Annotated in this window: 221 protein-coding genes and 1 tRNA gene (2 of these 222 cut by a window edge); 117 read left to right on the top strand and 105 right to left on the bottom strand. The window is 62.4% G+C overall.

Annotation, left to right across the window (positions count from 1 at the left end; all coding sequences use genetic code 11):
- The 3 genes from AC6I97_RS01405 to AC6I97_RS01395 all read right to left on the bottom strand — a co-directional run.
- Window positions 1-545, bottom strand: partial view of an MFS transporter gene (locus AC6I97_RS01405; protein ID WP_497943890.1) — the start only. Its footprint begins 940 nt before the window's first position; the window shows 545 of its 1,485 coding nt (coding positions 1-545); its start codon is at window positions 543-545; the stop codon falls past the left edge of the window.
- Window positions 546-723: 178 nt separating this feature from the next.
- Window positions 724-1,092 carry a hypothetical protein gene (locus AC6I97_RS01400; protein ID WP_497943889.1) on the bottom strand — a complete coding sequence of 123 codons (369 nt, stop codon included), beginning with the start codon at window positions 1,090-1,092 and terminating at the stop codon, window positions 724-726.
- Window positions 1,089-2,732, bottom strand: coding sequence for a flavin-containing monooxygenase (locus AC6I97_RS01395; RefSeq protein WP_497943888.1), 1,644 nt, complete (start codon window positions 2,730-2,732; stop codon window positions 1,089-1,091). Before AC6I97_RS01395 ends, AC6I97_RS01400 begins: the two co-directional genes overlap by 4 nt.
- 178 nt (window positions 2,733-2,910) lie before the next feature.
- On the opposite strand from AC6I97_RS01395, the gene AC6I97_RS01390 reads away from it, so the two are divergent.
- A complete protein-coding gene (locus AC6I97_RS01390; RefSeq protein ID WP_309931570.1) occupies window positions 2,911-3,852 on the top strand; it encodes an SDR family NAD(P)-dependent oxidoreductase in 942 nt (313 codons plus the stop codon).
- A 43-nt stretch (window positions 3,853-3,895) separates the two neighbouring features.
- Here AC6I97_RS01390 and AC6I97_RS01385 read toward each other — a convergent pair whose 3' ends face one another.
- The 4 genes from AC6I97_RS01385 to AC6I97_RS01370 are packed head-to-tail and all read right to left on the bottom strand — an operon-like array spanning window position 3,896 to window position 6,457.
- Window positions 3,896-4,573: a TetR/AcrR family transcriptional regulator gene (locus tag AC6I97_RS01385; RefSeq protein WP_497943887.1), complete on the bottom strand. Its 678-nt coding sequence runs from the start codon at window positions 4,571-4,573 to the stop codon at window positions 3,896-3,898.
- A 2-nt stretch (window positions 4,574-4,575) separates the two neighbouring features.
- Window positions 4,576-5,064, bottom strand: coding sequence for an HtaA domain-containing protein (locus tag AC6I97_RS01380; protein WP_497943886.1), 489 nt, complete (start codon window positions 5,062-5,064; stop codon window positions 4,576-4,578).
- Window positions 5,061-5,684 carry a carboxymuconolactone decarboxylase family protein gene (locus AC6I97_RS01375; RefSeq protein WP_497943885.1) on the bottom strand — a complete coding sequence of 208 codons (624 nt, stop codon included), beginning with the start codon at window positions 5,682-5,684 and terminating at the stop codon, window positions 5,061-5,063. The genes AC6I97_RS01380 and AC6I97_RS01375 overlap by 4 nt, the downstream gene beginning before the upstream one ends.
- 17 nt (window positions 5,685-5,701) lie before the next feature.
- The gene (locus tag AC6I97_RS01370) at window positions 5,702-6,457 is read right to left on the bottom strand and encodes an SDR family NAD(P)-dependent oxidoreductase (protein ID WP_309931564.1); all 756 of its coding nucleotides are present in this window, start codon (window positions 6,455-6,457) and stop codon (window positions 5,702-5,704) included.
- A gap of 238 nt (window positions 6,458-6,695) precedes the next feature.
- Between AC6I97_RS01370 and AC6I97_RS01365 the strand changes: the two genes are divergently transcribed.
- The 6 genes from AC6I97_RS01365 to AC6I97_RS01340 all read left to right on the top strand — a co-directional run bounded on the left by AC6I97_RS01365 (window position 6,696) and on the right by AC6I97_RS01340 (window position 14,118).
- Window positions 6,696-7,529: an IclR family transcriptional regulator gene (locus AC6I97_RS01365; RefSeq protein WP_497943884.1), complete on the top strand. Its 834-nt coding sequence runs from the start codon at window positions 6,696-6,698 to the stop codon at window positions 7,527-7,529.
- Window positions 7,530-7,687: 158 nt separating this feature from the next.
- The gene (locus tag AC6I97_RS01360; protein ID WP_497943883.1) at window positions 7,688-8,917 is read left to right on the top strand and encodes an NAD(P)/FAD-dependent oxidoreductase; all 1,230 of its coding nucleotides are present in this window, start codon (window positions 7,688-7,690) and stop codon (window positions 8,915-8,917) included.
- 36 nt (window positions 8,918-8,953) lie between these two features.
- A complete protein-coding gene (fdxA, locus tag AC6I97_RS01355) occupies window positions 8,954-9,277 on the top strand; it encodes a ferredoxin (RefSeq protein WP_309931559.1) in 324 nt (107 codons plus the stop codon).
- Between the two features lie 2 nt (window positions 9,278-9,279).
- Entirely contained in the window at window positions 9,280-10,614 is a 1,335-nt protein-coding gene (locus AC6I97_RS01350) for an FAD-dependent oxidoreductase (protein ID WP_309931556.1), read from the top strand.
- A gap of 14 nt (window positions 10,615-10,628) precedes the next feature.
- Window positions 10,629-11,792 carry an Mrp/NBP35 family ATP-binding protein gene (locus AC6I97_RS01345; RefSeq protein WP_497943882.1) on the top strand — a complete coding sequence of 388 codons (1,164 nt, stop codon included), beginning with the start codon at window positions 10,629-10,631 and terminating at the stop codon, window positions 11,790-11,792.
- A gap of 166 nt (window positions 11,793-11,958) precedes the next feature.
- Window positions 11,959-14,118, top strand: coding sequence for an amylo-alpha-1,6-glucosidase (locus AC6I97_RS01340; protein WP_497943881.1), 2,160 nt, complete (start codon window positions 11,959-11,961; stop codon window positions 14,116-14,118).
- A 48-nt stretch (window positions 14,119-14,166) separates the two neighbouring features.
- Here AC6I97_RS01340 and AC6I97_RS01335 read toward each other — a convergent pair whose 3' ends face one another.
- From AC6I97_RS01335 to AC6I97_RS01315, 5 genes are read right to left on the bottom strand one after another with little or no spacing between them, the layout of a single operon-like run.
- A complete protein-coding gene (locus AC6I97_RS01335; RefSeq protein WP_497943880.1) occupies window positions 14,167-15,384 on the bottom strand; it encodes a CaiB/BaiF CoA transferase family protein in 1,218 nt (405 codons plus the stop codon).
- On the bottom strand, window positions 15,381-16,529 hold the full coding sequence (locus AC6I97_RS01330; protein WP_309931548.1) for a thiolase family protein: 1,149 nt from the start codon (window positions 16,527-16,529) through the stop codon (window positions 15,381-15,383). The genes AC6I97_RS01335 and AC6I97_RS01330 overlap by 4 nt, the downstream gene beginning before the upstream one ends.
- A gap of 1 nt (window position 16,530) precedes the next feature.
- Window positions 16,531-16,932, bottom strand: a complete 402-nt coding sequence (locus tag AC6I97_RS01325) for a Zn-ribbon domain-containing OB-fold protein (protein WP_497943879.1) — start codon at window positions 16,930-16,932, stop codon at window positions 16,531-16,533.
- Window positions 16,929-17,147, bottom strand: coding sequence for a ferredoxin (locus AC6I97_RS01320; RefSeq protein WP_497943878.1), 219 nt, complete (start codon window positions 17,145-17,147; stop codon window positions 16,929-16,931). The genes AC6I97_RS01325 and AC6I97_RS01320 overlap by 4 nt, the downstream gene beginning before the upstream one ends.
- Window positions 17,144-18,433, bottom strand: a complete 1,290-nt coding sequence (locus AC6I97_RS01315; RefSeq protein WP_497943877.1) for a cytochrome P450 — start codon at window positions 18,431-18,433, stop codon at window positions 17,144-17,146. Before AC6I97_RS01315 ends, AC6I97_RS01320 begins: the two co-directional genes overlap by 4 nt.
- Window positions 18,434-18,764: 331 nt before the next feature.
- Between AC6I97_RS01315 and AC6I97_RS01310 the strand changes: the two genes are divergently transcribed.
- The 6 genes from AC6I97_RS01310 (at window position 18,765) to AC6I97_RS01285 (ending at window position 25,424) form a co-directional block, all read left to right on the top strand.
- A complete protein-coding gene (locus tag AC6I97_RS01310) occupies window positions 18,765-19,772 on the top strand; it encodes an ABC transporter permease (RefSeq protein WP_309931541.1) in 1,008 nt (335 codons plus the stop codon).
- On the top strand, window positions 19,769-20,683 hold the full coding sequence (locus AC6I97_RS01305; RefSeq protein WP_497943876.1) for an ABC transporter permease: 915 nt from the start codon (window positions 19,769-19,771) through the stop codon (window positions 20,681-20,683). Before AC6I97_RS01310 ends, AC6I97_RS01305 begins: the two co-directional genes overlap by 4 nt.
- 73 nt (window positions 20,684-20,756) lie before the next feature.
- Window positions 20,757-22,310: an ABC transporter substrate-binding protein gene (locus AC6I97_RS01300; protein ID WP_497943875.1), complete on the top strand. Its 1,554-nt coding sequence runs from the start codon at window positions 20,757-20,759 to the stop codon at window positions 22,308-22,310.
- 76 nt (window positions 22,311-22,386) lie between these two features.
- Entirely contained in the window at window positions 22,387-23,394 is a 1,008-nt protein-coding gene (locus AC6I97_RS01295) for an ABC transporter ATP-binding protein (protein WP_497943874.1), read from the top strand.
- Entirely contained in the window at window positions 23,375-24,364 is a 990-nt protein-coding gene (locus tag AC6I97_RS01290; RefSeq protein ID WP_497943873.1) for an ABC transporter ATP-binding protein, read from the top strand. Before AC6I97_RS01295 ends, AC6I97_RS01290 begins: the two co-directional genes overlap by 20 nt.
- A 73-nt stretch (window positions 24,365-24,437) precedes the next feature.
- Entirely contained in the window at window positions 24,438-25,424 is a 987-nt protein-coding gene (locus AC6I97_RS01285) for a cyclase family protein (protein WP_497943872.1), read from the top strand.
- Between the two features lie 16 nt (window positions 25,425-25,440).
- On the opposite strand, the gene AC6I97_RS01280 is transcribed toward AC6I97_RS01285, so the two are convergent.
- Complete coding sequence (locus AC6I97_RS01280; RefSeq protein WP_497943871.1) at window positions 25,441-25,926, bottom strand: hypothetical protein; 486 nt, start codon at window positions 25,924-25,926, stop codon at window positions 25,441-25,443.
- Window positions 25,927-26,041: 115 nt separating this feature from the next.
- Window positions 26,042-27,016, bottom strand: a complete 975-nt coding sequence (locus AC6I97_RS01275) for an iron-sulfur binding domain-containing protein (protein WP_497943870.1) — start codon at window positions 27,014-27,016, stop codon at window positions 26,042-26,044.
- 179 nt (window positions 27,017-27,195) lie between these two features.
- Between AC6I97_RS01275 and AC6I97_RS01270 the strand changes: the two genes are divergently transcribed.
- Window positions 27,196-27,915: a hypothetical protein gene (locus tag AC6I97_RS01270; RefSeq protein WP_497943869.1), complete on the top strand. Its 720-nt coding sequence runs from the start codon at window positions 27,196-27,198 to the stop codon at window positions 27,913-27,915.
- A 48-nt stretch (window positions 27,916-27,963) separates the two neighbouring features.
- Here the strand turns inward: AC6I97_RS01270 and disA are convergent, their stop codons facing one another.
- From disA to AC6I97_RS01250, 4 genes are all read right to left on the bottom strand, one after another.
- Window positions 27,964-29,040, bottom strand: a complete 1,077-nt coding sequence (gene disA, locus AC6I97_RS01265; RefSeq protein ID WP_216922711.1) for a DNA integrity scanning diadenylate cyclase DisA — start codon at window positions 29,038-29,040, stop codon at window positions 27,964-27,966.
- Between the two features lie 264 nt (window positions 29,041-29,304).
- Complete coding sequence (locus AC6I97_RS01260; protein WP_497943868.1) at window positions 29,305-29,928, bottom strand: Pr6Pr family membrane protein; 624 nt, start codon at window positions 29,926-29,928, stop codon at window positions 29,305-29,307.
- A gap of 54 nt (window positions 29,929-29,982) precedes the next feature.
- Complete coding sequence (radA, locus tag AC6I97_RS01255) at window positions 29,983-31,356, bottom strand: DNA repair protein RadA (protein WP_017197019.1); 1,374 nt, start codon at window positions 31,354-31,356, stop codon at window positions 29,983-29,985.
- A 107-nt stretch (window positions 31,357-31,463) separates the two neighbouring features.
- Window positions 31,464-32,591, bottom strand: a complete 1,128-nt coding sequence (locus AC6I97_RS01250) for an FUSC family protein (protein WP_224167431.1) — start codon at window positions 32,589-32,591, stop codon at window positions 31,464-31,466.
- A 236-nt stretch (window positions 32,592-32,827) separates the two neighbouring features.
- On the opposite strand from AC6I97_RS01250, the gene pstS reads away from it, so the two are divergent.
- The 4 genes from pstS to pstB all read left to right on the top strand — a co-directional run bounded on the left by pstS (window position 32,828) and on the right by pstB (window position 36,964).
- Window positions 32,828-33,949: a phosphate ABC transporter substrate-binding protein PstS gene (gene pstS / locus AC6I97_RS01245; RefSeq protein ID WP_497943867.1), complete on the top strand. Its 1,122-nt coding sequence runs from the start codon at window positions 32,828-32,830 to the stop codon at window positions 33,947-33,949.
- Between the two features lie 136 nt (window positions 33,950-34,085).
- On the top strand, window positions 34,086-35,018 hold the full coding sequence (pstC, locus tag AC6I97_RS01240; RefSeq protein ID WP_497943866.1) for a phosphate ABC transporter permease subunit PstC: 933 nt from the start codon (window positions 34,086-34,088) through the stop codon (window positions 35,016-35,018).
- Window positions 35,019-36,122, top strand: a complete 1,104-nt coding sequence (gene pstA / locus AC6I97_RS01235; protein WP_497943865.1) for a phosphate ABC transporter permease PstA — start codon at window positions 35,019-35,021, stop codon at window positions 36,120-36,122.
- Between the two features lie 62 nt (window positions 36,123-36,184).
- Window positions 36,185-36,964, top strand: a complete 780-nt coding sequence (gene pstB, locus AC6I97_RS01230) for a phosphate ABC transporter ATP-binding protein PstB (protein WP_224094655.1) — start codon at window positions 36,185-36,187, stop codon at window positions 36,962-36,964.
- A gap of 151 nt (window positions 36,965-37,115) precedes the next feature.
- Here pstB and AC6I97_RS01225 read toward each other — a convergent pair whose 3' ends face one another.
- The 3 genes from AC6I97_RS01225 to AC6I97_RS01215 form a co-directional block, all read right to left on the bottom strand.
- On the bottom strand, window positions 37,116-38,132 hold the full coding sequence (locus AC6I97_RS01225; RefSeq protein ID WP_497943864.1) for an inorganic phosphate transporter: 1,017 nt from the start codon (window positions 38,130-38,132) through the stop codon (window positions 37,116-37,118).
- A gap of 1 nt (window position 38,133) precedes the next feature.
- Window positions 38,134-38,751, bottom strand: coding sequence for a DUF47 domain-containing protein (locus AC6I97_RS01220; protein WP_224166027.1), 618 nt, complete (start codon window positions 38,749-38,751; stop codon window positions 38,134-38,136).
- Between the two features lie 333 nt (window positions 38,752-39,084).
- Window positions 39,085-39,744: a hypothetical protein gene (locus AC6I97_RS01215; RefSeq protein WP_216922681.1), complete on the bottom strand. Its 660-nt coding sequence runs from the start codon at window positions 39,742-39,744 to the stop codon at window positions 39,085-39,087.
- Window positions 39,745-39,983: 239 nt separating this feature from the next.
- Here AC6I97_RS01215 and AC6I97_RS01210 point away from each other — a divergent pair.
- Window positions 39,984-40,056 (top strand) — tRNA-Lys (locus tag AC6I97_RS01210).
- Window positions 40,057-40,144: 88 nt separating this feature from the next.
- On the opposite strand, the gene AC6I97_RS01205 is transcribed toward AC6I97_RS01210, so the two are convergent.
- The 6 genes from AC6I97_RS01205 to AC6I97_RS01180 all read right to left on the bottom strand — a co-directional run bounded on the left by AC6I97_RS01205 (window position 40,145) and on the right by AC6I97_RS01180 (window position 43,666).
- Window positions 40,145-40,534, bottom strand: a complete 390-nt coding sequence (locus AC6I97_RS01205; protein ID WP_224166028.1) for a hypothetical protein — start codon at window positions 40,532-40,534, stop codon at window positions 40,145-40,147.
- 111 nt (window positions 40,535-40,645) lie between these two features.
- Window positions 40,646-40,996 carry a hypothetical protein gene (locus AC6I97_RS01200; RefSeq protein ID WP_497943863.1) on the bottom strand — a complete coding sequence of 117 codons (351 nt, stop codon included), beginning with the start codon at window positions 40,994-40,996 and terminating at the stop codon, window positions 40,646-40,648.
- Between the two features lie 11 nt (window positions 40,997-41,007).
- Window positions 41,008-41,730, bottom strand: coding sequence for a GAF and ANTAR domain-containing protein (locus AC6I97_RS01195; protein ID WP_497943862.1), 723 nt, complete (start codon window positions 41,728-41,730; stop codon window positions 41,008-41,010).
- A 127-nt stretch (window positions 41,731-41,857) separates the two neighbouring features.
- Window positions 41,858-42,652, bottom strand: coding sequence for an ANTAR domain-containing protein (locus AC6I97_RS01190; RefSeq protein WP_497943861.1), 795 nt, complete (start codon window positions 42,650-42,652; stop codon window positions 41,858-41,860).
- Window positions 42,645-42,941 carry a hypothetical protein gene (locus AC6I97_RS01185; RefSeq protein ID WP_224166032.1) on the bottom strand — a complete coding sequence of 99 codons (297 nt, stop codon included), beginning with the start codon at window positions 42,939-42,941 and terminating at the stop codon, window positions 42,645-42,647. The genes AC6I97_RS01190 and AC6I97_RS01185 overlap by 8 nt, the downstream gene beginning before the upstream one ends.
- Window positions 42,942-42,946: 5 nt before the next feature.
- Window positions 42,947-43,666 carry a GAF and ANTAR domain-containing protein gene (locus tag AC6I97_RS01180; RefSeq protein ID WP_497943860.1) on the bottom strand — a complete coding sequence of 240 codons (720 nt, stop codon included), beginning with the start codon at window positions 43,664-43,666 and terminating at the stop codon, window positions 42,947-42,949.
- Between the two features lie 229 nt (window positions 43,667-43,895).
- On the opposite strand from AC6I97_RS01180, the gene AC6I97_RS01175 reads away from it, so the two are divergent.
- Window positions 43,896-44,999, top strand: a complete 1,104-nt coding sequence (locus AC6I97_RS01175; RefSeq protein ID WP_497943859.1) for a D-TA family PLP-dependent enzyme — start codon at window positions 43,896-43,898, stop codon at window positions 44,997-44,999.
- Between the two features lie 66 nt (window positions 45,000-45,065).
- Here the strand turns inward: AC6I97_RS01175 and AC6I97_RS01170 are convergent, their stop codons facing one another.
- A complete protein-coding gene (locus tag AC6I97_RS01170) occupies window positions 45,066-46,025 on the bottom strand; it encodes a 2-hydroxyacid dehydrogenase (protein WP_497943858.1) in 960 nt (319 codons plus the stop codon).
- On the bottom strand, window positions 46,022-47,221 hold the full coding sequence (locus AC6I97_RS01165) for a pyridoxal phosphate-dependent aminotransferase (protein ID WP_224094666.1): 1,200 nt from the start codon (window positions 47,219-47,221) through the stop codon (window positions 46,022-46,024). Before AC6I97_RS01165 ends, AC6I97_RS01170 begins: the two co-directional genes overlap by 4 nt.
- A gap of 157 nt (window positions 47,222-47,378) precedes the next feature.
- On the opposite strand from AC6I97_RS01165, the gene AC6I97_RS01160 reads away from it, so the two are divergent.
- From AC6I97_RS01160 to AC6I97_RS01120, 9 genes are all read left to right on the top strand, one after another.
- Window positions 47,379-47,999: a DedA family protein gene (locus tag AC6I97_RS01160; protein WP_224094667.1), complete on the top strand. Its 621-nt coding sequence runs from the start codon at window positions 47,379-47,381 to the stop codon at window positions 47,997-47,999.
- 95 nt (window positions 48,000-48,094) lie between these two features.
- Complete coding sequence (locus tag AC6I97_RS01155) at window positions 48,095-48,397, top strand: urease subunit gamma (RefSeq protein ID WP_224094669.1); 303 nt, start codon at window positions 48,095-48,097, stop codon at window positions 48,395-48,397.
- 9 nt (window positions 48,398-48,406) lie between these two features.
- Window positions 48,407-48,775 (top strand): urease subunit beta, encoded by a 369-nt coding sequence (locus tag AC6I97_RS01150; RefSeq protein WP_224094672.1) that lies wholly within the window; start codon window positions 48,407-48,409, stop codon window positions 48,773-48,775.
- Window positions 48,772-50,502 carry an urease subunit alpha gene (gene ureC, locus AC6I97_RS01145; protein ID WP_497943857.1) on the top strand — a complete coding sequence of 577 codons (1,731 nt, stop codon included), beginning with the start codon at window positions 48,772-48,774 and terminating at the stop codon, window positions 50,500-50,502. The genes AC6I97_RS01150 and ureC overlap by 4 nt, the downstream gene beginning before the upstream one ends.
- Window positions 50,503-50,509: 7 nt before the next feature.
- Window positions 50,510-50,983, top strand: a complete 474-nt coding sequence (ureE, locus tag AC6I97_RS01140; RefSeq protein WP_497943856.1) for an urease accessory protein UreE — start codon at window positions 50,510-50,512, stop codon at window positions 50,981-50,983.
- Window positions 50,984-51,124: 141 nt separating this feature from the next.
- Complete coding sequence (locus tag AC6I97_RS01135) at window positions 51,125-51,796, top strand: urease accessory protein UreF (protein ID WP_497943855.1); 672 nt, start codon at window positions 51,125-51,127, stop codon at window positions 51,794-51,796.
- 12 nt (window positions 51,797-51,808) lie between these two features.
- Window positions 51,809-52,426 carry an urease accessory protein UreG gene (gene ureG, locus AC6I97_RS01130; protein ID WP_497943854.1) on the top strand — a complete coding sequence of 206 codons (618 nt, stop codon included), beginning with the start codon at window positions 51,809-51,811 and terminating at the stop codon, window positions 52,424-52,426.
- Complete coding sequence (locus tag AC6I97_RS01125) at window positions 52,423-53,406, top strand: urease accessory protein UreD (protein ID WP_497943853.1); 984 nt, start codon at window positions 52,423-52,425, stop codon at window positions 53,404-53,406. Before ureG ends, AC6I97_RS01125 begins: the two co-directional genes overlap by 4 nt.
- Window positions 53,406-54,515: a HoxN/HupN/NixA family nickel/cobalt transporter gene (locus AC6I97_RS01120; protein ID WP_497943852.1), complete on the top strand. Its 1,110-nt coding sequence runs from the start codon at window positions 53,406-53,408 to the stop codon at window positions 54,513-54,515. Before AC6I97_RS01125 ends, AC6I97_RS01120 begins: the two co-directional genes overlap by 1 nt.
- Here AC6I97_RS01120 and AC6I97_RS01115 read toward each other — a convergent pair.
- Window positions 54,493-55,470 (bottom strand): serine hydrolase domain-containing protein, encoded by a 978-nt coding sequence (locus AC6I97_RS01115; RefSeq protein ID WP_497943851.1) that lies wholly within the window; start codon window positions 55,468-55,470, stop codon window positions 54,493-54,495. The two genes, AC6I97_RS01120 and AC6I97_RS01115, sit on opposite strands and share 23 nt — an antisense overlap.
- A 137-nt stretch (window positions 55,471-55,607) precedes the next feature.
- Here AC6I97_RS01115 and AC6I97_RS01110 point away from each other — a divergent pair, with 137 nt between their 5' ends.
- Together AC6I97_RS01110 and AC6I97_RS01105 are read left to right on the top strand one after the other, a co-directional pair.
- Window positions 55,608-56,117, top strand: coding sequence for an RNA polymerase sigma factor (locus AC6I97_RS01110; RefSeq protein WP_224166043.1), 510 nt, complete (start codon window positions 55,608-55,610; stop codon window positions 56,115-56,117).
- A gap of 1 nt (window position 56,118) precedes the next feature.
- Window positions 56,119-57,117, top strand: a complete 999-nt coding sequence (locus AC6I97_RS01105) for a hypothetical protein (RefSeq protein WP_497943850.1) — start codon at window positions 56,119-56,121, stop codon at window positions 57,115-57,117.
- Window positions 57,118-57,184: 67 nt separating this feature from the next.
- Here the strand turns inward: AC6I97_RS01105 and AC6I97_RS01100 are convergent, their stop codons facing one another.
- Window positions 57,185-59,953: an alpha-amylase family glycosyl hydrolase gene (locus AC6I97_RS01100; RefSeq protein WP_497943849.1), complete on the bottom strand. Its 2,769-nt coding sequence runs from the start codon at window positions 59,951-59,953 to the stop codon at window positions 57,185-57,187.
- Between the two features lie 321 nt (window positions 59,954-60,274).
- On the opposite strand from AC6I97_RS01100, the gene AC6I97_RS01095 reads away from it, so the two are divergent.
- Together AC6I97_RS01095 and AC6I97_RS01090 are read left to right on the top strand one after the other, a co-directional pair.
- Window positions 60,275-60,472: a hypothetical protein gene (locus tag AC6I97_RS01095; RefSeq protein ID WP_224094690.1), complete on the top strand. Its 198-nt coding sequence runs from the start codon at window positions 60,275-60,277 to the stop codon at window positions 60,470-60,472.
- The gene (locus AC6I97_RS01090; RefSeq protein WP_224166046.1) at window positions 60,469-60,699 is read left to right on the top strand and encodes a hypothetical protein; all 231 of its coding nucleotides are present in this window, start codon (window positions 60,469-60,471) and stop codon (window positions 60,697-60,699) included. The genes AC6I97_RS01095 and AC6I97_RS01090 overlap by 4 nt, the downstream gene beginning before the upstream one ends.
- On the opposite strand, the gene AC6I97_RS01085 is transcribed toward AC6I97_RS01090, so the two are convergent.
- From AC6I97_RS01085 to AC6I97_RS01065, 5 genes are all read right to left on the bottom strand, one after another.
- The gene (locus tag AC6I97_RS01085) at window positions 60,696-61,745 is read right to left on the bottom strand and encodes a lactonase family protein (RefSeq protein ID WP_497943848.1); all 1,050 of its coding nucleotides are present in this window, start codon (window positions 61,743-61,745) and stop codon (window positions 60,696-60,698) included. The genes AC6I97_RS01090 and AC6I97_RS01085 overlap by 4 nt on opposite strands.
- A gap of 33 nt (window positions 61,746-61,778) precedes the next feature.
- Window positions 61,779-62,609, bottom strand: a complete 831-nt coding sequence (locus AC6I97_RS01080; RefSeq protein ID WP_224094692.1) for an aldo/keto reductase — start codon at window positions 62,607-62,609, stop codon at window positions 61,779-61,781.
- 99 nt (window positions 62,610-62,708) lie between these two features.
- Window positions 62,709-63,743, bottom strand: coding sequence for an NAD-dependent epimerase/dehydratase family protein (locus AC6I97_RS01075; protein ID WP_309931699.1), 1,035 nt, complete (start codon window positions 63,741-63,743; stop codon window positions 62,709-62,711).
- Window positions 63,740-64,711: an aldo/keto reductase gene (locus AC6I97_RS01070; RefSeq protein WP_223935354.1), complete on the bottom strand. Its 972-nt coding sequence runs from the start codon at window positions 64,709-64,711 to the stop codon at window positions 63,740-63,742. Before AC6I97_RS01070 ends, AC6I97_RS01075 begins: the two co-directional genes overlap by 4 nt.
- Window positions 64,712-64,748: 37 nt before the next feature.
- Window positions 64,749-65,570 carry an aldo/keto reductase gene (locus tag AC6I97_RS01065; protein ID WP_497943847.1) on the bottom strand — a complete coding sequence of 274 codons (822 nt, stop codon included), beginning with the start codon at window positions 65,568-65,570 and terminating at the stop codon, window positions 64,749-64,751.
- A 231-nt stretch (window positions 65,571-65,801) separates the two neighbouring features.
- Between AC6I97_RS01065 and AC6I97_RS01060 the strand changes: the two genes are divergently transcribed.
- The gene (locus AC6I97_RS01060; protein WP_309931696.1) at window positions 65,802-66,686 is read left to right on the top strand and encodes a helix-turn-helix transcriptional regulator; all 885 of its coding nucleotides are present in this window, start codon (window positions 65,802-65,804) and stop codon (window positions 66,684-66,686) included.
- 54 nt (window positions 66,687-66,740) lie between these two features.
- Here the strand turns inward: AC6I97_RS01060 and AC6I97_RS01055 are convergent, their stop codons facing one another.
- The gene (locus tag AC6I97_RS01055; RefSeq protein WP_224094697.1) at window positions 66,741-66,950 is read right to left on the bottom strand and encodes a dodecin; all 210 of its coding nucleotides are present in this window, start codon (window positions 66,948-66,950) and stop codon (window positions 66,741-66,743) included.
- A gap of 107 nt (window positions 66,951-67,057) precedes the next feature.
- Window positions 67,058-67,864, bottom strand: a complete 807-nt coding sequence (locus AC6I97_RS01050; RefSeq protein WP_309931695.1) for an SDR family oxidoreductase — start codon at window positions 67,862-67,864, stop codon at window positions 67,058-67,060.
- Between the two features lie 174 nt (window positions 67,865-68,038).
- Between AC6I97_RS01050 and AC6I97_RS01045 the strand changes: the two genes are divergently transcribed.
- Window positions 68,039-68,467, top strand: a complete 429-nt coding sequence (locus AC6I97_RS01045) for a universal stress protein (RefSeq protein ID WP_224094701.1) — start codon at window positions 68,039-68,041, stop codon at window positions 68,465-68,467.
- Window positions 68,468-68,538: 71 nt separating this feature from the next.
- Here the strand turns inward: AC6I97_RS01045 and AC6I97_RS01040 are convergent, their stop codons facing one another.
- Together AC6I97_RS01040 and AC6I97_RS01035 are read right to left on the bottom strand one after the other, a co-directional pair.
- Entirely contained in the window at window positions 68,539-69,240 is a 702-nt protein-coding gene (locus AC6I97_RS01040; protein WP_497946861.1) for a FadR/GntR family transcriptional regulator, read from the bottom strand.
- Between the two features lie 79 nt (window positions 69,241-69,319).
- Complete coding sequence (locus AC6I97_RS01035; RefSeq protein WP_497943846.1) at window positions 69,320-70,123, bottom strand: alpha/beta fold hydrolase; 804 nt, start codon at window positions 70,121-70,123, stop codon at window positions 69,320-69,322.
- A gap of 131 nt (window positions 70,124-70,254) precedes the next feature.
- Between AC6I97_RS01035 and AC6I97_RS01030 the strand changes: the two genes are divergently transcribed.
- The 4 genes from AC6I97_RS01030 to AC6I97_RS01015 all read left to right on the top strand — a co-directional run bounded on the left by AC6I97_RS01030 (window position 70,255) and on the right by AC6I97_RS01015 (window position 75,176).
- Window positions 70,255-71,754 carry a four-carbon acid sugar kinase family protein gene (locus AC6I97_RS01030; protein WP_497943845.1) on the top strand — a complete coding sequence of 500 codons (1,500 nt, stop codon included), beginning with the start codon at window positions 70,255-70,257 and terminating at the stop codon, window positions 71,752-71,754.
- 79 nt (window positions 71,755-71,833) lie between these two features.
- Complete coding sequence (locus AC6I97_RS01025; protein WP_224094706.1) at window positions 71,834-72,736, top strand: NAD(P)-dependent oxidoreductase; 903 nt, start codon at window positions 71,834-71,836, stop codon at window positions 72,734-72,736.
- A gap of 98 nt (window positions 72,737-72,834) precedes the next feature.
- On the top strand, window positions 72,835-74,301 hold the full coding sequence (locus AC6I97_RS01020) for a GntP family transporter (RefSeq protein WP_497943844.1): 1,467 nt from the start codon (window positions 72,835-72,837) through the stop codon (window positions 74,299-74,301).
- Window positions 74,301-75,176: a class II fructose-bisphosphate aldolase gene (locus tag AC6I97_RS01015; RefSeq protein WP_497943843.1), complete on the top strand. Its 876-nt coding sequence runs from the start codon at window positions 74,301-74,303 to the stop codon at window positions 75,174-75,176. Before AC6I97_RS01020 ends, AC6I97_RS01015 begins: the two co-directional genes overlap by 1 nt.
- Before the next feature lie 54 nt (window positions 75,177-75,230).
- Here AC6I97_RS01015 and AC6I97_RS01010 read toward each other — a convergent pair whose 3' ends face one another.
- The gene (locus AC6I97_RS01010; protein ID WP_497943842.1) at window positions 75,231-76,868 is read right to left on the bottom strand and encodes a purine-cytosine permease family protein; all 1,638 of its coding nucleotides are present in this window, start codon (window positions 76,866-76,868) and stop codon (window positions 75,231-75,233) included.
- Window positions 76,869-77,127: 259 nt separating this feature from the next.
- Between AC6I97_RS01010 and AC6I97_RS01005 the strand changes: the two genes are divergently transcribed.
- The 5 genes from AC6I97_RS01005 to AC6I97_RS00985 all read left to right on the top strand — a co-directional run bounded on the left by AC6I97_RS01005 (window position 77,128) and on the right by AC6I97_RS00985 (window position 81,230).
- Window positions 77,128-77,622 carry a RidA family protein gene (locus tag AC6I97_RS01005; protein ID WP_224094710.1) on the top strand — a complete coding sequence of 165 codons (495 nt, stop codon included), beginning with the start codon at window positions 77,128-77,130 and terminating at the stop codon, window positions 77,620-77,622.
- Between the two features lie 62 nt (window positions 77,623-77,684).
- The gene (locus AC6I97_RS01000) at window positions 77,685-78,437 is read left to right on the top strand and encodes a FadR/GntR family transcriptional regulator (RefSeq protein ID WP_497943841.1); all 753 of its coding nucleotides are present in this window, start codon (window positions 77,685-77,687) and stop codon (window positions 78,435-78,437) included.
- Complete coding sequence (locus AC6I97_RS00995) at window positions 78,434-80,059, top strand: gamma-glutamyltransferase family protein (protein WP_497943840.1); 1,626 nt, start codon at window positions 78,434-78,436, stop codon at window positions 80,057-80,059. The genes AC6I97_RS01000 and AC6I97_RS00995 overlap by 4 nt, the downstream gene beginning before the upstream one ends.
- Before the next feature lie 34 nt (window positions 80,060-80,093).
- Window positions 80,094-80,771 carry a YoaK family protein gene (locus AC6I97_RS00990; RefSeq protein WP_497943839.1) on the top strand — a complete coding sequence of 226 codons (678 nt, stop codon included), beginning with the start codon at window positions 80,094-80,096 and terminating at the stop codon, window positions 80,769-80,771.
- 72 nt (window positions 80,772-80,843) lie between these two features.
- Window positions 80,844-81,230, top strand: coding sequence for a DUF1304 domain-containing protein (locus tag AC6I97_RS00985; RefSeq protein WP_497943838.1), 387 nt, complete (start codon window positions 80,844-80,846; stop codon window positions 81,228-81,230).
- Window positions 81,231-81,522: 292 nt separating this feature from the next.
- Here the strand turns inward: AC6I97_RS00985 and AC6I97_RS00980 are convergent, their stop codons facing one another.
- Complete coding sequence (locus AC6I97_RS00980; protein ID WP_497943837.1) at window positions 81,523-82,542, bottom strand: Lrp/AsnC family transcriptional regulator; 1,020 nt, start codon at window positions 82,540-82,542, stop codon at window positions 81,523-81,525.
- A gap of 121 nt (window positions 82,543-82,663) precedes the next feature.
- Here AC6I97_RS00980 and AC6I97_RS00975 point away from each other — a divergent pair, with 121 nt between their 5' ends.
- From AC6I97_RS00975 to AC6I97_RS00950, 6 genes are all read left to right on the top strand, one after another.
- Window positions 82,664-84,082 (top strand): MFS transporter, encoded by a 1,419-nt coding sequence (locus tag AC6I97_RS00975; protein ID WP_497943836.1) that lies wholly within the window; start codon window positions 82,664-82,666, stop codon window positions 84,080-84,082.
- Entirely contained in the window at window positions 84,079-85,290 is a 1,212-nt protein-coding gene (locus AC6I97_RS00970; protein WP_497943835.1) for an amidohydrolase, read from the top strand. Before AC6I97_RS00975 ends, AC6I97_RS00970 begins: the two co-directional genes overlap by 4 nt.
- A gap of 106 nt (window positions 85,291-85,396) precedes the next feature.
- Window positions 85,397-86,848: an acyltransferase family protein gene (locus AC6I97_RS00965; protein WP_497943834.1), complete on the top strand. Its 1,452-nt coding sequence runs from the start codon at window positions 85,397-85,399 to the stop codon at window positions 86,846-86,848.
- Window positions 86,845-87,201, top strand: a complete 357-nt coding sequence (locus AC6I97_RS00960) for a GNAT family N-acetyltransferase (RefSeq protein ID WP_224094728.1) — start codon at window positions 86,845-86,847, stop codon at window positions 87,199-87,201. The genes AC6I97_RS00965 and AC6I97_RS00960 overlap by 4 nt, the downstream gene beginning before the upstream one ends.
- A gap of 194 nt (window positions 87,202-87,395) precedes the next feature.
- Complete coding sequence (locus AC6I97_RS00955) at window positions 87,396-88,958, top strand: sigma-70 family RNA polymerase sigma factor (RefSeq protein WP_497943833.1); 1,563 nt, start codon at window positions 87,396-87,398, stop codon at window positions 88,956-88,958.
- A gap of 215 nt (window positions 88,959-89,173) precedes the next feature.
- Window positions 89,174-91,909, top strand: coding sequence for a CLIPPER-2 domain-containing protein (locus tag AC6I97_RS00950; protein WP_497943832.1), 2,736 nt, complete (start codon window positions 89,174-89,176; stop codon window positions 91,907-91,909).
- A 2-nt stretch (window positions 91,910-91,911) separates the two neighbouring features.
- Here the strand turns inward: AC6I97_RS00950 and AC6I97_RS00945 are convergent, their stop codons facing one another.
- A complete protein-coding gene (locus tag AC6I97_RS00945) occupies window positions 91,912-92,268 on the bottom strand; it encodes a hypothetical protein (protein ID WP_224094736.1) in 357 nt (118 codons plus the stop codon).
- Between the two features lie 230 nt (window positions 92,269-92,498).
- Here AC6I97_RS00945 and AC6I97_RS00940 point away from each other — a divergent pair, with 230 nt between their 5' ends.
- The 4 genes from AC6I97_RS00940 to AC6I97_RS00925 are packed head-to-tail and all read left to right on the top strand — an operon-like array spanning window position 92,499 to window position 97,847.
- Window positions 92,499-94,061, top strand: coding sequence for a pyridoxal phosphate-dependent decarboxylase family protein (locus AC6I97_RS00940; RefSeq protein WP_497943831.1), 1,563 nt, complete (start codon window positions 92,499-92,501; stop codon window positions 94,059-94,061).
- Window positions 94,058-95,419, top strand: coding sequence for a lysine N(6)-hydroxylase/L-ornithine N(5)-oxygenase family protein (locus tag AC6I97_RS00935; protein WP_497943830.1), 1,362 nt, complete (start codon window positions 94,058-94,060; stop codon window positions 95,417-95,419). The genes AC6I97_RS00940 and AC6I97_RS00935 overlap by 4 nt, the downstream gene beginning before the upstream one ends.
- Window positions 95,416-96,006, top strand: coding sequence for a GNAT family N-acetyltransferase (locus AC6I97_RS00930; RefSeq protein WP_497943829.1), 591 nt, complete (start codon window positions 95,416-95,418; stop codon window positions 96,004-96,006). The genes AC6I97_RS00935 and AC6I97_RS00930 overlap by 4 nt, the downstream gene beginning before the upstream one ends.
- The gene (locus AC6I97_RS00925) at window positions 96,003-97,847 is read left to right on the top strand and encodes an IucA/IucC family protein (RefSeq protein WP_497943828.1); all 1,845 of its coding nucleotides are present in this window, start codon (window positions 96,003-96,005) and stop codon (window positions 97,845-97,847) included. The genes AC6I97_RS00930 and AC6I97_RS00925 overlap by 4 nt, the downstream gene beginning before the upstream one ends.
- A gap of 181 nt (window positions 97,848-98,028) precedes the next feature.
- Here AC6I97_RS00925 and AC6I97_RS00920 read toward each other — a convergent pair whose 3' ends face one another.
- Window positions 98,029-98,781, bottom strand: a complete 753-nt coding sequence (locus tag AC6I97_RS00920; protein ID WP_497943827.1) for a hypothetical protein — start codon at window positions 98,779-98,781, stop codon at window positions 98,029-98,031.
- Window positions 98,782-99,478: 697 nt separating this feature from the next.
- Here AC6I97_RS00920 and AC6I97_RS00915 point away from each other — a divergent pair.
- From AC6I97_RS00915 to AC6I97_RS00900, 4 genes are all read left to right on the top strand, one after another.
- Entirely contained in the window at window positions 99,479-101,713 is a 2,235-nt protein-coding gene (locus tag AC6I97_RS00915; RefSeq protein WP_497943826.1) for a CLIPPER-2 domain-containing protein, read from the top strand.
- Window positions 101,714-101,817: 104 nt separating this feature from the next.
- Window positions 101,818-103,299, top strand: a complete 1,482-nt coding sequence (locus AC6I97_RS00910; protein ID WP_497943825.1) for a SpaH/EbpB family LPXTG-anchored major pilin — start codon at window positions 101,818-101,820, stop codon at window positions 103,297-103,299.
- A 161-nt stretch (window positions 103,300-103,460) separates the two neighbouring features.
- A complete protein-coding gene (locus AC6I97_RS00905; RefSeq protein WP_497943824.1) occupies window positions 103,461-104,402 on the top strand; it encodes a class C sortase in 942 nt (313 codons plus the stop codon).
- Window positions 104,403-104,441: 39 nt separating this feature from the next.
- Window positions 104,442-105,221 (top strand): SDR family NAD(P)-dependent oxidoreductase, encoded by a 780-nt coding sequence (locus tag AC6I97_RS00900; protein WP_309929163.1) that lies wholly within the window; start codon window positions 104,442-104,444, stop codon window positions 105,219-105,221.
- On the opposite strand, the gene AC6I97_RS00895 is transcribed toward AC6I97_RS00900, so the two are convergent.
- Window positions 105,184-106,260: an FUSC family protein gene (locus tag AC6I97_RS00895; RefSeq protein ID WP_497946859.1), complete on the bottom strand. Its 1,077-nt coding sequence runs from the start codon at window positions 106,258-106,260 to the stop codon at window positions 105,184-105,186. The two genes, AC6I97_RS00900 and AC6I97_RS00895, sit on opposite strands and share 38 nt — an antisense overlap.
- A gap of 212 nt (window positions 106,261-106,472) precedes the next feature.
- Between AC6I97_RS00895 and AC6I97_RS00890 the strand changes: the two genes are divergently transcribed.
- The 3 genes from AC6I97_RS00890 to AC6I97_RS00880 all read left to right on the top strand — a co-directional run bounded on the left by AC6I97_RS00890 (window position 106,473) and on the right by AC6I97_RS00880 (window position 108,484).
- Window positions 106,473-107,459, top strand: coding sequence for an aldo/keto reductase (locus AC6I97_RS00890; protein ID WP_497943823.1), 987 nt, complete (start codon window positions 106,473-106,475; stop codon window positions 107,457-107,459).
- A 45-nt stretch (window positions 107,460-107,504) separates the two neighbouring features.
- Window positions 107,505-107,972: an SRPBCC family protein gene (locus AC6I97_RS00885; RefSeq protein WP_497943822.1), complete on the top strand. Its 468-nt coding sequence runs from the start codon at window positions 107,505-107,507 to the stop codon at window positions 107,970-107,972.
- Window positions 107,973-108,052: 80 nt separating this feature from the next.
- Window positions 108,053-108,484, top strand: coding sequence for a GNAT family N-acetyltransferase (locus AC6I97_RS00880; protein WP_497943821.1), 432 nt, complete (start codon window positions 108,053-108,055; stop codon window positions 108,482-108,484).
- 3 nt (window positions 108,485-108,487) lie between these two features.
- On the opposite strand, the gene AC6I97_RS00875 is transcribed toward AC6I97_RS00880, so the two are convergent.
- Window positions 108,488-108,889, bottom strand: a complete 402-nt coding sequence (locus tag AC6I97_RS00875) for a VOC family protein (protein WP_309929177.1) — start codon at window positions 108,887-108,889, stop codon at window positions 108,488-108,490.
- 32 nt (window positions 108,890-108,921) lie between these two features.
- Entirely contained in the window at window positions 108,922-109,854 is a 933-nt protein-coding gene (locus AC6I97_RS00870) for a DMT family transporter (protein ID WP_497943820.1), read from the bottom strand.
- Between AC6I97_RS00870 and AC6I97_RS00865 the strand changes: the two genes are divergently transcribed.
- Window positions 109,853-111,268, top strand: a complete 1,416-nt coding sequence (locus tag AC6I97_RS00865; protein WP_497943819.1) for an aminotransferase-like domain-containing protein — start codon at window positions 109,853-109,855, stop codon at window positions 111,266-111,268. The two genes, AC6I97_RS00870 and AC6I97_RS00865, sit on opposite strands and share 2 nt — an antisense overlap.
- 226 nt (window positions 111,269-111,494) lie before the next feature.
- Here AC6I97_RS00865 and AC6I97_RS00860 read toward each other — a convergent pair whose 3' ends face one another.
- Both AC6I97_RS00860 and AC6I97_RS00855 read right to left on the bottom strand, forming a co-directional pair.
- On the bottom strand, window positions 111,495-113,114 hold the full coding sequence (locus AC6I97_RS00860; RefSeq protein ID WP_497943818.1) for an MFS transporter: 1,620 nt from the start codon (window positions 113,112-113,114) through the stop codon (window positions 111,495-111,497).
- Window positions 113,115-113,385: 271 nt separating this feature from the next.
- On the bottom strand, window positions 113,386-114,183 hold the full coding sequence (locus AC6I97_RS00855) for a putative protein N(5)-glutamine methyltransferase (protein WP_497943817.1): 798 nt from the start codon (window positions 114,181-114,183) through the stop codon (window positions 113,386-113,388).
- Window positions 114,184-114,424: 241 nt separating this feature from the next.
- On the opposite strand from AC6I97_RS00855, the gene AC6I97_RS00850 reads away from it, so the two are divergent.
- Window positions 114,425-114,652: a hypothetical protein gene (locus AC6I97_RS00850; RefSeq protein ID WP_497943816.1), complete on the top strand. Its 228-nt coding sequence runs from the start codon at window positions 114,425-114,427 to the stop codon at window positions 114,650-114,652.
- A gap of 88 nt (window positions 114,653-114,740) precedes the next feature.
- Window positions 114,741-115,001, top strand: coding sequence for a hypothetical protein (locus AC6I97_RS00845; RefSeq protein ID WP_497943815.1), 261 nt, complete (start codon window positions 114,741-114,743; stop codon window positions 114,999-115,001).
- Window positions 115,002-115,072: 71 nt separating this feature from the next.
- Here AC6I97_RS00845 and AC6I97_RS00840 read toward each other — a convergent pair whose 3' ends face one another.
- On the bottom strand, window positions 115,073-117,646 hold the full coding sequence (locus AC6I97_RS00840) for an ATP-dependent DNA ligase (protein ID WP_497943814.1): 2,574 nt from the start codon (window positions 117,644-117,646) through the stop codon (window positions 115,073-115,075).
- 38 nt (window positions 117,647-117,684) lie between these two features.
- On the opposite strand from AC6I97_RS00840, the gene ku reads away from it, so the two are divergent.
- A complete protein-coding gene (gene ku, locus AC6I97_RS00835) occupies window positions 117,685-118,551 on the top strand; it encodes a non-homologous end joining protein Ku (protein ID WP_224094770.1) in 867 nt (288 codons plus the stop codon).
- A gap of 92 nt (window positions 118,552-118,643) precedes the next feature.
- On the opposite strand, the gene AC6I97_RS00830 is transcribed toward ku, so the two are convergent.
- The 4 genes from AC6I97_RS00830 to AC6I97_RS00815 all read right to left on the bottom strand — a co-directional run bounded on the left by AC6I97_RS00830 (window position 118,644) and on the right by AC6I97_RS00815 (window position 123,037).
- Complete coding sequence (locus AC6I97_RS00830) at window positions 118,644-119,480, bottom strand: carbohydrate ABC transporter permease (RefSeq protein WP_224166069.1); 837 nt, start codon at window positions 119,478-119,480, stop codon at window positions 118,644-118,646.
- The gene (locus tag AC6I97_RS00825; RefSeq protein WP_497943813.1) at window positions 119,477-120,448 is read right to left on the bottom strand and encodes a carbohydrate ABC transporter permease; all 972 of its coding nucleotides are present in this window, start codon (window positions 120,446-120,448) and stop codon (window positions 119,477-119,479) included. Before AC6I97_RS00825 ends, AC6I97_RS00830 begins: the two co-directional genes overlap by 4 nt.
- Window positions 120,449-120,454: 6 nt before the next feature.
- Window positions 120,455-121,750 carry an ABC transporter substrate-binding protein gene (locus AC6I97_RS00820; protein ID WP_497943812.1) on the bottom strand — a complete coding sequence of 432 codons (1,296 nt, stop codon included), beginning with the start codon at window positions 121,748-121,750 and terminating at the stop codon, window positions 120,455-120,457.
- A 69-nt stretch (window positions 121,751-121,819) separates the two neighbouring features.
- Window positions 121,820-123,037, bottom strand: a complete 1,218-nt coding sequence (locus AC6I97_RS00815; protein ID WP_497943811.1) for an aminotransferase class V-fold PLP-dependent enzyme — start codon at window positions 123,035-123,037, stop codon at window positions 121,820-121,822.
- A gap of 244 nt (window positions 123,038-123,281) precedes the next feature.
- Here AC6I97_RS00815 and AC6I97_RS00810 point away from each other — a divergent pair, with 244 nt between their 5' ends.
- Entirely contained in the window at window positions 123,282-123,974 is a 693-nt protein-coding gene (locus AC6I97_RS00810; RefSeq protein ID WP_497943810.1) for a FadR/GntR family transcriptional regulator, read from the top strand.
- 75 nt (window positions 123,975-124,049) lie between these two features.
- Here AC6I97_RS00810 and AC6I97_RS00805 read toward each other — a convergent pair whose 3' ends face one another.
- Window positions 124,050-124,316, bottom strand: coding sequence for a DUF7218 family protein (locus AC6I97_RS00805; protein ID WP_497943809.1), 267 nt, complete (start codon window positions 124,314-124,316; stop codon window positions 124,050-124,052).
- 36 nt (window positions 124,317-124,352) lie between these two features.
- Entirely contained in the window at window positions 124,353-124,871 is a 519-nt protein-coding gene (locus AC6I97_RS00800) for a DUF6328 family protein (protein WP_497943808.1), read from the bottom strand.
- Between the two features lie 115 nt (window positions 124,872-124,986).
- Between AC6I97_RS00800 and AC6I97_RS00795 the strand changes: the two genes are divergently transcribed.
- Complete coding sequence (locus AC6I97_RS00795; RefSeq protein WP_497943807.1) at window positions 124,987-125,253, top strand: hypothetical protein; 267 nt, start codon at window positions 124,987-124,989, stop codon at window positions 125,251-125,253.
- A 191-nt stretch (window positions 125,254-125,444) separates the two neighbouring features.
- On the opposite strand, the gene AC6I97_RS00790 is transcribed toward AC6I97_RS00795, so the two are convergent.
- A complete protein-coding gene (locus AC6I97_RS00790) occupies window positions 125,445-125,615 on the bottom strand; it encodes a hypothetical protein (protein WP_018778938.1) in 171 nt (56 codons plus the stop codon).
- 302 nt (window positions 125,616-125,917) lie between these two features.
- On the opposite strand from AC6I97_RS00790, the gene AC6I97_RS00785 reads away from it, so the two are divergent.
- Together AC6I97_RS00785 and AC6I97_RS00780 are read left to right on the top strand one after the other, a co-directional pair.
- Window positions 125,918-126,397, top strand: a complete 480-nt coding sequence (locus tag AC6I97_RS00785) for a Dps family protein (RefSeq protein ID WP_497943806.1) — start codon at window positions 125,918-125,920, stop codon at window positions 126,395-126,397.
- Window positions 126,398-126,423: 26 nt separating this feature from the next.
- On the top strand, window positions 126,424-127,413 hold the full coding sequence (locus AC6I97_RS00780) for a DNA topoisomerase IB (protein WP_497943805.1): 990 nt from the start codon (window positions 126,424-126,426) through the stop codon (window positions 127,411-127,413).
- Between the two features lie 59 nt (window positions 127,414-127,472).
- Here AC6I97_RS00780 and AC6I97_RS00775 read toward each other — a convergent pair whose 3' ends face one another.
- The 6 genes from AC6I97_RS00775 to AC6I97_RS00750 form a co-directional block, all read right to left on the bottom strand.
- Window positions 127,473-127,751 (bottom strand): HPr family phosphocarrier protein, encoded by a 279-nt coding sequence (locus AC6I97_RS00775; RefSeq protein ID WP_223935423.1) that lies wholly within the window; start codon window positions 127,749-127,751, stop codon window positions 127,473-127,475.
- Window positions 127,752-127,785: 34 nt separating this feature from the next.
- Entirely contained in the window at window positions 127,786-129,498 is a 1,713-nt protein-coding gene (gene ptsP, locus AC6I97_RS00770) for a phosphoenolpyruvate--protein phosphotransferase (protein WP_497943804.1), read from the bottom strand.
- Window positions 129,499-129,573: 75 nt separating this feature from the next.
- The gene (locus AC6I97_RS00765) at window positions 129,574-131,640 is read right to left on the bottom strand and encodes a PTS fructose transporter subunit IIABC (RefSeq protein WP_224094788.1); all 2,067 of its coding nucleotides are present in this window, start codon (window positions 131,638-131,640) and stop codon (window positions 129,574-129,576) included.
- A gap of 2 nt (window positions 131,641-131,642) precedes the next feature.
- Window positions 131,643-132,629, bottom strand: coding sequence for a 1-phosphofructokinase family hexose kinase (locus AC6I97_RS00760; RefSeq protein ID WP_224094790.1), 987 nt, complete (start codon window positions 132,627-132,629; stop codon window positions 131,643-131,645).
- Window positions 132,626-133,417, bottom strand: coding sequence for a DeoR/GlpR family DNA-binding transcription regulator (locus AC6I97_RS00755; RefSeq protein WP_497943803.1), 792 nt, complete (start codon window positions 133,415-133,417; stop codon window positions 132,626-132,628). Before AC6I97_RS00755 ends, AC6I97_RS00760 begins: the two co-directional genes overlap by 4 nt.
- Before the next feature lie 789 nt (window positions 133,418-134,206).
- Window positions 134,207-134,539 (bottom strand): hypothetical protein, encoded by a 333-nt coding sequence (locus AC6I97_RS00750; RefSeq protein ID WP_497943802.1) that lies wholly within the window; start codon window positions 134,537-134,539, stop codon window positions 134,207-134,209.
- Between the two features lie 270 nt (window positions 134,540-134,809).
- On the opposite strand from AC6I97_RS00750, the gene AC6I97_RS00745 reads away from it, so the two are divergent.
- The 3 genes from AC6I97_RS00745 (at window position 134,810) to AC6I97_RS00735 (ending at window position 137,548) form a co-directional block, all read left to right on the top strand.
- The gene (locus AC6I97_RS00745; protein WP_224166079.1) at window positions 134,810-135,604 is read left to right on the top strand and encodes a GAF and ANTAR domain-containing protein; all 795 of its coding nucleotides are present in this window, start codon (window positions 134,810-134,812) and stop codon (window positions 135,602-135,604) included.
- A 301-nt stretch (window positions 135,605-135,905) separates the two neighbouring features.
- The gene (locus AC6I97_RS00740) at window positions 135,906-136,364 is read left to right on the top strand and encodes a hypothetical protein (protein ID WP_224094801.1); all 459 of its coding nucleotides are present in this window, start codon (window positions 135,906-135,908) and stop codon (window positions 136,362-136,364) included.
- Window positions 136,365-136,402: 38 nt separating this feature from the next.
- Window positions 136,403-137,548 carry a glutamate--cysteine ligase 2 gene (locus tag AC6I97_RS00735; protein WP_497943801.1) on the top strand — a complete coding sequence of 382 codons (1,146 nt, stop codon included), beginning with the start codon at window positions 136,403-136,405 and terminating at the stop codon, window positions 137,546-137,548.
- A 129-nt stretch (window positions 137,549-137,677) separates the two neighbouring features.
- Here AC6I97_RS00735 and AC6I97_RS00730 read toward each other — a convergent pair whose 3' ends face one another.
- Together AC6I97_RS00730 and AC6I97_RS00725 are read right to left on the bottom strand one after the other, a co-directional pair.
- Entirely contained in the window at window positions 137,678-138,079 is a 402-nt protein-coding gene (locus AC6I97_RS00730; protein ID WP_216922497.1) for a VOC family protein, read from the bottom strand.
- 10 nt (window positions 138,080-138,089) lie between these two features.
- Window positions 138,090-138,539 carry a helix-turn-helix transcriptional regulator gene (locus AC6I97_RS00725; protein ID WP_497943800.1) on the bottom strand — a complete coding sequence of 150 codons (450 nt, stop codon included), beginning with the start codon at window positions 138,537-138,539 and terminating at the stop codon, window positions 138,090-138,092.
- A gap of 25 nt (window positions 138,540-138,564) precedes the next feature.
- Between AC6I97_RS00725 and AC6I97_RS00720 the strand changes: the two genes are divergently transcribed.
- The 4 genes from AC6I97_RS00720 to AC6I97_RS00705 all read left to right on the top strand — a co-directional run bounded on the left by AC6I97_RS00720 (window position 138,565) and on the right by AC6I97_RS00705 (window position 143,635).
- The gene (locus AC6I97_RS00720) at window positions 138,565-139,188 is read left to right on the top strand and encodes an alpha/beta hydrolase (RefSeq protein WP_497943799.1); all 624 of its coding nucleotides are present in this window, start codon (window positions 138,565-138,567) and stop codon (window positions 139,186-139,188) included.
- Between the two features lie 312 nt (window positions 139,189-139,500).
- Window positions 139,501-140,502, top strand: coding sequence for a LacI family DNA-binding transcriptional regulator (locus AC6I97_RS00715; protein WP_497943798.1), 1,002 nt, complete (start codon window positions 139,501-139,503; stop codon window positions 140,500-140,502).
- Window positions 140,503-140,510: 8 nt separating this feature from the next.
- Complete coding sequence (locus AC6I97_RS00710; protein WP_497943797.1) at window positions 140,511-141,242, top strand: HAD family hydrolase; 732 nt, start codon at window positions 140,511-140,513, stop codon at window positions 141,240-141,242.
- 29 nt (window positions 141,243-141,271) lie between these two features.
- A complete protein-coding gene (locus AC6I97_RS00705) occupies window positions 141,272-143,635 on the top strand; it encodes a glycoside hydrolase family 65 protein (RefSeq protein ID WP_497943796.1) in 2,364 nt (787 codons plus the stop codon).
- Window positions 143,636-143,706: 71 nt separating this feature from the next.
- On the opposite strand, the gene AC6I97_RS00700 is transcribed toward AC6I97_RS00705, so the two are convergent.
- Both AC6I97_RS00700 and AC6I97_RS00695 read right to left on the bottom strand, forming a co-directional pair.
- Window positions 143,707-143,907, bottom strand: coding sequence for a YegP family protein (locus tag AC6I97_RS00700; protein WP_442016350.1), 201 nt, complete (start codon window positions 143,905-143,907; stop codon window positions 143,707-143,709).
- Entirely contained in the window at window positions 143,907-144,284 is a 378-nt protein-coding gene (locus tag AC6I97_RS00695) for a hypothetical protein (protein ID WP_497943795.1), read from the bottom strand. Before AC6I97_RS00695 ends, AC6I97_RS00700 begins: the two co-directional genes overlap by 1 nt.
- A 186-nt stretch (window positions 144,285-144,470) precedes the next feature.
- Here AC6I97_RS00695 and AC6I97_RS00690 point away from each other — a divergent pair, with 186 nt between their 5' ends.
- Entirely contained in the window at window positions 144,471-144,806 is a 336-nt protein-coding gene (locus AC6I97_RS00690) for a hypothetical protein (RefSeq protein ID WP_497943794.1), read from the top strand.
- Window positions 144,807-144,881: 75 nt separating this feature from the next.
- On the opposite strand, the gene AC6I97_RS00685 is transcribed toward AC6I97_RS00690, so the two are convergent.
- Window positions 144,882-146,396 (bottom strand): HNH endonuclease, encoded by a 1,515-nt coding sequence (locus AC6I97_RS00685; RefSeq protein ID WP_497943793.1) that lies wholly within the window; start codon window positions 146,394-146,396, stop codon window positions 144,882-144,884.
- A 175-nt stretch (window positions 146,397-146,571) separates the two neighbouring features.
- On the opposite strand from AC6I97_RS00685, the gene AC6I97_RS00680 reads away from it, so the two are divergent.
- Window positions 146,572-147,114, top strand: a complete 543-nt coding sequence (locus AC6I97_RS00680; protein WP_497943792.1) for a MarR family winged helix-turn-helix transcriptional regulator — start codon at window positions 146,572-146,574, stop codon at window positions 147,112-147,114.
- Here AC6I97_RS00680 and AC6I97_RS00675 read toward each other — a convergent pair.
- The 6 genes from AC6I97_RS00675 to idi are packed head-to-tail and all read right to left on the bottom strand — an operon-like array spanning window position 147,109 to window position 152,986.
- A complete protein-coding gene (locus AC6I97_RS00675; protein WP_497943791.1) occupies window positions 147,109-148,308 on the bottom strand; it encodes a prenyltransferase in 1,200 nt (399 codons plus the stop codon). The two genes, AC6I97_RS00680 and AC6I97_RS00675, sit on opposite strands and share 6 nt — an antisense overlap.
- The gene (locus tag AC6I97_RS00670; protein ID WP_497943790.1) at window positions 148,305-148,709 is read right to left on the bottom strand and encodes a lycopene cyclase domain-containing protein; all 405 of its coding nucleotides are present in this window, start codon (window positions 148,707-148,709) and stop codon (window positions 148,305-148,307) included. Before AC6I97_RS00670 ends, AC6I97_RS00675 begins: the two co-directional genes overlap by 4 nt.
- The gene (crtI, locus tag AC6I97_RS00665; RefSeq protein ID WP_497943789.1) at window positions 148,709-150,376 is read right to left on the bottom strand and encodes a phytoene desaturase family protein; all 1,668 of its coding nucleotides are present in this window, start codon (window positions 150,374-150,376) and stop codon (window positions 148,709-148,711) included. The genes AC6I97_RS00670 and crtI overlap by 1 nt, the downstream gene beginning before the upstream one ends.
- Window positions 150,377-150,390: 14 nt before the next feature.
- Window positions 150,391-151,293 (bottom strand): phytoene/squalene synthase family protein, encoded by a 903-nt coding sequence (locus AC6I97_RS00660; protein ID WP_497943788.1) that lies wholly within the window; start codon window positions 151,291-151,293, stop codon window positions 150,391-150,393.
- Complete coding sequence (locus AC6I97_RS00655; protein ID WP_497943787.1) at window positions 151,290-152,441, bottom strand: polyprenyl synthetase family protein; 1,152 nt, start codon at window positions 152,439-152,441, stop codon at window positions 151,290-151,292. The genes AC6I97_RS00660 and AC6I97_RS00655 overlap by 4 nt, the downstream gene beginning before the upstream one ends.
- The gene (gene idi / locus AC6I97_RS00650) at window positions 152,438-152,986 is read right to left on the bottom strand and encodes an isopentenyl-diphosphate Delta-isomerase (protein WP_497943786.1); all 549 of its coding nucleotides are present in this window, start codon (window positions 152,984-152,986) and stop codon (window positions 152,438-152,440) included. Before idi ends, AC6I97_RS00655 begins: the two co-directional genes overlap by 4 nt.
- Window positions 152,987-153,090: 104 nt before the next feature.
- Here idi and AC6I97_RS00645 point away from each other — a divergent pair, with 104 nt between their 5' ends.
- Window positions 153,091-153,651 (top strand): MarR family winged helix-turn-helix transcriptional regulator, encoded by a 561-nt coding sequence (locus AC6I97_RS00645; RefSeq protein WP_497943785.1) that lies wholly within the window; start codon window positions 153,091-153,093, stop codon window positions 153,649-153,651.
- Between the two features lie 4 nt (window positions 153,652-153,655).
- On the opposite strand, the gene AC6I97_RS00640 is transcribed toward AC6I97_RS00645, so the two are convergent.
- Both AC6I97_RS00640 and AC6I97_RS00635 read right to left on the bottom strand, forming a co-directional pair.
- Window positions 153,656-154,906, bottom strand: a complete 1,251-nt coding sequence (locus tag AC6I97_RS00640) for an Nramp family divalent metal transporter (RefSeq protein WP_497943784.1) — start codon at window positions 154,904-154,906, stop codon at window positions 153,656-153,658.
- Window positions 154,907-155,050: 144 nt separating this feature from the next.
- Window positions 155,051-155,866, bottom strand: coding sequence for a CPBP family intramembrane glutamic endopeptidase (locus AC6I97_RS00635; RefSeq protein ID WP_497943783.1), 816 nt, complete (start codon window positions 155,864-155,866; stop codon window positions 155,051-155,053).
- A 171-nt stretch (window positions 155,867-156,037) separates the two neighbouring features.
- Here AC6I97_RS00635 and AC6I97_RS00630 point away from each other — a divergent pair, with 171 nt between their 5' ends.
- On the top strand, window positions 156,038-157,144 hold the full coding sequence (locus AC6I97_RS00630; RefSeq protein WP_224094829.1) for an EAL domain-containing protein: 1,107 nt from the start codon (window positions 156,038-156,040) through the stop codon (window positions 157,142-157,144).
- An 18-nt stretch (window positions 157,145-157,162) separates the two neighbouring features.
- Here AC6I97_RS00630 and AC6I97_RS00625 read toward each other — a convergent pair whose 3' ends face one another.
- Window positions 157,163-158,056 carry an SGNH/GDSL hydrolase family protein gene (locus AC6I97_RS00625; RefSeq protein ID WP_497943782.1) on the bottom strand — a complete coding sequence of 298 codons (894 nt, stop codon included), beginning with the start codon at window positions 158,054-158,056 and terminating at the stop codon, window positions 157,163-157,165.
- Between the two features lie 108 nt (window positions 158,057-158,164).
- Here AC6I97_RS00625 and AC6I97_RS00620 point away from each other — a divergent pair, with 108 nt between their 5' ends.
- Window positions 158,165-158,920 (top strand): ZIP family metal transporter, encoded by a 756-nt coding sequence (locus tag AC6I97_RS00620; protein ID WP_224166099.1) that lies wholly within the window; start codon window positions 158,165-158,167, stop codon window positions 158,918-158,920.
- An 83-nt stretch (window positions 158,921-159,003) separates the two neighbouring features.
- Here AC6I97_RS00620 and AC6I97_RS00615 read toward each other — a convergent pair whose 3' ends face one another.
- The 4 genes from AC6I97_RS00615 to AC6I97_RS00600 form a co-directional block, all read right to left on the bottom strand.
- Window positions 159,004-159,447: a helix-turn-helix domain-containing protein gene (locus AC6I97_RS00615; RefSeq protein ID WP_224094833.1), complete on the bottom strand. Its 444-nt coding sequence runs from the start codon at window positions 159,445-159,447 to the stop codon at window positions 159,004-159,006.
- 134 nt (window positions 159,448-159,581) lie between these two features.
- Window positions 159,582-160,289, bottom strand: a complete 708-nt coding sequence (locus AC6I97_RS00610; RefSeq protein ID WP_224167436.1) for a FadR/GntR family transcriptional regulator — start codon at window positions 160,287-160,289, stop codon at window positions 159,582-159,584.
- Window positions 160,290-160,311: 22 nt separating this feature from the next.
- On the bottom strand, window positions 160,312-161,148 hold the full coding sequence (locus AC6I97_RS00605) for a hypothetical protein (protein ID WP_497943781.1): 837 nt from the start codon (window positions 161,146-161,148) through the stop codon (window positions 160,312-160,314).
- Window positions 161,149-161,504: 356 nt separating this feature from the next.
- A complete protein-coding gene (locus tag AC6I97_RS00600; RefSeq protein WP_224166101.1) occupies window positions 161,505-162,338 on the bottom strand; it encodes a helix-turn-helix transcriptional regulator in 834 nt (277 codons plus the stop codon).
- An 86-nt stretch (window positions 162,339-162,424) separates the two neighbouring features.
- Here AC6I97_RS00600 and ilvD point away from each other — a divergent pair, with 86 nt between their 5' ends.
- Window positions 162,425-164,287: a dihydroxy-acid dehydratase gene (gene ilvD, locus AC6I97_RS00595; RefSeq protein WP_224094837.1), complete on the top strand. Its 1,863-nt coding sequence runs from the start codon at window positions 162,425-162,427 to the stop codon at window positions 164,285-164,287.
- Window position 164,288: 1 nt separating this feature from the next.
- Here ilvD and AC6I97_RS00590 read toward each other — a convergent pair whose 3' ends face one another.
- Window positions 164,289-166,109, bottom strand: a complete 1,821-nt coding sequence (locus AC6I97_RS00590; RefSeq protein ID WP_497943780.1) for a thiamine pyrophosphate-requiring protein — start codon at window positions 166,107-166,109, stop codon at window positions 164,289-164,291.
- Window positions 166,110-166,225: 116 nt separating this feature from the next.
- Here AC6I97_RS00590 and AC6I97_RS00585 point away from each other — a divergent pair, with 116 nt between their 5' ends.
- Window positions 166,226-166,471, top strand: a complete 246-nt coding sequence (locus tag AC6I97_RS00585; protein ID WP_497943779.1) for a hypothetical protein — start codon at window positions 166,226-166,228, stop codon at window positions 166,469-166,471.
- Window positions 166,472-166,474: 3 nt separating this feature from the next.
- On the opposite strand, the gene AC6I97_RS00580 is transcribed toward AC6I97_RS00585, so the two are convergent.
- Window positions 166,475-168,631 (bottom strand): amylo-alpha-1,6-glucosidase, encoded by a 2,157-nt coding sequence (locus tag AC6I97_RS00580; protein WP_497943778.1) that lies wholly within the window; start codon window positions 168,629-168,631, stop codon window positions 166,475-166,477.
- 148 nt (window positions 168,632-168,779) lie between these two features.
- Entirely contained in the window at window positions 168,780-169,037 is a 258-nt protein-coding gene (locus tag AC6I97_RS00575) for a hypothetical protein (RefSeq protein ID WP_224094845.1), read from the bottom strand.
- A 166-nt stretch (window positions 169,038-169,203) separates the two neighbouring features.
- Between AC6I97_RS00575 and AC6I97_RS00570 the strand changes: the two genes are divergently transcribed.
- Window positions 169,204-169,560, top strand: a complete 357-nt coding sequence (locus AC6I97_RS00570; RefSeq protein WP_224094847.1) for a cupin domain-containing protein — start codon at window positions 169,204-169,206, stop codon at window positions 169,558-169,560.
- Window positions 169,561-169,619: 59 nt separating this feature from the next.
- On the opposite strand, the gene AC6I97_RS00565 is transcribed toward AC6I97_RS00570, so the two are convergent.
- The 7 genes from AC6I97_RS00565 to AC6I97_RS00535 all read right to left on the bottom strand — a co-directional run bounded on the left by AC6I97_RS00565 (window position 169,620) and on the right by AC6I97_RS00535 (window position 176,951).
- The gene (locus AC6I97_RS00565) at window positions 169,620-170,312 is read right to left on the bottom strand and encodes a GntR family transcriptional regulator (RefSeq protein WP_224094848.1); all 693 of its coding nucleotides are present in this window, start codon (window positions 170,310-170,312) and stop codon (window positions 169,620-169,622) included.
- 39 nt (window positions 170,313-170,351) lie between these two features.
- The gene (locus tag AC6I97_RS00560; RefSeq protein ID WP_497943777.1) at window positions 170,352-171,806 is read right to left on the bottom strand and encodes an NAD-dependent succinate-semialdehyde dehydrogenase; all 1,455 of its coding nucleotides are present in this window, start codon (window positions 171,804-171,806) and stop codon (window positions 170,352-170,354) included.
- A gap of 38 nt (window positions 171,807-171,844) precedes the next feature.
- On the bottom strand, window positions 171,845-173,098 hold the full coding sequence (locus AC6I97_RS00555) for an aspartate aminotransferase family protein (RefSeq protein WP_309929306.1): 1,254 nt from the start codon (window positions 173,096-173,098) through the stop codon (window positions 171,845-171,847).
- Between the two features lie 82 nt (window positions 173,099-173,180).
- The gene (locus AC6I97_RS00550; RefSeq protein WP_497943776.1) at window positions 173,181-174,311 is read right to left on the bottom strand and encodes an FAD-dependent oxidoreductase; all 1,131 of its coding nucleotides are present in this window, start codon (window positions 174,309-174,311) and stop codon (window positions 173,181-173,183) included.
- Window positions 174,312-174,314: 3 nt separating this feature from the next.
- Window positions 174,315-175,082, bottom strand: a complete 768-nt coding sequence (locus AC6I97_RS00545; protein WP_224094850.1) for an amino acid ABC transporter ATP-binding protein — start codon at window positions 175,080-175,082, stop codon at window positions 174,315-174,317.
- Entirely contained in the window at window positions 175,079-175,975 is an 897-nt protein-coding gene (locus AC6I97_RS00540; RefSeq protein ID WP_224094851.1) for an amino acid ABC transporter permease, read from the bottom strand. Before AC6I97_RS00540 ends, AC6I97_RS00545 begins: the two co-directional genes overlap by 4 nt.
- Before the next feature lie 49 nt (window positions 175,976-176,024).
- Window positions 176,025-176,951, bottom strand: a complete 927-nt coding sequence (locus AC6I97_RS00535; RefSeq protein WP_224094852.1) for an ABC transporter substrate-binding protein — start codon at window positions 176,949-176,951, stop codon at window positions 176,025-176,027.
- 337 nt (window positions 176,952-177,288) lie between these two features.
- Here AC6I97_RS00535 and AC6I97_RS00530 point away from each other — a divergent pair, with 337 nt between their 5' ends.
- From AC6I97_RS00530 to AC6I97_RS00480, 11 genes are all read left to right on the top strand, one after another.
- Window positions 177,289-177,963, top strand: coding sequence for a haloacid dehalogenase type II (locus tag AC6I97_RS00530; protein ID WP_224094853.1), 675 nt, complete (start codon window positions 177,289-177,291; stop codon window positions 177,961-177,963).
- Between the two features lie 27 nt (window positions 177,964-177,990).
- A complete protein-coding gene (locus tag AC6I97_RS00525; RefSeq protein ID WP_224094854.1) occupies window positions 177,991-179,268 on the top strand; it encodes an NAD(P)/FAD-dependent oxidoreductase in 1,278 nt (425 codons plus the stop codon).
- Window positions 179,269-179,301: 33 nt separating this feature from the next.
- Entirely contained in the window at window positions 179,302-180,852 is a 1,551-nt protein-coding gene (locus tag AC6I97_RS00520) for an aldehyde dehydrogenase family protein (RefSeq protein WP_497943775.1), read from the top strand.
- On the top strand, window positions 180,849-181,967 hold the full coding sequence (locus AC6I97_RS00515; RefSeq protein ID WP_497943774.1) for a tartrate dehydrogenase: 1,119 nt from the start codon (window positions 180,849-180,851) through the stop codon (window positions 181,965-181,967). Before AC6I97_RS00520 ends, AC6I97_RS00515 begins: the two co-directional genes overlap by 4 nt.
- Window positions 181,964-182,947 carry a D-2-hydroxyacid dehydrogenase gene (locus tag AC6I97_RS00510; protein ID WP_497943773.1) on the top strand — a complete coding sequence of 328 codons (984 nt, stop codon included), beginning with the start codon at window positions 181,964-181,966 and terminating at the stop codon, window positions 182,945-182,947. The genes AC6I97_RS00515 and AC6I97_RS00510 overlap by 4 nt, the downstream gene beginning before the upstream one ends.
- A 45-nt stretch (window positions 182,948-182,992) precedes the next feature.
- Window positions 182,993-184,507, top strand: a complete 1,515-nt coding sequence (locus tag AC6I97_RS00505) for a CoA-acylating methylmalonate-semialdehyde dehydrogenase (RefSeq protein ID WP_497943772.1) — start codon at window positions 182,993-182,995, stop codon at window positions 184,505-184,507.
- 39 nt (window positions 184,508-184,546) lie between these two features.
- Window positions 184,547-185,587, top strand: coding sequence for an NAD(P)-dependent alcohol dehydrogenase (locus AC6I97_RS00500; RefSeq protein ID WP_497943771.1), 1,041 nt, complete (start codon window positions 184,547-184,549; stop codon window positions 185,585-185,587).
- A gap of 130 nt (window positions 185,588-185,717) precedes the next feature.
- A complete protein-coding gene (locus AC6I97_RS00495; RefSeq protein WP_309929329.1) occupies window positions 185,718-187,265 on the top strand; it encodes an ABC transporter substrate-binding protein in 1,548 nt (515 codons plus the stop codon).
- A 32-nt stretch (window positions 187,266-187,297) separates the two neighbouring features.
- Window positions 187,298-188,239 (top strand): ABC transporter permease, encoded by a 942-nt coding sequence (locus AC6I97_RS00490; RefSeq protein WP_497943770.1) that lies wholly within the window; start codon window positions 187,298-187,300, stop codon window positions 188,237-188,239.
- Window positions 188,223-189,068 (top strand): ABC transporter permease, encoded by an 846-nt coding sequence (locus AC6I97_RS00485; protein WP_309929334.1) that lies wholly within the window; start codon window positions 188,223-188,225, stop codon window positions 189,066-189,068. Before AC6I97_RS00490 ends, AC6I97_RS00485 begins: the two co-directional genes overlap by 17 nt.
- A complete protein-coding gene (locus AC6I97_RS00480) occupies window positions 189,061-190,680 on the top strand; it encodes an ATP-binding cassette domain-containing protein (protein ID WP_497943769.1) in 1,620 nt (539 codons plus the stop codon). Before AC6I97_RS00485 ends, AC6I97_RS00480 begins: the two co-directional genes overlap by 8 nt.
- 6 nt (window positions 190,681-190,686) lie before the next feature.
- Here AC6I97_RS00480 and AC6I97_RS00475 read toward each other — a convergent pair whose 3' ends face one another.
- A complete protein-coding gene (locus AC6I97_RS00475; RefSeq protein ID WP_224094874.1) occupies window positions 190,687-191,535 on the bottom strand; it encodes a LysR family transcriptional regulator in 849 nt (282 codons plus the stop codon).
- 86 nt (window positions 191,536-191,621) lie between these two features.
- Between AC6I97_RS00475 and AC6I97_RS00470 the strand changes: the two genes are divergently transcribed.
- The gene (locus tag AC6I97_RS00470) at window positions 191,622-192,500 is read left to right on the top strand and encodes an EamA family transporter (protein ID WP_497943768.1); all 879 of its coding nucleotides are present in this window, start codon (window positions 191,622-191,624) and stop codon (window positions 192,498-192,500) included.
- A 38-nt stretch (window positions 192,501-192,538) separates the two neighbouring features.
- On the opposite strand, the gene AC6I97_RS00465 is transcribed toward AC6I97_RS00470, so the two are convergent.
- The 4 genes from AC6I97_RS00465 to AC6I97_RS00450 all read right to left on the bottom strand — a co-directional run bounded on the left by AC6I97_RS00465 (window position 192,539) and on the right by AC6I97_RS00450 (window position 195,642).
- Window positions 192,539-193,333, bottom strand: coding sequence for a TIM barrel protein (locus AC6I97_RS00465; RefSeq protein WP_497943767.1), 795 nt, complete (start codon window positions 193,331-193,333; stop codon window positions 192,539-192,541).
- Window positions 193,330-194,505: a Gfo/Idh/MocA family oxidoreductase gene (locus tag AC6I97_RS00460; protein WP_497943766.1), complete on the bottom strand. Its 1,176-nt coding sequence runs from the start codon at window positions 194,503-194,505 to the stop codon at window positions 193,330-193,332. The genes AC6I97_RS00465 and AC6I97_RS00460 overlap by 4 nt, the downstream gene beginning before the upstream one ends.
- A gap of 80 nt (window positions 194,506-194,585) precedes the next feature.
- Window positions 194,586-194,822, bottom strand: a complete 237-nt coding sequence (locus tag AC6I97_RS00455) for a hypothetical protein (protein WP_497943765.1) — start codon at window positions 194,820-194,822, stop codon at window positions 194,586-194,588.
- Window positions 194,823-194,925: 103 nt separating this feature from the next.
- Complete coding sequence (locus AC6I97_RS00450) at window positions 194,926-195,642, bottom strand: hypothetical protein (protein ID WP_497943764.1); 717 nt, start codon at window positions 195,640-195,642, stop codon at window positions 194,926-194,928.
- 396 nt (window positions 195,643-196,038) lie between these two features.
- Here AC6I97_RS00450 and AC6I97_RS00445 point away from each other — a divergent pair, with 396 nt between their 5' ends.
- Window positions 196,039-197,022 carry a LacI family DNA-binding transcriptional regulator gene (locus AC6I97_RS00445; protein WP_497943763.1) on the top strand — a complete coding sequence of 328 codons (984 nt, stop codon included), beginning with the start codon at window positions 196,039-196,041 and terminating at the stop codon, window positions 197,020-197,022.
- A 92-nt stretch (window positions 197,023-197,114) separates the two neighbouring features.
- Here AC6I97_RS00445 and AC6I97_RS00440 read toward each other — a convergent pair whose 3' ends face one another.
- Window positions 197,115-197,279 (bottom strand): hypothetical protein, encoded by a 165-nt coding sequence (locus tag AC6I97_RS00440; RefSeq protein WP_224166129.1) that lies wholly within the window; start codon window positions 197,277-197,279, stop codon window positions 197,115-197,117.
- Between the two features lie 210 nt (window positions 197,280-197,489).
- Here AC6I97_RS00440 and AC6I97_RS00435 point away from each other — a divergent pair, with 210 nt between their 5' ends.
- From AC6I97_RS00435 to AC6I97_RS00420, 4 genes are all read left to right on the top strand, one after another.
- On the top strand, window positions 197,490-198,311 hold the full coding sequence (locus AC6I97_RS00435) for a hypothetical protein (protein ID WP_309929379.1): 822 nt from the start codon (window positions 197,490-197,492) through the stop codon (window positions 198,309-198,311).
- The gene (locus AC6I97_RS00430) at window positions 198,295-199,044 is read left to right on the top strand and encodes a LamB/YcsF family protein (protein ID WP_224094888.1); all 750 of its coding nucleotides are present in this window, start codon (window positions 198,295-198,297) and stop codon (window positions 199,042-199,044) included. Before AC6I97_RS00435 ends, AC6I97_RS00430 begins: the two co-directional genes overlap by 17 nt.
- Before the next feature lie 47 nt (window positions 199,045-199,091).
- Window positions 199,092-199,904, top strand: coding sequence for a 5-oxoprolinase subunit C family protein (locus AC6I97_RS00425; protein ID WP_497943762.1), 813 nt, complete (start codon window positions 199,092-199,094; stop codon window positions 199,902-199,904).
- Window positions 199,905-199,977: 73 nt separating this feature from the next.
- Window positions 199,978-200,109 (top strand): hypothetical protein, encoded by a 132-nt coding sequence (locus AC6I97_RS00420; RefSeq protein WP_497943761.1) that lies wholly within the window; start codon window positions 199,978-199,980, stop codon window positions 200,107-200,109.
- 5 nt (window positions 200,110-200,114) lie between these two features.
- Here AC6I97_RS00420 and AC6I97_RS00415 read toward each other — a convergent pair whose 3' ends face one another.
- Window positions 200,115-201,470 (bottom strand): DUF445 domain-containing protein, encoded by a 1,356-nt coding sequence (locus tag AC6I97_RS00415; RefSeq protein ID WP_497943760.1) that lies wholly within the window; start codon window positions 201,468-201,470, stop codon window positions 200,115-200,117.
- 49 nt (window positions 201,471-201,519) lie between these two features.
- Between AC6I97_RS00415 and AC6I97_RS00410 the strand changes: the two genes are divergently transcribed.
- The 4 genes from AC6I97_RS00410 to AC6I97_RS00395 are packed head-to-tail and all read left to right on the top strand — an operon-like array spanning window position 201,520 to window position 203,969.
- The gene (locus AC6I97_RS00410; protein ID WP_497943759.1) at window positions 201,520-202,410 is read left to right on the top strand and encodes a glycerophosphodiester phosphodiesterase; all 891 of its coding nucleotides are present in this window, start codon (window positions 201,520-201,522) and stop codon (window positions 202,408-202,410) included.
- Between the two features lie 43 nt (window positions 202,411-202,453).
- Window positions 202,454-202,888, top strand: coding sequence for a DoxX family protein (locus AC6I97_RS00405; RefSeq protein WP_497943758.1), 435 nt, complete (start codon window positions 202,454-202,456; stop codon window positions 202,886-202,888).
- The gene (locus tag AC6I97_RS00400; RefSeq protein ID WP_497943757.1) at window positions 202,885-203,661 is read left to right on the top strand and encodes an AzlC family ABC transporter permease; all 777 of its coding nucleotides are present in this window, start codon (window positions 202,885-202,887) and stop codon (window positions 203,659-203,661) included. The genes AC6I97_RS00405 and AC6I97_RS00400 overlap by 4 nt, the downstream gene beginning before the upstream one ends.
- Complete coding sequence (locus AC6I97_RS00395) at window positions 203,658-203,969, top strand: AzlD domain-containing protein (RefSeq protein WP_223947666.1); 312 nt, start codon at window positions 203,658-203,660, stop codon at window positions 203,967-203,969. Before AC6I97_RS00400 ends, AC6I97_RS00395 begins: the two co-directional genes overlap by 4 nt.
- Window positions 203,970-203,972: 3 nt before the next feature.
- Here AC6I97_RS00395 and AC6I97_RS00390 read toward each other — a convergent pair whose 3' ends face one another.
- Window positions 203,973-204,602 carry a TetR/AcrR family transcriptional regulator gene (locus AC6I97_RS00390; protein ID WP_224094902.1) on the bottom strand — a complete coding sequence of 210 codons (630 nt, stop codon included), beginning with the start codon at window positions 204,600-204,602 and terminating at the stop codon, window positions 203,973-203,975.
- A 92-nt stretch (window positions 204,603-204,694) separates the two neighbouring features.
- Between AC6I97_RS00390 and AC6I97_RS00385 the strand changes: the two genes are divergently transcribed.
- Genes AC6I97_RS00385 through AC6I97_RS00375 form a run of 3 tightly spaced genes read left to right on the top strand, consistent with a single transcriptional unit; the run spans window position 204,695 to window position 206,278 of the window.
- Entirely contained in the window at window positions 204,695-205,027 is a 333-nt protein-coding gene (locus AC6I97_RS00385; protein WP_224094903.1) for a thiamine-binding protein, read from the top strand.
- Between the two features lie 39 nt (window positions 205,028-205,066).
- Window positions 205,067-205,738, top strand: a complete 672-nt coding sequence (locus tag AC6I97_RS00380; RefSeq protein WP_497943756.1) for an O-methyltransferase — start codon at window positions 205,067-205,069, stop codon at window positions 205,736-205,738.
- Window positions 205,739-205,741: 3 nt separating this feature from the next.
- Window positions 205,742-206,278 (top strand): GNAT family N-acetyltransferase, encoded by a 537-nt coding sequence (locus AC6I97_RS00375; protein WP_497943755.1) that lies wholly within the window; start codon window positions 205,742-205,744, stop codon window positions 206,276-206,278.
- On the opposite strand, the gene AC6I97_RS00370 is transcribed toward AC6I97_RS00375, so the two are convergent.
- Window positions 206,263-206,505 carry a hypothetical protein gene (locus tag AC6I97_RS00370; RefSeq protein WP_309929403.1) on the bottom strand — a complete coding sequence of 81 codons (243 nt, stop codon included), beginning with the start codon at window positions 206,503-206,505 and terminating at the stop codon, window positions 206,263-206,265. The genes AC6I97_RS00375 and AC6I97_RS00370 overlap by 16 nt on opposite strands.
- A gap of 119 nt (window positions 206,506-206,624) precedes the next feature.
- On the opposite strand from AC6I97_RS00370, the gene AC6I97_RS00365 reads away from it, so the two are divergent.
- Entirely contained in the window at window positions 206,625-207,542 is a 918-nt protein-coding gene (locus AC6I97_RS00365) for a spermidine synthase (RefSeq protein WP_497943754.1), read from the top strand.
- On the opposite strand, the gene AC6I97_RS00360 is transcribed toward AC6I97_RS00365, so the two are convergent.
- Complete coding sequence (locus AC6I97_RS00360; protein WP_497943753.1) at window positions 207,531-208,421, bottom strand: LysR family transcriptional regulator; 891 nt, start codon at window positions 208,419-208,421, stop codon at window positions 207,531-207,533. The genes AC6I97_RS00365 and AC6I97_RS00360 overlap by 12 nt on opposite strands.
- Before the next feature lie 149 nt (window positions 208,422-208,570).
- Here AC6I97_RS00360 and AC6I97_RS00355 point away from each other — a divergent pair, with 149 nt between their 5' ends.
- Both AC6I97_RS00355 and AC6I97_RS00350 read left to right on the top strand, forming a co-directional pair.
- Complete coding sequence (locus AC6I97_RS00355) at window positions 208,571-209,968, top strand: MFS transporter (protein WP_497943752.1); 1,398 nt, start codon at window positions 208,571-208,573, stop codon at window positions 209,966-209,968.
- 4 nt (window positions 209,969-209,972) lie between these two features.
- Complete coding sequence (locus AC6I97_RS00350) at window positions 209,973-210,722, top strand: 3-hydroxybutyrate dehydrogenase (protein ID WP_224166143.1); 750 nt, start codon at window positions 209,973-209,975, stop codon at window positions 210,720-210,722.
- 76 nt (window positions 210,723-210,798) lie between these two features.
- Here the strand turns inward: AC6I97_RS00350 and AC6I97_RS00345 are convergent, their stop codons facing one another.
- Entirely contained in the window at window positions 210,799-212,235 is a 1,437-nt protein-coding gene (locus tag AC6I97_RS00345; RefSeq protein WP_497943751.1) for an amino acid permease, read from the bottom strand.
- 187 nt (window positions 212,236-212,422) lie between these two features.
- On the opposite strand from AC6I97_RS00345, the gene AC6I97_RS00340 reads away from it, so the two are divergent.
- The 3 genes from AC6I97_RS00340 to AC6I97_RS00330 all read left to right on the top strand — a co-directional run bounded on the left by AC6I97_RS00340 (window position 212,423) and on the right by AC6I97_RS00330 (window position 216,013).
- Window positions 212,423-213,409 carry an ABC transporter ATP-binding protein gene (locus tag AC6I97_RS00340; protein ID WP_497943750.1) on the top strand — a complete coding sequence of 329 codons (987 nt, stop codon included), beginning with the start codon at window positions 212,423-212,425 and terminating at the stop codon, window positions 213,407-213,409.
- Between the two features lies 1 nt (window position 213,410).
- On the top strand, window positions 213,411-215,033 hold the full coding sequence (locus AC6I97_RS00335; RefSeq protein WP_497943749.1) for an ABC transporter permease: 1,623 nt from the start codon (window positions 213,411-213,413) through the stop codon (window positions 215,031-215,033).
- 173 nt (window positions 215,034-215,206) lie between these two features.
- Window positions 215,207-216,013, top strand: a complete 807-nt coding sequence (locus AC6I97_RS00330; RefSeq protein ID WP_224166146.1) for an IclR family transcriptional regulator — start codon at window positions 215,207-215,209, stop codon at window positions 216,011-216,013.
- A gap of 23 nt (window positions 216,014-216,036) precedes the next feature.
- On the opposite strand, the gene AC6I97_RS00325 is transcribed toward AC6I97_RS00330, so the two are convergent.
- Window positions 216,037-216,525: an SRPBCC family protein gene (locus tag AC6I97_RS00325; protein ID WP_224094923.1), complete on the bottom strand. Its 489-nt coding sequence runs from the start codon at window positions 216,523-216,525 to the stop codon at window positions 216,037-216,039.
- Window positions 216,526-216,732: 207 nt separating this feature from the next.
- On the opposite strand from AC6I97_RS00325, the gene hutU reads away from it, so the two are divergent.
- The 3 genes from hutU to AC6I97_RS00310 all read left to right on the top strand — a co-directional run bounded on the left by hutU (window position 216,733) and on the right by AC6I97_RS00310 (window position 220,503).
- Entirely contained in the window at window positions 216,733-218,460 is a 1,728-nt protein-coding gene (gene hutU / locus AC6I97_RS00320; protein ID WP_497943748.1) for a urocanate hydratase, read from the top strand.
- A gap of 4 nt (window positions 218,461-218,464) precedes the next feature.
- Entirely contained in the window at window positions 218,465-220,057 is a 1,593-nt protein-coding gene (gene hutH / locus AC6I97_RS00315) for a histidine ammonia-lyase (RefSeq protein WP_224094925.1), read from the top strand.
- 197 nt (window positions 220,058-220,254) lie between these two features.
- A complete protein-coding gene (locus tag AC6I97_RS00310) occupies window positions 220,255-220,503 on the top strand; it encodes a hypothetical protein (RefSeq protein ID WP_216922354.1) in 249 nt (82 codons plus the stop codon).
- Between the two features lie 66 nt (window positions 220,504-220,569).
- Here AC6I97_RS00310 and AC6I97_RS00305 read toward each other — a convergent pair whose 3' ends face one another.
- Together AC6I97_RS00305 and AC6I97_RS00300 are read right to left on the bottom strand one after the other, a co-directional pair.
- Complete coding sequence (locus tag AC6I97_RS00305) at window positions 220,570-220,791, bottom strand: hypothetical protein (protein ID WP_216922352.1); 222 nt, start codon at window positions 220,789-220,791, stop codon at window positions 220,570-220,572.
- A gap of 103 nt (window positions 220,792-220,894) precedes the next feature.
- Window positions 220,895-223,697, bottom strand: the 3' portion of a protein-coding gene (locus AC6I97_RS00300; RefSeq protein ID WP_497943747.1) for an NAD-glutamate dehydrogenase. Its footprint extends 2,114 nt past the window's final position; only the last 2,803 of its 4,917 coding nucleotides appear in the window; its start codon lies beyond the right edge, outside the window; it ends in the stop codon at window positions 220,895-220,897.

The following is a 223,697-nucleotide window of genomic DNA, read 5'->3' as shown; positions in this document are numbered from 1 at the left end:
ACGACCGCCAGGATGGCCGAGGCGATGAACAGGCTGCGCCAACCGCCCGCGGCGAGAAGGATGCCGGCGGCGACGCCTCCTATTGAGCCGCCGATCAGGCCTATACCCGATGTCAGGCTGATGAGCACCGAGACTCGGGAAGGCGGGGCAACCTCGCGGGCCACGCCGATGAGAAGCGGAAAGAGGCCCGCGCTGGTTCCCTGCAGTGCGCGTCCGATCAGCACGCCTTCAAGGTTGCCCATGAAGACGCTGATGATGGGACCAACAGCGGAGATCAGCATGAGAATGATGAGGATTTTCTTCCGGCCATAGATGTCACCGAGCCGCCCCGCTATAGCAGCCGTGCCCGCGCCAACGAGCAGGAAGATGGTAACTACCCAGGAGATCGCCGATGCATCGGCTTGGAAGGCAACCATGAGTGTGGGGATGGCCACATACATCATGGTCACTTCAAAGATCGGGGTGAGCTCGATGATCATGAAGACCGCAATGATCAAGGCAAAAGGCCTCACCGCGATTGACCGTGTGGGGTCGGTCGACGTCATTTCGTTCCTAACTCCGTTGTTAGAGAGAATGTGTTCGTTTTAGTGGAACAAGAGTTTCGTTGTGAGGATTCAATGGTTTCACCGTCAAAGTCCCCTGTCAAGAGCCCGCTTGCGTCAGGGGTGGTTAAGCGCGGTCGAGGGAAACATGGCCCCGATGGCCGCGAAGTCATGGTGATTCTCACGGCAGGACGGGCTTTCCTTCAGCGACGAAGGGCACGAAGACCATGCTGCTGAGATCGAGGTCCGGGCTCATGCCGAGACCAGCCCCGAAAAGCAGGTCCCGGGCGGAGGAGGCAGACCCCTCTACTGCATAGATCGTCGCGTACCGATGCGAGACGGAAGCCGGCGCATCCGTGGAGGCGCGGTACCGCTGGGCGGCGACGAAGCCGGGAAGCCCGAGCACCTCAGGTATGTGTGTCTCCCAGTACCAGGGGCGGAACGCTTCGTCCCGCCCCTCTACGGGGTTGACGAGTGCAAGCAGCATCTCGCGTGGTGGCAGCAGTTCTTCGGTCAATTCAGTCTCCATTTCGGACGGAACGGTGGTCATGACGCGCTGACGCTCTCGCGCACGGTCGACAGCGCACCGTTGTAGTCCCCGGTTGCGGTCATCTCGTCCAGGATCTCGTGCAGCTTGGCGCGTCCGCCCGGGTTGAGCAGGAATTTTCGAACTTTACCCTCGACGTTCGCGCCGTAATAGTGGCTGTGCTCTGCCGAGAAGATGGATTTGGGCGCCAGTGTCTCAATCATGGTCATCCACGATTCCTGCTGTTCGGCGGTCGGCTCGAAGCGTTCGTAGCCGTGCTCACGGGCATGAACCAGCGTTCCGGTGATCCAGTCGATCTGGTCCTGCGAGTAGCGCGGATAGTTGCCTCCGCCGGCGCCGTGAGGCCCGCCGGGGAAAAAGAAGTTCGGCAGCTGGTGCGCGCTGAACCCGCCGAAGTCAGTGGGGCCCTCTTCCCAGTCCGTGCTGAGGTCCAGGCCGTTAATACCCTTGATGCCCATGCGTGTGAGCGCGCCGGTGCCGAAGTCGAAGCCCGTGGCAAAAACGATGATGTCGTATTCGCGGTGACCCCCGGTTGTTTCGATACCCGATTCATCAACCCGCACGATCGGAGTCTCGCTGAGCGCGATCAGCGAGGCCGCGGGATTGTTGAACGACTCGTAGTAGTTTGTGACGAATGGCGGGCGCTTCGCGCCGAACAGGTGGTCCTTCGGGATCAGCCTTTCGGCCGTGACCGGATCCTTGACGATGCTGCGGACCTTGTTCGCGAGGAACTCGCAGAATTCAAGGTTGACCTCGCGGTTGGTGGTCATGTCGTAATAGTTGGAGGTGAGCTTGGCGAAGCCCGGACTGTTCCAGATCTTCTCGTAGAAGGCTTGCCGTTCTTCGAATGAGTCGGCGGTGGAGAACTTGCCGGCGGGCTCGTGCAGAAAGCCGGTCGGGTTGGCCGCCGAGCCGAGCTTCGCAGCAATCTCCTCGAAGTTGTCCCGGAGCCACGCGTTGCGCTCATCGGTGATGGCCCCGTTGTTCAGCGGGGTGGTCCAGGTGGGCGTGCGCTGGTAGAGGTCCACGGTCTCGACCAAGTCAACGATCGCGGGCAGGATCTGGGCTCCGCTCGGTCCGTTGCCGATGATGGCGACGCGCTTGCCTGTGAAATCGACCGGCGTGTGCGGCCAGGCGCCCGTGTGATACGCCTGGCCCTTGAAGTCCTCAAGGCCGTTCAGGTCAGGGTAGTTCGGCACAGAGAGGCCGCCGGTCGCTGAGATGACCCAGCGCGCCCGGATGGTTTCGCCCTTTTCCGTGGTCACCGTCCACGCGGTGTCTGCCTCGTTCCAGAGTGCCGATACGACCTTCTGGCCAGTGCGGATGTGCCCGCGGAGGTCGAAATGGTCCACCACGAAGTTGAGGTAGCGCTCGATTTCGGGCTGGGTGGCGAACTCTTCCTCCCAGCGCCACTTCTCGAAGAGCTCCTTGGAATGGATGTATCCGTACGTGTAGCTCTCGGAATCGAAGCGCGCGGAGGGGTAGCGGTTCCAGTACCAGACGCCTCCGACGCCGTCTCCCGCTTCCAGCGTCCGGGCCGAGAACCCGGCCTCAAGCGCACGCTGCAGCGCGTAGATGCCCACGACGCCCGCGCCGATCACCAGTACTTCGACATCAATGTCGCTGCTGGTCTGTTCTGCCATTGACTTCACTCCTACTCGGTGGGCGCCACTGTGGCGACCGCAGGATCAATATTCAAGCACAAGTGCTCAATAACGACAATAGATCGCCAATTGGTCCGCATGATTTCAAGGATTTCTTTGATTGATATTTTTGAGCTGTTGTGATGAAATCTGATGACGGACACTTCAAAGGAGAACCATGAACGCCACCCCTGACCTCCGATTCGACGGACGTGTTGCCATAGTGACGGGAGCTGGCCGCGGCCTCGGCCGCGCACACGCCCTGCTGCTCGCCGAGCGCGGTGCCAAGGTAATCGTCAATGACCTCGGGGGCTCAAAGGAGGGCGAAGGCAACGACGCCGGGCCCGCCAATGAGACCGCCGCGGAAATCATCGCAGCGGGTGGCATTGCCGTCGCCGATACGAACAATGTGGGCAGCGAGGACGGCTGCCATGCCCTTGTAGAGACCGCGATCCGTGAGTTCGGTCGAATCGACGTCGTCGTGAACAACGCGGGCATCTCGCGCTGGGCGACCTTCCCCGAGGCTGATGCCGAGAACCTTGAGCTCACGCTCGACGTGCACCTGCGCGGCACCTGGCACACGACGCGCGCCGCCTGGCCCTACATGGAGCAGCAGGGGTATGGCCGCGTGATCACGACGACATCAACCGGCATGCTGGGTCTTCCGGACAACCTCGCCTACGCGACGGCCAAAGGAGCCCTCATTGGCTTCACCCGCAGCCTGGCCGTAGCCGCGGCGCCGAAGGGAATCCTGGTCAATTGCGTGGCGCCGAACTCCGTGACCAGGCCGAGCCTCTCGGCCGACAAGCCGAACATAGTCTCAGCAAGCCAAATGGACGCGGCCCGCGTTCAGGCCATGCAGACTGATCTCGTCTCGCCGATGGTCGCCTACCTGGCGCACGAATCCTGCGAAGTGAATGGCGAGATCCTGGTTGCTGGCGCCAAGCGCTTCGCCCGCTGGTTCATGGGCTTTACTCCGGGCTGGCTCGACGGCGGTGACGGAGTCCCCACCATCGAAGACATCGTGGAGCACTGGGATGAGATCAATGACCAGAGCGGCTACTACGTGCCTACGGGCACGTACGACTGGGGCGCAAGGTTCATGGCGCACCTTGCCTAAGCGATAATCCGGCACGGGATCTGCGTTCGCGCGGGTCCCGTGCTTATTTTCTGGGGTAGTCGTTGGCGGGCGTTGCAACAAGCCCCGCGCTGAGGAAGGTAATGAGGTCTGAGATGAGGGCCTCGATGGCTGCCGGGAGATGTTCACGTTTGCGCTGGGCTGTGTGGTAGCGGGCAAGCGCATGGACGGCGCTGGTTAGAGTAACCCACCAGCGTTCGTCGAGTACGGCCTCGGGTATTTCCGGTACCAGCTTGCCGAGCAGGGTGCGCAGCGTCACGACAGCGGCACCAACGCGCACTCCGACCAGCCCTTCATATCCGCCCTCTTCGGTGATGTAGAGGGAGAGGAAGGGGAGGTAGTGGTTGTCTGGCTGGAAGTGGATGGCGAGCGGACGCACGAATGCGCTGACGACGTCGGCTACGGTGGGTGTCGTTTCGCTCAGCATGAGGCCGGTCACCATCTCGGTCCGGCTGATCTCACTCTCCGCCCCGCGGAATTCCATGATCGCCTTAACGATCTCTTCACGCTCGCCGAAGTGGTACTGCACGGCCGCGTGGTTGCGTTGCCCCGCGGCCTTGCCGATGTCCCGCAGTGGCACTGCCGAGATTCCGTGCTGCGCGAAGAGCCGCTCTGCCTCCGTGAGGATGCGCTGGCGTGTTGCCTGGCCTCGCACGTTTTTCCGCTCACCAGACGACCTGGAGGCAACTGAAGTTTGGGACATGCCTATGAGTCTAGTGAGACGCGAACCTTGAGCGGAGCAAAGTCGGTGCCGGCAGGGTAGACGCCGCCGAATAGCTCCACGCCGCTTGCCAGGAGATGGACATCGTTCGCAGTCCAGGCCAGATCCACGTCGCTGTGCTGGGGCACTCCCGCGTCTGTCGCGGCAATGAGGGTGGTGGTGCCGTCAACATTGGTGCGCGCGGACAACATTCCGCCCTCGTGCCCGGTGACGAGTTCAGGATCGGCGATAAGGACGTCGAGAAAACCGTGGTGCGCCGTAAGTCGCACAGACCCCGCGAAAGACAGGTGCCACTGTCCGTCAGTTTGCACGGCCCTGCGAAGGGGGAACGCGAACGCGCCGTCGGTGGTGATGGTGGCGCCACCCTCCACGGTGTACGAGCCGCGGGCAACAACAGTTACGTAGCGCAGCAATGAATCGCGGACCGCCCATGTGAGCGATCCGCGATTCACGGCGTCGTGCAATGACGTCACTTGGCCAGCTCGGGGGAGTGGCTCTCAGGGAAGCTCTCCATACCGGGCTCGAGTTCGAGGCCCATGGTTCGGAACACCATGCAGTGGAAGTCGTAGGTACCCACAGTGAAGAGCAGATCGATAAGCTGCTGGCGGTTGAACCGTGCTTCCAGCGCCTGCCAGGTCTCGTCACTCACGTTCTTGTCGCGGCACATCTCATCGATGGCGCGGACGAGCGAGGCATCATCCTCGGACCACAGGGCTGCATCAGGCCCCTCGGACAACGCGGCGATTTCATCGTCCGTGAGGCAACCAGCGGCCCTGCTCATGCGCACGTGCTGCGCCCACTCGTACTCGCCGTAGCCGAGCCAGGTAGTGCGGATGATGGCGATCTCGCGGATGCGGTCGCCAAGGCTCGAGTTGCGAAGATGGTTCGAGTACGGCATCCAGCCTCGCATCAGCTCTGGATGCCACGCGTAGATACCGAGGATGTTCGATTTCGGCCTGGTTTCGGGGGTGAGCTGCGGGGCGGCCTGGCCACCGGCGCCATGCGTGGCGAGCACGCTCAGCGCGTTATCGACCTCGGCATCCCAATCTTCGGTAGGGCGGGGGGTGATTCTGGGCTGGGTCAGCTGCGTCATCTTTAGTGCTCCTGTTCTCATGCGATGAAAGATCCGCCATTGACGCTGATGGTCTGGCCGGTAACGTACGAGGCGTCATCGGAGGCGAGGTAAGAGACTGCGGCAGCGATGTCGGCCCCGGTACCCATGCGGCCCACGGGGATGTACCTCGCCATGTCCGCTACTGATGGCATGTTGCCGGCTGCCCGCTTCTTCTCGACGCTTGGGGTGTCGATCGACGATGGAACTACCGTATTGACGGTCACCCCGGATTTGGCGAATTCCACGGCCAGCGCTTTGGTCAACGCCAGTTGACCGCCCTTGGATGCTGCGTAGTGCGCCATTCGCGGCGCACCGCGCTGGGCGCTGGAGGACGAGATCAGCACTACGCGGCCGTTGCCAGCCTCAAGCAAGTCCGGGAGGCCTGATTGCACCAGGTTGAAAGTACCGGTGAGGTTGATGGTCAGGATCTGGTTCCACTGCTCCAGTGTCATGTCAAGGAACGGCTGCTGCGGCGCGACGGCCGCGTTGGCCACGATCACCGACAGTGGACCAAGATCGGCCCGGATGGCTGCAAGTGCGGTATCCACCTGCTCGCGGTCACTCACATCGGCCTGGTATCCGCGGGCGACGCCGCCGGTCTCTTCAATTCCGGCGGCGGCCTTCTCAGCCGCCCCTTCGGTGCGCGTGAGGATGGCGACGGCGAACCCATCTTTCGCAAGCCGTTCCGCAATGGACAGGCCGATGCCTGCCGCGCCTCCTGAGACGACTGCTACGCGCCCTGCCCCGCTCATTGGATCTCCTGGCGGATGAGGCGAGTGGTTTCGTGTGTGGTCATGGTTGTCCCTATTCCTTGCCTAGCCGACTGCTGAGCCGAGGCGGGCGTGCCGCCACGCCTTTGTGTGGTGCTCCGCATGCGCTACTGTTTTCTACAACTGAACAGACGTTCCGTTCTCGGGAGATTTCAGAATTGCACGGCCCGAAGATGGATGTCAAGCCACTGGAAGTGGCCATGAAAAGGGATGGTGAGCGATGGGTAGTGCGGCAGGGAAGAGCGAACGAGAGGCCGACGACGGGCTGCGCCGCAGGCATCCTTTGGCCCGTGGCATTGAATTGCTCACGCTCATGACTGACAGCGACCAGGATGTTCATGGGGTGCGGGAATTGGCGGGGCGGCTTGAGGTAAGCCCAAGCACCGCGCACCGCCTCATTGCGGACCTTGAAAAGCTGGGGCTTGTCAGCCGCACTGCCAACGGCTCGTATCGGCTGGGCCTTGAATACCTGCGCCTTGCTTGGACGACGACGGAACGGTATCCGATCCAGGAAGTGTCGAGGGATACGCTGCAGGAGTTGACGGAGCAGAGTGGTGAGTCGTCATTCTTCGCCGTCTTCGGCGAGCAGCGGCTGAGGATGATGTTTGCGCTCGTCGTGGAGTCATCGCATCCACTGCGCTACACGCTTCCCTTGCGTCAGCAACTCCCGCTCCACGCCGGCGCCAGCGGTTTGGCGATCCTCGCGTTTCTGCCAGCGCAGATCCAGGCCGGCATTGCGCATGGCAGGCTGCACCCGGCCACCGATCGCACCTTGGTTCGGCCGGAGAGCCTGCTCGACAGGCTGGCCATTATCAGGAGCGACGGGTATGCGATTACGCACGGCGAGCGTATTGAAGGGGCGATCGCAATAGCCTCGCCGGTCTTCGGGCCCTCTGGCAACGTGGTCGGTTCGGCCGGCATCTCCCTGCCTGAAGCGCGCTTCAACGCCGCGCACACGTCCTCGCTCGCGGGCCTGGTCAAGCAGTCCGCGCGCCAGATCACCGACTATCTCACTGGCGCCAGGGACCCACGTACCGGCATCGCGCGGAAGTAGTCAAGGCGGCCTTGACATGGATTCAGAGCTGAGCTCATACTGATCCTGTTGCGTTGTAAGAACCATCTGTTCTGTTCAACGAATTTCAGTTTTACGAGAAGTACCGCGAAGGGCCAGCCAAAATCCTTCGCGATCCCTGACTACACCGAGGATCAACGATGACCCAAGCAAGCGCCGACCGCCACGTAGTCATTGTGGGTGCGTCGTTGGCCGGAACACGCGCGGCCGAGGGGCTGCGGCACCTTGGACACGCCGGCCGCATCACGCTCATCGGGGCCGAGCCGGAGTTGCCGTACGACCGACCGCCCCTGTCCAAAGAACTGCTCACGTCCGACTGGTCCGATGAGTCAGTCGAGTCGTTTCGCCTGGCCACCAAAACCGGCCTCGAAGGAGCCGGTATCGAGCTCAAGCTCGGCGTCGCCGCCACGGGACTGGACACCACCAATCGCCGCGTGATCCTCGCCGATGGCACTACCGTCGCCTACGACGTCGTGGTCATCGCGACCGGGGCAGCCGCGCGGCCCTCACCTTGGCGTCCAGGGACCGGCGTTTACCAACTCAGAACGCTTGAAGACTCTCGCGCCATAGCCGCCCGCCTGAGGCTCGGCGAGCCCGTCGTCGTGGTTGGTGGCGGCTTCATCGGCACGGAGATCGCTGCGGCCGCCGTCGGCTATGGCTGCGATGTCACAGTGGTGGACCCCGTTTCCGAGCCAATGGCGCGAATCGTCGGCCCGGAGATCGCCCGCAGCCTCGTCGAACTGCATCACCGGCACGGGGCTCAAACCCGCTTCGGTGTCGGCGTCGCCGACATCCAGGGCCAGGACGGCCAACTAACAGTTATCCTCGACGACGGCACTCGCCTTGAGACCTCGACGGCGGTAGTCGGCATCGGCTCGATCGCATCGACCGAATGGCTCGCGGCTTCCGGTCTCACGCTCGATAACGGCGTAATGACCGACGGTTTCCTGCGCGCAACAGGAGCCGATGACGTCTACGCGATCGGCGACGTAGCACGCTGGCCCCACCCCGGCCGCGGCATGCAGGTTCGCGCCGAGCACTGGACCAATGCCAGCGACCAGGCGCGGTATGTTGCTGCCGCCATCACCCAGGGGGTCGAAGAGCCCTATGACTCCACCGATTACGTGTGGTCGCACCAGTACGACTGGAAGGTCCACACCATCGGCTGGCGCCACCCCGAAGGCAGTTCCACCATCGTCGGCGACCTGGCCGAGAGCGGGAAAACCGCGGTAATTCACAGCGACGCGAAGGGAGACGTGTGTGGTGCGGTCACCGTGAACTGGGTACGCGGACTCAACCTGGCCCGCAGGCTCTTCGCCACCGGGGAGTCCGCACAGACAATCGTCGAAAAACTTGGGCAGCTGGCCTGACGGCCGCGCTGCCAGAGTGTAGAGAGGAAACGAACCATGGTCTATGTAATCGCTGACGCATGCGTCGACATTCAGGACAAGAGTTGCATGCAGGAGTGCCCTGCCGACTGCATCTTCGAGGGGGGACGGATGACCTACATCAACCCCGACCTCTGCATTGACTGTGGGGCCTGCATGACGGCCTGTCCAGTGGATGCTGTCTTCTACGACGCCGAACTTCCGGCCGACAAGGAGGAGTACGTCGGAATCAACGAGCGCTTCTTCGAAGAGGTAGAGACGCCGAAGAGCGGCCGGAAGGCCGGCAAGATCGACTACGACGTCGACGTTATTGCCGCTCTTCCACCGCGAACAGGAGCCTGAGCATGAATGCCTTGCGCGTCGCGGTGGTCGGTTCCGGTCCGTCGGGTGCCTATTGCGCCCAGCTTCTCACGGAGGAGTCCGGGTCACCGGTGGAGGTGGATGTCTTTGAGCGCCTGCCGGCACCGTTCGGCCTGGTTCGCTACGGCGTCGCGCCCGACCACCCCCGGGTAAAGTCGATAACTACCTCGTTTGCCGAAGTGTTCGATGAGACCCCGGGTGTGCGCTTCCTCGGCAACGTGCAGGTGGGAAGCGACATTACAATCGATGAGCTCCGCACGAATTACGATGCCGTGGTGTTCGCCAGTGGTGCACAGGTGGACCGGAATCTCGGCATCCAGGGCGAGGACCTGGCCGGTGTGCACGGGGTACGCGAATTCGTGTCCTGGTACCAGGGCCACCCTGACACCAAGACCGATGCCTTCGCCCTCAAGGGAAACCGCGCGGTCATCATCGGCGTCGGCAATGTGGCGCTCGACGCAGCACGCATGCTCGCCCACACCCCCGAGGCACTCCGCGCCACGGACGTGCCCGAGCACGTCGTTGACACCTTTGCGACGAGCACGTACCGCGAGGTTGTGGTGATCGGCCGCCGTGGCCCCGCATTCGCAAAGTTCACGAACAAGGAGTTCATCGAGCTGCTGGAAGTGGAGAGCTGCGACGTCATCATCGATCCCGCAGACTTGGAGCTCGACGCCCAGCAGCAGGAACACGCTGACGCCGACCCGGCAGCCAGGCGGTTGCTCGCCACCTTCGCGAAGGCCGCCGAGCGGGGCGTGCTGGGGCGCAACACGGCCATCCGTTTCCTGTTCGACCGCACGCCGATGGAATTGATGGGCGAGGAATCAGCTTCGGCCATTCGTCTGGCAAGGACAAGCGATCCCAACGTCACGGAAATCATGGAAACCGAGCTCGTACTCCGCTCGGTCGGTTACCGGGGCGCAGCCATCGATGGCCTGCCCTTTGACGAGAGGTCCGGCACCATCGCGCACCTCGATTCGCGCGTCGCCGACGACGGAAAAGTATTGCCCGGCGTGTATGTGGCCGGCTGGATCAAGCGCGGCCCCTCGGGTGTGGTTGGCACCAACCGCCGCTGCGCCTTGGAGACGGTGACTTCCATCCTCGCGGACGTCGCCGCGCCAGGCTGGACGTCGACGGCCACCCCTGCTGCCGCCGTCGATGAGCTATTGCGCTCCCGCGGCGTACGGGTGGTCGACTGGACCGGCTGGCAGTCTCTTGAGCAGGCTGAGTACGCGGCGGGTGAGGCGGTGGGTCGCGAACGCGTCAAGCTGCACGACCGTGCCGAGATGCTCCGCGCCGCAGGCGTCGTGGTCGGCTGAGGAGCAACGCCACCATGGATGGTTTCCCAGCGGGCATCGCAGCCGCGGTCCGCGAGGCAGTGGGGCGGGTGAGCGATCCCGAACTGCGGCGCCCCCTTGCTGAACTCGACATGATCAAGGGAGTCGAGGTCACGGGCGGTGTCGCCGTCGTCGGCATCACGCTGACCATCTCGACATGCCCCGCCGCCGCCCGCATTGAGCGGGACGTCCACGCGGCGGCAACCGCCGTCGACGGTGTTAAAGAGGTACGCATCGACGTCGGCGTCATGACCCCGGAGCAGCGCGCGGCACTCACCGCCAAGCTTCGCGAGGGACGCAGCCGGTCAAGCCTGCCGTTCACCAAAGAATCGCTCACCCGCGTTATCGCCGTCTCCAGCGGCAAGGGCGGCGTGGGCAAGTCAACCGTCACCACGAATCTGGCCGCCGCGATGGCTGCGCGCGGGTTGAGCGTCGGAATCATCGACGCCGATGTTTACGGGTTCTCGGTCCCCGGGCTCCTGGGACTTTTCGACAGTCAGGGCAAAGTCATCAGGCCCACCCGCATCGACCACCTTGTGCTTCCGCCCGTTGCGCACGGTATTAAGGCAGTGTCGATCGGCATGTTCCTGCCCGAGGGTGCCGAGGACACAGCTGTGTCATGGCGTGGTCCCATGCTGCACCGCACTATGGAGCAGTTCCTCAATGATGTCTACTTTGGGGACCTCGACGTGCTTCTCATCGACTTGCCGCCCGGAACCGGCGACATCGCAATCTCGGTGGGGCAGATCCTGCCACACGCGGAAGTGATCGTCGTAACGACGCCGCAGCCGGCCGCCTCTGGGGTTGCGGTCCGGAGCGGCATCCTGGCCCGCGAGTTCGACCAGCGGGTCATTGGGGTGGTCGAAACAATGTCTCCCATGCTGCTCGCCGACGGCAGCTCCTTCGAGCCGTTTGGAGCCGGCGGCGGGGCGGCGGCGGCGACGAAGCTCTCCGCCGTTGGCTCCAGCGTGCCTCTGCTCGCCTCGATCCCCTTCAGCACGGGCCTGCGCTCGGGCGGGGATACGGGAGTTCCAATAATCGCAGCCGCTCCCGAAGATCCCGCGGCACGTGCCTTCACCGAACTCGCCGAAAGGCTCGCCGTGCGTCCCCGCGGGCTGCCCGGACGCAGGCTGCCGGTCTCACCCGCGTCCACTCCCTGACATCGAGCGGATTTCGCTGCTTCCGCACAAGGCGGGGTCCTCCTGGCTGCAAGCGCGCTATGGCAGGTGGAGAGCAGCCGGCGTAGTGTCGGTTTCAACGACGAACCTTGGGGCTGGCACACGTATCCGGCAGCGGCTTGTCGGGTCAATTCGAGCAGGGGCCGGGATGGCTGGATGGAATGCTGACACTGCGGCCGGGCCGCTAGGGACCGGGACTATCACCTTGGTTGAGGGATCGTCCTTCTGCATCTCCCTGCCGAACGGAAACATCCATCCCGAACTGTCCCACGGTGTTTTCTTTCAGGACACCCGCATCCTGTCTGGCTGGAGCATCACCGTCAACGGCCAGCCTTTGGAGCCGTTGGCGGCAGAGACGAAGGAACCGTACCGGGCACAATTTGTGAGCCGCGTTCCCCGAACAGACGGGTATGCGGACAGCACGCTGATTGTGGAGCGCCTACGCGAAGTGGGTGCAGGGATCCAGGAACAGGTCACCATTCGAAACTACTCAGCGGAAGCTGCCGCATGTGTCATATCCGTGCGGATTGAAGCAGATTTCGCTGACCTCTTTGAGGTCAAGGAGGCGCGGATCCAGCGGCGGTGGGACCAAACACGTCAAGCTGACGGTGATTCGTTGACTATCCAGGCTGTTTGGCAAAACGTCCGGAAGGGCATTCTTGTTCAGGCTCCCGGGGCCGACTTATCGCCCGAGGCCTGTGAATACCGTATGTCCATCGCGCCACATGGTCACTGGAGCACGATCCTGACCGTAGTACCCGTCACCGAAGGGGCTGGCCCCGCGAGGCCGTTCGTCCATCGTGACGGAAACGGATTGTCCCTGCGGGACCGGCGCCACCAGGAGTGGGTGGCCAAGATCCCGGTAGTAGAGATGGGAAACCGATCCATCGAACGGACGTTGCGGCGAAGTTACGATGACTTGGGCGCCCTTCGCATCGAAGACCCCAACTATCCCGAGCGCGTCGTAGTCGCCGCGGGGGCTCCTTGGTTCATGACGCTGTTCGGTCGCGACTCGTTGTGGGCCTCGGAAATGTCCCTGCCGGTGGACCCGTCCTTGGCACTGGGCACCTTGCAGACACTGGCTGACCGCCAAGGCACTGAAGTGGATCCAATAAGTGAGGAGGAACCGGGCAAGATCCTGCACGAAGTCAGGCTCGATGTCTCCAGCGGGCTGTCTTTAGGAGGCAAATCCATCTACTACGGCAGTGTGGACGCGACTCCGCTGTTCGTGATTGTGCTTGCGTCTGTTAGCCGCTGGGGATTCGCAGCGGACGCCATTGCGGCCCTGCTGCCCCACGCCGACCGCGCGTTGGAGTGGATCCGGGATTATGGTGACAAGGACGGCGACGGATTCGTCGAGTATGAACGTCTCAACGATCACGGGCTGATCAACCAGGGCTGGAAGGACTCGTGGGACGGGATCAACTTCGCGGACGGCACGATGGCCGAGGGCCCCATCGCACTGTGCGAGGTCCAGGCTTACGTTTATGCCGCCTATATAGCGCGCGCATGGATGGCGAGTGAAGCAGGCGACGCGAACTTGGCGACCGAGTTCATTGATCGTGCCGCCCGATTGAAGAAACAGTTCAACGAGCAGTTCTGGATGCCTGAGCGCGGCTACTACGCCATCGCACTGGACGGTAAGAAGCGCCAAGTGGATGCCTGCGCGTCCAACATGGGCCAGTGCCTATGGCCCGGCATCGTCGATGACGACAAGGCGCCGCTCGTGGCTGAGCGCCTGATGTCCCCGGAAATGTTCAGCGGCTGGGGCGTGCGAACGCTGGCCAGCGACATGGGCGCCTACAATCCCGCCAGTTACCACAACGGATCGGTCTGGCCGCACGATAATGCGATCATCGCCGCTGGCTTGGTGCGTTATGGCTTCGTCGTCGAGGCGCAGCGGATCGCCATGGCCCTGCTTGAGGCGGCCGGGTTTTCCGATGGCCGGCTCCCGGAGTTGTTCTGCGGCTTTACCAGGGACGAGGTGGTGGCCAAGCCGGTTCCGTACCCCACCGCCTGCTCACCGCAGGCCTGGGCGGCCACCACCCCAATCCGACTGGTAACGAGTCTGATGCGGTATGACGCCTATGTTTCCCGCGGAAGCTTGTGGATGGATCCTGAATTCCCGGAGTCCTTCGGCGACCTGCACATCACCAATGCCCCCTTGGCTGGTGGACGGATCACCATCGATGTTGCCGGTTCAAGCGCATCTGTCCGTGGCTTGCCCGAGGGGATGACGTTCCACCGAGGGCGCCGTCCGTGGCTGGCCGAACTCATGGAAGAACCCAAACCGCCCCTGGACAAGTAGTGCCGGGACCAACAGCTTCGGGGTGGCGAAGTCCTTCACAGCAGCGAGTTATTGCTCTTCGCCCGCAAGAACTACCCCGTCGGCCAGCAATTCAGCGACCTCTGCTCCGGACATCCCAAGCTCGCCTGTGAGGATGCCCAGCGTGTCTGCGCCGAGAGCCGGCGGGTAGGCCGGTTCGACGTCGACGGTGTCGACAAAGCGGATCGGTGTTGCCACATTCTCGAACGAGGTGGCGCCTTTCCTGAGGGTAAGCAGTGAACCATCCTGGGCTTCGCGTGCGTCCTCGAGGGCCTCGAGGACGTTCTTCACCGGCGCGACGGGAACCGACGCGTCTGCCAGGAGCTTCACCCATTCCCCGGCGGGCCTCTCGGTGAAACGCTTTTCGAGGATCTCCCATAGTTCCTCTTTGTTCAGCAGCCGACTGGCGGCATCAATGAAGCGGTGGTCGCTGACCAGTTCGTTGGCCCCGAGTACTTGGCACAGGCCCTCCCACATTCGGGGGGTATTGGCGGTGACCACGAATTCCCGGCCGTCGCCTCCCCGGAAGGAACGATAGGTGGCGATGGAGTCGTGGCCCGCTCCTTGCGGCTGCGGTGCGGTGTTATTAACGGAGGTGTACAGGGCTTGGTAGGACAGCATTGCCAGCTGGCCCCGCAGCATCGAGACATCGACGATGCGACCCCGGCCCGTCTCACGCTGTGCTCGAAGAGCAGCCAGGATCCCGATCACGGCGTACAGTCCAGCTACGACGTCACCGGCAGGGATACCCAACCGGGCAGCCGGGGCGTTTGGGTGGCCGGTAAGGCTCATCACCCCGCTGAGCGCCTGCACCACCATGTCGTAGGCCGGGCGGTCGCGGAGCGGGCCCTCCTGGCCGAAGCCGCTGATGGACGCCCAGATGAGCGAGGGCTGGGCCTCGAGAATTGTCTCTGGTGAGAGTCCCAGCCGGGCGGTCACTCCGGGCCGGAAGTTCTCGATGACCACGTCGGCGTCCGCGATCAGGCGCTTCATGACCTCGATACCCCGCGGAGCCTTCAGATCGATCGCGATGCTGCGCTTGTTGCGGTTGTTCGCCAGGTAGTACGCGCTGACGTCGTCGATCTCGGGGCCAGCGATGGCGCGGCTTGAGTCGCCACTCAGCGATTCAACCTTGATGACGTCTGCGCCGAGGTCGCCGAGCAACTGCGTTGCCGAAGGGCCTGAGAGGAAGGTGGTGAGATCGATGACGCGGATACCCTCCAGTGGTGGGCGCTGGATCCCGGTCATGCCGCCTCGAAGATGTGGATGGTGCAGGCACCGTGGTCGAGTCCGGCGGTGCCGCCGCCGGTGACGTGCGTCATCGCCCAGCGAGCGTCATCGATCTGCCGTGCCCCGGCCTGATCGGTGAGCTGCCAGAATGCCTCGGCGATCTGCGCTACACCGCTGGCGCCGACCGGGTGGCCCTTTGCGAGCAGGCCTCCGCTGGGATTCACTACGACGTCGCCACCAAAGGTGGTCTTGCCGTCGCGAAGAAGATCGACTGCGTGCCCAGGCTCGGCGAGGCCGAAGGCCTCGTAGTAGATGAGTTCGGCGATCGAGAATGCGTCGTGCAGTTCGATCATGTCCAGGTCCTTGGGACCGATGCCGGCCAAGGCATAGGCGTCACGGGCCGAGTCGTAGGTAATGTCGGGCTTGGTCATGTCGCGGAAGCCCTCGGCAACGTGGCCGGAGTGCAGCACTGAGGCGGCCACGCGGATGGCCGGCTTGGATTCGAGCCGCTTGCGTGCGCGCTCGGAGGCAAGAACGACGACGGCGGCACCGTCACCTGTGGGACAGCACATGGGCAGGGTCAGCGGGTCCGCAATGGGGCGGGCGTTGAGAACCTCTTCGACGGTGATTTCCTTGCGGAACTGTGCGAAGGGGTTCAGTGCGCCGTGTTTGCGGGCCTTGACGCTGACCAGCGCGAGGTCCTCCGGCGTCGCCTCGGTGTCGTGCAGGTAGCGGGTGGCGCGCATGGCGTAGACGGCAGGCATGATGATGCCCTGTTTGACTTCGCGATCCTCTGGAGAAAGCGGCAGCGTGCCGCCGCCGAACTGCGTCAGTTTCTCGACGCCGATGACTACTGCGACATCGATGAGGCCCTGCGAGATGGCCTGCCACGCTTCGTGTACGGCGGTGGCGCCGCTTGAGCAGGCGTTGTCGACGTTGACTGTGGGAACAGTGCCGAGCCCGATCTCTTTGCAGATGCGCTGCCCGGTCATCATGCCACCGTAGGAGTGGCCGACATAAACGGCGTCGACGTCCGACTTTTCAATTCCAGCGTCGCGGATCGCATCGATGAGCGGAGAGACAGCGAGGCCGACGTACGACGACGTGCGGTACTTCCCGAACGGGATCATCGCCGCCGAAATCACAAAGACGTTCTCACTCATGTTAAACCTTTCGTTTTTCGCCGGTCGCCGGCACGAAGAACCAGTCGTCATCGACACCAAGCTCCACCCGCATGTCGGGGCGAAGCGGAATGTCGCCCTCGTGGATGTCGGCCAGGGTGCGTACGCCGTTGTCCAGGTCGACGTAGCCAAGGGGGCGGATGCCTTCGTTGCCGACATGAATGCGGGTGAAGGAGTAGAGCACACCGGTAGTTGGCAGGGCCACACGGCTTACATCGCGGCTGATGCAGGAACTGCAGACCACCCGGCTGCCGATCATCGTGCAGCCACATGCGTTGCACTGGCTGCCGACCAGGCGCTGCCCTTCGGGAAAGCTACCGATGAGGCTGTCTGCCTCCATGTCTGCAATGGGCAGGGAGGCTGGGGCCTCGGTAGTCGCAGTCATTGCGCGCCTTCCTTGTTGGCTGCGGCCGCCAAGGCGATGGCCCGCGTGGGGCAAACATTGATGGCCATCTGGATCTTGTCTTCGGGGTCACCGAGTTCGTCGGTGACGATTGCGATGCTGAGATCGTCGAGATCAAAGGTGTTCGGGGCGTAGAACGTACACTGCCCGGATCCCATGCAGCGGTCGCGGTCGACGGTGAGGTTTTCAGACATCATGCCCCCTTCGGCGTGTACTCAAGGTAGAGCTGGTTGTGGCCACGGAACTTGTAGCTGCGGATCAGATCCCACTCGCGGGCGCCATTTGAACCGTGGTGCTCCTCGCTGATCCACATGCGGTCGGTGCGTTCGAGGAAGCGCTGGATCGAGAAGACCGCTTCGGCGCGTGCCAGCGGGGCGCCAGGGCATGTGTGGATGCCACGGCCGAAGGCGAGGTGCTGCCTGGCGTTCGCACGTTGGATGTCGAACTCGGCCGGATTATCGAAGAGGCGGGGATCGCGGCCCGAAGCGCCGTGCAGCAACATCACGACGGTGCCGGGGGCGAGGTCGAGGCCGCCGATGCTGGTGGCGACTTTGGTGAGCCGGAAAGAGCCCTTGATGGGCGCTTCGATGCGGAGCGTTTCCTCGATGAACTTGGGAATCAGCGAGGGCTCACGGCGCAGCAGGTCCTGCAGGTCCTGGTCTTCGGCGATTCGCTGCAGGGCGATGCCCATCAGCTGCACGGTGGTCTCCTGGCCGGCAGCAAACATATTGGAAGCGATCCGGGCGACCTCAAGTGGCTCGGGCAGGGAGCCGTCGGGGAAGGTGGCCAGTGCCATGCCGGTGATCACGTCGTCCTTCGGATCATTGCGGCGCTCCTCGATCTTCGCGACGAAGTAGTCGTAGAGCCGCTCAATGCTGCTGTGATGGTTGGCCTGGAGCTCAAGGTTGCCAAGCACGGGACCTGGAGCCGAGGCGAGCAGCTCAAGGAGCATCGGGTGGTCCTCCTCGGGCACGCCGAGCAAGTCCGCGACGGCCAGGATGGTGTAGCCCTTGGCGTAGTCCCAGATGAAGTCGCAGTGGCCTCGCTGGATGATCCGGTCCAGGAAGTGGTCTGCCGTGCGCTTGAGGAAGTCCTCGTTCTCCTTGAGTCGCTTCGGCGTTATGAGGCCCATCAGGAGCGTGCGATGGTCTGTGTGAACCGGTGGATCGAAGGTGACGATCTGGTCATTGTTCGGGAAGTACTCCCGGTGCTTCTCGAGAAGATCACTCAGGTCATCTCCAACGAGTTCGACGGGGATGTCGAGAACAGGCCCGCCCGTGCGGTTGATCGAAGAATAGACCTCAGGCTGGTGGTACACCTGCAGTGCTTCTTCATATCCCGTGACGATCACTACGCCGTACTTTGGCTCCCGCCACACCGGATGGTTGGCAAGCATGTGGTCGAAGTACGGCTCTGCCGTCTTCGCTGTTTCCGGATCGGTGAAGAAGTCAATCCTGGTGGGATCGATATCGACGGTGGTCATCTGAGTCCCTTTCCCTTCGGCTCATGCGTTTGTTTTATTCAACAGAACAGATGTCCTGTTAGGCGCTTTTCAAAGCATGGATCTCGTATGGGGCAATGTCAAGCCCGCTTATCGCGGAAGCTTCAAAACCAAAGAATGCGCCGTCCTTGACACCGAATGGTGAGTCATGCCACATTTAGTCGAGATTCGTTGAAAGGTTCAGCTGTTCCGTTGAAGGAACACGGCGTCAGGCCAGTCTCTTACGAATAAACCCACGACGAAGGAGTCGGCGAGTGCAGCCAGGTCCCTTGATGCATCATCAATCCCCTAATTTGAGGCGGGAGCGGGCGTCATGCCGTTAAACATCTTGCAGCGTGTGGGATACGCCCTCCTTGTGATCGTCCTGGTCACAGTGGGCACCACTCTGCTCCTCAGCTTTGCTCCAGGCTCCGTTGCCGAGGTCATTCTTGGCGAAGGCGCCACTCCGGAGAACATCGCCACGCTCAAGGCGCAGCTTGGGCTTGACCTGCCGATGTGGCAGCAGTATCTCAACTGGTTGGGTCATGCTCTCCAAGGTGACCTGGGCGCATCCCCCATCACCCACGTCCCGGTGATGACGGCAATCATGCAAAGGCTGCCGGTCACCCTGGAAATCGCATTTCTGGGTTTGGCAATCGCGCTCGCCATCGCCGTCATTCTCGGCGTTATCTCGGCGGCCATGCCCGGCAGCGCTGTGGACCGGGGCATCAACGTCCTCACGTCGGTGTTTATCTCCGTTCCGCCGTTCGTCTCAGGACCACTGCTCATCTTCATTTTCGCGGTGGGTATGCATGCCTTCCCATCGGTGGGCTGGTCACCCTTGGAAGCAGGGCTCGGCCCGAACCTGAGAAACGCGTTCCTTCCCGCGCTCTCGGTGGCTTTCATGGAGATTGCCTCGTTCCAGCGGGTGCTGCGCACTGACCTCGTCAGCACCCTGCGGGAGGACTACGTGGCTGCAGCGCGTGCAAAGGGCATGGGCAAGGCATATGTGATGTTCCGTCACGCATTTCGCCCGTCCTCGTTCTCGCTGCTGACCGTTGCCGGCATCAATCTCGCCCGGCTCATCGGAGGAACGATCGTGGTGGAGACGCTTTTCGGCCTCCCGGGGCTTGGGCAGCTTGTCTCCAACGCGATCATGCAGCGCGATGTGATCACAGTTCAGGGCGTGGTGACGTTCATCGCGGTCGTGTTCGTGATCGTGAACATGCTCGTTGACATCAGCTACGGCTTGATCGACCCGCGGGTCCGGAAGGCTGAGCGGGCGGCGAAGAAGAAGACCACGGCCGCATCGAGGATCCCAAGGAAGGCCGTTCAGGCATGAGTATTACGACGACGACCAAGTCCACGGTGAAGACACCAAACACCACCCGCCCGGGCTCTGGCGGCCCGGGAATCCCCCATGTCCCACCAGTAAAGAAGCAGAGGTCAGTTACCGTCTGGTTCGCTTACTTCTGGCTGGCAATCATCATCCTGTTGGCAACTTTCGCTTGGGTTCTCCCTCTCGCGCCCTACGACGCCCCCGTTGGCAGCCCGCGGACGCCGCCGAAGCCAGGAGATCTCGATCTTCTCCTCGGCACGGACAAGGCGGGCCGTTCGATCCTTGCGCGAACCATCTGGGGCGCCCAGATCTCGCTTGTGGTGGGCACAGTGGCAGGTCTCTCGGGAGCATTCCTTGGCACAGTCCTGGGCTTGATTGCCGGGTATTACCGCAAGAAAGTGGACTGGGTCATCACGTTGGTCGCAGATGTTCTGCTTGCGTTCCCGGTGCTGATCCTGCTCCTCGCCATCACTGCGATCTTCTCCCCGAGCATCCCGACCCTTGTCATCGGGCTGACCGTGGCAAGCATTCCAACCTTCATGCGCCTGGCCAGGGCAAGCACGATGTCCTGGGCGAGCCGGGAGTTCGTACGGGCCGCCAAAAACATGGGGGCGGGAGACTTTCGCATCCTCACGCGGGAAATCCTTCCAAACCTTTTGCCGACGCTTTCCTCGTTCCTCCCCATCGTCGTTGCCGGACTCATCGTGGCGGAGGGGTCACTCAGTTTCCTTGGCCTCGGCGTGCCACCACCCACTCCCAGCTGGGGAGGAATGATCAACGGCGCAAGCGAAGTGCTGCAACGAGCCCCCCACATCGTGTTCGTCCCCGCGATCGCGCTTTTCCTGACGGTGTTCTCACTGAACCAAGTGGGGGACCACCTGCGCGGCAAGTTCGATCGCAGCATGCAGGGCTAAGGCACCCACCAGAAGATCCAACCCACACGAATTTCCAATCTCCGGAAAAATCAGAAAGGCCATCGTGATTTCAATGAAGAAGTCCACAACGGCAGCCGCCCTCGTGGTGGCCGCCGCACTTGCCCTCAGCGGCTGCGCAGGCGGAGGGACATCGTCAGACTCAGCGCCCGCCGCAGACCCGGTTTCAGGGGGCATCGCCAGAGTCGTCGAGGCAGGTACGCCCACCAGCCTGGACCCGGCGCTGCTGCAGAACACCGGCCCACGCATGCCTGTCACGGGCAATTCGCTCTACGGCCAGCTGGTCACGGACGATCCTGTAACAGGCGAGATCAAGATGGGGCTCCTTGAGGAGTTCGCCACCAGCGACGGCGGAAAGACGTTCGCCGTTCGTGTTCGGGAAGGAGTCAAGTTCTCCGACGGGACACCCTTCACCGCGGATGCCGTCAAGTTCGGCTGGGACCGCATCAAGCTTCCCGCGACGGCCTCCTCGGTGATCGGTACGGCCGCGTTGATCGACAACATCAAGGTAGTGGATGAACTGACGGCAACGGTCACCATGACGAAGCCGACACCCCACTTTCCCAGCGCGGTGCTCTTCACCCAGATGAACTGGATCGGCTCACCAGCTGCGCTTCAGGCCGGAGCCGCGGCGTTCAATGCCAACCCGATCGGGGCCGGCCCGTTTGTGCTTGAGAAGTGGACGCAGGGAGACGTGCTGAAACTCAAAAAGAACCAAAACTACTACGTTCCCGAGCTGCCGTATCTGGACGGTGTTGAGGTTCGCGGCATCGCCGATCCGTCCCTTGCCTACAACGCGCTTGCGAGCGGCCAAGCCGACGTTATTGCGACCTCCACCCAGGAGAATGCGGCCAACGCCCAGGACTCCGGACAGGCCGCTACGCCCTACATACTTGGCGGCGGCAACGGCCTGATCATGAACACGTCCAAGGCGCCGTTCGATGACGTGCGCGCCCGCCAAGCAGTGTCATATGCGCTGGACATGGAGAAGCTCAACGAATCGGTCTATGGCGGATTTGGTGAACTCCCCAAGACACTGTTCAAGTCCGACTCGCCGCTCTTCGCCGACGTGCCCGTTCATACCTTTGATAAGGACAAGGCTCAGAAACTGTTCAATGAGCTCGCTGCCGAGGGCAAGCCCTTGAACTTCACCATGGCCGTCTTCCCTGGTTCGACCGCCATGTTTGAGGCTGTGCAGGCCCAGTTGAGCCAGTACGACAACGTCACGATCACGGCCAACCAGCGCGACCAGTCCGAACAGGGCTCCCTTCCTGCCAAGGGTGATTTCCAGCTTCTCAACTCGGCGATCGTGTTCAATGATCCCGATCCACGCATCTGGCTCGCCCTTAACGGGGAGGCCGGAAGCTCGAACTACAGCCGGCTCAATGACGCCGGGATGAACGCAGCACTCAACGCTGGGCGGGACGGAAAGACTGTCGAAGAGCGCGCGGCCGCCTACAAGAAGGTCGCGGAGAGGTTCCAAGAGCTCGTTCCAATGATCCTTACGAATGTTGCGTACTTCGGCACCGTAGAGAGCAGCAAAGTCCACGGAATCCACTTGTACGGGATGGGCTCGCTCGCCCCGGACACTCTCTGGCTTCAGCCCTGAGAAAGGTGGTGCTGCAGGCCGACACCGTGCAGCACCACACAACCCCGTTTCAAAGCATCGAAGGAAGGCGAAACACATGAGCGGCGAAGAAATGCTGCTGGAGATCCGGGATCTTCACGCATACATCGGCTCTCCCCGGGGCATTGTCAAAGCTGTTGATGGTGTCAGCTTCAACCTGCGCCGCGGCGAGGCCCTCGGCATCGTGGGCGAGTCAGGCTCCGGCAAGTCCATTACTGCCCGCGCGGTCATGGGCCTGATGCCCCCAAGATCTGCCCGTACCGGAGAGGTATGGTTCGAAGGGCGGGACCTGCTTTCACTGGGGCGCAAGGACCTGCAGGAGATTTGGGGCAACAAGATCGCCATGGTTTTCCAGGATCCCGGGCGATCGCTGAACCCGGTGGTGCGCATTGAGCGGCAGCTCACCGAGGGCATGCGGAAACACTTGGGAGTCTCGAAGTCAGAGGCACACAGCCGCGCGCTCGGGCTTCTCAAGGAAGTCGGCGTGCCCGACCCCGAACGCCGTCTGAGGGCCTACCCCCACGAGCTGTCCGGCGGCATGCGCCAACGGGTGATGCTCGCCGTCGCGCTTGCCTGTGAACCAGACCTGCTCATCGCAGACGAGCCCACCACCGCGCTCGACGTGACGATCCAGCGTCAAGTGCTGGATCTGCTTCGCCGTATCCAGATTGAGCGCAAGATGTCGCTGATGCTGATCTCGCATGACCTGCACGTCGTAGCGGGTAATACCGACAGGGTGGCCGTGATGTACGCCGGACGCCTCGCCGAGGTCGGAGCGAGCCGCGAAGTGTTTGACGATCCCCAGCACCAGTACACCAACGCCCTGCTCGCCGCGACACCCACTATTGAGCACGAGCGGCATGCTCCGCTCAATGTCATTCCCGGTTCGCTTCCGTCCCCGACGGATCCGCCCAGTGGCTGCCGGTTCGCGCCACGTTGCTCCGCGGCGACGCCTGGCTGCGGCGAGGCGCAGCCGCCAATTACGAATATCGGGCGGGATCATGCAGTCGCGTGCTTCCACCCTGTGACCACGAATGCAAAGGAAGGTGAGCTCGTTGGCCGGTAGTGGAAGCGCGCATCTACGCGGAGACGAGGCGGTCCTCTCCGTCCGGGATCTTGAGGTCGAGTACCACACGTCGCGGGGAAGCTTCAAAGCGGTGGCAGGAGTGAGCTTCGACCTGCTGAAGGGCGAGTCCCTCGGCATCGTCGGAGAGTCCGGGTGCGGCAAGTCCACCACTGGGCGCGCCGTGCTGCGGCTGGACCATATCGCGGGCGGAAACATCCGCTACAGGGAGGAACCGATCGAGTCGGCTTCGCCGCAACGGCTGCGCGAGCTTCGGAGGGACATGCAGATGATCTTCCAGGATCCGATCAGTTCCCTGAACCCGAGGCGCCAGGTCAAGGACCTGGTGATGGAGGGGCTTGCGATTCAGGGCGTTTCCCAGAAGGAACGCGATGACCAAGCCCCCGAAATGCTGACGCAAGTAGGGCTTCCGAGCGAGCGCTTCGCCGAAATGATGCCACGGCAGCTCTCGGGCGGCCAGGCCCAGCGGGTGGCGATTGGCCGCGCCCTGGCCGTCCGCCCTGGGCTGCTCATCTGCGACGAACCGGTCTCGGCCCTCGACGTATCGGTGCAGGCCCAGATCCTCAACCTGCTCGAAGACCTGAAGACCAAATACGATCTCACGATCGTGTTCATCGCCCACGACCTCGGTGTCGTACGGAGCTTCAGTGACAAAGTCCTCGTGATGTATCTCGGCAAGACCTGTGAATTCGGCGACTCTGTGGAGGTGTACGACAGGCCGGCGCACCCTTACACCCGCGCGCTTCTGGACTCGGTTCCCTCACCGGATTCAGAGGGCGGCTTCGCCGGCCCCTCGCTGAAGGGCGACATCCCGTCCCCGCTCAACCCTCCGTCAGGTTGTCGCTTCCGTGCCCGTTGCCCGGCTGCCCAGGCACGCTGCGCAGTGGAAGAACCGGAGATGCGCGAGGTGAGGCCGGGCCAATACGCCGCCTGCCACTTCCCGCTCGATTAGCAAACTTTGCAAACGCACGAGCCAAATCTTATCTAGGAAACCCGGGCACGTCCCCGGAGAAATGGAGTCTCAGATGTCTGAAGAACTCGGACCCGACCCCCTCGCACCTTGGGTGCGGGAAATAGCGGCCAAACACGACGCGGCCCGCCACATCGAAGGCGTGCAATGCCGCGGCTCAGTTGCACTCATTGACCAGGCGGCCCGGTTGCGTGGCGCCGGAGAGGTGATGCTGGGCAAAGCGATCTCACTCGAAAAGGAGATCGAGACCCGGCCCGAGCGCCTCATGGCCAGCCAGGAAGCTGCCGAGAGTGAGAAAGAGCAATGGCAGAAACTGGGTTTGTCCGAAATGCCCCACGGCCACGGCGGCGTCGAACTTGAGGTGCAGATCGGCATTCACGGCCGTTCCGCCCACGGAGGCGACGTCATTAAATATGACGCTCACGGTGTCCATAACACCCACCTCGACGGGCTTGCCCACATCGGAGCGGATGCCACATGGCACGGCCCGATCCCCGCGCGGTCCTCTGAAACCGATGAAGACACGATGGTCAACTGGGCACAGCACGGCATCGCGACGCGTGGCGTGTTGCTCGACATCCCCGCCGTACGCGGTACTGAGTGGGTCACGGCAGAGGAGCCCGTCACCGCAGCTGAGCTCGACGCGGCCCTTGAGGCAACCGGCGTCGACCCTGAACCCGGTGACGCGCTCATCATCTACCAAGGCCGCGACAGGTACGAGGCCGCCGGGCACATCTACCCCAGCGGGGCCGCTGCGGTAAAACGGCCCGGGATTGGTGAGGACGGCGCGAAGTGGATCGCCGGGAAGGACCCTGGACTCGTCTTGTGGGACTTCCACGACGCCCGGAACACCCCGACCGGATCGCTGGAAGTACACAGCCTCATCTGGGCGATCGGGCTCTGTCTCGTTGACAACTGCCTGCTCGGCCCTGCAGCAGCAGCGCTCAAGCAAGCAGGCACATCCACGGGCCTGCTCGTCGCCGCACCCCCTGCCATCCACCGGTCGACTGGTGTTCTGATCAACCCGCTTCTCTTGTACTAGCTCGCGACCGCCAGCTTCACTCTTGCCGAAGCCCGTCGGCGTCCAACACCAGATTGGCGGTGATGAACCGACCGCACTGCTCGCCAAACGGGTAGTCGGCCTTGGGCGTGAACGTCAGCGTCCGAACAGGCAAAGCGGTCCCGGATGGGGACGTGCCGGACACGGTTGCCTCGATGGGGGATTCCGTCAGGTTGGGCAGGAAGAGGTTGCCGTGCAGGGTGCCGTCCGGGGAGGACGTTGCCGAGCAAACGCCCTCGGGTGCGCAGCCCTGATCTACGGAGATGCTTCCGGGAAACAGCTCCAGGTCCGCTTCTGTGCAGGCGCCGTCTTGGCACGCCTTCATGCGAATGGACTTAACCTCGTGCACGTAGCTGGCCTGAATGGTCAGGGACACCACCGGCGCCATCGCGATGGCTGGGCACGGGGGTGGCGATTCCGGATAGCAACCCGGAATCAGCGAGGTCATCGCCGCGAGGGTCCAAGCCAATCCGATCTTGCCCATGATTCAGCGTAAGCCGGGCCCGGGTTCCTGCACCCGGAGCCCAGGCAAAAGGCACCCGCATCGTTACGGCTCACACTGGCCCGTTGCCGAACCGACATCACGCCCCAATTGCCGCTTACGCTGGGAGCCGCAATCCGCCGTCGTGCAATTCCGCCAGGCCGTCGAGCAGCAGCCCGTCGAGTGCCCGTTCCAGCTGCTCGGGGGCTGAGTTGAGCCGGTGCAGTGCTGCCAGCGGAATCCCGACGCCGGAGGGCACGAACCCGAGGTCGGCGGGAGCCTGTTCAAACATTTCGCGCGGAACCGGGGCAGCAGCTTCGCGGAGGACGGCCATCACGGCGCCGCGGACTTGCCGGTCCGTGCCGTGCCAGGACTGGCCCTTGGGCGTGTACGACGGCGGTGGCTCACCTGCCGCGAGCCAGGCGCAGCTTGAGCGCACAGGACACTCGACGCACTTGGGGGTGCGCGCCGTGCACACCATCGCACCCAGTTCCATGACGGAGGCGTTCCACCGCACGGACAGGTGCCGGTCTTCGGGCAGCAAGGCGTCGGCAAGGCGCATCTCGGCTGCGGTGAGCGTCGGAGCGGGCAGGGCGAGACCGGAGATGAGGCGCGCATGGACGCGGCGGATGTTGGTGTCCACCACTGTTTCGCGGCGCCCGAAAGCAAAGGCGGCGACGGCGGCAGCTGTGTAACTGCCGACGCCCGGCAGGCTCAAGAGCTCGGGATAGGTGTCCGGGACGTCGCCTCCGTGCTCGTCCCGGATTGCGACGGCGGCCGCGTGCAGTCGCAGCGCCCGGCGCGGATAGCCCAGACGCCCCCAATGGCGCACGGCTTCCCCTGAAGGCTCGTCGGCAAGGTGGGCGGGAGTGGGCCAGCGTTCCATCCATTCCCGCCAGACCGGCAGCACGCGCACCACCGGCGTCTGCTGGAGCATGACTTCGCTGACCAGGATCCCCCAGGCGCTGCAGTCGGGCTCGCGCCACGGAAGGTCCCTTGCCGTCTCGCCGAACCACTGGTCCAGGGCGTGATGGAGGCCATCGAGGTGGTGGGCACCGGGGTCCGTACTGTGGTCCGTACCGGGAAGTGCCATGCGTCAGATCTCCCGGACTGTTGAAGTTTAGGCTTGCGCCGAAGCGCTGGAATTCTGCCCTCTACTGTAGTGGAAACCGGAACGGCAATGCTCGTGCGGTGCACGTCACACAGGGCGGGTTTGGCGTCCGGCGGCGTGGTGGTGGCGTGCTGCGGAGTGGGCCCGCCTAGCCTAGAAACATGGCCAATCAGGGTAAGAACCAGTCGTCCGCGCGCACATCAGCGCCGGCGAAGGGTGCTGCCCGTAGTTCAGGTGGTTCCGCCCGCCCTGGCACCCCGACGCCCAGGCGACGTCCAAGCCCGGCCGTCTTCCGCCGTCGTCGGCAGTTTGTTTTCGGTGCTTTGCTGCTGGTGATCGCCCTCGTAGTGGCTGGCGTCGTGGCAATCACCGGCGCGCTCGCAAGTAAGTCGGAGCCGCAAGCTGTCAGCACGCCGGAAGCGTCCCTGGTGCCCACGCAAGGGAATGCGCCCACAGCGGCCACTGCTTCCCCGTCCGCAAAGCCCACGCCCGTGTGCGACCTGAACCTGGTGACCGTCGCCGCGGCTACTGACAAGCCGGCCTACTCGGCTGAGGAGAAGCCGCTGCTCACCATGACCATCACCAATGGCGGGACGGCGCCTTGCGAGGTCAACGTTGGCACGTCGCAGATGGAGTACGTGGTGATGAGTGGCTCGGACAGGATCTTTTCCTCCAAGGATTGCCAGGCCGGAAGTGAAGACATGGTCAAGACCATCCAGCCAGGCAAGAGCGAGACCGCCAATTTCCCCTGGCAACGCAACCGGACGCTGGAGGGCTGCGCTGCGATCGACGCCAAGCCCGGCGCGGGCGGCGCCTACTACACGTTCGAGGCCCGGCTGGGGAACAAGTCCAGCACCAAGGCAGTGTTTCAGCTGAACTGATGGCCGGAGGAGAGTGGCCGGAAAGCGTCCGACGTCGGCAATCGACTTCTAGAGGAAACGGTCCAGCAAGCTTGCTTCGGCCATGCGGCTCAAACCCTCGCGGACCGTGCGTGCGCGCTGGTCGCCGATGCCGTCAACAGTCATGAGGTCATCGATGGTGGCTGCCATGAGGTTCTGCAAGCCGCCGAAGTAGTCCACCAGGCGATCGGCGACGGCCTTCGGCACGGACTTAAGGCCGGACAGGAGTCGGTAGCCGCGGGGCTGGACCACAGCGTCCAGCTGCTCAACGCCACCCGCGAAGCCGATGATTCCGGCAATCCTGCTCAAGTCAATCAGTTCAGTGGGGCCGAGGTTGAGGAGCGCCTGGACGGCTTCTTCAATATCCTCGGGAGTGGCGTCGGGGTCTGCGTAGTCGCGGATGATGACATCGCTGCCCGGGCCGCGGCCCATGGTGAGCTCCTCCACCTGGAGGGACAGCAGGCGGCCGTCTTCACCAAGTTCCAGCACGTACTGAGCGATCTCCTCGGAAATCCGCCGGACCATTTCCTGGCGTTGCAGGGTGACGGCCACATCCCTGACCGTGACCAGTGCTTCAATCTCCAGTGCTGAAAGGGAACTGGTGACTTGGTCCAGCCTGGCACTGTAACGCTCCAACGTTGCCAGGGCCTGGTTGGCCCGCGCGAGGACCTTCTCCGAGCCCTCCAGGACGTGCCGCAGGCCGTTCACGTACAGCGCGATGATCTGCATCGACTGGCTGACGGAAATAACGGGAACACCGGTCTGGATGGCGACGCGCTCGGCTGTGCGGTGCCGGGTCCCGGATTCCTGAGTCTCGATGCTTGAGTCCGGAACGAGCTGCACAGCGGCACGGACGATGTTGCTGGCGTCCTTGTCGCAGATGATGGCGCCGTCCATCTTGGCGAGCTCACGCAGGCGCGTGGGCGAGAACTCGATGCCGATATCGAATCCGCCGGAACAGATGGAGTCGATGGTGCGGTCCGAGCCCAACACGATCAAGGCGCCGGTGCGTCCGCGAAGGATGCGCTCCAAGCCGTCCCGTAAAGGAGTTCCGGGTGCGACTCTGGCCAGAGTCGCCTTGAGCGACTCTTCCGGGCTCCGGGCCATAGGGTTTCCCTTCGAAGGTGCAAGCCATGGCTCACAGACAAGCTGAATCCGGCATCTGCGGGCGCTTCGAAAAATGCCCTGATGACGACTAGCACCATGATATGGCTTCCGGGCACCGTTAACCGCACCAGCAAGCCCCAAAGTGGGTCATTTCGTTATGTGCGGGGATGGCTGGAAGGTGCGTTTTCTTGCCGCACCGGCAAGGGCGGTTTGGGCCTATTGGGCGGTTGACGTGCTTCGATATAACAAATTGGTGTAGATATTCTAGTAATCCACCTGCCGCTTCAGCTTGTTACCGAGCCACAGCATCGCCAGGCTCACCAGGAGGAAGCCGACGGAAATCGCTGCGGCAAAAACCACCACACCGCCCCAGCCACCTGCCCGGGCGGGATCGATGAACCAGTACGGATACCAGTTCAGGAAAGCGCCGCGTATCAGGCTATAGACCAGGTAGCCCACCGGGTAGAGCAGCCAGTACCAGATATGGCGGGCAGTCAACGTTGCCCGCGGCGGTTGGAACAGCCAGTCCACCACCATCACCACAGGGATCAGGTAGTGGACCACAAAGTTGACCCACGGAAGCAGGGAGCCAAGGTCCTCGCCGGCAAGCAAAGCTCCGAATACCAGTCCAACTACGGCCATGGCGATGGTCGCCGTGCCGCGGGTGGCGTCATCGATCTCACTGGGTCGTTTCCGGACCAGGACCCTGTATCCGCTGATGAGCAGCACCACGGCCGCGAAGATATTGGACAAGTTGGTGAAGTAGCTGAAGAAGTTCCAGACGTCGTACCCCATGCCTAAATGAACCGTCAGCTGCGTTCCCACTGCCACCAGGGTCAAAAGGCCAAAGAAAAAGCGTCCCCCAATAAGCACAGTTCTTTTGGTCATGACCCAATCCTTGCCGAAACCGCAGCTCAGCGGGCTCCCGACACCCCGGCGGAATTACGTGATCAGCAGTTCCAGCGCTTCGGCCAGGTGGCCAACTTCCCGCACCGAGAAGCCGTCCGGGATGACGCCGGCGCCTGCCGGGCTAGCTGGAACGATCGCGTGCGTGAACCCTAGCCGGTGGGCTTCCTGGATGCGCTGGTTAATCCCGGGAACGGGACGTACTTCGCCAGCCAGGCCCACTTCGCCGAACGCAATGAGCCGTTGGGGTAGTGCCTTGCGGGATTTGGCCGATGCGACGGCCAACGCAACTGCCAAGTCTGTGGCCGGCTCCGTGAGTTTCACTCCGCCCACGGTTGCCACATAGGAATCGTCCTTATGGAGCATGCAGCCGGCACGCTGCTGAAGCACTGCGAGCAACATGGCCACCCTGGAACTTTCCAACCCGCTGGTGGCACGCCGGGGCTGGGAATTGGCGCTCTCGGCGAGAAGGGACTGAACCTCCGCCAGCAGCGGCCTGCGACCCTCCATGGTCACTGTGATGCAGGTTCCGGAGACGGGCTCCCGGGTCCGCGAAACGAACAACCCGCTGGGATCGGCCAACCCCTCGATGCCGGCCTCGTTAAGATCAAAGCAACCGACGTCGTCCGTGGCGCCATAGCGGTTTTTTACGGCCCGCAGCAGCCGCAGACGGGAGTGGCGCTCGCCTTCGAACTGGCATACGACATCCACAAGGTGTTCCAGCAAACGCGGCCCTGCGATGGTGCCTTCCTTGGTCACATGGCCAACCAGCAACGTTGTCATGTTGCGTCGCTTGGCCGCAGAGATGATGGACGCCGCAACCTCGCGTACCTGCGAGACACCACCGGCGCTTCCTTCGACGTCGGCGCTGCTGAGCGTCTGCACAGAGTCCACGATCAGCAGCTTGGGCTCGAGCTTCTCTACTTGGCCCAATGCCTGCCCAAGGTCGGTCTCGGCGGACAGATACAAAGTGTGCGCGACGGCGTCGATCCGCTCCGCCCGGAGTTTCACCTGTGCTGCGGATTCCTCGCCGGTAATGTACAGGACATCCTGCCCTGTGCGGGCGAATTTCGCGGCGACGTCCAGCAGCAGGGTGGACTTCCCGACGCCGGGTTCCCCAGCCAGCAGGATGACGGCACCGGGAACGAGCCCTCCTCCAAGGACGCGGTCCAACTCGTCCACACCCGTGGGCAGGAATGCCGCCGTTGTCCCATCCACCTCAGCGATCCGGCGGGCCGGCTCCAAAACTGTTGCGGCCGCCGTCGTACGCGCAACAGTGGCGCCGTACTCCTCAACGGTTCCCCACGCCTGGCACTCACCGCACCTGCCCACCCACTTGATGGCCGTCCAGCCGCATTCGGCGCATTTGTAGGCGGGTGTCTTGGATGCGCGGGAGGTCTTGGAAGCCATGGGTTCAAGGTTAGCCGCGGGGGCTGACAGTATTAGCCGCGAGATGGCATTTGATGCCAATGTTCGGCCGGCGGATTGTCATTAAATGCCATCTCGGCGGGAGCGGCCTACAGAGCCGGCAGCACGTCCCGGGCCTCGTCGGGTTCCAAACCGCTCGCTTCCAGCAAATCCACCATGAGGGGGCGGAACAACATCACCACGGTTTCGCCCTCAAGCTTCTGAACGTCCAGCATTTTGGGGTGCAGGCGCGAGGCGATGTCGGTCAGCTCGTTGCGTGCGTGACGCAGATGAACGCGGCGGGTTCCTTCGCTCTGCTCCGCCAGGCCGATGGTCAGTTCATCGATTGCGGCGGCAGTTTCCTGCAGCACCTCGGAAATGCTTTCAATTGCTTCGTCGGACAGCGCAGCATGGTTGATTGCGCTGGTGAGCCTGCGGGCAAAAACGCGGCTGTTACGGAGCGCGAGGTCGATGTATTCCAGCGAGTGCTCCAGGCTGGCTAGCTCGTCGCGGTGCCTCCGGTGCGCCGGGGCGAGCGTTGCAACTTCGCCGGACGCCCGCAGGGTCTGCCGCATCCGGTCCACCAGTGGCTGGCAGTTACGGCCGCGAATCAGCGCGTGCCAGGCGATGGTGGAGTCACTTTCGACCATGGCCTTGGCGCACTCGCGCAGCACTTCGGCGAGTTCGTGCAGGATTTTTTGGACATCCTTTCGCGGCTCCCGGCGCGGGTCCTTCGGCACCAAAATGGTCACCAGCAGAGCGAACACCCCACCCACCACCGCATCCAGGCTTCGCGTGAACGGCCCGCCGGCCGGCGCAGGCAGCAGCACCACCAGCAGCGACTGGAGCCCCAGCTGGGTGGTGAAAATAGTCCCGCTGTCCAGGAACCTGGCCAGCAGGATAGAGAAAAGAAGCACGACGGCGGCCTGCAGGATCCCAGCGCCCAGCCAGTGGAGCAGCAGGTCACCCACCACGATGCCGAGCGTGCAGCCCAGACCGACCTCAATAACACGGCGCAAGCGCGGATCACGGGAGAAGCCGAGCGCAATCAGCGAAGAAGTGGCCGCGAACAAGGGCCCCTGGTGACCCAGTACGTATTCCGCGAAAGCATAGGCCCCCACTGCGCACACCGTCATTTGAATAGCGGGCGTCAGCGAGTTCCGGCTACGGACCAATCCCGTCCGGACTCTGGCACGCAGGAACCTCTTGCTTGCAGAAAATCCCTTCGCGGCAGCCATGTCCTCCAGTCTATTTGCCCAACGGCCGCCAAAGACGGGAACCCAGCCCCCACTCAAGGTGGCACGCGCCACATAACCCAATGGTCCGCCGTCGTTCACTTTGCGTTCACCTTCCACGTCAGATCCCGTTACCTGCGCTGCTTACCTTCAGTAAAGGCACAAAAGGTCCATAGCTCACGCACGCCGAAATCTCCGTTCGGCCCGCATCAGAGAATCCCTGGAAGGGGTACATCCAAGTGAAGGCAACTCGCTTCGGCCGCAACGCGGCAATCGCGGTCATCGCAGCTGGCGCTCTCGCGCTCACCGCTTGCGGTTCAGACAACGCAACGGGCACCGCCGCTGGCACGCCGTCAGCAGCATCGGGCACCAAGGTCACCGGCACCCTCACCGGCATCGGCGCATCCTCCACCGGCGCAGCCATGGACGCCTGGAAGGCCGGCTTCGCCAGTGCAAACCAGGGCGCGACCGTGCAGTACTCCCCGGACGGTTCCGGCGCAGGCCGCAAGGCCATCATCGACGGCTCGGCACAGTTCGCCGGCTCGGACGCTTACCTGAAGGACGAAGAGCTCGAGAGCTCCAAGGCCAAGTGCGGCCCTGAAGGCGCCATCAACATCCCGGTGTACATCTCCCCGATCGCCGTCGCTTTCAACGTTCCGGGCGTCACTGACCTTAAGCTCGACGCCGCGACTGTCGCCAAGATTTTCCGCGGCGAAATCGCCAACTGGAATGACCCCGCAATCGCGGCCCTGAACGCCGGCGTTACCCTGCCGGACCTCAAAGTCACCCCGGTGAACCGCTCTGACGATTCCGGAACCACCACCAACTTCACCGACTACCTCGCAGCTGCTGCTCCCGAGGTCTGGACGGACAAGGCCGCAGGCATCTGGCCGGCAAGCCTGAAGGGCGAGAACGCCAAGGGCACCTCCGGCGTCGTCAAGACCGTCACCGACACCCCGGGCGCCGTGACCTACGCCGATGACTCCGCTGTCTCCGGCAAGCTGGGCACCGCATCCATCAAGGTCGGCGAGGAATTCGTCAAGATCTCCGCTGACGCTGCTTCCAAGGCCGTCGAAGCCGGCAAGCCCGTTGACGGCCGCGCCGCCAACGACGTTGCCATCAAGCTGGACCGCAAGACCACCGTCTCCGGCGCCTACCCGGTAGTGCTCGTTTCCTACCACGTCGTATGCACCACGTACGAGACCAAGGCAGTCGCTGACCTGGTCAAGGCCTTCGAAAACTACGTAGTTTCAGACGAAGGACAGAAGACCGCCGCTGACGCTGCCAAGTCCGCACCGCTCTCCAAGACGCTGCAGGACAAGGCCAAGGCCGCCATCGAAACCATCAAGGCCAAGGCCTAGGATTTCCGGCGGGTTTGCCTGAACCCGGCTAAACACTGAAGTTCCCTGTCCTGCGCGGAGTGGCTGAAAGGCCGTTCGCGCGGGATAGGGAACTTAGCCATGTAAGACCAGTTCACTGAGACTGAAGGATCGTGAAGTGACCACCAACTCCCTGACAACCTCCCAAGGCGCAGGACGCGCAGGGGACAAGGTTTTCTCCGGTGCCGCCATGGCCGCAGGGTGCCTGATTCTCGCGGTTCTCTTCGGAGTCGCCCTGTTCCTCGTGGTGCAGGCAATCCCCGCACTCGTCGCACCGCCTGCGGACATCCAGGGCGGCCACGGCTTCTTCGCCTACATCGCCCCGATCGTGGTGGGCACGCTCATCGCCGCCGTGATCGCACTCGTCATCGCGACCCCCGTGGCAATCGGGGTGGCCCTGTTCATCTCGCACTACGCCCCGCGCCGGCTGGCTTCGGGGCTCGGCTACGTTGTGGACCTGCTGGCCGCCATCCCCTCCGTCGTCTACGGTGCGTGGGGCGCGGCTATCCTGGCCAAGGAAATTTCCCCGGCCTACGACTGGCTCGCCAACAACCTCGGCTGGATCCCGATCTTCCAGGGACCGGCATCCGCCACCGGCAAGACCATCCTCACCGCCGGCATCGTCCTGTCCGTCATGGTCCTGCCCATCATCACCTCCCTGTCCCGCGAAATCTTCCTGCAGACCCCCAAGCTGCACGAAGAAGCTGCGCTCGCATTGGGAGCCACCCGCTGGGAAATGATCCGCATGGCCGTACTTCCGTTTGGTCGTCCGGGAATCGTGAGCGCCATCATGCTGGGCCTGGGCCGTGCCCTTGGCGAGACAATGGCGGTTGCACTGGTGCTGTCCTCGGGAGTCTTGACTGCAAGCCTCATCCAGTCCGGCAATCAGACCATCGCCGCCGAAATTGCGCTGAACTTCCCGGAAGCCAGCGGGCTCAAGGTCAATACGTTGATCGCCGCAGGCCTGGTGCTGTTCGTCATCACCCTTGGCGTGAACATGATTGCCCGCTGGATCATCACCAAGCACAAAGAATTCTCGGGAGCCAACTAAATGACCGCCACCGTAGTCCGCAAGCGCTCGGCGCTCACCAAGGGCCAACTGCCCAAGTTCGCGCCCTACATCGTCCTGGCAGTCGCGCTGATCGTGGGCGCAGCCATCCTGGCCCTCATCGGCTTCAACGCCTTCGGCTGGGGACTTGTCAGCGCGGTCCTGTTCACCCTCGGCCTGGTGGCATGGAGTGGAGCCGTTGAAGGCGCCCGCAAGGCCAAGGACAAGCTGGCAACCTGCCTGATTGTCGGGGCTTTCCTGATTGCCCTCCTGCCGCTGATCTCCGTCATCTGGACTGTGCTGGTGAACGGCATTCCCGGCCTGGTAACTCCCGGATTCCTGGGTACGTCCATGAACGGCGTCACCGGTGCGTTCGACAACAAGGCTGCGGAAGAAGGCGGCAAAGTCCTCGGCGGCATTTACCACGCACTGCTGGGCACCCTCCAGATCACGCTCCTTGCCACGGTCATCTCCGTGCCGGTCGGCCTGCTGACCGCCATCTACCTGGTGGAATACGGCAATGACCGTCCCCTTGCCCGCGCCATTACGTTCTTCGTGGATGTCATGACCGGCATTCCCTCCATCGTTGCCGGCCTCTTCGCGGCAGCATTTTTCTTCGCGGTTGTCGGCCCCGGCACCAAGACCGGTGCGGTAGCCGCCGTCGCGCTTTCCGTCCTGATGATCCCGGTAGTGGTCCGCTCCAGCGAGGAAATGCTCAAGATCGTCCCGAACGAGCTCCGCGAAGCCTCCTACGCCCTCGGCGTGCGTAAATGGCGCACCATCACCAAGGTGGTTATTCCGACGGCGATCTCCGGCATTGCGTCCGGCGTTACCCTGGCGATCGCCCGGGTTATCGGCGAGACCGCTCCCATCCTGGTCACTGCAGGCTTCGCGACCACCATCAACAACAACGTCTTTGGCGGTTGGATGGCCTCGCTGCCCACGTTCATCTACACCCAGATCCTGAACCCGACGTCGCCGTCCAACCCTGGCCCCTCGGACCAGCGGGCATGGGGCGCCGCTTTGGTGCTGATCATCCTGGTGATGCTCCTGAACTTCGGAGCCCGCCTCATCGCCCGCCTGTTCGCTCCCAAAACGGGACGCTAGGCCGCGACGGTTTTTCGGCCCCAACCAACACTTCCATAAACCCCCAAGGAATAAGGAACACCATGTCCAAGCGCATCGACGTCAAAGACTTGAATGTCTACTACGGCAGCTTCCTGGCTGTCGAGGACGTCAACATCAACATTGAAGCCAAGTCCGTCACGGCCTTCATTGGCCCGTCCGGTTGTGGCAAGTCCACCTTCCTCCGAACGCTGAACCGCATGCACGAGGTCCTTCCCGGTGCTCGCGTCGAGGGTGAGGTCCTGCTCGACGGCGACAACCTCTACGACCCCGGCGTTGACCCGGTGACCGTCCGCACGCAGGTCGGCATGGTTTTCCAGCGCCCCAACCCGTTCCCCACGATGTCGATCCGGGACAATGTCCTGGCCGGCGTGAAGCTGAACAACAAGAAGATCTCCAAGGGCGAAGCAGATGCCCTGGTGGAGAAGTCCTTGATCGGAGCCAACCTGTGGAATGAGGTCAAGGACCGCTTGGACAAGCCAGGTTCCGGCCTTTCGGGCGGCCAGCAGCAGCGCCTCTGCATCGCCCGCGCAATTGCTGTTGAGCCCCAGGTGATCCTCATGGACGAGCCTTGCTCGGCTCTGGACCCCATCTCCACGCTGGCGGTCGAGGACCTCATCAATGAGCTCAAGGACCAGTACACCGTGGTGATCGTTACCCACAACATGCAGCAGGCTGCCCGTGTGTCCGACAAGACTGCGTTCTTCAACATCGCCGGCACCGGCAAGCCCGGCAAGCTCATCGAGTTCGCTGACACCACCAGCATCTTCAACAACCCATCCCAGAAGGCCACGGAAGACTACGTCTCCGGCCGCTTCGGATAAGGGTTTGCAGGTTCCGGCTTTGGGGAGCCGGCAATGAACGACGGCGGCCGTCGCCTTGGGGGTACGGCCGCCGTCACTTTTTGTACCCAAGTAAGTCGCAATTGTGCGCGTTTTGAGCCCTCAAAACGCTCTTAAGTGCGACTCAGACGGGTCAGAGGTCTGCCAGGGGCGAGAATGCCAACTCAAGGACGAAGGCCATTGCGGCCGTGACGAGCGGCGTGGCAACCCAAAACAGGAGAATCCTGCGAACAAGACGCCTGTTGGTGATGGCGAAGCGCTGGTTGGTGCCTGCTCCCAGTACGGATGCGGTCAGCGTATGGGTTGTGGACAGTGGTAGCTGCAGGCCGATGGCGCCAATGAAGAGCATCATGGAAGTCAGGGTTTGGGCCACAAACCCTCGCAGAGGGTCAACGCGGATCAACTTGTGACCCAGCGTGTGCGAGATCCTCCAGCCACCAAACATGGTGCCCGCTGTGAGCATGATCGCGGTCAGAATGAGGATCCACAGGGGCAATTCGCCCCCACTGGACAGTCCCGCCGCTACCAACGCCAACAGGAGAACGGCCGCGGTACGCTGCCCATCCTGGAGCCCATGGCCAAAAGCCACGGCCGCAGCAGAGACAGCTTGCGCCCGGCGGAAACGCCTGTTGATGACATTCGGCTGCGTATAGCGCGCAGCCCAGGTCACCGGCCAAACGAGCAAATAGGCAGCCACAAAAGCGATCACAGGTGACAGGACCAAGGGCAAAGCGACCTGGGTCAGGAGGACGTTGTCCACCCCGTTGATCGAGTGCCCGCCCACCAGCACGCTCGCAGCGCCTGCGCCGATCAATCCGCCCACGAGTGAGTTGGTGGAAGACAACGGGATGCCCCGCCACCACGCGTATACGCCCCAGATGATGGATGCGGCGAGGGCAGACGTCAGCATTGTTAGCCCGCCAATGCCGTTGGGCAGGATGATCCAGGACTGCGTAAATGCCAGGACGAAGCTGCCGCTGAGCATGGCGCCGATGAAGTTGAAAACAGCAGCCAGGAGGACCGCCACGGATGGCGTGAGGGCTCGTGTCCTCGTGGAAAGTGCTACGGCATTGGAGACGTCACGGAAGCCGTTGAGGAAAGCGAATCCTGAAGCCAAACCCACCACGAGGACCAGGAATGCAACGATCACGTCATGATTCCTTGACGATGATGCTGCCTACCTGCGTGGCGATCTTCCGCATGTCCTTGGTGACTTCCACCAACTGGTTGGCGATGTCCCTGTGCCGGGCGTACTGCGTGGATTTCATATCCTTCAGCATCTCGGCCACCCATGTGCGGTGGGTTCGCTCTGCACGTTTCGCCAGCCTGAGGATCTCAATCCAGTAGTCTTCGAGTTCGTCGAGGTCCTCAAGCTTTCGCATGGCGTCCACCGTCAGTTCGGCTTGGCGGCTGATGATCTCCAGTTGGTCGGCCGCGCGCTTGGGCAGGCGTTCCAGCTTGTAGAGCGCAACCAACTCGCCCGCGGCGTCGAGCTTCTCCATGGCCTCGTTGAGGTGCCGGGACAGCGTGTACATGTCCTCGCGGGGGAGCGGGTTCACGAAGCTGGTGCGCATGTGCGTCAGGAGCGCAAAGTGCAGGTCCAGGGATTTCGACTCGTGCTCGTGGAGTTCCTCGGTCAGGCGTGCGTGCTCACTGGCCTGGGCGCCGAGGATCTCTGAGAGCGTTCCGGTGGCGGCCACAATGACGCCTGCCATCTGCGCGAGCAGTACGAGCCCGGCAGGTTCCTGGGGGAAAAGGCGCAGCTTCATTTCGCTTCCGGGCCGGGGACGGATGGGCTGCGGGCCGCTTGACTTGACGCTTCCCGCTTCGGCCCCAACTTTACCTGTACGACGACGGCCACCGCTAAGTCTGCGGGTGTGGCAGCGGCTCACATTCAGGGGTGGCTAGCCCTGATCCGGGCCTGGGCATAAAAATGGTGCCGAACCGGATACGCCTCTCGGCGGTAGGCCGCTCGGAGCGGCTATAAGTTGAAGCCCGGGGGTTTCGCGGTTCGGCACCAGTTTCAGTGTTCTACGTCGGTGCGGCTAAGTCAACATTGACAGGCAAGGCCCGACGTGGGTAAATTCAGGGGTTTTTGGGCCCTAATCCAGCTCCCCCAAGCGCCATGCATTGGCTGCGTGCTCGAGGTCCTCGGCGGTCTTTACCAGCTGGTGCGAGTTGCGTGTGAGCTTGCTTGCATGGCTTTCATTGCTGTGCTCCGCCCCGTCCGCCAGGGTTGCCTGGCCGAGCGCCACAACCCGGCAGAACGCAGCGGAACGTTCCAGCGCGACGTCGAAATCGCCGTCGAACGCTCCGGACAAAATGGCATCTGCCATGGTCTTCATTTCGTCGGCTCCGGGTGGCTCCGCTGCCCCTGCAACCACGTTGGATACCTGGGCGGTGTCGCGGCCTGCCCTGAAGTAAACAGAAATGCGCTCGGGGTTCTGGATGGTGGCGGCGCGGAGGGCGTAGAGCCTCCACAAAGCACCGGGCAGGGAACGGGCGGGGCTTTCGGCCCACATCTCGGCGATGGCTTCGAGGCCCTGCTCGTCGGCCAGCTTCACCAGGCGACGGGTGACTTTGGGGTCGTCGCTGTCACGGCCACGTTTTACGAGCGCCTGGGCGGCCAGGTGGGCAGCCTCGGAGACGCGGGCGGGATCTGCCCCACCGGCGAACGGTTCGAAGTCGATGGGCGCGAAGGGCTTGGGCTTGTGGTGCCTGTTCGCTCCGCCGTACGCACGTGATCCTGGCTGTTCGCTCATGAGTTCACCGTACTCCTGTGCCCTGATGGGGTCGAGTAACGGTTTCTTTGGCTGCTTTCTTGCTGCCTGTGCGCCTTCCCGACCTACTTTGCCGCTGGAGGTGGGCCGACGCGCCGCTGCCGCCGCGCGCCGTCGTCGGCTCTTCGCTCAAAAGAGGTCACGACGCCGCGTTGCAGGCCCCGTTCCTCGACTGGCTTGACGTTGAGGTACAGTATTCATGGCTGTTTCAACAGCTGGAGGGGCCTTTAGCTCAGTTGGTAGAGCATCGGACTTTTAATCCGTGGGTCGTGGGTTCGATCCCCACAGGGCCCACCCTTTCTGCAGGCCGGAGACGTTGAGTCTCCGGCCTGTTTTTGTTCCCGGCGTGGGGTTCCGTGTTGAGCCCACGATGCCGGGCTTCCTAGGCGATTGCCTGTGATCCGTCCTGGAAGATCGGATACAGCGAAATAGGTGTGACCGTCTCCTCTGACGGAGCGTCGTGGAAAGGCTCTGGCGCCTTTGTTGCTGGCGTAGGAGCCGGTTGCCCGGCGGCGACGATTTCCAGTGATTCCATATCCAGCAGTCGTCGGCTCCCGGTTTCTGCATCCTGGAGCCAGAACAGATCGGTACCCGCGATTGTCTTGAGCACCGTGCCCCGGTGGTAAAGGCGGCCGTTGTGCCACGCCTCTATGTATTCGCCTGGGCTGAGAGCGTGTGGCTCCTCCTTGCTGCCCGGCAAGGTGCCAAAGGCCTGCGCCAGGCTGGCCTGCGTTTTCAGCGCCTGGAATAGATCCCTGTTTGCAGTGCTCATGTTTGCTCCCCTCAGCCGGCTGTTGCCATCTTTGGCCGGTTGGCCTTGTGGCTCCAGCCTTTCGCATTCATGTTGCAGGGGCGTTGCAGGCGGATGAGCGCTGTGTGACAGCTAGTGGGGATCGGCTTCGTCGCCTGGAGCGTCCATGCCGGAACCCGTCCCTGGAGCCGGGTCGGAGCCAGGCTCGGAACCGTTCGAATCCGAGTTGGGAAGCTCGTCAGCGTACGGTGCGTGGGGACCGGGTTGGTTATTCAGGAGCTCGTTTGCCGCCATTGCCAGGAGGTCCCTTTCCAGTTCCGGAACGGACAGCATTCCCTGCAGGTACGCCTCCACCTCGTACTCACCCACGGACCCGCCGATGCTGAAGTACTGCAGCCACAGCGCGCCCGTGCTGATCCGCGCAGCGGAGAGGGCTTCCAGGAGCCTTCGGCGTTGCTCGGGTTCTTTACGTTCGAAGCCCATATCCTGCGGCCTTAGTTGTTGTCTGCCGGGATCCCGGCTACAAGCTCGGCGCTGACTTCCTGCAGGGTTCTGCTTTGGTCGCGGGCGTTCCCTATCAGTTGCTGCAGTGCCCGTTCGTGAGTGATCTTGTGGCGTTCCATCAATATCCCGCAGGCCCGGTTGACCAAATCGCGGCTGTGCAGGGCGGCCTGCAGTCCCTCACTGATGCGCTTGGGTGTCTCAGTGCTTTGAATGTGGGAAAGAAGGGTGGCAGCAGGGGAAGCGAAGAGCTCCATCAGCGTGACTGTGCCTGCATCAAAGACGGCAGGTTCCGGCGCGTAGATCTTAATAGCGCCAATGCTGCGTCCGTTTGCTATCAGGGGTGCGCTGACCACTGACCTGATGGGAAGGGAGCTGACGGCAGTACGCCATTCCGGCCAGCGCGTGTCCGTGCCTAGGTCTTCGATCAGCACGCTTTCTTCCGAGGCCCACGCCGTCAGGCAGGGACCCTGGCCCAGATCATATTGTAGGAAGTCCGCCTGCTCCACGATGTTGTCGGTGAATCCAGTGCTGGTCCTCCGTGCCTGCGAATCCAGGATGGAGACGCCTGCGCCAAGTGTGCCGGGTACGGACTCCTTGATGGCCAGCGACAGGCTTTGAACGGCTTGGTCAACCTTTTCCTCGGTCAACAGGAGGCCAAGAATCCGGCCGATGGCGCCCGAGAGTTCGTCCAGAGGAAGGTGCTTCTTGGTCATGATCTTCTTCCCGGCCGTTCAGGTCGGCTGGCCGACTGAAACAATCTTTGAATCGCTGGACTCCCGTGTTCCAAATCCAGCCTAATGGGTTTTGGACCAGAAAAACCGCATGTAGTCAGGCTGCTTCCTATTCCTCAAAAGGTGCTGAGATCCTCCGATCCCCGGCAATCTGGGCGATGATCCCCTGGGCCACTGCCCGGAGTTTGATGTTGCGGTGGCTGGACGCGCTGACGAGGATTTGGAAGGCCGCGTCCCGGCTGCAGCGGTTCTGCGCCATGATGATTCCGACGGCGGTGTCTATGGTCGTGCGGGATTCGAGAGCGGCGGTGAGGTTCTCGCGCGCGTCCCGCAACTGGGCGATCTTCAAGGCCAGATGGAGGGCTTTGGCCGCAGTTGCAGTAACGCGCTCTGCCGACAATAAGTCCTCGTGGGAGAAGCCATGGGGGCGCTCGGAGTAGAGATTCACCACGGCCTCCGCCGTGCTGTTCAATTCCATGGGAAAGGCCAGGATGGAGCCCACGTTGGAAGCCGCTGCGGCCCGCATGTACTCAGGCCAGCGATCTTCCTCATAAACGTTCGGGACGTGGCTGATCGTTCGTGTGCGAAGGGCCGATAGGCAAGGGCCATCGCCGAAACTGTTCTGGATCTCGTCCAGTTTGCGTGCCAGGGGATCGCTATCAGCCACGGCCACGGGTTTCTTCTGCCGAATGACGGTGACTCCGCAGGCAATCGTGTTTCCGTTCCTTGTGAGCTTCTGCGCGATCAACTCAGCGAGGTCCTGGAGGAATTCACGGATATCGGCATTTTCCACCAAGAGATCCTGCAGATGTTCAACGAAGTCCGTCAGATCCAGCCTGTCCTCATAATGACCAAGATAACTGGGAGGACTTGCGATGTGGCGCGATGGCTGGGTTTCAGTCATTACCGTTCCTTTGATATTCATCGGCACTATTGCCCGCCGGTTCTATCCGGCCGTCTGATGTGAGCTCCCTGAAAGCAGTATCTACGAGTTCCATCTGGCCTGGGGCAAGAACCAGAAGTCCGTTGAGGTAAGCGTCCAGCGCCAGCTCATCGGCATCCCCGCCAATCCCGAAATAGTAGATCCACAGACTGTTGAGGCTTACTGTTCCGTTTCGGAATCTATCGGCGGCGTGCATGCGCTGGTCATATTCATTGTCGTTTTCCGGTGCCCCCCAGGGTTCGGAGTTCATAGAGCCTACCTACCCTCCTTATCCTCGTGACCGGCCCGTTTCAGGATGTCTTCGGCAATTTCGTGCAGCCGCTTATCGCTGTTGCGCGACGCCAACTGTATGAGCCTGACGGCAGCGTCCCGGCTGCAACGGTTCTGCATCATGATGAGGGAAATAGCCGCATCCACTATCGCCCGCGATTCCAACGCGGAACGCAGGTGCACAGGATATGGATCCGGTGTGTGCAGGCGCAGGGCGAGCCGGAGAATCCTGGACAAGGATTCTGCGTGCTTCACAATGGATGCCACGGTCTCTGGATCGAACGTTCCTGCTTCGGTGGAGTAGCAGTTCAGCGCGGCCCTTGAGTCGTCGTCGGTAGGGATCGGAACCGCCAACATGGTCGTGATAGCTTCCTGCGAAACAGCGTCGGCGTAGTGCTGCCAGCGGACGTTGGCCTGAAGGTCCTCAACCAAGACGGTCTGCCGTTGCCGGAGCGCGGTAAGGCATGGGCCGTCGTCGAACTCGTACTGTTTCTCGTCCAGGCGCTGAGCCGCCTCTGTGCTGCTCGCCACCGTGGACGGGCCCGCGTCCCGTTCTACGGTAATGGCACACAGCATGGGGACATCCCCGCCCAACAAGGAAGCCGAAATAGTGGTCAAACCAAGGAGGAATTCCGTGAATCCGGGGCTCTCCAACAGCAGGTCCTGCAACTGTTCCGCTGTGGGTACTGCATCGTTCTGGGCCATTCGGCCTCATTCCAGGCAATGCCAGAGCGATTGACTCCGGCTGGCGGCAGTGCGCTCGAGTTCGCGCACAACCCGGATAGTTAACTCCGGACCATTTGCCACACCCGAAATCTCCTACTACCGACACTACGCCTGGGCCATCCGGCGCAACAGTGCCGCATGGTCTGCAACGATGTATTCCAGCAACCCGGCGAGCGGATGCAGGCCGTAGGACGTTACTGTTCTAAGAATGAATCACGCAGTCCCGGACGGAATCGTCACACCAGCCATCATGATCGACGTCGATATCCTCGACCGGAATATTCAACGCATGGCATCGAGCATGCTGAGCAGGGGACTGAGGCTCCGCCCGCATGTGAAGACACACAAGACCCTGGAGATCGCAGCCAAGCAGCTCGCGGCTGGAGCAGTTGGGCTGACGGTTGCGACGATCGGGGAAGCCGAAGTCTTCGCAGCCGGCGGCGCCACGGATATCTTCATCGCCTACCCGCTGTGGGTTGAGGCGCACCACGCTGAGCGGCTGCGGAAGCTTGCCAGGACGTGCAGCATCGCGGTCGGCACCGATTCAGCGGAAAGCGCGACGGCGATGGGACGCCAGTTGGGCGCCGACGCCAGAAGCATCGATGTCCTGATCGAAGTGGACAGCGGGCATCACCGCAGCGGGGTCCTGCCCGGAGAAGTGGTGGAGGTTGCGCGGGCGGCTTCGGCAAACGGCTTGAACATTGCGGGCGTCTTCACATTCCCCGGACACAGTTACAAACCGGGAATGCCAAGGGATGCAGCGAGTAACGAGAATGAGGCCCTTGGCCGTGCTTCTGCCGCATTGGAGCACGCCGGTTTTGAGGTCCGAACCGTCAGCGGCGGCTCTACCCCGACCGCATTGCTCGACGCCGAAACCCTGGCCACTGAGCTCCGCCCGGGCGTATATGTTTTCGGAGACGCCCAGCAGCTTGAACTCGAACGGAGCACGTGGGATGACATTGCGCTGACTGTCGCTGCGACTGTGGTCAGCCGCCACGAGTCCGACGGCGGGAATGTCCGGCGGGTGGTTGTGGACGCGGGCAGCAAGATCCTGGGCAGCGACCGCCCCGACTGGGCCACCGGATACGGGCGCCTGCCGGAATACCGGGAGGCCAGGATTACGGCGCTCTCCGAACACCACGCCACAGTTGTTTGGCCGGACTCTGAGGAGCTTCCGGCGCTAGGCACGCGGCTCAGGCTGATCCCCAACCACGTTTGCCTGGCCATGAACCTCGTGGACGAGGTCGCTGTGGTTCGTGAGGGGGCAGTGGTGGACACATGGAAGGTCGCAGCGCGCGGCAAGAATAACTAGTTGGGGTATGGGGCTGTGACGGCGGGGGAAATTTACCCGCCGTCACAGCAACTGTCGCGGCGTCCCTTAGCCGATGGGAGTCGGCGGTTGTTTCCCCCCGAGCACGGCGAGCGTGTTATCCGCCGCGAGTACTGCCATGGCAGTGCGCGTTTCTACGGTGGCGGAGCCGAGGTGCGGCACCAGCGTCACGTTTTCCAGCTCCAGCAGCCACGGGTGCACCTTGGGCTCTTGTTCAAACACATCAAGGCCTGCGCCTGCGATCTGTCCTTCGCGGAGGGCCAGGGCGAGTGCGGATTCGTCGATGATGGGTCCGCGGGCCGTGTTGACGAGGTAGGCGGAGTCCTTCATCGTGCTGAGTTGCTCGGCGCCGATCAGGTGGTGCGTGCCCGGCCCGTACGGGCAGTGCAGTGAGACGACGTCGGAGATCGCAAGCAGTTCGTCGAGCTCCACCCGCCGTGCGCCGAGTTCTGCGGCGATGGCGGGGTCGATTTCGCTGCGGGACTGGTAGACGATCTCCATGCCGAAGGCCTTGGCCCGGCGGGCTGTGGCTTGTCCGATGCCACCCATTCCGACGATGCCCAGGGTCTTGCCCTGCAGGCTGGAGCCGAGCAGGAAGAACATGCCCCATTTCCATGGCTGACCGGCCCGGATGAGCCGTTCGCCCTCGCCGAGCCGACGGGTGGCCATGAGGATGAGTCCGAACGCGATGTCGGCTGTGGCTTCGGTAAGCACGCCCGGGGTGTTGGTGGCGGTGATGCCGCGTTCCGTGCAGGCAGGGACGTCGATGTTGTCGTAACCCACGGCGACGTTGGAGACGACCTTCAGCTGCGGACCGGCGGCGTCGAGCAGTTCAGCGTCGATGCGTTCGGTGAGCAGGCTGACGATCGCGTCAGCTCCGGCCACCCGCCGCAGGAGTTCCTCGCGGCTGATTGATTCGGAGCCTTCCCAGGCGTCAACGTCGTGGGAAGCGCGGAGCTTTTCGAGTGCCGGCTGGGGCACGCGTCCTGTGACGACTACGCGGCTCATGCTGCCTCGATCCATTCGCGCAGGCGGCCCAGGCCCTCACGGATGGCGTCCGCTTCGATGCCGGAGTAGGCCAGGCGGATGTACTGCCGTTCCTCGCCTGGCAGTCGCCGGCCGAAGTGTTCACGGGTGCAGAAGGAAACGCCCGTCTTGTATAGGGCGTCGGAAGCGAAGTCGCCGACGGCGGTGTAGCCCAGCCGCTGCATGGCTTCGGTGACGTCGGGGAACAGGTAGAACGTGGACTGGGGCACGGCCACGCTCATGCCGGGGATGGCGTTGACAATGTCGCACGCGGCGTCCCGGCGTTCCTTCAGGATGTCCAGCATCTGCTGCACCGGTTCCTGGGGGCCGCGGAGTGCTTCGATGCCGGCCCACTGCACGTAGTGCGTGGTGCACGATTCATCGTTGGTGTTCAGGGTGCTGAGCACCTGCGCGATCTCGCGCGGGGCCACAGCACAGCCAAGGCGTGAGCCGGTCATGGCGAACTTCTTGCTGAACGTGTACAGGATCACGGTGCGTTCGGCCATGCCCGGAAGGGAAGCAATCGAGCTGGAGACACCTTCGTAGCGGGTTTCGAAATACGCTTCGTCGGATAGGACCCAGAGGTCGTGCTCGATCGCGATTTGGGCGATGGCTTCACGTTCGGCCGCCGTGGACTCGGCAGAGATGGGGTTCTGCAGGTCGTTGTAGATGATCGCGGCCGTGTTCGGAGTGATGGACGCACGGACCTGGTCAAGGTCGATCGCGAAGCCCTTGCTCGTGGGCACGTAACGGTACGGGACGGCCGTCCCGCCGAGGTATTCGATCTGCGACTCGTAGATCGGGAAGCCGGGATTGGGGTAGAGCACTTCCTGGCCGGGGTTCATGACCGCCTGCAGGAACTTGGTGATCACTGGCTTGCCGCCGGTCATCACCACAACGTTCTCCGGAGAGAACTCCATGCCACGCCGTGACCCTAGGTCCTCGGCCAGGGCTTCCCGGAGCTGGGGGATGCCAGGACCCGGGCAGTAGCCCGTGTACCCGTCGGCAATGGCCTTGTTCATGGCCTCAACGATGTGCGGGGCCGTCGGGATATTGATATCGCCGAGGTGGAAGGGATACACCAGGTTTCCCTTCGACTTCCAAGCGGCAGCGGCCTGCGCGACGCTGAAAGCAGTTTCGGTGCCCAGACGTTCGAGCCGGTGTGCGAGTTTCTGCATCTGCTGTTTAACTCCTCATCGAGCTGATCACGGTCTCACGTGAAGTACTCAACTAGTATATTAGTGATGTATTAGACTGTCTATGGATAAGCCGTCACTAAAAACAGAGCGCGAAAACGACTCCCGCCGGACCCGCTGACCTGACACACTCAAGCCCATGCAGTCGTTGTTCGACGGACTCCTTCACGCCAGCCCGCTGGTAGTGATGTGCATCGTGTTCGCACTGGTCTTTGCCGAGGACGCGTTGTTTATCGGCTTCGTGATCCCAGGCGAAACGGCGGCCGTGGTGGGGGGAGTCTTTGCCAGCCGTGGTGACCTTCCGCTGTGGAGCATGATCATGATCGTCATCTCGGCAGCCATCCTGGGTGACACTGTGGGCTACGAGATCGGCAAACACCTGGGTCCACGGATTATGGCCCTGAAACTCCTGGATAAGAGACGGGCCCAGCTGCAGAAAGCCGAGGATTTCCTCGCCCGCCGTGGCGGCCTCGCCGTATTCCTCGGCCGCTTCACCGCCTTTTTCCGCGCCGTCATGCCGGCGCTCGCCGGGCTCAGCCGGATGCCCTACCGCCGCTTCGCCATCTGGAACTTCACAGGTGGCATCATCTGGGGTGCACTGTTCGTGACCCTGGGATTCATCGCCGGGAACTCCTACGAAGAACTAGCCCATGCAGTGGGGCGCGGTGCCGCAGTGGTGGTGGGCGTCGTCGTGGTTGTCATGCTCGGCGTGTGGCAGGTCCGAAAGCATCGAACGGCGGCAAAACCCACAGCTGACTGAGACCCTCTGGAAACGTGGCGGAAACGTCCAGTCCTTACGCTGATCACAAACTGTCCCTTAGTGTGCACCCAGGTAGCGGCTTTTGAGGAGAATTGATGCATCTTTTGCCCCGTGAGCAGGAAAAACTCATGATCGTGGTGGCTGCCGATCTGGCCAGGCGAAGGCAGGCGCGCGGATTGAAGCTGAACTACCCGGAAGCCATAGCGATCATCAGCTACGAGCTCATCGAGGGCGCGCGGGACGGCAAATCCGTCGCGGAGCTCATGAGTTACGGAACCACGTTGCTGAGCCGCGAGGACGTGATGGAAGGCGTGCCGGAGATGATCCACGACGTCCAAATCGAAGCCACCTTCACCGATGGCACAAAGCTCGTCACAGTCCACAACCCCATCCGATAGGAGCCACCCATGATCCCCGGTGAATACAGGCTGCGCCCCGAGCCAATCGCGTGCAACAACGGCCGTGAGGCGATCGCCGTCGAGGTTGTCAATCGAGGCGACCGTCCAGTCCAGATCGGTTCGCACTACCACTTCGCGGAGGCCAACCGTGCCCTGGAGTTCGACCGTGAAGCCGCGTACGGCCGCCGCTTGGACATCCCCGCCGGCACAGCAGCCCGCTTTGAACCGGGCGACAAGAAGACCGTGCACCTGGTGGAGCTGGCAGGTTCCCGCGAAGTTTTCGGCCTGAGTAACGCCGTCAATGGAATGCTCGACGGCGGCACCCGCCCCGGCGGGACCGCTCGCCCGGGTGTTGCTATGGAAGGAGATGCGAAGTGAGCTTCGAGCTTCCCCGCCGGCAATACGCCGAGCTGTACGGCCCAACGACAGGTGACGCAATCCGCCTGGCGGACACGGAACTGTTCCTCGAAATTGAGAACGACTACACCGTCTACGGCGAAGAAGTGGTCTTCGGGGGCGGCAAAGTCATCCGCGACGGCATGGGCCAAAACGGCCAGGCGACGCGCTCCGAGGACATCCCCGACACTGTCATCACCAACGTCATCGTCCTGGACTACTCGGGCATCTACAAGGCCGATGTAGCCCTGAAGGACGGGCACATTTTCAAGATCGGCAAAGCCGGCAACCCGCAGATCATGGACGGCGTGGACATCGTGATCGGCGCCAGCACCGAGATAGTCGCCGGGGAACGCAAAATCCTCACAGCCGGTGGCGTCGACACACACATCCATTTCATTTCCCCCGAACAGGTTCCCACTGCACTCTGCAGCGGCGTGACCACAATGGTGGGCGGGGGCACGGGACCTGCGGAAGGAACCAAAGCCACCACCATCACCCCCGGATCCTGGCACATCTCCCGCATGCTCCAGGCTGCCGAAGGGCTCCCCATCAATATCGGCCTGCTGGGCAAAGGCCACGCGTCCGCCGTCGAGCCCCTCGCGGAGCAGATCCGCGCCGGTGCCGTAGGCCTGAAAGTCCATGAGGACTGGGGCTCCACCACGTCCTCCATAGACATGTCCCTGCGGGTGGCCGACGAATACGACATCCAGGTCGCTATCCACACAGACACCCTCAACGAATGCGGCTTCGTGGAGGACACCATCAACGCAATCGACGGCCGGGTCATCCACACCTTCCACACAGAGGGCGCCGGCGGCGGTCACGCCCCGGACATCATCAAGATCGCCGGGCTGCCCAACGTGCTACCCGCCTCCACCAACCCCACGCTTCCGTACACCAAAAACACCATAGAAGAGCACCTGGACATGCTCATGGTCTGCCACCACCTCAACCCGGACATCCCGGAAGACGTGGCCTTCGCCGACTCCCGCATCCGTGCCGAAACCATCGCCGCCGAGGACGTCCTGCACGATCTCGGCATCTTCGCCATCACGTCCTCGGACTCCCAGGCAATGGGCCGCGTAGGCGAGGTGATCACCCGGACCTGGCAAGTGGCCGATGCCATGAAACGGCAGCGCGGCATGCTGAAGGACCCAACCGGTGCCCCGCACGGCTCAGCAGAAAGCGACAACTTCCGGCTCAAACGCTACATAGCCAAATACACCATCAACCCCGCCATCGCACAGGGCATGGCAGACGTCATTGGCTCCGTCGAAGAAGGAAAATTCGCGGACCTGGTGTTGTGGGACCCCGCCTTCTTCGGAGTGAAACCCGAGCTCGTCATCAAAGGCGGACAGATCGCCTACGCACTCATGGGCGACTCCAACGCCTCCATTCCCACGCCGCAGCCCCGCACCATGCGGCCCATGTTCGCCACCTACGGAAGAGCACTCCAACACACGTCCATCACGTTCCTCTCCAAAGCCGCGATCGACGCCGGTGTGCCGGCCGAGCTTGGCCTCGAACGCCTCATCCGGCCCGTCACCGGCATCAGGAACCTGCGCAAAGCCGACCTCAAGTTCAACGGCGAAACCCCCGACATCGTCGTCGACCCCGAAACCTACAAGGTGACAGTTGACGGCGTCGAAGCCACCTGCGAACCCTCCGACGTGCTGCCCATGGCGCAGCGCTACCACCTCTTCTAGGACCCACATGATCATCGAAAAAATCCTGGGCAACCTCCACGAACAGCCCGACGCCTACGCCGGCCGCCACAAAGAAAAAGTGATCCTACCCAGCGCCCTGCTCGTCAAACGCATCCAACGCGTCACCACCGACCACGGCAAAGAACTCGGCATACGGCTCCCCACCGGATCCGGCGACCTGCGCGACGGCGACATCCTCGCCGCCGACGACACCAACCTCATCGTCATCTCCGTGCTGCCAACAGACGTCCTCGTCATAGCTCCGCGCAGCATCCACGAAATGGGGGTCGTCGCACACTCCCTCGGCAACCGGCATCTGCAGGCGCAATTCTTCGACACCTCATCCGAATACGGGGCCGACGTCATGGTCTGCCAGTATGACCACACGGTCGAGGACTACCTGAAGAGCGTCGGTGTTCCCTACGACAGGCAAGAGCGGGTCATGCCGGTGCCCTTCCGCCATGCTGAGCATTCGCACTAAAGCGCTGCGCTGCGTCAGGTTGGGTGCGCGCGCTTGCGCTCCACTGGGAAGGGGGCCGTGCCCGCTCCGCGATGCCCGCCACGCCGCGGCCCCCTTCCCAGCTCCGCTCCAGCGCGCAGCCCTCACCTCGGGCGGTGCGCTTTGAGTGCGACATATCAGCTGGCTCTTCAGCAGTTGGTCGACTCTGCGTTGCCTACGGGAGCGTTTGCTCATTCTTTGGGGTTTGAGAGCTACATCCACCGCGGGCTTGTTGGTGATGAGGGGTCGTTCGGGGTTTGGCTTTCTGCTTTTGTTGGGCAGCAGTTGACCTATTCGGATGGGTTGGCCGTGCGGTTCTTGTATGAGGGGGTGGATGTTGGCTTGTTGGATGCTGTTCTTTCTTCCCAGTTGTTGGCTCGGGAAGTGCGGGAGGCTTCTTTGAAGATGGGTGGGCGGTTGCTCGAGATTGGCGGGGAGGTGTTCCCGTCGGGGGAGTTGGATGCTTATCGGGAGCTGGTTCGTGAGGGGGACGCTGGGGGGCACCAACCGTTGGCTTTTGGGGTGATTGCTCGGTCACTGCAGGTTCCGTACGAGGAGGCTGTTTCTGCGTATTTGTTTGCCACCGTCACGTCCCTGACCCAGAACGCCGTGCGCGCCATACCGCTTGGGCAGAACGCAGGGCAGCGGGTACTTCGGCACGCGCACGACGCCGTCGCTGCCGCCGTCCGGGATATAGCACAACTGTGCTGGGACGACTTTGGGGCCGTCAGCCCCGGACTTGAAATTTCACAAATGCGGCACGAACGGCAACGCGCCCGCATGTTCATGAGCTAATCAGGAGGACACATGTCTGAACCCATCAAAATCGGCGTCGGCGGGCCGGTCGGCGCCGGCAAGACGCAACTCGTCGAGCGCATCACGCGCCACATGAGCCGCGACATTTCCATGGCCGCCATCACCAACGACATCTACACCATCGAAGACGCCAAAATCCTCGCAGCCAACGGCATCCTGCCCGAAGACCGCATCATCGGAGTCGAAACCGGCGGCTGCCCCCACACCGCCATCCGTGAAGACACCTCCATGAACACAGCAGCCATCGAAGAACTCAAGAGGCGCCATCCGGACCTGCAGGTCATCTTCGTCGAATCCGGCGGCGACAACCTCTCAGCCACATTCAGCCCCGAACTCGTAGACTTCTCGATCTACATCATCGACGTAGCCCAAGGCGAAAAGATCCCCCGCAAAGCCGGCCAAGGCATGATCAAATCCGACCTCTTCATCATCAACAAAACGGACCTCGCGCCGTTTGTGGGGGCGGACCTCGCGGTAATGGAGCGGGACTCCAAGGAATTCCGCGGCAACAAACCCTTCTGCTTCACCAACCTGAAGACCGACGAAGGGTTGGACGCCGTCCTGGAGTGGATCCGCCGAGATGTCCTGATGCTCGACCTGGCCGTATGACCCCGCCCAAGTCCACTCTCATCTCACCAGGGGCGGCGCCCGGGTCGAGTCCGGCGGCTTCGCCGGATTTGGGGCCGTGCCCGCTCCGCGGTGCCCACCACGCCGCGGCCCCCAAATCCGGCTCAGCCGCCTCAGCGTTTAGGACGCCGAGGGGCGAACTCCAATTGCGCGTCGCCGAGCGGGCTGGGCGATCCGTTGCCATCCATCAGTTTCATGAGGGCGCCTTGCGGGTTTTGCGGCCTCATTACTTGGATGGGTCCGGGCAGGTTTGCTACGTCATCGTGAATCCTGGCGGGGCTTATCTTGGGGGCGATCTGTTCCTCGTAGATGTTCACGTGCAAGAGGGGGCGGAGCTGTTGTTGACTACGCAGTCTGCCACCAAGGTTTATCGGACTCCGGGCTCGTTTGCTGAGCAGCGGATGAGTGTGCGGCTGGGGGAGGGGGCGCGGTTGGAGTTCGTGCCCGACCAGTTGATTGCTTATCGGGAGGCGAGTTATCGGCAGAATTCGCGCATCAGCCTCCACCCGACGTCGAGCCTTGTCATGGCTGAGGTCATCACGCCAGGGTGGTCGCCGGACGGCGCATCCTTCAAGTACGAAGAACTGCGACTGCGGAACGAGATCTGGATCGAAGACGAAAACGGAGCGAAACTGCTGGCTCTCGACAACCTCCTGATTCTCCCACCCGTCAACGATGTGGCAGGCATGGGGTTCATGGAGGGCTTCAGTCACCTGGGGTCGTTGATCGTGGTGGATCAGAAAGTGGATCAGGAGCTTGCCGATGAGCTGCACGAGCTCACCCGCCACCTCGACGCCTACACGGGCGTTTCCCTGACCAAAAGTGTTGGCGGCACTACGGGGCTTGTGCTGAGATCCTTGTCAAACAGCACCGACGAACTCAATCATCTGCTGGGCTCTTGCACCGGCGTTCTCCGTAAACGCTGGCACGGGCAGGAGCCCTTGAACCTGAGGAAGTATTAATGACTGCGCTGACCGGGTTCGCCGCCATGTACCGGGACCGGGAGAAGTTGCCATTGCGCACCCGGCTGCTTTTCACGTTCGGCGCGGTCGCCGCCCTACACATTGCCGCCGTCGTGCTTTTGCTGCTGGGTTCGCTTTCACCGCAGGGTTTGGTGGCGGCCCAGCCGCTTGCGTTCGGCTTGGTGATTACCGCGTACGTGGCCGGAATCAAGCACAGCTACGACTGGGACCACATCGCTGCGATCGATAACTCAACGCGCAAGTTCGTCGCGCAGCACAAGGATCCGGTGAGCGTCGGCTTCGCATTCAGCCTGGGCCACAGTTCCGTGGTGATCCTGGCGGGGCTCCTCGTGGTGGCGGGCGCAACGTTGATAGGCCAATTCATGGAGGACGGCACGGCGGGCAACAAGGTGCTGGGCCTGATCGGAAGCGGAGTGTCCGGTTTGTTCCTCCTGGGGATGGGGCTCTTCAACGGTTCGGCATTCATGCGTGCCACGCAGGTGTACTGGAGCGTCAAGGCCGGTGCGGCGATCAGTGCAGAAGACCTCGAGGCCAAAGGATTTGTTGCCCGTTTGCTGGCCAAGCCCCTGTCAAAGGTGGAGCGGCCGCGGAACATCTACGTGATCGGTTTCCTCTTCGGGCTCGGCTTCGATACGGCCACCACCATCGGACTACTGGTTATCACCACGACGGCGTCAATCGCCGGAGTCTCACCGCTCGCCTTGATGGCGCTGCCGTTCGCGTTCGCCGCGGCCATGACATTGTGCGATTCCATCAACGGCGTGGCCATGATGAAAATGTACAACTCCGCCATCAACGACCCCCAGCGCAAGCTCGGCTTCAACGTGGTGATCACCGGAATTTCGGCTGTGTCGGCGCTGTTCATCTCCGTGATCACGCTCGGGAGATTCGTCAACGCGGCGTTTGAACTCGAAGACCCGCTGACTACGTGGCTTGGAGGGATCGACCTTGGCGACGCAGGCCTGTTCCTTGTGGGCCTGTTCCTGATCGCATGGGCTGTTTCCGCGTGGCGTGCCCGCTCAGCTCGAAGCGCGCGCTTGGAACCAGGACAGTTGGAGCCAGGGCTCAGGAGGCAGCCACCGCGTTGAAAAGCTCATTGGTGTCCACGCCAAGGTCCGGTGTGTCCAGGACATTCGTCAGGAACACGACGCACCGGTCCTGCTCCGGGAACATCCACCATTCCGTGCCCGACCACCCGGGGTGACCGTAGATCCCCTGGGCAAGCAGCTCGGATTCGTTGGCTGGCATCTGGAAACCAAGGCCGGTGTGCCGCAAGGGCTTGGGCCGGACACTGATGTGGGAAACCCCGGTGGTTCTTGGCCGGCGCATGGCCGCAAGCGTGGCGGGCCGCACGGCCTTGCCGGAATTGCGCAGCAACTCGGTGCCGAGATTGAGCAGATCCGTGGCGGTGCCGAACAGCCCGGCGCCGGGGTGCTTCTTCTTGTACATCCCCTCAACGTCCAGCCCCTGCTCCTCTGCGCCACGGACTGTGTGCGGATTGCAGTCCGTGTGGAACGTGAGGCCTTTCGCGCCGGTGTCGTTGGCCAATGAACTGAGCTGCTCTTCGAACGGGCGACCATCGGCCCATTCAGCCATCGCCGCAGCACCCTCAAAAGCCACATTGCAGTACTGGACCAACGATCCCGCATAGAAGGCTTGCTCCGCCGTGGTGAGGTCTTCGCGGAGGCGAGTGCCGCCGTCGAGCTGTGTATCCATGATTCCCGAGCGGTGACTCAACAGGTGTTCGAGGGTCACCGTGTCCGTGCGGCCTGCGCCGAAGCCGGGGAGCGCGTCCGTCAATGAATTGACGAGCGACAATTTCCCCAGCTCAACCTGGCGCATCACCGTCAGTGCGCTGATGGGTTTCGTGACGGAGAACAGCGCAAAGTGGTCATCGGTGGTTGCCTTCCGGCCGTCGTCGTGCCCAAAGGCGACAACGTCGGAGATGCCGTGGCTCGATCCAATTCCCAGCGCGGCCACCGGCACGCGCCCCTGATCCACCTGTTTGCGGGCCCAGTCTGCTGCGGGACCTGATTCCACCATGTGACTTCCACGCTTTCGCTCGGGTTCGGTGGGACGAATCTATCGAAAATTCTCCAAGCCGCGTGTAACCGTGGGACGTCGGCCGGAAACTATAGAAGTATCCTGCAGTTCAGGACACTACATTCAGGGGGAAAATCGTGCTTTCCGAGCGCGAACTGGCGTTTATCGCCATTCACAAAAACAGCTATCCATCCGTTTTCAGATTTGTCCGCCGCAGGGTGGAATCGGCGGAAATTGCCGAAGAAATCGCGGCGGACGTTTTCCGCGTCGTGTGGCAAAAATGGGACGACAACTCCCAACCCGATATTCCGTACTTGCTCACTGTTGCGCGCAATCTCGTCGGCAATGCCTACAGGAGCCGTGACCGCCAACAGGCACTGCAGGAAAAGCTACGCACGACGGCGGTGGAGCGTTTCGGGGACGACTCCGAGAACGTCGTGGTACAGGATGCCATGGCCCGGCTCCGCGAACAGGATCGGGACATCCTCCAGCTGGCGTATTGGGACGGTTTGGGTTCCACCGAAATCGCGCGCGTACTCAACTGCAGTGAATCCGCAGCGAAGGTCCGCTTGCACCGCGCACGCGGTGCTTTCCGGAAACAGATGCCTGCAGGTGTCGAAACGACTACACACAAGATGGGAGTCTGAGATGGACCAGATCAAGAGCCAGATTTCCTCGATCGATCCTCTTGCCCACGAACCAGAGGCCGAAATCAACGGCGAAGAAGCCTTGGCCCGTATGCTGACAGGTCCTCGGGTTTTCAGTGACACTGTGCCGGCTGGAGTCAGCTCGCTCCAAGAGCGCAGGAACCGGAAGGTCCGGATTGCCGGAGCGTTGTTGCTGGGAGCTGCCGCTGTCACTGCCGGTGTCCTCGTGGCCGCCAACTTCGGGTCAATAAGCTCAACGCCGGCGCCGGCAGTCACCGTCACCACCCCTGAGCCAACGCCAACGCCAACGCCAAGCGTGTCCGCCACTCCTTCGCCAATAGCAACGCCAACTGCGACTCCGACGCCGGAAGCCAGTCAGGCGCCGACCCCCACCGCACCAGCTGCGACCACCACCGCACCCGTGGCGCCGCCGGTCCAGGTGCCCACGATCCAGACGTTCACCTTCCCTGATGGACACGTCTCGTTCAGGTACCCCGCCGGTTGGACTGTTCGCCCGGAACAAGGTCCTTCCGACGGAGCCACCGTTCTGGACAGCACGGGCGCTGAAGTCGCCTTTATGAGCAGCGGTTTCTACGGCGACGGTACTGCCGGGCTGGTGGACCGGACAGTTCTGGACCGTGCCGTGGTTCCTGGAGTAACGGATACAGCAGGAAACCAGGTGGAATTCGGGTTCTCCTTGAACTACATCATGAACATCGGCTACAACTCCGGTAGCGGAGGGATGCCCACAGCTAGTGGGCGTTCCGACTCTCCTCCGGTCTACGTCATGGACATCCGGCTGTCCTCCGAGCTTCAATCCGGGCAGACCTCATCCGGCACAAACCAGATCAGGATGCCCAACGGGTTCATGATCGCATACGTGAAATTTGATCTCGACAAGCAGCCCACGTTCGCCACCCCTGAAGCGGCCAAGGCCTGGATGGGTAGTGAACAGTACTCACAGCTGAAGGCCATGCTCCTGAGCGTGAGCTACAACTAGGCCCATCTGAGTAGCAGCAGTGCGCGTTTTGAGCGCTCAAAACGCGCACTGCTGCTACCTACTTGGGTTAGCGGGTGGTGAGTAGATGGCTGGCGGGGTCGTACCGGAAGGTGACCGGTCCGCCGTCGTGGTTCAGGGCTATGTTGCTGCCGTTCGGGGCACCGCCCAAACCGTAGTTCTCAGCCCAGGAGCCGTTGATCGCGGCCTTGAACTCGTAGCTACCCGCTGCCAGGTCCGCCACGGATAGCTTCCAGATACCATCCACAGGGTCCAAGGCAAGCTGGGCCTGAGGGCAATCAGGCATCCAATCGCCGGCACAACCGAGCTCGGAGTTCAGGCTACCGGGAACGGATACCGCGGCGGGTTGCGGGCCGGCGGTCACGGCTCTTATCACGTTGGTTGCGTGGTCGTAGAGGAACGTGACGGCGCCGCCACTGTGAGTGAACACCACATTGGGACCGTTCGGAACGCCATCCGCTCCATAGTTCTCGTCCCACGAACCGTTGAGCGCTGCCTTGAACCCGTACGTCCCGGCCGGCAGGTTCGGGACATTCAACTGCCACAGCCGATGCGTCGGTTCGTAGCTCATCAGCGCCTGTTCGCACGAGGGCTGCCAGTCCTCCGTGCAGCCGAGTTCAGTGTTGAGACTGCCGGCCACGGTGACGGTTTCAGGCTGCGTCGGCTCACCCACCACACCGCTGCGCGGCTCACTCGCCGACGTGTGGCCGGCATTGTCCAGCACCACGGCACGGTACTCCACCGATGCGCCGGACTGCGTCGCGGACACGTCGTGGAAGACCTGGTACGGCGCGTTATCGTCTGTGCCGATCGACTCCCAGTCCCCGCCCGCGGTCCGCGCCTGGAAAGTGACTTCATAGAACGAATTACCGTCGACGTCGGCCGTTACCTTCATGCGCGTGGCGTCACCAGCAGCGGTGACCGGCTTCTTGAGAACGACGCCGGGTGCCGCCTTGGATTGCACGAGTCGCCCCGCTGCTTGATACACCACGGTGGAAAGCGGAGGAACTGAAACGGTCAATTTCGCCTGCGTGTCAGTCTTTGCGTCGGCTGCAGCGTCGCCGTAAACGAGGTTGAACGGCTGCTTCGCTTCGTACGTGGGGATCTCCGCTGTTTGCGCACTCTCGCTGTTGTTCACGGCAACCACGTACTCACGTTGCTCTTTGGCGTCGATACGCGAGAAGGCGTAAATCCCCGGGGCGTCGGCGGCGTAGCGGTTCTGCTGCGCGCCGCTGCGGAGGGTGGGGTGCTCGGCGGTGAGTGCAGCAAGTTCGCTGATCTTCTTGTAAAGCGGGTGCCCGGTATCGAAGTTGTCTGTTGCATGCGTCGCGCTTGTGCCCAGAAGGTCGTCATCAAGGTATTCCTGAACCTGGCTGGCGAACATGGATTGCCGTGAGTCCTGGTCCCCACCTGCCCCCGTGAATCCTTGCTCGTCGCCGTAGTAGACAACCGGGTTGCCGCGCGAGAAGTACATCAGCTCGTGGGCGAGTTCATCACGCTCGACGAGTTCGGCGTCTGACGCCCCGGCGTTGTCCTGGGCGATGAACGTGCCGATACGGCCCATGTCGTGGTTCCCCAGGAAGGTGGGCAGTTGGTACACGTTGGAGTCGGCGTCGGTGTACCAGTCATCTCCATTGAAGAACTCGGCCAAACCACTGGCCTTGCTGCTCTGGGAAGCGAAGCTGCGCGCAGCTCCCTGGAAACCGAAGTCGAGAACAGCCTGCATCTTGTTTCTGGTGGTGAACTTGGACGTGACGCTCTTGGAGGTATCGAAGACCTCGCCAAACATGAAGAATTCGTCCTTGCCCTGCTCCTTGGCGTAGCTCAGGACCTGCGGGCCAAACTGCTGCCAGAATTCATCGTTGACGTGCTTCATGGTGTCGATGCGGAAGCCGTCGATCCCGAAGTCGCGGATCCAACTCTTGTAGATATCAACAAATCCGTTGACCACGCGGGGATTCTCCGTGAACAGATCGTCCAAGCCGAAGAAGTCGCCGTAGAGCGCGTCCTCGCCGGAAAAGGTGGTGTTGCCACGGTTGTGATACAGCGTGGAGTCGTTGAGCCACGCGGGAACCTTGACGTCCTTCTCGGCTTCGGGGACCACCGGTGTGTAGGGGAAGGACGTTGATGGATCCAGTGCAGGAAAGTCCTGTGTGCCGGCATAGTCGTGGTCATCGAAGGCCTCGCCCGCTACCGTGCGGTACGGCTCTGTTTCCTTGGAAATGTAAGGCGCTGACTCGGACTCCTGATACTGGATCACGTCCGCCGTGTGGTTGGTGATGATGTCGAAATAGACCTTCATGCCGCGTGCATGGGCGGCATCGATCAGCGTCTTCAGTTCAGCATTCGTGCCCAGGTGGGGGTCGATCTGCGTGAAATCCGTGACCCAGTACCCGTGGTAACCCGCGGAGCTGTTCTCCACTGACCCGTCACCTTGGACGGCCTTGTTCTTGAAGCTCGGTGTAAGCCAGAGGGCATTCGTTCCCAAACCCTGGATGTAGTCCAGACGGTCCTGGAGGCCTTTCAGGTCACCACCGTTGTAGAAGCCCTTGCGGGTGGGGTCGTAGCCGGACACCATCGGATCCGCACCCAGCCCGCCGTCGTCGTTGGCTTTTGTGCCGTTGTTGAAGCGGTCAGCCATGACGAAGTAGAAGTTCTGATCACTGACGCCGCCGCGGACTGAGTGTTGGCCGGCGGGATCAGGCGGCGTTTTCTTGGTGGTGGTGGTGGCGCTCGCGGGAAGAACGGTGGAAGCCGTCACCACTGCGGTGGCGAGTACGACGGCGGGGACAATGGATCTATAGCTGCGAGATAGCAAGTGATGAAACCTTCCGCTAAGCGACTCTGCTGTGTGGCAACTCACAACTGTAAGCGCTTGCGGGGATTTGATCCATAGAAATAGATGTTTTTCTGCGAGCGAAGCGCCGTTACGAGTTCAATGCTGGAAGCGCTTGCAGGGCTTTTAGTCCAGATTGAGCCAAAATCCTATTGTTCGCCTGCATGACACTGTGCGGAAATGCTATGCAATTGCCTATAACGAACCGTCCATGACTTGCATAGGGTTGAGGAGATCTGCTTCACACCAGGCCCTGCTTCACAGCATGCAGCGCCCTGAACTACCCAAGGATGAGTTTCAACGATGAAGAGCATCGCCCTCCTGCGCGAACGAGCCACCCGTGTCATGCCCACCGGTTCCCACTGCCCGGCCTCGGGTTTGTGGAGCCCGGACTCTGAGCCTGACGCCGTCCAGGTGTTCGCGGAAGGTCACGTCCTACCGGCGCACAACGGAGTGCCCACTGTCTGGCGGCGCCGGACCGCTGGCGACATCACAGCATGACCAGCTCCATCCTGAACCGGCCCAGCGACTACCGGCACGTGCCGGCAGCGCAGTGGACTGAGCTCAGCGTCGGCGATCGCGTCTGGATCTACGACGTCGCCTGGGGTGCCGGCACGGGCCGTGTCGACGACGTTTCCCACCATCAGGAACTGCTGTGGGTGGTCCTTGAACCCACTGGCCGCAAGCTGTTCTGCGGAACGGACGACGTCCAGGTCTGGGCGGCCTAACCCGCCGGAACCAGCACGCTCGGGGACCCTGTCGCCAGCCGGCCTACGGGTCCGTCGGGCAGGCCGGTTTCGGGGTCGAGCCTGAAAGTCAGGACGTCGTTGGACCCTTCATGGGCCACCAAGAGCCAGCCGTCGTGGACCAGGTGGTGCCGTGGCCAGTCGCCCCCGCTTGGCACATCGGCCAGGGGAGTGACGTCCGTGCCCTGGGCGCCCACCTTCAGGACGCAGATCCGGTTGGAGCCCCGGACGCCCACATAGACGAACCGACCGTCAGTGGACATTGCAATCTCCGCGGCGGAGTCGCCGTCGAACGCTTTGTTGACACTGGCGGGAACCACGGCCGTGAGTTCGTAGACCCCCTGGGGTTCGGTCCTGACAGCTGCAACCTCAATCGAGTATTCCGTATCGATGAAAACCGTACCGCTGGGATGCCGCACCATATGACGCGGGCCGGAGTCCTTGGGCAGGATCACGTGGTGGTCGGGCAACAGACCCTGGCCCGGCTCGTACCGCCAAACCCTCACAAGATCGTGCCCGAGGTCCGTGGTCATCACGCGACCATCGGGAAGCATGAGGCTTGAATGTGCGCGGCTTGGACGCGGCTCATCGGTGGGTCCGGTCTGATGGGGGTCGACGGCGGCTTCCGCGCTGGTCCGCGAGGTGATGGCGCCGTCGTGGTCCAGTTCGTAGAGAATGACCTGGCCGTCACCCCAGCAGGTGACCACAATGAAACGCCCCTGTGGATCCGTCGCGACGTGGCAAGCAGCCTCCCCCGCCAGCCATGGTTCACCCATCTCTTCCAGCTCAGCGGTGCCGGTACGGCGGTACGCCCGTACCATCTTGCCTTCCTCGGCAACGGCATAGAGCACAGGGAGGGTTGGATGAATGGCGAGGAAGGACGGCGAGTTCGCCGCCGCAGCCAAGCCAAGCGAAGTAAGGTTCCCGTCCGCATCCACGGTGATGGCGCCGATACCTTCGCCATTTCCATTCCGGTCCGCAGTGTAGGACCCGGTCCAGATCAATGTTTCTGCGCCTGCTGCTTCCATATTCAGTTCCCCCACGTTTAGTGTTCCCGTCCCCTAGTGTCCCTGAACGTCCGAGTCGACGCCGGCGTCGGGACCGGCGTCGAGGGTTTGTAGTCTTCTGAGGTCATCCTGGTCCAGCTCGAAGCCGAAGACGTCAAGGTTCTCCCGCATCCTTTGCGGGTTGGCGGTCTTGGGGATGGCAACCAGGCCCTGCTGGACATGCCAACGCAGGACCACCTGGCCGGGCGTCTTTCCATGCTTGTTGCCGATGCTCGCCAGAACCGGGGCATTCAGGAGGTCGCTGCTGGCGCCCAGTGGACTGTACGATTCTGTGACAATCCCGTGCTGCTCGTTGAACGCGATGGCAACAGGACGCGGGATGGCGGGATTGACCTGGATCTGGTTGACCGCTGGAACAACGTCCGTTTCCCGGAACAGCCGGTCAAGGTGCGAAGGCTTGAAATTGGAAACGCCGATGGATCGTACCTTGCCCGAGGCCTGCAGTTCCTCGAACGTCTTCCACGTGGAGACGAACTCGCCGCGGCGGGGGAGCGGCCAATGGATCAGCAGCAGGTCAACGTAGTCCAGCCCGAGTCGTTGCAGGGAGCCATCGAGCCCAGCGGTTGCCTTGCCCGAGCCTTGGAACCCGCCGTCGAGCTTGGTGGTGATGAAGAGCTCGCTCCGGTCCACACCGCAGGCACGGATACCATTGCCGACTCCTTCCTCATTCCCATATTTGACCGCCGTATCAATGTGTCGGTAGCCGCAGGAAACAGCCTCCACCACGGCATCGGCAACCTGGGCATCATCAAGGGGCCACGTACCCAAGCCCAGTTGCGGGATCTTGTAGCCGTCGTTGAGTTCAATGAGCGGGGCAAGTGTCATGAGCATGATCTCCTCTAATGCTTGAATCTCGACCGGCGGGTCTCTTTGCTGTTCTACGCTGGCCACTGGCTGCTTGGCAACAGCTGCCGCCGCTATCACTCATCTTGCCGTCCACTCATAGAGCCGATCGCTCAGTTCCATGAAGTCTTCCGCAACTACCTGCAGCCCGGGATGCTGATCGTGCCAGTCGATGATCTCCCTCGCACCGTCCGCGAAAGGGATGGTTGCCTGGTAATCCGGCACGAGTGCCTTGATCTTGGAGTTGTCGAACACCACGGAGTGCGAGCGGTCCCCCAAAAGGTTGGGGCCAAGCTCTTTGCTATGGGCGGCGATGGTCTCGGAGGAAACATGGAACAGCTCGGGCTCAGGAACCCCGGCTGCCCGGGCGAAGAGACGGTAGATCTGGTTCCATGGCAGGAACTCGTCGGAAGTAATGGTGTAGCTCTCACCGACAGCCTGTGGCCTTCCCAAGAGCCCAACGAAGGCCTTGGCGAAATCACGGCTGTGCGTCAGTGTCCACAGGGAGGTCCCGTCCCCATGAACCAACACGGGCATTCCCGCGCGCATGCGGTGAATGTCAGTCCAACCGCCCACCAGCGCGATCTTGGTCCGGTCATAGGTGTGGGACGGCCGGACCACAGTCACAGGGAAGTCCTGCTCGCGGTAGGCCTCAAACAACAACTCTTCACAGGCAATCTTGTCCTGCGAGTACTTCCAAAAGGGGTTCTTCAAAGGAGTCGATTCCCTAATGGGCAGGGTGCTGGGTGGCTTTTGGTACGCCGAGGCGGAACTAATGAAAACGTACTGGCCCGTTTTTCCCCGGAACATCTCCAAGCCGGCCCGCGCATGAGCCGGAGTGAACGAGATGAAGTCCGCTACGGCGTCGTACTCCTTTCCCCGAAGCACCTCCCGCACAGCCCCGCTGTCACGGATGTCTGCATGGAGTACCTCAGCGCCCTCGGGAACCGGCCGACCGGCTGACCGTCCCCTGTTGAGGATGGTCAACCGGTGGCCCAGCGCAACGGCGCGGTCAGCCGCCGCCGCACTGATGACCCCGGTACCCCCGATGAACAGGATGTTCCGCGGCGAGACCGTGTCCGCCGTTCCGGGACCGACGGGGAGGAGGCTGCTCACCAGGCGTAGTCCTCCGGGGCGGGGCGGTGTCCCGGGAAAATGTCATCCAGCCGTTTGAGGGCATCCTCGTTGAGGGTCACATCCAAGGCCCGGATTGCGGCGTCCAGCTGCTCCTGGGTGCGTGGCCCAACGATGGGCGCCGTCACGGCAGGCTGATGAAGAAGCCAAGCCAGGGCAACGTCCCCGGGCTTCTGCCCGAGTTCGTCCGCGAAATCCTCGTACTGACGGATCTGGTCCTCATGCTTGCGCAGCGTCTCCAGCGCACGGCCTTCCGTGCGGCGGACGCCCTGCTCCTCCTTCTTCAGCACGCCACCCAGCAGGCCGCCCTGCAGCGGAGACCACGGGATCAAGCCGAGGCCGTACTGTTGCGCTGCGGGAATGACTTCAAGCTCCAGCTCGCGCCGGAAGAGGTTATAGATGGACTGCTCGCTGACCAGTCCGGTGTAGTTGCGCCTGCGGGCGGCTTCCTGGGCCTGGGCAATGTGCCAGCCTGCAAAGTTGCTGCTGCCTGAATACAGGATCTTGCCCTGCTGCACGGCCACCTCGATTGCCTGCCAAATCTCATCCCACGGTGTCTGGCGGTCGATGTGATGGAACTGGTAGATGTCGATGTAATCCGTCTGCAACCGCTTCAAGCTGGCATCCAGGGCGCGACGGATATTCAGGGCGGAGAGCTTGGACTCATTGGGGCGATCCGTCATGGTGCCGTACAGCTTGGTGGCCAGCACTGTCCGTTCCCGGCGCTCGCCGCCCTTTGCGAACCAGCGCCCGATGATTTCTTCGGTCCATCCCCGGTGGCCGGAACCGCCATAAACGTTGGCGGTATCGAAGAAGTTGATGCCGGAATCCAGTGCGGAATCCATGATGGAGTGCGCGGTGGCTTCGTCCGTCTGGGGACCGAAGTTCATGGTGCCGAGGCAGAGGCGTGAAACTTTCAGGCCGGAACGGCCAAGGTGGGTGTACTGCATGCTGTTGTGTCCTTTTGTCTAGAACTACGTTGTCTGTTTAGAACTGGGTAAAAGCCGCGACGGCGGGATCGGAACCTATGCGGGCTCCGGCCTCCAGGGCGGTGATGGCAGCCAGTTCGGATTGGGTAAGGGTGAGATCGGCGGCGCCGAGGTTTTCCCGCATCCTGGCAGAGTCGGCGGACTTGGGGATCACGATGGTTCCCTGCGCGAGGTGCCAGGCCAGAATTACCTGTGCCGGAGTCGTTTCATGTGCAGCGGCCACCAAGGCCACTACCTCGGCGTTCAGGTCCCTGCCCTGTCCCAGCGGGCTATAGGCCTCCACGGCGATGCCGAGATCGCGGCACTTGTTTGCCAGATCGCCTTGTTGGTACGTGGGGTGCAGCTCGATCTGGTTTACGGCCGGCACTATGTCCGCTTCCCGCAGCAAGGTATCCAGATGGTCTGTGAGGAAGTTGGAGACGCCGATGGCCCGGATCTGCTTGTCCTGGTAGAGCTTCTCCATCTCCTTCCAAGCCTGGGTGTACAGCCCTTGCGAAGGTACGGGCCAGTGGATCAGGTACAGGTCCACTGCTTCCAGGCCAAGGGCATCGCGGCTGCGCTGGAAGGCGTCGTACGCTTCACCCTGCTCGCCGTTGCGGAGCTTGGTGGTGATGAAGAGGTCTTCCCTGGGAAGGCCCGAGGCGGCGATGGCAGCACCCACGCCTGCCTCGTTACGGTAGGCAGCTGCGGTATCGATGTGCCGGTACCCTGCCTCCAAGGCGTCTTCCACCACCTTCTGTGTTTCTTCCGGAGGCACCTGAAAAACACCGAATCCGAGCTGGGGAATGGTGACGCCGTTGTTTAGGGTCAGCTCTGGCATGAGGTCTCCTTCGAGGTAGATATTTCCGGGCCTGGCCGCTGCTTCCTGTGGGTTCGGCTGCTGCGCCGGTTGCCAGAAAGCGTTTTCGGGAGGCTCTGTACCGAGCCTATTCAGTTTTCGTCGCAGAGTCAGCAATCCAGACTGATCCTGTTTTTCCTAGGTCTGGTAGTCCTACCCAAAATGGTGGTCCTGCTCTGGTCCTGCCAGCTGCGATGACGGCAGAATGGACGGATGGGTCAAAGCGCCGAGTTCGGAAAATTCCTCAAAGTCATGCGTGCCCGCCTCTCGCCCGAGGACGCCGGGGCTCCGCAGTCCAACGGCTCCCGCAGAGTTCCGGGCCTCCGCCGCGAAGAGGTGGCCAGGCTCTCCGGTGTGAGCACCGACTACTACACACGCCTGGAGCAGGGCCGGAACATCCATCCGTCCAAGGCCGTCCTCGATTCCGTTGCGAGGGCATTGCGCCTGGACGCGGGGGAGCATGCGCACATGTTGGACCTGCTGGAGCACTGCGCCAGTTCGGCCGGCAATCCGGGCCCCGCCCAAAAGGTGCGCCCTGCCTTGCGGCAGCTGCTGGACGCCGTCGGGGATGTTCCCTCAATGGTCCTGGGGCGACGCGCTGACGTTTTGGCCGGAAACCGGATGGCGCATCTTCTGTTCACGGATTTCACAGCACTACCCGCGGCCGAACGGAACCTGACCCGCTGGATCATTCTGGATCCTGCGGCCAAGGACCTGTTCAGGGACTGGAAAACCGTTGCCGCCGAGGCAGTGGGCGCCTTGCGGATGGACGTGGGCAGGCACCCCAACGATCCCCAGACCAACCAGCTCGTGGGCGAACTTGCGGTGCACAGTGAGCATTTCCGTCAATGGTGGGCGGGACACAGGGTGGCCACACGGTCTGCCGGGATTGTCCGCCTGCACCACCCTGTGGTGGGCGACCTTGAACTGAACTTTGAAACCCTGGGCCTCCCGGACGACCCCGACCAGCACCTGAGGGTCTATTCCGCGAAGGTGGGTTCGCCGTCGTCGGACGCCTTGACGCTGCTCAGCAGCTTTGGCGAGGTATCGGCGGAGACCATCCCGGCCCCCGAACCAGCCCGCCGGGATGACAGTTAATGCCAATGTTCGTCTGAAACATTGGCATTAACTGTCATCTCGCGGAGGAAGGGATCAGCGCTCCAAGCGGAAGCCAAGCTTGATGGTTACTTGCCAGTCGGCAATTGCGCCGTTCTCCAGGTGGCCGCGGATCTCCTTCACCTCGAACCAGTCGAGGTTACGCAACGTCTGGGCGGCAGCGGCGATGCCATTCCTGACGGCCGCATCGACGCCCTCGGAAGAAGTGCCAACAATTTCGGAAACGCTATATGTGTGGTCAGCCATGGTGCTCCTCATCATCGTCCCTGAATCTTGAAAATGCTGGCCCGCTCGGCAGGCCGTTCATGCAGACTAGCCCACGGACGTCCGTGCGGGCCAGAGGTCCGGCAGGCTCAGCTTTCGCGCCAGTCATTGCCCGTGATGTGCGATCCCGCATGCGGTCCCATTTGGAGCATTCCGCCGTCCACAGGCCACGAGGCGCCAGTGACGTAGCTGGAATCCGGAGAGGCCAGGAAAGCGATGACGGCCGCAATTTCGCGTGCGTCACCGGGACGGCCCAGCGGCACGCCAGGCCGCTCCTTCTGCCTTGGGTCCTCGTCCGTTTGCCCGGTCATGGGTGTTGCGATCTCGCCGGGAGCAACGTTGTTGGCAGTAATGCCGAACTCCGCGAGCTCCAGCGCCATGGTCTTGATGAGCCCGCCAAGGCCGTGTTTGGAGGCATCGTAGGCAGAGGCTCCGACCCGCGGCTGGAACTCGTGCACGCTGGTGACAGCGATGATGCGTCCGCCGCGGCCAGCGTTGACCATGCGTTTGGCAGCTGCCTGCATGGCCACGAAGGCGCCGTTGAGGTTGGTGTCCAAAGTGGACATCCAGGTGTCGTAATCCAGGTCCAGGAACTTGGTGCCATCGCCCGTTCCGGAGTTGTTGACGAACACGTCCAGGCCGCCGAGCTCCTCGGCCAGCTTGTCAATGCTGGCAGCGGTTTCGGAGACGTTCGTGGTGTCCAGATGGTGTACCACCGCCTTGCGGCCCAGGCCGCGGACCTCTTCCGCAGTGTCCTCGGCACCCTGCTGGTCCGTGTGCCAGGTGATGCCGACATCCATGCCTGCCTTGGCCAGCGCAACCGCCGTGGCGCGTCCAATCCCTGAGTCAGATCCTGTGACGATGGCGGTTTGCGGGGAAAATGATGCCTCGCTCATGTCCTTGCCTTTCGGTCGCGTGATGGTTCCGATGACTTATCCCTACCCGGACACGCGGGATCGTAAACACGGAGGCTGGAAGATGCCGGTTCTTCCCGGATCCCGGCGGCGGATGGTGATGGAGTGTAGATTTTTAGCAGCACCACCAGTGAATTCCCACAACCAGGAGTACTCATGTCTGAAGTTATTGTCGTCGGCGTTGACAGCAGCGAAACGGCCAAGCGCGCAGCCGTGGCAGCAGCGAAGCTTGCCACAGCCCTTGGCGCCGAGTTGCATGTCATCAGCGGGTTCTCCGATGACCGCATTGAAGAATTTGGCAGCGGCAGCGACAGGATCACGGTTTCTTCGGCCGACTCCGCAGAATACGTAGCCCGCAAGGTCTCTGAGGAACTTGATGTTCCCAGCGGCAACATCAAGTACTTCGCAGCCCGCGGTACGCCGGCCAACGCGCTCATCAACTACGCCGAGACCAACAACGCCTCGCTGATCGTGGTGGGAAACAAGCGGATGAAGGGCCTGGGCCGTGTCCTTGGCAGCATCGCCAACAGCGTGGCACACGGTGCTCCGTGCGACGTCTACATCGTGAACACGGACGTCGACTAAACCCGACTAAACGGGGGACAGTAGACGTGCCAATGGGCTTCCATTGGCACGGTTGCTGTCCCCTGCCTGGGTTAAGCCTCCAGGACGTACGTCTTCAGGTCGTCCAGGGTTTGCTGCATGTGGGCGTCCATGGCCAGCCGGGCCTCGTGCGGATTCCGAGACTCCAGGGCCGCCGCAATTTTCCGGTGATGGCCGATCGCGTGCTCCTGGATGTCAGCGAAAGCTGAGGTCTGCGTCCGCCGTGCCTCGAGTACGCGATGCAGTGGCTCGAACAGTACGGCCACGAACACGTTGCCCGACGCATGGAGGATGACATCGTGGAAAGCGAGATCGGCTTCCACGAAGGCGGCCACGTCATTGACTTCGTGTGCGGCCTGCATCTTTTCAACGTGCTCTTTGAGGGCGATCAGCTCGTTGTCGGAGATACGTTCCGCTGCGAGTTCGCAGGCGCCGGTCTCCAGCATCCGGCGTAGCTCAATGAGCTGGACGGCAGCAGCCGCGTCTTTTGTTCCTTCGGAAGCGGCACGCAGGACGGCCTCCAGGGATGCCCACTGGTTCAGTGGATTCACGAATGTTCCGCGGCCACGTTCCACGCTGAGGATCCGCTGTGCCTCGAGGGTTTTCATGGCTTCGCGCACGGTCATGCGGCTCACCTCGTGCCGGGCGCTGAGCTCCAGTTCGCCCGGCACAATTGTCCCGGGCGGAAACTCGCCTGCGATGATCCGGTCCAGCAGTTCATCAGCAACGACGCCCACCAGCGACTTGCGTGCCATGTATCCCCATTTCCTGTAATTCAGACCCTCCCGCACCTCATGGATGTTTTCCTCCAGGCGCGGATGGTTGTCAGACATCTTACGCTGGCGGTGGCCAGCTCGTTTTCCAAAATTCACACAAAGTCGTGACGCATTCTTCCGGCCGCTCCCAGTGGACGTTGTGACCGGCGTCGGCAATGGCCTTCAGGGTGCGCCGCGGGCTTGCCGCCACGAACGCAGTCATCTGCTCGATTGACCGCACGCGGTCGCCCGTGCCAGCGATGACCAGCAGTGGGGCCTGAACTCTGCCGGGCACTGAAGGTTCGACGCCGGTCATGGCCGCCCAGGCGCTAGCGGACAGAATCCGGAACGGCGTATCGAATCCTTTGCTGAGCAACTCCATGTCTTCCGGGGAGAGGTGCCCGTACCAGGCGTTCATGAGCTTCAGCTTGGTGCCCGCGTCGAAGTATCCCTGCTCCAGCTGTGACACCAGGAGGTTCTTGAAAGCCTCGTTTGGAGGTGCCGGAACCATGCCTACCAACGTCACTGTTGCCACTAGTTCCGGATGGGTTGCCGCCAAGGTCAGTGAGACGCTGCCGCCCATCGAATGCCCCACCAGGTGCGCCGGCCCTTTCGTGCGGGCGCGGATCGCTGCTGCAACGGAAGCGGCGGCAGAGTCCAGCGTCCACTCGAAGTCCGGTGGCGTGTCCTCGCCGGGGTGGTAACCGGGGAGGTCGAGGATCCACACTTCGCGTCCGGCGTCGAGCAGTAGCTTTGCCAGCGGCTCCCAGTACGCGGATCCCGAAGCCCAGCCGTGGATGAGCACAACGGGGATTTGCCCGCCGGGGGAAGGCGAGGGGGTTCTCACGTCCACGAAGGAGAGTGGAATTGCGGTGCCGGCCATGTCTCCAGACTAGTGACGCACGGCATCTTGCGCGGTGAAGAGCGCTGTGTCACACTGGCTATGAAATGTTAGATGTCTGACATCTTACATTCACTAAACCGCTACACAGATTTCCCACGATGGAGTGCACCGTGACCCTTGAAGCAGACGTTCTGGCCGCTTTCCCGGCGGAGGTCCAGATTCCGGCCCAGCTGGTTGCGGACGCCGTTGCCGCATCCTCGGCGACGTCCCCCCGCGTCCTGGTAGTCCTCGACGACGACCCCACGGGAACGCAGTCGGTCGCGGATCTCGCTGTCCTCACCCGTTGGGACGTCGCGGACTTCACCTGGGCCTTCAATCACATTCGCGAGAGCCAGACCAAGCCCGCCGTCTACGTCCTCACCAACACCCGCAGCTTGGACCCTGCAGAAGCAGCGGCGCGGAACGAGGAAATCGTCCGGAATGCGCTGGCAGCAGCGGCCGGGAAGATCAGCCTTGGCTTCGTCAGCCGCAGCGACTCCACCCTGCGCGGCCACTACCCGCTCGAGCCGGACGTCATCGCCGCTACGGTCGCCGCCGAAACCGGTGAGGTCACCGACGGCGTCGTCATCGTTCCGGCATTCCCCGACGCCGGTCGCGTCACCATCGGCGGTGTGCACTACATGCGCGGCACCGGGGAAGGAGCCGGCACCCTAACCCCGGTGTCCGAGACGGAATTCGCGAAGGACGCGTCCTTCGGTTTCGCCAACTCGGAGATGGCCAAGTATGTGGAGGAGAAGTCGAAGGGCCGGTTCCCGGCAAGCGATGTAATCGTCCTTGACCTCAACATCATCCGTGCCGGCGCATCGGCCCAGGACCCGGCCATTTCCGCGAAAGCCATCGCTGACGCCATTGATTCCGCTACCAACTCCACGCCGATCGTGGCCGATATCGTCACCGAAAACGACTTCCGTGCTCTGGCCCTGGGCCTCGAAGAAGCCGAACGACGCGGCAAGAAGCTCCTCTACCGCGTGGGCCCGCCGTTCGTCCGTGGCCGCATCGGCCAGGAAATCCGCACCGCACTCACCTCCGAAGAGGCCTACGCCGGCAACACTCCCTCCACAGCCGGCGGCCTGATCGTGGTTGGCTCGCACGTTGGCGTGACCACCCGCCAGCTCAACGCACTCACGGCAGAGCACAGCTCGGCGCGGATCATCGAGATCGACGTCGAGAAGCTCCTCGCAGCCGAAACCGAAGCGGAAGCCGACGCTTACATCGCAACCGTTGTGTCCGACGTCGTCGACGCCCTCCGCCAGTGCGACGTGATCGTCCACACCAGCCGCCTGCTCATCAAGACCGACGACGCCGCCGCGAGCCTGAAGATCGCACGCACAGTCTCGGCCGCCGTCGTCAATGTAGTGAACCGGACGCTGAAAACCTTCCCGCCGCGGTTCGTCATCGCCAAGGGTGGCATCACGTCCTCGGATGTTGCGGCCCACGGACTGGAGATCCGGCACGCGATCGTCCGCGGACCGATGCTGCCGGGCATCGTCTCGCTCTGGGAACCGGTGGATGGCCCCGCGAAGGGCATCCCGTACATCGTGTTCGCCGGCAATGTGGGCGATGACCAGTCCCTCGCCCAGGTCACCCGCAAACTCAGCGCCACTTTCTAACCCATCCCCACTGCCCCCTAACCTCGCAAGCTCGGCCAGGGAACCCGGCAAGCGTGGCCCCTATTTATCGGAGAACACCATGACCAGCAGCAACTACACCATCACCGTTCTGGGCCTCGGAGCCATGGGCCTGCCCATGGCCACCCGCCTCGCGTCCGAGTTGACCGTCCACGGTTTCGATATCGCCGAGCCCCGATTGGAGCTCGCTGCGGCAGCCGGTATCAAGACTTTTGCTTCTGCCCGCGAAGCCTCGCAGGACGCCGACGCGCTGCTCCTGGCCGTTCGCAACGGTGAGCAGCTCAACGATGTCCTGTTCGGCGAAAACGGCGTTGCCTCGGTTCTGAAGCCGGGCGCAGTCGTGATCCTCGGCAGCACGGTGGGCACCGAAGCCATCCCCGCCACGGTCGAAAAACTGGCCGGGTACGGTGTTTCACTCGTGGACGCGCCACTGTCCGGTGGACCGAAGCGTGCCGGTGAAGGCGATCTGCTCATCGTCGTTGGTGCCGAGCCGGAGGCGCTTGAAAAGGCCCGGCCCGCGCTGGAACTGTTGGCTTCCACCCTGAGCATTGTTGGCGATAAGCCCGGCGACGGCCAAGCACTCAAAACCGTCAACCAGTTGCTCTGCGGCGTGCACATCGCCGCAGCTGCAGAGGCCATGGCCCTTGCCGACGCCCTCGGCCTCGATCAGGCCAAGACCCTCGCCGCGCTGGAAGCCGGAGCTGCCGGTTCCTTCATGCTGTCCAACCGCGGCCCCCGCATCCTGGAGGCCTACACCGAGGACGGAGCCGAGGTCCTCAGCCGCCTGGACATCTTCGTCAAAGACATGGGCATCGTCGGCAAAGCCACCCGCGCTGCCGGCCTTGCCGCACCCGTTGCCGCCGCTGCAGAACAGCTTTACCTCCTCGGCCAGGCCCAAGGCCTCGCCGCCGCCGACGACTCCGCCGTCATCAAGGTTGTCGCGCCCACAAAGCGCACCAACTAACCCAATAAAAACCCGCGACGACGGCGGTCCCCCCTTCGCCGTCGTCGCCACCTCCCGCCGGTCTTCTCTAGACTGGTATGTCAAAGGAGACACCCCCAATGAATCCCCTCATCAACTCCTTGGTGGTCCGGGCTGCTGATGCCCCCGCCATCAAACCGGCAGTGGAACTGGGAACACCCCTGTTGCTGACTATCGCTGCTGCGGGCATTGCCCTGCTGCTCGTGCTGATTATCCGCTTCAAGATCCAGGCCTTCGTTGCCCTGTTGGCTGTCAGCATCCTGGTAGGCGTGGCAGCCCAGATTCCGCTCAAGGACATCTTCACCGTGGTGGCCAACGGCGTTGGCAGCACCATGGGCAAGGTTGCTTTGTTGATTGCCCTCGGCGCCATTCTTGGCCGCATGATCGAGGTATCCGGCGGCGTGCAATCGCTGGCCACCCATTTCACTGAGAAGCTGGGCGCCAAGCGTGTTGCCATCGCCTTGACGGCCGTGGGCTTCCTCGTGGCGATTCCCGTGTTCTTCGAGGTGGGCGTCATCGTCCTCGTCCCGATTGTCTATGCCTTCGCCAAGATCGCGAACGTTCACCCCATCAAATTCGGCCTGCCCATGGCCGGCATCATGCTGTCCATCCACGTGGCTGTCCCGCCGCACCCGGGAATCGTTGCAGGCGCCGGCGTCTTCGGCGCTGGCATCGGCCTCATTACCCTGATCTCGCTGATCATCTGCGTGCCGCTTGGCTTCCTGTCCTACTGGGTTGCCAGCATCATGAACCGCAAGGACTACGAACTGCTCCCGGGCGTCAAGGCGCAGGTGGACGAATTCGGTTCCGAGTCCCTGGTCCACGTGGGCTCTGACGGTCCCGGCGCCCGCGCCATCGCCCCTCCGCGTCCCGGCCTGATCATTTTCCTGATCGCCGCTCCGATCGTCCAAATCCTCGTAGGCACGCTGGGGACGCTGACCATTGCCAAGGACAACTACTGGTACGGCGTGGCCGCGTTCATCGGCAACCCGTTCTTCGCGCTCCTCGTGGCGGTAGCCCTTTCCTTCTTCCTGCTGGCGGTCCGCCGCAACTGGTCACTCAAGGAAACCGGCGAGATCTTCGAAGGCGCCCTTCCTCCCATTGCGTCCATCCTCATGGTTGTCGCCGCGGGCGGCGTGTTCGGTGAAGTCCTCCGCACCTCCGGCATCGGCGCAGCCCTGTCCCACACCCTGGACAGCCTGGGCCTGCCGGTGATCGTTCTCGGCTTCGTTATCTCCCTTGCACTGCGCGCCGCCCAGGGCTCGGCCACCGTTGCCATTGTCACGACTACCGGCCTGCTCACTTCCGCAGTGATGGAAGGCGGCTACACGCCCGCCCAGATCGCCGTGATCGTGATCGCCATCGGATTCGGCGCGTTGGGGTTGTCCCACGTGACGGACGCAGGATTCTGGACCGTGATCCGGTACTACGGCCTTACTGTCACCGACGGCCTCAAGACCTGGACCGTCCTCACTACCATCCTGGGCCTGGCCGGCTTCGCGCTGACGTACGTTGCCTGGATCCTGGTGGGAGGCCTGGCCCACTAATGCGCGCCAAACTGGATCAGTTGGTCATTTCCGCGCTCGCTGACGGCTCTGCTGTTCCGGCCTTCACCTGCTACGACTTCACTACCGCGATGGCCGTTGTTTCGGCGGCGGAGGAAGCCCGGCTCGGCGTGATCCTGCTCGTAGCTCCGAAGACGGCTTCCACCCCCAACGGGCTCAGGCTCATCGCGGCACTTCGCGGCCTCGCGGACGACGCCAGCATCCCCGTATCCGTCCAACTGGACCACGCCTCGGACCTGCAGGTCATCCGCGACTCCGTGGCTGCCGGTGCCGATGCCGTGCTGGCGGATGGTTCGTCCTTGCCGTTCGAGGACAACATCGCCTTGGTTCGCGAAGTCCGTGCCGCGCTGGATGCGCAAGGTGGGTCCGACGTCGTAATCGAGGCAGAGCTGGGTGGCCTGGCGGGCGACGAGGACAAGGCATTCGGTACCGAAGATTCAGCGCACGACGCCGGTACTTCAGTCGCCGGCCTCACTGACACGGCGCAGGTGGCCGAGTTCGTTGCGCGGACCGGAGCTCAACTGCTCGCCGTTGCGGTGGGTAACGTCCACGGAAAGTACAAGGGCGAGCCCAACATCCGCTGGGATGTACTCCAGGAAGTTGCTGCACGGACGGAGGTTCCTTTGGTGCTGCACGGCGCCTCCGGCATCCCCGCTGAACAGCTTTCAAAGGCTCCTTCCATGCAGGTTGGCAAGGTGAACTTCAATACCGAGCTGCGCACCGGAATCCTGGCGACCCTCGAAGCTGAAACCGCCGCCCACCGGGCCGACGGTGAGAACCTCCAAGGCTTGCTGGCGCGATGGAACGGTTCTGCGTGGTCCTTCGCAGGCGCGACACTTGCCATGCTGAGTGACTGACAAGGGCTGGACATAAGTTGACGACGGCGGGATTTCCCGCCGTCGTCAACTTATTTAACGCAGTCCCTGAACGGGCTGCCGAGCTGGATCGGCTGCGGCGATACCGCCGCTCAAGTGCTCATTCCGGCAGGCCGCGAGGTACTCCTTGCTAAGTCCAGCGCAGGCGGTGCAAATGGCAGGCTGACCTGTTTGGCTCGGGTCCCTGTCCATCTCCACCGCAATGTAGCTGTGGTCGCACGCATGGCAGCGGATGCGGGCCTCCCAGATGTCCTCCACCTCATCGCGGGGATCGTTGGCCCGGCGGAGCAGGGCTGCCCGCGACTGTGCTTTGAAGGCAGCGGCGTAAAGCAAGGCGCCAAGCGCGAAGGTGAGCGGTGTTGACCAGGTGGCTCCGAACGCGCCACCGAATTGGTAGAAGAGCCCGCCCAGCACCGAGCTTCCAATCCAGACCCAAGCACCCAAGGTGAACCGGGCCAGGCGTCCCGGCCGGAATTCCGGCAAATCGTTCTTGTCGCCACCAGCACTGAAGATGATGTGGACCAACATGATGCTGACCCACGATGCAATGAAGGCACCCTGCCAAGCCAGCGCAACAAGCAAGTAGCTGAGGACGTCAGTGAGCATGAAGACGTAGGTGATGGCGCCGCACAGCAGCACGGCCCAAACGCGCGGGAGCCTGGTGCGGAAGAGGCGCGTCCAGAGTGCTTCCATGTTGGTTGAGGCGACGTAGAAGTTCGCGGTGTTGATACGGGCTTGGGTCACCCACACCAGGAACAGTCCCCAACCGCCCAAAAGGGTGACGATGAAGTCCACGATTGCGGTGGACGAAATACCTCCGGCCAAGCCTGCGGCGTAGGCGATGAAGATGCCGATCAGGCCGTTGGCCAGGTAGACGAAGGCATAGAACACTGGCCCGAACGTCGCGATTCCGTTGATCTTGGCGTCGCGGGGTTTGCCGAAGCGGGCAAAGTCCATGGTGAACATCATGAGAACCAGTACGCCCAGGTAAATGAAGAAGGCGTAGAGCCAGCCTGGGGCGGCGAGACTTGCAGCCTGCTGGGGCGTGTGGGCCAACCATGCGGAGGTGTCCATTCGCGTGGCAGCAAGAATGATGACAAGAATAAGGCCGCCCCAATAAACGGGGAGCAGCGCTGCGTTGTACTTGTCCATCCAGCGCCGGATCCCACCCATAACCAGGGGAAGGTTCATGACGACAGCGATCGCATACCAGACACGGATATCCAGGCCGCCGATGGAGGCGGAGAACGCATGGGCGATCATGGAGCTTTCGAATACCGCGTAGTAGATGGATGTTGCGGCCAGAATGAGCGGCGCAACGATGGACCCCGACGCACCGAACAGGCGTTGCGATATCAGGGCGACAGTGAGGCCGGTCTTGGCGGCGTAGCCGGAGAAGATGTAGCCAAGAGCACCGAACGCGACGCAAGCCAGGACAATGCCGATCAGCGTGTCCACGGTTCCGACGACTGCGGCCAGTGTTGCGGCGGTGACCAGATAGAACATGCCGCTGACCAATGAGTACCAGGACATGGAGAGTGACTTCTTGCTGCTGCGCCATGAAAGCGGAACAACGTGCGTGGTGTAGTCCTCGGTTGCGGCTTCCTTTACAACGCGGGGGTCGTCGGCATAGCTGACGTGGAGCGGGTCCAGTGAGCGGTCCAGAGTGGACATAACGGGTTCCTTTGCAAGTGATGTGCCGGTTCAGGAGCCGGCTGTTGGGGTGTAATCACTTGGTTGGCAGGGCGGCGGCGAATCGCCCATAACTGGAGTTTGTCCGACCTTCAGACCGAAGTCAACAGTTTTTTATGAATGACGTTCATTTTTTAGTTTTGTCTTGACGGTGACCCCCCGAGTGACTAGTGTCATAGCAACTTGGTTGGACCATTGGACTAACTGCCGTGGCTCGGCAGGACAGATTAGGAGCAAGACTTTGGCTACGAGCTATGAAGACCGCGTACGTGAATTGGGTCTGGAGATTCCGGACTTCAGCGTTGACGGCTACTACGGTGCCGACACCTACGGGAGCATGAAGCCCCACCATATTGTGGGCAACGTCCTGTACCTGAGCGGCCACACGCCGGACAAAAGTGACGGCACGGTCCGCTACCCAGGGCGCCTTGGCGCCAACCTGACTGTGGAGGAAGGCTACGAAGCCGCCCGCTTGACCGCGTTGAACTGTCTTGGCGGAATCCGGCTGGCTCTGGGTTCCCTCGACCGCGTCAAAGGGATCATCCGGTCTCTGTGCTTCGTGACCTCCACCATGGATTTCACCGAGGTCCACAAGGTGTCCTCGGGTGCCACTGATCTTTTTGTTGAGGTGTTCGGACCCGAGGTGGGTTTGGGCGGTCGCGCAACTATCGGCGTCATGAGCCTTGCGGGCGGCAGCTGCTTTGAAAACTGGGTGACGGTGGAAATCCTCGAATAAAAGACTGGCCAGTCCCAGCGGCTGGTAGGTTTGTCGAACCAACTTCAGCGGAGGTTTTAGACGTGTCGTCCTTGAGCAGCATTTCAGTAGCCAGCGGTCCCCTTTCGGAGCAATTGAGCGAAAGGCTGATCCGCATGATCACCAACGGCGAGCTCAACCCAGGCGACAAACTTCCCAACGAACGCGAGCTGGCAGAGACCGCAGGAATATCCCGCACATCAGTGCGGGAAGCTCTGCGTGAACTCGAACTTCGGGGGCTCATCAGCCGGAAACCCGGCCGTGGAACCATCGTCGAAGCACAAACCCGTCCCGAACTTCACGCGGGGATGCTCGGATCGATGGAAGCCCCACAAAGGATGCTCCGCGAAGTCATGGACCTCCGTGCAGTCATCGAACCTCCGATGGCTGAGCGCGCCGCACTTCGGGGCCGGGCTACTGAATTGGGTGCCCTGCTCCATCCGCTGGAATTGGCCGAGGCGGAACTCCGCCGGGACGAGCCGTCCATGCAGCTCTTGGTGAGGCTGGACGTCGAGTTCCACGCAGGTGTTGCCAAACTCACCCAGAACCCCATGCTGGTCAGGCTCCTCGATGTCGCCAACGAATGGATGGCGCCTTCCAGGGAGACCGCCCACCAGACCATGACACGAATCGAAAAGTCCGTTGCTGCGCATCGGAGAATATACGAGGCCATCCGTGGTCATCAGGCTGATGACGCACGCGAGGCCATGTCCGGTCACATCCACGAGGTTGCGATGGCTATTGGCATTGACGCCTGGGACCCGGATTCATTAAGCAGAAAGCACAACAAGCCATGAGCCAAAAATTCACCGGCGCGGCCGCGACGCCACACTCAGCTGCGACGGCTGCAGCCCATACAGCATTCGCCAATGGCGGCAATGCCGTGGACGCCGCACTGGCTGCAGCAGCCATGCTTACGGTGGTCTATCCGAATCAATGCACTATCGGCGGTGACGTCATCGCCATGGTGGGATCCGATAACCGGAACGTCACAGTGGTCAACGGCAGCGGACGATCTGCCCGGTCGTTGAACCCCGCCGACTACGCAGGCGCAGACGGGTTCGTCCCTGTATCCGGTGCGAAAAGCGTCACCGTGCCCGGGCTTCTTGGTGCCTGGGAGGTTCTCGCTGAGACCTGGGGGATGTTGCCCCTTTCTGAGGCGCTTCTTCCCGCGGCTTCAGCCGCCGCAGCCGGAGTGCCAGTGGCTCCAGGGGTCGCCCGGGACCTCATCCGGGAAGAGCATCTCCTGGCCCAAGACCCGGGATGCCGCGAGGTCTTCTTCCGGGATGGAGCACTCCTGCGTGAAGGCGAGACCCTGAAGCTGGATCGTCTGGCAGAAACCCTGGCAGCCATCGCGGAGCACGGGACCGAAGTGTTTTACCGCGGTTCCATTGGGCGAAGCATCGTGGAGACCCTTCACGGGCAAGGCGGTGACCTCACCCTGGATGATTTCGCAGCCTACGAAGCCACGGTTGAAACGCCGGTCTCCGTGATGTTCGCGGGCTCTGAATACCTCAGTGCGGCCGGCAACAGCCAAGGCACGTTCTTCCTGCAAGGCTTGGCCGCTCTTAACGTCGTAGCCCAGGAACTTGGCCACGTTCCTGACCCGGATGGCGCCGAGGCCGGCATTGTGGCGTCCGTGCTGGCGGCTGCTGCGAAGGACCGTGACCGCTACCTTGGCGACCCGGAACACACCGAAATCCCTGTTGCTGGACTGCTCTCCGCGAAGTCTGCCGAGGCATTGGCCCTCGGCGCCATCGCAGGCAAGGAACCTGCTTCTTCCCACGGCCGGGCATACGGCCGACGAACCGGTGACACAGTAGCGATCGTCACGGCCGACTCCGACGGCAACTGGGTCTCCCTCATCCAAAGCGCATTCCACGCTTTCGGATCGTGCGTGGTGGATCCGGCAACGGGCGTTCTCCTGCATAACCGCGGGGCATCCTTTAGCCTGACGCAGGGTGCCGCGAATGAGCTCGCTCCGGGACGGAAGCCAGCCCACACCCTTATGCCGGTGCTTGTCCGTCGGGACGGGCAACTCATCGGGGCTCACGGCACCATGGGAGGTCGGGCCCAACCCCAGGTCCACACACACCTGGCCCTGAACCTTGCGTTGGGTATGTCTCCGGCCGAGGCAACAGCCCGGCCGCGTTGGATCGTTGGACAGATGGAAGCCGGAGCTGCTGCGCCGGACGACGCCACCACGATTTCGGTGGAACATGGAGTCTCGACGACGGCCGTCCTGAACCTTCTCGACGCCGGCTTCCACACGAAAGAGCTGGGAGCACTGGACGACGCCGCAGGGCACCTCCAGGTGGTTCGGCAGGAAGAGACGCCAGGCGCCTTCGCTGTTGGTTCAGATCCGCGCTCCGATGGACTGTCGATCGCGTCACAGCGCCCGACGAGCGACGGGAAGTAGGCCCGTGCTTCATCCACGCTTATCGTTCTGGCTGATGATCGCGCTGAGTTTCGGCACCGGGACCCTCGATGCCGCAACCTATCTGGGTATGGACCGTGTCTTCGGAGCAAACATGACCGGCAACGTCATCCTGATCGGCCTCTCCCTCGCAGGTTCGGAACACGTTCCACTTCTGGGGCCGTTGTCAGCACTCGGCGGTTTCGCAGCTGGTTCCTGGGTCCTCGGGTTGATCCTGCGGCGCGTTCCCTTTGCTGGCGGACGCGACGCGTCGCTGGTTCCGGTTTTCTGGACTTCGGCGTGTGGAATGCTGGCTGTTACCGGGGTGCTGGCGTTCCTCCCCATGAACGAACTCCTGATCCACACCGTGACTCTCGCAATCGGGATCATGATGGGTTTCCAAGCCATTGCGGCTCGCAGAGTCGGCGTGCCCGACGTTTCCACCGTAGTCATTACGTCCACGCTGTCCTTGCTGTTCAGTGAAGCCGGACGCTTTTGGGGTGGGGCCACCACGGCGGCCACCATGCGCAGGTTTGCGGCCGTGGCGTCGATGTTCCTGGGTGCCGTGTGCGGCGCCCTCCTTCTGCAGCTCGGTTTGTGGTGCGCAATGCTGGTCCCGGCAATGGTCCTGATCGGTGTGGCCTTGGCATTCACGGTTATTCAACATCCATCAAGGAGGGTAACCGAAGACGCCCGGACGCTCGTGTCTGCCTGACTGCTGGCGCCACGCCCGAGTTGCCCAGCTCCTGACACCTGCGCCAGATCATGGGGAGGCTAGGATCAGACCATGATCCTGGCCTCCCTGATTTTCGCCCTGCTTGCGGCGTTGCTCCACGTGTACATCTTCACCATGGAATCCATCACGTGGACCAAGCCAGCTACATGGAAACGATTCAGCGTGACATCACAGGCCGACGCCGAAACCACCAAGCCACTTGCCTACAACCAGGGTTTCTACAACCTCTTCCTGGCCATCGGCGCGTTGATAGGCATCATCGCAGTGGGCATGGGCGCTCCGCAGGTGGGCTGGACCCTCGTCTTCAGCTGCTGCGGTTCCATGCTCCTTGCGGCACTGGTGCTCGCTGCAAGTGGCAAAAAATACCTCCGCCCTGCGGTTCTCCAGGGGACAACGCCGCTGCTCGCCGTCGTGTTTGGCGTGCTGGCTGTCCTTTAGGGCGCTGTTGCTTAGTGCTCCGGTTGCTTAGTGCTCCGGCGGGCCGCTCTGCGCGGCGGCCTGGTCCATCCACACAACTTCCCAGTGGTGGCCGTCGAGGTCACGGAACGCCCTGCTGTACATGAACCCGAGGTCCTTGGGGTCGTACGTCTCGGAACCTCCAGCCTCGACCGCCTTAGCGGCCAGGGCATCAACACCTTCGCGGCTGTCAGCAGAGATGGCAACAATTGCCCCGACCGAGTTCCGGGTGTCCGCGATGGGCTGATCGGTGAACTGACTCTGTGGATAACGCTTACGAACTCTCCCTCCATAGCGGCAGGGGCACAACGCTGCGACTGCGACCTGCTTCGTCCAGGACGTGGCCCAACCGCTTGAAGGTCCGGACCACCGCCTGCCTTGAGATGACTGCACTTCCTGGAGCCCGCTGGGCAAGTTCACGTTCGTAAGCCTGGACCTCCAGATAGTCCCGGACCCACAAAGTGACCAGCAGGTTCTGTGCGCCAAGGACTTGGGCGCTCAACCGGCAATTGGGCAACGCCGCGAAGAAGCTGCCCACACCGTCAACGAACTCAGCTGGAACGTTCAAGACGAGCGTCACTTCCCTCAGGCCCTGCTGGGCGGAGCTGGACGCATCGCACCTCAGCGTCATGTAGCCGGTTGCCAGGAACCGTTCCACCCGCCGTCGGGCTGTTTGGGGCGAAACGCGGCAGGCGGCACCCAGTTCCGCCCAGCTCGCCCTGCCATCCTTGGCGAGCTCCTCCAACAACGCTGCATCAAGCCGGTCCGGTGCGTAGGCCGACTGCTCGGGCAGGGGTTCCGCTGACACGAGCCTTGCGCGCGCTGGTTCCAGCGTGCCGCTGCGCCATTCTGAGGCCTGCCGATACAACTTGGTGACGAAAACGACCTCACGATGCGTGACGCCGGGCAGCCTTGGAAAGGCGCCGGTGACGATATCCATCAACTCTTCATGGCTGGATGCAAAGCAGTCAATGAAGAGATCGTGCGCACCTGTCACTAGAGAAACTGTGCCGAATGCAGGTTCGGAGCACAGCTGCTCAATCAGCGCCTCGCTCTCGCTGGGCGAGGATGACAGATGGATGAAGGCTGACCACCCGGCACTGAGATAGCGCTGTCCGGGTGCAGGTGTGATCCAAGCCTGGCCTTGGCCGGCAAGAGCGTTCCATCGCCTTGCCACTGTGGGCGCAGACAGCTCAAGGGCGTCGGCAATCCGGCTCCACTCTGCCCGCGGATTGATTTGGAGGGCATTCAGGATTTCGAGGTCCAGCTCGGAAATTATGGCTGATTCGTTCACTGAGGCCTTCCTTGTGTGTATTTCAAACAATTTCCCAGCCAGTCTAAACGAGGGCAATATCGTCGTGACTCGCATCACTAATCGGCGGCACCCTCAACAGGCCAAGACCACAAGGAAGCACATGGGAAGCAAGACAGCACCAGCGGCGGCGTCTGGAACGACGCGCCGGTCCATTGCGGGAATGATCTTCGCAATGGCATTGATTGAATCACTGAGCGGGGTCACCCAGGGGTACTTGAACCCCATCCTCCCCGCGCTCGGACCCGTCTTCGAGATTGACGACCCCACCATCAACGGCATCTTCCTGATCTCCAACGTGAGCTTTGCAGTCCTCACCCCGATCATTTCAAGGCTCGGAGACAGCTACGGGTACAGGCTGGTGCTGCGCTGGTCCACAGGGGTTGTGACGGCAGGAGTTCTTCAGATGGCCTTGTGGCCCTCGCTGTGGACGGTGACGATCGGCGTGGTCATGCTTACGTGCGTGGTGGGCTTCATCCCCCTCATGATGGGCATCCTGCGCGTTAGCAGCCCTGGGCATACGCGCACTGGTGTGAGCGTCATGATCGGGATGCTCATGATCATGGTGGGAGCGGGCGGGCTTTTTGCCGGAATCGTTGGGGTCACCAGCCCGACTCTCGGTTTCTGGGTGGCTGTTCCTTTCGCGGTGGTCGCGTTCATTTCTTCCTTCTTACTGCCCGACGCCGGTGTGCCGACCCGCGAGGGCATCGCCCTTGGGCCGTTGCTGGCTTGCTCGCTCGGTCTCATTGGTTTTGTTGTGGCGCTCTCGATGGCGCCCGAATGGGGTTGGCTGGATGCCCGCACCTTGGCCGCTGGCCTGCTGGGAGTATCCCTGCTGGCCTACTGGGCCAAGCGTGATTACAGGGCAAACCAGGGTAAGCGCTTCATGGACCTGCGGATGCTGGCCATTCCGCGGATCCGCTCCATCTCACTGGCTACTTTCTTCTTTGGCTTCGCGTCCATCAGCTACTTCGGCACCAACGGGATATTCCTGCACTCCAATCCTGAAAAGACGGGTTACGGATTTGCCCTGAGCCCCCTGATGATCGCCATTGTCCTGGCCTTGGCTTCCGTGCTCTCCCTTTTGTCCTCGCTGCTCACGGCCCGGGCTTTGCGAAAATTCGGTGAGCGGGCCACGCTCGTGTTTGCCGGTGTCTTGCTCGCAGGCGGCTTCCTGGTCATGATGCTTGCCCACAGTTCCATTGCCGGCTATTGCCTGGGCTTTGCGATGTTCAACTTAAGCCTGGGAATGTACCAGGCCGGAACCCGCTCATTGTCCGTGGAAGGCGTCCCATTGGAGGAAACTTCAACTGCCGCCGGGCTCAATGAGCTCGCGTTGTCCGTCGGGATCGCGGTGGGCGCGGCCGTGGTGAAGCTGATCTCCTCCGCGTCCGTGGAGTCTGGGCATATTTCAGAGTCCGGGCTGCAGGGCATCTGGGGAGCCCTTGCTGTGGCCGCACTCGTCGCGGCGGCCGCAAGCGCCCGCTACCCAAAGCGCGAAAACGCCGGGGTGTCCGCATGACCGCCGCTGGACTTAACAGCCTAAGCCGCGGGGCCGCCGTCGTACGCGTATCCCAAAGCGACATCGAGGCCAGGCTGAAGGCCGCCACCGAGCGGTGGAAACCGGACCTGCTGGACCTCAGCCACGCCATCCACGCCGATCCTGAGCTCGGCGGGCAGGAGTTCCGTGCAGTCAAGCGGATCAGGCGGCTTCTCCATGCGGCGGGCTTTCGCTTCGATGATCGCCAGCCACTACAACCCACCGCCTTTAGTGCGCGGCTGGGAACCGGAGACCTGGTTGTGGCGCTGTGCGTTGAGTACGACGCCTTGCCCGCCATTGGCCACGCATGCGGACACAACGTGAACGCGGCCAGCGCTGTGGGAGCAGCGCTGGCTCTAGCGGCAGTCGCTGACGAACTCGGCATCACTGTCAAGGTGCTCGGAACGCCGGCGGAGGAGACCACGGGTGGAAAAGTGGACCTGATCGCGGAAGGGTTCTTCGAGGACGTGTCCCTGGCAATGATGGCCCATGCCGCGGCGAAGGACGTGGTGGGCGGTTCGTCGCTGGCGATGTCCATGTGGGACGTGTTGTTCGAAGGCAGGCCGGCCCATGCAGCTGCCGCCCCGATGGAAGGAGTTAACGCCCTGGACGCACTTGTCGTCGCCCAGACGGCCGTTGCGCTGGCCAGGCAACAGCTCCCGATCGGGTCGATCATTTCGCTGATCGTCACCGAAGGCGGAAGCGCCGTCAACGTCATCCCCGAGCGCGCAAGGGCGAGCATTGAGATGCGGGCTCCGAGCATCGAAAAGCTGCGCATCATCCAGGACAAGGTGCGGCGCTGCCTCGAAGCAGGCGCCCACGCCAGCGGTTGCACCCTGGATGTCACGCCAGCGGGCAATGACTACGCCGAACTCCGACAAGACCCGTTCCTGTCGGATGCCTACCGGGCAGCCATGACGGCCATCGGACGGGACGTCGTCTTCAATTCCGAGCCAGTGGCCTCCACGGACATGGGCAACGTCTCCCAACTGGTGCCAACCATCCACCCCATGGTTGGCTACGACGTCCGTGGCGCAGCCCATCACACAGCAGAGTTCGCGGCCTTCGGCGCTTCGGCCGCCGCCGACCAGGCAGTACTTGACGGATCGTACGGCCTGGCCGCGGCAGCGTGCGCCGGTGCCTTGGACCCGGAGGAACGAGGGCGGTTACTGGCCAGCGTGCGCCACTAGCACCTGCCAACGCCCGCATCGGCCAACGCCAGCACCGCTGGTCCCCACGGCACCCGGGGCGGACAATGGAGTCAACACGCAGGAGCGTGTATTCGTGGGGAGGGCCATGCAGCGGGGAAAGCCGGTTCATCCAGGCGCCAGCCGAAGCACGGCTGTGCCGGCGGCTTCGGCTGCGCGGCTGGAACCGGCTGTCCAGCGTGAACCGGTTGTGCAGCGTGAACCGGTTGTGCAGCGTGAACCGGGTGTGCGTCGTGATCCAGCGATCGACCTCGTCCGCTTCATCTGCCTGCTCCTGGTGGTCGCGGCCCACTGCATGATGGTCAGTCCCGTCCTGCACAGGGATGGGAAAGTCACCACGGAAAACACCCTCATGGAGCAAAGCTGGTTCACGCCCGTGGTTTGGGTGCTCATGATCGTGCCGTTGTTCTTCGTCCTGGGCGGCGTCACCGGGTTGCAGTCGTGGCGACGCCTGCAAGCACGCGGCGGCACAGGCTTCGACTTCGCCCAGCTGAGACTCCTGCGTCTGGTCAGGCCGGCCATGGCCCTGCTCGCCATCATGTGGGCGGGGCTCTGGCTGGCTCTGCTCAGCGGCGTCGATCCCCAGGTGATCCAGTTGATGACCACCGGGGCTGCGATGCCACTCTGGTTCCTTGCTGCCTACCTCACGGCCCAGCTCAGCATCCCGCTCATGGCCCGGCTTCATCAACGTGCCCCGCTGCCCACGTTGGGCGTCCTCGTTGCGCTGATCATTACCGTCGACTCCCTCCGCGGCGCTGTCCCGGTTCTTGCCTTCGTCAACATGGTGTTTGTCTGGTGCGCAGTCCAGCAGCTCGGCTTCCTCATGGCGGACGGCTTTTTTGAGCATCGCAGCAGAACCTGGCTGGTAGGGGCGATCATAGTCAGCAACGTGTTGCTCGGGCTGGTGACCGGCGTGGCCGTATATCCGGGCAACATGGTGGTGAACATCAACCCACCCAACCTATGCCTGCTCCTGCTGGCAATTTCACAGACTGCCACCCTCCAACTTCTGGGCAAAGGCATACGCTGGATCGCCTCTGTCAGCTGGGTCCAGGCGACAATTGCGGTGGCGGGCCGCCGGTCCATGACCGTCTACCTCTGGCATCTTCCGCTCCTGGTGGGCATGTCCGGACTCCTCTTGCTCACCGACTTTCCCAAACCGGCCGACGGCACAGCGGAATGGTGGTGGGCGCGAATCCCCGTCTTCTTCGCCGTCGTAGCCCTGCTGCTGCCGGTCGTGCTGCTCCTCGGTCGCCTCGAGGACCGTCCGACGGCGGCCAGCCACGCGCGGGGTCCCTCGCGCACCGCTGTGGTGACGGCCGCCGTCGTGGTCTTTGTCCCCGTTGCGGATGCCGCGTTCAACGGCCTGACGCTGGCGCTCCTGGGCGGGGGAGCGGCATGCTTCGCGCTCGCGGTACTGCTGCTTGGCAGGGTCCCGACGCCGGTGCTGCCGCCACCGGGCCCGGACGGGAGGCAAACACGCGGGGGAAAACGGTCCACATTGCCAGCGCCCGGTTTACGTGCCAATCTCGAATCATGACCGAGCACACTGAATCATTGGCAGACTCTTTCCGCGCTGGCGTCACCACAGTGCGCAACGATAAGTTCCACCGCTATGAACTCCGCGTAGACGGTGAGTTGGCGGTGATGTCCCAATTCATCGATCGGCCCGGTCACATCGATTTCACGCATACCGAGACAAAACCTCAGTTCAAAGGCCAAGGGCTGGCCAAGGTGCTGGCCCACTTCGCCTTGGACGATGTGGTGGCGTCCGGCAAGCGCATCATTCCGCATTGCCCGTACATCGCGGCATACCTGCAGAAGCATGAGGGCTACGAGCAGGACGTCGACTGGCCCGCCGAGAAACCTGTAGGCGAACCGGACAACGAGTAGGGTTCGCGGGCCATTTGGGTAGGGTTTCGCGGGCAATTTTGGTGCCTCCAGGGCGGCCTGATACGCGACGCCTCCCAACTGATTAGTGCACGTTTCCGTCGGATCGTGTCGTGGAATTTCCAAGTAATTTAACCCCGTAGTCCTAAGTACCCTGCGATTCAAGTCATCCCGGAATTTGCTGTCACACTGGGCCTATGGGGAGCGATTTTGATACTGGTTCCAGCAGCGGAACCATCACCGCTGGACCTGTCAGCGATCAGGAAATCATTGCGGCGGTCCGAGGAGGTGACAACGAGGCGTTTGACTCGTTGTACCGGCGGCATCTGGCTGCTGCGCAATACGTTGCACGGGCGAATACGGATAACCCGAGTGACGCCGACGACATCGTTGCCGAGGCGTTCGCATCAGTGTTCCAGGCCCTTAGCGGCGGCAAAGGACCACGGGAATTCTTTCGTGCCTACCTGCTGACGGTCGTGCAGCGGACAGCGCATGCGCGGAACCGGAAAGCAAGGCTCACCCAGTCCGCCCCTGACGACGCGATGTTGGATACCGCCGTCGTGGACGCCGACCCCGTCTTGAGGGAATTCGAATCCTCGGCTGTGGCGTCGGCATTCAGGTCCCTTCCCGAGCGCTGGCAAGCGGTGCTTTGGCATGTGGACATTGAGGGCATGAAGCCGGCTGCTGCTGCGCCGTTCATCGGTGTCAGCCCCAATGGAGTGTCCTCGTTGCTGATCCGGGCAAGGGAGGGGCTCCGCCAGGCGTATCTGCAAAACCACGTGGTGGTTGCCCCCGACGATGAGTGTTCGGAGTATTCCGGCCAGTTGGGCAAATATGCACGGAACGCCCTGAAACGGACCTCACGCGAAAAGGTCAGTGCGCATCTGGAGACCTGCTCCAAGTGCACTGCGCTTCTCTTTGAACTTAACCACATCGAAGGTGCCATGCGGGCGGCTCTCTTCCCCCTGGTGACGGGCATCGTGTTGACTCCCGGCGCGGTTGCGGGATTGCTCGCGGCAGCGAATCCGTCCGGCGCCACCGGGCAGACCCCTGCAACAGTTCGATCGCCCGGGCACGTATGGAAGGTTGCTGCGGCTATCGCTGCAGGCGTGGCGATTTTTGGTCTTGCCGCGTGGTTCGGGCAGCCTGATGTGGAGGTCAGCGACGCCGGTGATGCTCCAGGTGCCTCGGCATCACCCCCGGCGTCCAGTGCTGCAGCTGACGTGCCCACCGTCCCCTCCCCAGCTCCGACTGCCGTGCAATTGCCGGAACCTTTTGCACCCGTACAGGTTCCGCCGCTTCCGGTCACCGAGGAAATTGCCAGGCAGCGGGCAGCAGTTGTCACGAACTCGGGGACGATGTCCTCAACCACCCAGGCGACGCCTCCAACGGCTGCCCCGTCACAGACGGTCGAGGCTTTCTTTGGCATGGAAGCCGGCAGCGGGTTACTCGATCGCGATGTCAGTGTTGGCTTTTCACTCATCGGAGATCGGGCGCCAGGCTCCGGTGAAGCAATCTTCAGCCTGCCGGAGAATGCCACGTTCATCCCGGGAAAATTCTCGGCACCGGCCGGATGGTCGTGCTCGGATCCCGCTGCGGACAATCGATTGATCCACTGCACCACGGTGTCCATCGAGTCAGCCAGCCTTGCGTTCGAGCTCGGCGTTTCCCTTCGGAATACAGAAGCGGGCAGCACACTGAACTATCAGTTCAGCGGCCAACACATCCTTACGAAGTCCTTCGCCAGTAGTTTTCACTAGTCGCGCTGCCTTTCGCCTGCCGCACCCGGCGCCGGCCAGCTCGTATAGGGCCTCAATCTTTTTCTGTTTTCTCCGTCACGATTCCGCTTTGGCCAACACTAAGAGGCTGACAATATCTGTGCGCATCGGCTTCCTTGGAAGCGGAAGCACCAAGCGCAACTGCCTGGGTCTTGAGCCTGGGGCGCTTGGGGACGATGGAAAGACAAGCAACAGCCGTGAAGAATTCTCTCCTGGCCAGAACTTTGGTGATACTGCTGTCCACCCTTGCTGCTACCTCGGCGCTGGGAGGCCTTCAACCTGCTCCTGCGCAGGCGACAACGCCGTCAACGCCACCTATGCCTTCAACATCCTCGACGCCTGATGCTACCCAGCCCGGCATTGTGGTGTTCTCGGAGAATTTCGAGCACGGCAGCCCCAACTCCGCCCTTGGCGCGCAGTCTTACTCGGCTCCCGGGTCAAAGCAGTACATTGGCAAGGGCGGCCAGGCGTACACAGGTTCTCCAGGCTGGATCGACGCTGCCAGGTGCAATGGCGTCATCCTGAGCTACCGGAATTCCAACACCCCCACATGGGCGCAGTCCGGAACTGCGGCCGAAGGCCAAAACAACAGATGTGCCGAGCTCGCGGATATTCGCAGCTATCAGTACATGCGCATGCTGGCCTTGGGCATGGGGCAACAATTCACCCCCGCCTCTCCCACCACTAATCACGTCAACGGCTCTTACACCGAATGCCCGTCTACCAGTTCCACCGGATCAGTGTGCGATGCCATCCCGTCCGGGCCCGCTGATGGGGTGATGTTCAGGACCACCCGCCCAATCCCGGTGACAGCGGGCCACTATTACGCTTTTGGCCTCAACACCGCGTACATGAATTGCGGCCTGGCTGCGGGCGATCCGTCGTATCAGTTCGCCGCCATTGACAGCGACGGGACAGCCACGCCGGTCGGGAACCCACTCAATGGGTGCCAAACCTGGGACGATCCCAACGTGGACTCGTTCCAGCAACAAGTCACCAGCGACGTCGGCGGAACCCCGGGAACCGTCACCAGGACCGTCAACGTCAACTCGATGACGTCGAACACGGCGATCCGGGCCAATGGCAATTCCCTGGGGCTTGAAATGTGGAATAACAACGGCACCACCAACGGGAACGATGGCGCCTTTGACGAAGTGCGCCTGCTTGACGTCACTCCAGAACTGAAGCAATCTTTCACTCCTGCGGTGGTGGGCCCCGGCGGGATTTCCACCCTCACGCTCACCGTCACCAACACTAGCGAACTCAACGCGAAGCATGACTGGTCCATCAACCAGGTGCTTCCTTCCGGACTGACGATCGCCGGGGATCCGAACATCGGGGGAACGTGCGTTCAGGTTCCCGGAACCAACCCATTCCTTCGCTCGGCAGATGCCGGGAGCGGAACGCTTTCGATTTCCGGCGGCGACCTCAGCCGAGGCCAGGCCTCGTGCACGGTGGTGGTGGATGTGACAGTTTCGGCCGAGGGCACGTATTCCAGCGCACCTACCGACATTGCAACGAACTTGAACCCTCCGGCAGCGGCTTCCCTGGCGGTCCGGGCTCCCAGGATTACGCTGGGCAAGGCGCTGACCACCGCCCGCGCTGCGGTCTCCGACCAATTCACCATGGAGATCCGTGCGGGGTCTCCCACCGGTCCAGTGATAAATGCCACTAATCACTCCACTACCTCAGGATCTGTAGCAGGTATCGCCGCGGGTTCTGGTGTCACAGGTCAGACGACGGCCAACACAGGCACTACCTACTACCTCACGGAAGCCGGCGGCATCCCGTCCAATTACCACCGGAACATCACCTGTACGGACACAGCTGGCCTGCAGCCGAATTTGCCCGCAGGAGCGGCGGTTGACCGACCCTTTGCGCTGACGCCCGTCGCCGGCGCAAACATCCAGTGCATTTTGACTGGCGCCGCTGCGCCCCTTCCCGGCCTCGGGTTTACCCACAGCGCTGATGCCTCCGCTGTCCACTCGCCAGCGCAGGCAGGGGATGTGATTCGCTACATCTTCAGGGCAACGAACAGTGGGAACGTGCCACTGACTGATGTGGTCATCAACAACACTCTTGCCGGACTCCCGGAGCTGGCATATTCGTGGCCCGGGATCCCCGGCCAGCTGCTACCGGGTCAAACAGTGAGTGCTGTCGCTGCCTACAGCATCACCCAAACAGACCTCGACGCCGGTCGGGTCGCCAACTCCGCTGCGCTCGCCGGTGTTCCCGGCGCCGGCGGCCTCACGGCCTCGTTGCCTGTGACTACAGATACACCGTTGTCACCGGATGCACGCCTTGAGTTCTCCACCACCGCAGATGCCTCTGCGGTGGGTGATCCCGCAAAGGTGGGCCAGGTCATCACCTATCACTTCACGGCGAAGAACGCCGGAAACACCGCCCTCAAGAACGTCGCCATTGCGGATCACGCGCGAGGACCCGGGCCACTGGTCTACGCATGGCCCGGAGCCGCGGGTGAACTGCTGCCCGGCGAAACTGTGACGGCTTCCGCAAGCTACGAACTTACGTGGTGGGACGTCAAGGCAGGCAACGTCGCTAACTCGGCAACAGCTATGGGGACGTCTTCGGCAGGTGGGCTGGTAACAACGCATCCTGCCACAACCGCCGTGGCCTTCCCGCGAACAGGGCAGCAGGAGATCGAAAAGGCTTTCCTGCGGATAGCACCGCAACCAGGACACCAGGCCTCCTCGCGGCCCGATTCGAATCAGCCCGCTCCGAATCGGCCCGTTCCCAATCAGCCCGGCGAGTCGGTTCAGCCCGGCGGGTCCGTGATTACTTCCAATTCGTCAGCCGGGGCATTGGCCAACACGGGAGTCGCGTTCTCCATTCTGCCGGTCGCCGTCCTTATCCTTTCGGGTCTCGTCCTCTACCTGATGGGACGCCGCAAGACTGTCCGGAACCAGCCGTAGACCTAGGTAGTGGCGTGCTTCTTCTGCCACTGCGCGGCATGCCAGAACAGAAGGGCGGCCGTGACCAGAATGGCGCCTGGAAGGACGTAGGGCACCGACTGCAGGACCATGAAATTCACTTGGGATGGGGGACTTGTCGCCGTCGGACCGGTCATTGCCGCTACCGAGTCGAAAGCCCAGATGCAAAACCACGCCAACCCAGCGTCCAGCACCCAGAGGGCCGCGACGAACGGGTTCACGAGTACTCGGCGCCGTGCCCGTTCGGGGGCTTCAGGGGCATGCGGATTCACTGCCCGCACCGCATTCCCGTGTTCATCGATCTCGCGGAATCCGATCCGCTCGTGGATGTCGTCAGCCACTGGTCCCCCAACCGTAGAGTTTCTGTGCCGTTGACTCTACAGCCCTTGGCAAGAGCCGGGGTATTTTCCACGGCGTCAGCTTCCAATGAAAGTCAATGACGCTTCCCCTGTTCACAAAACGGCCAGAATACGTACGTTGGGCGAAATAGGTCACAAAAGTTTGACGAAAAGGCAAGCCTAAGTAAGGCTTGCCTTTGCTAACTAGCGCCCAATGATGGAAGGAAGCTGACGTGACGTCACCAAGTGTCGAAGAGCGGATCGCTCAGGAGCAGGACTTTGGCTCCAAGGTGGAACTGGCCCTCGCTGCCACAAACCAGCTGTTCAACGCTCGAAATTCGCCCAGCTATGTGGCGCAGGTTCTTCAGGGAGTCAACGCTGTCTCCACCAAAGTCCAGCGAACGGCCCGTCCGTTCACCGGCGTCGCGCATGCAGAACTGAAGGCCCGGGTTGGTGCCGTCGACCTCGAACGTCCGCTGCCGGATACGGCTGCTGCCCTTGAGGAGCTTGACGGGCTCTACCTCAAGGACGCGATCTACTTCCACGATGCCCGTTATGCGGCACACCTGAATTGCCCGGTGGTCATTCCCGCGCTGGTTGGTGAAGCCGTGCTCTCGGCAGTGAATTCCTCCATGGACACGTGGGACCAGAGTGCCGGCGCCACCATGATCGAGCGGCGCCTCATCGATTGGACTGCCGGCCGTATTGGTTTTGACGCCGCGGCCGATGGTGTCTTCACCTCAGGTGGGAGCCAGTCCAACTTCCAGGCGCTGCTGATCGCCCGCAATCACGCCGTGGCCAGGCTGCGTGCCACGAACGGCGACGCGCGCCTGCCGCACCTGCTGGATCGACTCCGGATCTTCACCTCCGTTGACAGTCACTTCAGCATCCAGAAGTCTGCTTCCATGCTCGGGCTTGGCTTCGACGCGGTGATCTCCGTGCCCACCGCTGCCGACCACCGAATGGACCCCGCCGCACTTGCGGCTGCTCTGGCGGAAGCGCACGACGCCGGCCTGGTACCGATGGCGGTCGTGGCTACTGCTGGAACCACTGACTTCGGCTCGGTCGATCCTCTCTCCGAACTGGCGGCGTTGGTGCGCGCCTATGATTCCTGGCTGCACGTGGACGCTGCTTACGGTGGCGGCCTCATCGTTTCCGGCCGCTACCGCCACCTCCTGAACGGGATCCACCTGGCCGACTCCGTCACCGTCGACTTCCACAAAACCTTCTTCCAGCCCGTCAGCTCCAGCGCAGTCCTGGTCCGCAACGGCTCAATGATGCGCCACGTCACCTACTACGCCGACTACCTGAACCCGGAGAGCGCCGCGAAGGCCGAAATCCCCAACCAGGTGGACAAGAGCATCCAGACCACCCGGCGCTTCGACGCCCTCAAGCTCTGGCTCACCCTGCGCATCATGGGCGCCGACGCTATCGGCGCGTTGTTCGACGAAGCGATCGACCTTGCTGGCCGCGTTGGAGCCCGGTTGATGGATGACACCGAGTTCGAAATCGCCGCCGCACCCCAGTTGAGCACTTTGGTATTCCGCTACCGCCCGGCCATTGGCGGCGTGGCATTGGACGAGGACGCAGCAGATGTCCTCAATCCGGCCATTCGCGCATCGATCTTTGCTTCGGGCGAAGCCGTGATTGCCGGAACCAAGGTTGCTGGCCGCCACTACCTCAAATTCACCCTCCTCAACGCCGAGGCCTCCCTGGGGGATATCCAGGAAATCATCGAACTTATCCGCCGGACGGGCGCCAGCCTGCTCGCGACCACCACGGAGGCTGCAGCATGAGCACCCAGGACAACGGCAAGATTTACGACGTCGCCGGCATCGGCGTCGGGCCCTTCAATCTGGGCCTCGCCGCGCTAAGCGAGCCGGTTGAAGGCCTGGACTGCATCTTCCTTGAACGTCGCGAATCCTTCGACTGGCACCCCGGCATGATGTTGGAGCCCGCGCATCTGCAGGTCCCGTTCATGGCTGACCTCGTCACGTTGGCCGATCCGACGTCGCCGTACTCGTTTTTGAACTTCCTCAAGCAGACCGGACGGTTGTACCGCTTCTACATCCGGGAAAATTTCTACCCGCTGCGGGCGGAATACAACCAGTACTGCCAGTGGGTGGCCGGCCAATTGGAGTCCGTCCGTTTTAGCACAGATGTGCTGGATGTGACTTACGACGACGGCGTGTACCGCCTTTCGGTGCAGGGTCCTGGAGGTGATGGGGGTCCTGGAGGCGCTGAGGTGCTTCGCGCCCGCCGCCTGGTCCTGGGCACCGGCACGTCACCGTTCATTCCGGACTCGTGTGCAGGGATTGTGGACGGCGGCGGACTTGTCCTCCACAACGCCGAGTACATGTCGAGGAAGAGTGAGTTGCAGTCCAAGCGCAGCATCACCATCGTCGGTAGCGGGCAGAGCGCCGCAGAGCTCTATTACGAACTCCTTCAGGAAATCGACGTGTACGGCTACCAGCTCAACTGGGTAACACGTTCCGGCCGCTTCTTCCCCTTGGAATACACCAAGCTCACGCTCGAGATGACCTCGCCCGAGTACGTGGACTACTTCCACTCGCTCCCGGGCGAGCAGCGCGACGGTCTGATCAAGAATCAGAAGAACCTGTACAAAGGCATCAACTCGGACCTGATCGACGACATTTACGATCTCCTTTACACCAAGAGCCTCTCCGGCATAGTGGATACGCAGTTGCACACACACTCGTCGCTGACAGCGTCCAGGTGGGACGCGACCACGGGTACCCACACGCTGGAGTTGCACCACGAGGAACACGGCCGCGACTACAGCCTGGAGTCCGAAGCCGTGGTCCTCGCAACCGGCTACACCTACAAGGAGCCCGCCTTCCTGGCCGGCATCCAGGACCGGATCCGCCGCGACGCCAAGGGCCGCTTCGATGTCGAGCGCAACTACGGAACCGGCGTCGAACCCGGCGAAATCTTCGTCCAGAACGCTGAGCTTCACACCCACGGTTTCGTCACGCCGGACCTCGGCATGGCCGCTTACCGCAACTCCTGCATCCTGCGGGAAATCACGGGCCGCGAGGTCTATCCGATCGAGCGGAGTATCGCGTTCCAGCAGTTCGGTGCACCCGCTGCAGTGCCTTCTGCCATTCCGGTCACGGCTGGAGCAACCGTATGAGCTTCACATTCCGGCCAGTCGACCCCAAAGCGGACGCACCCGTCCTCCACAGCTGGGTCAGCCAGGAGTACGCACGGTTCTGGGGGATGGTTTCGGCCACCGAGCAGGACGTTGTGGAGGAGTACTCGCGGATCGCCGAATCGGGACACCACCAGGCGTTCCTGGGACTCGACGACGGCGCGCCCGCGTTCCTGATGGAGCGGTACCGTCCCGAATCGTCGCCGTTGGCAGACGTTTACGAGGTCCAGGGCGGCGACGTGGGCATGCACCTCCTGGTGTCCCCGCCAAGTGGCGACCCGCAGCCCGGCTACACCACGGCCGTCATGCAGTCGGTGATGACGGAACTCTTCGCTGACCCTGCAGCCCAACGCGTCGTCGTCGAACCTGACGCCCGCAACTACAAGATCCATGTGCTGAACGAGAAGGTGGGCTTCCGCCCGCACGGCGTGGTGACCCTTCCCGCCGTCGATCCTGCCGAAGACCTCAAGCAGGGACTCCTGAGCTTCTGCACGCGCGAGGATTTCCTCGCAACCCTGACCCCGATTCTGGCCGCGCCTGCCGCGGCGACCAGAGGAGATTCCCTGTGACCACTACTGCCGAAACCACCACCCTCCACGAGGCAGCCGAACCTGTATCCCACCTGACCCCGGAGCGTTGGGCCGTCGCCAACAGGCACGTGATCCGGAAAGCCATTGCCGAGTTCTCGCACGAGCGCATCCTGGCGCCGGAGCTGATCCGAGAGGAGGGCGACGGCGTCCGGCTCTACAAGATTGCCAGCGACGATGACGCCGTGGAGTACCGGTTCCGTGCGCGGATCCTGCAGCTTGAGCACTGGTCCGTTGACGCTGGGTCGATCGCCCGGCTACGCGACGGTGAAGAGCTGCCGCTGGATGCCTTGGACTTCATCACCGAGTTCCAGGAGTCACTGGCCATTCGCCAGGAGATGCTGCCCGTCTACCTCGAGGAAATCAGCAGCACGCTGTCCAGCCACGCCTACAAACAGGGTAAGCCTTTCAGCTCTGCCGAGTTGGCGGCGGGCATCACCCGCGGCGCGGACCGGGCGGCCGATTTCCAGGCGATAGAGCACAGCATGACCGAGGGGCATCCATGCTTCGTTGCCAACAACGGCCGGCTGGGTTTCGGCATCGCCGATTACCATGCGTTCGCGCCGGAAACCGGTGCCGTGGTGAAGCTTCAGTGGATCGCAGTGCATCGCAGCAAGGCCGTGTTCACGTCCAGCGCAGGCTTGGATTACCGGACGCACTTTGAGGCCGAGCTCGGACCGGAAACCTTGGCGTGGTTCAACGCGGAACTTGCCGCTTCCGGCCTTGATCCCGAGGAGTACCTGCTCATGCCGGTGCACCCCTGGCAGTGGGACAACAAGCTCGCCGTGACGTTCGCGGCAGAAATCGCCCGGCGCCACATCGTGAACCTTGGCAGCGGCGAGGACTCCTACCAGGCACAGCAGTCCATCCGTACCTTCTTCAACACCACGTCACCGGAGAAGGCGTACGTCAAAACGGCCATGTCCGTGCTGAACATGGGCTTCATGCGCGGCCTGTCTCCGCAGTACATGAAGGCAACGCCTGCCATTAATGACTGGCTTCAGGAACTGATCTGCAACGACCAGGAGCTCCAGGACCGGGGCTTGGCCATGATCCGTGAAACGGCGGCCATCGGCTACCACAACCACTACTACGAGGCTGCGTCGGCGAAGGGCTCGCCTTACCGGAAGATGCTCTCGGCTCTGTGGAGGGAAAGTCCCCTTCCGATGCTTAAGGACGGTCAGCAGTTGGCCACCATGGCTTCCTTGTTGCATGTGGATTCCTCCGGCGCCTCCGTGGCCTCAGCGCTGATTCAGCGCTCCGGGTTGGCTCCAACGGAGTGGCTGCGCCGCTACTTCGAGGCCTACCTCGTTCCGTTGATCCACTGCCTCTACGAGTATGAGCTCGCGTTCATGCCTCACGGCGAAAATGTCATCCTGATCCTGGAAGACGGTGTACCCGCACGGGCAATTATGAAGGATATCGCCGAGGAGATTGTGGTCATGGGGGACCGGCTGGACCTGCCCGCGGAAGTCTCCCGCGTCAAGGCCGAGATTCCCGCTGAAGAGATGGTGCTTGCGATCTTCACTGACGTGTTCGACTGCATCTTCCGTTTCCTGGGGGCCATCCTTGTGGAGGAAGGGACGCTGCAGGAAGACGAATTCTGGGGGACTGCCGCTGCCGTGGTTCGTGAATATCAGGAACGCCACCCGGAGCTAGCGGACCAATTCGCCATGCATGATCTGTTCGCTGCGGACTTCGAGTTGTCCTGCCTTAACAGGCTGCAACTGCGGAACAACCAGCAGATGCTCGATATCTCGGATCCATCCGGTGGATTGCAGATGGCTGGCCGTCTGGCCAACCCGCTGGCAAAGTTCGCTTAGCGGAAAATTGGCGGAGGCGCCGCCGGGAAAAATTGCTTCATCCGGTGGCGCCTCCTCGTGACTGGCTGCCTGATCCGACCCCAGGCAGCTGCCACGCCCATGTAGTACTGGTTACCCCTGAATCGTGTTGCAAAAAGCACGCGGTTTACGGCATTTTCCTATTCCCTTGCCTTTCCTTTCATCAGGCTGAGCGTCTGTGCCGGAGGCCGGCGATTGCCCGGTCGCATTCTGCCGGCGAGGCCGGAAAATCCAAAAATTCCACGAGCGTTCGCCGTCCAACGCCCAGGTTTAGCCCGTCGATGAGTTGCAGACAGCGGAACAGTGCCTCGTAGCTCTCCCGCTTGCGGGTCATCATGGTATGAATGCTTCCGCGATGATAGGCCGCAGTGGCTTCCACTGCCGCAAGTTCCCCTCGGCATATCTGACCCATTTCGGCCAACATTTCCCAGCTAAGCAGCTTGCCGTCTTTGGACCATCCCAGATGAAGAGTCGCTATCGTGTGGCTTCTACGCCGGGCGCGGGGGTACTGCGACATCTCATGGATCAGCCGTTCAAAGTGCGCCATGGTTGCAAGCCCTGTATAGACGTCGGTGCAGGAGAACGGTTCAAGACGTTCATTTTCCATGGCCCATCCCTCGACGAGATCCCGCATGGAGCCATCGTCAGCAGGTACCCCCGCCGCGTCGAAAAAGGCACTGAGGTCCTGCATGGTTTCGCGGACTCCAACGCCATGATAGGCACGGGACGCCCCGAGGTTCTTGGCGGACATTTGCAGCTCTCCGCCCTCCGCTTGAGCCTTCAGCATGTCCTCGACTTCAGGAACCAGCCAGTCACCCGGGAACAGCCATCCGGCCTGCTCACTACGTTGTCGCCAGCGCCCACGGAGCTGTAAGGACCTGCTTTCGATTTTCAGATGAGCGCGTTGATCTTTCATGTTCAATGAGTGCCATTGAGCGCCCAGTCATGACGCAATTTCGTCCAAATACTGGACATCGTTCCCGCTTGGACATGGTTCCGACCGGAGGCCGAGCCTCGGCCACCACATTCCTGTTTGAACCCGAGAGATGTCGCTAAAAAAGATTCCGCTTTTTGCGGCATGAACCTTTCCCACACCGCACTCATTGACTGGAGACCAGCCCTGCCGGACGCAAATGGATGGTCTCCCTTGATGTAAATGTTTTGCTCGTCGGTTGAGGGGTCGGCCGGGTCACTTGTTCTTTGGAAGGAACCCCTTGAAGTATCCGGTTGTGAAGATTACGGCGTTGTTTGCCGCGTTAATGGTGGTCCTGTGTGGGCTTTCATTCGGGACTGTGGGCTTTGGCGCACCGGCCCAGGCGTACGAGATCGCAACCGCCCCGGCGAACCTCAATGGTCCCGGTACCGTCGCCACACTTTCGATGCCTGGATCTGGTCTGACCACCACCTTTGGCCGGTCGGGATATACCAACATGGTGGGCCAGTCAACGATGGGTAGCCGTGGATATGTGTCATCTGATTTCTCACAAAACATAGGGACTGGGGCTCCTGCCGTCGAATTTGCCACCCACGCGGTCAATAATTGCGCGGCAACCGGTCCTTGTAGCGGCTTGGGGACCATCATTATCACTTTCAGTCAGCCGGTGAGGAGTCCTGTGCTCAACATCGCTGGCCTCGGCGGAGAGGTCGACTTGGACGAAACTGACAACGGGACTGTTGACCGACAATCCCAGTTGAGCGCCGTCCTTAACCTCGCAACCCCAGGCCTGACGATGACCAAGCTGTCCGGCGCCAACCTTTCTGTGGCAAACAACGCCATCTCTACTAGTAACAACAATGCCGGAACGGCGTGTAATACGAGTGTGCAGACCGGCACGCCCGACCCTGCCGACGCCCAGGCGACCGCTGGCTGCGGTTCGGTCCGGATCAATGGCATTGTGACCTCGTTGACGTTCGACATCAGCGCGGTCTTCGTCCAGACCACCAGTACGCTCCCGCCGTACACCGAAAACAGCATGTCGGCCAAGAAGCACAACCAGGACAACTTTCTGATGGCGATGACGGTTCCGCAGGATTTCGGTGATGCGCCTGTTTCGTACGATCAAAACAACCTCGCCCAAAACGAAGCAGCGCGGGCTGTCCTCTCGGATGTGACGCTTGGTGCGAATGTGACTGAGGATAACGCGACGGTTGCCAACGGGACTGCCTCGCCGAATGCGGGTGTGACGGCGGCCCAGGATCTGATGGATGACGGCGTGGTGCTGGCTCCGATGACGCAGGGCGCTACCAGCTACTCGACGACGGTGGCGATCAGTGGGGCCAGCAAAGCAGGAACGACCTGTGGGTGGATTGATTTCACCAAGAACGGGACCTTCGACAACACTGCCGAGCGGGCGTGTGCCACCTTCTTGGCTGGCGCCACGACCGCAACACTGACGTGGGTTGTCCCTGCGGGGGTGGGTGCGGGGACGACGTATGCGCGGTTTCGGGTCGGTTACACCGCGGCCCAGGTCCAGGTCCCGATCGGTGCATCGGATTCCGGTGAGGTGGAGGATTACCTCTTCACTGTTGCTCCCTCGTCCGCTCCGGCGATCACGTTGGTGAAGACGGTGAACAAGACCACGCTGGTGGCCGGTGAAACGGCCACGTACACGTTCGTGGCGAAGAACACGGGCAACGTGACGCTGACCTCGGTGGTGATCACCGAAACCCTGTTCTCCGGAACGGGCACGATGTCGGCTTTGTCGTATGCCTGGCCTGGCCTTCCGGGGATCCTTTTGCCGGGGCAGTCCGTGACGGCGACCGCAACGTATGTGGTCACGGTCCCGGATGTGACCACGGGGTTGGTGACCAACACGGCGAAGGTCACCGGGAACCCGCCCCTGGGGTTGCCTGTCTCGGCAACCGATGATGCGCAGGTCACCGCGCCGGCTGCGTGGAAGATCAAGAAGAGCGCCACGGTCAACGGGTCCGTTCCCGCAAACCAGTCCGTCAGCCCTGGCCAGACCATCGTGTACACGGTGACGGCGTCCAGTATCAGCGGCACCATCACCGGGGTGGTGCTGAAGGACAACCTGGCAGAGGTCCTGGATGACGCGACCTTCGTGTCCGGGTCAGCGACCCTGGTCATCGGCACCGGAGCGCCCGTACCCGTGCCCAACCCCGTACCACCCTCCACCTTGCTGACCACGGCGGCGTTCACGCTGCCGGCCGGGCAGACGGCCACCCTGAAATACAGTGTGCTGGTCAAAGCCGGGGCATGGAACGAACAACTCGTCAACGTCGTGACGGGCACCTCCACCACCACACCACCGCAGACCTGCGCACCCACTTCCGGAGCGGCCGGCCCTGACTGCACCACCACCCATCACACCCCGGCGAAGGTCCTGATCGAGAAGATCGGCGAGTCCTCCGGCGGGACCTGGGTGCCGATGGCCGGCTCCACCTGGGCGGTGCACGTCGATAACGCCGGCACCCCCGGTGCCGTGCTGGCCAGCCCCACCATCACCGCCGTGGCGGGGCAAACAGGCCGGTTCCAACTCGAAGGAATCCAGCCCGGAACGTACTGGCTTGAAGAAACCACCGCCCCGGCCGGGTTCAACCTCCTGGCCGAACCGGTGAAATTCACCATCGCCACCAACGGCACCGTAACCCTCGGACAAGGCTCCACGGGACAAGGCTCCGCGGGTGGGGTGGTGACCAGTACCGACGCCGATGGTGACGGGATCTTCCTGCTCACGGTCCGGGACGTGCCGGCCCTGGAGCTGCCCGAGTCCGGCGGCATCGGCTGGTGGCCCTTCACCACCGCAGGATCGGCCCTGTTACTGGCCGCCCTCGCCCTGGCCCTGACCGCCAACCACCGCCGGCAGCAGCCCGTTACTACCACTTAGAAGAGTTCCCTCCTGGTCCTGTGCGTGTTGCGGGGCGGGCGGTGCATGTCCATCTCCGAGTACCACCTGTAGGAAGAACCATCACGATGAAAGAGGAAAACACTGTGAGTAATCACCACACCGGGCGGCTTTGGAAGACCGCCGCCGCCACGATCGCCGGGGCGGTGTTGGCGATGTCCTTCTCCGTGGCCCCGGCTTCGGCTGCGCCCCTGGTTGACGGGGACACGACCGGTTCCATCACGGTCCACAAGTTCGAACGTCCCTCCACCCCGACGGGCCTGCCGAACAACGGCACGTCCGTGGACACCACCGGCCTGACACCGTTGGCCGGTATCGAGTTCACCATCGAGCAGGTCAACACCATTGACCTGTCCACCAACGCCGGCTGGGACGCCGCGCACAACCTCTCCAGCGTCTTCGCCCCGGCCAACGCGGCCGGTTCGATCACCGGCGCCGGGTACACCCTGGGTGCTGCCCAGGTGAAGACCACCGACGCTGCCGGCACCGCAGCTTTCACCGCCTTGCCGGTTGGCCTGTACCTGGTGACGGAAACGAACTACCCGGCCGGTGTGACACCCTCGGCCCCGTTCCTGGTCTCCGTTCCGTTGACGGACCCGGATAACAACGACAACTGGATCTACGACGTCCACGTCTACCCGAAGAACTCCGTTGCCGGTGCTGAAAAGACCGTCACGGACGCCCCGGACGTGAAGCTCGGGGACCAGATCGACTTCACCATCACCGGTGACATCCCGAACGAAGCCGTCATCGATGGCTACAAGATCGTGGACGTCCTGGACCAGAAGCTGACCTACATCGGCGCGTCCGCGACCCTCGTTGACGGCACACCCCTGACCGCGGGCACGGACTACACCGTGAACTTCGACGCCGCGAACAACACCGTCTCGGTCATCTTCACCCCCGCCGGCCTGGCCAAACTGGCAGCCCACACCGACACCCGCGTGCAGGTCATGGTCAACACCAAGGTCAACACCATCGGTGAAATCGAAAACGAAGCCCTCGTTTACCCCAACGCTGCCAGCTTCACCATCGCCCCGGGCCAGCCCGGCGGCCCGGTCGTCACGCCCCCGGTCGTGACCAAGTGGGGAGAAATGACCCTGCAGAAGGTCAACGAGAACGGTGCAGCCCTTGCCGGTGCCGCGTTCTCCGTCTACACCAACGAAGCCGACGCGAAAGCCGGAACGAACCCGGTAGACCTCAACGGCCAGAGTGTCTTCACCGTCGCCGCGGACGGCACCTTGACGATCTCGGGCCTGCGTTACTCGGACTGGGCCAACGGCGCAGCCGTGGCACCCGGAACCCCGGACTACCGCACCTACTACCTCGTGGAAACCACCGCCCCGGCAGGCTATGAACTGCTCGCCGAGCCGGTGTCCTTCCTGATCAACAGCACCACCACCGGCGTCGGGATCGACCTGCAAGTCAAGAACATCCCCTCCAACAGCGGCTTTGAACTGCCGCTGACCGGTGGCGTCGGAACCGGCATCCTCTACGCAGCAGGAGCCCTGTTCGTCGCCGGCGCAGCCCTGATGCTCGTCCGCAACCGCCGCACCAGCAACAACTAACACCAACACCAACACCTGTGGGGGCCGCTACCGCGGCCCCCGCAGCAACCCCAAGTGGGGAAGAACGCCAACCAGGCGCTCTTCCCCACTTGCATTCCCTTCTGCAGTCTCCATAACTGCTGCACTGTTCCAATCGACTCACCCCAGCTACAGGATTCTTGATGACACACGCCCCAACCCGCACCCGTCGTGGACTCCGGTATCTGACCGGACCCTGGAGCCGGCAACGGCTCCTGATCGTGGTGGTCGCGGTGATGGGCGTCGGGATCCTGCTTTATCCCACGGCGGCAGCCTGGTTCTCGGATCGCGTCCATGCCACCGAGATCAGCGGGTACGTGGACTCTGTCCAGACCATGAACCCTTCCGCGAAGAAGTCCCTCCTGGACCAGGCCCGGGAGTTCAATGAAGAACTGCCTTCAGGACCCCTCCGGGACCCTTACTCCCTGAACGAAGCAGGCGAGCAAACCACCATTGGTGCCGGCTCCGAGGCGTACAAGAAGATGTTGGCTGTGGGCCCTGGAGGAATGATGGGCCGCATCAGCATTCCCTCCATCCACGCGGATTTGCCCATCTTCCACGGTACGGACGAGGACACTCTCTCCAAAGGTGCGGGCCACCTCTTCGGGTCCGCGCTGCCAGTGGGCGGCGAAGGCACTCATAGTGTCTTAAGTGCCCACTCAGGATTCGTCAATGCCACCCTTTTCGACGACTTGGACAAAGTCCATGAAGGCGATGTTTTCAGCATCAACGTGCTCGACGAGACCATCTACTACAAGGTCGACCAAATCCTCACGGTCCTGCCAGATCAAACCGAGGCCCTGCGCAAAGTCGAGGGCAAGGATTACCTCACACTCATTACCTGCACCCCCAAAGGCATCAACAGCCACAGACTTCTGGTTCGGGGCGAACGAACCACTGCCCCCACCAGCGCTGACGGACCCCGCACTCTGCCGTCCACTACAACAGACCCCGGATTCCCCTGGTGGATTCTCGGCATCACCGGTTCGATAGCCCTCGCCATCATCGCCACCAAGCCACGCAGGCGGCCCTCTGACGAAGAGCACGGGCCCTCTGGCGAAGAGCACTGGCCTTTTGACGAATAGACAGGGGCGCCGGGAGCGTTCAGCGCATAGTCTAGGCGCATGACGACTCGAGCCAATGAACTCACCGCCCTGGTCACCGGTGCCACGGCCGGGCTCGGTGCGGAATTCGCGCGCCAGCTCGCCGAAGCCGGACACCACCTTGTCCTGGTAGCCCGCGATGAAGAACGCCTCAAGGAAAAGGCTGAGGAGTTCGAACGCGACTTTAGTATCTCGGCGGAGGTTCTGTCCGTCGACCTGACTACCGACGTCGGGGTTTCCTTGGTGGCTGACCGCTTGCGGGACGCGGCGCGACCCGTCGACGTCCTGGTCAACAACGCCGGAATCGGACTCTTGAAGTCGTTCGAGCAGAACGATGTGGAGGAAGAAAAGCGGCACGTACGCCTTCACGTTCAGACACCGATGGAGCTGTGCCACGCGGCGCTGGAAGTCATGCTGGCACGTGGCAAGGGCCGGATCATCAACGTTGCCAGCGTCGCAGCCTTCGCCAACAGGGGCACCTACTCGGCGGCCAAAGCCTGGCAGGTGACGTTCAGCCGTTGGGCGAATATTGCATATGCGAAGTCCGGCGTGCAGGTCACAGCGGTGTGCCCTGGTTTCACGCACACAGAATTCCACGACCGCATGGGCATGGATAAGTCCGTGGCGCCGAGATTCCTGTGGCTCACCGCCGAGCGCGTGGTGCGGGAAGGGCTGGAGGACAACGCCGCGGGCAAGGCTGTTTCCATCCCGACGCGTCGATACAAAGTGGTTAGCTTCTTTGCGCGTATCTTGCCGGCGAAGCTTACCTCCGGCCCGCCGCGCCGGCCCCTGCAGCCCTAGGAGCCGCAACCACTGGTGCCCTGACCAGCACCGCTACCGCGATTCCAACCACCGCTCCGACAAACGTCTCGACCGCCCGCTCCATCACCAGCACACCCGGATCCATGGGCGACGCCAGTTGGGCGATGAGCAGGACCACGGGCGTGAAGAACACCATGGCCCAGCCATAGTGGCGCGCCATGAACAGCTCAGTGGGGAACTGGCAAAGGACCACCACAATGGCCAGGACGATGGCAGCATGGCCGGGGAAATACTGCAGCGGTGACAACGGACTTGGGAAAAGTACGACGGCGACCACCGCCAACCCGAGGAACGTTCCCACGATGCGGTGGATGCCTCGGTGAACGCGGCTCGGGAGGTCAGCACCTGCCAAGGGTACGGCTGCTGCGGCCATGGCCCAATGCGGATGGCCGCTCCCACTCAGAACGCCACAAGCGCCGGCAGCACTGACAGCGAGAGTGTAGCGGGCCGCATGAACAAGGGCAGATTGCCGTAAGGGTCCGCGGAGGACGGGGACATCGCGGGCAGCGCCCGGCTCCCACCTTCGGTGCCGAAGCCAGCCAGCGAATCCGACCAGAATCGAGAACGCCGCCGAAGCTGCACCGATCAGCACCGCCGTCAGGAACGGAACGCTGGTGGGGACCGACGCGCACGCCCCCAGGGCGAGGATGCCGAAGAAAGGCCCGATCGGTTTGAGACGCACTGCGTCTGCATACAAGGAACCTGCGCCGGCAAAGAGCGTCGCCACCAGCACCAGCCACCAGGAATGGATGTGGTTGACGGAAAGAAGCGTGCCGATCGTGAGCCCGCCAACCAGAACAAGCGCGGCTTGGGCTTGGTGTTTGAGCCGCAGTTGGTGGGTTTCGTTGCGTCCGTACATTCCGGTGAGCGCGCCGAACACCGCATACATCATGAGGTCCGGACGGCCCACGAGAATCAGGACCAGCCCTGGAACTGCGACACTGAGGGCCACCCGAACCGCCGACAGGCGGTCGTTGTTTGGCGGCCCTAGCCTGTGGAGCTCCCGGGCATGTGCCATGAATGCGGGCAGGGAAAACACCACCAATCATTCAAGGCCTATGGGTGAACTATCAGTATCGAAAAGTATCAGGAGGCCATGCTGGCCCGCCATAAGCCCGGTCACAACCCGTAGCAAGGCACTGGCAGTACCCCTTACGTCAGTGCCTCCCAAATGGCTTGGGAAGGTTGTTGACTGGATCAATCGAGTTATTCGAAGCAAAGGGAGGCATCATGCACACACGGACACTTGGGCAAGGCCTGGAGGTCTCCGCTATCGGGCTTGGCTGCATGGGCATGTCCCAAAGCTACGGCCCAAATCCGGGGGACCGGGCGGCGATGATCAAGGTGCTCCGCGAAGCAGTGGAGATCGGAATCAATTTCTTTGACACGGCCGAGGTGTACGGGCCGTTCGTCAACGAGGAACTCGTCGGCGAGGCGCTTGCTCCTATCAAGGACCAGGTAGTCATTGCCACGAAATTCGGCTGGCGGATCGAAGACGGCAAGTCCGTTGGGCTGGACAGTTCTCCTGAACGGATCAAACGGGTGGCGGACGAGTCGCTCCGCAGGCTTGGGGTGGAAACCCTGGACCTTTTTTATCAGCACCGTGTTGATCCCAACGTGCCCATCGAGGACGTCGCGGGAGCTGTGGGTGAGCTGGTCCAGGTCGGTAAAGTACGCCACTTCGGCCTGTCCGAGGCATCCGCCAGCACTATTCGCGCGGCCCACGCGGTCTTTCCCGTGACCGCTGTCCAGAGTGAATATTCGTTGTGGACACGGGATCCGGAACCGGAGGTGCTGCCCGCCCTCGCGGAACTCGGCATCGGCTTTGTCCCGTTCAGCCCACTCGGCAAGGGATTCCTCACGGGCACTGTGGATCCGTCCACCCAATTTTCGCCGGGTGACGTCCGCGGTACTATCCCTCGATTCACGGCTGAAAACCGGGCGGCCAACCAGGCCCTGGTGGATCATGTGGCCGAACTCGCCGCCTCGAAAGGTGCATCACCCGGTCAGATCGCGCTGGCTTGGCTTCTCGCGCAGCAGCCATGGATCGTCCCGATCCCGGGCACACGGCGTCGGGAACGACTTGAAGAAAATACTGCCGCAACCAAGGTTGCGCTCTCCGCTGATGAAGTTGCCGATCTGGATACCATGGCCAGCCGGATCGGGGTGCAGGGCAACCGCTACAACGATCAACACATGGGCCTCGTGGGAAGGTAACAGCAACACTGAGCGCTGCCCGGCAGAGTCTGGGAAGATCAAGGTATGCCCGTAGCTTTCGTCTGCCGAACCCGCTCCGCCATGTCACCGCAGGAGTTGTTCGACCTCTCCCGAAACATCGACGCCCATGTGGGGTCAATGACCAAAAGCAGGGAAAAGGCCATAGACGGCGTCACGACAGGCCTGATCTCGGAAGGCGAGCAGGTCACCTGGCAGGCGTGGCACCTCGGAGTCCGTTTCCGCATGACCAGCCGCATCACGCATATGGACGCACCGGCGTCGTTCACTGACGAGCAGGTGCGCGGCCCGTTCAAGTACCTCCGCCACACCCATGAATTCCGGCAGGACGGCAGCGGGACGCTGATGGTGGACACCGTGGAGTTCGCTGCCCCGTTCGGGCCGCTGGGCCGCCTGCTGGAGAAGCTGGTTCTGGCCAGATACCTGCAGGACTTGATCGAAACCCGCAATGGGTTTCTCGTGGGACAGGCACCACCCGCACTGGATAAACGGTGATCCGGCTAGCTCGAACAGACGATCTCCCGCGTTTGCAGGACATCGAACGGGCTGCGGGGGAAGCCTTTCGGGGACTGGGCATGGATCAGATCGCGGACGACGAACCCTTCTCCTTGGACGAGATGAACGTCTACGTAGGTGCCGGGCGTGCCTGGGTGTGGGTTGATGGGCTGGACTACCCCTTGGCGTATCTATTGACGGACATTGTTGATCGCAACGCGCACGTGGAGCAGGTTAGCGTGCACCCGGACCAAGGGCATCAAGGACTCGGCCGCGAACTGCTGCATGCGGCAAGGGTGTGGGCAAGGGGGCATGGCATGCAGCGCCAGACCCTGAGCACCTTTCGCGACGTGCCGTGGAATGCGCCGTACTATCGGCGGTTGGGGTTCCAAGCGCTCGACGCCGGCAGTTGGGGTCCTGAGCTGGCCAGGCTCATGGAGCACGAAGCTGAGTTGGGGCTGACGCGTTGGCCTCGGGTTGCCATGTGGCGTCCTGTGGTTCCGCCGACGTAGCTACTATTCAGCCACCAACTCAACTTCGTAACTGTCAGTGTTGATCAAATACGCCGCGTAGTGGTCCGGACCGCCGGCATGCGGGTACTTCGACTCGAACATCTCGTACCAGCCGGCGTCGGCACCGAGCGCGCGGATCCGGTCCACATTTTCCCGGGTGCCGGCATGGAAGGCCACATGATTGAGCCCGGGATCAGTGCGCCGGTGGGCCGTTCCGGTGATGGCATCCGTGCCTTCCACCACCACGTACGTGCCATTGAGCTTCCAGCTGCAGCCAGTGGGCCACTCCTGGAAAGGCTTGTAACCAAGCTCGCCTAAGAGCCAGCCCCACTCCTCCCGGGCTCGTTCAAGGTGCGGCACCCAGATCTCAAGGTGATGGATCGAACCCACAGTTGCGTCAGGCATGCGCCGAGTCTACGAGACTTGGCGTGGCAGCGTCAGGGATTCGACGGCGGGTTGAGCCTTACGCGGACAGCGGCGCCTGCACAGAGGATCACGGCGAGCCCGCCAACCGCGGTGGTCCACGTCATCGACTCTCCCAAAAGCAGGCTTGCCCACGCGATGGTCATGACCGGTTGGACCAGTTGGATCTGGCTGACCTGTGCCATGGGTCCGATCGCCAGGCCGTGGTACCAGGCGAAGAATCCGAGGAACATGCTCACAACTCCCAGGTAAGCGAAGGACAACCACTGAACCGGTGTAGCAGAGGGCGCTCCCGATCCCAGTGAAAGGACGGTCAGCAGCAGCATGACAGGAGAGGCGACAACCAGCGCCCACGAGATTGTCTGCCACGGGCCGAGTTCGCGCGCCAGAAGACCTCCTTCTGCGTAGCCTATTGCTGCCGCAATCACCGCGCCGAGGAGCAGCAGGTCGGCCCAATGAAGCTGACCGAAACCGCCGGACTGAACCAGCGCGAAAATCAGCGCCGCGATAACACCTATGGCCGTCAGGACCCAGAACAGGAGCCGCGGACGTTCACGGCCCCGGATCACCGCTACCGTTGCCGTGGCCGCAGGCAGTAGCGCGATGACGATGGCTCCGTGGCTTGCGGTGGTGGATGTCAGTGCGAACGTTGTCAGCAAGGGGAAGCCCGCAACGATGCCACCGGCCACCACAATCAGTCGAACCCACTGGAAGCCCTGCGGAAAGCGTTGGCGGGTCAGGCCCAAAGCCAGTGCCGCAAGAATGGCCGCAACAACGGCCCTGCCTGCCCCAATGAACAGCGGAGATAGGCCTTCAACGGCAACCCGGGTGAACGGCACCGTGAACGAGAATGCGACAACGCCAAGAAGGCCCCACCAGATGCCGGTCGACGTCCGCCTGGATACCACTGGCCGTGAAAGTGTAGTAGCGCTACTATTGTGACTCATGAATAACGATAGCAGTTCCCGGATTGTCTCGCGAGTAAAGGAATGGATCGCAGGGGCCGCGCCAGGAGCCAAACTGCCATCCACCCGTCAACTCGTGGCCGAATACCAGGCAAGTCCGGTGACGGTGCAGAAGGCGTTGAGGACCCTCACTGCCCAAGGCCTTATAGAAAGCCGCCCCGGAGTTGGCACCTTCGTGCGGGCATACCGCACCGCCAGGCCGTCCGATTATGGCTGGCAGACAGCGGCACTCCGGGCCGCGCAAACGCCGCGTCTGCTTAATTCTGGCGCCATGCGCAGCGCTTCGAACGACGTCATCGCATTCCACTCCGGCTATCCGGACCGGGAACTCCTGCCTGAACGGCTCGTCCGGGCCGCGCTAACCAGGGCCGCCCGCGGCGACGCTGCACTGTCGCGGCCACCCGCGCAGGGGCTTCCCGAACTGCAATCCTGGTTCGCCCACGAGCTCAGCACCTCAACGCCGGTTGGCGTCACGCCGCCCCAGCCGAGCGACGTCGTCGTGCTTCCCGGGAGCCAGAGCGGACTTAGCTCAATTTTTCGCGGGCTGGTGGGACACGGCCGGCCACTGCTGGTGGAGTCGCCCAGCTATTGGGGGGCGCTGCTGGCCGCTGGCCAGGCCGGCGTTCGGGTCATTCCGGTGCCGTCCGGTCCTGAGGGGCCGGATCCGGAGGAGCTCGGGAGGGCTTTCGAGGAATCAGGAGCCCGGATGTTCTACGCCCAGCCCAACTTTGCCAACCCCACGGGTGCCCAATGGTCACCCGAACGGTGCGAGGAGGTCCTCCGGATTGTGCGGCAGCACGGCGCCTTCCTTGTGGAGGACGACTGGGCCCACGATTTTGGCATCACCGCGCAGTCCGTCCCGCTCGCCGCCCGGGACGATTCCGGCCACGTGGTTTACATCCGCTCGCTGACCAAAAGCGTCTCGCCGTCCATCCGCGTGGCAGCGATTATCGCCCGTGGGCCCGCGCGGGAACGCATCATGGGCGCGCAGGCCGCGGAGTCGATGTACGTCAGCGGGCTGCTCCAGGCTGCAGCGCTCGACGTCGTCACTCAGCCCGGCTGGCAAACGCACCTTCGAGGCCTGGGCCATCAGCTGCAGTCGCGCCGCGACCTGTTGGTCACCAGCCTCCGCGATCACGTGCCAGAGGCGCACCTCAGCCATCTCCCCAAAGGTGGCTTGAACCTGTGGCTGCGGATGCCGGACGGGTTCGACGTCGATCAGCTCACCAAGGATTGCGAAGCGGCCGGGGTCCTCATTGCCGCCGGAACGGAGTGGTTCCTGGCGGAACCTGAGGGCCCGTACATACGGCTCAATTACGCCGGCCCCAATCCTGGCGGATTTCCGGAGGGTGCGCGGATTATCGGCGAGGCTGTTAAGCGGTTGCTCGGATCCTGACCGATTCGGAGTTCCGTTGGCGGGCCGCTATTAAGTTGCCCGGCCGCTTTTAAGTCGTTGGGCAACAACGCGAAAGCGGTCTGGGAACGGGATTAGGGGCATGAACGCGCCATGAACAGCAGCAGCCACCTACCCAAGGAGAGCGCCTTGGCGTTGGTGGCTACTGTGGGCGGCGGGGCCGCGAACTATCGGAAAGCACTGCTCAGAAGTTGCAGGCAAGTGTTCCCTAGGCGGGAGCCAGATCCTTGTCCCGGCGGCCGAACACTTCATCATCAATTGGCTGGCCGTCGAACGGCATCTCGTCCAGGTTGATGAGCGGGTTGGTGTCCTGTGTTGCTACGAGTTCGCGGGCCTCGGCCGTAGTGTCCACGCTGGGCATGGATCCGGGCAGCGGACGTTGGGCTGATTCACGCAGGAAGTAGATGGCGATCGCACCCACGATGGACGTTGCCATCAAGTAGTAGGCAGGCATCATGTCGTCGCCGGTGCCCTCAATGAGGCCCTGCACGATGAACGGGGTGGTTCCTCCGAAGATGGCCACGGAGAAGTTGTAGGCGATACCCATTCCGCCGTAGCGGCTGGACGTCGGAAACAGTGCCGGGAGGGCCGAGGCCAGGTTGGCGATGTAGAACGTCACAGGGAATGCGATCAGGGCAAGGCCTGCCAGTGTCGACCAGATATCGCCGATGCCGATCAGCATGAAGGCGGGAACGGAGAACACGATGGTGCTGCCGGCACCGATCCACAGCACTGGACGGCGGCCGATGCGGTCGGACAACTTACCGGTAAGCGGGATACACAGTGCCATGATCACCAGGACCGGGATGGTCAACAGGGTGCCATGAACGGGATCGTAGCCCTTGGAATCCGTGAGGTATGTAGGCATGTATGAGGTCAGGGCGTAGCCAACAGTGTTGGCCGCCGCTGCGAGGATCATGGCCAGCACGATCTGGCGCCAGTAGGCCTTGATGATGCCAACCGGGCCCTTGGCGACGTTGGCATCTTGTGCCGCGGCGTCCTTGGCGATGGCTTCCTGGGCGTCCAGGGTGGCCTGGAACTGCGGGGATTCCTCGATCTTGCTACGGAAGTACACAGCGATCAGGCCGAGGGGGCCGGCGATCAGGAACGGAAGCCTCCAGCCCCATTCCTCCATGGCTGCCTGTCCGAGCGTGAGCTGCAGGACTGAAACCAGCGCGGCGCCGAGGGCGAAGCCGATGTAGCTGCCCATGTCCAGGAAGCTGGCGAAGAAGCCGCGGCGCTTGTCCGGGGCATATTCGCTCACGAAGGTTGTGGCACCGGCGTATTCACCGCCGGTGGAGAAGCCCTGGACGAGCTTGAGGATTACCAGCAGCGCGGCGGCCCAGATGCCGATCTGCGCATAGCCGGGCAAAAGCCCGACGGCGAAAGTGCTTGCCGCCATCAGCATCAGTGTTGCTGCGAGCACCTTCTGGCGGCCCACTTTGTCGCCGAGCCAACCAAAGACGACGCCGCCAAGCGGGCGGGCGATAAAGGTTGCGGCGAAGGTGCCGAGAAGGAAGAGAGTCTGGACGGACTTGTCCGCTTCCGGAAGGAAGACGGGGCCCATGGTGGTGATGAGGTAGCCGAACACGCCGACGTCGTACCATTCCATGGTGTTGCCGACGATCGTGCCGCCGAGTGCTTTCTTCAGCATCGGTTGGTCCACAACGTTCACGTCGGATTCCTTCAACCGGCGCTTCGTGCGGATCTTCGTTTTCTTAGCGTTCTTAACAGTGTTGGAGGCGGCCGGGGTGTGGGCTGCTTCCGTGTTTCCGATGACGTTCCTTGCGCCATCCGGAGAGACGATCTTGCTTTGGTCTATGGGCATTTGGGCTTCTCCTAGGGAGGTCATTTGCTTGCGACTTCTGCTGCCCCGCTCTGGGCAGGTGTTCAATTTTACGGGGTTTGCCGCCCAAACCCCAGTTGAGATCCGATTTTTGGGCCGTTTTGGGATGCAAATTGCCTAGCTGTGTTGCATCTCATTACCTGCTTTTGCCCTGCAACGGCGCGGAAGACGGGCCATTTTTGCCCTCCCGGGCACGTTGTTACCAAATTGTTTAGCCAAGCCCACCAGATGAGGCGTAATGGGACGCAAAAGCTTACGGATTGCCTCCGGGCGCAGGAGCGGTTCCAAGCACCAGCGTTGCATCCAATTCCTTGTCAACGAGCACCCGTGCACCCAGCCCGCCCGCCTCCATGATCCTGGCAGTTTCGGACGCCTGGTCTTCCGAGGTTTCAATCAGGAGGCAACCTCCAGGCAACAACCACTCAGCAGCGTGCCGCGCAACCCGGCGCTGGACATCCAAACCGTCAGTACCGCCGTCGAGCGCCATCATCGGTTCGTGGAAGCGCGCCTCAGGCGGCATCATTCCGATGGAACCCGTGGGGACGTACGGCGCATTGGCGAGCACCACGTCCACACGTCCCCGGAGCTCGAGGGGGAGGGCGTCGTATAGATCGCCTTGGAAAACGCGCCCGCCACGGGGCTCCACGTTCTTGCGCGCGCAGCCCACCGCGGCCGGATCAATGTCAGCGGCGTACAGCTCGCAGCTCCCCAGAAGATCGCTGAGTGCCGCACCGATCGCCCCCGAGCCACAGCAAAGATCGACGACGACGCCACCCGGCGGTGCGATTTTCGCCGCCTGGCGCACCAGGAACTCCGTGCGACGCCGTGGAACGAATACGCCGGGTTCAACAACCATGCGGCTCCCGCAGAAGTCCACCCAACCGAGGATGTGTTCCAAGGGCATTCCCCTGACGCGCTGGTCCACCATGTAGTCCAAATGGTCCGGACTCGTGGCGGCCTCAATGAGGAGTTGCGCTTCGTCCTCCGCGAAGACGCATCCGGCATCGCGCAGGGTGGTGGCGACGGACATTCTCCAGGTCACGGGTGCCATGCTAGCCGAGGGGTTCACAAAAGCGGCGATTCTTGGTTAGGGTATGACGCATGGGAACACTGATTTTTGAGTAGACCGGCATCTGCCCGCAGCGGCACGGCCGAGTTTCACCTGACAAAAATCCACGCCTGTTGAGGCCCTGCCTCCATGCCGTTCCCGTTGTCGACGCTATTTTCTCGAACCGCAACGCCATGGTTTTGGTGCTTCTCCAGGACTCACACCTGAAGAGGAGTCCACTTTTATGACTGCCAATCCTTCCGAAAACAACACCCCTGATCCCGCGGCATCGGGAAGTCCGAAGTCCGCCTCCGGCGGCATCAAGTCCAAACTGACCGATGCCCAGAAGGCAATGCTGGCCAGCAAGTCCGGCGGCGGCGCTCCTGCTGGCTGGCAAAGCACGGGCAAGGGCCATAAGCCCACGTCCACCAGCGGCAAGCAGGCGAAGACGGAAAAGAAGGTCCGTTGGTGATTCCCGGTTGCAGATAAATCCTGCAGACAACCATCGACGGCCCACCTAGTATTGAAATTCCTTCGTTTCACTGTGGAAAGGAAGAACCATGACTGCAAAGCATCAAGGTGAAAACATCGATCCCGAGGTTGCCAGCCACTTGGTGGAGGCCATGGACATGGCTCCCATGCCTGAGCCGGCAACCATCGATGTAACCCTGGGTTTGGACCAGGAGCAGCACTGGCCGGACGGTAGCGGCAAACGCCGGCACCCGAAGGACCGCGAACAAGCCCACGGACGAGTGGGCCAGGGTGCAGCCGTGACGGCGATCCACCGGACCAGCCGCCCGCAGATGCCGCACTCCTCCTGACCCAACCCAGCCAGCCCAACTAGGTAGCAGCACAGCGCGTTTAGGGCTCTCAAAACGCGCTCAAGTGCGACCTAGTTGGGCGGGCTTACGTCTTCCGGGGACTTGTCAGGACGCCACCCACGCCACACGGGATGTCGTAGCCTGCCCGGGCCGGTCCATTCTCCGAAGGTCACTTCGGCTACCAGCTCCGGATCTACCCAACGGGCACCTGCAGCATCCTCGCGCGGGATATCGGCGAACGGGGAATCGGGTATCAGGCGGGGCTCCAGTTTCTCCATGACATCCCTCAGCTGCCACTCCTTGAACCCGGTGCCCACCCGGCCCACGTAATGCAACTTCCCGCCCTGCGGAATGCCCAACAGCAACGAGCCAAAGGTTCCATTCCGGGCACCTGCGCCGGGTCGCCAGCCACCAACAACCACTTCCTGGCTCTGCTCCAGCTTGAGTTTGATCCACGAGCGGCTGCGCCTGCCTACCACGTAGCGGCTATCTGCCTTCTTCGCCATCACCCCTTCCAAGCCGAGTTCAGCCGCGCTTGCCATGAGGTCGTCGACGTCGTGGTCCAACACCGCCGAAAGGTGAAGCGGGCAGCCCGTGCGCAAGCCCCCGGCAAACGCCGCAAGCCGCTCCCGACGCTCACGGAAAGGAAGCCCGCTCAGATCCGTCCCGCCGTCGTACAGAAGGTCGAACAGCATCAGCTGCACCGGGACCGAAGCGCGGGCTCGTTCGATGTCAGCGGTCTTCACCAGGTTCATCCGGAGCTGCAGACGGCCAAAATCAGGCCGCGAACCCTTTCCAAGTGCCACGATTTCACCGTCGGCCACGAAATCGCCGTCGGGCCAGCATGATCGGTCTGTTAGTTCGGGGTAGGTGGCAGTGAGATCGTTGCCGTTGCGGCTCATGAGACGGATCCTGCCCTCGGTGCCGGTGATGATGGCGCGGATTCCGTCCCATTTCAGTTCGTACAGCCAGTCCTCGCCGCGAAGGTCGGCGACGGTGCCCGACGTGGCAAGCATGGGAGTGTAGTTCGGCATTGGCTGGGGAGCGGCTGGGCTCGATGCCGCGACGGGGGCGACCTTGTTGGGAGGACTGGCAGTGCCCTTCCGAAGCCGTCCTCCGGGTTGCTCCTTCATCAAGTGGATCAGCCAACGGTCGCCCGTATTGATCAGTGCCAGACGTTTGGTCCCGTGCAGTCCACCTCCTGGCTGGCCCGTTAGCGATGCGATCACTTCCTTGCCGTCCCGCCATTTCTCGCACGTGTACTCGCCACGGTCCCAAATAGTCATGGTCCCTGCACCATATTCACCTTTGGGAATGACGCCAGCGAAGTCCGCGTATTCCATCGGATGGTCTTCCGTATGCACGGCAAGGTTGTTCCGGTCGGGCGTCTCCGGAACGCCGCGCGGCAAAGCCCACGACGCAAGTACGCCGTTGTGCTCCAGCCGCAGATCCAGGTGGTAGCGGCGGGCATGGTGCTCCTGGATGACGAAGATCCCGCCGGGCGGTGCAGGGTCGCCGGGCTTCGGCTGGTCAGAGGAAGATCCTCCCGGCGTCGCCGAGGCAGAAGCAGCCGACGACGCCGGGAACGGCTCCGGGGTCTTCTCCGGATCGCGCATCCCCACATATTTGGCGAGACGGTTCTCCACGGTCACCACGCGCTCGCGGGAACCGCCCGAACCGCTGTGGGTTGCCGAACCGCTGCGGGCTCCAGCGCCGTCGTCATCATCCGTATACTCTCCGTGCGGCGGGAGGTGCCGTGACGAGATAGGGGCGAAGTGGTCCTTGCCGGTCTTGACCCGCTTCATCACCGCCGTGTAATCAAGATGGTCCAGGGTGCTCGAGGAGAGTTCGCGCCACGTGCGCGGCGCCGCGACCGTTGGATGGGCTTTACCGCGGAGTGAGTAAGGGACGATGGTGGTCTTGTTCCCGCTGTTCTGGCTCCAGTCCACCAACACTTTGCCGTGGCGGAGGGATTTCTTCATGTCGCTGACCACCAGCTCGGGATGGTCGGACTCAAGGGCACGCGCCAGCTCATGGGCGAAGGACGATACTTGCTCGGACTTCAGGGTCCCCTCCAGCCCGGTATAAAGGTGGATTCCTTTGCTGCCGCTGGTCACTGGCACCGGTTCCATGCCCATGTCCTGCAGGATGGAGCGGGCAAGCTTGGCCACTTCAACGCACTCAGGCAGGCCTGCGCCGGGACCGGGGTCAAGATCCAGGACGAAGCGGTCGGGCCGGAGCGGATTACCCTCGGCGTCAACCTGCCATTGCGGGACGTGGATCTCCAGGGATGCTATCTGTGCCATCCATGTGAGCGTGGCGAGGTTGTTGACCATGGGGTAGACGTTGGTGTGGTCCGAGTGCTGGATGGCCGTGCGGGGGATCCACTTGGGCGCGGAGTCTTCGAGGTTCTTCTGAAAGAACACCTGTCCGGGGTGCTCGGCAGTGCCCACCCCGTTGACCCAGCGCTTGCGTGTGACGGGCCTGTTGGCGGCGGCAGGAATGAGGAAAGGCGCGACTGCGGCATAGTATTCCAGGACTTCGGCCTTGGTTGTCCCGGTCTCGGGGTAGATGATCTTGCCCAGGTTGGTGAGGGTCAGCTCGTGGCCTTCCACGTTCACCCGCTCCTGTTGCTTGCCTGCCACCTCTTCTCCTCTGCTGTCTTGTGCTGTTGACTGGGTGCATGAGGGCCATATGGAAGGGATCTATCGCGTTCGGTCTGGTCAACGTACCAGTGAAGCTTTACAGCGCCACGGAGGACCACGATATTGGCCTTCACCAAGTCCACAATAAGGACGGGGGACGCATCCGGTACCAGCGGAAGTGTGAAATTTGCGGCGAAGTTGTTGCTTACGAAGATATCGACAAGGCCTACGAAGAGGAAGGCCGCACAGTTGTTCTCACCGCGGCGGAATTGAAGTCCTTGCCGGAAGAGAACAGCCGCGAAATTGAGGTAGTGGAATTCATCCCTGCCGAGCAACTGGACCCGATCATGTACGAGCGCAGCTATTTCCTGGAGCCGGATTCCAAATCCCCCAAAGCCTATATGTTGCTGCGGCAGACACTTGAGGACACGGACAGGATTGCAATTGTCCAGTACGCCCTGCGGCAGAAGACACGGCTCGGAGCCCTGCGCGTACGCGGCGACGTACTCCTTCTGCAGGCACTGCTCTGGGGCGATGAAGTCCGGGAGGCCAAGTTCCCCTCGCTTGAGACGGACATCAAGATCTCCGATAAGGAACTGGAAATGTCCTCCGCCCTGGTGGATTCCATGGCCCACGACTTCGACCCCGAAGAATACACCGACGACTACCAGGTGCAGCTCCGAACGTTGATCGAGGCCAAGCTCGAAAAGGGCGAAGCGCTCGATACGGAGGCCACGTTCGGCGTCACGGAAGGCGAAGGGGAAGGCGGCGACGTCATCGATCTCATGGAGGCGCTGAAACGGAGCCTGGACAAGAAGCGCGGCAAGGAAAAAGCGGCCGACGATGACGCTGCAGCCAGCAAAACTGCCAGCAAGCCAAAGACGCGGGCCAAGAAAAAGGCGTGACCCGGCGTCGGGCTCCCAACTGGGTCGCATTTAAGCGCGTTTAGGGCGCCCCAAACGCGCACTGCTGCGACCTAGACCCTGGTGCGTTTGCGTCAGCCTTTGACTGAACCCGCCGTGAGTCCCTGAACGATGAACTTACTGGCGAAGGCGAAGATCACCAGTGTTGGAACCACCGTCAGAACCGCAGCGGCCGACATGGAACCCCAGTCAATGTTGAAACTGGAGATAAAGCCGGCCAATGCCGTCGGAATGGTCTTGTTGCTGTCGCTGTTCATCAGGGTCACCGACAAGAACAATTCATTCCAGCAATTGACGAAGTTGAAGACGAAACTCGCTGCGATGCCGGGCAGCATCACGGGAACAATGACCTTGAAGAGTGCACTCAGCCTGGAGCAGCCATCAATCATGGCGGCTTCCTCCAACGCGTCAGGAACATTCTCGAAAAAGCCACGGAGCATGATGGTGCAGAACGGAATGCAGATCGCGATATAGATCAGGATCAGCCCGGTCTTGGAATCCACGAGTCCGAAGTCGGTCATCATGAGGTAGAGGGGACCCAGTGCAATAAATCCGGGAATCATCTGCGTCACCAGGAACGCCCCCAGCACGGCACCGCGTCCGGAGAAATGGAACCGCGCCAGAACGTAAGCGGAGAGCAGCGAAATCAGTGTTGCCACCGAGGCGGCCACCAGCGCAACCACGAGGCTGTTGAGCATGTACTGGCCAAAGTCGGACTTCGTGAAGAGCCCGATGTAGTTGTCCAAGGACAATTGCCGCGGCCAGTAATCCAGTGGCAGCGAATAGATGGCCCCCGGCTCCTTCAGGGACGTCACCACGATCCAGTACAACGGGAAAACGGTGGCGACCAGGCACAACCCCAGGAAAACAACCTTGGAAATCCTGCCTGCGAGCGTCGGAGTGTTGATCATCGGGCTCCCTTTCGAAAGCGGACAGCCATGAGATAGAAGGCAGCGAACAGCATCAGGGTGAGCACCACGATCAAGCCGAGCGCGGACGCTTTTCCGTAGTCACCCTCCTGCGTAATTTTGATCATGTAGGTGGTGATGATGTGGGTTTGATCGGCCGGTCCACCGCCGGCCATGGCAAAGATGATGTCCGGAAAGTTGAAGATCCAGATCACTCGCAAAAGGATGGTAAGTGCCAAAGTAGTTGCGATGCTCGGCAGCGTGATACTTAAGAACGTCCTTACCTTTCCGGCGCCATCCAAGGCAGCGGCCTCGTACATTTCGTCGGACACCGACTGCAGGGCGGCGAGGATCATGATGGCAAAGAACGTGACGCCGTACCAGATGTTGGCAATGATGATTGCCGTCATGGCGAAGCCGGGATCGGACAGCCACGGAATGGGCGAGCTAATGAGCCCCGCCTTCATCAACAGGTCATTGACCACTCCAAATTCGGCATTGAACATCCACCGGAAAAGCATCCCGATGAGGAAGCCGGATACAGCCCACGGGAAGAAGATCATCGCCTGGTAGGCTCCACGCATCCTGAACCGGCGCTTCAGGAACAGCGCCACCGCGAAACCAATCACCACTTGGGGAACCAGCGAGCCAACAACCCACACCACAGTGTTCCGGACGATTGTCCCGAATTCAGGAGCATCGAACAGGCTCTGGAAATTGGCAAAACCAACCCAGGATGTGTCCGAAAGGTCGTTCAGGTTCCAGTTCCGGAACGCCATCTGGCTCCCGGAGATCATGGGGTAGTACGTGAATACCCCTACGAACAAGGCGGCCGGTGCCAGGAAGGCCAGCAAGGTAAAAGCCGTACGGGCGCTGAACCGTCGTTTGGACAGAGTTCGATTACTGGGATCCGGCTTTTCGGTCTTCCGACCCAATGGTGGGGGTGTGGCCCGCTTGACGTCGAGACTCACCGGAAGCTATCCCTTCATCTTTTCGGTCCAATACGTGTCCCAGCTTGCCAGCAGCTCGGCCGTGGACATCTGCCCCGTGAGCACCCGCTGCAGTTCGCCGTCGGACTTCTTGATCCATTCCGTCCACCACGACACACTGCGGGGTTGGATCGCGGAAACGTACGTGTCCGGGTTCTCGGTCATCTTGACGTAGGCAGCCCAGGGACCGGTGCTGTAGAAGCTGTCTTGTGCTGCGGATTTCAGGATGGGGACGAGGCTGTTGTCCTTGCTGAAGGTGGTGGCGGCGTCTCCCTGCGCCAAGTACTTGATGAGCTTGACTGCCTCCGGCTTGGATTTTGACGACTCCGCGATACCCCAGCCAGCGGAGGCTACGGGCTGCACTGCTTTGCCGTCCGGGCCCACCAGCAGGGGAGCAACGTTCCACTGGTCTTCCTTGATGGACTGCGATTCCTTGACCGTGGCGATGACCTCCGGGTCCTGCAGCAGGAAGGCAGTGGAGCCGTTGCTGAAGCCCTGGACCATCTCCGGGTAGCCCCATGCCACGGACGACGGCGGTGATCCCTTCTTGAAGAGGTCGATGTAGAGGTCCATCGCCTCCTGGGCCTTGGGGGACGAGAAGATCGTTTTGCCACTCGTGAGCTTGAAGGCGTTCTCACGGTCGATCTCGTCAGCTACATAGGCCTCAATGATGGCCACGGCGTTGGAGTTTGCATTGGTGCCCCCGCGGAACGCATATCCGAACTTGTTCTCCGATGGCTTGTTCAGGGCTGCGGCCTGTTCCACCATCTCTGACCAGCTGCTGGGAGGACCGTCGAACCCGGCGTCCTTGACGAGGTCGGAGCGGTAGAACAGGGAAAGACCGTAGAAGCCGTAAGGGATGTAGTAGGTTTTGCCGTTCTGCTTGGAGTACGTGACCGCGTTTTCCGTCAGGTTGTTCCAGCCATCCCAGCCGTCCAGGTCCTTGGTCATGTCATAGAGCCAATTGTTGGCTCCGAAGGATCCCACCGTGATGTCACGCGCTTCCACGACGTCGATCCCCTTGCCGGACTGGAGCATCTGTTGGATCTTCTGATCAGCCTGATCGGTGGGAGGCGAAATGAGGTCGACTTTGATGTCCGGGTTTTCACGCTCGAAGCCTGAAATCAGCTTCTTCAGGGTTTCTGTCCTGGTGGGATTGGTCAGGCTCTCCACCATCTTCAAGGTGACTTTGCCATCGGCAGCATTCTGGCCGCCGCCGCATCCGGCAAGTGCAAGAACAGCCGCCAGGCCTGCTGCCGCAGACGCCATTATTCTGGATTTCACGTGGGTCCTCCGTTTATTTGGTTGAGGTGGGCAATCCATGCGCCGGTTGCGCGGCGCAGGTGGTGCTGTCTAGAGGGATCGGGCGAGCCGCACAAGTTCAGGTACGGCTTTCGCGGCGAAAATCTCGAAGTCCGTGGGCGAGTTATAGAGGTGGGCGGAAAGTCGCAGGAAGCCCTCACCGTCATAGGTGGTCACCGCTGTTTCGATGTCCAGCTCGTCCGAGATGAAAGCCCGCACAGTGTGCGAATCCTCGTGCGAAGTGGCAAGGCCATGCGGCAAGCGGATCAAGCGCAGCGGCCCAACCGGCATGCCGACGTCTACTGTGTGGTCCTGCCCTGTGAAGTCGGCAAAGGCATGGCCAATAAGGGACTCGCCGTAGTCGCAAAGGGCATTGGCGTAGCTGCGAAAAGTTCCCCAGCCGTACCGTTGCGCGATGGTGTCGAACGACGTGCGTGCGGCCATCCAGGACGTAACATCCTGGGTTCCGACGTGGTCGAAGTTCTCCGGGAAGCTGTGGGGAAAGCCCCACGAGTCAATGAGCGGGGTTAGCTTGCTGGCGTGTGCACCACGGGCTACGAGGGCGGCCGTACCCCTCGGAGCGCAAGCAAACTTGTGCAGATTGCCAACCCAGAACCCGTCAAAGTCGGGCACGGGCGATTCCAGGATCCCCGGCGCATGCGCTCCGTCCACGAGCACGGGAATGCCCATGGCAGATGCTGCCTCGGCGATGGCCTCTACGGGAAATGCCCGGGCTGTTGCCGAGGTGATTTGGTCCACCACGATGAGGGCCGTCTTGTTGCTGACTTCTGCCATGACAAGGGCGATTGCGGTCACGGCATCCGCATCCAGCGGCACTTCCGCGATTCGGACCCGAGCGCCGTATCTCCGGGCCACCCGGTAAGCCCCGTGCAGTACGGCTCCGTAGGCGTGGTTCGTCATCACGATTTCTGAGCCAGGTGCAAACTCCAGTGAGTTATAAACGGCACTGACCCCGGCGCTGGCATTCTGGACCAGTGCCATATGCGCGGCATCGACTCCGAGGAATGCGGCAACTTCCGTACGCGCTGCCGCCACCGCGTTGTACTGCCCCATGAACCACGTACAAGGGTTTGCTTCCATGCGGGCCTTGAGCTCCAGCTGGAAGTCCTGCGCCGCGCGGGGAACGGAACCATATGAGCCGTGATTCAGGTGGACCTTGGTGGGAGTGAGGCTCCAGTCGAAGGAGGAAGGCTCGCCGTCCGGGGTCATCATGGGACGGGGAGCCGTGAGGTTGCTGGCTGTGTACACAGAGGCCTTCTTGCTCGGAGAGGCGGGACTGTCTGTAAGTTACCTCACACATTCCGCCAAGACAACAGACAACTTTCCAAAGACATAAGATGACTTTCCGCAAATCTGCGAATGCAGACGCAAAACAGCCACGAATGGCAGCAAGAGATAAGATGTCTTGCGATGTGAAGTCTGACAAGATGTCATATCACTACGCACCTGCGCAGGTGCTGTAGCGTGGACCGGGTCTGGAGGAGGCGGCTAATTGAGTGCAGTAGAAACGGCCATGCAGGGCCTGCGAAACAAGATCGCCTCCGGCGAACTGCTGCCCGGGCAGAAATGCCCTCCCGAAGCGGAGCTGTGCGCCCAGCTTGGAGTCTCACGGAGCTCCCTGCGGGAAGCTGTCCGCGCCATGTCAGCACTCGGAATCATGGAGTCGCGGCACGGTTCAGGGACCTATATCTCCTCTTTGGAACCCACGGTCATCCTTCAGAACTTCGCGCTGCTGGTCGACTTGCTTCCTTTGGACGGCCTTTTGGAGCTCTTCGAGATCCGACGATTGATGGAGTCGCACGCTGCGTCCGCAGCCGCGGCAAATGCAACACCTGCCGCCTTGGCTACCCTGACGGCACTGGTGGCCGGCATGGAAAGCACGGACGACCCTTCCGAATATTCTGAACTGGATTCGCAGTTCCATGAGGAAATCTGCCGGGCAAGTGGTAACGCCACTCTGGCCGGCTTAGTGCGCCTTTTCCGTTCGCGCGGGGGTCACTTCCATATTTTCGACGGCGATGAGGGTACCACTGTGCGTGAGGGGAGCACGGCCGGCCACGCTGCGATCGTGGAGGCGATTGCCCAGCGGAACCCCACTTTGGCTGCGACTGCGATGGCAGCACACATTGCGCAGACTGAAACCTGGCTCAAAAGGTTACGGCCCGCCCCGCGGCTCACCGACTAATACGGCTCACCGACTAATGAGGAAGCAGCGTCGGCCGGTGATGATGAACGGCCTAGACTGTTTTCTTGTTGAATATCAGTGGTTCCGCAGCATTGAAATGATCTCGGACTTCTTCTTGCCGGAGTAGCCCTTGATTCCGAGTTCCTTGGCGCGGGACCTCAGTTTGTCCACGGTCCAATCGTCGTAGTCGCCGGACTTGCCTCCCTTGCGGCCTACTTCCTTGCGTCCCTGTTTGGCCGCAGCATTGGATACGCGGGCCGCTTTTTCCTTGGACGCGCCCTCGTCGCGGAGTTCTTCATATAGCTTCGGGTCCTTCAGGCTCGAATTCTTCTTTCCAGGCATGGTGCGCTTCCTTTCGCGTATTGATGTGCCTTTTGCTCACGGTGCATTTCCGCTCTTGCCGTTCCCGTTTTGCAGGGCCCGCCGCTGCAGCCATATGGGCATGCCCACAACGAGTAGCAGCAGGACCAGGACGATGAAGCCACCGGCAATCAGGGCTGCTGTTCGGCCGGCGGTGACATCGAAGACCAGCGTGGCCGAACCCACAGTCAGGATGGCTACGCCGCCCAAGGCCCATTTGGTGATGGCATCGGCGCTGGAGACGAGAGTGGCTTTGAGTCCCCGGCGGAAAAGGCGGCGATGCACGCTGACCGGAAGAAGGATCAAAGCAGTTGTCAGGGCCGCTGCCATGACATTGAAGAGGTAGAGTCCGCGTTGCCAGTCGTCCAGGTGCTCAAAGCGCGCTTGGAAGGGCAAGGTCAGCAGGAAGCCGCCCAGGATCTGGACGCCGGTCTGGAGCACCCGCAGTTCCTGGATCAGCTCCATCCAGTTGCGGTCCATCCGTTCTTCAATGGATTCGTTCCTGCCGGTCCTGGGAACCTGCTCCGGCTCTACCATTCGTACGCCTCCAGATAGCTATTGGTGGACGCTGACACTACACCGGACTACGGTCGAACTGTCAGCATTCCTCGAACAATTTTTGGGGCCTCAAAGGATTTCCAAGGAGGAAGAAATGAGTCAGGACGAACACCGCGTTGACCCTGAAGACGCTGCCGGCGGCTATGGCACACCAACGCCTGAGCAGGAACTGCCAGGACGGGGATCGGAGCGTGAAACACCCGAGCGGCCGTCGCCGGGTACGCCTCCCGGACCGGGGGAGCCACCTGAGGGCAGGCCCACTCCGGAAGACCCGGATACTTCTCCCGTTCCGGAGTCGCCGGACGAATTCCCTACTCCGCGGGATCCTGACGTGGCACCTCCTCCCAGTACGGGCGGGTAAAACACTGCGTTTCATGCGAATATGGCGGCTAAAGCGCCCGTTCCGGAGCCTGTATCCGGGTGCCGGATGCGCCGGAGGACTGCCCCTGCTTGCAGTTCGCCTGCAGTGGGACAGTCCTCACGTTCCGCGGTATTCATCGGCAGGCCGACCAAAGTCCTTGGCCGGTGCGGGTCATTGTCGCGGTGCGCGCTCTATACCGTGTGTCCCCTGCGGCCTGACATGAAGCTGAGCAACCAGCCGATAGCTGCGATAACGAGGAGGACGACGCCTACCCACAGCAGCCAGTTCAGGGCCTGCGAGAAGCCGCCCACCAAGAGAAGGACAATTGCAACTACACCAGCAATGATCAGAAGCGTGTTCATGGTCAGCACATTCCTTTCTGGGGGAATCCGCAAAGAATCTTTGGATTCCTGACTATGCATTCCTATTTACTTCTACGGTTACTTGGGAGCGTTCCACCGCCTCCAAGTACTTTTTATCGCTACCACTTCCGGCCCTCACCGAGGGGTGAAGTTCGCCAGATGTGAACAGCAACACTCTTCATTGTACTACTAAGCAACCTTATGAAAGAGTTATTGAAGTCGCCACTTGATGAATGACCCACATCGAAGGAATTCGACACCAGGGTTTTTCGCTTGCACCGACCGTCCAAGGAGAGGAAAACATGAAAGCGTCACAGCAGCTTGCAGACAACCTTCAAATCGTCCTGACAGACCTGATCGAGCTACAGCTCCAGGGCAAGCAGGCGCACTGGAACATCGTCGGTCCGAACTTCCGTGACCTCCACCTCCAGCTGGACGAACTCGTTGCGGCCACCCGTCAATTCGCGGATGACACCGCCGAACGGATGAGGGCCCTTCACGCCTTGCCCGATGGCCGGAGCGGGACCATCTCGGCCGGCACCCGCCTTGAAGAGTTCCCTGGCGGGCTGGTCAACACCAAGAACGCAGTCAAGCTGGTCACCGATCGTGTGGAGCGGACCGTCCAGACCATGCGGGACGTCCATGACGAGGTGGACGAAGAAGATCCCACAACAGCGGACCTGCTGCACGAATTCATCGCCCGCCTGGAGCAGCTTGTATGGATGATCAACGCCGAGGTCATGAGCGCGGGAGCCGCAGTCACGGATCCCGACGAAGCCTAGCCCACCCCTGAACTCGATCACTGAAAATGCCAAGGCTTCGGCGAAGTGACCTTTCCAAGCCCGGTATTGAACGCCGCAGGGCCGGCAAAGGGTTCAGTTACAGGTATCCTGACGGGAGCCTGGTAAGCCAAGAGGATCGCCAGCGCATTAATGCGCTGGCGATCCCGCCTGCGTGGACCGAGGTGTGGATCAGTCCCGACATCAATGGACACATCCAGGCCACGGGTGTGGACGCGGCGGGTCGAAGCCAATACATCTACCACCCTCGGTGGCGCGAACGTAAAGACACCGAGAAGTTCCAGCGGGCCACGGAATTGGGCTCGGTGCTTCCTGGCGTGCGCAGGACTGTCACACTGCACTTGAAAGACACCTCGTCTCCCCGGCAGCAGACCCTGGCCGCAGCCGTGCGTCTCATGGATCTGGGCGCTCTCCGCGTGGGCTCTGAAAGCTACATGCGTCAGAACGGCTCCTACGGACTCACCACGCTCAGGTGCCGGCACGCGCGAATCAAGGACAATGCCGTGGGCCTGAAGTTCCCGGGCAAGAGCGGGCAGTGGTGGGACATCTCCATCCAGGATCCCGCGCTGGCAGCTTTCCTGGAGCCGCTGGCCCGCCGGCCCGGCAAGGAACGGTTGCTGGCCTACCAGTCCGATGGTTCATGGGTTTCGGTAGACGCTGCCATGATCAACGAGTACCTCCGCGGAATTGCCGGAGCGGCCTACACCTCCAAGGATTTCCGTACCTGGAAGGGAACCGCGGCGGCAGCCCTGTCCTTGTTGAAGTCCGAAGGCACCATGACGCGGCCCCAGGCTTTGGTGAAGGCCATGAAGGACGCTGCCCAACTGCTGGGCAACACCCCCACCGTGGCGCGAACTTCCTACGTGGACCCCAGGATCGTGGAGGCCTATCTGTCCGGGGAATTGCAGGACGTGAAGCCCACTGAGGCTTCGATTGCAGCCTTCCTCATTGGGAAGCAGAGCCAGGGTATTCCGGTCCAGGACACAAAAAAGGCCTGAAGCCACCCAAATCCGGGGGTCTTCAGGCCTTTTCCGTGTCGCTGGGTGGTTTAGCGGTCCTACTCGGCGTCGTGGTCCGTTTCGAGGATCTTCACCAGGCTGTCCAGGGCTGCTTCTGCGCCTTCGCCTTCGGCACGCAGCACTACGACATCGCCGTGGGAGGCGCCCAGGCTCATGAGGGACAGGATGCTCGCTGCGTCCATGGCGTCATCGGCAGGCTCGCCTTCGCGGGCGATGGTGACCTCAAGGTCAAGGTCGCCTGCGGCTTCAGCGAAGATGGCTGCCGGGCGGGCGTGGAGGCCGACGCGGCTTGCGATGGTGGCGGTACGTTCAGGCATTGGTGCTCCTTTGATGTGGGTGGTTGTGGGAAGTTTAGAGGCCGAGCTCGTTCAGGATGGGAAGCTGGGCCCGGACCGCGCTGCGTGCCGCGGCCGCATTGGGGGCCGTCAAGGCAATCGCTGCCAGCTGTTGCGCCTGGGCAACGGTCACAGTGGCAAGCACGGTCGCGACGGCGGCAAGCGCCCGGGCACTCATCGACAGCGTCGCCACGCCAAGTCCAACGAGTACGACGGCGAGTGCCGGGTCCGCTGCTGCCTCACCGCAGACGCCAACCGGCTTGGCCGTGCCGCTTTCGCTGCTGACCTGCGCGGCGCCGTCGGCCGTTAGCTTGACCAACTGCAGAACTGCGGGCTGCCACGGATCATTCAGGGTGGCGAGCGGCCCAAGCTGGCGGTCTGCTGCCATGGCGTACTGCGTGAGATCGTTGGTGCCAAGGGACGCGAAGCTCACTTCGCGCAGAACAGTGGCGGCGGTCAGCGCTGCCGACGGCACTTCCACCATGACACCCGGGGTTTTGAGCCCGGCGGCGGCGCAAAGCGTGGCGAACCGCGCGGCCTCGTCCGCCGTCGAGATCATGGGTGCCATGACCCAGACCTCGGCATTGTTGGCGGCTTCGGCGGCGGCGATGGCCTCGAGCTGCCGTTCGAGGACGCCGGGGGACGTGAGGTCCGTGCGGTATCCGCGGACACCGAGCGCAGGGTTCGGTTCGTCGGCATTGGTGAGGAACGGCAGCGGCTTGTCCGCGCCCGCGTCCAGGGTCCTGACCACAACTTTCTTACCCGGGAAGGCTGCAAAAACGGCTCCGTAAGCCGCGATCTGTTCCTCCACAGTGGGTTCGTCGTCGCGATCCAGGAAGCAGAATTCCGTCCGCAGAAGTCCAACGCCCTCGGCGCCGGCGTCGGCCGCTTTGACCGCATCCGCACCCGTGCCAACGTTTGCCAACAACGGCACGCGGAAACCGTCGGCCATGGTGTTGTTCCCGCTGAAGGCCGCCAGCGTGGAAGCCTGGGTGGCCCACGCCTTGGCAGCCAAACGCAGGTCTTCACCGGGCTCAACTGTGATGGTGCCTGCGGCGCCGTCCACATAGACCTCGGTGCCATCCGCAATCTCGTCCACGCCCAGCGCGGCTACAACGGCGGGCAAGCCGAGAGCACGGGCAAGGATGGCCGTATGCGACTGCGGCCCGCCGCTGGAGGTAATCAGCGCGACTACCTTGGATGGGTCCAGCGTGGCAGTATCAGCAGGCGCCAGGTCCTCAGCCGCCAGGATGAACGGTACATCGGAGGCCGGGATCCCCGGTGCCGGCAGGCCCCGGAGCTCAGACACTATGCGTGCCCGGACGTCGAGGACGTCCGCCACGCGCTCGGCCATGTACCCGCCCAGGCCCTTGAGGGTCTCAGCCACCGTTCCGCCAGCCTCCCAGATTGCACGTTCAGCAGTCCGTGCACCACCTGGAGCCTCAGGAGACAACAGCTTGATGGCCGATTTCACCAGCATGGGGTCGGCGGCCATCAAAGCCGTTGCTTCCAAAACTTCCTTGCCTTCTCCGTTGGCCGTAGCCGCGCGGGCCCTCAGTTCAGCCTGAACCGCCTTGGCAGCGTCCTTGATGCGCTGCCCCTGCGATTCAACCGTGACGTCGGCAGGAATGTTGACGTTCGGGTGCGGCTCCTGGATCGGTTTCGGCATCTGCTTTACCGGTGCCAGGACGCGCCCGGGAGCTACGCCTACGCCTGAGAAGGTCTGCATGTATCTGGTCCTCTGATTGCTTGGGTGCTTTTGGGCTGACGGGTTATCTGCCGGCGCTTACACGCCTGCCGGGACTTACACGCCTGCTGGGACGGGAACTGCCTCGGCCTCAACCGGCTTGCGGACAGCCCAGCGCTTGAGGGCAATTACAAGGAGCGCGGTGATGACCACGCCGACAGCGATCGACAGGAAGAACAACAGGAAGTTGTCGATTGCGAAGAACACGAAGATGCCACCGTGCGGAGCTTTGGACGTGACCGCGAAGGCCATGGACAGGGCACCGGTTACGGCGCCACCCACCATGCTGGCGGGGATGACGCGAAGCGGGTCAGCAGCTGCGAACGGGATGGCGCCCTCGGAGATGAAGGATGCACCCAGAAGCCAGGCGGCCTTTCCGTTCTCACGCTCAGCCAAGGAGAACAGCTTCTTGTCCAGCACGGTAGCCAGGGCCATGGCGAGCGGCGGAACCATGCCCGCTGCCATCACTGCGGCCATGATCTGCCACGGTGCCTGGTTTGCCACCGTTGCCGTGCCGAGGCCCGCAACAGCGAAGGAGTAGGCAACCTTGTTGACAGGACCACCAAGGTCGAAGCACATCATGAGGCCGAGGATGATGCCGAGGACGATTGCGCCTGCGCCGGTGAGGCCCGAAAGGCCGGTGTTCAGTGCCTTGGTCAGTGCCACGATCGGAGCACCAAGGATCAGGAACATCAGGCCGGAGGCCACGAGGGAGGCGAGCAACGGAATAATGACCACAGGCATCAGGCCACGCAGCCAGCGGGGAACATCGAGCTTGCCGATCTGGAAAGCGATGTAGCCGGCCAGCAGACCGCCAACAATGGCCCCGAGGAAGCCTGCGCCCATGAACCCGGATACAGCGCCGGCAACAAAACCGGGGGCAATGCCGGGACGGTCAGCGATGGCATAGGCGATGTAGCCGGCCAGCGCGGGAACCAGGAATCCGAGGGACAGTGCGCCGATCTTGAACAGTACAGCACCGATGTAGGCTCCAAGCGGACCCCAGGCGTTGTCCGGGAACTCGGTGGGCAGGTTGAAGATGCTGTTCTGAACCAGCATCTTGTCAGCGAAGCCCGTGATTTCGTAGCCGCCAAGGAGGAAGCCGATCGCAATCAGCAGGCCGCCGCCCGCTACGAACGGGATCATGTACGAAACACCGGTGAGGAGTGCCCGCTTGAGCTTCTGGCCGATGTGCTCGCCCTTTTCCTCAGCAGCACGCTCGGCCTGCTCTTCGGCACCGAAGTGCGGGACGCGGCGGGCGTGCGGGTCATCCGCAGCAGCCAACGCTTCCTGGACCATCTTGGTGGGTTCATCGATGCCGCGCTTAACCGGAGCGTTGATGACCGGCTTGCCGGCGAAGCGCTCCTTGCCACGGACGTCCACGTCGACAGCGAAAATCACTGCGTCAGCAGCGGCAATGATGGCCGGATCCAGCGGCTTGGCCCCGGAGGAACCCTGCGTCTCAACCTGGAGATCCACGCCCATTTCCTGGGCCGCGGCAACCAGTGAGTCAGCAGCCATGTAGGTGTGGGCGATGCCGGTGGGGCACGCTGTAACGGCGACGATGCGCTTGGGTCCGGCAGCCGCCGTCGTGGTTGATCCGGCAGTGGCCCCAGCGGCAGCGGGTGCTGCAGCAGCTTCGGTGGCCGGAGCAGCTGCAGCTGCAGCGGGCTTGTCCGCCAAGGCCCCATCAACGAGGTCCACGATGTCCTGCTCAGTGGCTGCCGCGCGCAACGCTGCCGTGAAGTCCTTCTTGATGAGGGAGCGGGCCAGCTTGGAGAGCAACTTCAGGTGCTCCTGGTCAGCGCCGTCCGGGGCGGCAATGAAGAAGATGAGGTCCGCCGGGCCGTCCTTGGCGCCGAAGTCCACCTTGTGGGACAGGCGGGCCATGGCAAGGGCGGGCTCGGTGACTGCGGCCGAGCGGCAGTGCGGAATCGCTATGCCGCCGGGGACGCCGGTAGCGGTTTTCTGCTCGCGGGCGAAGGCATCAGTGAAGAGCCCTTCAACCTCGGTAGCACGGCCAGCAGCGGCGACTTTGCCGGCCAGGACGCGGATGACGTCGGCAGGGGAGTCGCCCAGGTTCTGGTCGAGGATGACCAATTGGGGTGTGATCAGCTGGGTCACTGTTAGTCCTTCTGGAGGGCCGTGATGGTTACGGCGTTGGGGGTTGTCTGGTGGACTGCAGGGACAGTGGAGCCCGGCAGCGAAGCAGCAGCGGCACCATGTGCCACGGCCTGACGAAGGCAGTCCTGGGCGGAACCGCCTTGGATAGCAGCCAGCAAGTAGCCGGCCAGTGCAGAATCCCCGGCGCCCACCGTGCTGACGGCCTGGATGGGAGGATGCGTGGCCAGCCACGCCCCATCGGCCGTCACCAGGATTGCGCCCTTGGATCCGAGTGTTGCCAGAACGGCGCCCACACCGCTTTCGACGACGGCGGCAGCAGCTTGGGCGGCTCGTGCCGGGTCGGCTTCCAGTTCCTCGGCGGTGGAGACAATAGCGAAGCCGGCAGCGGCAGCGAGCTCTGCGAGCTCTTCGGCGTTGGGCTTGAGGAGATCGGGTTTTCCTGCGGCATCGCCTTTCAAAGCTGCCGCAAGCGGAGCCCCGGAAGAGTCGATGGCGATGCCGGGGATGGCCGATCCATCAGTGTTCGACCGGAGCCGACGAGCGATTGTGGCGTAGAAATCCGCGGGCACTCCTGGTGGGAGCGAGCCTGCGAGAACCACCCAGCTGGCGCCACGGGAGCGCTCCAGCAGCAGCCCGATCAGGGCTTCCTGCTGTTCGTCGCTCAGCTCCGGGCCGGGTTCGTTGATCTTGGTGGTGACGCCATCCGGTTCGGTGAGGGTGACGTTGCTGCGTAGCGCCTGACCGATGGGCAGGGCAGCGAACGGCACACCGGCGTCGTGCAGTCCGGAAAGTACCGGATCCGAGTCAGCGCCTGGAAGGACGGCGAGTGTTTCGAGGCCGGAAGCTACCAGGGCGCGGGAGACGTTGACGCCTTTTCCGCCCGACTCCTGGTGGACAGCGACGGCACGCTGTACCTCGCCGCGGGCCAGTGGTGCCGGAAGCTCCACCGTGCGGTCCAGGCTTGGGTTGGCCGTGAGTGTGACGATCATGCGATCACCACGTCAACGCCGGCTTCGGCCAGGGCTGCGCTGAGTTCAGCGGAGGGTTCACTGTCTGTAATCAAAGTGTCAACATCCTTCAGGGTGGCGAACTGGACCAATGTCTCGGCGTCCAGCTTGGAAGAATCGGCCAATGCCACAACGCGGCGGGCTGACTTGACGAAGGCGGCTTTTACCGCGGCTTCTTCAGGATCGGGCGTGCTGAGCCCGAAGGTGGCGTGGATGCCGTTTGCGCCGACGAAGGCGATGTCAGGACGAAGCCTGAAAGCGGCCTCCACTGTGGACTGTCCGACGGCGGCCTGGGTCAGCCCGCGTACCCGGCCACCCAGGATCTGAAGGGCGATGCCCGCTGTGGAGGAAAGCTTGCCGGCAATGGGAATGGCGTGGGTGATGACCACGAGTTCTTCGTTGCCGTTGGCTGCGGGCGTCCGCTGCGCGAGCAGGTCTGCCAGGGTCTCGGTTGTGGAGCCTGCGTCCAGCAGGATGCTGCCCGTGGTGAGTTCCGGAATCAGGGCGAGCGCGGCAGCTGCGATGCGGTGTTTCTCGGTCTGGCGCTGGATGGCGCGCTCCAGGATGCTTTCCTCGCGGGTACTCAAGCGGTCCGAGGGGACAGCCCCACCATGAACGCGGCGCAGGCTCCCCGAAACTTCGAGAGCTGCGAGATCACGGCGGATGGTTTCCGTGGTGATGCTGAAACGGTCGGCGAGGTCAGTGACGCTCACCCGTCCGCGCTCTGCGACGAGTGCGGAGATCAGTTGTTGGCGCTCTTCAGCGAACACTTACCCTCCATTGCGGTAAAGCCATTTGTCAGTGCAGCCCATCAGGTGACTGCTGTCACAACGATGTGGAATTGCTTGACTCTATCTTTGTTTGTGTTGGTAAGTCAATAGAAACCAACATAAACAAAGATTGCATGGGCGGGTTGGCTGTTCCGCAGGGCGATGAGGCTGGCTGGCTTCGAGGCGCGCCAAAGTTCGGGCACGCGAAAGCTTCGGACACGCGAAAGGGCATGCCACACTCCCTGTAGTGCGGCATGCCCTCCTTCGGGTCCTGACTGGGGGATTTGCCAGGATCCGGTCTATGGGGTTGGAAACCTCCTAAAGAGGTGGCTGTCCAGGCGGTTGTCCAGTATCTGGCCGCGCCGGTGGTGACGGCACTGTTGGCCCCGGCGTCGGGTCCGGGACCGGGGGAGGTCCTGGTTCCGGCAAGGGAACCGGCTCCGGTGTGGGTCCCGGTTCCCTGGTGGGATCTTTCCTGGTGGGATCCGGTTGCGAAGGGTCCGGCGGGAAGTCACTCAAGGTCAAACGCCCCGTAGGTGCGTGGTACGCCGATGAAGTTCGCGCGCGACGCTGGGCGAGTACCTGCTGATGTCCCACCCGGAGCCTGGGTAGTCGATCGGAAGATTGTCCGGGTCCGGCGGATCCGGAAGCTTGTGCTTTCTAACCGGCCTGTGATCAGTCCCGGTAACTGGAGACTCGTCCTTCTTTGAATCGGTCTGCATGTTTTCCCTTCCTGTTCCTCTACCTCTGTTAAAACTGGTTTCGTTGCTAGGGGCGTGATTACCGCATCTAGTCCGGGATTTCCATGCGGAAGCCGCACGGGCAGCGGAGGATGCGGGTATTGATGATGACCTCGTACATGCGTAGTTGGCCCCCACGCTTCAGGACAAGCGGGGCCTGGATCCGCCGTAGCTCGCAACTACTGGTCCTCATGGGTTCCCCACAATGCAAGTACTGGCCCCCGAACTGCAGTACTCCCTGGGAAACCCCGGGGCGGTTCAGGACGACGGCCACTCTTTGTACCGTGGCGGTCTGGTCGTAGGAGTAATTGCAGGCGCGGCATTCGTAGGCCACATCTACTGTGTTGGGGGAGGGAGGATAGTGCGATTGGATCGAATCCACCACCAAATGTTGGTCAGTATTGCAGTGTGTACACCATAGGGGGTCGTCTGGTTGGTGGGCTTCGTCGGGAACTCTTGACTCGGGCTGGGCCGACATGGGATTTACCTCTGCATTGTTAATGCGGGGTGCCCGTCTGCATGAGCTGTAAAGCCTGTCCGGCAATGCGGACTCTAGCTAGATTGTGCACATAGGTGCACGGCAGATGCAAGGATTCTGGAGCTTGTTCTTCCGGGAGTGACGAGTTGGCTCCGGACGATCGTAAACTGAATCATGGACGAAATGCACGTTGATTTTGCGGTGCCGGACGATGTCCCAGCGCCGCCGGATACTGTCCCATCGCTTGACGATGTTTCGGTGCCTGAACAACTTCAGGACTTGGTGATCGACAGCGATGATGTAGCAGGATTCCTGCATGATCTTGCCGTCTTCTCCGCGGCCTCCGTCTCCGAAGCCGTAGGCCTGGACGTCCTGTGCGGCATCACTTTGAGCAGGCGACGCCGCACTGCAACCGTGGCCGGAAGTACCCATGAAGCGAGGCTGATCGATGAAGTTCAGCAAGCTTACGGCGATGGCCCCTGCCTGGAGGCCATGCGCACCCATGCCACGGTGCATGTGCCCGATACCTCCAAGGAGGAAAGGTGGTCCGAGTACTGTACTGTCATCGCGGAACGGGGGCACCTGTCGGCCCTTTGCGTCCCGCTGGAGTTGGATGAGGGGGCTACGGCAGCCCTGAACTTCTTCGCCCCGAAGGCCAATGTCTACGACGACGAGACAATCCGGAATTGTGAGTTGTACGCCAGCCAGGCCGAGCGTTCATTGAGGTTGGCCGTGAGGATCGGCGTCAAGCAGCAGCATGCCGAGGATCTTCAGGCGGCAATGCAGTCCAGGACAGTGATCGACTTGGCCTGCGGCATCATTATGGGCCAAAACCGCTGTAGCCAGGATGAGGCCTTCAGGATCCTCACCAAGGCTTCCAACGGTCGCAACCAAAAACTCAGGGACGTGGCTGAGCAGCTCATCAAGGCTGTGGCGGCCGAAGCTCCCGTAGCGCACTTTGAGCCCTAAGGGCCGTCGCCGGAGTTTTCATCCCCACCGTTAGGACCTGTGACGGACCTTGCACACTTGTGACGCCCGCCACTGATGAACTACATTCATAGGTGGGTTAAGCAGATAGCCCTTGGAGACTCATGACCTGAAGCCATCCAAGATGGTCCAAGAACTGCACCTTAAGCTGTGGCCACAATCGGCCGGCTCGCCGCGTGCATCCATGCAGGCCTCCTCGAGGAGCAATCAGCTTCTCCCGACGCGATTCAATATGTTGTCGGAACCCACCTCGCGGTGGATACGTGCATAAAGGAGAATGGCAATGACGCTTGGATCCCCTATTCCCGCCCCTAAACCCATGGTTGGGGCGAAACCCGCAACTTTTGACACCGCCACACGGCCTTGGTGCACTGTTTGCAATACTGATTCGTACATTTTTGTTGAGACCGTCGTAGAAGCAGAACCGAACCAATCCGAAATCGTTGAAGTCAGCTATACCTGCAGTGAGTGCGATACGTTTTACGCCCACCCCGTGCCCCTGGTTGAACTAGTACCGGAGATCCAAGCCGAATTCCTGTCTACGTCCGCATCCGGCCTGTGGTTCAGCTGCACGCATTGCGGCGAGCCCATGACGTTGGGACGCCCCTCGGAGAGCATCATCGAGCCACCCCGTAGCACCGACGACCCGGACGGCCCGAGCCTGTTCGAGGTCTATCTGCAAACGCAGGTGCTCCATTGCCGCTGCGGTTTCCAGATGGAGGTTCCGCGCCACGTGGGATAACCACGGCATCTAATTTCGTTACTGCGGGGAGGGTAGCTATGCGTACGTTTGGCGTCGAGGAAGAGTTGCTGATCGCAGATCCCGTTGACGGGATGCCGCTTCCGCTTGCTGCCGGCATTCTGGACATAGCTGCCCAACCCCACATGAACGCGGCAACTTATCCGGAAGCCGGGGATTCCCTCAAGTCCGAGTTCAAACAGGAACAGATTGAGGTGAATTCCCGGCCTTGCCGGACAGCAGCGGAGCTTCGCGACGAGATCCGCCTTGGCCGGGCATTGGCCGACTCGGCTGCACGGACCTTGGGCGCCAGGGTGGCAGCCTTGGCCACACCCCCCGAATTCCATGCGACGCCCACCCTGGGCAATCAACGCTACGCAACCATGGGCACCGAGTTCGGCCTTATTTCGCGCGAGCAGCTAACCTGCGGATTCCACGTCCACGTGGCGATCGAATCGCCGGATGAAGGCGTGGGCGTCCTGGACAGGATGCGCCAATGGCTGCCTGTGCTCCTTGCATTGAGTGCCAATTCTCCGTTTTGGATGGGCTCCGACACAGGCTTTGCCAGTTACCGGACCCAAATTTGGAACAGGTGGCCCACGGCCGGGCCAATGGATGTCTTCGGTTCGGCAGAAGGCTACCGCGGGGTGCTCGCGAACCTCCTGGGCACAGGCGTCCCCTTGGACGAGGGCATGATCTACTTCGATGCCCGCCTTTCCAGAGGCCATCCCACTGTTGAACTCCGGATCGCCGACGTCTGCCTGTACGCCGAGGACGCACTCACCATCGCGGTGATTGCCCGGGCTTTGGTGGAGACTGCGGCGACACAATGGCGGAAGGGGGAGCCGCCGTCGGACGCTTTGACCAGCCTGTTGCGCATGGCCAACTGGCGGTCCAGCCGCTTTGGCATCAACGATCAACTGATACACCCGACGGACCACCGGCCCTATCCTGCTGCGGATGTAGCGGGGGCCTTGTTGAGGCACGTACGCGGGGCGCTGACTAGATCCGGGGACCTGGCACTCGCCCGGTCCGGCGTGGCGAAGATCCTGCGCCGCGGCACGGGTGAACGTCTTCAACGTCAGGCTTACAACCGGCGGCTCAGGCTCTCCGATGTCGTTTCCGCCGCCATCGCCTCGACGCACGAGTACGGCGAACGCTCAAGCGCGGGCCTGTTGAGCCACTGATTGGTGGCTGCGGAACCGGGAAAAGCACCCCACATTCCGCGGAAAGTACGACGACCTGCGGAAAGCACGACGGCGGCAGGCCCGGTAAGTGCGCCGGGTACCCGCCGTCGTCGTACTGATACTGGGGCGTTAGCCCTGGTTGATGCGGATCATGTTCCCGGATGGATCGCGGAAGGCGCAGTCGCGGGGACCCCAAGGCTGCACAATCGGCTCCTGGAGCACTTCGGCACCCGACGCGCGCAGCTTTTCAAACGTCGCGTCGAGATCGTCCGTGTTGAAGACGAGCATGGGCATGACGCCTTTGGTGAGCAGCTCCTGGATGGCGTCGCCATCAGCCTGGGAGCGGCCGGCGTGCGGAGGGGAAAGAACGAGTTCGAGGTCCGGCTGCGCATCGCTGCCCAGGGTGACCCAGCGCTGGCCGTCCGAGCCGACGTCGTTCCGGACTTCCAGGCCGAGGGCGTCGCGGTAGAAGGCGAGCGACTCATCGACATCGTTGACGGTGACGTGTGCATACTTCAATGAAATGTTCATGTCTCACACGCTATTGCAGCTGTGAGACGGGCGCTTCTTCAATCCTGCTCAGGTTCTTATTGCCGTTTCTTTCAGGGCGCGTTTGCTGCTTCGCGATGCAGGTGGGCATCGCCTTCACTGCATGGTGCTCGCGCGAGCGGTATTCGCTGGGCGTTACGCCGACGATCTCCGTGAAGCGTGAACTGAAGGAGCCCAGGGATGTACAGCCCACCTCCATGCAAGCATCGGTGACGCTGGTTCCGGCCCGCAGCAGGGCCATGGCACGTTCGATGCGCCGGGTCATGAGGTAGTTGTAGGGAGATTCACCGTACGCGGCCTTGAACTGGCGGGAGAAATGCGCGGGGGACATGAGGGCGCCGGCCGCCATGGTGGGCACATCCAAGGGTCGCGCGTACTCGCGATCGATGAAATCGCGAGCGCGCCGCAGATGGGCCAGGTTGGCCAGTTCCTGCGGTGTCATGCGGCCAGTCTACTAGGCTCGTTCCATGGATTCAGTGGTCTGGTCGAAGCCCGAAAACCAGCGTGGGGGCACCCCGTTGCTGGTGATGATGCATGGCTACGGCACCAGCGAGCAGCGCATGGTGGACCTGTTTCCGTTTCTTCCCGCGGAATTCACTTGTGCGGCCCTTCGCGGCCCGAAGGAAATTGGCGACCACTACGGTTGGTTCCTCCTGGACTACTTCCTGACTAACGACTTCGCCGACGTCATCACTTCAACCAACTCCGTTTTCAACTGGATCAACACCGTGAAAGAGAACCACAGCAGCGTTAGCCTGCTCGGCTACTCGCAGGGAATGGCCATGGCCAGCACGCTCCTGCGGCTGCGGCCCCACGCTTTCAAGGCAACGGTTGGCCTGTCTGGGTTCGTCCTGGACAACGACCTCCTGGCGCTCAGCGAATCCTTCGATTCGCCGCCGCCGTTCTTTTGGGGCCGCGACAAGGCGGACCCGGTGATCAATGAAGACGCCATCGCCCACACCGACGAGTGGCTGCACGCGAACGTGGCTTTGACGGCGCGTACCTACCCGGGGATGGGGCACAGGATCGAGCCTGCGGAGCTGGTGGATGTCAGCGCGTTCCTTCGGTACTACGTTTTGAACGGGCACTGAGGGTTTTGAACGGTCACTGAGGGTTTTGAACGGGCACGGACGGTCTTGAACGGGCACGGAAGGCGAACGGGAGCTTAGGCGCAGGCTCTGGATTAGACGGCATTAGCCCCTCAGAATCAACCTTTCCGTGAGATTCGCGTCACAAATTCGCATTCGACCACACAGTATTGAATGACAAAATTGTAAGCGCTTACACTTTTGGCTTGCGGCCGCCCCAATGTGGGAGCTCTCCCCGGGTGCAGTGCCGCTATCCCAACGTGTAATCGAGTATGGAAAGGGTTGAGGCCGTGTTGCATGGTTAGGACTCACAGGGTGACAATCCAGGACGTCGCAGTCCTCTCCGGATTGTCCATTTGTACGGTGTCCAGGGCTCTGAGGAATCTCCCCAACGTTTCCGAAAAGGCCCAACGGCAAGTGGCGGAAGCCGCAAACAAGCTGGGCTACAAAGCCTCGGCAGCAGCATCCAGACTGGCGGGTGGCAGGACGGGTTCCGTGGCCATCATCGCCCCCACCGCTACAGCCTGGTTCTTCGCGCAGGCGGTGGAAGCGGCAGAAGAGGTCTTCGGCGACAGCGGCTACGACACCGTCCTGATCAGCCTTCGGAACAAGACCAGCGTGCGTAAGCAGGTCTTCGGCGATCTTGAACGGTTGGCGCAAAGGGTGGACGGGCTGCTCCTGCTCAATGTTGACCTCGACCCCGGGGAAGTGGAAGCCTTGGAGGCTTCCGGGCTGCCAGTCGCCAGCGTGGGCATGCGGAATGTTCCGTGGGACAATGTTGGTATCGATGACGAGCACGCAGCTTGGCAGGCCACCCAACACCTGCTGGGGCTGGGCCATTGGGACTTGGCCGTTCTCTCGAGCAATGATCACTCCGTTGTGACTGAGACCCCACGGTTCCACGGCTTCAGGCGTGCACTGGATGAACACCACCTCACCGTCCACCCGGACCTTGTGGTGGCTGCCGGGCCAAGCATCGACGACGGCCGCCGGGCAATGACCGAACTCATCACCCGCGGCGCACGGCCCACTGGAGTGTTCGCCCATTGTGACGAAGCAGCGTTCGGCGCGCTGATGGCCTTGCGGGAGCATGGCCTGTCCGTGCCCAAGAACGTTTCCGTGATCGGAATCGATGACCACCCCATGAGCTGGTTCCTTGGACTGAGCACTGTGGCGCAACCCGTTGCCGACCAAGGTGCCTTCGCCGCGAACCTGCTGTGCGAACGACTTTTGAATACAGATCCCCCCAACCCACCCTCCAACCACCTGCTCGATACCAAGCTCATCGAACGCAAAACCACGCGCCACAAGCGCTGAACGGAACTATGCACATGACTGATCTTCGTAATGCCTGGACTGGTGCTTCGGCGCTCTTGTTCGACCTCGACGGCGTGCTGACGCCCACTGCCGTGGTACACGAGCAAGCCTGGCAGGAGCTGTTCGACTCCTACCTCGCCGATGCCGGGCACCCGCAGGGATACCAGGAAAGCGACTACTTCGATCACATCGACGGCAAGCCACGCTTCGACGGCGTCCGGGACTTCCTGACCTCGCGCGGCATCACGCTGCCGGAAGGTCCGCTGGACGACGCCCCCACGAACGAAACCGTGCAGGGCCTGGGAAACCGCAAGAACGCAATCTTCAACGAGATCGTGGACACCCGCGGCGTCGAGCCCTTCCCCGGCTCGGTCAAGTTCATCAACGCCGCGCTTGAGCTGGGACTCAAGGTCGCCGTCGTGTCCTCTTCGAGGAACGCCCCCGCCGTACTGAAGGCTGCTGGACTTGACCACCACTTCACGGTGGTCGTCGATGGCCAGGTGGCCGCCGCCGTCGGACTTCCGGGCAAGCCTGACCCGGCCACGTTCACCTACGCTGCGTCCCTGCTGGACGTCCCCACCCAGGAATGCATCGTGGTGGAAGACGCCGTTTCCGGCGTGCAGGCCGGCAGTGCCGGCAACTTCCAGGCCGTCATCGGCGTGGACCGCGGCGCTGGCCGCCAAACACTGCTCGACGCCGGCGCCACGCTTGTGGTCGACGACCTCATCGATCTTCTCTGACCCTACTTTTCGAAGGACCTCTTTAGCCCATGGCACTCATCAGCTCTGATCGGCTGCGCTTTCCCTGCGAGCCTTGGAAGCTCGTGGAAAGTATCCACGTCCCCGGTGACGAGGGAACCCTGGAAACGCTGTTCGCCCTTGGCAACGGCCACCTTGGCGTCCGTGGCGCCCATTCCACGCGTGGCGACGGCGAACTTCCCGGCACGTTCATCAACGGCTTCCACGAAATCTGGGACATCAAGCATGCCGAGAATGCGTACGGCTTTGCGCGTACGGGCCAGCGGATTGTGTACGTCCCGGACGCCAACAATTTCACGGTATCAATCGATGGCGAGGCCCTGAGCCTGGCAGAATCCACGGTGCTGGACTATCACCGAAGTGTGGATTTCTCCACAGGCGTCTATGAGGAAACCACCACGTGGGCTTGCCGCTCCGGCGCTACGGTCACCACGGTGGAACGCCGCGCCGTCGGGTTCGATTCGCGCGGATGTCTTGGCCTGGAACTGACCGTCAGCGCTGACCGCGACGTGTCCGCGGACATCGTTTCCGGCGTCGTAAACCGCCAGGACCAGCCTGTGGAGGACCACTCGGTCCATGACCCCAGGCGATCCGGCCGGCACGCCGGCCGTGTCCTGTTGCCGCTGCACCTCCAGGGCGCCGATGGCTCCTTGCGCCTGGCATGGGAGACCTCCGAATCCCGCCAGCGCATCGCGATGGCCGTGGATCACTGGATCTCCGCGGAAGGCCAGCCCTTCGAGACTGTCGTGGCCGAGGACGAATCGTCTGTCCGCTACGTCCTGGCCATCAACAGCGGTGAAGCGTTCCGTCTGGAGAAAACGGTCAGCTACGTCGTGGCCGGGCGCACCCTGACGGACGATGACGACGGTGGCGAGAGCCTGACGGCGGACGCCGAGGCAAACCTGGTGCCGTTCTCCGAAATCCTCGCGCAGAGCCAGGCCCACTACAGCCAGTACTGGACAACCGCGGACGTGGCAATCGGCGGCCAGCCCGAACTCCAGCAGGCCGTGCGGTGGGCGCTCTTCCAGCTGGCCCAGGCAACAGCCCGCGCCGGGGTCGCCGGCATTCCCGCGAAGGGCGTAAGTGGCTCCGGCTACGAGGGCCACTACTTCTGGGACCAGGAGGTCTACCTGCTCCCTTATCTGACGTACACCAATCCAGACGGTGCCCGGAAAGTGCTCGAATCACGGCACGCCATGCTTCCGGACGCGCGTGTCCGCGCCAAGGAACTCAGCGTGGACGGAGCCCTGTTCCCGTGGCGCACCATCAATGGCCTGGAAGCGAGTGCCTACTACGCCGCCGGAACAGCCCAATTCCACATCGCAGCGGCCATCGCGTTTGCCGCCAACCGCTACGAGTGGGCCAGCGGCGACGCCAGCTTCCGCGCCGACATCGGTGCCGACCTGCTCATTGAGACGGCGCGCATGTGGGTCTCCCTGGGCTTCTTCGGCAAGGATGGCCTCTTCCACATCCACGGCGTCACCGGGCCCGATGAATACACCGCAGTGGTCAACGACAACCTCTATACCAACGTCATGGCACGGTTTAACCTCCGAGCTGCCGCTGCCTTGGAACACGAGGGCATTGCTGACACGGAACGCTTGGTGTGGCGCCAAGCTGCCGAGCGCATGTCCCTCCCTTACGATCCTCACTTGGAGGTCTTCAGCCAGGACAACGACTTCATGACCTTGGAGCCTTGGGATTGGAATACGCCCAAGTCCAAGTACCCTCTCCTGCTGAACTTCCACCCGTTGGTGATCTACCGGCACCAGGTCCTTAAGCAGGCCGATACCGTCCTAGCCATGTTCCTCCAGTGGCAGGACTTCTCAGCCGAGGAAAAGCAGCGTGCCTTCGACTTCTACGATCCCATCACCACCGGCGACTCCACCCTGTCCGCCTGCGTGCAGGGCATCATGGCTGCCGAAGTTGGGTATGGCGACGTCGCACTGAAGCATTTCACCGAAGCGTTGTTCATTGACCTGGACAACTCACACGGCAACACGATCGATGGCGTCCACATCGCGTCCACCGGCGGAATTTGGAGCTCGTTGGTCTGTGGTTTCGCCGGAATGCGTGACCAGGGCGAGGTGCTGCGCTTCGATCCGCGGCTGCCCGTGGAGTGGGACGGCCTCTCCTTCCGGCTCAAGGTGCGTGGTCGCTTGCTGTCTGTGGAACTCATTCAGGGATCCATCGCGCTGGCGCTCGTTACCGGCTCGGGCTACAGCGATGAACCACTGCTGATTCGGGTTCGGGATCACGACGTCACCGTCAGCGCGGACACCATTACGGTGCCGCTGGAGACTGTACCCGTCCCGCCGCCGTCGATCTTTCCCAGCGTCTTCCCGACGGCAGGACTGCCAATCGTTCGGGCATAGGCCGGCACGGCTCTTTGGGTCGGTTGCAGTATTAGCGGTTGTTCCCCCGCGGGAGCAACCGCTAATGCGGCTCAGTGAGGCGAGGGAAACGTCGATGTGTGGTCCTCGATGAGGCCACTCGCTGCGATTTCCCTCAGCGTGTAAATAGCCTTGGCTGCTGCGCCTTTGTCCCTATAAGTGACGGTTAGCGCGAGTTCGATCCCGTCGTCATCGACGAGGCGTACCCTGCAGTCGCCGCCAGTGGCGTCAACGACTTCGAAATGCCCCGCCATTAAGCGGCACCCGGCTGCATTGCCTCTGCCGTATCTGTTTCGGCCCCCTGCGTGTTGGCCCCTTGCTGATGACCAAATGCGCGACGCCGATCCAACTCGTTGTTGATGAGCTCCAGAAGCGCTTGGGCCGGCTCGGACAAATGATGGGTATCGGCCGAGCCCAGCTGGTCGCAATGGATGAGGACGTGGCGGATGCGCTCAAGCTCGCGGGATGGAACCAAAGGCCAACGGTGGAACAGTTGCCGTACGGCTATCGCCCCGAGGAGGGCGTCGGGTTTGTTGGGCGCGACATGGTGCCCTGCTGCTCTTCTTCGAGCGACAGCAGCCGCGACTCCATGTGCGAGGAGGATCTCGGATTTGAGGGAATTGGGGGCCATGCGGACCTCCCGAAATAGTGCGAGGGAAGCCGGCTGCGTGACTTTCAATCAAGCTTACAGAATGTGAGTTATGTCATGTCAATCATTACGTTATCTGTGAAAGGGGCAGGATGGGTTCGGGCGTTGGTGCGGGCAGCCAGGCCATCCCCAGCCTGCACTCCGGTTGGGATTGTTAGGCTGGAACGCATGAATCGCCGCCTTGCAACATTGTCCGCCGTGCCCCTCTTCCTCCTCCTCGCCGGCTGCGGCTCCGTGCAGGAAGCAGCCGGGAATGCTGCCAGCGATGCAGCCTCGAAGGTAGCAACTGCTGCTGCCGAGGAGGTCAACAAACAAATTTGTGCTGTGGTCCAGGACGGTTTGGTGAGTGTTGAGGACAAGCAGGTACTCAGTGGGCTGGTCACTGCTGCCCGCACCGCCGGTGTTCCGGCTGAAATCACGACTCCGCTGAACCAGATTGCTGAGGCTGGCGACGACGTCCCGGCTGAGTCGGTCCAGGCATTGAAGGAAGCTTGTTCGGCATAGCCCCTGTTCGACATAGTCCTGGTTCTTCATAGCCCTGGTTCGACATGGTCCTCGTACCCGGCATCCGCTCCGGTGTCAGTTCCAACTGATGCGGTGCAGCACGTCGTTTTCCAGCCGCATCCCAGCCATGGAGAAGTGGGAGGCTGGCGAAGCTGGTGACCATGACGCTGTTTCGGGCGCCTCTGCCTGCACGGGTGAAGTAGGCGCCGGTGAAGTGGGTGCCGATGAAGGCGGTGTTGGTGAAATTGCCGGAAAGCGCGTGTGGCCTGGCAGTGGTGGGGCTTTGGATTGGTAGGTGTGGCCGGTGGGGGTGCTGATTTCGAGGTGATGTCGGCTGCCGGGGATTGTTTTGGCGTTCCGGCCGGGGTTTTCTTTGGTGTGGTTGCAGGCTTCGCAGAGCCCGGCGCCGTTTTCCAGGCTGGTGGGTCCGCCGTTGTGCCAGGGGATGATGTGGTCGATGTGGCGTATGGGCGCGTCGCAGTAGGGTGTGCGGCAGGTGTCGTCCCGGGTTTGGATGAAGCGTCTCATCCCGGGTGGGAAGAGCCGGGCTTTGGAGTCCATGGCCAGCAGTTCGCCGCTGGCGGGGGCTGTGTAGAGCCGGCGGAGGTAGACGTTGAATGCCTTATCTTCCGTGGACTCCGGGCTCCCCTCGGATTGTGCTCCGGTGAGGAGGGTTCTGGCCCATCCGGCGGGGACGGTTCCGTAGCCTTGGAGCCGTGCTGGTTCGGTGTCGGCTTGGAAGAGGGTGCGGTCGGTCATGACGAGCTGGATATTGATGGCGCTGATGCCGCCGGGGGTGCCGGTGAGGCGTTGGACGAGGGTGTCGGCCATGACTTGTCCTCGGGTGCGGGTGTCTCCGCCGGCGCGTGCTGATTCGGCGGCCCGGGTGAGGGCGGTGTAGGCGGCGACGCCTTGGGCTGCCGGGAGCAGGGCGGTGAGGATGGTCATGGTGTCCGGGGCTGGGCGGAGGCTGATGTGTCGTTCGGACGCGGCCCGGGCCGCGCGTTGGGTGATGGTGCGCGGGTCGCGGCGGTAGGCGGCGGCTCGTGCGGCGGCGGTGATGGTCCGGTCGCCGGCGCCGTTGAAGGTTCCGGTGTCGGGGGCGAGTTCCTGATCTACGGCGGCGCGGTCTTCGATGGAGAGGCAGGCTGTTTCCTTCACGAGCAGGGTGGCCCGCCATTCGTTCAGTTGTCCGGTTTCCAGGGCGGCCATGGTTCGGGGCATCTCGGACACGAGGGCCTTGGCGAGTCCGAGGAGGCGGGAACCGCGGTTGGGTGATTCCCGCCGCGCCAGGGCGATCTGCGCGCCAACCCCCTGACCGAGGTCCGGGGAGGGGACGCCGCTGGCGGTTTGTTCGCGGCGCTGGGCCAGGTCAAACGCGACCGCTGTCCGCGCCTGCAACGCCGCGATCGCTGATTTCGCGTCTTCCAGGCCCCGAATCTGATCGATCAACTCGTTGCTGTCCGCGCTGACCCGGAAAGAACCCAACACGGACAGCAGCTCCTGAACCCCAGAGCCACCAGGCACAGGCAATGAAACAGGCACGGCGGAAACCGCCTTAGCTGCTTGGCTCGCCCCGTTCCGCTCCATACCCATACTTTGACACCACTCCTTTTCGTTAGGGACAGCCCAACATTCCTATGTGGAAAACCCTCGAAATCTTGTTCAGGATCCTCCGAATCATGCTTCCCTGTGTTCATCCAGCGCAGTGAATTAGGATCAGATGCTAGGGAAACAAGCTTCACGCTTATCGAAGGATCATGGGATGGACGCAAACGGCCACGCTAAGGGCTATTGGTACGGCAAGGACCCTGGGCAGAAAGCCCTTGCCGTTGATGTCCTGAATGCCCTCCGGGATTATCGTGTCTCGGAACAGGCCATGCGCAGGCGGACCCGTTCGGCCATGGGCATGGGTGAAAAGGACCTCCTGGCCTTGCGGTACCTTTTCGAAGCGGAAGCGGCGGGCAAGGTGATGAAACCCAAGGACCTGGGCGATCGCTTGGGCATAACGTCAGCGTCAATGACCACACTGATTGATCGTTTGGTGGAATCCGGACACATCCGGCGGGAATCGCATCCGTCGGATCGTCGGGCCTTGATTCTGCGGCCTACAGCCGGTTCGGACCAGGAAGTCCGGCACACACTGGGCGGAATGCATCGCCGGATTTTGGACGTCGCAAGCGCGCTGAGCCCGGAAGAAGCACGCGTGGTGATGGACTTTCTTGAGCACATGCGCCAGGCCGTGGACACGATCGACGAAGACCCAACTGATGAACAACCCAAGGGCCCGGAATCTACCGCTTCATGACGTCAGGTTCCACTGCAGGATCAGTATCAGCGTGACCAGGAAACCCGATCCGTAGTTGAGCCAGATGAAACGGCGCCATGCAGTGTTGGTGCGTGCCGCCGTCGTATCCGTGACGTTCCACCAGGGAGCGCAATTGGCGATATATGGGACGGCGATTGCTGCTGCGAGCGGCCCGGGCCACGGCGTGGCCAGCATGGCGAGACCCGCAACAAGCCAGAGTACGACGGCGAGCCGCACCGTTCGCCGGGCACCGAAGACTGTCGCTATGGAGGCGATATTTGCCTGCCGGTCCGGTTCGATGTCCTGGACGGCTCCAAACGCGTGAGCCGCCATGCCCCACAAGAAGAATGCGGCGAGCAGGATCATCAGTCCCGGCGTCATCTCGGCACCCGCCAACGTCAGAGCCACGACGGCGGGACTCACGAAGTGCGTACTCGACGTCAGTGAGTCCAGGACAGGACGTTCCTTGAAACGTAGTCCCGCCACGGAATAGGCGACCACAGCGAAGGCGCTCACAGCGATGCCCAGCCAAGTAGCGGGGCCACCCGCAACCGCCAGCACCACAAGGAATGGCACATTGGTGATGGCGGCGAGCCATAGCATTGGCCGGTGCAGCCTCGGTTGAAGCAGGGCGCCTTCAATGCCGCCTTTTCGAGGGTTTTGCAGGTCCGAGGCGTAGTCGAACACATCGTTGATCCCGTACATCGCCAGGTTGTAGGGGATGAGGAAATACAGCGTGCCGACCACCAGTACCCAGTTGACCTCTCGGGTAGCCAGGAACATGGCTGCAGCGAACGGATATGCCGTGTTGATCCAACTAATGGGCCGTGACGCGAGCAGGGCTTGGGGGATGAGACCTTTGGGGTTCCTGCGCTGTGCCGCCTCCCGCCCCCGCGTCAACCAAACCCAGAGCCCGGGAAGAACCAGCACGCCCGCCAAAGGGTAGGCGAAGTCCTCTACCGGCGCCAGCCCGATCGTCAGGCCCAGAATGTGTGATGCGTCGTAGTGGAAGAGCTCCATCCCGATCATCACGGAGTCGAATACAGCCGTCAGCACCGCCAGGGCCCCGAAGGCAAGGCCAGCCGCCGTCCAATGCTGCCTGGCTTCGCGGGAGTTGGCGCCCTTCCGGACACAAACCACGCCCACAATGACCGCTGCCGCAACGAACACGAGCGAGAGCCACAGGTAAGTCATAGGTTCTTCTTCTCAAGTCGCCGATCCTCAAGTCGCCGATCCTCAAGACACCGACTCTCAAGCCGCCGGTCGCCCTCATGAGGCAGCATGGAGCGGGCAAGCATCTTCCGCGCTCCTGTATAAAGCACCATCGTGCACAGCACCAGGAACAGCAGGAAGACAGGCTCTTCAAGGGGCAATTGCGGTCCGAGCATCACCCCGGTTGCGATTGCGCCCTCACCCCGCAGGAAGATTCCCAAACCGATTCCGGCCAGGTCCCAGCCGAGCAGGAACAAAACCCCGACGGCGGTCACGATCGCCGCAGCTCTGGCGTCGCGCCAGAAGAACAGTCGGAACCGGTGGTCCAGCAGCAGCATGCACAGAGTGCCGATCAGCAGCACAGCAAGATAGACGATTCCCATCAGGGCAACCTGCCGGCGGTACGCTTCATGCGGTTGGGGTCGATAACGGTGGGCCCGGGGCTGTTGTCACCGCGAATCCTTTTCAGCACCAGTTCCGCACTGATGAGGCACATGGGCACGCCTACGCCTGGTGCGGTGGTGGCACCGGCGTAGAACAGCCCCGTCACCCGCTTGGAAGTATTCTGGGCACGGAACATTGCGCTCTGTGCCAGGGTGTGTGCCGGGCCGAGCATGCCTCCGCGCCAGGAGTTGTAGTCGCGGGAGAAATCTCCGGGTCCGATGGTCTGCCGGACCACGATCCGTTCACGGAGATCAGGAATGTTGGCCCATTCCGAGATCTGGTCGATGGCGGCGTCGGCAGTCCTCTCGATAAGGGAGTCACCTGCGCCGTCCGGCCCGCCTGATCCGATCCCGGGGTCCGCAGGTATGGGGATCAGCACAAAGAGGTTCTCGTGCTCCGGCGGGGCAACGCCTGGGTCTGTGGCGCTGGGTTTGCAAACATAGATGGAAGCGGGATCCGGGATGCTGGGCTGATTGCCGAAGATCGACTCGAAGTTCGCTTGCCAGTCCCTGGTGAAGAACAAGGAATGGTGCGGGAGTCCGGGCAACCGCCCCTTCACACCGAGCATCACCAGCACGGCACCAGGACCGCTGGTTCGGCGCTGCCACCACGTGGCCGGATAACTCTGGTCCTCAGCGGCCAACAGGGCGGTTTCCGTATGGTGCAGATCCGCACCGGAAACGACGATGTCGGCAACGCTGAAATGCTCACTGCCGTGCTTCTCCCGCCACCGGACGCCGGTCACCTCGCGTTTGGTGGTTCCAGGCAATCGACGACGGCGGCCCAAGCCGCCCAGATGCCCCTTGCCTCCGGCCCGGGCTGCTTCGCGGGTGGTGATCTGGACGACCTCCGCGCCGGTCTGGATGCGTACGCCGGCTTCACGTGCCAACGCTTCGAGACGCTCCACGAGCTGTGTGAAGCCGCCCATGGGGTACTGGACGCCGTCGCCAAGATCCAGAGCGCTCATCAAGTGGTACATGGCCGGCGCCTCAGCCGGATTGGTGCCCAGGAAGACGGCCGGGTAACCCAGGACCTGACGCAGCACAGGATGGTGAAAACGCTGGGAGACAAACTTTTCCAGCGGAGTGAGCAGGAGGCGGGCCAGCTCCGGCAGGGCGCTCAGGATCTCGGGCTGCAGGAGTGATTGCAGCTTGGTGAAGGGGTTATAGAGGAAGAAGCGTTCAGCCATGTCCGAGGTGTGCTTTGCCGAAGCCAGGTAGGCTGCGAGGCGCTGTGCGCTCCCTGGTTCAACCCGCTCGAACGTCCGCATGACGTGTTCACTGCCCAGTGGGATAGTGAGCGGATCCTGCCGCCCGTCGTCGTGCTTTGGTTCGGTGAAGACCCGGTAGGCGGGATTGAGTGTTTGAAGATCGAGCTGTTCCGCTGTGCTGGTTCCCAGCAGGCCGAAAAAGTGGTCAAAGACGCCAGGCATCAAGTACCACGACGGTCCGGTGTCGAAGCGAAAACCGTTCCGCTCCAACGTTCCGGCTCGCCCTCCCACGTGGTCGAGCCGCTCCAGAAGTTGCACCTCATGCCCTTCCCGCGCCAGGAGCGCAGCGGTGGCAAGCCCAGCAATGCCACCGCCTATCACGACTGTCCGGGTCATTCGCGCGCGCATCATCATCGGTGCTCCAGCCAGGTTGCTGCGACTGCCCGGGCCGCGAGTCCTGCCTTGAAAACGTCAGGGACACGCACACGGGACCGGTAGAGCTCGTCAATGTTTGTCTGTTCTATGCGGCGCGTCAGGGCAGCAAACAACGCCAGGGCACTTCTCACTGCGGCCCGGGCGTCATGCGGAAGAAGGGGAATGACGGCGTTGGCATCGTCCAACTGGGCGCGGATCGTCTTCACCCATTCCAGACGATCCCGGTCCTCAAGATGGTCTGCCACACCCAGATAGTTGCGGCCCAGCCGGGCCGTGTCATCGGAGAGGTCGCGCAGGAAGTTGATGTTCTGGAAAGCAGCGCCCAACCTGCTGGCGCCATACCGCAAAGCCGCGGCATCGCCGTCGTCGATGTTCTCCCCGCGCATGAAGACGCGAAGGCACATCAGCCCAACCACCTCGGCGGAACCGTACACGTACCCCTGATGAGCCCCGGCATCAAAGCGGAGAGGAACGGCGCGCGTTGGCGTGCGCTCGCCGAGGTCCGTGCGCATTGAGGCGAAAAAGGGGTCTATCAGGGACTCATCTATCCCCGCAGCCCGTGCCGTCTGGGCGAAGGCGTGGATGATGAGATCGCTGCTGTAGCCGATGTGGAGCGCCCGGTGGGTTTCATCGATGAAGTGGTCCAAGGCGTCGTTCTGCTGTTGGTGACTCAGGCCGGCTTCGGCAGTGACGCCGTCAACGAGTTCATCGGCCACACGCACCAAAGCGTAGATGTTGCGAACATGCTGGCGGTGGCGGGGTCCAAGGATCCGGGTTGCGAGCCCGAATGAGGTGGAGTAGGCAGCAATGACCTGGTTTGCGGCGCGTTCGGCCGTCCGTGTGAAATGCCCAAAGGACGTGTCGACATCGATGCTCATGATTGCCGTCCTTCCAGTTGTGCGGCTAGATCGATCAAGACGTTGCGTGCGGTTTCGGGAATGTTTGCGGCATGACCTCGTAAAATTTCGTGGAAGTGTGCCAGTTGCTCCCGGATCAGGCCTTGAACGAAAGCCTCGGCCCCGCAGTCGCTGAGCTGCCGGCGTACGTGCTCCGCCTCCGGCCGGCTAAGTTCGGACCGACCAAACCATGGCTCAATCGCCGGCCAGGCGCTGGTCATCCGCGCATAAGCAATGATGGCTGTTTGTTTGCCTTCACGGAGATCGGAAAAGGGATCCTTGCCGTGCTGGCGCGGATCCCCGAAGGTGGACAGAAAGTCGTCCTGGAGTTGGAAGGCCAGCCCAAGATGCCGGCCCGCCGTGGCGAGGACCGATTCCATGGAAGCATCAGCGCCAGCCAAAGCGGCGGCCGCACGAAGCGGAAGTTCGAAGGTGTAGGTGGCGGTCTTGTATCCGCACATCATGAGGATTGTCTCGAGTTCGGGGGCGATGACGCCGTCGCCCAGGCCAACATCGAGTTGCTCTCCGGCCACCGTCTCGTTGATTGTGTGTTCCAGGAGATCGAGGAGCCGGAGACGCAGAGGGTGGGGCAGGTCCGCCCTTGCGAAGGCCTGATGGGTGGCGGCCAACAACAGATCGCCCATCAGGATTCCGCCCGTGCGGGCCCAATGGAGTATTGCCTGTTCTCCGGGCTGGCTATCGGCGCGGGGTAGTCCGGCTTCCGCGAGCGGGAGGCCGGCTTCCGTCAGGAGGGACCCGATCAGGTTTGGCCTGCCGCGGCGGACGAGGTCGCCGTCGATCACGTCATCATGCAGGAGGAAGGCGTAATGAAGGAGCTCGACGGCGGCCGCGATGCTGATGGCGGTCTGCCGGTCTGGATGATGATCAGAGCGCATCCGGGGCTCTTGCAGGGCGTCGTACATTTCCATCAGGAGCAGCGGGCGGACGAATTTCCCGCCGAGCACGTTCTCGCCGGCAATGGCCCAAAGACGGGCAAAACGGGGACCATACGGGGCCGCTGCAAGGGCTCTGACGGACATGAGTCCACCCAGTTCGTCCTCGATGGCGGAGCAAAGATCGGTTCTGCTGCGATCGGTTTTGATGCGCGTGGCACCGGACGTGACAGTCATGCTTGTGCTCCGAGCGCCAGAGCCTGGGCTTCGACGAGCTGGGGAAATTGCAGTGCCAGCCATGGGCTGAAGGCAGCAGGAGTCCTGTCCAAGGCTTCTGCAAGGAGTCCCGGCGACATCCAGGCGTAGTCAGACACTTCCAGCGGATTTGGCCGGAGCGACCCCAGGACCCGGGCCACGTAGACAGGGCAAAGCTCATTCTCGACGATGCCCGAGGGGTCCACGGCGCGGTAACGGAAGTCAGGGAGAACCAACTCTATCCGCCTCACGTCCACTCCCAGTTCATAGTGCGCGCGACGGAGAACAGCGTCCTCGGGGTCCTCGCCGGGAGCCGGATGCCCGCAAAAGCTGTTGGTCCACACCCCTGGCCACGTCTTCTTCTCGGGGGAGCGGCGCGTAAGGAGGAGCTCGCCGAGGTCATTGAGCAAGTAGCAGGAAAAGGCAAGATGCAGTGGAGTTTCCTGGGTGTGGACTGCTGCTTTGGAGGTTTCGCCGATGGGCCTGCCGGCGTCGTCGAGAAGGACGACCATTTCCGTCGCGTTCATCTTTGCCCTTCCTCCGGCCCCTTGAACGTGGAGATCACTCCATTATTGCTAGACAAGCTAGCTAGAAGGCTACCATGTATGCAGTTAGGTGTAACATACTCAGAATGAACAGACCGGATGAAATCGAAGCCTCGGTTTCCACCGGCATGTATGACATGGACGTCAATGATCCCGGGCGCGAACTGGTAGACCGTGAGGGGCTATCCCGTGACGATGTTCAGCAGATCAGCCAAGTCATGGCCTCGCTTGAAAGGTTGCGTGAGGCCGAACAGCGGCTCTCTGAGACCTCGCTGAAATTCATGAAGGTCAACCACTCGGATATGCGGGCCCTGCACTACCTGATCGTTAGCGCCAATAGCGGAGTCATTGCCACCCCCGGCGCCATTGCTGCACATCTGGGCATTTCGACGGCGTCCACCACCAAACTTCTCGACCGGCTGGAACGCGCGGGGCACATCGCAAGACAAGCGCACCCCACAGACAGGCGCGCCCTTGCGATCGCGATCACCCCTGAAACGCACGAGACGGCCATGCGGACCGTAGGGCGCCAGCAAGCACGGCGTTTTCTGGCCGCCGCCCGACTGACTCCAGAGGAGCGTGAAACCGTGATGCGCTTCCTGGATGACATGGCCAGGGAGCTTTCTGTGGGGGACGGTGCGGTTTAGTGCTTTAGGAATGGCCGGTGATAGTCAGTGTAATGAGCACTATGTTCAGCCCGACGATCAAAGTTGCACTCGTCCAGCCTGCTATCTTCAATGGCTTGGAGTCCGCATGGATGCCCATGACTTCCCGCTTGCCGGTGAGTCTTATGAGCGGGATCAGCGCGAAAGGAATACCAAAGCTCAGCAGGACCTGGCTCAGTACCAGGGCCAGGGTGGGCTCAACGCCTGCTCCCAGAACGATCAATGCCGGAATGAGGGTGATCACGCGGCGGGTCAGCAAGGGGATGCGTACTTTTAGCAGGCCGCCCATGATGGTTGCACCGGCATAGCAGCCTACCGATGTCGATGCGAGGCCGGAGGCCAACAAGCCGATTGCGAACACGACGCCGATAGCCGGACCAAGTGCCGACGTCACGGCCGCGTGGGCACCGGCAATCGTGTCTGTTCCCTCAATGCCCCGGAGGCTGGAGGCAGCCAGCAGGAGCATCGAAATGTTCACCACACCGGCAAGCAAAAGGGCGCCCACAACGTCAACGCGGGTTGCGCGGATCAGCCGCGTCCGCACCGCCGGGTTCTCTGAGAAGCCGTGGCGGTCCCGCGCCAAGGCCGAGTGCAGGTAGATTGCATGCGGCATCACTGTGGCACCGAGCATGCTTGCTGCCAACAGGACTGTATCGGTGCCCTCAAAGCGGGGGAGCAAACCGCCCAGTGCGCTTCCGGCGTCCGGAGGGTTGACGAACAGGCCGGATACAAAACCGACGGCAATGATTCCCAGCAATACCAGGATCGCGTACTCGAAGGAGCGCTGGCCGCGGCGGGACTGCAGCGCCAAGAGCATCATTGATGCGAGGCCAACGATGATGCCGCCAGCCAGTAGGGGTAGCCCGAACAAGAGATTGAGTGCAACCGCACCGCCAATCACCTCGGCCATGTCCGTGGCGCCGGCTACGATCTCGGCCTGCGCCCAGTAAAGACGCCGGCGCCTGGTGCCAAGCCGCTTGCCGAGAATCTCCGGAAGGCTCAGGCCGGTAGCCAGGCCAAGCTTCGCTGATTGGTACTGCACAAGGACTGCCATGGCGTTGGCTGCAACCAGCACCCACACCAGTAAATATCCGTAATTGGCTCCGGCCGTCAGGTTTGCGGCCACATTGCCGGGATCGACGTACGCGATCGCCGCCACGAACGCAGGGCCAAGCAGGAGAAGCCGCGACCATAGCTTTGCTGGTGCGGGTCGTCTTTGCAGGGTGGGGACGGCCAATGTCTTATCCTCGTCTTCGCGGAGATCTGTTCTGAGGATAACCGAAAGTTAGGCATGCCGAAAAGTGTTCTTTAGGCGCACCGCCTCGGAGGCATCAGTACGGAGGCCTCAGTACCTAGGCCTCAGCACAGGAAGTTTCCGAGGTCAGTACAGGAAGATGGGCAACCAGTCGCGGTTGTGCGCATGGACCAGCGCCAGGAACAGGACGAAATCGAAGAGCAGATGAACTGACACCACGTAAGTGAAGGACTTCGTCAGCTTGAACGTATAGCCCTGCAGCAGCGCGAACGGGAAGGTAAGGAGGGGACCCCACGCCTGGTAACCGATCTCCCACAGGAAGGACGAGAAGATCACGGCTTGCAGGAGGTTGGCCAACCAGTCGGGGAAGTGTTGGCGCAACAGCGTGAACGTGGTGCAGATGAAGAACAGTTCGTCCCAAATGCCCACGGAGTTCACTCCGAGGAAGAGGCGCCAGAAAATGGTGGGATCGGACGCGTCCGGCCAATTGTGGTAGACGCCCGTCCGAATGAGGTAGGCCGGGAGGATGAAGTACCCAAGCGCTACGACGCCCACCAGGTATAGCTTCGCGGCGAGCGGCCATGGACGGCCCGTGTTGACCGGAAATTTGATGGTCTTTTCGTTGTACAGGTAACGGGATACAAGCCACGGAACCAGCACGGCCAAAGCAAGGGCGCCACCCATGAGTGTCATGTGTCCGATGCTGAGATCCGCGTTCAGGGGTACAAGGCTGATGATGACCATTCCGGCTGCTACCACTGCCAGGTGCCGCATCAGGCCGTGGTCGATGAATACAGCGGTGACAATGCTGGCCGCCACGAGTGCGTAACCGAGAAAGTCATTGCCCAGAGCGAAAAGTGGCACCCCGGACAGGGATAGCAGCCCCGCTGGCAAAAGCTTCCAGGTGAGCGCGGTCCGGGATTCCGTGGAAATCGACATCACACCTCTAGCATCCCAGTGCTGGCTGCCGCACGACACGGTTTTCCTGGACTGCATCAGGCCCCTAACTGGAACGCGGAGTTTCTCTGTAAGATTCGTGGCAGGGCCCAAGCTTTTTCGGGTTCAGGTCATGTCTGGCTTAGCCAGCGGGGGATACTCATAAAGGAATATTCAATGGCTCAAGAGGCGGGCTCTTTTCCACCGGGCGGCGGTGCTGACCACCCATCAGCGGAGGACGTCGAGGCGTCCACCTCTGCCCGGGACATGACCATGCGCGAACAGGTGATGGACATCATCGATGCCATCCTCGGTGATTCCGATCCGAAGAGTGAAGGGCCCAGGAACAAGCTTCGCCAGCTCATGGAGGCTCGTCCGGATGATCCCCAGGGCGCTTTGCTGGAGCACCTGCTGGAAACACGGAAGGTTCCGGCCCCGGAGCCGGCGGTTCCGCTTCTACGGGAAGTTTCCAGTGTCCACCTTGAGTCCTCCGATGCAGCGCGAACGGTAACCGTTCCCGTCAGCCAGGAGGTTCGGGAAGACATCCAGGCAATACTGGCGGACAAGCTTTTGTTGACGGCCTTCCAGCCGGTCCATGCACTTCCTGACGGAAATGTGGTGGGCGTCGAAGCGTTGACCAGGTTTGTCGGTGAGGACGGCGCGGGTGCGGATGTCTGGTTCCGCGAGGCCGCGGAAGCGGGCCTGGGGACTGAATTGGAGATCGCAGCCCTCCACTGCGCGCTGACTGCGGCCAAGGACGTCCCCCATGACATGTATGTTGCCTTGAACCTCACTCCGGCGACCTCCCGTGACCCAAGGGTTCGGAACCTGCTTGCTGCTGCTTCGCTGGCGCCGGAACGGATCATCGTGGAACTAACCGGCAGCCTGGAACCCCTGGAAGGCCAAACGCGCGACGACGGACTCGGCCAGTTGCGCTCGCTCGGCCTGCGTGTTGCTGTCAGCGCCTCCGGGGCAGGTTTCGTTTCCATGGACCTCCTGAGCGAGCTGAGCCCGGACATCATCAAACTCGACCGCCATCTCATTGAAGGTATCGAAGGCAGCGAGGGACAACGGATCCGTGCCAGGGCAGTGGTCGAGCTTGCCCGGGAAGTTGGAGCTGCTGTGGTTGCGGAGGGCATTGAAACTCCCTCAGAACTCAAGGAAGTCACGGCGTTAAAGGTGACTGCCGCCCAGGGATATTTGCTCGGACGCCCCTCGGTTCACCCCTTGGACTGGTCCGCCTGGAGCATCCGCGCGCAAGCTGAGGCCCAGCCGACGGGCTAGTTTCTTCGGGGTTCGCGATCACTGTTCGTGCGGATCCGTTCCCACGTACGTCCCCGGCGGCATTCCGGCGCCAAAAACAGGCCCGGGATCCGGTCGCTTGGGGTGTCGGTTGTCCTCGGCCAGCCTTTGCGTGAGACGTTGAAGAACCCAGGGAACCAGGTGTTCCCGCGCCCAGACGATGTCGTCCGCCCTCGCCTCCCGCCACGTGCGTGGAGGCAGGGTCTTGGGAACCATCGGCTCCAAAGTGTGCGGGACATTGAGCGTATCCAGCACCATCATGGCGATTGTGTGTTGGCCCAGCGGGGAGAAATGCAGCCGGTCCGGATCCCACATTTGCGGGTTGGTGAGCTGGCGCAACGCCCAGAGGTCGGCGATCACGGCGTCGTGGCGGGCGGCGATGATGCGCATGTTTTCGTTGAAGATGGCTACTTTGCCACGGGCATGTCCGAGCACTGGGGTTGCACCCCAGTCGGGGCCCGCGAACAGCAGGATTGTTGCGCCTGTGTCCGCCAGGACTTTCACGCCGGAATCAAGTTCTAGGGCCAGTTTGTCGGGATCGCTCCGGTGGAACAGCAGGTCATTTCCACCGGCGTTGAGCGTAATGAGATCCGGCTGCAGGTCAAGGGCCGGGCCCACCTGCTCTTCCAGGATCTGGTGGAGCAGCCGGCCGCGCACTGCAAGGTTGGCGTACGCGAAGTCCTCGTGGCCGGCGCTCAATTCTTCAGCGACCCTGTCTGCCCAGCCCCTCAGACCGCCGGGGCTGCCGGGCTCCGGATCGCCTACCCCTTCAGTAAAGGAATCGCCCATCGCCACGTAGCGGCTCCACGGGTGCAGGCGGGTCCCGAATCCGGCGGGACCACCCTGCGCCGGACTTCCATTCCGGCCACGACCGTCGGCGCTGGGCGCGTTCATTCCCCCATATTGCGCTCTCCCGCGGCGCAGCGCCATGGGTTGTGCGGATCGGTAGTAAGTGTGCTTACCATGCAGGTTCGAGCCGGTTGCGTGGAAGGGCAAGGAATCATGCCGATGTGGCTGCAGGCGCTGATGTGGGGAACTGTTGCCGGAGGGGCGTTGGTCCTTGGATCCGGAATCGCCTGGCTATGGAAAGTCCCGCCAAAGGTTGTATCAACCATCATGGCCTTCGGCGCAGGCGTGCTGATTTCGGCACTCGCCTTCGAGCTCGTCGATGAGGCGGTGGAGGGCGGCGGCTTGTTGCCGACGATCGGAGGATTCCTTGCGGGGGCTGTGATCTTTGTCGGTTCGAACGTTCTCCTGAACCGTGCAGGCGCCAAGCACCGCAAGCGCTCCGGCGGACGGCAGCCTTCCGAGAAGGACTCGCCAGGCAGCGGCACGGCCATTGCGGTTGGCGCACTCATCGATGGCGTGCCCGAATCGGTGGTCCTCGGGCTTGGGCTTCTCGCTTCAGGCACCGTCAGCCCTGCCATGCTCGCCGCAGTTTTCATTTCCAATGTTCCTGAAGGACTGTCCAGCACGGCGGGGATGAAGAAGGCGGGGCGCAGCCGGGTCTACGTTTTTGGAACGTGGACCGGGATAGCCGTCTTCAGCGGGCTTGCCTCCCTGCTGGGATATACGGCGCTGGAGAATGCACCCGAGGCCCTGATCGCCTTCATCACCGCCATCGCCGCAGGCGGCATACTGGCCATGCTTGCCGACACGATGATTCCTGAGGCCTTCGAGGAACACCACAACCTGACCGGATTGACTGCAGCTGTAGGCTTCCTCACCGCATTCACCATCCACCGCACTGGAGGTTGAGGGGGCGGCACGGGCGGGTGATAAGCCGCTAGGCAGAAGAACGACGGCGGGACGCACCTATGGCGCGTACCGCCGTCGTTCTTTCAGAAGCGGATGTGTACTGCGAAGCTGGCCTCGGGGTGGCCGGTGTAACGTGATGCGGCGTTGCGGGCAGCCTCCGGTATATCGATGAAGCTCCGGGCTGTAGTTGTGAGCCCCGGGTAGTCGTCGAATGCCAAGGTTAACCGGCCGTCAGCAGCGTGCTTGATATGCACCGTGATGACTGTTTTTGGTGTCTCCGGCGGAAGCCCGGCTGTGGTGAGCGAGTAGTAGGGCGTGGTTCTTCCGCGGATGTCGGCAGGAACGTTTGCCCGGATGGACCCCTCTTCCTCGAGCTCGGAGAGGCGGGCCTTGACCGTATCTTTGCATGCCGTGACGCCGTGGGTGATGTCTGATACTTTGCTTGCGCCATTGCGAGCAAGGTAGTTGAGGATTTGGCTTCTGGTGAGTTGGGTTCGGGTGGGGGCTTTGATGGAAGTCGTTGTCATGGCCGTGTCCAAGCGGTCGACTTTTTTGTCATCATTTCCTATGGTCAGGCGCCCAAAGGGGCGCATTGAGGCGATGCGGATTCGTCGTTGAACCCGTCCGAATGGTGCGGTGGGCTGCCGTTCGATCCAGCGCTTTAGGGCGCCGGGACCGGTAGGACAGCCCCAAGCGATCCTTCTACGCCATGAAGGTGCCGCATCATGGCGATTCCGGCATCTTGAGCCGAGCCATTTTCGATGGCTTCAAAAATGGCCGCGTGCTCGAGGCCGGATTCCTTTCTCCGGTCCACTACCTGGTTCAAGGTGCTGGACTGGTTGGCCATGGCTTCCTCGATGTCGGAAAGCATCGATGCGAAGACGCCATTGCCACTGCTGCGGGCGATGATCGCATGGAATTCTGAATTGAGGATGACCCACTGTTCCAGATCATCTTCTTCATCCATGGCCCGCAGGATTTCCCGGAGTGATTCGACATCCTGCTGGCTGCGGTGTTCCGCGGCCAAGCTTGCGGCCGGCACTTCAATGTGAGGCCGTGCCTGCAGGAGTTCGCGCGCCGAGTACTTGCCCAGTTTCAGGTCCTGGCCAACTTTGTCGGCGATGACGAATGTGCCCTTGCCCGTCCGGGTTACGGTCAGGCCCAGGGCGTTTGAAGACTTCAGGGCCTCGCGCACCATGGTCCTGCTGACGCCGAACTGCTGCGCCAACGTGGCTTCCGAATCCAGGCGCGAACCTACTGGAAGGCTGCCGTCTTCGATGGCAGCCCTCAGGGTGGCAAGCACCGCCTCGGCGGCACCGACCCTAACGACTTTGGTTTGTCCAGCAGTCCAGCTGTCCAACAGGCTGATCATGGAACGAATATGGCATGGCTCACAGAGCGGGGCAAGTTGTTACGCGGGGAGTTGCGCTGCTTGACGGGAACTCCGGCTGGATGCAGGAACCAGGAGGCGCGGGCGCTGCGACTGATCCAGCTGAAAGCCAGGGCAACTTTACAAAGCTGCCGAGACTCTCCCAGGTATGCGTCTGGTTGTTGAGGACCGTTGTAGCGGCACCGGAACCTTTGGCTTCCCTGAGGCCGTACTGGTATCCGGTAATCAAATATTCGTGGAGTTTTCCATCAGTGGAAGACTCCGGTAGGAGGAGTGCCAGGTATTCTTTGCCCACCTCAACATCGATGTCGTCCATGATCTTTGCTTGAACGTACTTCGTGTCGCCTGGCTTCCCGCCGTGATTCAAGCCGAGTATCTTGTCCTTTTGTGCCTGATTGAGGCTGCTCCAGTAATCCTCGTAAGTTACGGTTCCGCCGGCGCGGGAGTATGTTATTTGTGCACCTGGCTCGACGTCACCCTTGTAAACTTCCCGAATCGTCATCTTGCCAACGGTCTGCGGGAAGACACTTTGGTTCGAAATGGGGCTGAATGTGCGTCCGCCATCGATTGACTCGATATAAACGCGCGCAACGATCGGATAGTTGTTATATCCGTAAAGGGGATCCCCGAGATCCCATAGGAAATCAATGCCTGTCACCACCTCCTCAATTTGGTCAAGAGGGATATTGGCATAGGCATCCTTGGGTTGCATTGATGCAGTCACTCCAGGCTGCTGATTTAATTCTTGCCCGCGCTTCGGCGCTTCGGACGCGCAAGCTGTGAGGCCGACCATTATCGCCAGTCCCGCACATGCCAATGATGGTCCAAGCTTGTTCATTCGGCAGTTCTTCCCTTGGACTGTGGATGATAACCAGCAGGATTCAAAGCTTCCGTTATTACCCAACCTGCCATTACGGAGAACTCTGGCTTTCCTGGTAGTCGGCGAAGCGTAGACGTGCTGGCCGTGGGATCAGTCTCAAGGGTCTGCGTGATTATTGTCAATACTTCGGTGAGGTTATCAATTGACCGTCTCGAGGGCGCGCAATGCCGATAGTTATATGTTCAGAAGGTGACAAATATTCTGCGTCACGTTCTGATTATTACCCACACCTAATAGGTAGCAATGCGTGTTGCAAAATCGACGAAGCGCCAGTTCTGTCAAGCAACCTGGCCGCTGGTTTCCCAACAATGTCGCTAGTTGCCGTTCCCCATCAGCCGCTGCATCTGCTCACCTGCATCGCTGCCGGGCGCCGGTGTGTAGACAACGATGTGGAGATCCGGCCTGTCAGACGGAGAGACCTGGTGGTGCTCCAGCTGCAGTACGCCCACCGCCGGGTGATGGAAAAGCCGTTCCCGGGACTCGAAGCCCAGGATGTCGTAGCGGTCCCAGCTCTCCTGGAACTCCGGGCTGGCTTGCTTAAGCCGTTCAACTTGAAACTCAACATCGGGATCGCCAAGTCGCTGACCGGTCTCGGCGCGGAACTCGGCAAGGAACCGCTTGCTGGTCACGTCCCAATCGGGGAGAAGGTCACGGACGTACGGATCCGTGAACACGAGCCACAACAGGTTCCTATCGGAGGCGTCGAAGGTTCCAATGTTCGGGTACAGGGCCTCGTAGGCCTTGTTCCAGCCGGCAACGCCCCAGTCCGGCGAAAGTGCATAGGCCGGGTTGGGATCCAGGGCGTCCAGTAGCCGTTGCACGTGCGGGGGAGCATCAGCCGCAACGGGCCCCTTTGGCATGGCGGACGAATAGCCGCCCAAGGACAGAACGTAGCTGAGCCCGGTGTCGGATAGATGCAGCGTGCGGGCTACGGCCTCGAGCACCTGCCGGGAAGGGCTGATATCCCGGCCTTGCTCAAGCCAGGTGTACCAGGTGACGCTGACCCCGGACAGGAACGCGATCTCTTCCCGGCGGAGGCCGCGCTCCCGGCTCCGCCCCACTGGAGGAAGACCATAGTCAGAACGCAGGGCCTGGTTCCGGCGCGTCCTGAGGAAAAGTCCCAGTTCCTTGCGCCTCTCATCCTTCACCTGTATAACACTATTACTCTGTTAGTTTCACTACTAGTAGCAACACCGTCTTCCGCGCCATAGCGCACCAAAGCAGGATGGTATGCATGCCTGCACTTCGCTCCAGAACAGTTACCCATGGCCGCAACATGGCCGGTGCCCGCGCACTGCTGCGCGCGTCCGGCGTCGCCAACACGGACATCGGTAAGCCGATCATCGCCGTCGCCAACAGCTTCACCGAGTTCGTTCCCGGCCACACCCACCTTGCTCCCGTGGGCCGGATCGTCTCCGATGCGATCCTCGCCGCCGGTGCAGTTCCGCGCGAATTCAACACCATCGCCGTGGACGACGGCATCGCCATGGGCCACTCGGGCATGCTCTACTCCCTGCCGTCCCGCGACCTGATCGCAGATTCCGTTGAGTACATGGTCAACGCCCACTGCGCCGACGCACTGGTCTGTATCTCCAACTGCGACAAGATCACCCCGGGCATGCTCATGGCAGCCCTGCGCCTGAACATCCCCGTGGTGTTTGTTTCCGGCGGTCCCATGGAGGCTGGCCGCGTGACCCTCACAGACGGGTCCGTGCGCTCCCTGGACCTGGTGAACGCAATTGCCGACGCCGTGGACGAATCCATCTCCGATGAAGACATCAACCTCATCGAAGAAAACGCCTGCCCCACGTGCGGCTCCTGCTCGGGCATGTTCACGGCCAACTCCATGAACTGCCTCGCCGAGGCCATCGGCCTGGCACTGCCCGGCAACGGCTCAGTGCTCGCGACCCACACCGCCCGTAAGGCGCTGTACGAGAAAGCCGGCGCCACAATCGTCGAGCTGGTGAAGCGCTATTACGATGGCGACGACGACTCCGTACTGCCGCGCTCCATCGCCACTGCCGAGGCTTTTGACAACGCGATGGCCCTGGATATCTCCATGGGCGGCTCCACCAACACGATCCTGCACCTGCTGGCCGCGGCCCAGGAAGCGGGCGTGGACTACGGGCTGGCCGAGATGGACGCCAAGTCCCGCCAGGTGCCCTGCCTGGCCAAGGTGGCCCCGAACGTGGCCGGAGACAAGACCTACTACATGGAAGATGTGCACCGCGCAGGGGGCATCCCCGCCCTGCTGGGTGAGCTGAACCGCGGTGGCCTCCTGCACAAGAACGTCCATTCCGTGCATTCCAACGATTTGGACGGCTGGCTGGACGACTGGGACATCCGCGGCGGCAAGGCCACCGAGGAGGCCCAGGCCCTGTGGCATGCAGCTCCCGGCGGCGTCCGTTCCTCCACAGCTTTCTCGCAGTCAAACCAGTGGACCTCCCTGGACACCGACGCTGAGGGCGGCTGCATCCGTTCCGTGGAGCACGCCTACTCCAAGGACGGCGGCCTGGCGGTGCTGCGCGGCAACGTAGCAGTGGACGGCGCAGTGGTGAAGACCGCAGGCGTGGACGAGTCCATCTGGACCTTCGAAGGCCCGGCAGTGGTGTGCGAGTCGCAGGACGAAGCCGTGGAAATGATCCTGAACAAGACGGTCAAGGAAGGCGACGTGGTGGTCATCCGCTACGAAGGCCCCAGGGGTGGCCCTGGCATGCAGGAAATGCTCTACCCGACGTCGTTCCTCAAGGGACGCGGCCTGGGCAAGAAGTGCGCCCTCATCACGGACGGCCGCTTCTCGGGCGGAACCTCCGGGCTTTCGATCGGACACATCTCCCCTGAGGCCGCCTCCGGCGGTGCCATCGCGCTGGTTGAGAACGGTGACATCATCAGCATCGACATCACAACGCGCTCCCTCCAGTTGCAGGTCTCCGACGAAATCCTCGCCGAACGCCGCGAAAAACTTGAAGTCAACGGCGGTTACAAGCCGAAGAACCGCGACCGCCAGGTGTCGCCAGCGCTTCGCGCCTACGCCGCCATGGCATTGTCGGCGGACAAGGGCGCCGTGCGCGACGTCTCTTTGGTGGAAAACCTCTAGGCTACGTTCCGGCCGGGTCCCGCAGCCGGGACCCGGCCTCCGCATAGCTGTCCAGAAGCTTCCGGGCGCGGCCGCCGTCGGCGCCTTCAGCTGCCAGCGCGGACCGCATGTCTTCCAGCTTCTTTTCCGCGGCAGGGAAGGGCGGAAGCAGCGGGATGTCCGGGTCAGTCAGGACCTCCAGGACTGCAGGGCGGTCCAGCGAGAACGCGTAATCCCACGCATCGCCGAGCTTGGCCGGGTCCTCCACCCGTATTCCGGCCAGGCCCAGCAGCTCCGCATAGGCGGCATATGGAAAGTCCGGGATCTCCTGGCTGGCATTGAACCGCGGTTCGGCTTCGTTTTCGCGCTGCTCCCAGGAGACCTCGGCAAGGTCGCGGTTGTTGAAAACGCACACCACAAACCGGGGATCGGACCAGTTGCGCCATCGATGCGCCACGGTGATCAACTCCGCAATGCCCAGCATCTGCATACCGCCATCGCCGGCAAAGGCCACCAGGGGCCGGTCCGGGTAAGCAAGCTTGGCAGCCAGGCCGTAGGGAATCGCGCATCCCATGCTGGCGAGCGTGCCGCTGAGATGGGCCGGGACTCCTGGCGGGAGCGTCAGCTGGCGGGCGTACCAGTAAACGCAACTGCCGACGTCGATACTCAACTGTGCGTTGTCCGGAAGCCTGCCGTTGAGTTCGCGGACCACGAGTTCCGGGTTCACGGGATCTGCGGGTATGTTGGCGCGTTCCTCTGAAAGGTGACGCCAGGCGCGGACCTGCGTTTCGACGTCGGAACGCCACTTGGCCCTTGCGCTTTCCGGCTGGTTGGGCTGCTGATCGAGCCGCTGGGTGAGCTCGGCCAGCGACGCGGCCGCATCGCCCACCACTCCAACCTCCACGGGGTAGCGGTTGGCGACCTTCCGGCCATCAATGTCGATTTGAACAGCTTTGGCAGTCCCGGGCTTTGGATAGAACTCCGTCCAGGGATCGTTGGAGCCGATAATCAGCAGTGTGTCGCAGTTGTCCAGGACGTAGGCGCTGGCAGAAGTGCCCAGGTGGCCCATGGTGCCGGCAGCGAAGGGCAGCGTCTCGTCGACGTACGGCTTTCCCAGCAAGCTGGTGGTGATGCCTGCCTGCAGCTTTTCGGCCAGCGCTTGGACCTCGGTCCGGGCACCCCGCGCTCCCTGGCCCACCAGGAACGCTACCCGCTCACCTTTGGAAAGGATCTCGACGGCGGCATCCAGGTCTTCCTCGCGCGGCATCACCCGTGCGGGGTGCCATACAGGGGCGGTGACAACGATTCCGTGCTCATGTTCGAGCTCGGGTGCCTCGGCGGACTGGATGTCGTGGGGGATGATCACGACGCAGGGGGACTTCGTCTCCAGTGCTGTACGGAACGCGCGATCCAGGAGCATGGGTACCTGTTCGGTAGAGCTGGCGAGCTGTGCAAATTGTGCGGCAACGTCCTTGAACACGGTCAGCAGGTCGATTTCCTGCATGTAGCCCGAGCCCAGGACGGTGGTGCTTTGCTGGCCAATGATCGCCACCACTGGAACGCTGTCCATTTTGGCGTCGTAGAGTCCGTTGAGCAGGTGGATGGCGCCCGGGCCTTGCGTCGAAGTCACCACCCCGACGCCGCCCGTGTATTTTCCATGCCCCACGGCCATGAAGGCGGCTGCTTCTTCGTGCCTTGCCTGCACGAATTCCACCGCATCCTGGGCTCTGCGGAGCGCGCCCATGAAGCCGTTGATGCCGTCCCCGCTGTATCCGAAGACCCTGTCCACGCCCCACGCTTGAAGGCGTTCAACGATGAGATCCGAAACTGTCCGCTGGGCCACGCCGGAAATTCCCTTCGCTAGGTACTATCGTCAATTGTTGACAATTGCTACGCTTGGTTCACTACCTGAAACCGGGCTTCGCATCCGCTGAAAGCCCCTTGAGTGAAGGACCTCCCATGAAAAAGCGACGCCCCGCTACCCTGGCTCCAGAGCCCGTTGAAACATCGCGCACCGGGCACCACTGCCCCAAGACCGGATGGTGGTCTGTCGCGGGAGACCCGCGGGCCACGCGCCTCATTATCAAGGGTGAGGTCATGCCTGCCCTGCACGGCACCCCGGCTCTCTGGATCATGCGCGAAGCAGCCGGCATCGTGAGCGAAACAGCCGCCCGTCCCGCAGCCGATTTGATGCCAACCCCATAGCAGTCAGCCCTTCTTCCGAAGGCCGGCCTGCTCCACAAGTTCGGTCAACCAGGGCCGGTGTCCTCTATGGAAGACCATCCCTTCCGGAAGCCCCTGCACCGTGGGAACGGAATCCGCGATATCGATTGTTACCCTGCCACCACCCATAGGCGCATTGGTGATATGCAGGTCCCCGTAGGACGCCGGCAGTTGGGGATCCATCCAGAACCCGCCACGGGAGACATGGGCGTCGTATCTCATCAGGCTGGTGACCAGCTGGATGGGCGAAGTGGCTGCCCACGCCTGCGGTGAGCACGCGGTGGGATACGGTACGGGCTCGCTGTATTGCTCCCTGCTGAAGCCGCAGAACAGCTCCGGCAGGCGGCCCTCGGAGTAGTCGGCAGCTTCGAGCAGTGCCGTCGAAATTCGTTGGGCCTCTTCCACGAACCCGTAGCGCATCAGGCCGGCGGCAATCACGGCGTTATCATGCGGCCAAACAGAACCGTTGTGGTAGCTGGCCGGGTTGTAAGCGCCCATGTCGGTTCCGAGGGTGCGCACTCCCCAGCCACTGAACATCTCAGGAGACATCAGCCGTTCGGCCACGAGCGGCGCCTTGTCTTCGTCCACCAACCCCACCCACAGGCAGTGGCCCATGTTCGACGCGCAAGCGTCAACCTGCCGTTTCCTTCCATCCAGAGCGATGGCGTAATAGCCCCGGTCCGGCATCCAGAATTGCTCGTTGAACCGGACTTTTAACTCCGCTGCCCGATCGGCTAGTTCCCGCGCCAAAGGTGCGTCTCCGGCGTCGTACGCTATCCACGCCCGGGCCATGTACGCGTCATAGACGTACGCCTGAACTTCGCAGAGCGCTATAGGCGGCTCCGCGAGGCGCCCATCCGCGAAATTGATGCCGTCCCACGAGTCCTTCCAGCCCTGGTTGATCAGTCCGCGGTCATTGAGCCGCTGATACTCGACGAATCCATCGCCGTCCCTGTCGCCATAGTCCCGGATCCAGTCCAGGGCCCGGTCTGCGTTGGGCAGCAAGGCCGCAATGGTGTCCTTGGCGAACCCCCACCGGCTGACCGAACCCAGCAACACGACGAACATCGGCGTGGCATCGATGCTGCCGTAGTAGACGGATTTGCCGCCGAGCGACAGACCGCTGGAGACGTCCAGCCTGACCTCGTGCAGGATCTTCCCGGGCTCTTCCTCGCTGATGGGATCCACCACCTTGCCCTGCCGGTCAGCAAGCGTTTGCAGAGTGCCCAGGGCAAGGGAAGGATCAACGGGCATGGCCATCTCCGAAGCCCAGAGGGAGTCGCGGCCAAACAGCGTCATGAACCACGGCGCTCCTGCTGCCACAACCACCCTGTCCGGGTGCGTGGGGTCTTCAATGCGGAGGGCGCCAAGATCGTCATAGCTGCGCCGCAGCGTCCTCTCGATGGAGTGGTTGCCCATGTGCAGCACGGGAATTTTGGCCACCCATTCCTGGCGACGCTGATCGCTGCGGGATAGTTCGCCGACGGCGGGACGCACCACAGGCGCCGCAGGCGCCCCTCCCTCGGTTCCGGGAGCAATGGTGACCACGGTGCTCCAGTGCCCGCGTGGAGGGATAGTGGTCCGGTGCCTGAGGCCCTCGCGGGTCGCCTCGGCAACATCGGAACTTACGACGACGGACTTCCGGACATCCTGCCAACGGGAGCGGATGGTCAGTGTGTTGTGGTTGTACTCGCGGGACTCCTCCCACTGCCTCTGGACCCGCGCTTCCTTGACTTCGAAAACGTCCGCGAAGTCCGAGCCCACTGCGAATTCGACCAAACATTCCACGGGTTCCATCGAATGGTTGCGGACGGTCACATGCTCCACCATTCCCACGCCTACTTCCCGCAAGCGCTCCACGATCAGCGGCGTATCCGCATATCCGTCAGATCGTGTGACGCGCCCGGCAAAGGCTGCCCTGTAAGGCTCTTTCGTCTGGGCGGTCAGTGGCTCCAGCGACTGGCCGTTGATGGTGAGGACCCAATCGGACAGGACCCGGGTGTCCTGGAAAAACATGCCGTGGGGATGGTCCGGGTGAATGTCCCCATTGGGCAGGGAGATGCAGAAGGACGTGCCTTCCACCAGGGTGACAGTCCCGGCGCCGAGGGGTCCTGCTGCTGTATCCGCATTCCATCCAGCCACTGTAAGGCTCCTCTGAGAACCAAGGGCGGCCAGTCCCTGTACCGGGCTCCCGGCTGTCCTGCTACATCGTCACCTCGACGGTACTCTTGCCGGGCTGCCGGGGCTAGGGCCTTGATGGCTGTTGCTTTGCGCTGTGAATCCGGGGCTGTCAGCCTTGCGAGGCGACCAGCAGATCGTAGTCATCATCGATGTGGAAAAGCCGCCGTTCGCCGATGCGGTCTATGACCCAGATCGTTTGTCCGTCCGCAGTCCGGTCATCCACGGTTCCCCTGTGGTACTCAAAGCCGCGCAGGCTGAGGGAAACTACATCTCCGGCTTCCAGGGAGTTCCAGAGCGATATCCTCCGGCTTTGCGCGCTGCACGCGGCAGGAGTACTTTCCAGGCTGCTTTTCCAGATGAGTTTCATGGGGAGTGTTCTCCTTGGTGACGGGGCCGGCGTGGATGACAGGGCGTCGGGGTGAATATTTCTCCATTAAGCCTATCGTCGATTGTTGACAATTGCTAGGATAGAAACTGTGCTTTCCAAAGACGGCAGGCACGTTCAAATGGGCGCAGTCCCAGAAGGAGAATCCATGATCAAGGCCACTGTCATGAGCGACGCAACAACGCAGGACCCGGGGGAGCACATCCCGAAAGCAACCACCAGCACACCTGGCCAGACTGAGGTCTCGTTCCGCCTGTGGGCCCGCGACGGCCACAAGACCGGCATCTGGGAGGTTACGCCGGGCGTGTTCAAGAGCACCCGCCCGGGTTACGACGAGATCTGCCAGATCCTCAGCGGCAAGGGGACCATCACTGAAGAAGACGGAACCAGCTTCGACATCGGCCCCGGAACGTTGTTCGTTACTCCGGCGGGATGGACGGGCACCTGGACCATCCACGAGACGCTGCGGAAGATGTGGGTTGTCACGGACGTTCCCGCAAACTAATTCCATAAAGGAAGGGCCCGGTTCACAATGAACCGGGCCCTTCCTTTATGGGGACTTTCCTAAGCAGTAATTCCCGTTGCTTCCGGGCTGGCAGTGAGGTCCTCTACGGCCTTCTGCATGTGGCGTTTGATAGCCTGCTGAAGTCCGCCATGGTCACGCGCCTCAAGAAGGTCCAGGATCATCTGGTGTTCCTGCACCAGCGCGTCAATGCGGGGATACGCCACCTCCAGGCTCAAAATGCACATCCTGGATTCCGCGGCAAGCGTCTCATAGATACGTATGAGCCGCGTGTTTCCGGTGCCTGAAACGAAGGCGGTGTGAAACTGCATGTCGAGGCGGGCAATGGCCTGCCAGTCGGAGGCTGCAACCTGCTTGGCCATATTCCGGATGATGCCCTTGAGCTCCCGGCACGTGTCCGCCACGTGCTCCGGGTCCGAGTCCAACAGCGTGTTGGCAGCGGCCAACTCCACGGCTTCGCGAACGGCGTAGATCTCCTTGACGTCCTGCGTGGAAAGCTCAAGCACGAAGACGCCGCGGTTGCGCTTGCTCACGAGGATGCCCTCCTGGCATAGCCGCTGGAGTGCCTCGCGGAGCGGACCCCGCGAAGTGTTCAGCTGGCTGGCCAACGCAGACTCATTGACCTGCTGTCCAGGGCTGAACGCCCCCTGGACAATGAGCTCACGCAGCTGGTCAGCGATCAGCTGTGCCGTGGGCCGGCCTTCCAATACGAACATTCCCTCCGGTGCCGCCATTGACATCCCCTCATTCCATGCTTCGGCAATTTGAAACTGCTAGACCGCTATTGCGGTGTACTTGTACTCCAGGAATTCTTCGATTCCAATTTTCCCGCCCTCGCGTCCGAGTCCGGATTGCTTGACGCCGCCGAACGGTGCCGCGGGGTTGGAAACCAGGCCGGTGTTCAGTCCGACCATTCCAACTTCCAGTTCCGCAGAGAACCGCAGTGCCTTGTCCATGCTCTCCGTGAATACGTACCCCACCAGGCCCCACTCGGTATCGTTGGCCAGGCGGAGGACTTCGTCCTCACTGTCGAACGCGGTGATCGCGGCGACGGGGCCGAAGATTTCCGTGCTCATCAGTGCGGCGTCCATGGGCACGTCCACCAGGACGGTGGGGGTGTAGAAGTAGCCGGGGCCTTCCGGACGGCTTCCGCCGGTCAGCACACGTGCTCCCTTGGAGACCGCATCTGCAACGAGGCTTTCGACCTTTTCCAGGCCCTTCTGCTCGATGAGGGGCCCGACGTCGGTGCCAGTCACAGCGCCGTTGCCTACCTGCAATTCTGACATCTTTTTGGAGAACTTCTCGCCAAATTCCTCTACCACTGAACGGTGGACGAAGAAGCGGTTTGCTGCCGTGCAAGCCTCGCCCATGTTCCGCATCTTGGCCTTCATGGCACCGTCCACGGCTTTTTCGATGTCTGCATCGGCCAGGACGATGAACGGTGCGTTACCGCCAAGTTCCATGGAGGAGCGCATCACGTTGTCGGCCGCCTGCTTCAGCAGGACCTTGCCCACTTCGGTTGAACCGGTGAAGCTGATCTTGCGTGCGATGCCGCTGTCGGTCCAGGTCCGAACCACCGTGGAGGCGGTGGACGTCGTCACAACATTCAGCACGCCGTCGGGCAGACCGGCCTCCTTGAAGAGGGCGACCAAGGCCAGCGACGTCAGCGGCGTCAGCTCAGCAGGTTTAAACACCGTGGTGCAGCCGGCAGCGACCGCGGGAGCGATCTTGCGGGCACCCATGGCAAGCGGGAAGTTCCACGGAGTGACCAGGACTGAGGGGCCAACCGGTTCCTTGGTGATGAGGATGCGGGTATTTCCATCAACGGAGGCCGCACTGTCACCACCAATACGGACAGCTTCTTCCGAGAACCAGCGGAGCATTTCGGCGCCGTAGGCCACCTCGCCCCTTGCTTCTGCCAACGGCTTGCCCATCTCCGCGGTCATGATGGCTGCGAGCCGGTCCGTGTTGGCAATGACCAGCTCAAAGGCGCGGCGGAGAATATCGCTTCGTTCGCGGGCCGTGGACTTTCCCCAGGCAGCCTGGGCACGTCCGGCTGCCTCGATGGCCAGGGCAGCGTCTTCAGGACCGCCGTCGGCAACGTGGGCAATCACTTCGTTCGTAGCAGGGTTCTCAACGGCGAAGGTGGCACCACTGGCTGCCTTCTGCCACGTTCCGTCAATGAACAGGTCCGTTGGGATGGTGGTGGGATCAAAGGAGGTGGTCATGGTCGCTCTTTCAGTGATCAGGGGGCTAGTGATCGGGGCTAGGAGGTGGCCGTCTTGAGCGCTTGCGTGAACTTGGACAGGCCTTGCTGAATTTCATCGCTGCTGACATTCAGGGCGGGGATGAGGCGAATGACGTTGCCATGCGGACCGCATGTGAGGAGCAGGAGCTCTTCCTTGATGGCGGCCTGTTGGACGGCGAGGGCAGTCGCCGCATCCGGGGTGTTGTCGGCGGCGGTGAATTCGACGCCCTGCATCAAGCCGCGGCCACGCACATTGCCGATTCCCGCGAATTCCGTTTTCAGGTTGTCCAGTCCTGCCCGCAGTTCGTCACCGCGCAGCAGGGCGTTCTCCACGAGGTTCTCCCGCCGGATCACACCCAAAGTTGCGACGCCGGCTGCTGCCGCGACTGCGTTTCCGCCATAGGTTCCACCCTGGGAACCAGGCCACGCCTTGCCCATCAAATCGGCGGAGGCGGCGATTGCGGAGATGGGGAAGCCACTGGCAAGACCCTTGGCGGTGATAACGACGTCGGGGCTTATTCCTGCCCAGTCGTGTCCCCAGAACTTGCCGGTGCGGCCGACCCCGGCCTGGACCTCGTCCAGGATGAGTATGATGCCGTGCTTGTCGGCGCGCTCACGCAGGCCTTGGAGGAATGCGACAGGCGTTGGGATGTACCCGCCATCACCCAGGACTGGCTCGATGATGAAGCCGGCGGTATCGCTGGGGGCGCTGATGGTCATCAGAAGGTGGTCGAGTTCCTTCAAGGCAAATTCGACGGCGGTGGCTTCGTCCCAGCCGTATCGGTACCAGTGCGGGAACGGGGCAACATGCACTCCGCTCATGATGGGGGAGAACCCGGAGCGGAACTTGGTTCCCGCCGTAGTTAAGGAGGCGGCCGCTACGGTGCGCCCGTGGAAACCACCTTGGAAGGAAATGATGTTGGGGCGACCGGTTGCCATACGGGCCAAACGGATGGACGCCTCGACTGCTTCGGAGCCGGAGGTTGCGTAGAAGACGCTGTCCAGGCCCTGGGGCAGGACGCCTCCCAGGAGTTCCGTGAGCTCCAGGAGGGGCTTGTGCATCACGGTGGTGTACTGGGCATGGACAATTTTGCCCACCTGTTCGCGGGCTGCGGCCACTACGTCCGGGTGGCAGTGGCCGGTGCTGGTGACGCCGATTCCGGTGGTGAAATCCAGGTATTTCTTGCCGTCTGTGGCGTGGATCCAACTACCGGACGCGTAGTCCACGACCACTGGAGTGGCCTGCTTCAGGATGGGGCTAAGTGTTGCCATGGCTTCATACTTTCTTAGTAACTGTAGATTGTCAACAATACGCGATTCGCGGGCCGTTAGCCCGCGAATCGAGTGGTGGTGCTTACTTTTTGAACCGCTGCGGGCGGACGAAGTCCAGCCCCTCGAAGCCGCCCTTGCCAAGTGCTTCGCTGGCAGCAATCTGGCCGTAGCCGGAAGCCATCTTGAAGCCGGCGCCGGAGAAGCCCGTGGCGGAGTAGATCCTGCCCTGCTCAGTGAAGAAGCCCAGGAGGGGTTGCGAATCCGAAGTGAACAGATCCGGGAAGGCATCCGAACGGACGATGCTGGGAACCAGGTCCGGGAAGAATTCCGTCACCGTCTCAATGGTTTCCGCAATCTCCGCCTTGGTCAGCTCCCTGGGCACTGAGTCCGCGGAGGGGGTTGGTGCCCCGCGGCCATCGAGGGTGGCCTTCACAGTGACGCCGTCCACCGCTGGCGCCCCATACATGGAGCGGTCGCCGGAAATCCTGATGAAGATGGGGAACTTCTCCGGGGTGAACCGGGTTGCGTCGCGGGCGACGAACCAGCTCAGGAAAATCCTGCGGGTATCCGTGTGCGCCTTCAGGTAATCGGGCATGAGCTGCCGGGACCACCCACCGGAGGCGATGATCACCCGTTCGAACGTCCAGGACTGTTCGCCGGAGGTGACCACAACGCCGTCGTTGGTTTCGGTGATGCTGCTGACAGGAGTATTGCCGAGGACCGTGGCCCCGTTGGCCTGTGCCGCTGCAACCGCCGCGGTAACTGCCCGATCCGTGCGGAGTGCGCCCCCGAAGGGATCGTAAACGGCGACATCGTCAGCCCGGAGATTGTGCTGCGGGTAGCGTTCGGCCATCTCCTCCCTGCTGAGGATCTGGTGGCTCGCTCCGTTGATGCGGGTGGTTTCCAGCAGCTTGGGAATGTATGGTCCATCAGCAGTGCCGATGGAGAGTCCGCCGCAGCGGGTGAGGATGTCCTGTCCCGTTTCTGCTTCGAGCTCGGCCCACAGATCCCGGGAGCGTTCCAGGATGGGGTAGTAGTCCGGCCTTCCCCTGTAAAGCATCCGGAAAAGCCGGGTGTCGCCACCCACCGCACTTCTGCCATGGCCCGGGGCGTGTGCTTCAAAGCCGACCACGGAATCGGACAGCCGTGAGGCCTGCCAGAGCGCCATGCTTCCGATGCTGCCCAGGCCGATGACGGCGAGTTTTCCATCCATCGCTTACAGCACCTGCTTCAGGAAGGCCTGGGTGCGTGCTTCCTTGGGGTTCTTCAGGATCTCCCGGGCATCTCCACGTTCCACCACGTAGCCCTCATCCATGAAGATCAGGGAATCGGCCACTTCGCGGGCGAAGCCCATCTCGTGGGTGACTACCACCATGGTCATGCCCTTCTTGGCGAGGTCCTGCATGACGCCGAGGACTTCCCCTACCTTTTCGGGGTCAAGGGCGCTGGTGGGTTCGTCGAACAGGATGATTTCCGGATCCATGGCCAAAGACCGGGCGATGGCGACCCGCTGCTGCTGCCCGCCGGAAAGCTCGGCCGGGTAGCGGTCACCGAAAGCGCCGAGGCCCACGCTGGTGAGCAGTTCCTGGGCGCGCTTGGAGGATTCCTTCTTGTCGGCACCCTTGACCAGGACCGGACCGGACATGACATTCTCGCGGGCAGTCATGTTCGGGAACAGGTTGAACTGCTGGAAGACCATGCCTACCCGTGTACGTTGCTGGGCAAGCTTCTTAGGGGGCAGCGCGTGGTAGGCGTGGTCGGTCTCGTAGTACCCGAAATCGTCGCCGTTGACTTTCAGGATTCCGGAGTCCACGGTCTCCAGGCCGTTGATGCAGCGCAACAGCGTGGACTTTCCGGAGCCGCTGGGTCCGATGATGCAGCAGATTTCACCGCTGGCGATATCGAGGTCGATATCGTGGAGAACGGTCTTGTGCCCAAAGGACTTGCGGATTCGGCGGGCGTGGATTGTGCCGTCGGTGCTCATCGTGCGATGCCTTCCGGTGCGGTCAGGGTGACTTTCTTGGACTTGCGGGGTACCCGGGCGGAGGTGTGGGAGTACTTCTGTTCGAGCTTGGACTGCGGGTAGCTCAGCAGCAGTGTCATCACCAGGTACCACAGGCTCGCCACGATCAGCAGCGGGATGGTCTCGTAAGTACGTGCGTAGATGAGCTGGGCGCTCTGCAGAAGTTCCGCAACACCCAGGACACTGACCAGGGATGTTTCCTTGAACATTCCAATGACCTGGTTGCCGGTGGCCGGAATGATCGATGGCATGGCCTGAGGAATGATGATCTTGCGCATCTTCGTAGACGCGCTCATTCCCAGGGAGTCCGCGGCTTCAATTTGTCCCTTGCCCACCGAGGAGAACCCTCCGCGGATGATTTCTGCCATGTACGCGGCTTCATTCAACGTCAAACCGACCAAGGCTGCGGTGATCGGACCCATGAGTGCATTCGTGTCGATTGCGGTGCCGATGTCGGTAAACGGGATCCCGATGGTGAGGTTCGGGTACAGGGCTGAGATGTTGAACCAGAAGATCAGCTGGACCAGGACCGGTGTACCGCGGAACAGGGTGATGAACGCCCCTGCCGTGGCCGCGATCGGCTTGACGCTCGAGGACCTCATGATCGCAATGACCAGGCCCAGGAGGGTACCCAGGGCCATGCTTGCGAGCGTAAGGAAGATGGTGAGCATCAGCCCGCGGAGGATCGATTCGTGGGTGAAGTACTTGGCCACCACGTCCCACTTGAAGTTGGGGTTGGTGGAGACCGAGAAGAGGATGCCCGCGCCAAACAGGATGGAAACCACCCAGGCGACGTATTCAAAAGTGCTTCTGCGGCGAAGGCGGGGCTTGAGTGCCGGATCAATTCCGTTCATTGTCGGTTTGCTTCCGTTACTGATGGTTTGCACCATGGGAGCACTTCTCCTAGTTGAGTTTCGCATCCGTGATGGCTCCGGCATCGAGGCCCCAGGTGGAGAGGGACTTCTTGTATTCCGGGCTGTTCAGGACCGACTGGATGGCGGCCTGGAGGGCGGGAGTCAGGGCAGATCCCTTTTTGACACCGATTGCGGTGAGGTCGCTGGATCCGACGTTGATCTGGGGGGTCAGGATGGTGAACGATTTGGGCTGCTGCTTCTCGGCCCAGGCGAGGGAGGTTGTGTCGTAGAGGATGCCGTCGATCCGCTTGGATGCCAGCTGTGTCAGGGCCTCCTGGACGTTGGGCAGGGTCACGGCGTTGATCGCGGGCTGTCCCTTGGACGTGCAGGTCTGCTCCGAGAGGGCCGGGAGTCGCTTGAGCTGGCCCGTCGAGCCCTGGGTAACGGCAATGTTCTTACCGCACAGTGTCTCGTTGCTGAGCTTCAGCGGGTTACCTGCGGCCACGGCCACTGAGTTGCCGGCCTTGAAGTAGTCGATCATGTCCAGGACCTTCAACCGCTCAGCGGTCTTGGACATGGTGGTGGCGGTGAAGTCGTAGCGCCCGCCGTCCAGGCCGGGGACGATCGTGTCGAACTTGGTGTCCTGGAACTTCAGCTTCAGGCCGAGCTTCTTTGCTACCAGGCGGGCAATGTCCGGGTTCAGGCCGATCGGCGTCGAGTTGTCTTCGGCGAGGAACGTCGTCGGTGGGTAGTGCAGGTCCATGGCGACCGTCAGTTCGCCCTTGTCCTTATAGGACGCCGGCAGGAGGCTTACGGCCTTTTCGTCGGGCTGGACGCCCTCGGAGATGTCTGTAGTGTTCGTGGTCTTGCTCGCGTCCGGGGAATCGCTGCTGTTGGCTGTTCCACCACAGGCGCTCAGGGCGAGTAGTACGGCAAGTCCTGCGGCTGCAGTCTGGGCCTTGTTACGAATCTTCATGGTGCTTCCCTTCGAGGGAGTCGGTCACTGGGGAGGGAGAAGTTCTAGGTTGCAATGTGATCCGGATCTCTCCGTCATCTAATGCAATGCAACCCCCTCAACAGTAGATTGTCAACAATTGACAGAAAGTTTTTTCAAGCTTCCTCTCTATGAGAATGGTTCTAATTACAGCACTAGAAACTGTTGACAATTTACAATTTGGCGGCCTAGAGTCGAATCATCGGGCACGAACCTTCCAGCCCGCCAGGCACGATTTCGCGGTTCAGCTCGCCTCTTTCGATACCTCCACACACACGGGGCAAGCCCCCTTCCATCTCCCGAAAAGAACGGAAACCCCATGGCAGAGACCAACTTCCGGCCGAAGTACATCTCCTTCGATGTCTACGGCACGCTGATCAACTTCGACATCGATCCCACCACCCGGCGGCTGCTCGATGGACGCATCTCCGAAGAGCAGTGGCCTACGTTCAAGAAGCAGTTCCGTGGCTACCGCTTCGACGAGGTCCTGGGGGACTACAAGCCGTATGAGGCGATCCTGCAGGATTCCTTTGACCGGGTGTGCAAGCGTTGGGGCATTGGGCCCACCGAAGGTGCCGGCGCAGCGTTCGCTGACGCCGTCCGCGGTTGGGTTGCGCACGAGGACGTGCCGGCCCCGCTGAAGCTCATGGGCGACAACTACCAGTTGGTGGCGTTGTCCAACGCGGACGACAGTTTCCTGGATATCAGCATCCCGAAGCTGGGTGCAGAGTTCCACGCGGTCCTGACTGCCGAGCAGGCACAGGCCTACAAGCCGCGCTACCAGGCTTTCGAGTACATGCTCGACACCCTGAACGCCAAGCCGGAGGACTTCCTGCACGTCTCCTCGCACACCCGGTACGACATGCATCCGATGCATGACATGGGCTTCCGTAACCTCTGGATGCTGGACCGTGGCTACGACCCCATTGGCGGGGGCTACGACCTCACCACGGTTAAGTCCCTGGACGAGATCAACAAGCACCTCGGTCTCTAAACCGGCTTCGAAGCGAAAGGTCATACCGTGAAACTTGTTCCCTACTGGCTCGATACTGCAGAGCCTTCCGGCGATTACCGCCGCACTCCGGTCCCGGAGAACGTTGATGTTGCGATTATCGGTGCCGGCTTTACCGGGCTGTCAGCAGCCCTTGAATTCGCCAAGCAGGGCGCCAGTGTGGCCGTTTTCGAACGTCACACTGTTGGCTGGGGCGCTTCGGGCCGTAACGGGGGAATGGCTACGACCGGTTTGGCCATTGGCTTCAGCACGGCAGTCAAGCGCTACGGGGCTCCCCGTGCAGTTGAGATGTTCCGCGAATACAACGATGCCATCGAAACCATCGAGAAGCTGGTGCACGACAACGGCATCGACTGCGATTTCAAGCGTTTCGGCAAGCTCTCCCTGGCGTTCCACAAGTCCCACTACGATGGCTTCCTGAAGTCCCAGGAGCTGCTGGCAAACCTGGTGGATCACCATGTAAAGGTCATCCCCAAGTCAGAGATCCACAGCGAAATCGGCACGGACTTCTACCAAGGCGCCATGATGGATCCGCTGGGTGCCGGTCTTCACGTAGGGAAGTTCGTGCACGGCCTGGCAAAGGTGGCAATCGACAACGGCGCAGTCATTTGCGAGAACGCGTCGGTCACCGAGCTGAACAAGGTCTCGGGCACAGTGCACGATGTCCACACCACCCGTGGCATTACCCGGGCCAAGCAGGTCCTGGTGGCCACCAGCGGCTACACCGGCAACATCACCCCGTGGCTGCAGCGCCGCGTGATCCCGGTTGGCAGTTTCATCATCTGCACGGAGCCTCTGTCCGAAGAGGTGGTGAACCGCATCCTGCCCAACAGGCGCCAGGCCTCTGACAGCAAGATGCTGACGTACTACTTCCGGATCACGCCGGACAACAGGCTGCTGTTCGGTGGCCGGGCCCGGTTCGCTTTGTCCAGCCCGGATTCGGACGTCAAGAGCGCCGAAATCCTGCACAAGGCCATGACTGAGCTCTTCCCGTACCTCTCCAACGCCAAGGTGGACTACATCTGGGGCGGTCTGGTGGATCTATCCATGGACCAGATGGTCCATGCCGGCCAGCATGACGGCCTGTTCTACTCCCTCTGCTACAGCGGCCATGGCGTTCAAATGGCGGCCCACATGGGTAAGCGGATGGCCCACTACATGGCCGGCGACAAGTCGGCAAATGTGTGGGAAGACCTGAAGAACCCGCCGGTTCCCGGCCACTTCGGCCCGCCATGGTTCCTGCCGTTCATTGGCGGAGCCGCGAAGATCATCGACCGTATCAAGTAGACATTCCGCTAGCCAGGCAAGGTAAAGGTTCCCATGAGTTCATCAACAACCGTCGCTGGAGCGCGCCTAAAAACAGCTGAGGAAACGGCCTACCGGCGGGCAAGCGTTGCGGCGCTTCCCGGAGGCGCATTCCTCGAAGGCCTTTGGGAGACCGCAGACAGGATCCTGGAAGTGCGGGACCCTGAAGACGGCGTGCTGTTGGGCACTGTGTGTTCTTCAACCCCGCAGGATGTCCGCCGGGCGGTTGCCCACATTCACCGCCACCTCCTGGACGATGAATGGCCTCTCCGGGAACGCCGCGAGGCCCTGGAACGGGCTGCAGTGCTCCTGGCTGAGCAGTCGGTACGGTTTTCGGAGATCATTGCCGCCGAGAGCAGCAAGACCATCAACGAGGCCGAGCGTGAAGTGCGCCGGTGCATCGAGACGTTGCGGCTTTCGGCGGCAGCGTCGAGCGAACTCGTGGGGGAAACTCTCGGCTTTGAGGACAGCATGGCGGGAGCCAACAAGATCGGCTGGTACAGCCGCAAGCCTGTTGGCATCATCGCCGCCATTACGCCCTTCAACGATCCGCTGAACCTCGTGGCACACAAGCTGGGCCCGGCGCTGATCGGAGGCAACGGCGTCGTACTTAAACCCTCAGGCCGCACGCCGCTGACCGGGCTGGCTTTCGTTCAGCTGTTGCTTGAGGCCGGTGTTCCGACAGGTCGCATCGCCGCGATCGTGTCGGGACCCGGGGTGTCCGAAGCGATCGTGACCGACCCCCAGGTGGACCTCATCTCTTTCACCGGCGGGCCGGCCACGGCCGACCGCATTGCTGCCGCCGCGGGAGCAAAGAAGATCCTTTCGGAACTGGGCGGCAACAACGCTACGATCGTCTGCGCCGACGCTGAACCGGCGGCTGCTGCTGGGGCGATCGTCGCCGGGGCATTCGGGGTGGCCGGCCAGAACTGCCTGTCGGTCCAGCGCGTTTACGTCCACATTTCGCTGTTCGACGAAGTCCTTGAAAAGGTACTCACGGGGACAAGCGCACTCCGCGTCGGAGCGAAGATGGACCGCAGTACCGATATCGGCCCGCTCATCAGTGAAGCGGAGGCCCGGCGGGTGGAGGCATGGGTGGAGGAGGCCAAAGCGGCCGGCGCCACTGTCCGTGTGGGCGGACAGCGCCACGGCGCCTTCTACCAGCCGACCGTTCTCACCGATGTGCCGGCAGACGCCCGCGTCATCATTGAGGAAGTGTTTGGCCCCGTGGTCAGCATCATGCCCTTCATCCAGATCTCCGACGCCATCCACGCGGCCAATGCCTCCGAATACGGGCTCCAGGCTGGTGTCTTCACAGAATCCATTGACCTGGCACTGGCAATTGCCGACAAGCTGCATGTCGGGGCGGTGGTCATCAACGAGACAAGCGACGTCCGGATCGATTCCATGCCCTTTGGCGGGTTCAAGAAGTCCGGGGTTGGCCGTGAAGGCGTCAAGCACGCAGTCCGCGAAATGACAGAGCCCAAGAGCACCATTATCAAACTGGCGGAGCCCGCCACCCGCTGGCAGCAGCTGACGGGCACCTCAGAACGGAACGCATCATGACTACCCACAAAATCGCGGTCATCGCGGGCGACGGTATCGGCAAGGAAGTGGTCCCTGCGGCCATCGAAACCCTTGAGCGAATCGCTGCGATCCACTCCATCAACCTGAAGTTCACGCACTTCGACTGGGGATCTGACTACTACGCCCAGCACGGCCGCATGATGCCGGTGGACGGCCTGGACCAGCTGGCTCAGCATGACGCCATTTTCCTGGGTGCCGTTGGCTCCCCGGAGGTCTCCGATGCTGAATCGCTGTGGGGGTTGCTGATTCCCATCCGCCGCGAATTCCAGCAGTACATCAACCTGCGGCCGGTAAAAACGCTCGACGGCGTGAAGTCGCCCCTGGCGAACAAGGAACCGATCGATATCCTCATCGTGCGTGAAAACAATGAGGGGGAATACTCGGAGGTCGGTGGGCGCATGTACCGCGGGCTGCCCCACGAAACCGCTGTCCAGGAAACCATCTTCACCCGCCTGGGAGTGTCCCGGGCAGCGCACTACGCCGCCTTGCTCGCGTCCTCCCGCAGGGGCCATCTGACCTCGGCCACCAAGAGCAACGGCATCATCCACACCATGCCGTTCTGGGACGAGGTAGTGGAAGAAACCACCCGCCTCTACCCTGACGTAACGCTCACCAGCGAACTGGTGGACGCCTTGGCTGCGCACCTGGTCCTCAAACCCTGGACCCTGGACGTCATTGTCGCCTCCAACCTGTTGGGCGACATCCTCTCGGACCTGGGCAGCTCGGTCACCGGTTCCATCGGTGTGGCTCCCAGCGCGAACCTGAATCCCGACGGTGATTTCCCATCCCTCTTTGAGCCGGTGCACGGATCTGCTCCGGACATCGCAGGGAAGGGACTGGCAAACCCGGTGGGCCAGATGTGGTCCGGCGCGATGATGCTGCAGCACCTGGGCCACCCGGAAGCCGCTGAGCACCTGCAGCAGGCATTCGAGGCAGTGTTGCGCGAGGGCCTCGGGACCCGCGACGTGGGAGGCCCGTCGTCGACGTCGGAATTCACCGCCGCTGTTTTGGCCGCTATCGATGTGATTGATGTGGCTGGCTCGATCGAGACCAGTGCGGCGACCAAGCCCGCGGGAGCACCGGCGTCGTCATGACGGTTACCCCTGGACGCAAGAGGCCTGTTGTTGCGGCACTGTATCGGGAGGCTTTGCCGCCCCGGTTGGAGGAGATCGAAGCCCTGGCCGAGGTCCGGCTGACCAAGGCGGAGGGACTGGCTGAAGCGATGGACGGTGCGGATGTCCTGTACCAGTGGCATTCCTTTTCCCCTGCCTTGCGGGAGAACTGGGACGCAGCGTCATCGCTGAAGTGGGTCCATGTAACGGCAGCGGGCGTTAGCCAACTCCTGTTCGACGAGCTCATCCAGAGCGACGTGGTCTACACGAATTCCCGTGGAGTCCTGAGCCGTGCAATTGCCGAATTCACGCTGGGTTTCGTCCTGGACGTTGCCAAAGACTCGCAGGGCTCGTTCAAGCTTCAGCAGCAGCAGCGCTGGCAGCACAGGGTCACCCGTAAGATCCAGGGTCAACGCGCCCTGGTGGTGGGCACCGGTTCCATCGGGCGGGAAATTGCGTCCCTTTTCCGTGCAGTAGGCCTGCAGGTCAGCGGCGCCGGGCGAAGCAGCCGTCCGGGAGATGAACTGTTCGAGCACATCCATTCATCCCGGGACCTGGCCGGGATCGTCGGCGACGTCGACTATCTCGTCCTGGCAGCGCCACTGACCGGGGACACCAAGGGACTCGTGGGCGCTGACGTACTTTCCGCCATGAAATCCACCGCGCACCTGATCAACGTGGGCCGGGGGGAACTGGTTCGGACCGACGCGCTGGTGGAAGCCCTGGCCTCCGGATCCATTGCCGGTGCAGCACTGGACGTGGTCCATCCCGAACCGCTTCCCGCCGGACATCCTTTATGGAGCATGGACAACGTCATCATCACACCCCACATGAGCGGCGACACCGAGGACTACCTCGACGATCTTGGGCAATTGTTCGTGGACAACCTGCGACGGTTCAGCCAAGGCGAACCCCTGCTGAACATCGTGGACAAAAACCTTGGTTTCGTCCCTGTGTCTTGATCCTGTTTCCCGTTTCCCAGCTTTATTTTCCTAAGGAACTTTGCCATGAGCACCTCAACGACGACGCTCACCCAAATCAACCATTTCATCGGCGGCGCCGAGTCCACAGGTGAGGGGGAACAGACCAAGCCCGTCTATAACCCGGCGACCGGGCAGGTCACGGCTGAGTTGCGCCTGGCGAACGAGGCTGACCTGAACGCCACGGTGGCTGCTGCGAAGAAAGCAGCGGAGTCCTGGGGTGACATTTCCCTGGCGAAGCGCACCGCGGTGTTGTTCAAGTTCCGTGAACTGGTCGCCGCGCACGTGGATGAGCTTGCTGAGTTGATCACGGCCGAGCACGGGAAGGTGATCTCCGACGCGAAGGGTGAGATCGGCCGTGGTTTGGAAGTGATCGAGTTCGCCTGTGGCATCCCGCAGCTGCTCAAGGGTGACTACTCGGACCAGGTCTCCACCGGAATCGATGTGTTTTCCTTCCGCGAACCGTTGGGAGTCGTTGCAGGGATCACGCCGTTCAACTTCCCGGTGATGGTGCCGTTGTGGATGGCCCCGATGGCCATCGCCACCGGCAACGCGTTCATCCTCAAACCCTCCGAGCGTGACCCGTCCGCGCCGATGCTGCTGGCCAGGCTGTGGAAGCAGGCCGGGTTGCCCGATGGGGTGTTCCAGGTCCTGCACGGCGGCAAGGAAACCGTTGACGGGCTGCTGACCCACCCCGACGTGGACGGCATTAGTTTCGTGGGTTCCACCCCGATCGCCCAGTACGTCCATGAGACCGCCACCAAGCACGGCAAAAGGGTCCAGGCCCTGGGCGGTGCGAAGAACCACGCCATCGTGATGCCCGACGCGGACCTGGACAACGCCGCGGACCACCTCGCGGCTGCCGCTTTTGGTTCCGCGGGGGAGCGCTGCATGGCGATCTCTGTCGCCGTGGCCGTGGGGGACGCTGCGGAGTTGCTGGTGAAGAAGGTCCAGGAACGGGCCCTGGCGGTGAAGGTCGGCAACGGCACCGAACCCGGCGCGGAGATGGGCCCGGTCATCACCCCGGCCTCCAAGGAACGCATCCTCAGGATCGTCACCGAAGCAGAAACCGCCGGTGCGGCCATGGTGGTGGACGGCCGCGACCTGGTCGTCCCCGGCCACGAAGAAGGGTTCTGGGTCGGTCCTACCGTGATCGACCACGTGGGCACCGAAATGACCGCCTACACCGAGGAAATCTTCGGACCCGTCCTCGTAGTGGTCCGCGTCGCCGACCTCGAGGAAGGCATCGCGCTGATCAACGCCAACCCGTACGGCAACGGCACCGCGATCTTCACCTCCTCAGGTGCGAACGCCCGCAAGTTCCAGCGCTCGGTCACGGTCGGGATGGTGGGCATCAACGTGCCCCTGCCCGTCCCGGTGGCCTACCACTCCTTCGGCGGCTGGAAGAACTCCCTCTTCGGCGACAAGCACATCTACGGCCCCGAAGGCGTCTCCTTCTACACCCGCGGCAAAGTCATCACCTCCCGCTGGCCCGAACCCACCCACGCCTCCGAAGCCTCCTACAACTTCCCCTCCAACTAACAGCCGCGTTCCGGGGCCAACTGCCGAAAGAAGGATGACATGCCTACTACCGTGAAGGCCTATGTGGCCTCGTCTGCTGCCTCGGCACTCACCCCCGGCACGGTGCAGCGGCGCGATCCCGGCGATTTCGACGTGCTGATTTCCATCAAGTACACCGGAATCTGCCACTCCGACATCCACGCCGCGCGCGGAGACTGGGCCAGCAACTACCCCCTGGTGGTGGGCCACGAGATCGTCGGAGTGGTGGAAGCCGTCGGTCCAAAAGTCACCCGCCATGCGGTAGGGGACCGGGTGGGGGTGGGCTGTTTCGTTGATTCCTGCAGGGAATGCGTCAATTGCCGGGCAGGGGAGGAACAGTACTGCCTGCAAGGTGCAACGAGCACGTACAACTCTTTCGGCCGTGACGGGCAGCCCACCGCAGGCGGTTACAGCACAGGAATCGTCGTGGATGAGAACTACGTCCTCCGGATTCCCGATGGCCTGCCCCTCCAGGAAGCGGCCCCGCTGTTGTGTGCGGGAATCACCATGTACGCGCCGCTGCGTAACTGGAAAGCCGGGCCAGGCAAGCGCGTGGCCATCATAGGTATGGGCGGTCTGGGCCATATGGGGGTGAAGATCGCAGCGGCCTTGGGAGCCGAAGTCACGGTACTCAGCCAATCGCTGAAGAAGCAGGAGGACGCCGTCAGGCTCGGCGCCACCAGCTACTACGCAACATCTGAACCCGCCACCTTCGAATACCTGAAGGGCCAGCTGGATCTGGTCATCAACACCGTCTCCGCGGACATCGATGTGGATGCGTATCTGTCCTTGCTTGCCTTGGACGGCACCATGGTCCTCGTCGGCCTGCCCTCCAAACCGTTGAGCCAGCGCGCGTGGTCGCTGGTGGAATTCCGACGCAACCTCAGCGGCTCAAGAATGGGCGGAATCCGCCAAACACAGGAAATGCTGGACTTCTGCGCCGCCCACAGCCTGGGAGCTGACGTGGAAGTCATACACGCAAACCAGATCAACGAAGCATTCGAACGCGTACTCGCCAGCGATGTCCGCTACCGCTTCGTCATCGACGCCACAACTTTTTGAGGCACCCTGCTGAAGGGCAATTATTACGGACGCCCAGAACGCCATTTCGCGGAAATAAAGAGGTAAGGCTAACCTAAATAGTCTTCAATTTCCTCTGTGCTTTCCCGGGCACACTTATCAGGCGGTTCCATTGCGCAAACTCAGCCCATTCGCAGCCCTTGGTCTTGCGGCCCTCCTTGCCCTAACGGGTTGTGGCCTGAGCGGGGCCCAGACGGGTACCGCCGGGAAGGTCGCGGATACCAACCAGCGCATTGTGGTGGACAACTTCCGTGCACCCGTTGCCAACTGGGCGCTGGAATCCGACTCCGCGTACATCCTGTCGCTGTCCGGGTGCCTGGAGACGCTGACCAAGTACGACTCCGCCGAGGGCAAGGTGGTTCCGTTCCTTGCAACCGAATGGAAGCAGGTCTCACCCCTTGAGTGGGACTTCACCCTTCGCCAGGGCGTCAAGTTCCAGGACGGAACCGACCTCACTGCCGAGTCGGTGGCTGCGGCCCTTAACGCCGTTCTCAAGGCCAAGGTCCCTGCCCGGGCATTCAACCCGGGCATTGTCAGCGGTGTCCAGGCCATGGATGCCAAGACAGTTCGTGTGACAACTCCTGCGGAGAGCCCGCTGGTGCCGTACCGGCTTGCCAGCGTCAACACCGGCATCCTGTCGCCGGCTGCTTACCAGGGCGCCACCGTGGACCCCTTCGGTCACTGCACCGGGCCGTTCGTTCCCGTGTCCGAGAAGGCCAAGCAGTCCCTGACGCTGGACCGCAACAAGAACTACTGGGGCGGCGAGGTGCAACTCGCTGGAGCCGAAGTCCGCTTCATCACCAACGGCGCAACCCGCGCAGCCCAGGTCCAAACCGGTGAAGCTGACATCTCCCTTTCCATCCCTGCCTCGGGCCTCTCCACGCTTAAGAACGCCCCCGAGGTTTCTGTTCTCAAAGCCAACTCGCCCCGCACGGCGACGCTCTACATGAACAACGGACGTGCTCCCTTCAACAACGTCGACTTCCGCAAGGCCCTGCGGTCTGCGCTGGATCTTGATGCCCTGGCGGCCAGCGTCTACGAGGGCGCAGCCCTCCCGGCAGCGGGACCATTCGCACCCTCCGAACCGTGGGCAACAGGCAAAGCTAGCGCGCCGAAGCAGAACATTGAGGAAGCAAAGAAGCTCCTCGCTGATGCTGGATACACCGCGGACAGGCCCTTGGAGATCATTGCCATCGTCGAACGGTCGGAATTCGCCGACGTCGCCACCGTGATTCAGGACAACCTGAAGAGCATTGGTGTCCCAGTCACTATCCAGGCCAAGGAATACGCCTCCGCTGAGCCTGATGTTCTGGCCGGCAACTATGACATGATCCTCAGCCAACGGAACAGGCTGATAGATATCGCAGATCCGATCGGCTTCCTCACCGCGGATTACACGTGCAAGGGCAGCTACAACCTCAGCCACTTCTGCAACGAGGAGTACGACTCCACCATTGCCGAAGCGGCCCGGACGTCCAACACCGAGGAACGCTACAAGCTGTATGCCAAGGCCGGCCAGATCCTGGATGACCAGGCCGTGAACCTCTGGCTGGTGAACGAACAAGCAACTGACGCCATCCGCAGCAACGTCCTCTCCTACGTTCAGGACCCGCTGTCCCGTTACGTCCTGACAGCCCAGACCGCAAAGTCCGGCTCCTAGCAGCGAGCCGGGCCCAACGAACCAAACCCCGCATGATCATGTTCCTTGCGAAGCGGACGGCGACCCTCGTGGCCGCCGTCCTGCTGTCGTCTTTCGCTGTTTTCCTTATCCCGTATGTCACCCCGGGCGATCCTGTCCGCAAGATCATCCGCTCGCGGGTGGCCGGGGATGTTGTGGACGATTCCACCGTCCAGGCCCTCGGCCAAAGCCTGGGCCTCCACGATCCACTCCCTGTCCAGTACTTCCGCTGGCTCGGAGATTTCTTCAGCGGCGACATGGGGCTATCGCACATCAGCCGGACGCCCGTTGTTGACCAGGTAATGCCCGCTCTCGGCATCACCCTCAGCCTGGTGATCGTGGCGCTGGGCATAGCGGTCATGGTTTCGCTGCCGTTGGGGATCGTCGCAGGACTGAAGCAAGGTGGCAAGGCCGACAAACTGATCACCACCGTTACCCAGTCCTTCATCGCCATGCCCGAATACTGGCTGGCACCGCTCCTGGTCCTGGTATTCGCCCTCAAACTGTCCTTGCTGCCGTCAGCTGGCTGGAACACCACATCCTCCATAGTCCTGCCGGCGGTAACCCTGGCCCTGCGACCCATCAGCTTCTTCACCTCAGCGGTGCGCTCCGGCATGATCGATGCTTTGGAAGCAGAGCACATACAAGCCGCCAGGGCCCGCGGTCTCAGTCACGCCCAGACCGTCATGCGGCACGTCATTCCCAACGGGTTGGTCCCGTTGTCCACTCTTTTCGCCGTATGGTTCGCCGGTCTCCTGGGAGGTTCGGTCATTGTGGAGGTCATTTTCGCGATTCCGGGCATGGGACGGCTCCTGTACGACGCCGTGGTGAACAGCGACATTCCCCTGGCGCAGGGCGGTGTTGTCGTGGTCGTTGCATTGGCCGTAGCAATCACCACCCTCGCGGACTTCCTCCATCGGATCCTCAGCCCTAAGGTGAGTGGCGCCCTTGCGTAACCTCTCAGCGGTAGACAAGGCCGCCGTCGTCGTTCTCGCCCTGGTGGTAGCCGCTGTAGCGGCCGCGCCCTGGCTGACGCCGTTCCCGCCGGACGACCAGGACCTTGCCGCGCGCCTTGCATCGCCTGGCGCCACTCATTGGCTGGGAACGGACCACCTTGGGCGGGACACCCTCAGCAGATTGCTCGACGGCGGCCGCTTCTCCTTGGTGGTGGCGGCACTGGCCACGGTGCTGACTGGACTCGTCGGCCTGGTGATCGGCGTGCTGAGTGCGCGCCGCAAAGGCTGGCTGGACGAGTTCTTTACGCGCACGAATGATGTCCTGCTCGCCTTGCCGGAGATGGTGGTGGCACTGTTTATCGTGGCTGCGATGGGTACTGGATTCTCATCGTTGCTCGTGGCGCTCACGGTCACGGGGTGGACGCCGTTCGCCCGGCTTGCGCGAACGCTTGCCTATGACGTCTCTGCACGCGGATTCGTTGAGGCGGCGCGCGTGGTGGGCTGTTCGCCGTCGTTCATTATTTTCCGCCACATCCTTCCGCACCTGGCAGCGCCGATGCTGGGACAGGCGACGCTGCGGTTCGGGCAGCTCCTGATCAGCGTCGGAGCGCTGTCCTACCTTGGGCTTGGTGTCCAACCGCCGCAATCCGACTGGGGCTCCATGGTGGCAGCGGCCCAACCGTACGCTGAACGGGCTCCGTGGGGGATCATCGCCCCCGGACTTGCCATCTTCCTGGTGGCTCTCTGCGTCACCCTGATCGGCCAACGGGCCTCCCGCCGGGCAGCGGATCCCGTGGATGTCCTCGTAGTGGAGGGCCAGCATGCCTGAGCTCATCATCGAGGACCTGACCGTCCGCAGCGCGGCCGCACAACCTCATGTCCTGCCAGGGCCACCAATCCTGTCCGGCGTCAGCCTGACGGTCCGGCCGGGCGAGTTTGTTGCCCTCGTGGGAGGCTCGGGCTCGGGAAAGACGATGACCGCCAAGTCCGTCCTGCAGTTGCTGCCGGAGCCGCTGCGGATTGAATCGGGCTCCATCCGGCTGGGCCCGCTGGATGTTACGCAGGCGCCTGAAGCAGAGCTAAACCGTATCCGTGGGGGCCGGCTGGGCATGCTGTTCCAGCAGCCCAAGAGGATGTTCAACCCGAACAAGACCATCCGCAAGCACCTCAAGGAGCCCCTGAAGCTGCACGGTGGCTTGGGTGGCAAACCGGCGGACCGGAAAGTACTTGAGCTGCTCGCCGAAGTGGGCTTCGAAGATCCGGAATGGGGCGCGCGGGCCTACCCGCACCAGCTGTCCGGTGGAATGGCACAACGGGCAATGACCGCGATGGCGTTGGCCGGCCAACCCGAAATCCTGCTGGCAGACGAGCCCACCTCCGCCCTGGACAAAGTGCTGGAAAGCCAGATCCTGGAATTGCTGGACCGTGAGCGCAGGCAGCGTGGGCTCGGCATTCTCTACATCACGCACAACCTGGCTTCCGTGGCAGCCTTTGCGGACCGGGTCCTGGTGATGGACGCCGGGAAGATCGTGGAATCCGGCACCACGGAAGCAGTTCTAGGCAGCCCCAAAACTGCCTACACACGGAAGCTCCTGGACGCATCAAACCTGTTGCCCACCAGCATCACGGACGTCACCCCGGAGGGCCGTAGCGTGCTGACCCTGACGAACGTCGTCAAACGCTTCGGGGCCCGGAAGCGCTTCGGCCGCGGCAACGTGGACCGCCCAGCTTTGAACTCCGTTTCGCTCGACCTCAAACGGGGCGAGATCCTTGGTGTGCTCGGCCAATCAGGGTCCGGGAAAAGCACCCTCGCAAGGGCAATCGTCGGGCTGGAAGGGATCAGCGGCGGCAGCATCACCCGTACCCTGGCGGCAGGCGAGGCCAGTCCGCCAACCGCCGTGCAGCTGGTTTTCCAGGAACCCCACGATTCCTTCGACCCCCGAATGACGCTCCGCGCCAGCCTTGAGGCTCCCCTCCGCCGCAACATCGGTCTCTCCTCCGCCGAGCGGTCACAGCGCCTTCACGACGCCATGAAGGAAGTGGAACTGGAACCGTGCCTACTGGACAGGCGCCCTGGACAATGCTCCGGTGGGCAACTGCAGCGCGTCACGATTGCCCGGGCGCTCCTGTTGGAACCCGAGATTCTCATCTGCGACGAAGCCACCTCGGCGCTGGACGCACTAACCCAGCGGACCATTCTTGACCTGCTGCAACGCCTGCACCGGGACCGTGGATTGTCATTGATGATCATCACCCACGACATGGACGTCGTGCGGCACATGTGCCAACGCGTGGCCGTGCTCTTCCAGGGCCGCCTGGTGGAACTTACCGACACCCACAAGTTCTTCGCCGAGCCCCAGCACGAGCACAGCCGGGATCTGGTGTCCGCAGCGATTCCCTGCCGGGGGCTCCACCTTAAAAAGATGCGCGCGGCAAGCTAACACTCATCACGCGTACAGCCCCGTCAACAGTTCCACAATCCGTTCGCGCTCCTGAGGTGGATCCTTGGCGGACCACGCGAGGTACACGGGCACGGACGCAACGTCACGGACCGGACGATAGATGATGCCCCGACGTCGATACTGGTGGGCCGTGGACTCGGCAGTCATCCCGCGAGCCGCCCCGCTGCCAATCGTCGTCAGCCAATCGTCCACATCATTAATGGGCACGATGTCCGGCTGCCCCTCCTTCGGCCATAGCTCAAGCGTGGTGCTTCCGGTCCGCAAGTCCATGGCCACGGGTCGCTGGGCTACCTGCGCCAGGGTCACAGAACGCCGTGAGGCCAGCGGATCGTCCGAGGACATGGCACAGTACCGCTTCTCCTCACCAATCCGGACATGTTCGACGCCGGCCGCATCCGGAAGGCGTCGAAGGATAGCGAAGTCGGTGGTTCCATCTGCCAGGCCGCCGGTAGGGGAATTGGAGTGCAGGAGCTGCAGCTCCACACCAGGTATTACGACCGCCCATCGGCGCTGGAACTCCATGGTGTGCGCGCCTAAAGCGGACCACGCATAGCCGATCCGGACCTTTCCAGTACCGGACCTGGCCTCCCTTTCGAGGTCGCCCAGAAGTGAGAGGATCCGCCGCGCCTTGGCCACGACGCGCTCGCCGGAGGGGGTCAGGCCGACGCTGCGGGTGGTCCGTTCCAGCAGCCGTACCCCGAGAACCTGTTCCAGCCCGGAGATGTTGCGTGAAACGGCAGCTTGGGACATTCCCAGTTCAATAGCTGCGTCTGTGAATGTACCCTCCTCGACTACTGCCAGAAGGCAGCGCAATTGCCTCACCTCGACGTCCATACCGCCCATCCTATTCATGCGCCCACCGCATAAATAGCATCGTTCATGCATTTAGCGGATACGTTGCCCGAGCGCAGAATTTCACCATGATCGATACGAGGGCAATTGGAGTAAAGCCGTCCCGGAAGGCCGGGGGTGCGGCGACGCTACTGGCCAGCGCACTTTCCAACCAACTTGGCGCCGCAACGGCATCATTCGCCTTTCCGGTCATGGGACCTGTAGGTGTGGTGGCGGTGCGCCAGCTCGTGGCGGCTGCAGTTCTCTTGCCTATCGTCAGGCCGCGGTTGAGGGAATTGCGCTGGCGGCAATGGTGGCCCGTCCTTCTGCTCGCAGTCTCGTTCGGCACCATGAATCTCGGCCTGTATGCGTCCATCCAACGGATCGGCCTTGGACTTGCCGTCACCCTCGAGTTCCTTGGGCCCCTGGCTGTGGCCTTGATCAGCTCGCGACGAAAGAGCAGTGCGGTCTGCGCTGTGGTCGCTGCATTCGGTATCCTGGCCATCACCCGGCCCGAGGCATCCATGGACGTCGTAGGGATCGGCTTGGGGCTCATCGCCGCTTGCAGCTGGGCCGCCTACATCCTCCTGAACCGGACTGTCGGCCAAAGAGTGCAGGGCATCCAGGGCACAGCAGCCGCAACAGGAGTGTCGGCGACGCTGTTCCTGCCTGTCGCCGTCGTGGTTTTCATCAGTCAACCACTGGACGGCCTGGCCGTTCTCTGCGCCGTGGCGGCGGGAATCTTCGCATCCGTGCTGCCTTACGTGGCTGATCTGATCGCGCTTAGGCGGGTCCCCGCGAACATGTTCGGTGTGCTCATGAGCATCAACCCTGTGTTTGCGGCGGTCATCGGCGCCGTGATCCTGCACCAGGACCTGGCCGCGGGGCAGTGGGTGGGAATCGGGCTGATCGTCGCCGCCAATGCCGGGGTGCTGCTGCGGGAGCACTACCCATCTGAGTCGCATTAGAGCGCGTTTAGAGCCGTCTAAACGCGCTCAGCTGCGACTCAGTTGGGAGAGAACGCGGCGCGGAAGGCTGCCAACGCTGCGTCGCCCGCCTGGATGCCCTGGCCGCCGATTGCATTGGCCTCCATGCCAATCACACCCGTGTACCCGGCGTCGCGGAGTGCTTTGGCGATGGACGGGTAGTTGATCTCGCCGGTCCCTGGTTCGAAACGGCCCGGCACGTCGGCAACCTGGATCTCACCCGTAAAGGGCTGGGCTGAGCGCACCAGCTCAATAAGGTTCCCTTCACCGATCTGTGCGTGGTAAAGGTCCAGCATCATCTTCACGTTGGGATGGTTGACGGCCTTGACCAAGGCGTGTGTGTCCTTGGCGCGTGCCAGCGGAATGCCGGGGTGGTCCAGGATGGTGTTCAGGTTTTCCAAGGCAAACACGATGCCGTGCTTTTGGCCCAGTCCAGCCAGCTGTTCCACGGTTCGCAGGCCGGTCAGCCACATCTCACCGGTTGACCGCTGGAGCGGGCGGACAGCCCGTCCGCCTTCACCGAGTTCGCCAGGGTGAACCACCATGCGTTCGACGCCCAGCTCCAGTGCCGTGGGGATCAGCTTCTCTGCGGAGGCCAGGACTTCATGCGCAGTGGCAGGATCAATGACGCTGCCGCCGAAGTAGCCGCTCATGGAGGAGAACGTGGCGCCGGTTGCTGCGAGGGCCGGGATGTCCCGGCCACGGGTGTCCCAAAGCTCCACCTCGAAACCTTGATCGTGAATGCGGCGTACCCGATCGATTAATGGCAGCTCGCCGTAGACCATCTCGGCGCAGACCGCCAGTCGGAAGCTCATGCTCCGTGCCCTACGGCCTGAAGCTGTGCTGCCGCCTTAAGCTGTCCTGTCGGATGCGTTTCGGCTGGACGAAGGTCCGCAATCGATGAAACGTCAACGGGAAGCCCCGTCCGGGCTGACGTGAAAGCGGCCAGGGCGACCGCGAGGGCGTTGCGCGCATCCACGCCCCCGGGGGCAGCTGCAGCGGCGGGCGGGTTTGCCGGCGTCGTGCGTTCACTTGCTCGCCCGCGGCGTGCGGCGACGTCGTCCGCGAAGTGGGCCAGCTCTGCCGTATATGCATCGTGGAAGAGATCGATGTTCAGGCGGGTGGTGTCCGAGCCGATGCCGGCGGTTGTGTAGCTGGTGGTGTTGGTGGCCTGTGGGCTGCCTGCGGTGACCATGCCGGCAGAGCCGAACACTTCGCCGCGGACGTCGTAACCGTACAGGGCGTTGAAGTTGGCTTCGGCTACAGCGATGGCGCCGTTGCTGTACGTGACAGTGACAACCGCAGTGTCCAGGAGGCCGCCGGCCTTGGCCTCGGGAGCAATCAAAGCATCTGCGACTGCATGGACTTTCACGGGGACGGCGCCCGGATTCAGCCAGTTCAGGGTGTCGAAATCGTGGATCAGGGTTTCCAGGAAGATGGTGCCGGGGGCGATCCTCTCCGGGTTGCTGATGCCGGCTTCGGTGCCGGGATCGCGGGTGAGGGAGCGGAGCAGCTGCGGGACTCCGACGGCACCGTCGTCGATCAGCTTCCGGGCGGCGGCGAAATCCGTGGAGTAGCGGCGGTTGAAACCGAAACGGAGCACGACGCCGGCACTTGCCGCCGCTTCAATGGCGGAGTCGAGTTCGGCGATGGTCCGTCCGCCAGGCTTCTCGCAGAACACGTCCTTGCCGGCTTTGGCGGCAGCGGATATCAGCTCGGAATGGAACCGCAGGGGAGTGGCGATAAGTACGGCGTCCACATCGGGATCGGCGAGGACGTCGGCAACATCGGTGCTGATTTTGGTGACGCCGAGGCGGCTTGCCAACGCTTCCAGGGCTGGCAGGACCGGATCAGCAATGGCTTCCAACCGGGTGTTGGGAATCCTCCGGGCAATGGATTCGGCATGGAATTTGCCGATCCAGCCGGCGCCGATTACAGCGATGCGGACAGGCCGGTCCTCGATGACCGGGTGCTGAAGGTACGTCATTATTGTTCCTCGATTCACGCGTCTAGATCGTTCTAGTGAACCAATGGTTGCATGTTCGGGACGCTGCCGTCTAGATCGTTCTAGATGCCTCTTGTGCCTGGTTGGATGGCATCGTTCCGCCGGGCACGTGCATGGGGAAGATGACGCCCGAAGGCCAGCCTGATGAGCGGGGTCAGCAAAAGGAGCAGCAGGACGCTGCCAACGCCAACAATGACAGTGAGGAAAACCAGGCCGGCCATGAACAGGAGGTGGATGTCGGTGGTATCCGCAAGCGGTAGGACGGCCGCTATTGCCGATACCTGGTTGAGGGTGTTCATGTGTGGCTCCTGACGCGCATCGGTTGCTCGTTCGAACACTTTTTAAGTGCGCTTAGGAGAAGAAAAATGTCGCCGTTGCGGCAACACGTTCAGGGCTGCAGGATCACGAAGCCCGCAGGGGCATGTCCTGGGCCAGTTTCACCACAATCTTCTTGTCATTGCCGGGGTCCAAGGGGTCGTACCAGAGCGTGGTCTCCTGACCATCAATCACGGGATCGGCGGCATTGATCAAGAGGGGACGCTGCACCCATCGTTGGACGCCACTTGAGTCGTGAAAGGTAAAGGTCACCGTGGCGAGGATCCGGGCGCTGTCGCGGAATGCCACATAGCCTTTGTCGCTGACTCTCGCGGACGTCATGATGCCTGTGCTCATCACACCGGCCTCACGTTCGGCAACAAGCCGCCTTTTCTGCGCTGCCATCACCCCAAGGAGCACAAGAAACAGTGACACGACGAGGCAGCCCACGCCTATCCACGTCAGGATGGCAGGGTATTCGAGACCGACCGCGGCCACCGCCACACCGGTTGCCGCACCAAGCCACATCAGCGCTCCGCCCAAAGTGAGCCCAAGTTTGCGGTGCTTCATCACGATGGCTGTCCAGGCGATGGAGCTCAGGACAATCAGGGGGATGCTGGAGATGATGGCGGCCAGTGCCAGGCCGGGAGGCTCCTCCGACTCGATGGCTGTGATGTGGGGCCAGCCAAAGCCGGCCGCCAACCCAGCGACGAACTGGAAGGCAAGCGTCAGCACCACGGCAAGCGGGCCGGGGCGCTTGTTGGCGCGCAGTTTCCGGAGGGCGACGGGATCCACTGTGCTCATGGGGTCATTAAACAGGTCTTGTGGAAAACAGCCAGAGCGCTCGCCGGAATACGGCGGGCGAATGTTGCCCGGAGGACGCCGATCGGGGAACGCTGAAGATTATTCCAAAACCCCGCGTCACGTTTCCGCAGGCCAAAGCACATATCCAGTGCCCAAGTCGTTGTGCCGCGTAATGTGCCGTTGCCCTTTTCGGCGCATGTCCGCGGACAACGCTGAGTTGGCAGTGATGGATGTGGTGGGTTCTGGGGCCCACCCGGGGCGCCGTCACTGCGATACCGGGCTAGTGCGGTCGGTCGTCTGAGTCGCGACCGGCCGCATGTCCGGGGGCAGGATTCGTTTGCGCCGTTTGTGTCTTAGATCGTTCTATAGACTGGCTGCGGGCGAAGGAGGGCCACGATGGGAAAGCGTCCCACACTGATGGACGTCGCTGAAGCGGCAGGGGTTTCCCGTGCGCTCGTTTCCATCGTGATGCGGGACGCTCCTGGAGCCTCTGAAGCCACGCGGCTTAAAGTCCGGCAAGCGGCCAAGGAACTCGGCTACCGTCCCGATAGCCGTGCGCGTCTTCTCCGCAGCAGCCGGACGAGGCTGCTGGGTGTCAGCTTTTCCACGTCGCACCCGTTCCACGCCGAAATCGTCGATGCCGCTTACGCCGGAGCAACTGAGCGCGGCTACGATATCGCGCTAAGCGCAGTGGCCAACGGCCGGCCGGAATCGCGTGCCGTCGAGTCTCTCCTGGACCTGGGTTGTGAAGCCCTGATCATGATTTCTCCAGCGCTGGGGGAGGACGAGCTGGCCGGTTATGCCGCAAGGCTCCCTGTGGTCAGCCTGCTCCGCGACGACGTCGGCGAATCCCTGGACTCGGTCAGCAGCGATGACGACGCCGGTATCCGCATCGCAGTGGAATATCTCACCTCGCTGGGGCATCGGAGAATTGCCCACGTAGACGGCGGGGACGCTGTTTCGAGTCCACAACGCCGCGACGCATTCCGGGCAGAGATGGCTGGCCGGGGGCTGGAAGCCCGGGTGATTCCCGGTGGCGCCACCGAAGAAGACGGCCTCCGGGCTGGTCGGGAGCTTCTGGAGGACCTGCCCACCGCCGTCCTTGCCTTCAACGATCGCTGCGCACTGGGCATCTGGGAAAGCTTCCGGGCAGCTGGGCTCAGCGTCCCTGAGGATGTGTCCGTCCTCGGTTACGACGATAGCCAGTTCGCCCGCCTTAGCTACGTCCAGTTGTCCTCCGTCAGCCAGGACGCCCCGCTTCTGGCGCGGGCCGCCGTCGACCGTGCCATCGATCGGCTGGAAGGCTCGACGCCGCCGGCGCACCTTGTGCGGACACCGCACCTGGTTATCCGCAACACCACCGGGCCCGCCCCAAAATAGCCCGCGGCCGGCCCGGTGGGTTCATGACTAGCGCACGCCAAGGGCTGGCCGCTCTTGAAGGCGTCCAGCGGTAAGTGCGGGAGGAACCGGAGTTATGAAGCGCCCGACGGCGGGGCGTCGTCGTCGAAATCGGGCCCCTCGGCAGCATCCTGGCTGTGGATGCCGGTATCGTGCGAAACCCAGCCTTCCGTCTCTCCCTCTGCAGGGGCGTCGGTGTGGTGCCGGATGATGTGCTGTGTCTTGTCGTTTGCGTTCATTACGGATACTCCCTGTCCGTGCTTGGACTGCTTCCGTGAGTGCACTCAAGTCTACGCCGGCCCGGCTCTCTTGAGAGGTCCGCCCTGCGCTGAATCCTCGCCCGGAAACGCGCAGAACAGGCCTCTCAACGGGCCATACGAAGCTACGGGTGGCATAGGCTGAACGCAGTAGTTCTCCGCGAAACGACTAACTGCCATGCAGAGGTGAAGATGCCCAAGCGCCCCAACCCGGCGGTGAAAATCGCCCAAGAGACAGCCCACAACGCAGTATTCGACGCCCAAGGCAACGCCAAGCCGGGTGTGCACAATGTCTTGCTGCGCGCCGTCGAAATCCAGCGGCCACTAGTTCTGGCAAACCTGCGCAGAATGCAGCGCAGGCATCCAAAGGCGTCGCCCGCGCAGCTTGCCGCGAAACTGGAGCGCGACTACTTGGCCGCCATCACCGGCGGGGGAGCTGCCGTGGGGGCCACCGCCGTCGTGCCTGGCATCGGAACCGCAGCCTCGCTGGGACTCTCCGCCCTTGCCACCGTCGGGTTCCTGGAGACCACCGCGCTTTATGCATCAACACTGGCGGAGCTCCACGGCATCCGGCTGACGGACCCGGAACGGGCAAGGACGATGGTCATGGCCATCATGCTCGGCGAGGAAGGCACGTCTCTGCTGGGTGCCCTCAGCGGCCAGTCCCTTGGACGAGGCAAGGGCGTGACCAATGCCTGGGGCACGACACTCACCAAGAAGATTCCCGGCAGTGGCTTTGGCGTCATTCGCGATGCCATCCAGCGCGCGTTCCTGAAGAACCTCCTGAAGCGCCAAGGCTCCGCGTTCCTGGGACGAGCCCTGCCGTTTGGCGTGGGTGCCGTGGTGGGTGGTGCCGGCAACCTGATGATGGGCCGCGCAGTCGTCGCAACTGCCAAGGAAGCCTTTGGTCCGCTGCCCGATACGATCCCCGGCGAACTGCTGGCGGGCGCACCCACCAACGAGACCAACAACAATCTGACGCTGGAAGGCGGTAACAGTGGACCTCAACGCTGATCTGGGGGAGTCGTTCGGCTCCTGGACCATGGGCGACGACGCCTCGATGTTCCGCATCGTGAGCAGCGCCAACGTGGCCTGCGGTTTCCACGCCGGAGACCCACTGACCATGCTGGACAGCTGCCGTGCCGCTTTCGAACTGGACGTTCGCGTCGGCGCGCATGTGGGGTACCGGGACCTGGCCGGCTTTGGACGGCGCTCGCTGGACATGACCTTCGACGAACTGTTCGGCGATGTCCTCTACCAACTCGGCGCCCTCGACGGCATGGCCCACGCCGTGGGAGCGTCCGTGGATTACGTCAAACCGCACGGCGCGCTGTACAACAGGATCGTCCACGATCCCGACCAAGCTGAGGCCGTGGTTGCCGCCGTCCATGCCTACGATCCCGGGCTGCCGGTGCTGGGCTTGCCGGGCTCGGCCTGGCTGAAGCTGGCCGAGGAATCCGGACACCCGGTCTTCCGGGAAGCATTCGTGGACAGGGCGTACCTTCCTGACGGCACACTGGTCCCGCGATCCGAGGAAGGCGCAGTGCTGCACGACCCCGCAGCGGTAGTCGCCCAGGCCGTTCGGCTGGCGACGCGTAAAGAAGTGGTGGCCGTGGACGGAACCATTGTCCCGGTGAGCGCCGATTCCCTCTGCATCCATGGCGATACTCCTGGAGCTGTGAACATGGCCGCCGCCGTTCGGGCAGGCTTGGAGGAAGCAGGGGTGGAAATTGATGCGTTCGCCTAGTTTGTCCTGGAACGCACCTTGAAGACGAGGTACTTGAGGAGGTTTTAATGGGTGCCGTTGCTGTTGATCCGGGCCCCTTGACCCTGGCCCTTGCACCTGACCAGGCCCTGGACCGCGCCTCCCTGCACCTTGCCAACGCAATGCTGGGCAACCCTGACTCTGCGGGCGGCCTGGAGATACTTTTGGGTGGTCTCCGGCTCCGGTTCGTCACGGCCTCGGCCTTGGCCGTCACGGGCGCGGAAGGCGTGGTCAAGCTCAACGGCTCCGAGCTGCCGTTCAACAAGGCTGTCCGCGTCAGCCCGGGGGCGGTATTGGAGTTTGGGCCGGCGCTGTTCGGGATCCGGTACTACCTGGCCGTTCAGGGTGGCATCGAACCCCAGGCGGAACCCCTTCGCGCCGGCGGGACCCTGACTTTCGGGCGCGCCCACGGCCATAATATTTCGACGGAGAACCACGCCCCGCGTCGGGCCCTGGACCCCGAACGTCCGGTGGTGGCCCGAGTGGAGCGGGGCCCGCAAGCCCAAAATTACGACGCCGATACCTGGCTTCGGTTGACCAGCGAACCATGGATCCTCTCGCCGGAATCGGACCGGGTAGGTGCCCGGTTGGTGGGGCGCCCACTCGAGCCCGCCGGTGCGACGGCGGTGGCGGGCGCCACTGGGCCGGCCACGACTCCAGCACCCCAGACACAACCGTTGCTTTCAGGCTCGGTCCTGTTGCCGCCGTCGGGCTTTCCCGTCATTGCGCTCGCCGGCCACCCGCCGACGAGCAAGTCCCCCGTGATCGCAGTTGTTCGCGACGAAGACCTGGACCTGCTGGGCCAAGCGCGGCCGGGACAGATGGTTCATTTGCTGGGGTGATACCGGGCCAGCCAAGTCTGGATCCGGGGCAACTCACCCCACTCAGCGGAGTTCGTGCCGCCCCATCACGGTCGTGTTATGGCAGCCATGGAAGACCTGGTCGGCCGCCGGGAAAGTGCGTGGGGTCAGCGTATGGCTGGCACGTGACATCATCGCAGCGCTGGACGACTTCGCTGCACGGTCCGGCCGCCGCGTCCGCTACTGACGGCCTTAGCCGAACAGCAGGTGCGCCACCGTGAAGATCGCGAGTCCGGCCAGGGCACCCACAACGGTTCCGTTGATCCGGATGTACTGGAGGTCCTTGCCCACTTGCAGCTCGATCTTCTGGGACGTTTCCTCGGCATCCCATCGAGCGACCGTGTCTGAGATGACGCCTGCGATGTCCGATCGGTAGGTGTTCACGAGGTAGCCCGCAGCGTCGCCAATCCAGGCGTTGATTTTGCCGGCGAGTTCGTCGTCGTTGACCAGCCGCGAACCGAAGTCCCGGACGGCGCTCTTGAACCGCTGGCTGAGTTCGCTGTCGGGATCGTCGACGGCGGTGAGCAGCGCATTCTTGACCGTTCCCCAGGTGCGCGAGGCCAATTCCCGGACTTCAGGATCACCTAGGATTTGGGCCTTGATGGTCTCGGCGCGCTCGATCATGGCAGGATCATGCTGCAGGTCCTGCGCCAGGTCGGTCAGGTAAGCGTCGATCGATTTGCGCACTCGATGGTTCTGGTCATTTTGCACAGCGCGGACGAACTTCAGGAGTTCGACGTATACCTTGTCGCTCACCAGCCCATCCACGAACGTCGGCACCCACACCGGCGAGCGGTCCGAAACCAGCCTGTTGACCGTTGCATGGTTGGCATCCATCCAATCCGCGGCACGGTCAACCAGCAGGTCCACCAGCTTGTGGTGATGCCCGTCAGCGAAGATCCGTTCCGCCATCCGGCCCACGGGCGGTCCCCACGGCGGGGTGAGCAGGTGCTTGCGGACCATGCCCTCAATAACTGCTTGCACGTCGTCGTCGTTCAGCACGGTGAACGCGCCGCGGATCATCGCGCCGCCTTCCTTGGCCACACGTTCGGCGCCTCCCGGTCCGGATAGCCAACGGCCCGCCTTGCGGGCAATGTCTATGCTCGCCAACTTGTCCTGCACAACTTCCTGTGACAGGAAGTTGCTCTCCACGAACTCACTCAGCGATTCGCCTATCTGGTCCTTCCGGCGGGGAATGATGGCTGTATGCGGGATCTTCAAGCCCATGGGGTACTTGAACAGCGCCGTGACCGCGAACCAGTCAGCCAAAGCACCGACCATGCCACCCTCGGCCGCTGCCCTGACATACTCAAGCCACGGGTACTGCTTCTGGAAAGCGAACGCCAGCATGAACACAATGGCCATGCCTATCAACAGCGCCAGGGCCAGCCGTTTCATGCGGCGCAGAGCCGCTGCCTTTTCCTCGTCTCCCGCGGAGCGGCCGACGACGGCGGACCCCCGTTGCGTGGCTCCGGAAGCTGTCGCTTGGGCTGGCTGGGCTTGGTTGGTGAGGTCTTCGGCCGGGATTTGTTCAGAGTTCACCTGCATTAGCCCAGCGTAGCCCCGTGCGTGCAGCCGCGTGGGCTACCGTGGCTGCATGACTAGCGACGATTTGGCCCCTCGCCGGCCCAAGGTCTACGCACACCGCGGCGCCAGTGCTGCGTTCGCGGAACACACCCGTGCGGCCTACCTCAAGGCGATTGCTGACGGAGCTGATGGCGTTGAGTGCGATGTCCACTTGACCCGGGACCAGCACGTCGTCCTTCTGCATGATGCCAACCTGGACCGCACTTCCACCGGCACCGGCCCGGTCTCGGAGAAGACCCTTGAGGAACTCCGGGCCTTGGACTTCTCCTCCTGGAAGGGCGCCCGGATACCGGATGCCTACGGCGGGATCGCTGATCAATTCCTTACGCTGCCGGAACTGCTGGACATTCTGCGTGGCGCGGGGCGCGAGATAGGTTTGGCGATCGAGCTCAAGCACCCCAGCCCCTACCAGCTCAACCTTGAGGACAGGGTTCTGGACGTGCTGCTCAGTGAGGGATGGATACCCGGGGAGTCCCGGCTTGAGAACATCCAGGTCTCTTTCATGAGCTTCGATTCCGACTCGATCCAACACCTGCTGAAGAAGGTCCCAGCCCAGCACATTTGCCAGTTGGTGGACAACTTTTCGGTGCAGGAGCTTCGGCAAGAGCTGGGCCTGGGTCCGATCACGGCAGGTGCGGTGGCCAACGTCATGAAGGCAACCCAGTTGGAGGCTGAACGCATCCTTGATCACGGCGAGGTAGGGATTGCCGGGCCAGGCATCGACTACGTGCGGGAACATGCCCGCAACGTCCAACGCTGGCTGGAATCCGGCAGGGTATTCAGGGTCTGGACCGTGGACTCGGAGAAGGACGTAGCTCTGTGCCAGGGGCTGGGCATCCATGAGATCACCACGAACAAACCCGCGCAGGTCCTGGCCCAGCTTCAGGTCCCAAGCAGATAACACCGAACTTTGGGCCCCACCGCGCTTGTGATTGAGTGGTCTCATGTCATTTCGCTGGTCAGCCCGTGCCACCCAAACCACTTCTGCCATTGGTCTGGGCGCACTCCTCCTGGCCAGTGCCATGAAGCATTTCCGCACCCCGGGGTTCTATTACCCCGTTGTACCGGATTACTTGTGCAGGAGGGACGAGCCGGGGAGCCAGCCGAATGGCCCACTGGCTCTTATGTCCCGTGAGGAATGGGTCGCTTCCAGCGGCCTGCTCGAGGCGACTGCCGCCGTCGGGCTTTTCATCCCAGCCACCCGCAAAGTGGCTGCGGACGCCACAACAGCCATGTTTACCATATTCCTTGCAGGGCATATAGATGCCCTCCGCCGTGCATATGGTCCCAACGGCACGCCCAGCCAGCGACGCATCCACACGCTGAGATTGCCTCTTCAGGTTCCGCTCATCCTGTGGTCCTGGAGCCTGCGGAAGTGAGTGGAGGTCCGGCAGTTCCCTTGAAACTCAAGGACTCGCCAGCTTTCAAGATTGCCCTGTCGCTGAGCATTGCCACAGGCCTCTATGGCGTGTCCTTTGGTGCGCTTTCCGTGGCGTCAGGTTTCGATTTCTGGCAAACAATGGTGCTGAGTCTTTTGCTGTTCAGTGGAGGTTCCCAGTTCGCGTTCATCGGCGTAGTGGCGGGTGGGGGATCCGGGGTGGCAGCCATGACGGCCAGCGCTTTGCTGGGACTGCGTAACGGAATATATGGCATGCAGATCAATGCCATGCTGCGTCCACATGGATGGCGGCGATACATCTCAGCCCACGTGACGATTGACGAGTCAACAGCGACGGCGTCCGGCCAGTCGGACCTCGACGAGCAACGCCGCGGTTTTTGGACAGCCGGCATCGGAATATTCATTCTCTGGAATATCTTTACTGCCATTGGTGCGCTGGCCGGCGACGCCATGGGCGATCCCAAACAGTGGGGCTTGGACGGCGCCGCGGTTGCTGCGTTCCTGGCATTGCTGTGGCCGCGGCTTAAGGGACGCGAACCGTGGGCCATCGCCGCGGCGTGTGCACTTGCGACGATTCTCGCCGTGCCGTTTGTTCCCTCGGGAGTTCCCATTTTGGTGGCTGCGCTGGTGGCCGGCGTGATCGGTTGGTTCAGCCACGCACGGATGGATGAAGGACTTGAGCCTGACCTCGACCCGTACGCGAGCAAGCAGGGGCACGGAGATAACCACACCGCCGGCAGGGGGAACGAATGAACCTCTGGCTCTGGATCCTCATCGCCTGTGCGCTTGCGTACCTGACCAAGCTGGTGGGCTATTTTGTCCCGGCCAAGCTGCTGCAGAGCCCGAGGATTATGCATATCGCAGGCACCATGACCATTGGGCTGCTGGCGTCCCTGACAGTGGTCAACGCCCTCGCTTCAGGACAGGGGCTCGTTTTGGACGCACGCATTGGCGCACTGGCGGCAGCCGCCGTCGCTCTTTGGCTTCGCGCGCCGTTCCTGGTGGTGGTCATCTCGGGTGCTGCCGCAGCAGCACTCCTGAGGTTGCTCGGCTGGGGCTAGCCGCTAGACGTCGTCGGTGAGCGTAACGCCCGGGATGGGTGATTGTTCCGGGAGCGGGCGGGAGGGACGTTCTGTCCGGATAGCGTCTTCAATGAGCGCCACAGGACGCTTCCAGGCTTCGGATCCGGGTTCCATGGTGTCTACGGCACCGATCAACATGGCAAGGAGCCGGACCATGTCCTCGATGGTGATATCGCGGCGCAGCGAACCCTGACCCTGACCGCGCTCCAGGAGCGTGGCCATGGAGCCGATAAGGCCGCCGGTAATGCCCATGAGGAGTCCGCGTCGGCCCGCGACGGCGTCGAGCAGGTTGGCGTCTTCGCTTGCCACCCCCATGACGGCATCGATGACGTTGATGAGACCCTCGGCGGCGTCCATGCCTTCGAGGGACGCATCTGCAACGGGATCTACATGCTGGCGAAGTTGGCGGGACAGGGCCGCAAGTACCAATTGTTCTTTATCGGAGAAGTTGCGGAACAGCGTAGCCGGACCCACTCCTGCCGTGGCGGCGATGGTCTGCAGGGGAACTTCGGGGCCGTGTTCCCGGAAGCACTGCCGGGCTGCGGTGATGATTTTGTCCACATTTCGTGCAGCGTCGGCCCTGAGGGGCTTGCGTTCAGAGGGCTGTTCCATGCTTGTCAGGGTAGCAACGGACAGGGGTTGAGCCTTTGTTACGCGGGAGTAGGCCGTTATGTGACAAACCAGTACGTGAAACACTGGATTTCATGTTGCTTGCATTCTCAGTCGCCCCTTCAGGCCAGCCCGCTTCCGCCACCAACGGCGGACCCACCCCCGACGCCTCCGTGCACGATGCCGTGGCCGCCGCGGTCAAGATCGTCCGGGAGTCCGGATTGCCGAACCAGACGGACTCCATGTTCACCACCATCGAAGGCGAATGGGATGAGGTCTTTGACGTCGTTAAGCGGGCGACGGAGGCCGTGGGCCGCTTTGGCAGCCGCGTCTCCTTGGTGATCAAAGCGGACATCCGGCCCGGTTACAGCGGTGAACTGACCGGTAAGGTAGAGCGTCTGGAAGAGGCTATTTCCACCACGGATTAGCTCTTTCCCCTGTCAGTGACCAGTGCAAGACTGGGGGCCATGATTGAACACGTGGCTGAACCCGGTTGGATTGACGTCGAGCATTACCTGACTGACGTCGTCGTGCGTCCTGATCCTGCCCACAAGCGCGCCCTGGCATCTGCAGCCGAGGCGGGCATGCCACAGATAGAAGTGGCGCCGAACGCCGGCAAGCTGCTCAAAATGCTCGTGCAGTTGTCCGGAGCCAGGCACGTCCTGGAGATTGGTACGTTGGCCGGTTTCAGCAGTATCTGGATGGCCCAGGGACTTCCCGACGACGGCCGGCTGGTGACGTGCGAGTACCTCCAAAAGCATGCTGACGTCGCACGGGCGAACGTGGACGCGGCCGGGGTGGGGCACAAGGTGGACATCAGGGTAGGTGCCGCGTTGGACACGCTGCCCACATTGGTGGGCGAGGAATCGTTCGATTTTGTGTTCATCGACGCGGACAAGGAGAACGACCCCAATTATCTTGACTGGGCCATCCGTCTTGGCCACCCCGGCACGGTAATCGTGATCGACAACGTCATCTGGGACGGCTCCATCCTGGAGCCTGCGCGGGACGAGGTGAACGCGCCGGGAATCGTCAAGGCCTTGGAAATGCTTGGCCAGGACCCACGTCTTGACTCCACGGCAATCCAGACTGTGGGCAGCAAGGGCTGGGACGGTTTCGCTATCGCCAGAGTGAGGTAGCCGATGGATTTCACGCTGCGCCCGGCAACTGTTGAGGACGCCGAAGCCATGACCATCATGCATGTCCACTCTTGGCGGGAGAGCTATGGGCACTTGCTGCCGCCGGAATTCTTCGCGAAGCAGGAAGCTGCCCTGCCGGACAGGATCGAGCGGTACAGGGCCTTGATCGCGGCAGGCCATCCGCGAATGCTGGCCCATGATCCCGATGGTGAATTGGTAGGAATCGCGGCTTCAGGACCGGGCAGGGATGAGGATAGCCCCTGTGACGTGGAGCTGTTCATGCTGTACACGCTGCAGCGGGTGCATGGCCGCGGCGTAGGCCAGGCGCTGGTGGACGAGCTCTTGGGTGATGGTCCGGCCTATCTGTGGGTCCTCGATGATAATCCGCGGGCCCAGGCCTTTACCGTCGCAACGGCTTCGTGCCCGATGGCAAGCGGCAGCTGTGCGATCCCTCGTGGTACTTACTGCCGGAACATCGGATGGTGCGGCCCCCCGTCGGGCTTTAAGGTGGGGACTTCTTGCCTTCAGGCGTGTTCATGATGGCGCGGCCTGGGGCGCCTGGCTGCCCGTGGCCTGGGCAGGAGATGCCGTAGCCGTCCTTGGCGTGCGCCGGGTGCCGGTTGCGTGGCGCCTGGGTGTTCGTCCTCGGGCGGTTCCTCCAGGAGGCTGGGCGGTTTGGGCACCCGGGCAATCAGTAGGCAGACCACGGTCAGCCAGGCGAACGCGACCGTAAACACCTCCACCCAAACCGATCCCAAAGCTTCCATGAAGAGATCTTATGGCCCAACGACGCTAAGTGGTAAGCATCCTTATTAAATGCTTCGATGGAATGCGATGATGCGCGACTCCACTAGGCTGGATCCATGACTCAGGCAGGGCGGTTTTAGTGGCGAAATCCGGTAAATCCAGCAAAGCAAGCAAGTCCGGCCGGGCGGGAAGGTCGACGGCGGGAGTCATTGAGCTGCCTGGCGGCACCCGTCCTGACGGTCCGGTAGCAGGCGTCTATTACATTGACACCGGCGACTGCGAACTGCTTCCCGATCCTGACAACAACAACGGCTGGCTCCTGAAGATCAACGGCGTGCTGAGCTCGCACATTGACCTCGCCGATCCGTTGTTCCTGGACTTTGAATACATGCGCTGGATCGCTGCGCTGGTGGAATCGAGATGGCCGCGGGAGGCAAAGCCAAAGCTGCGGGCCCTGCACCTGGGCGGGGGAGCCTGCTCCATGGCCCGATACTTCAATGCGGCTTACCCGGATGCTCGGCAGGTGGTGGTGGAGCTCGATGGAAAGCTCGCCGACTACGTCCGTGGCTGGTTCGAACTCCCCAAGGCGCCCTTGCTCCGGATCCGCGTCGGTGAAGCGCGTGCAGTGACCGAGTCCCTGACCCCTGGTACGCGGGACCTCATCATCAGGGACGTCTTCGCCGGAGCTTTTACGCCACGCGCCCTCACCACCCGCGAATTCAACGCCCACGCCGACGCCGTCCTGGCCCCCGATGGCTTGTACGTGGTCAATTCGGGCGACGCCCCGGATCTGAAGAATGCACGCGCTGATGCTGCCACCATCGCCGACACTTTTGAGCACACCATGATCATCGCCGACCCCGCCATGCTCAAGGGCCGCCGCTACGGGAACATGATCATGGCCGGCAGCCACGTGCCATTCGGCGACGACCCAACCCTGGCCCGCAAGCTCCTGGGCGGGGCCGTCCCTGCACACATCTGGAACGACGCCCAAGTGCGGGCCTTCGCCGCCGGGACGCCGGTTCGCCACGATCCGCCGGCGACTTCACCCGAGTAGCTCCTCCCGGCGGCGCTCCGTCTCCTCGCGCAGTGCCTGCACGACGGCGGCTACCGCTGGGCGGCGCATGGAGTCCGGCCGGAGGACCATCCAGTATGGGAGCAGCTCCGCGAAGTCGGCTGGCAGGAGCCGCACCAAATCTGCGTGACGATCGGCCATGAAGCAAGGCAGGAAGCCCACGCCCGCGCCGGCTCTCGTCGCCTCCACATGCACGAACACGTTGGTGGAGCTCAGCCCATCGCGCATGGACGGCACGAGTCTTCTTGGTGCGTCCAGATCGTCCACTTGGAGCATGGAGTCCACGAAGTAGACCAACTGATGCTGCGTAAGTTCCTCGATGGTGCGCGGCGTGCCGTTGGCTGCCAAGTACGCGCGGGAGGCGTACATTCCCAGCCGGTACTCGCCGAGCCTTATTGCTTCTGCCCGGTGGACCTGCGGCGTCCCCACCACCACCTCGATATCCAGGCCGGAGCGTTGCTGAAGCGCCCTGCGGGTGACGGTGACAATCTCAACGCTGAGCCCTGGGTGGTCGCGCCGAAGGCGGGCTACTGCCGGGGCGGCGATGTAGGCGCTGAAACCATCGGTTGCGGTCATGCGTACGACGCCGGTAATGGGGTCGGGTGCGCCGTCGCTGGGTCCCAGCGCGCCCACCGCAGTTTCAATGCGTTCGGCGACCAGTACCGCCTCTGTCCCCAACTCCGTCACTTCCCAGCCACCAGCGGCGCGGGCGAGGACGCGGCCGCCGAGGGCCTTCTCAAGGGCCGCTATCCTGCGCGAAACGGTGGTGTGGTTCAAGCCCAGGGCTTGTGCCGCCGTCGTGAATTTTCCTGACCGTGAGACGGCGAGAAGTATCAGGAGATCATCCGGATTGGGATTCATATCTGCAATTCTGCACACACTTAGTGCCGGTTTGGTCATTGAGGCCTGATGAATCTGCAGTAATACTCAGTGGAGCATTTCGTGTTGTGGATCACAGCATGCATCAGGGCACTGTCAAAAGGGTCAACGAGGACACTGAGGAGATGGATATGAGCGTAGAGCAGCGCTCCACATCAAAGGCCGGGAACGAATCCGCCAAGGGCTCCGGCCTTAAGAAGATCGTCGCTGCGTCCATGGTGGGCACAGTGGTGGAGTGGTACGAGTTCTTTCTCTACGCCACCGCCGCGACACTGGTTTTCGGCAAGTACTTCTTCCCGAGCACCGGCAACGAACTGGACGGCATCATCCAGGCGTTCCTGACCTACGCGGTTGGCTTCGTAGCCCGTCCACTGGGCGGAATCGTCTTCGGCCAGATCGGTGACAAGCTCGGCCGCAAGCCCACGCTCCAGCTGACCATTGTGATCGTGGGCGTCTCGACGTTCCTCATGGGCTGCCTCCCCGGCTTCGCCGAGCTGGGCTACTGGGCACCGGCCATGCTGGTGGCGCTCCGCTTCATCCAGGGCTTCGCGCTCGGTGGCGAGTGGGGAGGTGCCGTGCTCCTGGTAGCTGAACACAGCCCCAACAAGTCGCGCGGCTTCTGGTCATCCTGGCCGCAGGCAGCAGTTCCCGTGGGCAACCTCCTGGCTACGCTGGTCCTGTTCATCATGTCCACCACCCTGAGCAGCGAGGCCTTCCTCGGCTGGGGCTGGCGGGTCGCATTCTGGCTGTCCGCAGTGATCGTCTTCGTCGGCTACTACATCCGCACCCACGTCACCGAAGCACCCATCTTCCTCGAGGCCAAGGCACAGGTCGAGGAATCGAAGGCCATCAGCTACGGCGTCGGCGAGGTCATCCGCAAATATCCCAAGGGCATCCTGCAGGCCATGGGACTTCGCTTCGCAGAGAACATCATGTACTACCTCGTGGTGAGCTTCGCGATCGTCTACCTCAAGAGCGTCCACAAATACGACACCTCATCGCTCCTGCTGGCATTGCTCATTGCGCACGTGATCCACTTCCTGGTCATCCCGCAGGTTGGGCGTCTTGTTGACGCCTGGGGTCGCAAGCCCGTGTACCTGGCGGGAGCGATCGCCGGCGCAACCTGGCCGTTCTTCGCGTTCCCCATGTTCGACACCAAAAACGCCGTGGTCATCGTGGTGGCCGTGACCATCGGCCTGTGCCTGCACGCCTTCATGTACGCTGGGCAGCCCGCCATCATGTCCGAGCTCTTCCCCACCCGCATGCGCTACTCCGGCGTTTCGCTCGGCTCGCAGGTCACGTCGATCTTCGCTGGCTCGCTCGCCCCGCTGCTGGCAACGCAATGGCTCAAGGACACCGGCTCCTGGCTCCCCACCGCGATCTACCTCGTCGTCGCCTGCGCTATCACCGTCGTCGCAGTCGTTTCGCTGAAGGAAACCAAGGGCATCGCGCTCCAGGACGTGGACGAAGCCGACGCCGTTCGGCACGGACTGGCTACTTCAGCTGCCGGCACCGCAGCGAAAGGCTGATTCCATGGACAACTCCTTGAACGGACGCAAAGCACTGGTCACCGGCGGTGCCAGCGGAATCGGGGCGGCCTGCGCCCGGGCGCTCGCCGCACGCGGGGCGAAAGTAGTAGTGGCCGACGTCGATGCCTCCGGAGCTGCGGCCCTCGCCGACGAGCTGGGCGGCACGGCGTGGACGGTGGACCTGCTGGACGTCGAGGCCCTGGCTGCCCTCAGCCTCGACTGCGACATCCTGGTCAACAACGCCGGAATCCAGAAAGTAGCACCGATCGAGGAGTTCGAACCTGCTGAATTCAGGCGGATACTCGCGCTGATGCTGGAGGCCCCGTTCCTCCTCATCCGTGCCGCGCTCCCGCATATGTACGCCAACGGGTTCGGCCGGATCATCAACATCTCCTCGGTTCATGGGCTCCGGGCTTCGGCCTACAAGAGCGCCTACGTCTCCGCAAAGCATGGGCTGGAGGGCCTCAGCAAGGTCACTGCTTTGGAGGGCGGCGAGCACGGAGTGACGTCCAACTGCATCAACCCCGGATACGTCCGCACGCCCTTGGTGGAACGCCAGATCGCCGATCAAGCCCGGCTCCACGGCATCCCTGAATCGGAGGTCCTGGCCAAGGTGATGCTGACGGAGTCCGCGGTAAAGCGGCTGGTGGAGGTTGAGGAAGTGGCGTCGTTGGCAGCCTGGATGGCCTCGGACGACGCCGGCATGGTCACTGGCGCGAGCTACACGATGGACGGCGGGTGGTCGGCGAGGTAGCTGGTCCGCGAGGTGACAGTTAATGCCAATGTTCCGCGCGAACATTGGCATTAACTGTCACTTGGGCGCAGGGTTCCTAGACGGTCTCGTCCACGAGTTCCGCACGACGCAGGCCGCCACCGCGGACCCATAGCTTGTAAGCGACGAACAGCAGCACAAGCCATGTGCCGCCAACATAGAGTGCAACCCGGGTGTCCTCGAAGACACCGAGGATCACGATCACCATGGCCATGAACGCCATGGTCAGGATGGACGCGGCCGGCCACAGGGGCGAACCGAATTCCGACGCCGGAAGCCCCTTGCGCTTGATTTCCCGCTTCATGGCAACGTGCGAAGCAAGGATCATCACCCAAACCCACACCGTGGCAAACGTGGCTATCGAGGCGATCAGCACGAACACGTCTTCCGGGATCACAGCGTTCAACACGACGCCCACAAGGAGGATGCCGCCCATCATCACCACGGTCATCCAGGGGACGCCGTGCCGGGAGATCTTGCTGAAGCTCTTCGGTGCATGCCCTTGCTGGGCAAGGCCGAACAGGATGCGGCCGGCCCCGAAGATGTCGCTGTTGATCGCTGACAGCGCGGCAGTGATGACCACGGCATTGAGGATGTGCGGTGCAGCGGGGATGCCCAGGCCATCAAAGATCTGCACGAACGGGCTACCGCTGCTGCCGATTTCGTTCCACGGGAAGATGCTCATCAACACGCCCAGGGTCAGGACGTAGAACAACAGGACGCGGACCGGCACAGTGTTGACTGCCTGCGGAATGACCTTCTTGGGGTCGGCTGCTTCGCCGGCGGTAATGCCGATTGTCTCGATCCCACCGAAGGCGAACATCACGACGGCGAACGCGGCCAGGAGCCCTTCGAAACCGTTCGGGAACAAACCGCCGTGATGAACCAGGTTCCCCAACCCCGGTGCCACACCGCCGCCGTCGCCCGTCTGGAAGCCGAAGACGACGATTGCCGCGCCTCCGACGATCATGGCGATGATGGCCACCACCTTTATCAGCGAGAACCAGAACTCCAGCTCACCGAAGACCTTCACGCTCAACAGGTTCATGGCACCCAGGAAGAGAATGATCGCGAGGACCCAGATCCAGCGGTCCACCTGCGGGAACCAGAAGCCCATGTAGATGCTGAAGGCAGTGACATCGGCGATTGCGACAATGGCCATCTCGAACACATAGGTCCAGCCGGTCACGAAGCCGGCGAACGGTCCAAGGTATTTGCTCGCGTATTGGCCGAACGAGCCGGACACGGGGTGCCGGACGGCCATTTCGCCGAGCGCACGCATCACCATGAAGACGGCTGCGCCGCCGATGATGTAGGCCAGAAGGACGGCCGGGCCGGCTTTCTGTATGGCGGACGCGGAACCGTAGAACAGTCCTGTGCCGATTGCGGATCCGAGTGCCATAAAGCGGATGTGGCGGACGTTGAGGCCACGGCTCAGTGCCGTACCGGCGGCTTGGAGGACTGTGTCCTTCGAAGCCAGCGTGGTTTGTTGCATGGTAAAACCTTCTCGTCTTTGGGAGGGGATCGCTAACCAGCACATCACTTTTGGCGGCCTTGTGATTGGCCTCACGGGGGTTTGGTGTCTTTGATCGCAGACAGTGCGACAGGAGTCACAGCCGCGGTCCGGGCCGGACCAGCTCCCTTCCTTCACAGGGACGCTGATCCTGCGTAACGTCGGCTCCATGGACCCTGTCATCCAGACCGTCGATCTCCATAAGAACTTCGGCCGGGTCAAGGCACTGGACGGCCTCGACCTCGAAGTCCCTGCGGGGCAAGTCCACGGCTTCCTCGGCCCCAACGGTGCAGGGAAGTCCACCACGCTGCGTATTCTCCTGGGCCTGGCGCGGGCCTCGTCGGGCAGTGCAAGCGTCCTCGGAATGCACCCATGGGCAGACGCCGTCGAACTGCATCGGCGTGTTGCCAGCGTCCCGGGCGACGTCAGCATCTGGCCGAATCTCTCTGGGGGAGAGACCATCGATTTCCTTTCCCGGCTTCGTGACGGCGGGACGGATCGGGCGGAGTATCGACGCCGAAAGGAGCGTTTGTGCCAGCTCTTCGACTTTGACCCCACCAAGAAGGGCCGTGCCTACTCCAAGGGAAACCGCCAGAAAGTTGCGCTCATCGCAGCCCTGGTTGCCGACGCCGAGGTCTACCTTCTGGACGAGCCGACAAGCGGTCTGGATCCCCTGATGGAGGCCGTCTTTACCCGCGAGATTCGCCGGCTCGTCGGTGAGAAGGGAGCCACTGTCCTCCTCTCCAGCCACATCCTCTCCGAGGTGGAACAGCTGGCCGACAGTGTGAGCATCATCCGCGCAGGCCGAATAGTGGACGGCGGGACGCTTGACTCCCTGCGTCACCTGACGCGTACCGGGATCTCTTTCGCGCAGGACCAGGTGGACCTCGGTGGCCTCCAAAGCCTTTCCCAGGTCCACGACCTCACGGTGTCCGCCGGGCGGGTCAAGTTCAGCGCCGATTCGGATCGTGTCCACGAGATCCTGCCGATTCTTGGCCGTCTGGGTGTGCAGGGCCTCCTGGTCGCTCCACCGTCGCTTGAAGAGTTGTTCCTCCGGCACTATGGCGTTGCCCTTCCATCCCAAACAGAAGAAGTGAAGGCCGACGGCGGCACTCACCATCGGCGGCGTCGGCCGCCCGCCAAGACGGGCCTCTAAGATGAACCGCTTCGTGGATCTGTATTGGCAACGACTCCGCCGCGATCGTTGGCAGCTCCTGAGCTGGGTTGCTTCCATCGGTGCACTCGCCTATTTCGCCACAACAGCGGTGGCTTCGGCATATGGTGACGATGCTTCCCGCGCCGAGATCCTGCATATTGCCACGGCCACCCCGGCTATCTTGATACTCCGCGGCTTGGTCCGCGGCCCTGCCCTGGACGCGTTTACGTTTTTCCAGATTTTCGCCTTCCTGGGTGTCCTTGCCGGTTTGATGAATACCTTCCTGGCGGTGCGGCATACGCGCGCCGAAGAGGAAGCGGGCCGGGCCGAGCTCGTAGCGTCCACGGCAGCGGGCCGATGGATGCCGCTTGCGGCGACCATGACTCATGGGCTCGCTGCAAACGTACTGGTGGCCGCGGCGGTCTCGTTCGGCTTTGTGGCCGGCGGGCTCGATGCTGCGGGCTCGCTGGTTGCCGGATTTGCGGCCGGAGCCATTGGATTGGCGTTTCTCACGGTCGGATTGCTCGCGTCCGAGTTCATGAGCACCTCGCGTGGGGCAAACGGAGCGGCGGCGGGGCTGGTGGTGGCTGCCTATCTTTTGCGTGGTTTCGGGGACGCGACCGGCGAGGTCAGCCAGGACGGCCTCACTGTCACGGCAGCTTGGCCGAGCTGGGTTTCGCCCATCGGTTGGGGACAACAGACTTTTGCCTACACCGGAAACCGATTGTGGCCCCTGCTGTTGCCGCTGGGCCTCGGCGTCGTATGCGCCTCGCTTACCGCCGTCGTCATGTCCAGGCGCGATGTTGGCGCAAGCGTGCTGGCTGGACGACGTGGCCGGACGGACGCCCGCCGCTCACTCCGCGGACCCTTCGCCCTGGCACTGCGACTCCAGCAGGGCGCTATCGTCAGCTGGTGCATTGGCGGGTTCATCGCAGGCCTGCTCACCGGCGCCCTCGGCGCTGCCATCCAGCAGGTCAGCATCACGAATTCCTCCGTCACAGCGATCCTTAGGGCCATGATCGAGGCGCAAGGCACATCCATGACGCAGCTGGTCATCGCTGTCCTCTTTGAAATTGGTGGCATCCTGGCGGCGGCCTGCGGACTCCAGGCCGTTCTGCGATTGCGGCAGGAAGAAGTGGCGGGCACTGCCGAGCTGGTGCTTTCGGAACCGCAGGGGCGCATTCGTTGGTTTGGCAGCTTTCTCGGCCTCGGTGCGGCCTCGGTGGTGCTCGTTATGGTATTCGCGGCGTTCGGTGCCTGGTATTCCTTGCTGGTCTCCGGTGAATCAGTTGTTGAAGTGGGCAACGTATGGGAAACCGCCGGGGCTCAAATCCCGGCTGCCCTGCTCTACCTGTCGTTGCCCGCGGCGGTTTTTGTTACCTTTCCCCGGGCTACTGTTCCGGTGGGCTGGGCGTTGCTGGCGTTGGGCGTGGTGCTGGGGGTCTACGGCGGAATGCTTGGCTTCGACAAGTCGCTCAGGGACCTGTCTCCGTTCACGCACTCGCCAGTGGTTACCACCAGCGGAACCGATTGGAGCGGCGGCTTTTGGATGCTCGGGATTGGCGCGGCGCTTGTGGTGTTCGCGTTCGTTGCCGTGCGGCGTCGAGAGGTTGGCACTGCCTGAACCGCCCCCAAACTGAGGACTATAGTTAAGTCTGGTATTTCAGACACCGTAGTGGAAGTGCGGGCTGGCGCAGCGCCGATTAGGAGGGCACGCTTGAGTACGGGATACCGGACACGTCCGGCCGGGAGAGGCTGGACTGTGTCCCCTTCAGCAGTCTTGAGCAGTGAGGAACCATGACAACCACGCCACTGGCACCAGGCAAGGCCACGTCCAAGGTCCCTGCCGCCGAAAATACGCTGCGCATCCTGAAACTTCTGGCCTCACGCCGGGGGCCGATGGCGGCGTCGAACATCGCGACGGCGCTCGGCCTGCCCCGCTCCAGCGTCTACCACCTGCTCGGCGTCATGGAGGCCAACGGCTTCGTCCTGCATCTCCACGAAGAGCAGCGCTATGGACTCGGCATCAGCGCCTTCGAGCTCAGCTCGGCCTATTCGCGGCAGGAGCCCTTGTCGCGTCTCGGCCGGCCCATGCTGGCCTCGCTCGTGGACGCGATTGGCGAAAGCGCGCACCTCGCCGTGCTTCACGGCCGCGACGTCCTCTACATCGTGGAGGAACGTGCCAAGAACCGCCCAAGCCTGGTGACCGACGTCGGAGTCCGCCTGCCCAGCCACCTCACCGCGTCGGGCCGTGCGATCCTGGCCGCCCTGCCAAAGTCACAGGTTCGCGCCCTGTACCCGAACGCCGCCGCCTTCACATCGCGCCACGAAGTCGAATTCCCGATCATGAAGTACTCCGCCTTGTCCTCCCATCTGGACCAGGTGCGGCAGCGTGGCTACGCCACGGAAAACGGCGAGATCACGCCTGGATTCGGCTCTATCGCCGCCGCTGTGACTGACCATGTGGGATGGCCGACGGCGGCAGTCGCCGTTACGTTCCTGGAGGACAAAGTGCCGGCTGAGCAATGGCCGGTACTGGCTGCCCGCATCCGCAAGGCTGCCGACGAACTGTCGGTGCGCATTCACGGACGACCGGCCGGCTAGGCCCTTCGCATAGTTGATCCGCCCTAGTCGCCACGCGGCTTCGGTTCGCCGGGCTTCGGTTCGCCGGGCTTCAGCGTGCCCGGTTCCGTGGCCTCGCGCTCGACGAGTCTGCGGAAGGTCTCCAGCTCACCGCGGAAGCTGCCCCGGTAGGATCCCATGGCGAAAATCCGCCCGAAGATCGCCGCGATGAATCCCCGGGTTACGAACTCCTGGTGGATGCGCGTGCCGCCTGCCTCGGGAGCAAACCTCACATCCGACTCGCCCTTGAGGATCGCGTTGCCGAACCGTGTCCGGATGTGCCAGGGCCGTTCGACGGCGAGGATCTCCGTGGGGCTGGCCATCCGCCCGAACCACACCGTGTAGCGGCTGCCGACCTGGTCGATCGAGCCGGTGCGATCGGTCACGCGGGTGACTCCGCCGATCCATTCCTGGAACCGGTCCGGATCCGTCCAGGTCGCGAAAACCCGCTCGGGCGGAGCCGCAACCAAGGTAGTCACTCGGAACGTTGCCATGGGTCCAGCATGCGCTCCTTCTCGCGCGAATGCGAGGGCTGGCCGTACTTCACCAGGACGCTTGGGCGGAGGAAGGGCGAAGGGCGGCATGCGTCTGTAATCCCGGACAGCACCAGTTGAAAAGCCATTCCTGGGGCCTCGTAAAGGAGCTTTAGTAGAAGCAGAAGAACTTTCCACTACACACTTCCCAAAGACGAAGGAGTCATCATGGCACCCGCCGATTTCACTTCTGGTGCCCGTCCGGTTAAGGCCGCGCGGGGTACTGAGCTTACTGCCAAGTCGTGGCAGACCGAGGCGCCGTTGCGCATGTTGATGAACAACCTGGATCCGGAGGTTGCTGAGCGTCCGGATGATTTGGTGGTGTACGGGGGTACGGGCCGTGCGGTGCGGTCCTGGGCTGCGTTTGATGCGATTACCCGCACCCTGGAAACCATGGAGAAGGACGAAACCCTCCTGGTGCAGTCGGGCAAGCCGGTGGGTGTGTTCCGCACGCATGAGTGGGCTCCGCGGGTGTTGCTGGCGAACTCGAACCTGGTGGGGGACTGGGCGACGTGGCCGGAGTTCCGCCGCCTGGAGGCCGAGGGTTTGATGATGTACGGGCAGATGACGGCCGGGTCCTGGATTTACATCGGCACGCAGGGCATCCTGCAGGGCACCTATGAGACGTTCGCCGCGGTCGGGAACAAGCTCGCCGCGGAGGGCCGCCACCCGGCCCCCGCCGCGGAGGGCTCGTCCGAGGGTCCGCTGGCCGGGACGCTGACGTTGACTGGTGGGTGTGGTGGCATGGGTGGTGCGCAGCCGTTGGCGGTGACGTTGAATGATGGTGCGTGCCTGATCGTGGATGTGGACGAGACCCGTTTGCGTCGCCGGGCGGGCAAGCGGTACCTGGACGAGGTTGAAACGGATCTGGACGCGGCGATCGCGAAGGTCCAGGCCGCGAAGGCCGAGCGCCGTGGCTGGTCGGTGGGGTATGTGGGCAACGCCGCTGAGGTGTTCCCGGAACTGCTCCGCCGCCACAAGGCCGGGGACGTGACCTTCGATGTGGTCACGGACCAGACCAGTGCCCATGATCCCCTGAGCTACCTGCCGGAGGGCATCACGGTGGCGGAGTGGCACACGGAGGCTGAGGCTGATCCGGAAGGGTTCACGAAGAAGGCCCAGGCGTCCATGGCCCGGCAGGTGCAGGCGATGGTGGAGTTCCAGGACGCCGGGGCCGAGGTGTTTGATTACGGCAACTCGATCCGGGACGAGGCACGCAAGGGCGGCTATGAGCGGGCGTTCGAGTTCCCCGGGTTCGTCCCGGCGTACATCCGTCCGTTGTTCTGCGAGGGTCTGGGCCCGTTCCGCTGGGTCGCGCTGTCCGGGGACCCGGAAGACATTAGGGTCACGGACGAGGCGATCAAGGAGTTGTTCCCGGAGAACAAGCACCTGCACAAGTGGATCGACGCGGCCCAGGAGCGGGTGGAGTTCGAGGGGTTGCCGGCGCGTATTTGCTGGCTCGGGTACGGCGAACGCGCCAAGGCCGGGCTGCTGTTCAACCAGTTGGTGGCCGAGGGCAAGGTCAAGGCCCCGATCGTGATCGGCCGTGACCACCTGGACTCCGGCTCGGTGGCGTCCCCGTACCGGGAGACCGAGTCCATGGCCGACGGGTCCGACGCGATCGCTGACTGGCCGTTGCTGAACGCCCTGATCAATACCTCTTCGGGTGCTACCTGGGTTTCGATCCACCACGGCGGCGGGGTGGGTATCGGCCGGTCCCTGCACGCCGGGCAGGTTTCCGTCGCTGACGGCACGGACCTGGCCGCGGAGAAGCTCGAGCGGCTCCTGACCAACGACCCCGGCATGGGCGTCATCCGCCACGTCGACGCCGGCTACGACCGCGCCGTCGAAGTCGCCAACGAACGCGGCGTCCGCATCCCCATGAACGAGAAGTAAGAACATGACCATCACATCGAACGAACAGCTCACCGTTACCCTCGGTTCCAGTGGCGTGACCCCGGAAGACGTCGTCGCCGTCGCACGCCACGACGCCAAGGTGACCATTTCCCAGGAGGCCCTGGATAACGTTGCCAAGGTCCGGGCACACATCGACAGCCTCGCCACCAGCGATGTCCCCGCTTATGGGATCTCCACGGGCTTCGGTGCGCTGGCCAACCGCCACATCCCCAACGACCTCCGCACGCAGCTGCAGAAGTCGCTGATCCGCAGCCACGCAGCGGGCATGGGCCCGGCGGTCGAACGCGAAGTGGTCCGCGGCATCATGTTCCTCCGCGCCAAGACCCTGGCATCCGGCCGCACGGGTGTCCGTCCCGTGGTCCTGCAGACCATGGTGGACGTCCTCAATGCAGGCATTACCCCGCTGGTCCGCGAGTTCGGTTCGCTCGGTTGCTCCGGCGACCTCGCACCGCTGTCCCACTGCGCGCTGGTCCTGATGGGCGAAGGCGAAGCAACCGGTCCCGACGGCGAACTCTATGGTGTGCCCGGTAAGCAGACGGTCGCTGAGCTGCTCGCACAGCACGGCATCGAACCGGTCACGCTGGCGGAAAAGGAGGGCCTGGCCCTCGTCAACGGAACCGAAGGCATGCTCGGCATGCTCCTGATGGCCATCGCCGACATCCGTTTGTTGCTCGCGACGGCGGACGTCACCGCCGCGCTCAGCGTTGAGGCGCTGCTGGGCACCGACCAGGTGTTCCTGCCGGAGCTCCACGCTGCCCTGCGTCCGCACCCCGGCCAGGCTGCCAGCGCGGACAACATGCTGCGCGTGCTGTCCAACTCGCCCATCGTCGCATCCCACCGGATCAACGACACCAAGGTCCAGGACGCCTACTCGCTGCGTTGTGCCCCTCAGGTTGCCGGTGCTGTCCGCGACACCGTGGACCACGCCGCACTGGTGGCTTCCCGTGAACTTGCCGCTGCGATCGACAACCCCGTTGTCCTGCCGGACGGCCGCGTCACGTCCAACGGCAACTTCCACGGTGCGCCCGTGGCCTATGTCCTGGACTTCCTGGCGATCGCCGTCGCGGACCTCAGCTCCATCGCAGAGCGCCGCACGGACCGCATGCTGGACCCGGCCCGCTCGCACGGACTCCCGGCGTTCCTCGCCGGCGACCCTGGCGTCGATTCCGGCCTCATGATCGCCCAGTACACGCAGGCCGGGCTCGTTTCGGACAACAAGCGCCTGGCCGTGCCGGCATCGGTGGACTCCATCCCGAGCTCCGCCATGCAGGAAGACCACGTGTCCATGGGCTGGCATGCTGCCCGGAAACTTCGCAAGGCCGTGGAGAATCTCCGCCGCGTCCTGGCCGTGGAGCTGGTCACCAGCGCCCGCGCTATCGACATGCGCACGCAGATGTCCGACGGCGAACTGACCCCGGGCCCGGCCGGCACGGCTGTGCTTGAGGTGCTTCGTGAAGTGGTCCAGGGACCGGGAACCGATAGGTTCCTGTCGCCCGAACTCGAAGCGGCTGACCGCCTGGTTGGCTCCGGTGCGGTCCGTGCGGCCGCCGAATCCGCCGTCGGGGTTTTGGCCTGACGTCGAATAAAACGCTCATTTGATGGGCAAATTTGTCACGTCCCGGAAATTGTTCGCAACGCAATCTCCGGGGCGTGACAAATGTAGTAGAACTTATGGTGTACGTCACGTCCACGTCAACGACGCCGTGGGCTTGACGGTCAACCGTTCATAACTCAATACACAACAGCGAACATCCACAAAGGGGTAGAAGTTCAATGAAGGCACGTGGAGCAGTCCTCTCCAGACGAAACGCACACTCGGTTACGGTTTCGGACTGGAGGCAACTCAAGGTTGGCGAGCGCGTGGAGGTAGTCAAGTACGCGCACGTGATCGCGGCAGGGCTGATCGAGGAAGTCTCCGGCAGCGGGAATGTGGTGTGGCTTGAGCACTCAGGGCCGGGCGTCACCGAGGAAGGCAAGGAACTGTTCATGAAGTCCGACGGCGTGACTCTCCGCCGGGCGTAATGAAGCAAAAAGCCGGGGCTTGGGCCCCGGCTTTTTGCTTTTCTACTACAACTGCAATTACTACTATTACGCAGCGAGCACTTCGTGGGTCTGGCCGAAGGGAACGGATTCGTCCAGGGCCACTGTGTAGGTGCCGGGCTCGTGCCGGGTCACCAGAATGCCGCAGTTGGCATCTGCTGCTGCGTTCTTGATCAAAGCATCCACGGCGCGTTCAAGGCCGTCGTGGATCTCGTCTGCCTTGGAAAAGGACAGGCGAATTTCGCGTTCTGCAGTCATTGCAGCGGTCATTTGGGTGCCTCCTATTACTTGCCGCATGCGAGGGCGACCCGTCAATCATAGGACGTTTGACGCTAAATTTGTAAGATGACCGGCAGTATTGGTGACCGACGCCTCATCTCCGGACCATGGCGCGAAGCAGCTTTACCGCGACGGAGAGCGCTGCAATGTCCACGGGACCGGGCTTGATGGCCTCCTTGATGGTCTCTTGGACGCGTGCCAGTTGTTCGATGTTTCCACGTTCCCAGTCCATGATTCGCTCCACTGGGTCTGACGTCGTGGGAGTCGCCGCACCAGAAATCCGGGGCGTGTGGCGCACTACCGCTTTGGTCATGTCCGCGAGCACCAGGTACATGTCATCCCGCAAGGCCGCACGTGCCAGCGATTCCCAGTGCGTGTCCCTCGGGAGCATGGTGATGTGTTCCAGCAGGGGGATGGCCGAGATCCGTTCGAAGACTGCGAAGTACACCTCAGCAACTGCCTCCACTGGCTCCTGCAGTTCTTCTGCGATGGCGGAAATGTCCAGCAAGCCGTAGCTGACCAGGATCTCGGAGGCCCTGACACCCAGATCATGGGGCAGGCCCACCGAGTCCGTATGGGCCATCCGTTTCTGCGCGTGGGCAAGGTTGATCCCATGAAGGAAGCTCGTGAAGTTCGCCCGCATCAAGGACATGGGCTGCTCGAGCCGGACGAAGGCATCGGCAATGGGCTTGTCGCGGAAATCGTGGGTCACGTACCAGCGGACGGACCGGTCCAGCAACCGCCGCATGTCCAGGGCAACGGCTGCTCCATGCTCGCGGGGAGTGCTCGGCGGCAATTGGGCGATGGCGCCTGTGACGGCGTCAAAGTCCCAGATTTGCCGCATCACTACGAACGCCCGGGCCACCGCGGAGGCAGAAACCGTGGTTTCCTCCATCGCGCGGAAGGCGAACGCTATGCCGCCCATGTTGATCATGTCGTTGGCCACTACCGTGGCAACGATTTCCCGGCGCAGGGGATGCGTGGAGAGGTGTTCGCCGAACCGCTCTGAGACTTGCTTGGGGAAATAGCCGCGAAGGGTTTGAGAAAACCAAGGATCATCGGACAAACCGCCCTCTGTGAGTTCGCGGGCGAGTTCGATCTTGGCGTAGGCGGCCAAAACGGCGAGTTCCGGAGTGGTTAGTCCCTTGCCCGTGAGGACCCGTGCCTGAAGTTCGGCGTTGCTGGGAAGGTATTCGAGTTCCCTGTCCAGATCTGTGACTGACTCGAGCCAATCCATGGTCCGTTCAAAGCTGGGGCTCCATTCCAGCGCCAATTGCTTGTCATTGAGGAGCAGGACGTTCTGGTCATCGTTGGTTTTCAGGACGAGCCGTCCAACCTCGTCTTGGAGCGAGTGCAGGAATCCGGTTCTCTCTGCCACAGACATCCTGCCCGCGGAGATCATCCGGTCAAGGAAGATCTTGATATTCACTTCATGGTCCGAACAATCCACGCCGGCTGAATTATCGATGGCATCGGTATTGACCAGGACGCCTGCCAAAGCTGCTTCGATCCGGCCGCGCTGGGTTACTCCAAGATTGCCGCCCTCGGCAATGATGTGCGCGCGCAGATCCCCGGCATTGACCCGGATGGCGTCGTTTGATTTATCTCCCACATCGGCATTGGACTCGGTGGATGCCTTGATATAGGTACCGATTCCGCCGTTGTAAAGGAGGTCCACAGGGGCAGTGAGGACTGCACGGAGAAGCTCAGGCGGGCTCATCGCCAGCTGGCCATTCGCATCCGTGCCTTCAGCCAACCCCAGGGCGAGCCGGACTTGTTCCGTGATCAGGATGGATTTTTCCGTCCGGGCAAAGATTCCGCCGCCCTCGCTCAGCTTGGTGCGGTCATAATCGGCCCAGGAGGAACGTGGCAGTTTGAAGAGCCGTTCCCGCTCGGCGTAGGAGACCTCGGGGTCCGGCGTAGGGTCAAGGAAAATGTGCCGGTGATCAAAGGCGGCTACGAGCTTGATGTGGTGGGAGAGGAGCATGCCGTTGCCAAAGACGTCTCCGCTCATGTCTCCGATGCCAACCACCGTGAAATCCTCGGCACGGCAATCCACCAGGAGTTCACTGAAATGGTGCCGCACGGATTCCCAGGCGCCCCGGGCCGTGATCCCCATCTGCTTGTGGTCATAACCCACTGACCCTCCGGAAGCGAAGGCGTCACCCAACCAGAAGCCGTACTCCCCGGCAACGGCGTTGGCAATGTCGGAGAAGGTTGCTGTTCCCTTGTCAGCGGCCACAACGAGGTAGTAGTCGTCGCCATCGTGCCGCACCACCCGCGGTGGCGCGAGTACGCGGCCGCTGCTTCCGCCGTCGGGATCCGGCACCAGGTTGTCGGTGATATCCAGCAACCCGCGGATGAATGTCCGGTAGCTTTCCTGACCTTCCGCGAACCAGGCAGCACGGTCCTCTGCCGGGTCCGGGAGCCGTTTGGGGAAGAACCCGCCTTTGGCTCCGGTGGGAACAATCACGGCATTCTTGACCGTCTGGGCTTTGACGAGCCCCAGGATTTCCGTCCTGAAGTCTTCCCTCCTGTCCGACCACCGAAGGCCACCGCGGGCTATCGGACCGAAACGCAGATGGACGCCTTCAACGCGCGGCGAATAGACCCAGATCTCGAATTTCGGGCGGGGTGCAGGGGCAGCCGGGATGCTGGCGGGGTTGAGCTTGAAGCTGATGAAGGGCTTGTTGAGATAGAAGTTCGTGCGGAGCGTGGCATCCACCAGGCTCGCCAGGGAACGCAGCAACCTGTCGGCGTCCAGGACAGGGACGGCGTCGATGGCCTCCATCAGGTTCGTCCGCGCTCTATGAACGGCTTGGGTCCTGTGGCTGAGTTCGCTGCTTCCCTCTTCGAACAGATCGCCCCTGGCCGGCTTTGGCTCGCCATGACCGGAT

The sequence above is a fragment of the Arthrobacter sp. TmtSoilC48 genome (assembly GCF_059739425.1).
The sequence above is the reverse complement of the archived record's forward strand: the minus strand, read 5'-3'. Positions and strand labels throughout refer to the sequence as shown.

What these genes read in the sequence shown, in the direction of transcription:
- AC6I97_RS01105 (WP_497943850.1), top strand. Translation starts at nt 56,119, where the DNA reads ATGGACCAGATCAAGAGCCAGATTTCCTCGATCGATCCTCTTGCCCAC.
- AC6I97_RS01275 (WP_497943870.1), bottom strand. Translation starts at nt 27,016, where the DNA reads ATGGCACTTCCCGGTACGGACCACAGTACGGACCCCGGTGCCCACCAC.
- pstB (WP_224094655.1), top strand. Translation starts at nt 36,185, where the DNA reads ATGTCCAAGCGCATCGACGTCAAAGACTTGAATGTCTACTACGGCAGC.
- AC6I97_RS00735 (WP_497943801.1), top strand. Translation starts at nt 136,403, where the DNA reads ATGCGTACGTTTGGCGTCGAGGAAGAGTTGCTGATCGCAGATCCCGTT.
- AC6I97_RS00985 (WP_497943838.1), top strand. Translation starts at nt 80,844, where the DNA reads ATGATCCTGGCCTCCCTGATTTTCGCCCTGCTTGCGGCGTTGCTCCAC.
- AC6I97_RS00695 (WP_497943795.1), bottom strand. Translation starts at nt 144,284, where the DNA reads ATGGCCCCCAATTCCCTCAAATCCGAGATCCTCCTCGCACATGGAGTC.
- AC6I97_RS00570 (WP_224094847.1), top strand. Translation starts at nt 169,204, where the DNA reads ATGATCAAGGCCACTGTCATGAGCGACGCAACAACGCAGGACCCGGGG.
- AC6I97_RS01285 (WP_497943872.1), top strand. Translation starts at nt 24,438, where the DNA reads ATGTCTGAAGAACTCGGACCCGACCCCCTCGCACCTTGGGTGCGGGAA.
- AC6I97_RS00375 (WP_497943755.1), top strand. Translation starts at nt 205,742, where the DNA reads ATGGATTTCACGCTGCGCCCGGCAACTGTTGAGGACGCCGAAGCCATG.
- AC6I97_RS01160 (WP_224094667.1), top strand. Translation starts at nt 47,379, where the DNA reads ATGCAGTCGTTGTTCGACGGACTCCTTCACGCCAGCCCGCTGGTAGTG.
- hutH (WP_224094925.1), top strand. Translation starts at nt 218,465, where the DNA reads ATGACCATCACATCGAACGAACAGCTCACCGTTACCCTCGGTTCCAGT.
- AC6I97_RS00540 (WP_224094851.1), bottom strand. Translation starts at nt 175,975, where the DNA reads ATGAACGGAATTGATCCGGCACTCAAGCCCCGCCTTCGCCGCAGAAGC.
- AC6I97_RS00605 (WP_497943781.1), bottom strand. Translation starts at nt 161,148, where the DNA reads ATGAACAAGCTTGGACCATCATTGGCATGTGCGGGACTGGCGATAATG.
- AC6I97_RS00710 (WP_497943797.1), top strand. Translation starts at nt 140,511, where the DNA reads ATGCACATGACTGATCTTCGTAATGCCTGGACTGGTGCTTCGGCGCTC.
- AC6I97_RS00655 (WP_497943787.1), bottom strand. Translation starts at nt 152,441, where the DNA reads ATGACTGTCACGTCCGGTGCCACGCGCATCAAAACCGATCGCAGCAGA.
- AC6I97_RS00630 (WP_224094829.1), top strand. Translation starts at nt 156,038, where the DNA reads ATGGCTCAAGAGGCGGGCTCTTTTCCACCGGGCGGCGGTGCTGACCAC.
- AC6I97_RS00350 (WP_224166143.1), top strand. Translation starts at nt 209,973, where the DNA reads ATGGACAACTCCTTGAACGGACGCAAAGCACTGGTCACCGGCGGTGCC.
- AC6I97_RS00390 (WP_224094902.1), bottom strand. Translation starts at nt 204,602, where the DNA reads ATGGAACAGCCCTCTGAACGCAAGCCCCTCAGGGCCGACGCTGCACGA.
- AC6I97_RS00790 (WP_018778938.1), bottom strand. Translation starts at nt 125,615, where the DNA reads ATGAACACGCTTCTGATCATTGCTGGTGTAGTTGCAATTGTCCTTCTC.
- AC6I97_RS00670 (WP_497943790.1), bottom strand. Translation starts at nt 148,709, where the DNA reads ATGGGAATCGTCTATCTTGCTGTGCTGCTGATCGGCACTCTGTGCATG.
- AC6I97_RS01180 (WP_497943860.1), bottom strand. Translation starts at nt 43,666, where the DNA reads ATGGCCCAGAACGATGCAGTACCCACAGCGGAACAGTTGCAGGACCTG.
- AC6I97_RS01080 (WP_224094692.1), bottom strand. Translation starts at nt 62,609, where the DNA reads ATGACACTTGCCCCGCTCATTGAACTCAACGACGGCTACAAGATCCCG.
- AC6I97_RS01175 (WP_497943859.1), top strand. Translation starts at nt 43,896, where the DNA reads ATGAATCACGCAGTCCCGGACGGAATCGTCACACCAGCCATCATGATC.
- AC6I97_RS00340 (WP_497943750.1), top strand. Translation starts at nt 212,423, where the DNA reads ATGGACCCTGTCATCCAGACCGTCGATCTCCATAAGAACTTCGGCCGG.
- AC6I97_RS01215 (WP_216922681.1), bottom strand. Translation starts at nt 39,744, where the DNA reads ATGAGCGAACAGCCAGGATCACGTGCGTACGGCGGAGCGAACAGGCAC.
- AC6I97_RS01170 (WP_497943858.1), bottom strand. Translation starts at nt 46,025, where the DNA reads ATGAGCCGCGTAGTCGTCACAGGACGCGTGCCCCAGCCGGCACTCGAA.
- AC6I97_RS00480 (WP_497943769.1), top strand. Translation starts at nt 189,061, where the DNA reads ATGCCTGAGCTCATCATCGAGGACCTGACCGTCCGCAGCGCGGCCGCA.
- AC6I97_RS00405 (WP_497943758.1), top strand. Translation starts at nt 202,454, where the DNA reads ATGTCATTTCGCTGGTCAGCCCGTGCCACCCAAACCACTTCTGCCATT.
- AC6I97_RS00800 (WP_497943808.1), bottom strand. Translation starts at nt 124,871, where the DNA reads ATGGTAGAGCCGGAGCAGGTTCCCAGGACCGGCAGGAACGAATCCATT.
- AC6I97_RS00805 (WP_497943809.1), bottom strand. Translation starts at nt 124,316, where the DNA reads ATGCCTGGAAAGAAGAATTCGAGCCTGAAGGACCCGAAGCTATATGAA.
- AC6I97_RS00380 (WP_497943756.1), top strand. Translation starts at nt 205,067, where the DNA reads ATGATTGAACACGTGGCTGAACCCGGTTGGATTGACGTCGAGCATTAC.
- AC6I97_RS00970 (WP_497943835.1), top strand. Translation starts at nt 84,079, where the DNA reads ATGACCGCCGCTGGACTTAACAGCCTAAGCCGCGGGGCCGCCGTCGTA.
- AC6I97_RS00975 (WP_497943836.1), top strand. Translation starts at nt 82,664, where the DNA reads ATGGGAAGCAAGACAGCACCAGCGGCGGCGTCTGGAACGACGCGCCGG.
- AC6I97_RS01020 (WP_497943844.1), top strand. Translation starts at nt 72,835, where the DNA reads ATGAATCCCCTCATCAACTCCTTGGTGGTCCGGGCTGCTGATGCCCCC.
- AC6I97_RS01090 (WP_224166046.1), top strand. Translation starts at nt 60,469, where the DNA reads ATGACCAGCTCCATCCTGAACCGGCCCAGCGACTACCGGCACGTGCCG.
- AC6I97_RS00775 (WP_223935423.1), bottom strand. Translation starts at nt 127,751, where the DNA reads ATGCCTGAACGTACCGCCACCATCGCAAGCCGCGTCGGCCTCCACGCC.
- AC6I97_RS00460 (WP_497943766.1), bottom strand. Translation starts at nt 194,505, where the DNA reads ATGACGTACCTTCAGCACCCGGTCATCGAGGACCGGCCTGTCCGCATC.
- AC6I97_RS00860 (WP_497943818.1), bottom strand. Translation starts at nt 113,114, where the DNA reads ATGCCCATAGACCAAAGCAAGATCGTCTCTCCGGATGGCGCAAGGAAC.
- AC6I97_RS01205 (WP_224166028.1), bottom strand. Translation starts at nt 40,534, where the DNA reads ATGAGCACTGCAAACAGGGATCTATTCCAGGCGCTGAAAACGCAGGCC.
- AC6I97_RS00335 (WP_497943749.1), top strand. Translation starts at nt 213,411, where the DNA reads ATGAACCGCTTCGTGGATCTGTATTGGCAACGACTCCGCCGCGATCGT.
- AC6I97_RS01150 (WP_224094672.1), top strand. Translation starts at nt 48,407, where the DNA reads ATGATCCCCGGTGAATACAGGCTGCGCCCCGAGCCAATCGCGTGCAAC.
- AC6I97_RS01260 (WP_497943868.1), bottom strand. Translation starts at nt 29,928, where the DNA reads ATGACCAAAAGAACTGTGCTTATTGGGGGACGCTTTTTCTTTGGCCTT.
- AC6I97_RS01055 (WP_224094697.1), bottom strand. Translation starts at nt 66,950, where the DNA reads ATGGCTGACCACACATATAGCGTTTCCGAAATTGTTGGCACTTCTTCC.
- ptsP (WP_497943804.1), bottom strand. Translation starts at nt 129,498, where the DNA reads ATGCAGACCTTCTCAGGCGTAGGCGTAGCTCCCGGGCGCGTCCTGGCA.
- AC6I97_RS00515 (WP_497943774.1), top strand. Translation starts at nt 180,849, where the DNA reads ATGACTACCCACAAAATCGCGGTCATCGCGGGCGACGGTATCGGCAAG.
- AC6I97_RS01375 (WP_497943885.1), bottom strand. Translation starts at nt 5,684, where the DNA reads ATGACGCAGCTGACCCAGCCCAGAATCACCCCCCGCCCTACCGAAGAT.
- AC6I97_RS01295 (WP_497943874.1), top strand. Translation starts at nt 22,387, where the DNA reads ATGAGCGGCGAAGAAATGCTGCTGGAGATCCGGGATCTTCACGCATAC.
- AC6I97_RS00535 (WP_224094852.1), bottom strand. Translation starts at nt 176,951, where the DNA reads ATGAAGATTCGTAACAAGGCCCAGACTGCAGCCGCAGGACTTGCCGTA.
- AC6I97_RS00565 (WP_224094848.1), bottom strand. Translation starts at nt 170,312, where the DNA reads ATGGCGGCACCGGAGGGAATGTTCGTATTGGAAGGCCGGCCCACGGCA.
- AC6I97_RS00530 (WP_224094853.1), top strand. Translation starts at nt 177,289, where the DNA reads ATGGCAGAGACCAACTTCCGGCCGAAGTACATCTCCTTCGATGTCTAC.
- AC6I97_RS00560 (WP_497943777.1), bottom strand. Translation starts at nt 171,806, where the DNA reads ATGACCACCTCCTTTGATCCCACCACCATCCCAACGGACCTGTTCATT.
- AC6I97_RS00370 (WP_309929403.1), bottom strand. Translation starts at nt 206,505, where the DNA reads ATGGAAGCTTTGGGATCGGTTTGGGTGGAGGTGTTTACGGTCGCGTTC.
- AC6I97_RS00385 (WP_224094903.1), top strand. Translation starts at nt 204,695, where the DNA reads ATGTTGCTTGCATTCTCAGTCGCCCCTTCAGGCCAGCCCGCTTCCGCC.
- AC6I97_RS01195 (WP_497943862.1), bottom strand. Translation starts at nt 41,730, where the DNA reads ATGACCAAGAAGCACCTTCCTCTGGACGAACTCTCGGGCGCCATCGGC.
- AC6I97_RS01400 (WP_497943889.1), bottom strand. Translation starts at nt 1,092, where the DNA reads ATGACCACCGTTCCGTCCGAAATGGAGACTGAATTGACCGAAGAACTG.
- AC6I97_RS00615 (WP_224094833.1), bottom strand. Translation starts at nt 159,447, where the DNA reads ATGACAACGACTTCCATCAAAGCCCCCACCCGAACCCAACTCACCAGA.
- AC6I97_RS00575 (WP_224094845.1), bottom strand. Translation starts at nt 169,037, where the DNA reads ATGAAACTCATCTGGAAAAGCAGCCTGGAAAGTACTCCTGCCGCGTGC.
- AC6I97_RS00760 (WP_224094790.1), bottom strand. Translation starts at nt 132,629, where the DNA reads ATGATCGTCACACTCACGGCCAACCCAAGCCTGGACCGCACGGTGGAG.
- AC6I97_RS00740 (WP_224094801.1), top strand. Translation starts at nt 135,906, where the DNA reads ATGACGCTTGGATCCCCTATTCCCGCCCCTAAACCCATGGTTGGGGCG.
- AC6I97_RS01010 (WP_497943842.1), bottom strand. Translation starts at nt 76,868, where the DNA reads ATGTCCACTCTGGACCGCTCACTGGACCCGCTCCACGTCAGCTATGCC.
- AC6I97_RS01270 (WP_497943869.1), top strand. Translation starts at nt 27,196, where the DNA reads ATGGCCAATCAGGGTAAGAACCAGTCGTCCGCGCGCACATCAGCGCCG.
- AC6I97_RS01345 (WP_497943882.1), top strand. Translation starts at nt 10,629, where the DNA reads ATGGATGGTTTCCCAGCGGGCATCGCAGCCGCGGTCCGCGAGGCAGTG.
- AC6I97_RS00875 (WP_309929177.1), bottom strand. Translation starts at nt 108,889, where the DNA reads ATGCCTGACGCAACTGTGGGTTCGATCCATCACCTTGAGATCTGGGTG.
- AC6I97_RS00550 (WP_497943776.1), bottom strand. Translation starts at nt 174,311, where the DNA reads ATGGATGGAAAACTCGCCGTCATCGGCCTGGGCAGCATCGGAAGCATG.
- AC6I97_RS01395 (WP_497943888.1), bottom strand. Translation starts at nt 2,732, where the DNA reads ATGGCAGAACAGACCAGCAGCGACATTGATGTCGAAGTACTGGTGATC.
- AC6I97_RS00955 (WP_497943833.1), top strand. Translation starts at nt 87,396, where the DNA reads ATGGGGAGCGATTTTGATACTGGTTCCAGCAGCGGAACCATCACCGCT.
- AC6I97_RS00795 (WP_497943807.1), top strand. Translation starts at nt 124,987, where the DNA reads ATGAGTCAGGACGAACACCGCGTTGACCCTGAAGACGCTGCCGGCGGC.
- fdxA (WP_309931559.1), top strand. Translation starts at nt 8,954, where the DNA reads ATGGTCTATGTAATCGCTGACGCATGCGTCGACATTCAGGACAAGAGT.
- hutU (WP_497943748.1), top strand. Translation starts at nt 216,733, where the DNA reads ATGGCACCCGCCGATTTCACTTCTGGTGCCCGTCCGGTTAAGGCCGCG.
- AC6I97_RS00625 (WP_497943782.1), bottom strand. Translation starts at nt 158,056, where the DNA reads ATGAACGCGCCCAGCGCCGACGGTCGTGGCCGGAATGGAAGTCCGGCG.
- AC6I97_RS00645 (WP_497943785.1), top strand. Translation starts at nt 153,091, where the DNA reads ATGAACAGACCGGATGAAATCGAAGCCTCGGTTTCCACCGGCATGTAT.
- AC6I97_RS00410 (WP_497943759.1), top strand. Translation starts at nt 201,520, where the DNA reads ATGACTAGCGACGATTTGGCCCCTCGCCGGCCCAAGGTCTACGCACAC.
- AC6I97_RS00725 (WP_497943800.1), bottom strand. Translation starts at nt 138,539, where the DNA reads ATGACACCGCAGGAACTGGCCAACCTGGCCCATCTGCGGCGCGCTCGC.
- AC6I97_RS01185 (WP_224166032.1), bottom strand. Translation starts at nt 42,941, where the DNA reads ATGAACTCCGAACCCTGGGGGGCACCGGAAAACGACAATGAATATGAC.
- AC6I97_RS00920 (WP_497943827.1), bottom strand. Translation starts at nt 98,781, where the DNA reads ATGAAAGATCAACGCGCTCATCTGAAAATCGAAAGCAGGTCCTTACAG.
- AC6I97_RS00690 (WP_497943794.1), top strand. Translation starts at nt 144,471, where the DNA reads ATGAATCGCCGCCTTGCAACATTGTCCGCCGTGCCCCTCTTCCTCCTC.
- AC6I97_RS00490 (WP_497943770.1), top strand. Translation starts at nt 187,298, where the DNA reads ATGATCATGTTCCTTGCGAAGCGGACGGCGACCCTCGTGGCCGCCGTC.
- AC6I97_RS01335 (WP_497943880.1), bottom strand. Translation starts at nt 15,384, where the DNA reads ATGACCGGGATCCAGCGCCCACCACTGGAGGGTATCCGCGTCATCGAT.
- AC6I97_RS00465 (WP_497943767.1), bottom strand. Translation starts at nt 193,333, where the DNA reads ATGAGCTTCCGACTGGCGGTCTGCGCCGAGATGGTCTACGGCGAGCTG.
- AC6I97_RS00520 (WP_497943775.1), top strand. Translation starts at nt 179,302, where the DNA reads ATGAGTTCATCAACAACCGTCGCTGGAGCGCGCCTAAAAACAGCTGAG.
- AC6I97_RS01095 (WP_224094690.1), top strand. Translation starts at nt 60,275, where the DNA reads ATGAAGAGCATCGCCCTCCTGCGCGAACGAGCCACCCGTGTCATGCCC.
- AC6I97_RS00870 (WP_497943820.1), bottom strand. Translation starts at nt 109,854, where the DNA reads ATGAGTCACAATAGTAGCGCTACTACACTTTCACGGCCAGTGGTATCC.
- AC6I97_RS00890 (WP_497943823.1), top strand. Translation starts at nt 106,473, where the DNA reads ATGCACACACGGACACTTGGGCAAGGCCTGGAGGTCTCCGCTATCGGG.
- AC6I97_RS01125 (WP_497943853.1), top strand. Translation starts at nt 52,423, where the DNA reads ATGACCCCGCCCAAGTCCACTCTCATCTCACCAGGGGCGGCGCCCGGG.
- pstA (WP_497943865.1), top strand. Translation starts at nt 35,019, where the DNA reads ATGACCGCCACCGTAGTCCGCAAGCGCTCGGCGCTCACCAAGGGCCAA.
- AC6I97_RS00855 (WP_497943817.1), bottom strand. Translation starts at nt 114,183, where the DNA reads ATGGCACCCGTGACCTGGAGAATGTCCGTCGCCACCACCCTGCGCGAT.
- AC6I97_RS00830 (WP_224166069.1), bottom strand. Translation starts at nt 119,480, where the DNA reads ATGATCAACACTCCGACGCTCGCAGGCAGGATTTCCAAGGTTGTTTTC.
- AC6I97_RS00435 (WP_309929379.1), top strand. Translation starts at nt 197,490, where the DNA reads ATGCCCAAGCGCCCCAACCCGGCGGTGAAAATCGCCCAAGAGACAGCC.
- AC6I97_RS00345 (WP_497943751.1), bottom strand. Translation starts at nt 212,235, where the DNA reads ATGCAACAAACCACGCTGGCTTCGAAGGACACAGTCCTCCAAGCCGCC.
- ilvD (WP_224094837.1), top strand. Translation starts at nt 162,425, where the DNA reads ATGCCTGCACTTCGCTCCAGAACAGTTACCCATGGCCGCAACATGGCC.
- AC6I97_RS00785 (WP_497943806.1), top strand. Translation starts at nt 125,918, where the DNA reads ATGAAAGCGTCACAGCAGCTTGCAGACAACCTTCAAATCGTCCTGACA.
- AC6I97_RS01385 (WP_497943887.1), bottom strand. Translation starts at nt 4,573, where the DNA reads ATGTCCCAAACTTCAGTTGCCTCCAGGTCGTCTGGTGAGCGGAAAAAC.
- AC6I97_RS00960 (WP_224094728.1), top strand. Translation starts at nt 86,845, where the DNA reads ATGACCGAGCACACTGAATCATTGGCAGACTCTTTCCGCGCTGGCGTC.
- AC6I97_RS01320 (WP_497943878.1), bottom strand. Translation starts at nt 17,147, where the DNA reads ATGATGTCTGAAAACCTCACCGTCGACCGCGACCGCTGCATGGGATCC.
- AC6I97_RS00450 (WP_497943764.1), bottom strand. Translation starts at nt 195,642, where the DNA reads ATGAGCACAGTGGATCCCGTCGCCCTCCGGAAACTGCGCGCCAACAAG.
- AC6I97_RS01190 (WP_497943861.1), bottom strand. Translation starts at nt 42,652, where the DNA reads ATGACTGAAACCCAGCCATCGCGCCACATCGCAAGTCCTCCCAGTTAT.
- AC6I97_RS00705 (WP_497943796.1), top strand. Translation starts at nt 141,272, where the DNA reads ATGGCACTCATCAGCTCTGATCGGCTGCGCTTTCCCTGCGAGCCTTGG.
- AC6I97_RS01200 (WP_497943863.1), bottom strand. Translation starts at nt 40,996, where the DNA reads ATGGGCTTCGAACGTAAAGAACCCGAGCAACGCCGAAGGCTCCTGGAA.
- AC6I97_RS01350 (WP_309931556.1), top strand. Translation starts at nt 9,280, where the DNA reads ATGAATGCCTTGCGCGTCGCGGTGGTCGGTTCCGGTCCGTCGGGTGCC.
- AC6I97_RS00415 (WP_497943760.1), bottom strand. Translation starts at nt 201,470, where the DNA reads ATGCAGGTGAACTCTGAACAAATCCCGGCCGAAGACCTCACCAACCAA.
- AC6I97_RS01340 (WP_497943881.1), top strand. Translation starts at nt 11,959, where the DNA reads ATGGCTGGATGGAATGCTGACACTGCGGCCGGGCCGCTAGGGACCGGG.
- AC6I97_RS00905 (WP_497943824.1), top strand. Translation starts at nt 103,461, where the DNA reads ATGACACACGCCCCAACCCGCACCCGTCGTGGACTCCGGTATCTGACC.
- AC6I97_RS00885 (WP_497943822.1), top strand. Translation starts at nt 107,505, where the DNA reads ATGCCCGTAGCTTTCGTCTGCCGAACCCGCTCCGCCATGTCACCGCAG.
- radA (WP_017197019.1), bottom strand. Translation starts at nt 31,356, where the DNA reads ATGGCTTCCAAGACCTCCCGCGCATCCAAGACACCCGCCTACAAATGC.
- disA (WP_216922711.1), bottom strand. Translation starts at nt 29,040, where the DNA reads ATGGCCCGGAGCCCGGAAGAGTCGCTCAAGGCGACTCTGGCCAGAGTC.
- AC6I97_RS01040 (WP_497946861.1), bottom strand. Translation starts at nt 69,240, where the DNA reads ATGGCACGCAAGTCGCTGGTGGGCGTCGTTGCTGATGAACTGCTGGAC.
- AC6I97_RS00685 (WP_497943793.1), bottom strand. Translation starts at nt 146,396, where the DNA reads ATGGAGCGGAACGGGGCGAGCCAAGCAGCTAAGGCGGTTTCCGCCGTG.
- idi (WP_497943786.1), bottom strand. Translation starts at nt 152,986, where the DNA reads ATGAACGCGACGGAAATGGTCGTCCTTCTCGACGACGCCGGCAGGCCC.
- AC6I97_RS00330 (WP_224166146.1), top strand. Translation starts at nt 215,207, where the DNA reads ATGACAACCACGCCACTGGCACCAGGCAAGGCCACGTCCAAGGTCCCT.
- AC6I97_RS01220 (WP_224166027.1), bottom strand. Translation starts at nt 38,751, where the DNA reads ATGAAGCTGCGCCTTTTCCCCCAGGAACCTGCCGGGCTCGTACTGCTC.
- AC6I97_RS01045 (WP_224094701.1), top strand. Translation starts at nt 68,039, where the DNA reads ATGTCTGAAGTTATTGTCGTCGGCGTTGACAGCAGCGAAACGGCCAAG.
- AC6I97_RS01115 (WP_497943851.1), bottom strand. Translation starts at nt 55,470, where the DNA reads ATGGTGGAATCAGGTCCCGCAGCAGACTGGGCCCGCAAACAGGTGGAT.
- AC6I97_RS00780 (WP_497943805.1), top strand. Translation starts at nt 126,424, where the DNA reads ATGCCAAGGCTTCGGCGAAGTGACCTTTCCAAGCCCGGTATTGAACGC.
- AC6I97_RS01360 (WP_497943883.1), top strand. Translation starts at nt 7,688, where the DNA reads ATGACCCAAGCAAGCGCCGACCGCCACGTAGTCATTGTGGGTGCGTCG.
- AC6I97_RS00845 (WP_497943815.1), top strand. Translation starts at nt 114,741, where the DNA reads ATGACTGCAAAGCATCAAGGTGAAAACATCGATCCCGAGGTTGCCAGC.
- AC6I97_RS00990 (WP_497943839.1), top strand. Translation starts at nt 80,094, where the DNA reads ATGATCGCGCTGAGTTTCGGCACCGGGACCCTCGATGCCGCAACCTAT.
- AC6I97_RS00545 (WP_224094850.1), bottom strand. Translation starts at nt 175,082, where the DNA reads ATGAGCACCGACGGCACAATCCACGCCCGCCGAATCCGCAAGTCCTTT.
- AC6I97_RS00745 (WP_224166079.1), top strand. Translation starts at nt 134,810, where the DNA reads ATGGACGAAATGCACGTTGATTTTGCGGTGCCGGACGATGTCCCAGCG.
- AC6I97_RS00360 (WP_497943753.1), bottom strand. Translation starts at nt 208,421, where the DNA reads ATGAATCCCAATCCGGATGATCTCCTGATACTTCTCGCCGTCTCACGG.
- AC6I97_RS00395 (WP_223947666.1), top strand. Translation starts at nt 203,658, where the DNA reads ATGAACCTCTGGCTCTGGATCCTCATCGCCTGTGCGCTTGCGTACCTG.
- crtI (WP_497943789.1), bottom strand. Translation starts at nt 150,376, where the DNA reads ATGACCCGGACAGTCGTGATAGGCGGTGGCATTGCTGGGCTTGCCACC.
- AC6I97_RS00850 (WP_497943816.1), top strand. Translation starts at nt 114,425, where the DNA reads ATGACTGCCAATCCTTCCGAAAACAACACCCCTGATCCCGCGGCATCG.
- AC6I97_RS00660 (WP_497943788.1), bottom strand. Translation starts at nt 151,293, where the DNA reads ATGAGCATCGATGTCGACACGTCCTTTGGGCATTTCACACGGACGGCC.
- AC6I97_RS01015 (WP_497943843.1), top strand. Translation starts at nt 74,301, where the DNA reads ATGCGCGCCAAACTGGATCAGTTGGTCATTTCCGCGCTCGCTGACGGC.
- AC6I97_RS00865 (WP_497943819.1), top strand. Translation starts at nt 109,853, where the DNA reads ATGAATAACGATAGCAGTTCCCGGATTGTCTCGCGAGTAAAGGAATGG.
- AC6I97_RS00965 (WP_497943834.1), top strand. Translation starts at nt 85,397, where the DNA reads ATGCAGCGGGGAAAGCCGGTTCATCCAGGCGCCAGCCGAAGCACGGCT.
- AC6I97_RS01390 (WP_309931570.1), top strand. Translation starts at nt 2,911, where the DNA reads ATGAACGCCACCCCTGACCTCCGATTCGACGGACGTGTTGCCATAGTG.
- AC6I97_RS01300 (WP_497943875.1), top strand. Translation starts at nt 20,757, where the DNA reads ATGAAGAAGTCCACAACGGCAGCCGCCCTCGTGGTGGCCGCCGCACTT.
- AC6I97_RS00310 (WP_216922354.1), top strand. Translation starts at nt 220,255, where the DNA reads ATGAAGGCACGTGGAGCAGTCCTCTCCAGACGAAACGCACACTCGGTT.
- AC6I97_RS00505 (WP_497943772.1), top strand. Translation starts at nt 182,993, where the DNA reads ATGAGCACCTCAACGACGACGCTCACCCAAATCAACCATTTCATCGGC.
- AC6I97_RS00675 (WP_497943791.1), bottom strand. Translation starts at nt 148,308, where the DNA reads ATGACTTACCTGTGGCTCTCGCTCGTGTTCGTTGCGGCAGCGGTCATT.
- AC6I97_RS00700 (WP_442016350.1), bottom strand. Translation starts at nt 143,907, where the DNA reads ATGGCGGGGCATTTCGAAGTCGTTGACGCCACTGGCGGCGACTGCAGG.
- AC6I97_RS00720 (WP_497943799.1), top strand. Translation starts at nt 138,565, where the DNA reads ATGGATTCAGTGGTCTGGTCGAAGCCCGAAAACCAGCGTGGGGGCACC.
- ureE (WP_497943856.1), top strand. Translation starts at nt 50,510, where the DNA reads ATGATCATCGAAAAAATCCTGGGCAACCTCCACGAACAGCCCGACGCC.
- AC6I97_RS01370 (WP_309931564.1), bottom strand. Translation starts at nt 6,457, where the DNA reads ATGAGCGGGGCAGGGCGCGTAGCAGTCGTCTCAGGAGGCGCGGCAGGC.
- AC6I97_RS00900 (WP_309929163.1), top strand. Translation starts at nt 104,442, where the DNA reads ATGACGACTCGAGCCAATGAACTCACCGCCCTGGTCACCGGTGCCACG.
- AC6I97_RS01250 (WP_224167431.1), bottom strand. Translation starts at nt 32,591, where the DNA reads ATGGCTGCCGCGAAGGGATTTTCTGCAAGCAAGAGGTTCCTGCGTGCC.
- AC6I97_RS00355 (WP_497943752.1), top strand. Translation starts at nt 208,571, where the DNA reads ATGAGCGTAGAGCAGCGCTCCACATCAAAGGCCGGGAACGAATCCGCC.
- AC6I97_RS01155 (WP_224094669.1), top strand. Translation starts at nt 48,095, where the DNA reads ATGCATCTTTTGCCCCGTGAGCAGGAAAAACTCATGATCGTGGTGGCT.
- AC6I97_RS00475 (WP_224094874.1), bottom strand. Translation starts at nt 191,535, where the DNA reads ATGGACGTCGAGGTGAGGCAATTGCGCTGCCTTCTGGCAGTAGTCGAG.
- AC6I97_RS00585 (WP_497943779.1), top strand. Translation starts at nt 166,226, where the DNA reads ATGAAAAAGCGACGCCCCGCTACCCTGGCTCCAGAGCCCGTTGAAACA.
- AC6I97_RS00620 (WP_224166099.1), top strand. Translation starts at nt 158,165, where the DNA reads ATGCCGATGTGGCTGCAGGCGCTGATGTGGGGAACTGTTGCCGGAGGG.
- AC6I97_RS00895 (WP_497946859.1), bottom strand. Translation starts at nt 106,260, where the DNA reads ATGGCACATGCCCGGGAGCTCCACAGGCTAGGGCCGCCAAACAACGAC.
- AC6I97_RS01025 (WP_224094706.1), top strand. Translation starts at nt 71,834, where the DNA reads ATGACCAGCAGCAACTACACCATCACCGTTCTGGGCCTCGGAGCCATG.
- AC6I97_RS00930 (WP_497943829.1), top strand. Translation starts at nt 95,416, where the DNA reads ATGAGCTTCACATTCCGGCCAGTCGACCCCAAAGCGGACGCACCCGTC.
- AC6I97_RS01310 (WP_309931541.1), top strand. Translation starts at nt 18,765, where the DNA reads ATGCCGTTAAACATCTTGCAGCGTGTGGGATACGCCCTCCTTGTGATC.
- AC6I97_RS00325 (WP_224094923.1), bottom strand. Translation starts at nt 216,525, where the DNA reads ATGGCAACGTTCCGAGTGACTACCTTGGTTGCGGCTCCGCCCGAGCGG.
- AC6I97_RS01070 (WP_223935354.1), bottom strand. Translation starts at nt 64,711, where the DNA reads ATGCAGTACACCCACCTTGGCCGTTCCGGCCTGAAAGTTTCACGCCTC.
- AC6I97_RS01120 (WP_497943852.1), top strand. Translation starts at nt 53,406, where the DNA reads ATGACTGCGCTGACCGGGTTCGCCGCCATGTACCGGGACCGGGAGAAG.
- AC6I97_RS00935 (WP_497943830.1), top strand. Translation starts at nt 94,058, where the DNA reads ATGAGCACCCAGGACAACGGCAAGATTTACGACGTCGCCGGCATCGGC.
- AC6I97_RS01065 (WP_497943847.1), bottom strand. Translation starts at nt 65,570, where the DNA reads ATGCCAGAGCTGACCCTAAACAACGGCGTCACCATTCCCCAGCTCGGA.
- AC6I97_RS00500 (WP_497943771.1), top strand. Translation starts at nt 184,547, where the DNA reads ATGCCTACTACCGTGAAGGCCTATGTGGCCTCGTCTGCTGCCTCGGCA.
- AC6I97_RS00455 (WP_497943765.1), bottom strand. Translation starts at nt 194,822, where the DNA reads ATGAACACCCTCAACCAGGTATCGGCAATAGCGGCCGTCCTACCGCTT.
- AC6I97_RS01365 (WP_497943884.1), top strand. Translation starts at nt 6,696, where the DNA reads ATGGGTAGTGCGGCAGGGAAGAGCGAACGAGAGGCCGACGACGGGCTG.
- AC6I97_RS00445 (WP_497943763.1), top strand. Translation starts at nt 196,039, where the DNA reads ATGGGAAAGCGTCCCACACTGATGGACGTCGCTGAAGCGGCAGGGGTT.
- AC6I97_RS00470 (WP_497943768.1), top strand. Translation starts at nt 191,622, where the DNA reads ATGATCGATACGAGGGCAATTGGAGTAAAGCCGTCCCGGAAGGCCGGG.
- AC6I97_RS00510 (WP_497943773.1), top strand. Translation starts at nt 181,964, where the DNA reads ATGACGGTTACCCCTGGACGCAAGAGGCCTGTTGTTGCGGCACTGTAT.
- AC6I97_RS01325 (WP_497943879.1), bottom strand. Translation starts at nt 16,932, where the DNA reads ATGACTGCGACTACCGAGGCCCCAGCCTCCCTGCCCATTGCAGACATG.
- ku (WP_224094770.1), top strand. Translation starts at nt 117,685, where the DNA reads ATGAGGGCCATATGGAAGGGATCTATCGCGTTCGGTCTGGTCAACGTA.
- AC6I97_RS00440 (WP_224166129.1), bottom strand. Translation starts at nt 197,279, where the DNA reads ATGAACGCAAACGACAAGACACAGCACATCATCCGGCACCACACCGAC.
- AC6I97_RS01330 (WP_309931548.1), bottom strand. Translation starts at nt 16,529, where the DNA reads ATGAGTGAGAACGTCTTTGTGATTTCGGCGGCGATGATCCCGTTCGGG.
- AC6I97_RS00680 (WP_497943792.1), top strand. Translation starts at nt 146,572, where the DNA reads ATGGACGCAAACGGCCACGCTAAGGGCTATTGGTACGGCAAGGACCCT.
- AC6I97_RS01060 (WP_309931696.1), top strand. Translation starts at nt 65,802, where the DNA reads ATGGGTCAAAGCGCCGAGTTCGGAAAATTCCTCAAAGTCATGCGTGCC.
- AC6I97_RS01035 (WP_497943846.1), bottom strand. Translation starts at nt 70,123, where the DNA reads ATGGCCGGCACCGCAATTCCACTCTCCTTCGTGGACGTGAGAACCCCC.
- AC6I97_RS01315 (WP_497943877.1), bottom strand. Translation starts at nt 18,433, where the DNA reads ATGACCACCGTCGATATCGATCCCACCAGGATTGACTTCTTCACCGAT.
- AC6I97_RS01165 (WP_224094666.1), bottom strand. Translation starts at nt 47,221, where the DNA reads ATGCAGAAACTCGCACACCGGCTCGAACGTCTGGGCACCGAAACTGCT.
- AC6I97_RS00995 (WP_497943840.1), top strand. Translation starts at nt 78,434, where the DNA reads ATGAGCCAAAAATTCACCGGCGCGGCCGCGACGCCACACTCAGCTGCG.
- AC6I97_RS00425 (WP_497943762.1), top strand. Translation starts at nt 199,092, where the DNA reads ATGGGTGCCGTTGCTGTTGATCCGGGCCCCTTGACCCTGGCCCTTGCA.
- AC6I97_RS00880 (WP_497943821.1), top strand. Translation starts at nt 108,053, where the DNA reads ATGGATCAGATCGCGGACGACGAACCCTTCTCCTTGGACGAGATGAAC.
- AC6I97_RS01280 (WP_497943871.1), bottom strand. Translation starts at nt 25,926, where the DNA reads ATGGGCAAGATCGGATTGGCTTGGACCCTCGCGGCGATGACCTCGCTG.
- AC6I97_RS00555 (WP_309929306.1), bottom strand. Translation starts at nt 173,098, where the DNA reads ATGGCAACACTTAGCCCCATCCTGAAGCAGGCCACTCCAGTGGTCGTG.
- ureG (WP_497943854.1), top strand. Translation starts at nt 51,809, where the DNA reads ATGTCTGAACCCATCAAAATCGGCGTCGGCGGGCCGGTCGGCGCCGGC.
- AC6I97_RS00305 (WP_216922352.1), bottom strand. Translation starts at nt 220,791, where the DNA reads ATGACCGCTGCAATGACTGCAGAACGCGAAATTCGCCTGTCCTTTTCC.
- AC6I97_RS00730 (WP_216922497.1), bottom strand. Translation starts at nt 138,079, where the DNA reads ATGAACATTTCATTGAAGTATGCACACGTCACCGTCAACGATGTCGAT.
- AC6I97_RS01305 (WP_497943876.1), top strand. Translation starts at nt 19,769, where the DNA reads ATGAGTATTACGACGACGACCAAGTCCACGGTGAAGACACCAAACACC.
- AC6I97_RS01050 (WP_309931695.1), bottom strand. Translation starts at nt 67,864, where the DNA reads ATGAGCGAGGCATCATTTTCCCCGCAAACCGCCATCGTCACAGGATCT.
- AC6I97_RS01085 (WP_497943848.1), bottom strand. Translation starts at nt 61,745, where the DNA reads ATGGAAGCAGCAGGCGCAGAAACATTGATCTGGACCGGGTCCTACACT.